The organism is Thermobifida halotolerans (assembly GCF_003574835.2).
Lineage (GTDB): Bacteria > Actinomycetota > Actinomycetes > Streptosporangiales > Streptosporangiaceae > Thermobifida > Thermobifida halotolerans.
The window spans coordinates 2,464,153-2,694,838 of record NZ_CP063196.1; the positions used below are offsets into that span (position 1 = coordinate 2,464,153).

Annotated in this window: 194 protein-coding genes, 2 pseudogenes and 1 CRISPR repeat array (1 of these 197 cut by a window edge); of the genes and pseudogenes, 71 read left to right on the plus strand and 125 right to left on the minus strand. The window is 72.3% G+C overall.

Features of this window, described 5'->3' with window-relative positions; genetic code table 11:
• From NI17_RS11030 to NI17_RS11065, 8 genes are all read right to left on the minus strand, one after another.
• Positions 1-1,374, minus strand: partial view of an aldehyde dehydrogenase family protein gene (locus NI17_RS11030; RefSeq protein ID WP_068690874.1) — the 5' portion only. 45 nt of this gene lie to the left of the window's left edge; the window shows 1,374 of its 1,419 coding nt (coding positions 1-1,374); the start codon lies at positions 1,372-1,374; the stop codon falls past the left edge of the window.
• Between the two features lie 19 nt (positions 1,375-1,393).
• Complete coding sequence (locus NI17_RS11035) at positions 1,394-2,545, minus strand: acyl-CoA dehydrogenase family protein (protein ID WP_119267530.1); 1,152 nt, start codon at positions 2,543-2,545, stop codon at positions 1,394-1,396.
• A 479-nt stretch (positions 2,546-3,024) separates the two neighbouring features.
• The gene (locus NI17_RS11040) at positions 3,025-5,766 is read right to left on the minus strand and encodes a helix-turn-helix transcriptional regulator (protein WP_084012575.1); all 2,742 of its coding nucleotides are present in this window, start codon (positions 5,764-5,766) and stop codon (positions 3,025-3,027) included.
• A gap of 212 nt (positions 5,767-5,978) precedes the next feature.
• Entirely contained in the window at positions 5,979-7,301 is a 1,323-nt protein-coding gene (locus tag NI17_RS11045) for an ABC transporter substrate-binding protein (protein ID WP_068690868.1), read from the minus strand.
• Positions 7,302-7,366: 65 nt separating this feature from the next.
• The gene (locus NI17_RS11050) at positions 7,367-8,464 is read right to left on the minus strand and encodes a branched-chain amino acid ABC transporter permease (protein WP_068691013.1); all 1,098 of its coding nucleotides are present in this window, start codon (positions 8,462-8,464) and stop codon (positions 7,367-7,369) included.
• Between the two features lie 3 nt (positions 8,465-8,467).
• A complete protein-coding gene (locus NI17_RS11055) occupies positions 8,468-9,340 on the minus strand; it encodes a branched-chain amino acid ABC transporter permease (protein ID WP_068690866.1) in 873 nt (290 codons plus the stop codon).
• 10 nt (positions 9,341-9,350) lie between these two features.
• Positions 9,351-10,076 carry an ABC transporter ATP-binding protein gene (locus NI17_RS11060; RefSeq protein WP_068690864.1) on the minus strand — a complete coding sequence of 242 codons (726 nt, stop codon included), beginning with the start codon at positions 10,074-10,076 and terminating at the stop codon, positions 9,351-9,353.
• The gene (locus tag NI17_RS11065; protein ID WP_068690862.1) at positions 10,069-10,863 is read right to left on the minus strand and encodes an ABC transporter ATP-binding protein; all 795 of its coding nucleotides are present in this window, start codon (positions 10,861-10,863) and stop codon (positions 10,069-10,071) included. Before NI17_RS11065 ends, NI17_RS11060 begins: the two co-directional genes overlap by 8 nt.
• Positions 10,864-11,152: 289 nt before the next feature.
• Between NI17_RS11065 and NI17_RS11070 the strand changes: the two genes are divergently transcribed.
• The 4 genes from NI17_RS11070 to NI17_RS11085 all read left to right on the plus strand — a co-directional run bounded on the left by NI17_RS11070 (position 11,153) and on the right by NI17_RS11085 (position 14,879).
• Positions 11,153-11,935 carry an SDR family NAD(P)-dependent oxidoreductase gene (locus NI17_RS11070; protein ID WP_068690860.1) on the plus strand — a complete coding sequence of 261 codons (783 nt, stop codon included), beginning with the start codon at positions 11,153-11,155 and terminating at the stop codon, positions 11,933-11,935.
• A 2-nt stretch (positions 11,936-11,937) separates the two neighbouring features.
• Positions 11,938-12,669, plus strand: a complete 732-nt coding sequence (locus NI17_RS11075; RefSeq protein ID WP_068690858.1) for a FadR/GntR family transcriptional regulator — start codon at positions 11,938-11,940, stop codon at positions 12,667-12,669.
• Positions 12,666-13,811 carry a galactonate dehydratase gene (dgoD, locus tag NI17_RS11080; protein WP_068690856.1) on the plus strand — a complete coding sequence of 382 codons (1,146 nt, stop codon included), beginning with the start codon at positions 12,666-12,668 and terminating at the stop codon, positions 13,809-13,811. The genes NI17_RS11075 and dgoD overlap by 4 nt, the downstream gene beginning before the upstream one ends.
• A 342-nt stretch (positions 13,812-14,153) precedes the next feature.
• Complete coding sequence (locus NI17_RS11085; protein WP_068690854.1) at positions 14,154-14,879, plus strand: FadR/GntR family transcriptional regulator; 726 nt, start codon at positions 14,154-14,156, stop codon at positions 14,877-14,879.
• A 54-nt stretch (positions 14,880-14,933) separates the two neighbouring features.
• Here NI17_RS11085 and pafA read toward each other — a convergent pair whose 3' ends face one another.
• The 4 genes from pafA to NI17_RS11105 form a co-directional block, all read right to left on the minus strand.
• Positions 14,934-16,292: a Pup--protein ligase gene (gene pafA / locus NI17_RS11090; protein ID WP_068690852.1), complete on the minus strand. Its 1,359-nt coding sequence runs from the start codon at positions 16,290-16,292 to the stop codon at positions 14,934-14,936.
• Between the two features lie 63 nt (positions 16,293-16,355).
• On the minus strand, positions 16,356-17,105 hold the full coding sequence (prcA, locus tag NI17_RS11095) for a proteasome subunit alpha (RefSeq protein WP_068691011.1): 750 nt from the start codon (positions 17,103-17,105) through the stop codon (positions 16,356-16,358).
• A gap of 49 nt (positions 17,106-17,154) precedes the next feature.
• Complete coding sequence (gene prcB, locus NI17_RS11100; RefSeq protein WP_068690848.1) at positions 17,155-18,003, minus strand: proteasome subunit beta; 849 nt, start codon at positions 18,001-18,003, stop codon at positions 17,155-17,157.
• Between the two features lie 186 nt (positions 18,004-18,189).
• Positions 18,190-18,393, minus strand: coding sequence for a ubiquitin-like protein Pup (locus NI17_RS11105; RefSeq protein ID WP_068690846.1), 204 nt, complete (start codon positions 18,391-18,393; stop codon positions 18,190-18,192).
• Positions 18,394-18,688: 295 nt separating this feature from the next.
• On the opposite strand from NI17_RS11105, the gene NI17_RS11110 reads away from it, so the two are divergent.
• Positions 18,689-18,907, plus strand: a complete 219-nt coding sequence (locus NI17_RS11110) for an EF-hand domain-containing protein (RefSeq protein ID WP_068690844.1) — start codon at positions 18,689-18,691, stop codon at positions 18,905-18,907.
• A gap of 111 nt (positions 18,908-19,018) precedes the next feature.
• Here the strand turns inward: NI17_RS11110 and dop are convergent, their stop codons facing one another.
• Positions 19,019-20,539 (minus strand): depupylase/deamidase Dop, encoded by a 1,521-nt coding sequence (gene dop / locus NI17_RS11115; protein ID WP_341721522.1) that lies wholly within the window; start codon positions 20,537-20,539, stop codon positions 19,019-19,021.
• A gap of 394 nt (positions 20,540-20,933) precedes the next feature.
• Between dop and NI17_RS11120 the strand changes: the two genes are divergently transcribed.
• Genes NI17_RS11120 through NI17_RS11130 form a run of 3 tightly spaced genes read left to right on the plus strand, consistent with a single transcriptional unit; the run spans position 20,934 to position 24,761 of the window.
• Entirely contained in the window at positions 20,934-21,647 is a 714-nt protein-coding gene (locus NI17_RS11120; RefSeq protein ID WP_068690840.1) for an NUDIX hydrolase, read from the plus strand.
• 13 nt (positions 21,648-21,660) lie between these two features.
• On the plus strand, positions 21,661-22,806 hold the full coding sequence (locus NI17_RS11125; protein WP_068690838.1) for a 5'-methylthioadenosine/S-adenosylhomocysteine nucleosidase family protein: 1,146 nt from the start codon (positions 21,661-21,663) through the stop codon (positions 22,804-22,806).
• The gene (locus tag NI17_RS11130; protein WP_068690836.1) at positions 22,803-24,761 is read left to right on the plus strand and encodes a hypothetical protein; all 1,959 of its coding nucleotides are present in this window, start codon (positions 22,803-22,805) and stop codon (positions 24,759-24,761) included. Before NI17_RS11125 ends, NI17_RS11130 begins: the two co-directional genes overlap by 4 nt.
• A 91-nt stretch (positions 24,762-24,852) precedes the next feature.
• Here NI17_RS11130 and arc read toward each other — a convergent pair whose 3' ends face one another.
• Entirely contained in the window at positions 24,853-26,616 is a 1,764-nt protein-coding gene (gene arc / locus NI17_RS11135; RefSeq protein ID WP_199860019.1) for a proteasome ATPase, read from the minus strand.
• Positions 26,617-26,782: 166 nt separating this feature from the next.
• Positions 26,783-27,703: a tRNA (adenine-N1)-methyltransferase gene (locus NI17_RS11140; protein WP_068690834.1), complete on the minus strand. Its 921-nt coding sequence runs from the start codon at positions 27,701-27,703 to the stop codon at positions 26,783-26,785.
• 151 nt (positions 27,704-27,854) lie between these two features.
• Between NI17_RS11140 and ppgK the strand changes: the two genes are divergently transcribed.
• On the plus strand, positions 27,855-28,631 hold the full coding sequence (gene ppgK / locus NI17_RS11145; protein ID WP_068690832.1) for a polyphosphate--glucose phosphotransferase: 777 nt from the start codon (positions 27,855-27,857) through the stop codon (positions 28,629-28,631).
• 151 nt (positions 28,632-28,782) lie between these two features.
• On the opposite strand, the gene NI17_RS11150 is transcribed toward ppgK, so the two are convergent.
• Positions 28,783-29,157 (minus strand): hypothetical protein, encoded by a 375-nt coding sequence (locus tag NI17_RS11150; RefSeq protein WP_234401884.1) that lies wholly within the window; start codon positions 29,155-29,157, stop codon positions 28,783-28,785.
• Between the two features lie 160 nt (positions 29,158-29,317).
• Here NI17_RS11150 and NI17_RS11155 point away from each other — a divergent pair, with 160 nt between their 5' ends.
• The 3 genes from NI17_RS11155 to NI17_RS11165 all read left to right on the plus strand — a co-directional run bounded on the left by NI17_RS11155 (position 29,318) and on the right by NI17_RS11165 (position 33,243).
• Positions 29,318-30,646 (plus strand): helix-turn-helix domain-containing protein, encoded by a 1,329-nt coding sequence (locus tag NI17_RS11155; protein ID WP_199860018.1) that lies wholly within the window; start codon positions 29,318-29,320, stop codon positions 30,644-30,646.
• A complete protein-coding gene (locus tag NI17_RS11160; RefSeq protein ID WP_068690830.1) occupies positions 30,643-31,122 on the plus strand; it encodes a hypothetical protein in 480 nt (159 codons plus the stop codon). Before NI17_RS11155 ends, NI17_RS11160 begins: the two co-directional genes overlap by 4 nt.
• A 165-nt stretch (positions 31,123-31,287) precedes the next feature.
• Complete coding sequence (locus NI17_RS11165; protein ID WP_068690828.1) at positions 31,288-33,243, plus strand: serine hydrolase domain-containing protein; 1,956 nt, start codon at positions 31,288-31,290, stop codon at positions 33,241-33,243.
• 50 nt (positions 33,244-33,293) lie between these two features.
• Here the strand turns inward: NI17_RS11165 and NI17_RS11170 are convergent, their stop codons facing one another.
• Positions 33,294-34,463, minus strand: coding sequence for a site-2 protease family protein (locus NI17_RS11170; protein WP_243597686.1), 1,170 nt, complete (start codon positions 34,461-34,463; stop codon positions 33,294-33,296).
• 86 nt (positions 34,464-34,549) lie between these two features.
• Between NI17_RS11170 and NI17_RS11175 the strand changes: the two genes are divergently transcribed.
• The 3 genes from NI17_RS11175 (at position 34,550) to NI17_RS11185 (ending at position 37,786) form a co-directional block, all read left to right on the plus strand.
• Positions 34,550-35,392 carry a RecB family exonuclease gene (locus tag NI17_RS11175; protein WP_068690826.1) on the plus strand — a complete coding sequence of 281 codons (843 nt, stop codon included), beginning with the start codon at positions 34,550-34,552 and terminating at the stop codon, positions 35,390-35,392.
• A 10-nt stretch (positions 35,393-35,402) separates the two neighbouring features.
• Positions 35,403-36,089, plus strand: a complete 687-nt coding sequence (locus NI17_RS11180) for a LuxR C-terminal-related transcriptional regulator (RefSeq protein ID WP_068691002.1) — start codon at positions 35,403-35,405, stop codon at positions 36,087-36,089.
• Positions 36,090-36,358: 269 nt separating this feature from the next.
• Complete coding sequence (locus NI17_RS11185; RefSeq protein ID WP_068690824.1) at positions 36,359-37,786, plus strand: threonine/serine exporter family protein; 1,428 nt, start codon at positions 36,359-36,361, stop codon at positions 37,784-37,786.
• A gap of 191 nt (positions 37,787-37,977) precedes the next feature.
• Here NI17_RS11185 and NI17_RS11190 read toward each other — a convergent pair whose 3' ends face one another.
• The 7 genes from NI17_RS11190 to metH form a co-directional block, all read right to left on the minus strand.
• On the minus strand, positions 37,978-39,762 hold the full coding sequence (locus tag NI17_RS11190; protein WP_068690822.1) for an ABC transporter ATP-binding protein: 1,785 nt from the start codon (positions 39,760-39,762) through the stop codon (positions 37,978-37,980).
• 77 nt (positions 39,763-39,839) lie between these two features.
• Positions 39,840-40,853, minus strand: a complete 1,014-nt coding sequence (locus NI17_RS11195) for an ABC transporter permease (RefSeq protein WP_068690819.1) — start codon at positions 40,851-40,853, stop codon at positions 39,840-39,842.
• Between the two features lie 90 nt (positions 40,854-40,943).
• The gene (locus NI17_RS11200) at positions 40,944-42,707 is read right to left on the minus strand and encodes an ABC transporter substrate-binding protein (RefSeq protein ID WP_068690817.1); all 1,764 of its coding nucleotides are present in this window, start codon (positions 42,705-42,707) and stop codon (positions 40,944-40,946) included.
• A gap of 73 nt (positions 42,708-42,780) precedes the next feature.
• Positions 42,781-43,806, minus strand: coding sequence for an ABC transporter permease (locus NI17_RS11205; protein ID WP_068690815.1), 1,026 nt, complete (start codon positions 43,804-43,806; stop codon positions 42,781-42,783).
• Between the two features lie 560 nt (positions 43,807-44,366).
• Positions 44,367-44,834: a cellulose synthase gene (locus tag NI17_RS11210; protein ID WP_068690814.1), complete on the minus strand. Its 468-nt coding sequence runs from the start codon at positions 44,832-44,834 to the stop codon at positions 44,367-44,369.
• Positions 44,835-44,926: 92 nt separating this feature from the next.
• A complete protein-coding gene (locus tag NI17_RS11215) occupies positions 44,927-45,586 on the minus strand; it encodes an HAD family hydrolase (RefSeq protein WP_119267623.1) in 660 nt (219 codons plus the stop codon).
• 141 nt (positions 45,587-45,727) lie between these two features.
• Positions 45,728-49,195, minus strand: coding sequence for a methionine synthase (gene metH, locus NI17_RS11220; protein WP_119267624.1), 3,468 nt, complete (start codon positions 49,193-49,195; stop codon positions 45,728-45,730).
• Between the two features lie 391 nt (positions 49,196-49,586).
• On the opposite strand from metH, the gene NI17_RS11225 reads away from it, so the two are divergent.
• Positions 49,587-50,432, plus strand: coding sequence for a PAC2 family protein (locus NI17_RS11225; protein WP_119267625.1), 846 nt, complete (start codon positions 49,587-49,589; stop codon positions 50,430-50,432).
• A 68-nt stretch (positions 50,433-50,500) separates the two neighbouring features.
• Here NI17_RS11225 and NI17_RS11230 read toward each other — a convergent pair whose 3' ends face one another.
• The 6 genes from NI17_RS11230 to NI17_RS11255 form a co-directional block, all read right to left on the minus strand.
• Positions 50,501-50,920 carry an ABATE domain-containing protein gene (locus tag NI17_RS11230; protein ID WP_068690812.1) on the minus strand — a complete coding sequence of 140 codons (420 nt, stop codon included), beginning with the start codon at positions 50,918-50,920 and terminating at the stop codon, positions 50,501-50,503.
• Between the two features lie 74 nt (positions 50,921-50,994).
• Positions 50,995-53,697, minus strand: a complete 2,703-nt coding sequence (locus tag NI17_RS11235) for a hypothetical protein (RefSeq protein ID WP_243597687.1) — start codon at positions 53,695-53,697, stop codon at positions 50,995-50,997.
• The gene (locus NI17_RS11240) at positions 53,694-55,496 is read right to left on the minus strand and encodes an HSP90 family protein (protein WP_199860017.1); all 1,803 of its coding nucleotides are present in this window, start codon (positions 55,494-55,496) and stop codon (positions 53,694-53,696) included. The genes NI17_RS11235 and NI17_RS11240 overlap by 4 nt, the downstream gene beginning before the upstream one ends.
• Before the next feature lie 164 nt (positions 55,497-55,660).
• The gene (gene mshC, locus NI17_RS11245; protein WP_243597688.1) at positions 55,661-56,899 is read right to left on the minus strand and encodes a cysteine--1-D-myo-inosityl 2-amino-2-deoxy-alpha-D-glucopyranoside ligase; all 1,239 of its coding nucleotides are present in this window, start codon (positions 56,897-56,899) and stop codon (positions 55,661-55,663) included.
• 63 nt (positions 56,900-56,962) lie between these two features.
• A complete protein-coding gene (locus tag NI17_RS11250; protein ID WP_068690808.1) occupies positions 56,963-57,157 on the minus strand; it encodes a hypothetical protein in 195 nt (64 codons plus the stop codon).
• Positions 57,158-57,256: 99 nt separating this feature from the next.
• A complete protein-coding gene (locus NI17_RS11255; RefSeq protein ID WP_068690806.1) occupies positions 57,257-58,084 on the minus strand; it encodes an NRDE family protein in 828 nt (275 codons plus the stop codon).
• Between the two features lie 139 nt (positions 58,085-58,223).
• Here NI17_RS11255 and NI17_RS11260 point away from each other — a divergent pair.
• Positions 58,224-58,619 (plus strand): annotated as a pseudogene (locus tag NI17_RS11260) (cation-translocating P-type ATPase); the annotation flags it as partial.
• Between the two features lie 241 nt (positions 58,620-58,860).
• Here NI17_RS11260 and NI17_RS11265 read toward each other — a convergent pair.
• From NI17_RS11265 to NI17_RS11280, 4 genes are all read right to left on the minus strand, one after another.
• Positions 58,861-59,610 (minus strand): SCO1664 family protein, encoded by a 750-nt coding sequence (locus tag NI17_RS11265; RefSeq protein WP_068690804.1) that lies wholly within the window; start codon positions 59,608-59,610, stop codon positions 58,861-58,863.
• Positions 59,611-59,639: 29 nt separating this feature from the next.
• Positions 59,640-60,212: a DUF3090 family protein gene (locus NI17_RS11270; protein ID WP_068690802.1), complete on the minus strand. Its 573-nt coding sequence runs from the start codon at positions 60,210-60,212 to the stop codon at positions 59,640-59,642.
• A gap of 76 nt (positions 60,213-60,288) precedes the next feature.
• On the minus strand, positions 60,289-60,996 hold the full coding sequence (locus NI17_RS11275) for a histidine phosphatase family protein (protein ID WP_068690800.1): 708 nt from the start codon (positions 60,994-60,996) through the stop codon (positions 60,289-60,291).
• A gap of 9 nt (positions 60,997-61,005) precedes the next feature.
• The gene (locus NI17_RS11280; protein WP_068690798.1) at positions 61,006-61,881 is read right to left on the minus strand and encodes an undecaprenyl-diphosphate phosphatase; all 876 of its coding nucleotides are present in this window, start codon (positions 61,879-61,881) and stop codon (positions 61,006-61,008) included.
• A gap of 156 nt (positions 61,882-62,037) precedes the next feature.
• Between NI17_RS11280 and NI17_RS11285 the strand changes: the two genes are divergently transcribed.
• On the plus strand, positions 62,038-62,994 hold the full coding sequence (locus NI17_RS11285; protein WP_068690796.1) for an aldo/keto reductase: 957 nt from the start codon (positions 62,038-62,040) through the stop codon (positions 62,992-62,994).
• Between the two features lie 141 nt (positions 62,995-63,135).
• Positions 63,136-64,881: a helix-hairpin-helix domain-containing protein gene (locus NI17_RS11290; RefSeq protein ID WP_279395520.1), complete on the plus strand. Its 1,746-nt coding sequence runs from the start codon at positions 63,136-63,138 to the stop codon at positions 64,879-64,881.
• 323 nt (positions 64,882-65,204) lie between these two features.
• Here the strand turns inward: NI17_RS11290 and NI17_RS11295 are convergent, their stop codons facing one another.
• The 7 genes from NI17_RS11295 to NI17_RS11325 all read right to left on the minus strand — a co-directional run bounded on the left by NI17_RS11295 (position 65,205) and on the right by NI17_RS11325 (position 72,140).
• Positions 65,205-65,957, minus strand: coding sequence for an SDR family NAD(P)-dependent oxidoreductase (locus NI17_RS11295; protein WP_068690794.1), 753 nt, complete (start codon positions 65,955-65,957; stop codon positions 65,205-65,207).
• Between the two features lie 78 nt (positions 65,958-66,035).
• Positions 66,036-66,800, minus strand: a complete 765-nt coding sequence (gene fabI / locus NI17_RS11300) for an enoyl-ACP reductase FabI (RefSeq protein ID WP_068690792.1) — start codon at positions 66,798-66,800, stop codon at positions 66,036-66,038.
• A 42-nt stretch (positions 66,801-66,842) separates the two neighbouring features.
• Positions 66,843-67,547 carry a 3-oxoacyl-[acyl-carrier-protein] reductase gene (gene fabG, locus NI17_RS11305; RefSeq protein ID WP_068690790.1) on the minus strand — a complete coding sequence of 235 codons (705 nt, stop codon included), beginning with the start codon at positions 67,545-67,547 and terminating at the stop codon, positions 66,843-66,845.
• A 498-nt stretch (positions 67,548-68,045) separates the two neighbouring features.
• A complete protein-coding gene (locus NI17_RS11310) occupies positions 68,046-69,065 on the minus strand; it encodes a phosphotransferase family protein (protein WP_068690788.1) in 1,020 nt (339 codons plus the stop codon).
• A 643-nt stretch (positions 69,066-69,708) separates the two neighbouring features.
• On the minus strand, positions 69,709-70,044 hold the full coding sequence (locus tag NI17_RS11315; protein WP_068690786.1) for a TetR-type transcription factor C-terminal domain-containing protein: 336 nt from the start codon (positions 70,042-70,044) through the stop codon (positions 69,709-69,711).
• A gap of 189 nt (positions 70,045-70,233) precedes the next feature.
• Positions 70,234-70,878, minus strand: coding sequence for a response regulator transcription factor (locus NI17_RS11320; protein WP_068690784.1), 645 nt, complete (start codon positions 70,876-70,878; stop codon positions 70,234-70,236).
• Positions 70,875-72,140 (minus strand): sensor histidine kinase, encoded by a 1,266-nt coding sequence (locus NI17_RS11325; RefSeq protein WP_068690782.1) that lies wholly within the window; start codon positions 72,138-72,140, stop codon positions 70,875-70,877. Before NI17_RS11325 ends, NI17_RS11320 begins: the two co-directional genes overlap by 4 nt.
• A gap of 229 nt (positions 72,141-72,369) precedes the next feature.
• Here NI17_RS11325 and NI17_RS11330 point away from each other — a divergent pair, with 229 nt between their 5' ends.
• Positions 72,370-73,128 (plus strand): ABC transporter ATP-binding protein, encoded by a 759-nt coding sequence (locus tag NI17_RS11330; RefSeq protein ID WP_119267536.1) that lies wholly within the window; start codon positions 72,370-72,372, stop codon positions 73,126-73,128.
• A 5-nt stretch (positions 73,129-73,133) separates the two neighbouring features.
• Complete coding sequence (locus NI17_RS11335; RefSeq protein WP_068690780.1) at positions 73,134-75,653, plus strand: ABC transporter permease; 2,520 nt, start codon at positions 73,134-73,136, stop codon at positions 75,651-75,653.
• A gap of 38 nt (positions 75,654-75,691) precedes the next feature.
• Here the strand turns inward: NI17_RS11335 and NI17_RS11340 are convergent, their stop codons facing one another.
• Both NI17_RS11340 and NI17_RS11345 read right to left on the minus strand, forming a co-directional pair.
• Positions 75,692-76,687 carry an SDR family oxidoreductase gene (locus tag NI17_RS11340; RefSeq protein ID WP_068690778.1) on the minus strand — a complete coding sequence of 332 codons (996 nt, stop codon included), beginning with the start codon at positions 76,685-76,687 and terminating at the stop codon, positions 75,692-75,694.
• Between the two features lie 387 nt (positions 76,688-77,074).
• Positions 77,075-77,911: a maleylpyruvate isomerase family mycothiol-dependent enzyme gene (locus NI17_RS11345; protein WP_119267537.1), complete on the minus strand. Its 837-nt coding sequence runs from the start codon at positions 77,909-77,911 to the stop codon at positions 77,075-77,077.
• A 124-nt stretch (positions 77,912-78,035) separates the two neighbouring features.
• Here NI17_RS11345 and NI17_RS11350 point away from each other — a divergent pair, with 124 nt between their 5' ends.
• Positions 78,036-78,437 (plus strand): hypothetical protein, encoded by a 402-nt coding sequence (locus NI17_RS11350; protein WP_068690774.1) that lies wholly within the window; start codon positions 78,036-78,038, stop codon positions 78,435-78,437.
• Positions 78,438-78,567: 130 nt separating this feature from the next.
• On the opposite strand, the gene NI17_RS11355 is transcribed toward NI17_RS11350, so the two are convergent.
• From NI17_RS11355 to NI17_RS11375, 5 genes are all read right to left on the minus strand, one after another.
• Positions 78,568-79,347, minus strand: coding sequence for a polyprenol monophosphomannose synthase (locus NI17_RS11355; protein WP_119267538.1), 780 nt, complete (start codon positions 79,345-79,347; stop codon positions 78,568-78,570).
• A gap of 77 nt (positions 79,348-79,424) precedes the next feature.
• Complete coding sequence (locus tag NI17_RS11360) at positions 79,425-80,216, minus strand: DeoR/GlpR family DNA-binding transcription regulator (protein ID WP_068690772.1); 792 nt, start codon at positions 80,214-80,216, stop codon at positions 79,425-79,427.
• Positions 80,217-80,274: 58 nt separating this feature from the next.
• Complete coding sequence (locus tag NI17_RS11365; protein ID WP_068690770.1) at positions 80,275-80,454, minus strand: hypothetical protein; 180 nt, start codon at positions 80,452-80,454, stop codon at positions 80,275-80,277.
• A 144-nt stretch (positions 80,455-80,598) separates the two neighbouring features.
• Entirely contained in the window at positions 80,599-81,846 is a 1,248-nt protein-coding gene (locus tag NI17_RS11370; RefSeq protein WP_068690768.1) for an MFS transporter, read from the minus strand.
• A gap of 139 nt (positions 81,847-81,985) precedes the next feature.
• The gene (locus NI17_RS11375; RefSeq protein ID WP_068690766.1) at positions 81,986-82,744 is read right to left on the minus strand and encodes a DeoR/GlpR family DNA-binding transcription regulator; all 759 of its coding nucleotides are present in this window, start codon (positions 82,742-82,744) and stop codon (positions 81,986-81,988) included.
• A gap of 125 nt (positions 82,745-82,869) precedes the next feature.
• On the opposite strand from NI17_RS11375, the gene NI17_RS11380 reads away from it, so the two are divergent.
• The 6 genes from NI17_RS11380 (at position 82,870) to NI17_RS11405 (ending at position 89,573) form a co-directional block, all read left to right on the plus strand.
• Positions 82,870-83,640 carry a 4'-phosphopantetheinyl transferase family protein gene (locus tag NI17_RS11380; protein ID WP_068690764.1) on the plus strand — a complete coding sequence of 257 codons (771 nt, stop codon included), beginning with the start codon at positions 82,870-82,872 and terminating at the stop codon, positions 83,638-83,640.
• Between the two features lie 161 nt (positions 83,641-83,801).
• A complete protein-coding gene (locus tag NI17_RS11385) occupies positions 83,802-85,862 on the plus strand; it encodes a prolyl oligopeptidase family serine peptidase (RefSeq protein ID WP_068690762.1) in 2,061 nt (686 codons plus the stop codon).
• Between the two features lie 197 nt (positions 85,863-86,059).
• Positions 86,060-87,238, plus strand: a complete 1,179-nt coding sequence (locus tag NI17_RS11390) for a cupin domain-containing protein (RefSeq protein ID WP_119267565.1) — start codon at positions 86,060-86,062, stop codon at positions 87,236-87,238.
• Between the two features lie 144 nt (positions 87,239-87,382).
• Positions 87,383-88,249 carry a (2Fe-2S)-binding protein gene (locus NI17_RS11395; RefSeq protein WP_068690760.1) on the plus strand — a complete coding sequence of 289 codons (867 nt, stop codon included), beginning with the start codon at positions 87,383-87,385 and terminating at the stop codon, positions 88,247-88,249.
• 132 nt (positions 88,250-88,381) lie between these two features.
• On the plus strand, positions 88,382-88,567 hold the full coding sequence (locus NI17_RS11400; protein WP_147416839.1) for a hypothetical protein: 186 nt from the start codon (positions 88,382-88,384) through the stop codon (positions 88,565-88,567).
• A gap of 325 nt (positions 88,568-88,892) precedes the next feature.
• On the plus strand, positions 88,893-89,573 hold the full coding sequence (locus NI17_RS11405; protein WP_068690756.1) for a hypothetical protein: 681 nt from the start codon (positions 88,893-88,895) through the stop codon (positions 89,571-89,573).
• 307 nt (positions 89,574-89,880) lie between these two features.
• Here NI17_RS11405 and NI17_RS11410 read toward each other — a convergent pair whose 3' ends face one another.
• The 5 genes from NI17_RS11410 to NI17_RS11430 form a co-directional block, all read right to left on the minus strand.
• A complete protein-coding gene (locus NI17_RS11410; RefSeq protein ID WP_243597689.1) occupies positions 89,881-90,216 on the minus strand; it encodes a hypothetical protein in 336 nt (111 codons plus the stop codon).
• Between the two features lie 319 nt (positions 90,217-90,535).
• The gene (locus NI17_RS11415) at positions 90,536-90,967 is read right to left on the minus strand and encodes a hypothetical protein (RefSeq protein WP_068690752.1); all 432 of its coding nucleotides are present in this window, start codon (positions 90,965-90,967) and stop codon (positions 90,536-90,538) included.
• 30 nt (positions 90,968-90,997) lie between these two features.
• Positions 90,998-91,864: a hypothetical protein gene (locus NI17_RS11420; protein ID WP_243597690.1), complete on the minus strand. Its 867-nt coding sequence runs from the start codon at positions 91,862-91,864 to the stop codon at positions 90,998-91,000.
• Between the two features lie 48 nt (positions 91,865-91,912).
• On the minus strand, positions 91,913-92,341 hold the full coding sequence (locus NI17_RS11425; RefSeq protein WP_068690748.1) for a hypothetical protein: 429 nt from the start codon (positions 92,339-92,341) through the stop codon (positions 91,913-91,915).
• 21 nt (positions 92,342-92,362) lie between these two features.
• Positions 92,363-93,103 (minus strand): hypothetical protein, encoded by a 741-nt coding sequence (locus NI17_RS11430; RefSeq protein ID WP_147416841.1) that lies wholly within the window; start codon positions 93,101-93,103, stop codon positions 92,363-92,365.
• 406 nt (positions 93,104-93,509) lie between these two features.
• Between NI17_RS11430 and NI17_RS11435 the strand changes: the two genes are divergently transcribed.
• Positions 93,510-94,301, plus strand: a complete 792-nt coding sequence (locus tag NI17_RS11435; RefSeq protein WP_068690744.1) for a hypothetical protein — start codon at positions 93,510-93,512, stop codon at positions 94,299-94,301.
• A 16-nt stretch (positions 94,302-94,317) separates the two neighbouring features.
• Here NI17_RS11435 and NI17_RS11440 read toward each other — a convergent pair whose 3' ends face one another.
• From NI17_RS11440 to NI17_RS11545, 22 genes are all read right to left on the minus strand, one after another.
• On the minus strand, positions 94,318-94,563 hold the full coding sequence (locus NI17_RS11440) for a hypothetical protein (RefSeq protein WP_068690742.1): 246 nt from the start codon (positions 94,561-94,563) through the stop codon (positions 94,318-94,320).
• Positions 94,560-95,507: a tetratricopeptide repeat protein gene (locus NI17_RS11445; RefSeq protein WP_068690740.1), complete on the minus strand. Its 948-nt coding sequence runs from the start codon at positions 95,505-95,507 to the stop codon at positions 94,560-94,562. Before NI17_RS11445 ends, NI17_RS11440 begins: the two co-directional genes overlap by 4 nt.
• Positions 95,504-95,956 (minus strand): hypothetical protein, encoded by a 453-nt coding sequence (locus tag NI17_RS11450; protein ID WP_068690738.1) that lies wholly within the window; start codon positions 95,954-95,956, stop codon positions 95,504-95,506. The genes NI17_RS11445 and NI17_RS11450 overlap by 4 nt, the downstream gene beginning before the upstream one ends.
• Positions 95,953-96,591: a hypothetical protein gene (locus NI17_RS11455; RefSeq protein ID WP_119267566.1), complete on the minus strand. Its 639-nt coding sequence runs from the start codon at positions 96,589-96,591 to the stop codon at positions 95,953-95,955. The genes NI17_RS11450 and NI17_RS11455 overlap by 4 nt, the downstream gene beginning before the upstream one ends.
• A gap of 451 nt (positions 96,592-97,042) precedes the next feature.
• On the minus strand, positions 97,043-97,354 hold the full coding sequence (locus tag NI17_RS11460; protein ID WP_068690733.1) for a hypothetical protein: 312 nt from the start codon (positions 97,352-97,354) through the stop codon (positions 97,043-97,045).
• Between the two features lie 137 nt (positions 97,355-97,491).
• The gene (locus tag NI17_RS11465; RefSeq protein ID WP_068690731.1) at positions 97,492-98,313 is read right to left on the minus strand and encodes a siderophore-interacting protein; all 822 of its coding nucleotides are present in this window, start codon (positions 98,311-98,313) and stop codon (positions 97,492-97,494) included.
• A 3-nt stretch (positions 98,314-98,316) separates the two neighbouring features.
• Positions 98,317-99,672: an enterobactin transporter EntS gene (entS, locus tag NI17_RS11470; protein ID WP_234401875.1), complete on the minus strand. Its 1,356-nt coding sequence runs from the start codon at positions 99,670-99,672 to the stop codon at positions 98,317-98,319.
• Positions 99,673-99,762: 90 nt separating this feature from the next.
• On the minus strand, positions 99,763-100,176 hold the full coding sequence (gene panD / locus NI17_RS11475; protein ID WP_068690727.1) for an aspartate 1-decarboxylase: 414 nt from the start codon (positions 100,174-100,176) through the stop codon (positions 99,763-99,765).
• 178 nt (positions 100,177-100,354) lie between these two features.
• The gene (locus NI17_RS11480) at positions 100,355-100,570 is read right to left on the minus strand and encodes an MbtH family protein (protein ID WP_068690725.1); all 216 of its coding nucleotides are present in this window, start codon (positions 100,568-100,570) and stop codon (positions 100,355-100,357) included.
• A 67-nt stretch (positions 100,571-100,637) separates the two neighbouring features.
• Positions 100,638-101,624, minus strand: a complete 987-nt coding sequence (locus NI17_RS11485) for an ABC transporter substrate-binding protein (protein ID WP_068690723.1) — start codon at positions 101,622-101,624, stop codon at positions 100,638-100,640.
• A gap of 161 nt (positions 101,625-101,785) precedes the next feature.
• Positions 101,786-105,778, minus strand: coding sequence for a non-ribosomal peptide synthetase (locus NI17_RS11490; RefSeq protein ID WP_068690721.1), 3,993 nt, complete (start codon positions 105,776-105,778; stop codon positions 101,786-101,788).
• Positions 105,779-105,806: 28 nt separating this feature from the next.
• Positions 105,807-109,028 carry a non-ribosomal peptide synthetase gene (locus tag NI17_RS11495; RefSeq protein ID WP_243597691.1) on the minus strand — a complete coding sequence of 1,074 codons (3,222 nt, stop codon included), beginning with the start codon at positions 109,026-109,028 and terminating at the stop codon, positions 105,807-105,809.
• Entirely contained in the window at positions 109,025-119,929 is a 10,905-nt protein-coding gene (locus NI17_RS11500; RefSeq protein WP_243597692.1) for a non-ribosomal peptide synthetase, read from the minus strand. The genes NI17_RS11495 and NI17_RS11500 overlap by 4 nt, the downstream gene beginning before the upstream one ends.
• An 86-nt stretch (positions 119,930-120,015) precedes the next feature.
• Positions 120,016-120,264 carry a phosphopantetheine-binding protein gene (locus NI17_RS11505; RefSeq protein ID WP_068693952.1) on the minus strand — a complete coding sequence of 83 codons (249 nt, stop codon included), beginning with the start codon at positions 120,262-120,264 and terminating at the stop codon, positions 120,016-120,018.
• 30 nt (positions 120,265-120,294) lie between these two features.
• Positions 120,295-121,617 carry a lysine N(6)-hydroxylase/L-ornithine N(5)-oxygenase family protein gene (locus tag NI17_RS11510; protein WP_068693950.1) on the minus strand — a complete coding sequence of 441 codons (1,323 nt, stop codon included), beginning with the start codon at positions 121,615-121,617 and terminating at the stop codon, positions 120,295-120,297.
• Position 121,618: 1 nt separating this feature from the next.
• Positions 121,619-122,284: an isochorismatase family protein gene (locus NI17_RS11515; RefSeq protein ID WP_068693948.1), complete on the minus strand. Its 666-nt coding sequence runs from the start codon at positions 122,282-122,284 to the stop codon at positions 121,619-121,621.
• Positions 122,281-123,912, minus strand: a complete 1,632-nt coding sequence (locus NI17_RS11520; protein ID WP_068693946.1) for a (2,3-dihydroxybenzoyl)adenylate synthase — start codon at positions 123,910-123,912, stop codon at positions 122,281-122,283. The genes NI17_RS11515 and NI17_RS11520 overlap by 4 nt, the downstream gene beginning before the upstream one ends.
• A gap of 20 nt (positions 123,913-123,932) precedes the next feature.
• Positions 123,933-125,114, minus strand: coding sequence for an isochorismate synthase (locus NI17_RS11525; RefSeq protein ID WP_068693944.1), 1,182 nt, complete (start codon positions 125,112-125,114; stop codon positions 123,933-123,935).
• 83 nt (positions 125,115-125,197) lie between these two features.
• Entirely contained in the window at positions 125,198-125,980 is a 783-nt protein-coding gene (locus NI17_RS11530; protein WP_068693942.1) for a 2,3-dihydro-2,3-dihydroxybenzoate dehydrogenase, read from the minus strand.
• Positions 125,981-126,981: 1,001 nt separating this feature from the next.
• On the minus strand, positions 126,982-127,737 hold the full coding sequence (locus tag NI17_RS11535) for a TIGR03943 family putative permease subunit (RefSeq protein WP_068693940.1): 756 nt from the start codon (positions 127,735-127,737) through the stop codon (positions 126,982-126,984).
• Between the two features lie 203 nt (positions 127,738-127,940).
• Positions 127,941-129,017 (minus strand): permease, encoded by a 1,077-nt coding sequence (locus NI17_RS11540; protein WP_068693938.1) that lies wholly within the window; start codon positions 129,015-129,017, stop codon positions 127,941-127,943.
• 170 nt (positions 129,018-129,187) lie between these two features.
• Positions 129,188-130,201, minus strand: coding sequence for an NADP-dependent oxidoreductase (locus tag NI17_RS11545; RefSeq protein ID WP_068693936.1), 1,014 nt, complete (start codon positions 130,199-130,201; stop codon positions 129,188-129,190).
• Positions 130,202-130,364: 163 nt separating this feature from the next.
• On the opposite strand from NI17_RS11545, the gene NI17_RS11550 reads away from it, so the two are divergent.
• A complete protein-coding gene (locus NI17_RS11550) occupies positions 130,365-130,718 on the plus strand; it encodes a hypothetical protein (protein ID WP_068693934.1) in 354 nt (117 codons plus the stop codon).
• A gap of 177 nt (positions 130,719-130,895) precedes the next feature.
• On the opposite strand, the gene NI17_RS11555 is transcribed toward NI17_RS11550, so the two are convergent.
• From NI17_RS11555 to NI17_RS11580, 6 genes are all read right to left on the minus strand, one after another.
• Positions 130,896-132,293 (minus strand): DEAD/DEAH box helicase, encoded by a 1,398-nt coding sequence (locus tag NI17_RS11555; RefSeq protein WP_084012874.1) that lies wholly within the window; start codon positions 132,291-132,293, stop codon positions 130,896-130,898.
• Between the two features lie 235 nt (positions 132,294-132,528).
• Positions 132,529-133,341 carry an enoyl-CoA hydratase/isomerase family protein gene (locus NI17_RS11560; protein WP_068693933.1) on the minus strand — a complete coding sequence of 271 codons (813 nt, stop codon included), beginning with the start codon at positions 133,339-133,341 and terminating at the stop codon, positions 132,529-132,531.
• A gap of 87 nt (positions 133,342-133,428) precedes the next feature.
• Entirely contained in the window at positions 133,429-133,641 is a 213-nt protein-coding gene (locus NI17_RS11565) for a helix-turn-helix domain-containing protein (RefSeq protein WP_068693930.1), read from the minus strand.
• A gap of 152 nt (positions 133,642-133,793) precedes the next feature.
• Positions 133,794-135,392 (minus strand): ABC-F family ATP-binding cassette domain-containing protein, encoded by a 1,599-nt coding sequence (locus NI17_RS11570; protein ID WP_068693927.1) that lies wholly within the window; start codon positions 135,390-135,392, stop codon positions 133,794-133,796.
• Positions 135,393-135,585: 193 nt separating this feature from the next.
• On the minus strand, positions 135,586-136,971 hold the full coding sequence (locus NI17_RS11575; RefSeq protein ID WP_084012873.1) for an AI-2E family transporter: 1,386 nt from the start codon (positions 136,969-136,971) through the stop codon (positions 135,586-135,588).
• A 34-nt stretch (positions 136,972-137,005) separates the two neighbouring features.
• The gene (locus tag NI17_RS11580) at positions 137,006-137,413 is read right to left on the minus strand and encodes a YccF domain-containing protein (RefSeq protein WP_068693925.1); all 408 of its coding nucleotides are present in this window, start codon (positions 137,411-137,413) and stop codon (positions 137,006-137,008) included.
• Positions 137,414-138,026: 613 nt separating this feature from the next.
• Here NI17_RS11580 and NI17_RS11585 point away from each other — a divergent pair.
• The gene (locus tag NI17_RS11585; RefSeq protein WP_267887221.1) at positions 138,027-138,326 is read left to right on the plus strand and encodes a WhiB family transcriptional regulator; all 300 of its coding nucleotides are present in this window, start codon (positions 138,027-138,029) and stop codon (positions 138,324-138,326) included.
• Between the two features lie 149 nt (positions 138,327-138,475).
• Here NI17_RS11585 and NI17_RS11590 read toward each other — a convergent pair whose 3' ends face one another.
• Positions 138,476-139,768, minus strand: coding sequence for a phosphoribosyltransferase family protein (locus NI17_RS11590; protein WP_068693924.1), 1,293 nt, complete (start codon positions 139,766-139,768; stop codon positions 138,476-138,478).
• A gap of 65 nt (positions 139,769-139,833) precedes the next feature.
• Positions 139,834-140,454, minus strand: a complete 621-nt coding sequence (locus NI17_RS11595) for a GNAT family N-acetyltransferase (RefSeq protein ID WP_084012872.1) — start codon at positions 140,452-140,454, stop codon at positions 139,834-139,836.
• Positions 140,455-140,636: 182 nt separating this feature from the next.
• Here NI17_RS11595 and NI17_RS11600 point away from each other — a divergent pair, with 182 nt between their 5' ends.
• Positions 140,637-141,833: an MFS transporter gene (locus tag NI17_RS11600; protein ID WP_068693922.1), complete on the plus strand. Its 1,197-nt coding sequence runs from the start codon at positions 140,637-140,639 to the stop codon at positions 141,831-141,833.
• Between the two features lie 89 nt (positions 141,834-141,922).
• On the opposite strand, the gene NI17_RS11605 is transcribed toward NI17_RS11600, so the two are convergent.
• Entirely contained in the window at positions 141,923-142,642 is a 720-nt protein-coding gene (locus NI17_RS11605) for an HNH endonuclease family protein (protein WP_068693920.1), read from the minus strand.
• Positions 142,533-143,828 carry a YihY/virulence factor BrkB family protein gene (locus NI17_RS11610; protein ID WP_243597693.1) on the minus strand — a complete coding sequence of 432 codons (1,296 nt, stop codon included), beginning with the start codon at positions 143,826-143,828 and terminating at the stop codon, positions 142,533-142,535. The genes NI17_RS11605 and NI17_RS11610 overlap by 110 nt, the downstream gene beginning before the upstream one ends.
• Before the next feature lie 513 nt (positions 143,829-144,341).
• On the opposite strand from NI17_RS11610, the gene NI17_RS11615 reads away from it, so the two are divergent.
• The 6 genes from NI17_RS11615 (at position 144,342) to glgX (ending at position 151,936) form a co-directional block, all read left to right on the plus strand.
• Positions 144,342-146,036 carry a nitrite/sulfite reductase gene (locus tag NI17_RS11615; RefSeq protein WP_068693918.1) on the plus strand — a complete coding sequence of 565 codons (1,695 nt, stop codon included), beginning with the start codon at positions 144,342-144,344 and terminating at the stop codon, positions 146,034-146,036.
• A 25-nt stretch (positions 146,037-146,061) separates the two neighbouring features.
• Positions 146,062-146,265, plus strand: coding sequence for a hypothetical protein (locus NI17_RS11620; protein ID WP_068693916.1), 204 nt, complete (start codon positions 146,062-146,064; stop codon positions 146,263-146,265).
• Positions 146,262-146,954, plus strand: a complete 693-nt coding sequence (locus tag NI17_RS11625; RefSeq protein WP_068693914.1) for a phosphoadenylyl-sulfate reductase — start codon at positions 146,262-146,264, stop codon at positions 146,952-146,954. The genes NI17_RS11620 and NI17_RS11625 overlap by 4 nt, the downstream gene beginning before the upstream one ends.
• On the plus strand, positions 146,936-147,730 hold the full coding sequence (locus tag NI17_RS11630) for a sirohydrochlorin chelatase (RefSeq protein ID WP_068693913.1): 795 nt from the start codon (positions 146,936-146,938) through the stop codon (positions 147,728-147,730). Before NI17_RS11625 ends, NI17_RS11630 begins: the two co-directional genes overlap by 19 nt.
• A gap of 231 nt (positions 147,731-147,961) precedes the next feature.
• Positions 147,962-149,593, plus strand: a complete 1,632-nt coding sequence (locus NI17_RS11635) for an isovaleryl-CoA dehydrogenase (RefSeq protein WP_068693912.1) — start codon at positions 147,962-147,964, stop codon at positions 149,591-149,593.
• 225 nt (positions 149,594-149,818) lie between these two features.
• Positions 149,819-151,936, plus strand: coding sequence for a glycogen debranching protein GlgX (glgX, locus tag NI17_RS11640; protein ID WP_119267815.1), 2,118 nt, complete (start codon positions 149,819-149,821; stop codon positions 151,934-151,936).
• Positions 151,937-152,051: 115 nt separating this feature from the next.
• Here glgX and NI17_RS11645 read toward each other — a convergent pair whose 3' ends face one another.
• Positions 152,052-152,456, minus strand: coding sequence for a hypothetical protein (locus NI17_RS11645; RefSeq protein ID WP_234402064.1), 405 nt, complete (start codon positions 152,454-152,456; stop codon positions 152,052-152,054).
• Between the two features lie 159 nt (positions 152,457-152,615).
• Here NI17_RS11645 and msrB point away from each other — a divergent pair, with 159 nt between their 5' ends.
• The 3 genes from msrB to pssA all read left to right on the plus strand — a co-directional run bounded on the left by msrB (position 152,616) and on the right by pssA (position 154,510).
• Positions 152,616-153,038, plus strand: a complete 423-nt coding sequence (msrB, locus tag NI17_RS11650; protein WP_068693013.1) for a peptide-methionine (R)-S-oxide reductase MsrB — start codon at positions 152,616-152,618, stop codon at positions 153,036-153,038.
• 64 nt (positions 153,039-153,102) lie between these two features.
• Entirely contained in the window at positions 153,103-153,756 is a 654-nt protein-coding gene (locus NI17_RS11655; RefSeq protein ID WP_068693014.1) for a phosphatidylserine decarboxylase, read from the plus strand.
• Positions 153,710-154,510, plus strand: coding sequence for a CDP-diacylglycerol--serine O-phosphatidyltransferase (pssA, locus tag NI17_RS11660; protein WP_084012765.1), 801 nt, complete (start codon positions 153,710-153,712; stop codon positions 154,508-154,510). The genes NI17_RS11655 and pssA overlap by 47 nt, the downstream gene beginning before the upstream one ends.
• A gap of 349 nt (positions 154,511-154,859) precedes the next feature.
• On the opposite strand, the gene NI17_RS11665 is transcribed toward pssA, so the two are convergent.
• The 3 genes from NI17_RS11665 to NI17_RS11675 form a co-directional block, all read right to left on the minus strand.
• A complete protein-coding gene (locus tag NI17_RS11665) occupies positions 154,860-155,366 on the minus strand; it encodes a helix-turn-helix domain-containing protein (RefSeq protein ID WP_068693015.1) in 507 nt (168 codons plus the stop codon).
• A gap of 73 nt (positions 155,367-155,439) precedes the next feature.
• Complete coding sequence (locus NI17_RS11670; protein ID WP_157129777.1) at positions 155,440-155,577, minus strand: hypothetical protein; 138 nt, start codon at positions 155,575-155,577, stop codon at positions 155,440-155,442.
• Positions 155,578-155,686: 109 nt separating this feature from the next.
• Positions 155,687-156,127 (minus strand): ATP-binding protein, encoded by a 441-nt coding sequence (locus tag NI17_RS11675; RefSeq protein ID WP_068693016.1) that lies wholly within the window; start codon positions 156,125-156,127, stop codon positions 155,687-155,689.
• Positions 156,128-156,456: 329 nt separating this feature from the next.
• On the opposite strand from NI17_RS11675, the gene NI17_RS11680 reads away from it, so the two are divergent.
• Positions 156,457-157,257, plus strand: a complete 801-nt coding sequence (locus NI17_RS11680) for a helix-turn-helix domain-containing protein (RefSeq protein WP_084012766.1) — start codon at positions 156,457-156,459, stop codon at positions 157,255-157,257.
• A complete protein-coding gene (locus NI17_RS11685) occupies positions 157,254-157,445 on the plus strand; it encodes a DUF397 domain-containing protein (protein ID WP_068693018.1) in 192 nt (63 codons plus the stop codon). Before NI17_RS11680 ends, NI17_RS11685 begins: the two co-directional genes overlap by 4 nt.
• A 71-nt stretch (positions 157,446-157,516) precedes the next feature.
• Positions 157,517-159,436: a CRISPR direct-repeat array (repeat unit 29 nt; unit sequence CGGTCCATCCCCACGTGCGTGGGGCTCAC).
• A gap of 363 nt (positions 159,437-159,799) precedes the next feature.
• Here the strand turns inward: NI17_RS11685 and hemQ are convergent.
• Positions 159,800-160,441: a hydrogen peroxide-dependent heme synthase gene (hemQ, locus tag NI17_RS11690; RefSeq protein WP_084012776.1), complete on the minus strand. Its 642-nt coding sequence runs from the start codon at positions 160,439-160,441 to the stop codon at positions 159,800-159,802.
• A gap of 62 nt (positions 160,442-160,503) precedes the next feature.
• Entirely contained in the window at positions 160,504-161,940 is a 1,437-nt protein-coding gene (gene hemG, locus NI17_RS11695; protein WP_068693020.1) for a protoporphyrinogen oxidase, read from the minus strand.
• Between the two features lie 124 nt (positions 161,941-162,064).
• Between hemG and NI17_RS11700 the strand changes: the two genes are divergently transcribed.
• Positions 162,065-163,081 carry a DUF4349 domain-containing protein gene (locus NI17_RS11700; protein WP_119267683.1) on the plus strand — a complete coding sequence of 339 codons (1,017 nt, stop codon included), beginning with the start codon at positions 162,065-162,067 and terminating at the stop codon, positions 163,079-163,081.
• Positions 163,082-163,142: 61 nt separating this feature from the next.
• Here NI17_RS11700 and hemE read toward each other — a convergent pair whose 3' ends face one another.
• Positions 163,143-164,111 carry a uroporphyrinogen decarboxylase gene (gene hemE / locus NI17_RS11705; RefSeq protein WP_243597713.1) on the minus strand — a complete coding sequence of 323 codons (969 nt, stop codon included), beginning with the start codon at positions 164,109-164,111 and terminating at the stop codon, positions 163,143-163,145.
• Between the two features lie 225 nt (positions 164,112-164,336).
• On the opposite strand from hemE, the gene NI17_RS11710 reads away from it, so the two are divergent.
• The 5 genes from NI17_RS11710 to NI17_RS11730 all read left to right on the plus strand — a co-directional run bounded on the left by NI17_RS11710 (position 164,337) and on the right by NI17_RS11730 (position 170,755).
• Positions 164,337-164,918, plus strand: a complete 582-nt coding sequence (locus tag NI17_RS11710) for a DUF3000 domain-containing protein (protein WP_068693022.1) — start codon at positions 164,337-164,339, stop codon at positions 164,916-164,918.
• 92 nt (positions 164,919-165,010) lie between these two features.
• Positions 165,011-166,282, plus strand: a complete 1,272-nt coding sequence (locus NI17_RS11715; protein ID WP_068693023.1) for an HRDC domain-containing protein — start codon at positions 165,011-165,013, stop codon at positions 166,280-166,282.
• 96 nt (positions 166,283-166,378) lie between these two features.
• Positions 166,379-167,305: a tetratricopeptide repeat protein gene (locus tag NI17_RS11720; RefSeq protein WP_084012768.1), complete on the plus strand. Its 927-nt coding sequence runs from the start codon at positions 166,379-166,381 to the stop codon at positions 167,303-167,305.
• Between the two features lie 160 nt (positions 167,306-167,465).
• Entirely contained in the window at positions 167,466-168,665 is a 1,200-nt protein-coding gene (locus NI17_RS11725; RefSeq protein ID WP_068693024.1) for a thiolase family protein, read from the plus strand.
• A complete protein-coding gene (locus NI17_RS11730) occupies positions 168,662-170,755 on the plus strand; it encodes a 3-hydroxyacyl-CoA dehydrogenase NAD-binding domain-containing protein (protein ID WP_068693025.1) in 2,094 nt (697 codons plus the stop codon). Before NI17_RS11725 ends, NI17_RS11730 begins: the two co-directional genes overlap by 4 nt.
• A gap of 137 nt (positions 170,756-170,892) precedes the next feature.
• Here NI17_RS11730 and NI17_RS11735 read toward each other — a convergent pair whose 3' ends face one another.
• The 3 genes from NI17_RS11735 to NI17_RS11745 are packed head-to-tail and all read right to left on the minus strand — an operon-like array spanning position 170,893 to position 172,461.
• Positions 170,893-171,732, minus strand: a complete 840-nt coding sequence (locus NI17_RS11735) for a helix-turn-helix domain-containing protein (protein ID WP_068693026.1) — start codon at positions 171,730-171,732, stop codon at positions 170,893-170,895.
• The gene (locus tag NI17_RS11740) at positions 171,729-172,256 is read right to left on the minus strand and encodes a DUF6879 family protein (RefSeq protein WP_068693027.1); all 528 of its coding nucleotides are present in this window, start codon (positions 172,254-172,256) and stop codon (positions 171,729-171,731) included. The genes NI17_RS11735 and NI17_RS11740 overlap by 4 nt, the downstream gene beginning before the upstream one ends.
• A 4-nt stretch (positions 172,257-172,260) precedes the next feature.
• On the minus strand, positions 172,261-172,461 hold the full coding sequence (locus NI17_RS11745) for a hypothetical protein (RefSeq protein WP_068693028.1): 201 nt from the start codon (positions 172,459-172,461) through the stop codon (positions 172,261-172,263).
• A gap of 218 nt (positions 172,462-172,679) precedes the next feature.
• Here NI17_RS11745 and NI17_RS11750 point away from each other — a divergent pair, with 218 nt between their 5' ends.
• Both NI17_RS11750 and NI17_RS11755 read left to right on the plus strand, forming a co-directional pair.
• Entirely contained in the window at positions 172,680-173,726 is a 1,047-nt protein-coding gene (locus NI17_RS11750; protein ID WP_084012769.1) for a TOMM precursor leader peptide-binding protein, read from the plus strand.
• A gap of 34 nt (positions 173,727-173,760) precedes the next feature.
• Positions 173,761-174,237 (plus strand): HIT family protein, encoded by a 477-nt coding sequence (locus NI17_RS11755; RefSeq protein ID WP_234402067.1) that lies wholly within the window; start codon positions 173,761-173,763, stop codon positions 174,235-174,237.
• A 375-nt stretch (positions 174,238-174,612) separates the two neighbouring features.
• Here the strand turns inward: NI17_RS11755 and NI17_RS11760 are convergent, their stop codons facing one another.
• Both NI17_RS11760 and NI17_RS11765 read right to left on the minus strand, forming a co-directional pair.
• Complete coding sequence (locus tag NI17_RS11760; protein ID WP_234402068.1) at positions 174,613-175,866, minus strand: RNA polymerase sigma factor; 1,254 nt, start codon at positions 175,864-175,866, stop codon at positions 174,613-174,615.
• Between the two features lie 41 nt (positions 175,867-175,907).
• On the minus strand, positions 175,908-176,255 hold the full coding sequence (locus NI17_RS11765; RefSeq protein WP_234402072.1) for a YciI family protein: 348 nt from the start codon (positions 176,253-176,255) through the stop codon (positions 175,908-175,910).
• Between the two features lie 385 nt (positions 176,256-176,640).
• Between NI17_RS11765 and NI17_RS24710 the strand changes: the two are divergent.
• Positions 176,641-176,805 (plus strand): annotated as a pseudogene (locus NI17_RS24710) (HIT family protein); the annotation flags it as partial.
• A 549-nt stretch (positions 176,806-177,354) separates the two neighbouring features.
• Here NI17_RS24710 and NI17_RS11770 read toward each other — a convergent pair.
• Positions 177,355-178,716 (minus strand): TrkH family potassium uptake protein, encoded by a 1,362-nt coding sequence (locus tag NI17_RS11770; protein WP_084012777.1) that lies wholly within the window; start codon positions 178,714-178,716, stop codon positions 177,355-177,357.
• Between the two features lie 332 nt (positions 178,717-179,048).
• Positions 179,049-181,253 (minus strand): MMPL family transporter, encoded by a 2,205-nt coding sequence (locus NI17_RS11775; RefSeq protein ID WP_243597694.1) that lies wholly within the window; start codon positions 181,251-181,253, stop codon positions 179,049-179,051.
• Between the two features lie 132 nt (positions 181,254-181,385).
• Between NI17_RS11775 and NI17_RS11780 the strand changes: the two genes are divergently transcribed.
• Together NI17_RS11780 and NI17_RS11785 are read left to right on the plus strand one after the other, a co-directional pair.
• On the plus strand, positions 181,386-182,159 hold the full coding sequence (locus NI17_RS11780; RefSeq protein WP_369974861.1) for a TetR/AcrR family transcriptional regulator: 774 nt from the start codon (positions 181,386-181,388) through the stop codon (positions 182,157-182,159).
• A gap of 355 nt (positions 182,160-182,514) precedes the next feature.
• Positions 182,515-183,609, plus strand: coding sequence for a neutral zinc metallopeptidase (locus NI17_RS11785; protein ID WP_068693035.1), 1,095 nt, complete (start codon positions 182,515-182,517; stop codon positions 183,607-183,609).
• A gap of 74 nt (positions 183,610-183,683) precedes the next feature.
• Here NI17_RS11785 and NI17_RS11790 read toward each other — a convergent pair whose 3' ends face one another.
• Positions 183,684-185,891, minus strand: coding sequence for a serine/threonine-protein kinase (locus tag NI17_RS11790; protein ID WP_068693036.1), 2,208 nt, complete (start codon positions 185,889-185,891; stop codon positions 183,684-183,686).
• A gap of 173 nt (positions 185,892-186,064) precedes the next feature.
• Between NI17_RS11790 and NI17_RS11795 the strand changes: the two genes are divergently transcribed.
• Positions 186,065-186,619, plus strand: a complete 555-nt coding sequence (locus NI17_RS11795) for an RNA 2'-phosphotransferase (RefSeq protein WP_068693037.1) — start codon at positions 186,065-186,067, stop codon at positions 186,617-186,619.
• Positions 186,620-186,668: 49 nt separating this feature from the next.
• Here the strand turns inward: NI17_RS11795 and NI17_RS11800 are convergent, their stop codons facing one another.
• The 10 genes from NI17_RS11800 to NI17_RS11845 form a co-directional block, all read right to left on the minus strand.
• Complete coding sequence (locus tag NI17_RS11800; RefSeq protein WP_084012772.1) at positions 186,669-188,030, minus strand: FAD-dependent oxidoreductase; 1,362 nt, start codon at positions 188,028-188,030, stop codon at positions 186,669-186,671.
• Positions 188,031-188,141: 111 nt separating this feature from the next.
• Complete coding sequence (locus tag NI17_RS11805; protein ID WP_068693039.1) at positions 188,142-188,414, minus strand: hypothetical protein; 273 nt, start codon at positions 188,412-188,414, stop codon at positions 188,142-188,144.
• A gap of 103 nt (positions 188,415-188,517) precedes the next feature.
• A complete protein-coding gene (gene dxs, locus NI17_RS11810; RefSeq protein ID WP_068693040.1) occupies positions 188,518-190,431 on the minus strand; it encodes a 1-deoxy-D-xylulose-5-phosphate synthase in 1,914 nt (637 codons plus the stop codon).
• Between the two features lie 180 nt (positions 190,432-190,611).
• Positions 190,612-191,253: a G/U mismatch-specific DNA glycosylase gene (gene mug / locus NI17_RS11815; RefSeq protein WP_068693041.1), complete on the minus strand. Its 642-nt coding sequence runs from the start codon at positions 191,251-191,253 to the stop codon at positions 190,612-190,614.
• 32 nt (positions 191,254-191,285) lie between these two features.
• The gene (locus NI17_RS11820) at positions 191,286-192,011 is read right to left on the minus strand and encodes a sulfite exporter TauE/SafE family protein (RefSeq protein ID WP_068693042.1); all 726 of its coding nucleotides are present in this window, start codon (positions 192,009-192,011) and stop codon (positions 191,286-191,288) included.
• A gap of 169 nt (positions 192,012-192,180) precedes the next feature.
• A complete protein-coding gene (locus NI17_RS11825) occupies positions 192,181-193,437 on the minus strand; it encodes a sugar ABC transporter permease (RefSeq protein ID WP_119267775.1) in 1,257 nt (418 codons plus the stop codon).
• Positions 193,437-194,222, minus strand: coding sequence for an ATP-binding cassette domain-containing protein (locus NI17_RS11830; RefSeq protein ID WP_068693043.1), 786 nt, complete (start codon positions 194,220-194,222; stop codon positions 193,437-193,439). The genes NI17_RS11825 and NI17_RS11830 overlap by 1 nt, the downstream gene beginning before the upstream one ends.
• 215 nt (positions 194,223-194,437) lie before the next feature.
• A complete protein-coding gene (locus tag NI17_RS11835; RefSeq protein WP_068693078.1) occupies positions 194,438-195,568 on the minus strand; it encodes a sugar ABC transporter substrate-binding protein in 1,131 nt (376 codons plus the stop codon).
• Positions 195,569-195,822: 254 nt separating this feature from the next.
• Entirely contained in the window at positions 195,823-196,992 is a 1,170-nt protein-coding gene (locus NI17_RS11840) for an ROK family transcriptional regulator (protein ID WP_068693044.1), read from the minus strand.
• 194 nt (positions 196,993-197,186) lie between these two features.
• A complete protein-coding gene (locus tag NI17_RS11845; protein WP_068693045.1) occupies positions 197,187-197,612 on the minus strand; it encodes a hypothetical protein in 426 nt (141 codons plus the stop codon).
• 271 nt (positions 197,613-197,883) lie between these two features.
• On the opposite strand from NI17_RS11845, the gene NI17_RS11850 reads away from it, so the two are divergent.
• Entirely contained in the window at positions 197,884-198,507 is a 624-nt protein-coding gene (locus NI17_RS11850; protein ID WP_068693046.1) for a sigma-70 family RNA polymerase sigma factor, read from the plus strand.
• Positions 198,508-198,530: 23 nt separating this feature from the next.
• On the opposite strand, the gene NI17_RS11855 is transcribed toward NI17_RS11850, so the two are convergent.
• Positions 198,531-198,758 (minus strand): hypothetical protein, encoded by a 228-nt coding sequence (locus NI17_RS11855; protein WP_068693047.1) that lies wholly within the window; start codon positions 198,756-198,758, stop codon positions 198,531-198,533.
• 255 nt (positions 198,759-199,013) lie between these two features.
• Between NI17_RS11855 and NI17_RS11860 the strand changes: the two genes are divergently transcribed.
• The 5 genes from NI17_RS11860 to NI17_RS11880 all read left to right on the plus strand — a co-directional run bounded on the left by NI17_RS11860 (position 199,014) and on the right by NI17_RS11880 (position 203,584).
• Positions 199,014-199,580 (plus strand): nucleoside/nucleotide kinase family protein, encoded by a 567-nt coding sequence (locus tag NI17_RS11860; protein WP_234402069.1) that lies wholly within the window; start codon positions 199,014-199,016, stop codon positions 199,578-199,580.
• A 175-nt stretch (positions 199,581-199,755) separates the two neighbouring features.
• Positions 199,756-200,724, plus strand: a complete 969-nt coding sequence (locus NI17_RS11865) for a siderophore ABC transporter substrate-binding protein (RefSeq protein ID WP_068693049.1) — start codon at positions 199,756-199,758, stop codon at positions 200,722-200,724.
• Positions 200,725-200,737: 13 nt separating this feature from the next.
• Positions 200,738-201,814: an ABC transporter permease gene (locus NI17_RS11870; RefSeq protein ID WP_119267776.1), complete on the plus strand. Its 1,077-nt coding sequence runs from the start codon at positions 200,738-200,740 to the stop codon at positions 201,812-201,814.
• A 1-nt stretch (position 201,815) separates the two neighbouring features.
• Entirely contained in the window at positions 201,816-202,829 is a 1,014-nt protein-coding gene (locus tag NI17_RS11875) for an iron chelate uptake ABC transporter family permease subunit (protein WP_068693050.1), read from the plus strand.
• Complete coding sequence (locus tag NI17_RS11880; protein ID WP_068693051.1) at positions 202,826-203,584, plus strand: iron ABC transporter ATP-binding protein; 759 nt, start codon at positions 202,826-202,828, stop codon at positions 203,582-203,584. The genes NI17_RS11875 and NI17_RS11880 overlap by 4 nt, the downstream gene beginning before the upstream one ends.
• A 73-nt stretch (positions 203,585-203,657) precedes the next feature.
• On the opposite strand, the gene NI17_RS11885 is transcribed toward NI17_RS11880, so the two are convergent.
• Positions 203,658-204,044, minus strand: a complete 387-nt coding sequence (locus NI17_RS11885; RefSeq protein ID WP_170163029.1) for a peptidase inhibitor family I36 protein — start codon at positions 204,042-204,044, stop codon at positions 203,658-203,660.
• A gap of 423 nt (positions 204,045-204,467) precedes the next feature.
• On the opposite strand from NI17_RS11885, the gene NI17_RS11890 reads away from it, so the two are divergent.
• Complete coding sequence (locus tag NI17_RS11890) at positions 204,468-204,869, plus strand: hypothetical protein (protein WP_119267777.1); 402 nt, start codon at positions 204,468-204,470, stop codon at positions 204,867-204,869.
• Between the two features lie 115 nt (positions 204,870-204,984).
• On the opposite strand, the gene NI17_RS11895 is transcribed toward NI17_RS11890, so the two are convergent.
• From NI17_RS11895 to NI17_RS11905, 3 genes are all read right to left on the minus strand, one after another.
• The gene (locus NI17_RS11895) at positions 204,985-207,792 is read right to left on the minus strand and encodes an aconitate hydratase (protein WP_068693053.1); all 2,808 of its coding nucleotides are present in this window, start codon (positions 207,790-207,792) and stop codon (positions 204,985-204,987) included.
• A 392-nt stretch (positions 207,793-208,184) separates the two neighbouring features.
• Complete coding sequence (locus NI17_RS11900; RefSeq protein ID WP_068693054.1) at positions 208,185-209,117, minus strand: LLM class F420-dependent oxidoreductase; 933 nt, start codon at positions 209,115-209,117, stop codon at positions 208,185-208,187.
• A gap of 73 nt (positions 209,118-209,190) precedes the next feature.
• Positions 209,191-210,450: a class I SAM-dependent RNA methyltransferase gene (locus tag NI17_RS11905; protein WP_068693055.1), complete on the minus strand. Its 1,260-nt coding sequence runs from the start codon at positions 210,448-210,450 to the stop codon at positions 209,191-209,193.
• A gap of 218 nt (positions 210,451-210,668) precedes the next feature.
• Here NI17_RS11905 and NI17_RS11910 point away from each other — a divergent pair, with 218 nt between their 5' ends.
• The 4 genes from NI17_RS11910 to NI17_RS11925 all read left to right on the plus strand — a co-directional run bounded on the left by NI17_RS11910 (position 210,669) and on the right by NI17_RS11925 (position 213,850).
• Positions 210,669-211,343 carry a potassium channel family protein gene (locus NI17_RS11910; protein WP_068693056.1) on the plus strand — a complete coding sequence of 225 codons (675 nt, stop codon included), beginning with the start codon at positions 210,669-210,671 and terminating at the stop codon, positions 211,341-211,343.
• The gene (locus NI17_RS11915; protein ID WP_068693080.1) at positions 211,343-212,020 is read left to right on the plus strand and encodes a potassium channel family protein; all 678 of its coding nucleotides are present in this window, start codon (positions 211,343-211,345) and stop codon (positions 212,018-212,020) included. Before NI17_RS11910 ends, NI17_RS11915 begins: the two co-directional genes overlap by 1 nt.
• 112 nt (positions 212,021-212,132) lie before the next feature.
• A complete protein-coding gene (locus NI17_RS11920) occupies positions 212,133-213,242 on the plus strand; it encodes an LLM class flavin-dependent oxidoreductase (protein WP_068693057.1) in 1,110 nt (369 codons plus the stop codon).
• The gene (locus NI17_RS11925; protein ID WP_068693058.1) at positions 213,239-213,850 is read left to right on the plus strand and encodes an FMN reductase; all 612 of its coding nucleotides are present in this window, start codon (positions 213,239-213,241) and stop codon (positions 213,848-213,850) included. Before NI17_RS11920 ends, NI17_RS11925 begins: the two co-directional genes overlap by 4 nt.
• 46 nt (positions 213,851-213,896) lie before the next feature.
• Here the strand turns inward: NI17_RS11925 and NI17_RS11930 are convergent, their stop codons facing one another.
• Positions 213,897-214,643, minus strand: coding sequence for a DUF3159 domain-containing protein (locus NI17_RS11930; protein ID WP_068693059.1), 747 nt, complete (start codon positions 214,641-214,643; stop codon positions 213,897-213,899).
• 226 nt (positions 214,644-214,869) lie between these two features.
• Here NI17_RS11930 and NI17_RS11935 point away from each other — a divergent pair, with 226 nt between their 5' ends.
• The gene (locus NI17_RS11935; RefSeq protein ID WP_068693060.1) at positions 214,870-215,973 is read left to right on the plus strand and encodes a serpin family protein; all 1,104 of its coding nucleotides are present in this window, start codon (positions 214,870-214,872) and stop codon (positions 215,971-215,973) included.
• Between the two features lie 288 nt (positions 215,974-216,261).
• Here NI17_RS11935 and NI17_RS11940 read toward each other — a convergent pair whose 3' ends face one another.
• The 3 genes from NI17_RS11940 to valS form a co-directional block, all read right to left on the minus strand.
• A complete protein-coding gene (locus tag NI17_RS11940; RefSeq protein ID WP_084012774.1) occupies positions 216,262-217,005 on the minus strand; it encodes a DUF3710 domain-containing protein in 744 nt (247 codons plus the stop codon).
• Between the two features lie 44 nt (positions 217,006-217,049).
• Positions 217,050-217,535, minus strand: a complete 486-nt coding sequence (gene dut, locus NI17_RS11945; protein ID WP_068693061.1) for a dUTP diphosphatase — start codon at positions 217,533-217,535, stop codon at positions 217,050-217,052.
• 71 nt (positions 217,536-217,606) lie between these two features.
• Positions 217,607-220,180: a valine--tRNA ligase gene (gene valS, locus NI17_RS11950; RefSeq protein ID WP_119267778.1), complete on the minus strand. Its 2,574-nt coding sequence runs from the start codon at positions 220,178-220,180 to the stop codon at positions 217,607-217,609.
• A 177-nt stretch (positions 220,181-220,357) separates the two neighbouring features.
• Between valS and NI17_RS11955 the strand changes: the two genes are divergently transcribed.
• Positions 220,358-220,642 carry a DUF4235 domain-containing protein gene (locus NI17_RS11955; RefSeq protein WP_068693062.1) on the plus strand — a complete coding sequence of 95 codons (285 nt, stop codon included), beginning with the start codon at positions 220,358-220,360 and terminating at the stop codon, positions 220,640-220,642.
• 27 nt (positions 220,643-220,669) lie between these two features.
• Here NI17_RS11955 and NI17_RS11960 read toward each other — a convergent pair whose 3' ends face one another.
• From NI17_RS11960 to NI17_RS11975, 4 genes are all read right to left on the minus strand, one after another.
• Positions 220,670-221,545 (minus strand): hypothetical protein, encoded by an 876-nt coding sequence (locus tag NI17_RS11960; protein WP_068693063.1) that lies wholly within the window; start codon positions 221,543-221,545, stop codon positions 220,670-220,672.
• 177 nt (positions 221,546-221,722) lie between these two features.
• A complete protein-coding gene (locus tag NI17_RS11965; RefSeq protein ID WP_068693064.1) occupies positions 221,723-222,022 on the minus strand; it encodes a DUF4193 domain-containing protein in 300 nt (99 codons plus the stop codon).
• A 468-nt stretch (positions 222,023-222,490) separates the two neighbouring features.
• Entirely contained in the window at positions 222,491-223,798 is a 1,308-nt protein-coding gene (locus NI17_RS11970) for a sensor histidine kinase (RefSeq protein ID WP_068693065.1), read from the minus strand.
• Positions 223,795-224,448, minus strand: coding sequence for a response regulator transcription factor (locus tag NI17_RS11975; RefSeq protein ID WP_068693066.1), 654 nt, complete (start codon positions 224,446-224,448; stop codon positions 223,795-223,797). Before NI17_RS11975 ends, NI17_RS11970 begins: the two co-directional genes overlap by 4 nt.
• Before the next feature lie 610 nt (positions 224,449-225,058).
• Between NI17_RS11975 and NI17_RS11980 the strand changes: the two genes are divergently transcribed.
• Positions 225,059-225,226 carry a hypothetical protein gene (locus tag NI17_RS11980; RefSeq protein ID WP_170163030.1) on the plus strand — a complete coding sequence of 56 codons (168 nt, stop codon included), beginning with the start codon at positions 225,059-225,061 and terminating at the stop codon, positions 225,224-225,226.
• A 75-nt stretch (positions 225,227-225,301) separates the two neighbouring features.
• On the opposite strand, the gene NI17_RS11985 is transcribed toward NI17_RS11980, so the two are convergent.
• The gene (locus NI17_RS11985) at positions 225,302-226,102 is read right to left on the minus strand and encodes an inositol monophosphatase family protein (RefSeq protein WP_068693067.1); all 801 of its coding nucleotides are present in this window, start codon (positions 226,100-226,102) and stop codon (positions 225,302-225,304) included.
• A gap of 275 nt (positions 226,103-226,377) precedes the next feature.
• Here NI17_RS11985 and NI17_RS11990 point away from each other — a divergent pair, with 275 nt between their 5' ends.
• Entirely contained in the window at positions 226,378-227,583 is a 1,206-nt protein-coding gene (locus NI17_RS11990) for a polysaccharide deacetylase family protein (protein ID WP_119267780.1), read from the plus strand.
• A gap of 372 nt (positions 227,584-227,955) precedes the next feature.
• On the opposite strand, the gene NI17_RS11995 is transcribed toward NI17_RS11990, so the two are convergent.
• Positions 227,956-228,987 (minus strand): ferrochelatase, encoded by a 1,032-nt coding sequence (locus tag NI17_RS11995; protein ID WP_068693068.1) that lies wholly within the window; start codon positions 228,985-228,987, stop codon positions 227,956-227,958.
• A gap of 166 nt (positions 228,988-229,153) precedes the next feature.
• Between NI17_RS11995 and NI17_RS12000 the strand changes: the two genes are divergently transcribed.
• A complete protein-coding gene (locus NI17_RS12000; RefSeq protein ID WP_068693069.1) occupies positions 229,154-230,455 on the plus strand; it encodes a D-arabinono-1,4-lactone oxidase in 1,302 nt (433 codons plus the stop codon).
• Positions 230,456-230,686: the final 231 nt, after the last annotated feature.

Here is a 230,686-nt window from a genome sequence, read left to right on the forward strand (position 1 = left end):
GAAGCGGCCCAGTTCGCGTCCGTTGCCGGACTTGCGGTAGCCGCCGAAGGGCGCCGAGGGGTTGAACCGCCCGCCGTTGACGGCGACCTGTCCGGTGCGCATGCGGCGCGCCACGGCCAGGGCGCGGTCGGCGTCGGCCGACCAGACCCCGCCGGAGAGGCCGTAGTCGGTGTCGTTGGCCAGGCGCACCGCGTCGTCGGTGTCGGTGTAGCCGAGCACGGTGAGCACCGGGCCGAAGATCTCCTCGCGGGCGGCGGCGGCGTCGCGCCCCACCCCGGCCAGCACGGTGGGCGCCACGAAGTAGCCCTGGTCGGGGACCTGGGCGTCGGGTCCGCCGGTGGCGAAGACCGCGCCGTCCTTGCGCGCCCGCTCCAGGTGGTCCAGGACGCGGCGGTGGGCGTCGGCGGAGGCGAGCGGTCCGATGCGGGTGGCGGGGTCGGCGGGGTCGCCCATCGGCTTGCTCTGCGCCGCCTCGACCGCCAGGGCGACGGCCTCGTCGTAGCGGTCCTGCGGAACGAGCAGGCGGGTCAGGGCCGTGCAGGTCTGGCCGGAGTTGAGCATGCAGTCGGAGACGACCGACTTCACGGCGGCGGCCAGGTCGGCGTCGTCCAGGACGACTCCGGCGGATTTGCCGCCGAGTTCCAGCGACACCTTCTTGACGGTCGCGGCGGCCACCTCCGAAACGCGGCTGCCGGCCCGGGTGGAGCCGGTGAAGGAGACCATGTCCACCAGCGGGTGCGCGGTCAGGGCCTCGCCCGCCTCGGGGCCGGTGCCGGTGACGAGGTTGAACACACCGGGCGGGAAGCCCACCGAGTCGATGATCTCGGCGAGCAGGAACGCCGACAGCGGCGCGACCTCACTGGGTTTGAGGACGACGGTGCAGCCCGCGGCGAGCGCGGGGGCGGCCTTGGCGATGATCTGGTGCAGCGGGTAGTTCCAGGGGGTGATGGCGCCCACGACCCCGACGGGCTCGCGCACGACCAGGGAGTTGCCGATCCTCTCGGTCCAGGCGAGGTCGCGCGCGGTGGCGACGGTGTCGCCCAGCACCGCCAGCGGCAGTCCCACCTGGATGCGGTCGGCGATCACACGGGGCGCGCCCATCTCGGAGGTGATGAGGGCCGACATCTCCTCGGCCCGCACGGCGAGTTCGCGGCGCAGGGCGTCCAGGTGCGCGACGCGTTCGGCGACGTCGGTGGCCGCCCAGGCGGGGAAGGCGTCGTGGGCGGCCCGCACGGCGCGGTCGACGTCGTCGGCGCCGCACAGCGGGACGTGGGCGACGGTCTGCTGGGTGTAGGGGTTGTCTACCGCGATGCGGTCGGTGGTCCGGGGGGCGGTCCACTGGCCGCCGACGTAGATCCGGTCGGTGGTGATCACGGTGCCTCCAGGCGGTTTCTCAGGAGAAGGCGCTGACGCCGGTGAGCGCGCGGCCGATGATGAGCTTCTGGATCTGGCTGGTTCCTTCGTACAGGGTGGTGACGCGGGCGTCGCGCAGGTACTTGCCGGGCGGGTACTCGTCGATGTAGCCGTAGCCGCCGAACACCTGCATCGCGCTGTTGGCGGCGCGCACGGCCGTCTCGGTGGCGTAGAGCTTGGCCATGGACGCCGCGGTGGCGAACGGCTCGCCCCGGTCGATCAGGTCGGCGGCCCGCCACACCAGCAGGCGGGCGGCGTCGGTCTCCACCGCCGTGTCGGCGAGCATCTCCTGGACGAGCTGGAAGGCGGCGATGGGGCGGCCGAACTGGACGCGCTCCTTGGCGTGGGCCAGGGCGCTCTCCAGGGCGCCCCGGGCGGCGCCCACCGATCCGGCGGCCACCGAGACGCGCCCCTTGTCCAGGGCCGACATCGCGATGGAGAAGCCCCGGCCCTCCTCGCCGAGGACGGCGTCGGCGGGTACGCGCACCTCGTCGAGGAACAGCTGCGCGGTGGGCTGGCCGCGCAGGCCGAGCTTGCCGTGGATCGTGGTGCGCTCCAGTCCGGGGGAGTCGGTGGGCACCAGGAACGCGGTGATGCCCCTGGGGCCGGGGCCGCCGGTGCGGGCGAAGATGAGGGCCACGTCCGCCCAGGTGCCGTTGGTGATGAACATCTTGGAACCGCTGAGCAGGTAGTCGTCCCCGTCGGGCACGGCCTTCAGCGACAGCGAGGCGGCGTCGGAGCCGGTGTCGGGTTCGGTCAGTCCGAAGCAGCCCATCAGCCGCCCGGAGCACAGGCCGGGCAGCCAGCGCTCCCGCTGCTCGGGGGTGCCGTGGGCGGCGATGGACTTGGCCACCAGGCCGAGGGAGACCGACACCAGACCGCGCACCGAGGAGTCGCCGCGACCGAGCTCCTCCATGACGAGGGCGTAGGAGACGTGGTCGCCGCCCACCCCGCCGTACTCCTCGTCGACGGTCATGCCGAGGAAGCCGAGCTCACCGAGCCGCTGGACGAGTTCGCGGGGCACGCTCTCGGCGCGGTCCCACTCCACCACGTTCGGTGTGATCTCGCGGTCGACGAACTCCGCTGCCATCGCGCGGAGCGCGGTCTGCTCCTCGGTGAGGGTGAAATCCATTTCCGCACCCCAAAAACTATCGCTGTTAGTTTTCTCGCGTGCAGACTAGGACATCCCCCTCCGGGGGAGGAACCCCGGGGCGCTCTTGGGTGGGACGCATGCTCCGCCCCGCGACCGGTCCCCGAACCGACGTCGGGAAGTCGGGGGAAGGCTTCCGGGCGGCATCGGCCCCGACAGGGGCGGAAGATGGCCTCCACCCCGAGGGCCTTGGAACCTCACTGAGGTTTGCCGGTCGCCTTCGCGACGGACACCGGCCGTGTGGAGAAGAGGGGGCCGCCGATCGGCCCAGGGCGTTCCACACCAACCCCCGCGATGGACCACCACGGACTGCCGGTGACCGGTCGAGGCGCCGCCAACCCGTGGTCGCCCGCCGCAGAACCGAACACCCACACCTCAGTCAGCCCCAAGGGTGGTTTCCGGACGGCCCCGCCCCTCGGGTGGAGGCCACCGGGGAACTCCTCCTCCGGCCGCGGCGCGCGTCACCGGCCGCTGACCAGCCGGGCCAACTCCACCCGGGAGCGGATCTGCAACTGGCGGAAGATGTTGCGCAGGTGGTGTTCGACGGTGCGCGGGCTGATGTAGAGGCGCTGGGCGATCTCCCGGTTGGTCGCCCCCTCGGCCACCAGGCGGGCGATCTGCTCCTGCTGGGGGGTCAGCCCCTCGGTGGGTGCGGGGGCGGCCGCGTCGAGCGCCTCGCCGGTGGCGCGCAACTGCTCCTTGGCCTGCCGCAGCAGCAGCGGCGCCTCCAACCGGGTGAACGCCTCCACCGCGGCCCGCAGGTGCGGGCGGGCCGCCGAGGGCAGCCGGGACCGGCGCAGCAGCGTGCCGTAGGCCATCCGGGTGCGCGCCTCCTCGATGCCGCCCCCGCCGCCGCGGCGGTGCAGCCGCAGGGCCTCTTCGAAGTGCTCGCGCGCGGCCTCGCCGTCGCTGAGCAGCGCCCGGCAGCGCGCGGCGAGCGCGAGCTCGTTGGGGCCCTCGGTGGCGTTGGCCCACCGCTCGTACCCGGCCAGCGCGACGGCGGCCCGCTCGGTCTCCCCCAGGTGCGCGGCGGCCTCCACGTAGTGGGGGACGCTCAGCAGGCGGATGGTGCGGTGGCCCTGGCAGGGCTCGCTGTGCGCCAGCTCCTCCAGCCGGGTGGCCGCCTCCCGCATGCGCCCCCGGGTCAGGTCGAGGAAGGCCAGCGCCCACTCGGTCAGCGCCCGGGGCAGTCCGAGCGGGCGGTTGTCGGTGTGCTCGGTGACCGCGGCCGCGCGCACCGCGCAGTCCTCGGCGTCGCCGCGCAGCGCCGCCACCATCGCCAGGGCCGCCAGGTGGTGCGCGGCGCAGTTGCGCTGCCCCGTCTCCACCGACAGCCGCAGTCCCAGCGACGCGTGCTCGCCCGCGGTGGTCGGCGACCCGTGCCAGAACTCGCCGTGGACGGCGTAGGACAGCGCCTGGGGCACCATCGAGACCGTGCCCCGCACCCCGGCCCGCGCGATGGCCCGGGCGGTCTGGCGGCGCGCTCCCACGGTGTCGCCCAGCCGCAGCGCCGCCACGATCGAGCGGATCAGGCTGAGCGGCTCGTCGTCGCGCTCGACCAGCGCCACCGACCGGCGCAGCGGTTCCATCGCGGCCTCGTAGTCGCCCTGGAAGGCCAGCATCGAGCCCTCCAGGTAGGCCAGCCCCGAGTCGCGCAGCGGGTTGTCGAGGTCCAGGGTCAGCGACTGCCGCGCGGCCGCGACGAAGCGGTCCAGGTCGCCGGCGAGGGAGGCGGCGTCGGCGGCGCGCAGCAGCAGCGACCGCGCGTGGTGGGGGTCGCGCGCGGCGACCTCGCGGGCCGCCGACATCAACTGGTCGCACCCCTGCAGCGGGTCCTCCTCGCCGATCGCGCGGTAGCCGTCGACCATGTCCGGCAGCCCCCGGGTGCGGGCCATGGGGACGTAGGGCGCGGCCTGCTTGATCAGGATGGTGCTGCGGCTGTACTGGCCCGCCGCCCACGCCTGGTAGGAGGCCTCGGCCAGCCGGCCCGCCCGGCGGCTGGGCTTCCCGGTCAGCTCGGCCGCGCGCTCCAGCAGGACCGACGCCTCGTGCGCGGTCAGTCCCGGCTCGTCCGCCGACACCGCCGCGGTGATCTCGTGCCCCAGCTCCTCGTCGGGTCCCGAGGCGGCCGCCGCCCGGTGCCACAGGACCCGGTGGCGGGGGCCGCGGCTGTCCAGCATCCGTGCCATCTCCAGGTGCGCCCCGGCCAGTTCGGCGCTTGTCGCGCGGCGGCACACGACCTCGCCCATCATCGGGTCGGCGAACTCCACCCGGTCGGCCGCCACCCGCAGCAGACCGGCCCGTTCGGCCCGGTCGAGCGCGGCGGCCGGGTCGCCGCTCCCGCCCTCCCGCGCGGTGAGGACCGGGACGGCGACCCCGGGTTCGATCGCGGCGAGCAGCAGCAGCCGGGTGATGTCGTCGGGCAGGAAGGCCAGCACCTCGGCGTGGGCGTCCATGATCTCCGCGGGCAGCGGCAGCATCCGGGGCAGCGGCTCGACGCCGGTGCGCTGGCCCGGGGTGAGGGCGGAGGCGTAGCAGCGCACGGCCATGGGGTTGCCGTGCGCGCGGCGCACGAGTTCGCCGCGCACCGCCGGGTCGACGCCGGGATCGGTCTCCTCCAGGACGTCCTGCAGCGTCTCCTCCGGCAGCGGCCCCAGCCGCAGCCGGGGCAGGCCGGACAGTTCCTCGGGGGCGGCCTCGCGGGTGGCGAACAGCATCGCCGCGCCGACCGTGTCGACGCGGTGGGCGGCGAAGGAGAGCAGGGCCAGGGAGTCGGAGTCGATCCACTGGGCGTCGTCGACCACGCACACCAGGGGGCGGGCGCGGGTCAGCGCGGTCACGAGGGCCAGTACGGCCACCGACAGGGCCAGACGGTCGCGCTCGTCGTAGCGTCCGCGGCGCAGCGCGTCGTCGAGCAGCCGCCCGTGTTCGGGGCCGAGCGCGCCCAGGCGGTGCGTCACGGGCAGAAACAGCCCGTGCAGCCCGGACAGGGGGAGGCCGGACTCCGGGCGGCGCCCGCTGACCCGGAGCACCCGGTGGTCGTCGAACCGGTCCAGGACGGTGTCGAGCAGCGCGGTCTTGCCGATGCCGGGGCTGCCCTCGACCACCACCGCGCCGCCGCGCCCGGTGACCCTGACCAGGTGTTCGACCTCCGCGCCCCGGCCGTGTGTGCGGGAGGCCGGGACCATCAGTACGTCTGCCATGTGACACACGTTACCGAGACGTAGGTCACAGTCAACGGGTAGGTTGCCCCGGAAGTCCCGTCCCCGGAGGGTTTCCGCGCCGCCGTCCGCGTGCCTGTGCACGGTGCGGCACCGGGTCCGGCGCGCACGAAGGGCCCGGCGGGGGGCGCCGGGCCCTTCGGTTCCGGACCGCTCACGTCCCGCCGCCGCGGTCGCACGGCGGCGGGGCCTCGTCAGTCGTGGAAGTCGTACTCCTCGGGGCCGACCCGCTCGAAGTCCGCCGGGACGATGTCCCCGCCCTCGCGGTCGGTCACCATGGCCTCCTGGAGGTTCTCCATGCGGCCCTCGCCGTCCCCGTCGGCCGTGTACTGGTTGACGAGCGCACCGGCGTGGCCGCCGTGGTCGTCGGCGGAGGAGGCGAACGGGACCAGGCCGGGGCCGTTCCACTCCATCGACTCCACCGCCTCGACGAGGCTCTGGCGGGTCGGCTCGGGCCCGGCGGCCTTGAGCGCCTTGGCGAACATCACGGCCTGGACCATGCCGTAGATGCGGGTGTTGGTGAGCTCACCCTCGCCGTACTCCTCGTGGACCTCGGTGAAGAACTGCGTCCAGGGGTCGTCGACCATGTTGACCTGGGGCAGGTAGCCGCTGGTGATGATGCCGTTGAGCATCTGGTCGACCGGCAGCTCGTCGCTCTCGCCGTACTCCTTGAGCAGCCCCTTGAGCGTGGGCACGTCGGAGCCGATGCTGCTGATGACCCACTGCGGCTGGTAGCCCTGTCCGGCGGCGTTGAGGATGCCCAGCGCGGCGAAGGCGGGGATGCAGGCGCAGATGACCACGTCCGCACCGGCCTCGTCGAGCGCGGAGATCTGCCCGCCGACCGCCTCGGGAGCGGTGGACTCGTAGCTCTCGTCGGCGACCACGGCGTCGGCCAGGTACTGGTCGAGTCCGGCGATCGAGTCGGTGCCCACGTCGTCGTTCTGGTAGTAGTAGCCGACCTTGGCGTCGGGGAAGTTCTCCGAGACGTACTGCGCCAGGATCTTGGCCTCCTTGGTGTAGTCCACCTGGTAGCCGTAGGTCAGCGGGTACTCCTCCGGGTTGTTCCACATCAGCGCGCCGGAGGAGGGGAAGAGGTCGGGCACGCCCTGGGCGTCGAGGTAGTCGAGGACCTTGGAGTGGGTGGGGGTGCCCAGGCCGCCCAGCATGGCGAAGATCTCCTCGCCCTCGACGAGCTTCTGGGTGACCTCGACGGTCTTGGTCGGGTCGTAGACGTCGTCCTCGACCAGGTACTCGATCTGGCGGCCGTGGACGCCGCCCTGGGCGTTGATGTAGTCGAACATCGCCGAGGCGCCCTGGGAGATCGCCAGGTAGCCCGCGGAGGCCGGGCCGGTGAGCGGCTGGTGGGTGCCGATGGTGACCGTGTCGTCGGTGACGCCGACGGCCACGTCCAGGTCGGCGGCGGCGCCCTCCTCGGCCTGCTGCCCGGCGCCTCCGCAGGAGGCGGCCAGCAGCGTCAGGGCGAGCGCCCCCGCCGCGACGGCGATCGGTTTCCTCATGTTCACACTCCCAGTGGTGTTGAAAAAAGGGGGATCGGATGACGGGATGGGGAAGATCGCGGGGGTTACCGCCGCCGCAGCGCCGCGCCCAGCCGGCGCAGTGCGCCCTGGACGCCCATCGGCCAGGCCATGACGATGACGACGAGCAGCACGCCGAAGGACACCACCGGCAGGTTGTCGGCGACGCTGCTGCTCAGGCCGAGCGCGTGCGCCACCTCCTCCCCGGCCAGCTCGAAGTAGACCACCGCCAGCGCGCCCCACAGCGCGCCCCACAGGCTGCCCAGTCCGCCCAGCACGAGCGCGGCGAGCAGGGTCAGCGACAGCGCGGGGGTGAAGGAGCTGGGGGTGGCGGTGCCCATCAGGTAGAACTCGCAGGCGCCGGCCAGGGAGCCGCACCCGGCGCTGACGACGAAGGCGACCACCTTCGTGCGGCCGACCGGGATCCCGGCCATGGCCGCGGCGGCCTCGTCGTCGCGGATGGCGCGCAGGCGCCTGCCCAGCCGCCCCCGGCTCAGCGTCGCCAGCACCACCATCGCCAGCAGCACGGTGAGCCAGATGACCAGCGCCTTCCAGTGGTTGGTGCTGGTGACCAGGTGGGACACCTCGGGCGGGGCGCCGCGGAAGGTGAAGTTCAGTCCGTTGGCGCCGCCCAGGACGTCGGAGAAGCGCAGGGCCAGCGACGGCAGGCCCACCGCCAGGGCGAGCGTGGCCCCGGCCAGGTAGGGGCCGTGCAGCCGGGCGGTGGCCGCCCCGACCAGGATTCCGGCCAGGCAGCCGACGACCACGGCGGTCACCATGATCCCCGCCAGCGGCACCATCGGCAGGTGCAGCACGATCAGCGCCGCGGTGTAGGCGCCGACGAACATGAAGGCGCCGTGTCCCAGGGAGATCTGCCCGCTGTAGCCGACCAGCAGTTGCAGACCGGCGATGGCGAGCATCAGGTAGCCCACCTTGGCGACGCGGAACTGGTCCAGCGGCGAGGGGAGGTAGTGGACCAGCACCGCGACCGCGGCCAGGGCGAGCAGCGCCGCGACCAGGTGGCGCACCAGGACGGGGAGCGCGCGCCAGCGGGCGGTCAGGCCGCCCCGCGGCCGTGGGGCCTGCGGCGCGGAGTCGGCCGATCCGGCCGGCGGCGAGTCGTGTCGTCGCAGGGAGGAGGTCATCAACTACACCTTTCGAACGGTCGACGACCGGGAGAAGAGTCCGGCGGGCCGCAGGCTGAGCACCACGATGAGGATCACCAGGGCGGCGAGCGCGGCGAGGTCGGGACCGAGGTGTTCGGAGCCGGAGACGTAGGCCTTGCCCAGCCCCATCACCAGGCCGCCCGCCAGCGCGCCGAACGGGTTGTCCAGGCCGCCGATCACGGCCGCGACAATGCCGTAGACGAAGAACGCGTCGAGCGCGGTGGGCGACAGCAGCGGTGTGACGGCGAACATCCCGGCGAGCGCGCCGATCGCCGAGGCGATGCCCCACCCGGTGGTGAGCATCAGTCCCACCCTCACGCCGCTGAGCCGCGCCGACTCGGGCCGGAAGGCCGCGGCGCGCATGCGCAGCCCCAGGGGGGTGAACCGGTAGAGGGCGAACAGCGCGGCCGCGACCACCAGGACCGACGCCAGGACGAAGAGCTCGTTCGGGGAGAGGGGGATCTGCGGCAGGTCGCGGAAGTCCATCGCGGTCGGGAAGGAGTGCTGGACGTTGCCCCACACCATTCCGGCCACGCCCTGCAGTGCCATGAGCAGGCCCAGGGTGAGGATGATGGCGTTGAGCTGGGACTTGCCCTGCACGGGGCGTACCAGCAGCCGCTCGGCCAGCGTGCCCAGCAGCGCGCCGCTGGCGATGGCGGCGGCGAAGCCGAGCCAGTAGTTGCCGGTGGCCTGGATGACGGTGTAGGCGACGTAGGCCGAGATCAGGGCGAACGCGGGCAGGGCGAAGTTCACCACCCGGGTCGCCTGGTAGATGATGACGAGCGACAGCCCCAGGGCCGCGTAGATCGCCCCCTGGGCGATCCCCTCGAATGTCAGACTGATGAACTGGTTCACGTGGTCACCTTCAGAATCCCAGGTAGGCGTGGCGCATGCGGTCGTCGTTGAGCAGCTCGTGGGAGCTTCCCGCGGCCACGACCGCCCCCTGGGAGAGCACGAAGCCGTGGTCGGTGATGGACAGCGCGCTCGCGGCGTTCTGCTCCACCAGCACCACCGTCAGTCCGGTACGGGCGCGCAGGTCGTGCAGCATCTGCATGATCTGCCGGGTGATGAGCGGGGCGAGGCCCAGGGAGGGTTCGTCGAGCAGCAGCACCCGGGGGCGGGCCATCAGCGCCCGGCCGATGGCGAGCATCTGGCGTTCGCCGCCCGACAGGGTGGCCGCCGGGCGGCTCCGGCGTTCGGCCAGCGGCGGGAACAGTTCGAACATCTCGTCGAGCGCCTTGGCGCGGTCCCGCCGGTCCGACCGCCACAGCCCGCCCAGCCGCAGGTTCTCCTCCACGGTCAGCTCGACGACGACGCCGCCGCCCTCGGGCACGTGCGCCACGCCGTGGCGGACCATGGCCTCGGCGGGCCGGCGGGTGATGTCGACGCCGTCGACCAGGACCCGGCTGCCCGGCGCGGCGGGCTGGAGTCCGGAGACGGTGCGCAGCAGGGTGGTCTTGCCCGCGCCGTTGGCGCCCAGCACCGCGCAGATCTCCCCCCTGCGGACGGTCATGTCGACCGAGCGCAGCGCCTGGACGGCCCCGTAGTAGGTGGACAGGCTGTCGATCCGCAGGATCGGCGTGTCAGTCACCGGCGGCCTCCTGTACGGGTGTGCCCAGGTAGGCCTCCGCGACGGCGGGGTCGGCCTGGACGGTGGACGGCGGACCAGCGCAGATGACCTGGCCGAAGTTGAGGACGACGATGTGGTCGCACACGTCCATGACCAGGTCCATGTGGTGCTCGACGAGCATGACGCCCATCGTCCGGCTGCAGCGGCGGATCGTGGCGGCCAGGTCGGCCATGTCCGCTCCGGACAGGCCGCTGGCGGGCTCGTCGAGGAGCAGCAGTTCGGGTTCGGAGACCAGGGCTCGGGCCAGCGCCACCCGCTTCTGCAGCCCGTAGGGCAGGGTGGCGGGCAGGGCGTGGGCGACGTCGGCGATGCCGAACTCCTCCAGCACGGACATGGCGCGGTCGGTGAGCTCGCGTTCGTCCCGCTGGTAGCGGCCCAGGCCGGTGAGCATCTCGGGCAGCCGGGAGCGGCCCAGGGGGTCCGCGCCGACGATGACGTTGTCCAGCACGGACATGTACCCGAAGAGGTTGAGGCCCTGGAAGGTGCGGGAGATGCCCATGCCCGCCAGGTGGTGCTGCCGGTGGCCGCGCAGTTGCCGCCCCTTGAACCGGACGGTGCCGCTCTGCGGTCTGACCACTCCCGTCAGAACGTTGAACAGGGTGGTCTTGCCGGCTCCGTTCGGTCCGATGAGGCCGGTCACGCTCCTCGGGGCGATGCTCAACCCGACGTCGGAGAGCGCGGCGAGGCCGCCGAAGCGGACGGTCACCCCCTCGACCTCCATCAGGGGGGACTGTGCGGTAGGGGCCATGGAGTCTCTTTCTGTCAGTGCGGGGCCGCCGTGGACGAACAGCGGAGACACCGCCTCGCCGCATACCGACCAGTCGGCATGCGGCGAGGCCGAAGAATGCGGCGTGTCGGGGAGGGACTGAGGGGGACAGCGCCGCCGGGACCTCAAGTTACCTATGAGCTGGGTCACCGGGAAGCGTTCGCAGACCGAACCGGTGATTTCACCGATACCCCCTTGCGCCCCGGTGACCTGCGCCGCAAAATTAATTCATAATTAATGCCGCGCTCTGCCCTTCGCCTCGGAGAACGCCGTGACCCAGCCCGCCCCCCCGGCCGTCAACGCCTCCCGTTTCACCGGCCGCACCGCCCTCGTCACCGGTGCCGCCGGCGGGATCGGGGCGGCGACCGCACGCCGTCTGGCCGCCGAGGGCGCCGCGGTCGTGCTCACCGACATCGACACCGAGCGCGGCGAGCGGGTGGCCGCCGACCTGCGCGCGCACGGCCACCGGGCGCTCTTCGCGCACTGCGACGTCTCCGACGAGGCGTCCTGGGCGCGAGCCGTCCAGGTCGCCAACAGCGCGTTCGGCCCCGTCGACGCCCTGGTCAGCAACGCCTACCGGGTCACCATCGCCCCCGCGCACCGCACCTCGCTCGACGACTGGAACGCGCAACTGGCCGTGACGCTGACCGCCACGTTCCTGGGCGTGCGCGCCTGCCTGGACGACCTGCGGGCGCGCGGCGGCAGCGTGGTGGCGGTCTCCTCGGTGCACGCGCTCGTCGGCCTGCCCGGCCGCCCCGCCTACGCCGCGGCCAAGGCGGGACTGACCGGTCTGGCCCGCCAACTGGCGGTGGAGTACGGGCCCCGGGTGCGCGTCAACAGCGTCCTGCCCGGCCCGATCCGCACCCGGGCCTGGGACGACGTCAGCGAGGAGGACGTGCGCGCGAGCGCCGAGCAGACCGTGGCCCGCCGCCTCGGCGCTCCCGACGAGGTCGCCGCCGCGGTCGCCTTCCTGCTCTCGGCCGACGCCTCCTACGTCACCGGGACGGCCCTGCTCGTCGACGGCGGCTGGACCTCCTACAAGACCTCGGCCTGACCGTGACCGCCTACGCCGGCCGGGGCATCCACGGCCAGATCGTCGAACTGCTGGGCGAACGCGTCGCGGGCGGGACGCTGCCCGAGGGCGCCGTCCTGGACCTGCGCGCCCTCGGCGAGGAGCTCGGGGTGAGCATGAGCGTGCTGCGCGAGAGCGTGCGGGTGCTCGCCGCCAAGGGCCTGCTGGACTCCCGGCAGAAGCGCGGCACCTTCGTCCGGGCCCGCTCGGAGTGGAACCTGCTGGACGCGGACGTGGCGCGCTGGCGCGCCACCGGCGGCGACACCGCCCGGCTGATGGACGACCTGGCCGAGCTGCGCGCCCTGGTCGAGCCCGCCGCCGCGCGCTACGCGGCGCTGCGCCACACCGCCTCCCAGCTCACGGCCCTGAACAGAGCGCTGGAGCGCATGGTGCGCACCCGGGACGACCCCCGCGCGCACGCGCTCGCCGACCTGGAGTTCCACCGGAGCCTGCTGGCCGCCTCGGGCAACGAACTGCTGGCCCGCATGGACGTACTGGTCGCGCCCGGCCTGGTCGAACGCGACGTCCTCGTGCACTCGGCCGACCCCGCGGCCGACCCGATCCCCGCCCACCGGGCGGTCCGCGACGCCGTCCGCGCCCGCGACGCCGACGCGGCCGAGGCCGCCATGCGCGCCCTGCTGGCCGCCTCCGCCGCCGACGCCCGCCGTCTGGCCTCCCCCGGTTCCGCACCCCCCGACAGGAAGGACCGCACGTGAAGATCGCCCGGATCGAGACCTTCGCCGTTCCCCCGCGCTGGCTGCTGTGCCGGGTGGAGACCGACGACGGCGTGGTGGGATGGGGCGAACCCGTCGTGGAGGGGCGCGCCTCCACCGTGCGCACCGCGGTGCACGAACTCGCCGAACTGCTCGTGGGCCGCGATCCGATGCGTATCGAGGACCACTGGCAACTGATGACCAAGGCGTCCTTCTACCGAGGCGGCCCGGTGCTGTCCAGCGCGGTGGCCGGACTCGACCAGGCGCTGTGGGACATCGCGGGCAGGGTCCTGGGCGTGCCGGTACACGTCATGCTCGGCGGTCCGGTGCGCGAGAGGGTGCGCTCCTACGGCTGGGTGGGCGGCGACGAGCCCACCCAGATCGCCGAGGCGGTGGCCGAGCGGGTCGAGGCGGGGTTCACCGCCGTGAAGATGAACGCCTCGGGCCGCATGGACCCGATCGCCACCCCCCGCGACATCGACCGGGTCGTGGAGCGCGCGGCGGCGGCGCGCGCGGCGCTGGGCCCCGACCGGGACTTCGCCGTGGACTTCCACGGCCGCTTCACCACCGCCAACGCGCGGCGGACCATCGAGCACCTGGCCCCGCTGCACCCCCTGTTCGTCGAGGAGCCGGTGCTGCCGGAGCACACCCACCGCATCGGCGACGTGGTCGCCGCGACCACGGTGCCCATCGCCACCGGGGAGCGGCTGTTCTCCCGCTCCGACGTACTGCCCGCGCTCCAGGCGGGAATCGCGGTGCTGCAGCCGGACCTGTCGCACGCGGGCGGCGTCTCCGAGGTGCGCCGCATCGCCGCGCTCGCCGAGACCTTCGACGTCCTGCTCGCCCCGCACTGCCCGCTGGGTCCGGTGTCGCTGGCCGCCAGCCTGCAGATCGCCTGCTGCGTGCCCAACTTCCTGATCCAGGAGCAGAGCATCGGCATCCACTACAACCGGGGCGCCGACGTCCTGGACTACCTGGTCGACCCCGAGGTGTTCGCTTTCACCGACGGCTGCCTGGCCCGGCCGACCGCGCCGGGGCTGGGCATCACCGTGGACGAGCGCGCGGTGCGCGCCGCCGACGGATCGGTCCCCGACTGGCGCGGCCCCGTGTGGCGCCACCCCGACGGCTCGTTCGCCGAATGGTGACCTTCCACCGGCCGGGAGCCGGGAGGACACGGGCCGCCCCGCCCCGGAAGGGGTTCCAGGCGCCCCCGGTCCAGGGGACGTGCGGCCCCGACTCCAGGGGAGGCTCCGGGTGACCTCGCCCTCGGGGCCTCTGGGCGTACCGGCCCCCGAGTGAGGGGCGGGACGGCGGAGGCGCGCCTCGCCGCCGCCACCGACCCGTGGCACCCCGCGCCCCGGACCGCTGGACCCCCGCCCCTCCCGCACCGGACATTCCACCCCACACAACTCTCGATGTGATGTCTTGCACATTGAGTGATGGGGGTGTTAATTTCACGGAAACCGAACTGTCAGAGGTATCCGTGCATGGGGAGTGAGAGCCTGGCCGACCGCCTGGCCGACCGGCTGCTCGACCAGGTGGTACGCGGCGAACTCGCGGTGGACGAGGCACTGCCGTCCGAGGCCGAGATCGCCGCACAGGCCGACGTCAGCCGCCTGACCGTGCGCGAGGCGGTCAAGGTGCTGCGGACCAAGAACATCGTCCGGGTCAAACGCGGACGAGGCACCTACGTCAACGCCCCCGACCACTGGACCGACCTGGAACTCGTCCTGCGGATGGCGGGCCGCCGCGCGGGAACGGACACCGCGGCGCTGGGGCTGTTCGAGGTGCGGCGCATGCTGGAGGCCGGAGCGGCCGAACTGTGCGCCAGACGCCGCAGCGACGCCGACCTCGCCCTGCTGGGCTCGCACGTGGCGGAGATGGACAAGGCCGCCACCGCGCACGACGCCGCCGCCTTCGCCCGGGCCGACGCCGCCTTCCACGAGACGATCCTGCGCTCCTGCGGCAACGTGTTCGTCCCCGCGGTGTGCGGGCCGCTGGACCGGATGCTGCTGCGGCTGCACGCCCGCGCCGCGGGCGTCGCCCCGGTCCGCCTGCGCGCCCAGCGGCACCACCACCGCATCCTGGCGGAGATCTCCGCCGGCTCCCCCGCCGCGGCGCGGGCCGCGATGGCCGCCCACATGGACCAGACCGCCGAGGACCTGCTGCGTCACGCCGTCGGCGGTTCCCCGAACGCCTCCGGGGCCGACTGAGTCCTCGGGCCGCGGGCACCGTGTCCGCCGCGGGCGGCGGACACGGCCGACGGCTCACATGCCCGCGATGAGCTTCTCGACCCGCTCGTCGAGGGCCTTGAAGGGGTCCTTGCACAGCACGGTGCGCTGGGCCTGGTCGTTGAGCTTGAGGTGCACCCAGTCCACCGTGAAGTCGCGGCGCTTCTCCTGCGCCTTCTTGATGAACTCGCCGCGCAGCCGGGCCCGGGTGGTCTGCGGCGGCACCGACTTGGCCTCGAAGATCTTCAGGTCGCTGACGACCCGCTCCATCTGCCCGCGCCGCTGCATCAGGTAGAACAGCCCCCGGTCGCGGTGGATGTCGTGGTAGGTCAGGTCGAGCTGGGCCACCCGGGGCGACGACAGGCTCAGCCCGTGCTTGGCGCGGTAGCGCTCCAGCAACTGGTACTTGGCCACCCAGTCGATCTCGCGCGCCACCAGGTCCAGGTTGCCGGTCTCGACCGCCTCCAGGGTGCGCTGCCACAGCTCCAGCACCCGCTTGCCGGTGGCGTCGACCCCGTTGCGGTCGGCGAAGTTCTGCACCTTCTCCAGGTACTCGCGCTGGATCTCCAGCGCGCTGGCCTCGCGGCCGTTGGCCAGCCGCACCTTGCGGCGGCCCGTCATGTCGTGGCTGACCTCGCGGATCGCCCGGATCGGGTTCTCCAGCGTGTAGTCGCGCATGACCACGTTCGCCTCGATCATGCGCAGCACCAGGTCGGTGGAGGCGAGCTTGAGCAGGGTCGTGGTCTCGCTCATGTTGGAGTCGCCCACGATGACGTGCAGCCGCCGGAACCGCTCGGCGTCGGCGTGCGGCTCGTCGCGGGTGTTGATGATGGGACGGGACCGGGTGGTGGCCGAGGACACGCCCTCCCAGATGTGCTCGGCGCGCTGGCTCACGCAGTACAGCGCCCCCCGCGGGGTCTGCAGCACCTTGCCCGCGCCGCAGATGATCTGGCGGGTCACCAGGAACGGGATGAGGATGTCGGCCAGTCTCCCGAACTCGCCGTGCCGCCCCACCAGGTAGTTCTCGTGGCAGCCGTAGGAGTTGCCCGCCGAGTCGGTGTTGTTCTTGAACAGGTAGATGTCCCCGGCGATGCCCTCCTCGTGCAGGCGCTGCTCGGCGTCGACCTGCAGCCCCTCCAGGATGCGCTCACCGGCCTTGTCGTGCGCAACCAGGTCGACCAGGCTGTCGCATTCGGGGGTGGCGTACTCGGGATGGGAACCCACGTCCAGGTAGAGCCGCGCGCCGTTGCGCAGGAACACGTTGGAGCTGCGCCCCCACGACACCACCCGACGGAACAGATAGCGGGCCACCTCGTCCGGCGACAGCCGCCGCTGCCCCCGGAACGTGCAGGTGACCCCGTACTCGTTCTCCAGACCGAAGATGCGACGTTCCACGCGGCCTCACCTGTCCTTCCCGTCCGCGGCGCCGCGGACCCGTCGGCCGCGGCGCCTGCCGAATCACACTCCGTCAGTGGCGCCGCCGTCGTCGGGCGTCTGCGGCGCGGTCTCCTCGACGGCCGCGTTGGCCTGTTCGAGCATCCGGACCAGACGGTCTCCCTGAATGCGACGGAACTTGCGGTGCGGCCGCGAGCGTTCCAGCACCGCCACCTCCAGGCTGGTGGCCTGCAGTTCGCGCCGTTCACCGTTCTCGTGCGCCAGACCGTGCACCGCGACCTGCAGCGCCTCGGTCAGGGACGCGTTCTTGACGTACCGTTCCCGCAACGCCGCGGTGACCCGCTCGGCCGAGCCTCCCATCGCCAGGAAGTCGTGCTCGTCCACCACCGAGCCGTCGAACGTGATGCGGTAGATCTGGTCGGTGTCGGGGGTGTCGCCGACCTCCCCGACGACGATCTCGACCTCCCAGGGCTTGTTGCTCTCGGTGAAGACCGCGCCCAGGGTCTGGGCGTAGGCGTTGGCCAGCATCTGGCCGGTCACGTCGCTGCGGTCGTAGGTGTAGCCGTGCATGTCGGCGAAGCGGACCCCCGCCAGGCGCAGGTTCTCGAACTCGTTGTAGCGGCCGACCGCGGCGAAGGCCACCCGGTCGTAGAGCTCACTGATCTTGTGCAGGGTCCGGGACATGTTGTCCGCCACGAACAGGATGCCGCCGTCGTACTGCAACACGACGGCGCTGCGGCCCCGCGCGATTCCCTTACGCGCGTAGTCCGCCTTGTCCTTCATGATCTGTTCGGGCGAGACGTAGAACGGCATCGACACCGGTGTGGTTTCCTTTACTGGTCGAAAAGCGGGGACGACTGGGTCAGCGCACCGGAGCGGTGGGGCCGTCGGGACGCTCGGAACGTCCGGCCACGACCGTCTCCGCCAGCGACTCGACCTCCTCCGAGGACATCCTGCGGTGTCCGTCCTCGGTGATGACGTCGACCAGCGGGTAGATCTTGCGGTGCAGGTCGGGACCGCCCGTGGCGGAGTCGTCGTCGGCGGCGTCGTAGAGCGCCTGCAGCGCGACCAGCGCGGCGTCGGTCTCGGTGAGGTCGTCTCGGTAGAGCTTCTTGAGCGCTCCCCTGGCGTAGGTCGAGCCCGAGCCGATGGAGTGGTAGCGGTGCTCCTCGTAGCGTCCGCCCACCGGGTCGTAGCTGAAGATCCGCCCCTCGCCGCGGGCGGTGTCGTAGCCCACGAGCAGCGGGACCACCACGAACCCCTGCATGGCCAGCCCCAGGTTGGAGCGGATCATGGTGGCCAGCCGGTTGGCCTTGCCCTCCAGCGACAGCGGACGGCCCTCGCGCTTCTCGTAGTGCTCCAACTCCACCTGGAAGAGCCTGGCCAGTTCGATGCCGATCCCGGCCGCGCCCGCGATGGCGACCGCGGAGAACTCGTCGGTGCGGAAGAGCTTGTCCATGTCGCGGTTGGCGATCACGTTGCCGGAGGTGGCCCTGCGGTCACCCGCCAGGACGACGCCGCCGGGGAAGACCATGGCCACGATCGTGGTGGCCTCGGGGGTCAGGTGGGCGGGGGAACCGTTCGAGGGAAGGTCGGCGAGGTTGGGCAGCCGGTCGGGACTCACCTGGTTCAGGAAGTCGACGAACGACGAGGTTCCCGGACTCATGAATGCGGAGGGCAGCCGTCCACTGCCCATGAACGCTTCAGACACGCGACTCCCTTCGATGGCGTCCCGCCCGCGAGGGCGGACGGGACGCTGCGGACTTGTTCGGTTGCCTTGCTGTGACCCTACTGACAGCGCAGGACACGGAGGTACCCGCCGACGAGGACTTCTCTTTCAGCGAACTGCTGCGCGGGACCGGCGGAGGGCGTCCGGAGCCGCCCGTGCCGGTGCCTCCTACTGGCCACCCTTCTGCACGAACTGCCGCACGAAGTCCTCGGAGTTGGTCTCCAGCACCTCGTCGATCTCGTCCAGGATGTCGTCGACGTCCTCGGACAGCTTCTCGTTGCGTGCTGCGGCCTCGGTACCCGCCTCGACCTCTTCGATCTCCTCGTCGTGCCGAGTGGCGTGCTTGTGACCCCCGGTTTCCCTGGTCGCCATGTGGAGGCTCCTCCCTGTTGTCGAGCTCTCGCCTCTATCTTGGCCATTCGACGCCCCGCTCAACCTCGATCAAGGCGTCTGTTTTGCGCACGTTACCCGGTGCGGCGCCCGTACACACGTTTGAACAGCGGCGACGCGCCCGCCATCGCCTACGGCACAGGGAAAAACGCGTCCGTTTTTTCCGTCTTGTCCCCCTGTCCGTCGCCCCCCTTCCGCCCCCGGCGCGGCTGTAGGGTACCGATCGTCCACGCATCGGGATCACGGCAACGGGCGAAGAGCCGGAAAGGGGGCGGCGGTGGCCGACAGCAACGAGTACGCGGCGACGTTCGACCTCGTCGACAGCGACGACGACCAGCGCATCTCGGCACGGGAGATGGGGCGGCTGATGGAGGTGCTGGGCTCGCCGATCAGCGAGGAGCAGGCCGTGGCGGCCGTGCGCGGCATCGACTCCGACGGCGACGGGCTGATCTCCCTGGAGGAGTTCACCGCCTACATGCGGACCACCGGAGCCTGAGCCGCCCCGCGGCCCGGGGCAGCGCGCGAGGGGGAGCCGCCGACGCGGCTCCCCCTTCCCGTCCCCGTGGCCCCGGGCGCGGTCGGCCGTCCCGGACGCCGCGCCGCCGCCTCAGCGCCTGCCGCCGGTCAGGGTGGCCACCAGGTCCGCGGCGGTGTCGGAGCGGTCCAGCAGCGCCCCCACGTGCTCCCTGGTGCCGCGCAGCGGCTCCAGCGTGGGCACGCGCTGCAGGGAGTCGTAGCCGGGGATGTCGAAGATGACCGAGTCCCACGACGCCGCGGCGACGGAGTCGGCGTACTTGGCCAGGCAGCGTCCCCGGAAGTAGGCGCGGGTGTCGACGGGCGGTTCGGTGACGGCCCGCCGCACCTCGGCCTCGTCGAGGAGCCGCCGCATGCGCCCGCGCGCCACCAGCCGGTTGTACAGCCCCCGGTCCTCGCGCACGTCGGAGTACTGCAGGTCGACCAGTTGCAGCCGGTGGTGGCCCCAGTCCAGGTCGTCGCGGGAGCGGTAGCCCTCCAGGATCTTCAGCTTGGCCACCCAGTCGAGCTGGTCGGCCAGCCGCATGGGGTCGTCGGCCAGGGTGGTCAGGACCGCCTCCCAGCGGTCGAGCACGTCGGCGGTGTCGGAATCGACGTCGGCGCCGTAGCGGTCCTCGACGTACTTGCGGGCCTGCTCCAGGTACTCGCCCTGCAACTGCAGCGCGGTCATGCGCCGCCCGTCGCGCAGCCGGACCTGGTGGGTGAGGCCGGGGTCGTGCGAGACGGCCCGCAGGTCGGCGACCGGGGTCTCCAGCGACAGGTCGGAGGTGAGGAAGCCGTCCTCGATCATCGACAGCACGATCGAGGTGGTTCCCAGCTTGAGGTAGGTGGAGACCTCGCTCATGTTGGCGTCGCCGATGATGACGTGCAGCCGCCGGTACTTGTCGGGGTCGGCGTGCGGCTCGTCGCGGGTGTTGATGATGGGCCGCTTCAGGGTGGTCTCCAGCCCCACCTCGACCTCGAAGAAGTCGGCGCGCTGGCTGACCTGGAACCCCGCCTCGCGGGCGTCGACGCCGATGCCGACCCGGCCCGCGCCGCACACGACCTGGCGGGAGACGAAGAACGGGATGAGGTGCTGCACGATCTCCGCGAACGGGGTGGAGCGGCGCATCAGGTAGTTCTCGTGGCAGCCGTAGGAGGCGCCCTTGTTGTCGGTGTTGTTCTTGTACAGCTGGATGGGCTCGGCCGTGGGGACGGCCGAGGCGCGTCTGGCCGCGTCGGCCATGACCCGCTCCCCCGCTTTGTCCCACAGCACCGCGTCGCGGGGATTGGTGACCTCGGGCGCGGAGTACTCGGGGTGGGCGTGGTCGACGTACAGCCGCGCCCCGTTGGTGAGGATGACGTTGGCCAGCCCCAGGTCCTCGTCGGTCAACTGGGTCGGGTCCGCGGTTTCGCGCGCGAGGTCGAAGCCGCGCGCGTCACGCAGCGGGTTCTCCTCCTCGAAGTCCCAGCGGGCCTTGCGCGCCCGCGCGGCCGAGGCCGCCAGATAGGCGTTGACCACCTGGGTCGAGGTCACCATCGCATTGGCACCGGGGTTGCCGGGCACGGAGATGCCGTACTCGGTCTCGATGCCCATAATCCGCCGCACAGTCATGTTGTGAAGGGTATCCAGCGAGGCATGCTTTGATGCGCGACCCGCCGAATTGTGCCCGAACAGCCGTGTTCGTCCCGTCCCCGCGGCGGCCGCACCGACGCTTCCGTCCTCTCCGGCACCGGGCGGGGCCGCCGCTCGGCCCGGCCGGGAGCACTCCGGCGGTCGGCGCGGAGCCGCCGTGTCGCCCCCCGGTGCGGTCGGGTGCGCTCCCGGATGCCGGACAGCCCTCGCCCTTCCCCGGTGTTCCTTCCGCACCCCGCCACCCAGCTCGACAAAACGGACAAACCAAAATCTGTCACCAGAAAAAAATTAGGGACACCCTTTTTCTCCGCCTCCACAGAAACAGAACGAAACTTCCTTCCTGTCAGGATGACAGTAAGGTACGTTGGCTGTCATGTCCGGCACCCCCTGGAAACCCCCTCCCATCCTGCTCGCGGTTGACCTGGTCATCCTGACGCTTCGTTCCGCACAGCTCCACGTTCTTCTCGTCGAACGAGGAATCGAGCCGTACAAGGGCCGCTACGCGCTCCCCGGAGGTTTTCTCAACAACGCAGACGAGGATCTGTGCGCGGCAGCCCACCGTGAACTGCGCGAGGAGGCGAACCTCAACGCAGCACACCTGCACCTGGAACAACTGGGCGCCTACGGAGCCCCCGACCGGGATCCGCGGGGACGGGTCGTCTCCGTGGCCTATCTGGCCATCGCCCCCGGACTCCCGGAACCGGAAGCGGGAACCGACGCGGCGGGAGCCGCCTGGACCCCCGTCCGGGACATCGATTCGGGACGTCTCGAACTCGCCTTCGACCACCGACAGATCCTCACCGACGGAATCGAGCGCGCCCGCACCAAACTCGAACACTCCTCGCTGGCCACCGCCTTCTGCGACGAGACCTTCACCATCGCGGAACTGCAACAGGTCTACGAGGCGGTATGGGGGGTCAGCCTCGATCCGCGCAACTTCTACCGAAAGGTCCGAGGCGTGCCCGGATTCATCGTCGCGGCCGGAGCGGAACGGCGGACCACCAAGGGCCGCCCCGCACAGCTCTTCCGCTCCGGACCGCAGACCGTGCTGTCTCCCCCGCTGAACCGACCCCACTCCGGACAGTGAGCAGGAGCGACCAATGACCGACCAGCCGGTGGTGATCCTCACCGCTCTCAACCTCGAGTACGAAGCCGTCCGCCGCCACCTGGACCGTCTCCGCCCGCACCGCCACGCGCGGGGGACACGGTTCGAGACCGGCTTCCTTCCGGGCACACGGCTTCCCGTGGCGCTCGGGCTCACCGGCAAAGGCAACCACACCGCCGCGGTCCTGGCTGAACGGGCTGTCCAGGAGTTCTCCCCCGCGGCGCTCATGTTCGTCGGCGTGGCCGGCGCCCTGTGGGACACTCCTCCGCTGGGCGACGTCGTCATGGCCACCCACGTCTACGCCTACCACGGCGGCACCAGCGAGGACGACGGCCTCAAGGCCCGTCCCCGGAGCTGGGAGACCGCCCACGAGATCATCCAGCTCGGCACCTACCTCGGCAGGACCGCCGACTGGACCGCCACGGCGCACCCCGACCACCCCAGCCCCAAGGCCCACTTCGGACCCATCGCCGCCGGGGAGATCGTGCAGAACTCCCGGATCTCCCACGAGGCGCGCTGGATCCGCCAGACCTACAACGACGCGCTCGCCATCGAGATGGAGTCCGCAGGCGTGGCCCAGGCCGGCCACCTCAGCGGCTCCCCCGTGGCGGTGGTCCGCGGCATCAGCGACCGAGCCGACGGCACCAAGAACACCGGGGACGACCGCGCCTGGCAGCCGGTCGCCGCGGCGAACGCCGCCGCCTTCGCCCTCCGACTCGCCGAAGAACTCCTCAACGACCGGGAGAACCCCATGCCCGAAACCCCCCAGCCCAGCAGCGGCTCCGTGGTGAACACCGCCCACAACAGCCAGATCGGAATCCAGGCGGGCAGCATCACCGGCAGCACCGTCTCCGTGGGAATCTCCTCCCCCCAACCGACGGGTGGCACCCTCGCCGCCGATCTGGCCGCGCTCCGCGGCGACCTGCTGCGGGAGCGCTCCTCGGGCAGGCTCGACGAGCCCACCTACCAGGCGGCCCAGGCGGAACTCGACCTGGCCGGCAAGGCCCTGGAGGAAGGCACCCCGCAGAGCAGGAGCATGTCCTCCCTCGCGCTCCGGCAGCTCCGCGGGCGGCTCGAGGGCTTCACGGAACTGGCCGCGAAGGTCGCCGCCCTCATCGCCGCGATCCAGGGACTGTCGTGACCGCCAGCCACACCGCCAACACGGCGACCGACTCCTTCGTGGGAGTCCAGGCCGGACAGATCCACGACTCGACCATCTACCAGGTCTTCCCGAACTCCCCACCGCAGCGCAAGTACGAGGTCGGCCTCAGGTACCTCGACAACGGCGTCCCCTCCCAGGCCCGAGCACTGATCGGCGAGGCCGTCGCCGAGGGACACGACAGCGCAGAGGTGCGGTTCCACTGGGTTCTCGCCCTCCTGAGCAAACGCTCCCTGCACGCGCTCACCACAGAGGAACGCGAGAGTCTCCGCCGGACCTCGGCCGAACTCGGCAGACACCCCGACGACGAGTGGAAACGCGCTCTGGAGGTGGTCTTCGGTCTGCTCCGCTGCGTGGAGGGGACCGCGGACAACGCCGACACCGCCATCAAGGGACTCCGTACTCTGCCGCGCCAGCAGCACGACCAGATCCTTCGCCACCTCGACATGGTGCTCAGCGGAGGCGTCAAAGAGAGTCTGTGGGCCGAAACCTGCCGGGCGGCCGAGAAGGCGAGAACCAGCGAAGACCGCACCGAACGGGTGTGGGCCTACTTCGAACCTGATCCGATCCCCCCTCGGGTCCGCGATCTCTACAGGAGCGTTCCGCCCAGCGACTACGCCCAGGCCGGTGCCTGGTCGGCCTTGTTCCTGACCGCAGTTTGTTTCAACTGGTTCCCGCTGCTGGCGACCGCCGACCCGCGTCCGGTGCTCTCCTTCCTTCTGGCACTGGCCTCTGGGTACTCCGCGGCCCGCAGCGGTTTCTTCTGGTACTACAACCAGAAGCGCCTGTGGGAGAAGGAGCGCGACCATGCCGCACCGCCCCGGAGCACCTCCCCTCCCGAACACGGATTCGCCAACCAGATAGACCACTTATTCGAGCATTACTTTGCCAAGTACCGCCCTGTTTCCATCGGCAGGGACGCCTGGCTCACCAGAACGGCCGGGATACGCCGGACGCTTCGCAACGAAACCGTCGAACTCTACCGGGAGAGCAGGGTCAAAGCAGAAAGGATCGAGTGGCTGATCCGCTATCTGGCCCGTGACGTCAGGCGGCGCTGGCAGTCCGGAACGCTGCTGGAACACCGTGAACGGTACAAGGTGGCAACCGCGTCGAAAACCTGGTGCGTGCTCTCCTCGGCCGTCGCGGCCGCGGCGGTCATCACCCTGACCGTCACAGCATTCCAAACGCACCCGTTCACCGCGGCGCTCACCACGCTCCTCGCCTCGGTGAGCGCGTGGTTCGCGGTGCCGCTGTGGACCGGCGTCGCCAGCACGCTCCGACGCCGCATCGAAGACAAGAAGGAAACCGAACGCATCAGGGAGGAGCGCAGCGCCGAGTACCACCGCTGGAAGAAGAAGTTGGATGACATCCGCCCCACCGAAAAGGAGATGGAGCTATGGCTCAACTCCGACCGGACGGTCATCCTCGACCAGGTCCTCCGCCACCACCGGCTGAAGTGGCATGACATCATCTCTCACTTCTTCCTGCTCTCCCCGGGAAGACCCTGCAAGCAGAAGCGCGAGAAGAAGGGACAGTGGCGCTATTCAAGATATGAAATCCGAGTGTTTCTGATCACCGAAGAAGGAGTCCGGGAAGTTGTTGTCGACCTCGACTACCAACAGGCTCGGTCCAGCATCAGAGAGCGGTACAACTTCCGCTTCGACGCCATCTCGTCAGTCTTCGTGGAAGAGGATGAGAAGTCCGGAATCGCTCTGACACTCACCCTCATGGACGGCACCTCCAAGGAAATCACCTCCCCTCGGGAGGAACCGTTCTCGTACCTTCCCGAAGAAGACCCCGAGGATCTCTTCAGAGGAAACCTCGACGCATCGGGGTTCAGCCACTCGATGCGCCTCCTGGAGGGAATCGCGGCCGAGGGGAAGGGATGGGTAGAGCGGCTGCCGGGTGCGAGAGATCCGGCTCGGTCCTCCCGGTAGACGCCGCCCCCATGCCACCACGGGGTCAGGGAGCGACACGAACGGACGGGGGCCCACCGGTTGTCCGGTGAGCCCCCGCGAACCCGTGTTCCTACAGGTACTGGCCGGTGTTGGGCACGGTGTCGATGGAGCGGCCGGAGTCGGCGCCCTTCTTACCCGAGACCAGGGTCCGGATGTAGACGATGCGCTCGCCCTTCTTGCCGGAGATGCGCGCCCAGTCGTCGGGGTTGGTGGTGTTGGGCAGGTCCTCGTTCTCGCTGAACTCGTCGACGCACGCCTGGAGCAGGTGCGAGACGCGCAGGCCGCGCGCGCCGTTGTCGAGGTAGTCCTTGATGGCCATCTTCTTGGCCCGGTCCACGATGTTCTGGATCATGGCGCCGGAGTTGAAGTCCTTGAAGTAGAGGACCTCCTTGTCGCCGTTGGCGTAGGTGACCTCCAGGAAGCGGTTCTCCTCGGACTCGGCGTACATCCGCTCGACCACCCGCTGGATCATCGCGTTGACCGTCGCGGTGGGTGATCCGCCGTGCTCGGCGAGGTCGTCGACGTGCAGCGGCAGGTCGGGGGTGATGTACTTGGAGAAGATGTCGCGGGCCGCCTCGGCGTCGGGCCGCTCGATCTTGATCTTGACGTCCAGGCGTCCCGGGCGCAGGATCGCCGGGTCGATCATGTCCTCGCGGTTGGACGCGCCGATGACGATGACGTTCTCCAGGCCCTCGACACCGTCGATCTCGCTGAGCAGCTGCGGCACGATGGTGTTCTCGACGTCGCTGGACACGCCCGACCCGCGGGTGCGGAAGATGGAGTCCATCTCGTCGAAGAACACGATCACCGGCGTGCCCTCGCTGGCCTTCTCGCGGGCGCGCTGGAAGACCAGCCGGATGTGCCGCTCGGTCTCGCCGACGTACTTGTTGAGCAGTTCGGGGCCCTTGATGTTGAGGAAGAAGCTCTTGCCGACGTCGCGGCCGGTCTTCTGCGCCACCTGCTTGGCCAGCGAGTTGGCGACCGCCTTGGCGATGAGCGTCTTGCCGCATCCGGGCGGGCCGTACAGCAGCACGCCCTTGGGCGGACGCAGCTTGTGCTCGTAGAACAGCTCCTTGTACAGGTAGGGCAGTTCGACCGCGTCGCGGATCAGCTCGATCTGCCCGGCGAGGCCGCCGATGTCGGTGTAGGAGATGTCGGGCACCTCCTCCAGGATCAGCTCCTCGACCTCGGACTTGGGGATGCGCTCGTAGACGTAGCCCGACCGGGGCTCCAGCAGCAGGGAGTCGCCCGCGCGCAGCGGTTCGTCGCGCAGCGGCTCGGCGACGCGGACGATCCGCTCCTCGTCGTGGTTGGAGATGACCAGGACACGGTCGCCGTCCTCGAGGATCTCCTTGAGCATGACGACCTCGCCGACGGTCTCGTAGGAGGCCGCCTCGATGATGTTGAACGCCTCGTTCAGCATCACCTCCTGGCCCGCCCTGAGGTCGTCGATGTCGACCGACGGGCTCACGTTCACCCGCATCTTGCGACCGTTGGTGAAGATCTCGACGGTCTCGTCGTCACGTGCGCCCAGGAAGACCCCGAATCCGGAAGGCGGCTGGGAGAGTCGGTCGACCTCCTCCTTGAGGGCCACGATCTGGTCGCGGGCCTCCTTCAGAGCCGAGGCCAGCCGCTCGTTCTTGGCGGTCGTCGCCGCCAGAGCGGTCTGCACCTCCTGGATCCGGTCTTCGAGCAGTCGCACGTGCCGAGGGGAGTCGGCGAGCTTACGCCGCAGGACGCTGAGCTCCTTTTCCAGGTAGGAGACCTGAGCCATGAGTTCGTCACGGTCGCGCTCTGCATGACGCTCGTCATCGCGATCGGCCACGTCCGCCACCTCCCGTTAAGAGGAAAAATCTATTCCCGAGCCTACCTACCCAGGCCCCGTTCCTAACCTGTCGATCGTGCCGAGTGTGGGTGACTCCACGCTTTGATCTTGCAAACAACGAGCTCAGACCCGGTATTCGGGCTGCGGCGTAATGAGAACGTAACGTCCGGTCGCCTTATCGTCCCTTGTCCTCCTCGGGCGCCCCCGCGGCCTCGCCGAGAGCCCCCCGGGCGCCCGTGTAGTCCTGTCCGTAGGCCCCCTTCGCGGGGCGGCGGCGCCGTTCGGGCGCGGTCACGTCGTCGGCGAGCCTGCGGGCGGTGACCAGGAAACCGGTGTGCCCGATCATGCGGTGGTCCGGACGCACCGCCAGCCCCTCGACGTGCCAGGTGCGCAGCATGGTCTCGAAGGGGTGGGGCTCGTGGAAGGAGCCGTGCTCGCGCAGTCCCTCCACGACGCGGGAGAGCTGCGTGGTGGTGGCCACGTAGACGCAGATGAGCCCTCCGGGGTTCAGCGCCTTGGCGACGGCGTCCAGGCACTCCCAGGGCGAGAGCATGTCCAGGATCACCCGGTCGAAGTCGCCCTCGTCCAGGCTCTCGGCGAGGTCGCCCACGGTGAGCCGCCAGGCCTCGGGTTCGGCGCCGAAGAACCGGGTGACGTTGGCGCGGGCGATCTCGGCGAAGTCGGCGCGGCGCTCGTAGGAGGAGACGTGGCCGCGCTCACCGGCGGCGCGCAGCAGCCAGCAGGTCAGCGCACCCGAGCCGACCCCGGCCTCCAGCACCCGGGCGCCGGGGAAGATGTCGGCCTGCGCGACGATCTGGGCGGCGTCCTTCGGATAGACGATGGTGGCGCCGCGCTTCATCGACAGGGTGAAGTCCGCCAGCAGCGGGCGCAGGGCGACGTAGGCGATGCCCGAACTGGCGGTCACGACGCTGCCCTCGGGCCGTCCGATCAGGTCGTCGTGGTCGAGCCGCCCCCGGTGGGTGTGGAACGCCGTGCCGGCGCGCAGGGTGATGGTGTGCATCCGCCCCTTGGGGTCGGTCAGCTGCACGATGTCGCCCTCGGCGAAGGGGCCGCGGCGGCCGTGGATGCCGGTCACTGATGTCGTCTCTTTCGTGGGTCTAGGGTGCTTCGGGCCGGTCGTCCAGCCTATCCGCACGACCGGTTTGCGGCGTAACCGCCGAAGGACGGGCAGGAACAGGATTAAATACACCTGCCAAGGCAGGGTGACGAGAGAGGCGGAAGACCTGATGACGCGTCCCACTTCGCGGATCGGACTCGGCATCGACATCGGCGGCAGCGGCATCAAGGGCGCCCCGGTGGACCTGGACAGCGGGACGTTCGTGGTCGACCGGCTCAAGATCGCCACCCCCCAGCCCTCCACCCCCGAGGCGGTGGCCTCGGTGGTGGCCGAGATCGCCGCGGCCTTCCCCGACCACGTGTCCGGGGACTGCCCGCTGGGGGTGACCTTCCCCGCGGTCATCCAGCACGGGATCGCGCGCAGCGCCGCCAACGTGGACCACTCGTGGATCGGCACGGACGTCGCGGAACTGCTGGCCAAGGCGACGGAGCGGCGGGTCCTGGTGGTCAACGACGCCGACGCCGCGGCGGTGGCCGAGCACCGCCACGGCGCCGCGGCCGGCGTCGACGGGGTGGTGCTGCTGACCACCCTGGGCACCGGGATCGGGACGGCGCTCCTGGTGAACGGCGTGCTGGTGCCCAACACCGAGTTCGGGCACCTGGAGATCGACGGCCACGACGCCGAGACGCGGGCCGCCTCCAGCGCCCGGGAACGCGAGGACCTGTCCTACCAGCAGTGGGCCGAGGAGCGGCTGCAGCGCTACTACTCGGTGGTCGAGGACCTGCTGTGGCCCGACCTGATCGTGGTCGGCGGCGGGGTGAGCCGCAAGGCCGACAGGTTCCTGCCCCATCTCCGCCTGCGCACGCCGATCGTCCCGGCGCAGCTGCGCAACACCGCGGGGATCGTGGGGGCGGCGGTGCTGGCCGCGGAGCGGCTGGGCTGCTGAGCGACCGTGCGACCGGTCCGGGGGGACGTCAGGCGGCGTCCCCCGCGGGGGGTGTCCGGGTGACCGGGCGCGGTCGGTCCTGTTCGGGGGGATGGGCGGTCTCTCCCGGTCTCCGCGTCGCCGCCGCCGACTCGGGGAGTCCGAGGGCGGGTCAGCCCCGGCGCGGGGCGAGCAGGCCGCGGATGCGGCGGGCCGCGGCGGCCGGTTCGGTCGCCGGCGCCAGCGGGGTCAGGAAGGGCGCGCCCGCGTCCTGCGGCGGCACCCGCAGCCACCACCAGAGCCGGCCTCGGTGCGGCCGCAGGACGGTGCGCTGCGTTTTGGCCGTCTCCGCTCCGCCGACGCCGCGGAGCACGGCGTCGACCGCTCCGATCTGGCTGTTCAGCCTCGTCTCCAGCCCCGACCGGCGTAGATTCGCGTCGAGGGCGCACAGCGCCCGACTCCACTGCGCGTCACCGCGGTGCCCGTCGAACCTGTGGGCGGTCCGGGACTGCGCCGGTGTTCTTCTGGGCGGCATCTCGATGGTCACTTGCTTCCCCCTCCACTCCGAGGTCTCACGAAGACGGGACCTCTGACTCTTGACTGTGCCCGTCCCGTCACCCAGGAGGAAACCTTTATGCGCCTCTCGCATGACCGTATTTCTTTTGCAGATAGCCGCAAACCCCAGGTCAAGTCTTTAACCTAGGCTCATGCCCCAGCGTGAAGGCACCTTGCCCGTGGACTTCTGGACCCGCCCCGCGGTGGCCGCCGCACTGGCCACCTGTGACATGGCGGCGATCGTGGAAGCCGTCCGGCTCGCCCGGGGGTGGTCCCAGGCCGACCTGGCACGGACGGTCGGCTACAGCCAGAGCTGGGTGTCCCGAGTCGTCAACGGCCAGCAGTCGCTCACCCTGGACCAGGTCAGGGAGGTCTGCGAGCGGCTGGGGATTCCGATCCACCTGCTGCGGTTCGCTCCGGCGAGCCCCGTTTCCGGGCCGTCGGCGATGTCACGCCCTCCCGTCGCGGACGCGGCGGGCCGGACGAAGGGGGCGGGTCCAACGCGACGTCGAGATTTCACCAAGGCCGTCGCCTTTGCGGCGCTCCCGCTGCCGAACGCCTCGGCGGTGGGAGACGTCGACGGGGAGACGGTGGCGACTCTGCGCGCCATCATCGGAGGCCAACGCAGACTGGACGCCTCCTCACCGTCCCGCGACCTGGCCAAGGCGGCTCTGGCCCACCTGGAGCTGTCCTCGCGGACCCTGTTCCGGGCCCGCAGGACCCCCCTCGCCACGGGGATCGCGGCCGCCGCCAGCGAGGCCGCGGGATTCGCCGCCTGGCTGCACGCCGACATGGGCGACGTGGGATCGGCGCGCCTGTTCTACCGCCGGGCCGTCGAGCACGCCCGCCAGTCCGACTCCGAACTGCTGCCCGTCTACATGCTCGGCAGTCTGGCCCTCTTCGAGATGGACTCCGACGACCCGCTGCTGGGGTTGGGGCTGGCCCACGAGGCCGCCCGGTGGCTGGGTGCCGGCGCCCACCCCACCGCGCGGGCCTGGCTGTCGTGCGTGCGCGCGCTCGGCCACGCGGGTCTGGGGGACGCCGTGTCCGCCCAGCGGGAACTCGCCTCAGCCGAGGCGGAGGTGGAGAGTTCCGCCAACACCGGGCCGCCGTGGCCGTGGGTCTTCCCCTTCGACGCGGCCAAGGTCGCCGGTTACCGGGCACTGGCCGCGGTGCGGCTGCGCCGTCCCCACGAGGCCCGCTCCGCGTTCTCCGAGGCGTTCGCCCGGACGTCCCCGGCTCCCAAGCAGCGGTCGCTGCTGATGGTGGAACTGGCGTCGGCGCACGCCGACGCCGGGGACGTGGACGAGGCCTTCCGCCTGGCCTCCGAGGCCCTGCGCATCGGGGCGGTCTACCGCTCCGAGAAGGTCATCAACCGGGTGCGGCGGTTCCGGCGCGACTACCGGGGCCCGCAGGCCCGGTGTGTGAGTGCGCTCGACGAGCAGTTGATGGCCCTGGTCACGGGGAGGCTCGGGACGTGAGCGCGCGGCGTGTCGCGGTCACCGGCCACCGGGGGCTGCCCGCCGAGACCTCACGGCTCGTCACGGTCGGCCTCCGGGAGCTCCTGGCGGCGTTCGGTCCCGCCCCGACGGGGCTGTCCTGTCTCGCCGACGGCGCCGACACGCTGTTCGCCCGCGTCCTGCTGGAGTCGGGCGGCACGCTGGAGGTGGTCGTGCCCGCCTCGGGGTACCGCGACTCGCTGCCCGCCGAGCACCACGCCGTCTACGACGCGCTGCTGGCGCGGGCGGCGGCGGTGCGGCGGCTGCCCTTCACCGAGTCCACCCCCGAGGCGCACCTGGCGGCGGGCCGTCTGCTGGTGGAGTCCTGCGACGTGCTGGTGGCGGTGTGGGACGGCGCGCCCGCCCGGGGCCCCGGCGGCACCGCGGACATCGTGGCCCACGCCAGGGAGCGCCGCTGCCCGGTGCGGATCGTCTGGCCGCCCGGAGCGCGCCGCTGACCCGGTCGGGGCGCGTTCTTCGCCTCGGCCCGCGTGCTGGCACGGTGGCGCTGCCACCACCCGGGATGTGGTGGCCGCGTAACCGCCCCGGCCTCCACCGAGTCCCTAGTTTCGTGTGCTGAGAGGGAGCCGCCCGGGCTCCCGGAGCCACGAGGAGCCGGTGCGGTGTCACCACGTACACGATCTGTCCTCTCCCTCGGCGCGTCCGCGGCGCTGACCGTCGGACTCGCGCTCGCCGCCGGCCCGGCCGCGTGGGCCGCCGACTCCCCCGCCGAGCCGACCCCCGAGAACGTGCGGGAGTTCCTCGACGGACGGGTGCCCGAGATCCTGGAGGAGCACGACGTGCCCGGGGCGGTGGTCTCCGTCGTCGCCGACGGCGAGGAGGTCTTCGCGGGCGGCTACGGGCTGGCCGACGTCGCCTCCGCAACACCCGTCGACGTCGCGAACGACTCCTTCCCGCTGGCCTCGATCAGCAAGTCCTTCACCGCGGTCGCCGTGCTGCAACTGGCGGAGCAGGGCCGGGTGGATCTGCACGCCGACGTCAACGAGTACCTGCCCGAGAAGGCGCGCCTGCCTGACACCCACCCCGGCAGGCCGGTCACCCTGCACCACCTGCTCACCCACACCGCGGGTTTCGAGGAGGCCGTGACCGGCATGTTCGCCCGCAGCCGCGCGGAGACGCTGTCGCTGACCGACTACGTCGTCGAGCACCGGCCGGAGCGGGTGTATGAGCCCGGGAAGTTCGTGGCCTACTCCAACTACGGGACCACCCTGGCCGGACTGGTCGTCCAGGAGGTCTCCGGGGTCCCGTTCGCCGAGTACGCCGACGAGAACGTCTTCGGCCCCCTCGGCATGGACCGCAGCGGCTTCCTCCACCCCGACGAGGCCGCCGAGACCCTGAACGCGCCCACCCTGTACGGCACCTCGCCCGACGTCGAGGTCGCCGACATGTACGTGAACCAGTCCCCCGCGGGCGGCGCCTACGCCACCGCGTCCGACATGGCGCGCTACATGCTCGCACTGCTGGACGGGGGCGAACTCGACGGCACGCGCGTGCTGTCCGCCGAGAGCGTGGCGGAGATGACCGCGCACCAGGCGGGCGCGCACGGGAAGGTGGGGGGCAGCGGCTACGGGACCTGGGAGGACTCCTTCCCGGGGCCGCGCTCTGTCGGCCACGGCGGCGACCTCGACGGCGCGCACACCCACTACCTGATCGTTCCCGAGGAGGACCTGGGCGTCTTCGTGGCGGTCAACGGTGACGGCGGCCCCGACCCCGAGGAGCCGGAGAACATCCTCTCCGACGCCCGCCACCGCATCGTCGAGGAGTTCCTGACCGAGTTCGCCGGGCCCGGGGAGCAGGAGTCCGGCGCGGAGGTTCCGGCGGCCTCCCGGGCGGACCTGGAACGCTACGAGGGCGTCTACACCACGACCCGCACCGGACGGGGCGACCTCAGCGCGCTGTTCTCCGCCTTCGACACGGTCACGGTGGAGGCCACCGCCGACGGACTGCACACCGCCCACTCGGTGCTGGGCGAGTTCCACTGGACGCGGGTCGGACCGGGCCTGTTCCGCACCGAGGAGGGCGACCATCTGGCGTTCATCGAGCGGGACGGCGAGGTCGTCGGACTGGGCCTGGACTTCCTCCCGTCGCAGAACTACGAGAGGATGCCCTGGTACAACGAGCCCGTCCTGCACCTCGCCGCGGCCGGCGCGGCGCTCCTGGTCATGTCGACCGCGTTGGCGTGGCCGGTGGCGGCTGTGGTGCGCAGGGTGCGCGGCCGGACTGGGAGCGCTCCCACCGCTGCCCGCGTCGCCCGGTGGACGGCCGCGCTCGCGGCCGCGGTCTGCCTGGGGTTCACGGCCGTGGCGATGATCCTGGCGAGCGACCAGGACCTGTTGGGGACCCTGGTCATGGAGGGGTCGCCGCTGCTGACCGCCCCGCTGACCGTCGCCGCGGCGGCCGCGGCGGTGGCGCTGGGCTGCGCCGTGTGGGCGTGGGCGGGCCGCTGGTGGGGAGTTGCCGCGCGGGTCCACCACACGCTGGTCGCCCTGGCCGCCGTGGTGTTCGTCGCGGTGGGGACGCGCTACGGACTGACGCTGCTGCCGGTGGTCCTGGCCTGATTCCGCCGTCTTGCGGGGCCGCGCGCCCGGAGTGCGCGGTCCCGCGGTGGTCAGCGGCCGGGGGCCTGCACCGCCCGGCGGACGTCGGCCGCGTACAGCACCCCGGCGGCGCGGCCGTCGGGTTCGACCAGCAGGTACTGGGAGACCGGGCGGGCGTTCACGGTGTCCAGCAGCCGCTGCCCCCCGATGTCGGCCGGGAGCACCGTCTCGGGGGTGAGCGCCCGGGCGGTGTCGGCGGCCGACAGCCACGGGCGGCGCTCCTCGGGCACCGCGGCGGCCGCGGCGTTGTCGACCAGCGAGGTGGGCGTTCCGGCGGAGTCGACCACGAGGACCGCGTGGGCGTCGGCCTCGGCGCGGCGGCGCAGCGCCTCGGCCAGGGGCGTGTCCGCGGCGACCGTGACCGTGCTCCGGGCCAGGTCGCGGGCGGCCAGTTCCGGCAGGCGGGCGCGCACCCTGGCCGCGCGCAGCGCGGTGGAGGCGTTCACCCAGATGAACGTGCCCAGCAGCACCGACCACACGATCGCGAAGACGCCGGGGGTGGTGCCCCACAGCACCCAGGAGTAGACGAACGGCAGCGCGACCACCACGGCCCCCAGGATCCGGCCCGCCCACGCCGCCGCGACCGTGCCGGTCAGGGAGCGCCGGGTGAGCGCCCACACACCCGCGCGCAGGATCCGACCGCCGTCCAGCGGCAGCCCGGGCAGCAGGTTGAAGACGCCCACCAGGAGGTTGGCCACCCACAGTTGCCACACCAGCACCCCGACGATGGTGTCGGGGGCCGCCAGCAGGTAGCCGACGAACCCGGCCGCGGCCAGGACCAGCGACAGCAGCGGACCGCTGAAGGCGATCCAGAACTCCTGGCCCGGCTTCTCGGCCTCGCGTTCGATCTCCGAGACCCCGCCGAGCATGTAGAGGGTGATGCGGCGCACCGGCAGCCCGTAGTGGCGCGCGACCACGCTGTGCGCGAGTTCGTGCACCAGCACCGAGGCGTACAGCAGCACGGCGAAGACGAGGGCCACCAGGTAGGAGGCGGCGCCCAGGGCCAGGGTGTCCTCGACCACCGGCTGGTAGAGCAGGGTGAGCAGGATCGCGATGACCGCCCAGGAGGGGGTGACGTGGACGGGGATTCCGAAGGGGCGTCCCACCCGCAGCCCTCCGCCGCCTTCTTTGGGACGGGGGGTCTCGGGGCGGCTGTTGTCGGCTCCGTCTGGTTGGTTCACCCCTCCAGGCTACGCTTTCGGCACCTCCAGGCCACGCTTTCGGCGCCCCCGGCCGCTGTCGTCGACAGCGGCTAAGGTGATGGACCATGAGTCCCGCCCCGTCCACCCCGCCGATCCGGTCCCTGTCACCGTCGCGCGCCGCCGACTTCATGCAGTGCCCGCTGCTGTTCCGGTTCCGGGTGATCGACCGCCTGCCGGAACGGCCCAGTCCGGCGGCCAAGCGCGGCACCCTGGTGCACGCGGTGCTGGAGCGGCTGTTCGAGCTGCCCGCCGAGACGCGCACCCCCGACTCCGCGCTGGCGCTGCTGGAGCCGCAGTGGCGTGGACTGCGCGAACGCGAGCCCGAGGTCGTGGAGATGTTTCCCGACGAGGAGGCGGTGCAGGCCTGGCTGGCCGAGGCGCGCGCGCTGGTGCGGCGCTACTTCGACATGGAGAGTCCGCAGCGGCTGGAGCCGCGCCACCGGGAGCTGCGCATGGAGGTCCCCCTGGAGTCGGGGCCGCGGCTGCTCGGCTACGTCGACCGCGTCGACGTCGCCCCGGGGGGCCGGGTCCGGATCGTCGACTACAAGACGGGCAGACGGCCCCGGGAGCGCTACGAGGACAAGGCCCGGTTCCAGATCTTCTTCTACGGCGTGATGCTGTGGCGTGACACCGGCCGCGTCCCCGACCGACTGCAGCTGCTGTACCTGGGCGACGGCACGACGCGCTGGTACGACCCCACCGAGGAGGAGCTGCGCAACGCCGAGGCGCACATCCGCTCGGTGTGGGACGACATCACCGCGACCGCCCGTTCGGGGCGCTGGCTGCCCCGCCGCTCTCCGCTGTGCGGCTGGTGCGACCACCGGGCGCTGTGCCCCGCCTTCGACGGCACTCCCCCGCCGCTGCCCGGCGACGCCGCCGAGGCGGATGCCGGGTCCGCGGCCGACTGAGGACGGGCCCGTGCCCGTCCGTGTCCTGCTCGCCGACGGTCAGCCGCTGGTCCGCGCGGGGCTGCGGCTCGTCGTGGAGTCCGATCCGCGGCTGAGCGTGGTCGGTGAGGCCGCCGACGTCCGCGCGGCGCTGTCCTCGGTCCGGCGGCTGCTGCCCGACGTGGTGCTGACCGACCTGTGCCTGCCCGGTGGAGGCGGCGCCGGCCTCACCCGCGGGGCCCTGGGCTGGGCGGCCGGGGCGGAGCAGACCGTCCGGGTCCTGGCGGTGGCCTCCGCGGCCGTCCCGGACGGCGCCGTGGTCGAGGCGCTGCGCTCGGGGGCCAGCGGTCTGCTGCTCCGGGACACCCCCGCCGAGGAGCTGCTGCGCGCGGTCCGGGTGGTCGCCGACGGCTCGGCCGTCCTCTCCCCCTCGGTGACGCGGCGGCTGCTGGACCGCTTCGCCGCCCTGCCGCCGGACCCCCCGGACGCCGTCCCGCCCGGCCTGGAGCGGCTGACCGGGCGGGAACGCGAGGTGCTGCGCCTGCTGGCGCGCGGCCTGTCCAACGCCGAGATCGCCGACCGGCTGGTGGTCGGCGAGACCACGGTCAAGACACACGTGGGCAGGGTGCTGGCCAAGCTGGGGCTGCGCGACCGCGTCCAGGCGGTGGTCTACGCCTACGAGAACGGTCTGGTCGTCCCGGGGTCGGGCGGCCGGTGACGCCTTCCGCCGCCGAGGGGGATGCGCCCTTCGGCGGCCGCCGTGACAGAAGGTGTCGGATCTCATACGATCCTCTGCGGATCAATGTGTTCCCAAGGCAACTCCGACCGTGACGTGGGCGTCTCTCCTACGGGCCCCTCTCCACGCCCCCCTGTCCGCCGTCTCCTCCTGCCCGTGGAACCGCTACATCCCATGATCGGATAACCGAGTCTCGGGGGTGAAGCGCATGCCGCCGGGCACAGTCTCGCCGAAGGAGGTGAGCGTCCGCGATGAGCCAGCCACAGCGACGGTCCGGCGCACCGCGTTCCCCCGCTCTGTTGACCCGGTTGCGCGACCGGCGCATCGTCCGCGACGCCGACTCGGCCGCCGAGGAGTTCGACGAGGAGTTGGCGCCGAGCCCCGATCCGCGCGCCATGGACCTGGTGCTGCGGGTGGGGGAACTGCTGCTGGCCAGCGGGGAGGCGACCGAGACGGTCAACGACGCGATGCTGAGCCTGGCGGTGGCCTTCGGACTGCCGCGCAGCGAGGTCTCGGTGACCTTCACCGGCATCACACTGTCCTGCCACCCCGGCGGCGACCGGCTCCCGGTCACCGGGGAGCGGGTGGTACGCCGCCGCACCCTCGACTACCACAAGGTCAGTGAACTGCACTCGCTGGTCCAGGACGCCGCGCTCGGGCTCATCGAACTGGAGGGGGCGATCGCGCGGCTGCGCGCCGTCAAGCGCGCCCGCCCGCCGTATCCGCGGTGGATGCTGGTCGCGGGGTTCGGACTGATCGCCAGCAGCGCCAGTGTCATGATGGGCGGTGGCTTCGTCGTGGCCGCCACGGCGTTCGCCGCCACCGTCCTGGGCGACCGGGCCGCGGTCTGGCTGGCCGCGCGCGGCGTCGCCGAGTTCTACCAGATGGCCGTGGCCGCGCTGCTGGCCGCCAGCACCGGCATGGGGCTGCTGTGGGTCAGCGGCGAACTGGACCTGGGACTTCGCGCGAACGCGGTGATCACCGGCAGCATCATGGCGCTGCTTCCGGGGCGCCCCCTGGTCTCCAGTCTGCAGGACGGCATCAGCGGCGCCTACGTGTCGTCCTCCGCCCGACTGCTGGAGGTCTTCTTCACCCTGGGCGCGATCGTCACGGGGGTGAGCGCGGTCGCCTACACCGCGATCCGTCTGGGGGTCTACGTCGACCTGGACAACCTGCCCTCGGCGGGCACCTCGATGGAGCCCGCGGTGCTGGCGGGCGCGGCCGGGATCGCGGTCGCCTTCGGGATCTCCCTCGTGGTGCCGGTGCGCACGCTCCCCCCGATCGGCGTCATGGGAGTGCTGATCTGGCTGTGCTACGCGGGGGTGCGCGAGGCGCTGGCGCTGCCCCCCGTGGTGGGCACGGCGGCGGGCGCGGTCGCGATCGGGGTGATCGGGCACTGGCTGGCCCGGCGCACCCGGCGGCCGGCGTTGACCTTCATCGTTCCGTCCATCGCCCCACTGCTGCCGGGAAGCATCCTGTACCGGGGGCTGATCCAGATGAGCACGGGTGATCCGCTGACCGGTGTGGCGAGTCTCGGCGAGGCGGTCGCGGTCGGGCTGGCCCTGGGCGCGGGGGCGACCCTGGGCGGCGAACTGGTGCGCGCCTTCTCCAGCGGCGGCCTCGTGGGAGCGGGCCGCCGCGGCCGCCAGGCCGCCCACCGCACCCGGGGCGGGTACTGAGCCCAGCGCCGGGGAGTCGGGAGAGGCGGCGGGGCGTTCCGGAGGGGTGTCGGGGTGGGCGACCACGGGGTTGCGGGGGCGCGGGTGGGTCGGCGCCGGGGCGCCTCCCCACTCCTGCGCCACCCCGTGGTGGTCCGCCCGGAGCGGAACACCTCGCCCGCCCGACTTCCCGGTCGTGATACTGAGCCCTCTCAGACGACCTCCGGTTCGGCCCGGCCGCGCAGGCGGCGGCGTTCGGCGCGGTGCGCCCGGGCCTCGTCGGGGTCGAGGACCGGGGCGGCGGCCAGCAACTGCCGGGTGTAGGGGTGCCGGGGGTTTTCGTAGACCTCGTCGCTGTCGCCGGTCTCCACGATCCTGCCCTTGCGCATGACCACCACCCGGTCGCTGATCTGGCGGACCACCGCGAGGTCGTGCGCCACGAAGATCAGCGTCAGGTCGAAGTCCTCCTGCAGTTGCGCCAGCAGCCGCAGCACCTGGTCCTGGGTGGAGACGTCCAGCGCCGAAACCGGCTCGTCGCAGATCACCAGCTTGGGGCGCAGGATCAGCGCGCGGGCGATGGCGATGCGCTGCCGCTGCCCCCCGGAGAAGGCGTGCGGGAAGCGGTTGTAGTGGGAGGGCTCCAGTCCGACGCGTTCCAGCAGCTCCTGGACCCGGGAGCGGATCAGCCGGGTGTCGCGCTCGCCCTGGATGCGCAGCGGGGCGCCGATGCTCTCGCCGACGGTCATGCGCGGGTTCAGCGAGGAGTACGGGTTCTGGAAGACCATCTGGACGTCGCGGCGCAACGGACGCAGCTTCCGCTCCGGCAGGTGGGTGATGTCGCGGCCCTGGAACACGACCGACCCCTCGGTGGGTTCCAGCAGCCGCATCACCATGCGCGAGAGCGTGCTCTTGCCCGACCCGGACTCGCCCACGACGCCCAGCGTCTCGCCCCGGTACAGGTCGAAGGAGACGCCGTCGACCGCGTAGAAGTCGGTGGCGTGCCCGAACAGGCCGCCGCGGATCCGGAACCTCTGGCGCACGTCACGCACGCTCAGCAGCGGCTCCTGCCCGTCGGCGGGACCGGGCCGCTCCGCCGCGGCCGGCCGGGCGGGCGCGGCGCCGCCCCGGGTCCCGCGTTCGGCGCGCAACTGGGCGCGGCGCTGGGCGCGGGAGACCTCGACGCGGGGGACGGCGGCGAGCAGTTGCCCGGTGTAGGGGTGCCGGGGGGCGCCGAGCACCTGGCGCACGTCGCCGCGCTCCACGGCGACGCCCTTCTGCATCACCAGGACCTCGTCCACCGATCCGGCGACGACCGCGAGGTCGTGGCTGACCAGGATGAGCGACATGCCCAGGTCGCGGCGCAGGTCGTCGAGCAGGTCGAGGATCTGCGCCTGCACGGTCACGTCCAGCGCCGTGGTGGGCTCGTCGGCCAGCAGCACCTTCGGCTCGCAGACCAGCCCCATCGCGATGAGGACGCGCTGGCGCATGCCGCCGGAGAACTCGTGCGGGTAGGAGTTGACCCGCCGGGCCGGCTCGGGGATGCCGACCCGCTCCAGCACCTCCACGGCGCGGGCCCTGGCCTCGGCCGCGGACGCCCCGGGGCGGTGGGTGCGGTAGGCCTCGACGAGCTGGTTGCCGATGGTGTACTGCGGGTGCAGCGCCGACATCGGGTCCTGGAAGACCATCGCGATGTCGTTGCCGCGCATGGCGCGGACGGTCGCGTCGTCGGCGGCGACCACGTCGGTTCCGGCGACGACGAGTTCGCCGGTGATCCGCGCCCTGGTGCCGCGGTGCAGTCCCATCAGCGCGAGCGAGGTGACGCTCTTGCCGGAACCGGACTCGCCCACGATGCCCAGCGCTCCGCCCTCGGGGACCTCGAAGGAGAGTCCCCGCACCGCGTGGACGTCGCCGTCGGCGGTCGGGAAGGTGATGGAGAGGTCGCGCACGGAGACGACGGGACGGCCGCCGCCTTCGTTCCCGGTTCCCGGAGTGCTCATTGCCAGGTCTTCCTTCGGCTCGGATGTCCCGCCGCGGCGGGCCGGAAAGAGGGTCGCGGTCGCAGGGCCCGCGGGCGTCAGCGGGCCGTGCGCACCCTGGGGTCGACCAGGGGGTAGAGCAGGTCCACGGCCAGGTTGCACAGGACGACGAAGAACGCGCCGAACAGGGTGACGCCGAGGATGACGGGCAGGTCGCTCTGCACGATCGCGGTGACCGCGTAGCGTCCGATGCCGTTGAGCGAGTACACCTGCTCGGTCAGCACCGCGCCGCCGAGCACCAGTCCGATGTCCAGCCCGAAGATGGTCAGGATCGGGGTCAGGGTGGGGCGCAGTCCGTGTTTGAGGACGACCCGGCTCTCCCTGAGCCCCTTGGCCCGGGCGGTGCGGATGTAGTCCTCGCCCATCGTCTCCAGCATGCCCGCGCGGGTCTGGCGCGCGTACTGCGCGGCGTGCAGGAAGGCCAGGGTGAGCCAGGGCAGCAGCAGCCCGGAGGCCCAGGCGAGCGGGTCCTCGGTGAACGGGGTGTACCTGGCGTTGGGGAAGAGGTCCCAGTCGTGCACCAGGAAGGCCAGGGCGAGCTGGCCGGTGAAGAAGATGGGCAGGGACACCGCGGCCAGGGCCAGTCCCATCGAGATCCGGTCGAAGACGCTTCCCCGCTTGACCGCCGAGACGACGCCCACGGCGACGCCGCCGAGGAGCCAGAGGACGGCCGCGCCCAGCCCCAGCGAGAAGGTGACCGGGAGCCGGTCCACGATCGCCGGGAAGACCTCCTGGTAGGTCTGGAAGGAGTAGCCGAAGCAGGGCGCGGAGCACTGCACGACGTCGTTGCCGAAGGTGTACTCGGCTCCGACGACGATGCCCTTGACGAACTCCCAGAACTGCAGGACCAGGGGCTGGTCCAGGTTGAGCCGGTCGATCGTGGCCTGGATCGCCGCCTCGGTGGGGGCCCTGCCCACGTACATGGTGGCCAACTGCTCGGTGGTCCGCCCGGCCAGCCTCGGGACCACGTAGAAGATGACGAAGGTCATCAGGGTCACCACGAGGAGCAGGACCACGCTCGCGCCCAGGCGCCGAAGGATGTATTTCAGCATCGCGGTCGGCGTCGGGGCCGGACGGGTGCTGTGGGTCCCGTCCGGCCCCGCGCCTTCACCTGCCTTCCCGCAACTGGTCGAAGGTGGCGTCTACTCGGTGTCGGTGGTGCCGAGGGTCATGTAGTCGTACATGTGCCAGCTCGGGTTGAAGTAGACGTTGGTCAGGTTGTCCGGCCGGTAGAGGACCGACTTCTGGAAGACGCCCGGCAGGATGGCGGCGTTCTCCATGACCAGCCGGTCGATCTCGGCGTAGATCTCCGCCTGCTCCTCGGGGTCCTCCACCCGGACGACCTCGTCGAACAGCGCGTTGACCTCGGGGTCGTCCAGCTCGGAGATGTTGGAGTTGCCCGCGTCCTTGATGGCGTCGCCGTCGAGGATGGAGCTCATGTAGCCGTAGCCGGAGGGCCAGTCCGCCATCCAGCCGTAGTAGTTGAGTCCCAGTTCGTTCTCGGCGACGAAGTCGGGGGAGCCGGCCTGGGTGTTGGTGAAGGTGTCGGACGGGAAGCCCTTGATCTCGGCCCGGATCCCGGCCTCGGCCAGGCTCTGCTGGACCGCCTCGACCGCGTCGACCTCGGCGGGGCGGTCGGAGCGCACGCCGATGTTGACGTCGAAGCCGTCGGGGTGGCCGCACTCCTCCAGCTTCTCCTGCGCCTTGTCCAGGCTGGCCTCGCCGGAGGCGGCCTCGTAGGGGTCGAGGGAGGAGTCGGCGCCGGGGATGCCCGGGGGCAGCACCTGGGTGGCGATGTCGCCGCCCAGTTCGCCGCCGTAGGCGCGCTGGATGCCCTCGCGGCCGACCGCGTACTGGATGGCCTGGCGGCAGGCGAGGTCGTCCAGCGGCTCGACCTTGGTGTTGACGGCGATGTAGAAGTGCGCGCCGGTGGTCGGGTTGTCGAGGTTGTCGCGGGCGTCCTCGTCGCTGACCAGCTGGCCCTTCATCGCCGGGCCCAGGCCGGTGCCGGCCAGGTCGACGTCGAGTTCACCGTTGACGAGGCGCTGGTCGATCTCGTTCTGGTCGACGCCCTCCTCGACGGTGATGCGGTCGGGCAGCGCGGTGCGCACGGGGTCGCTCTCGGCGTCCCACTCCTCGTTGCGGACCAGGACGAGGCCGTCGCCGGGGGTGTAGTCGTCCTCGAACCGGTACGGGCCGGAGGAGACGACGCGGGTCTGGTACTGCTCGCCCCTGTCGGCCTCGGCGGGGACCGGGGCGGTCTGCGGCTGGCCCAGGACGTAGGGGAAGTCCGCGAACGGCTCCTTGAGGTGGAAGACCAGGGTGTGGTCGTCGGGGGTCTCGACGGCGTCGAAGCCCTCCAGCGGGTCGCCGTCGCGGCCGTAGGGGCCCTCGTAGTCGTCGGCGTCCAGCAACTGCTGGAAGTACTTGGGGCCGTTGGGCAGCGCCTGGTCGCCGAAGTTGCTGCGCGCGATGGCGTACTTGATGTCCTCGGCGACGATCTCGGTGCCGTCCTCGTACCTGAGGCCCTCCTTGAGCCTGACGGTCCACTCGGTGCCGTCGTCGCTGACCTCGGGCAGGTCCGCGGCCAGGTCGGCGACCAGCTCGCTGGACTCCTCGCCGGGGACCGGGGAGTAGGTCAGCAGGGTGCGGGCGTAGTAGCGGCTGAAGTTCCAGACGTAGCCGTAGTAGGTGTTGCCCGGGTCGGTGCTCTCCATGTTGGCGGAGATGGCGTAGCGCAGGGTGCCGCCGGTGGCGTCGGAGGGGTTGACGACCTCGGTGCTGCCCTGGTCGAAGGACGCACCGCTGCCGCCGCCCCCTCCGGTCCCGTCATCGCCTCCGCAGGCGCTGAGCAGGAGGGTGGCCGCCGCGCCGAACGCGACGAATCCCATGACACGTCTCTTCACTGGGTTCCCTTTCTCATTACGGGTGGCGGCGGAGCCGCCGTGCGGGTGCGCGTGGTCGCCGGGGCGGCGCGCGTCAGTCGGAGGAGCGTGGGTCGAAGGCGTCGCGCAGTCCGTCGCCGAAGAGGTTGAAGGCGAGCACCGTGACGAAGATCGCGAGGCCGGGGATGATCACGAAGTGCGGCGCGACCGTGTAGTAGTCCAGTGACTCGGAGAGCATCCCGCCCCAGGTGGGGGTGGGCGGGTTGATGCCGACCCCGAGGAAGGACAGGGCCGCCTCGAAGAGGATGTTGGTGGGGATCAGCAGTGTCGCGTAGACCAGGATCGGCGCCACCAGGTTGGGCAGGATCTCGCGGAACAGGATGTGGCCGGTGCCCGCTCCCACGCTGCGCGCGGCCTCGACGAACTCGCGTTCGCGGAGCGTGAGGGTCTGTCCCCGCACGATCCGGCCGATGTAGGGCCAGCTGAAGAAGCCGATGATGAACACCAGCACGGCCACGCGCAGGGAGTTGTCGTTCAGGCCGAACGCGTTGTCGGGGACCACCCCGGTCAGCGCGATCGCGAACAGCAGCAGCGGGAAGGCCAGGAAGATGTCCATCGTGCGGCTGATGACGGTGTCGATCCAGCCGCCGAAGTAGCCGGCGACGATGCCGAGGACCGTGCCGATGAGGACGCACAGCAGGGTGGCCAGGAAGGCCACCAGCAGCGAGATGCGCGCGCCGTAGACGATCCGGCTGAACAGGTCCCGCCCGTTGACCGGTTCCAGGCCCAGCGGGTGCTCGGCGCTCATGCCGCCGGTCGGGTCGATGCCGCTCCACGGGTCGTCGGGGTCCTTGAGGACGCCCTGGGTGGCCGGATCGATGAGGTCGTAGTGGAACTGGTTGGGCGGGTGGCCGAACCACTGCGTCAGCAGCGGGGCGAAGACGGCGACCAGGATCAGCAGGGCGACGAAGACTCCTCCGCCCAGGGCGACCGGGTCCCTGCGCAGCCGCCGCCAGGCGATCTGGGTGAGGGAGCGGCTCGCGGTGTCGCGGGTCCCCTGGGTGACCGCCTCGGGTTCGGCATGCTGTGTCGACCCGGGCGTGTCCAAAGGCGCGGTCATGCCACCACTCCCCCGTTCCTCGCGCTTGTGGCTGCGACTTCGGCCGGACGGTTCGTCCGGTGCCGCGGTCGGACCGGAACCGCGGTGCGGTTCGCGTCCGTTCCCCGGTTCCGTCGACCAGATCAGGAAGTTCTGACGCAACCGGGAATCTGCGTGCGCCTGGTGACGCACTTCGCTAAAAATACTCCCCAGTAACTGGCAAATCGTCCAATTCTGGAATTGGTACCACAATCGTGATCCGAGCACTACCCATCCGTCACCCATCATTGATGTTACAGAAAGTGTTATTAAGTTCACTTAAAGTCAATAATCGGTGGCGGAGCGGGGTCCTCCGGGGAGGCGGACCGGGGCGAGCCGCTCCGGGAGGGCGGCAAAGCGGCCGTCGCGCGCCACGGGGCTCGGCGACCCGTGGCGCGCGACGGCGGGGGCGCGGCGGCCGGTGGCCCACACCCCGGGGAGCCCCTCCTCCCCCGGCTTCCGGCGCCCCACACGAAACTCCGCCCGTCCCCTGCGGGACGGGCGGAGCGCGTTGTCGGACGGAGCGGGGCGGGCCGCGGCGGTCAGCCGATCCCGCGCCTGCGCAGCAGTTCCTCGATCTCGGCGAAGTCGTCGTCGGCACCCGCCGGTGCCTTCTTCTGCCCGGCGCCCTCCCCCACGGCGGGCGCGGCCCGGCGGTCCGCCGCGGCCCCGGGCTCGGTGGCGGAGGACTTGGCGGACCTGCCTGCGCGCCTCCGCATCAGGCGGCCGGTGATCCACAGCACCACCGCGAGACCGGCCACCGCCACCCCGGCCCAGGCGAGGGGGTCGAGCACCAGTCCGACGAAGAACCGCACCAACTGGGCGACCAGCGACGCCAGGATCTCGATGAGTCCGATGAGACCGAACGCCAGCGGCAGCAGCGACCACGCCACGGCGCGCAGCCCCGCGGAGGCGCCCCGGCGACGCCACACCACCCACGAGACGATCAGCCCCACCACGGTGAGTGCGGCGCCCAGCAGCAGACCTTCGAACGGCATCTGTGTCGGCATGGTCCCAGTCTCACTCCGCGATCGGTGTTCCCACATCGGGTTTCTCCCCTAGTGGAGGCTCCCTATGCGGACTTTCCGCCGGTTTCGGGGATTCAGGACCGGGCCGCGCGGCGCAGCCAGGCCGCGTCGACGGCCTCCAGGGAGGGCACCACGTGCCGCCGCTCGGCCGCGGGGATGGGCACCAGGTGGGGCACCGCGACCACGACACACCCCGCCGCCTGCGCCGAGGCCACCCCCGTGGGGGAGTCCTCCACCGCCACGCAGTGGCGCGGATCGACGCCCAGCAGCCGCGCGGCCTTGAGGTAGGGCTCGGGATGCGGCTTGTTGCGGGACACCTCGTCCCCGGCGACCGAGACGGTGAAGCAGTGGTCGCCCACACAGCGCAGCGAGGCGGCCACCATCGACCGGTAGGTCGAGGTGACCAGCGCCATGGGCACGCCCTCCGCGTCCAACTCGGCGAGCAGCTCCTTGGCGCCGGGCCGCACCGGAGCGCCCTCGGCCAGCCGCCGCTCCATGGCCGCGTACAGCATGGCGACGATCTCGGTCTCGGAGGTGCGCGCCCCCGTGCACCCGGCGATGTGGGAGGCCACCATCGGCGCGGAGCCGCCGAGGCAGTGCCGCTGGTCCTCGGCGGTCCACTCGTGGCCGAACGCCGCCGCGACCTCCGCCTCGCTGGCCGCCCACATCTGCTCGGTGTCGATCAGCGTGCCGTCCATGTCGAACAGGACGGCCTGCGGGGTCTCAGCGGCCATAGGACACCTCCGTGGACGCCTCCGCCCCCCGGCTCAGGGGAGGAGGCGGACTCGTGCGGACAGGACGGAAGGGGCGGTCTGCGGCACGTCACCCCCGGCGGACGGCCGCCGGGCCCCGCCCAGCCGGCGGGGAGAACACCGTCAGACGTTGAAGTATTTCGCCTCCGGGTGATGAACGACGATCGCGTCGGTGGACTGCTCGGGAACAAGTTGGAACTCCTCGGACAACGTCACGCCGACGCGCTCGGGACGCAGCAGCTCCACGATCTTGGCGCGGTCCTCCAGGTCGGGGCAGGCCCCGTAGCCCAGGGAGAACCGCGCGCCCCGGTAGCCCAGCCTGAAGAAGGCGTCCAGGTCGGCGGGGTCCTCACCGGCGTAGCCGAGCTCGGCGCGCACCCGGGTGTGCCAGTACTCCGCGAGCGCCTCGGTGAGCTGCACCGACAGTCCGTGCAGCTCCAGGTAGTCGCGGTAGGCGTTCTTCTCGAACAGCTCGGCGGTGGCCCGGCTGATCGCCGACCCGACGGTGACCACCTGGAAGGCCACCGTGTCGAGCTCCCCGGACTCCTTGGGGCGGAAGAAGTCGGCCAGGCACAGGTGCCGGTCGCGGCGCTGCCTCGGGAAGGTGAACCGGGTGCGTTCGGCTCCGTCGTCGTCCAGGACCACCAGGTCGTCGCCCTCGCTGTAGCAGCGGTAGTAGCCGTAGACGACCGCCGCCTCCAGCAGCCCCTCGGTCTGGATGCGGTCCAGCCACATGCGCAGCCGCGGCCGCCCCTCGGTCTCGACCAGCTCCTCGTAGCCGGGGCCGTCGCCGCGCGAGCCCTTCAGCCCCCACTGGCCCATGAAGGTGGCGCGTTCGTCGAGGAAGGCCGCGTAGTCGGCCAGCGGGACGCCCTTGCTGATGCGGTCGCCCCAGAACGGCGGCGTGGGGACCGGGTTGTCGGTGGCCACGTCGCTGCGCGCGGGCATCTGCTCGGGCTCGGTGACGGCGAGCTTCGCCCCGCTGACCCGGCGGCGCCGCAGCGGCGGCAGTTCGGCGCCCTCCACGCCGCGCTTGACGGCCATGACGGCGTCCATCAGCCGCAGCCCCTCGAAGGCGTCGCGGGCGTAGCGCACCTCGCCCTTGAAGATCTCGGCCAGGTCCTGTTCCACGTAGGAGCGGGTCAGCGCCGCCCCGCCCAGCAGCACCGGGTAGCGCTCGGCGATCCCGCGGGCGTTCATCTCCTCCAGGTTCTCCCGCATGACCACCGTGGACTTCACCAGCAGACCGGACATGCCGATGACGTCGGCGCGGTGCTCCTCGGCGGCGTCCAGGATCGCCGAGACGGGCTGCTTGATGCCCAGGTTGACGACCTCGTAGCCGTTGTTGGACAGGATGATGTCGACGAGGTTCTTGCCGATGTCGTGCACGTCGCCCTTGACGGTGGCCAGCACGATGCGGCCCTTGCCCTCGTCGCCCTCGACCCTGTCCATGTGCGGTTCCAGGTAGGCCACGGCGGCCTTCATCACCTCGGCCGACTTCAGCACGAACGGCAGCTGCATCTGCCCGGACCCGAACAGCTCGCCGACGGTCTTCATGCCCGCCAGCAGCGTGTCGTTGACGATGTCGAGCGCGGGGCGCTGGGCCAGCGCCTCGTCGAGGTCGGCCTCCATCCCGGCCATCTCGCCGTCGACGATGCGCCGCTCCAGGCGCTCCCACAGCGGCAGCGCGGCCAGCTCCTCGGCCCGGGAGGCGCGCAGCTGCTGGGCGTCGACGCCCTCGAACAGCTCCAGGAACCGCTGCAGCGGGTCGTAGTCGCCGGTGCGGCGGTCGTAGACCATGTCGAGGGCCACCCGCCGCTGCTCCTCGGGGATGCGGTTCATCGGCAGGATCTTGGAGGCGTGCACGATCGCGGCGTCCAGCCCGGCCTGGACGCACTCGTGCAGGAACACCGAGTTGAGCACCATGCGCGCGGCCGGGTTGAGCCCGAAGGAGACGTTGGAGACGCCCAGCACGGTCTGCACGTCGGGGTGGCGCCGCTTCAGCTCGCGGATGGCCTCCACGGTCTCCAGGGCGTCGCGGTAGGACTCCTCCTGGCCGGTGGCGATGGTGAAGGTCAGGCAGTCGACGAGGATGTCGGACTCGCGGATGCCGTACTCGCCGGTGAGCTGGGCGATGATCCGCTCGGCGACCTCGACCTTCTTGGCCGCGGTGCGCGCCTGCCCCTCCTCGTCGATGGTCAGCGCGATCAGGGCGGCGCCGTGCTCGGCGGCCAGCGAGGCGACCCTGGCGAAGCGGGAGTCGGGGCCGTCGCCGTCCTCGTAGTTGACGGAGTTGAGGACCGCGCGTCCGCCGATCATCTCCAGCCCGGCCTCCAGTACGGCGACCTCGGTGGAGTCGAGCACCAGGGGCAGGGTGGAGGCGGTGGCCAGCCGGGAGGCCAGCTCCCGCATGTCGCGCACCCCGTCGCGGCCGACGTAGTCGACGCACAGGTCGAGCATGTGCGCGCCGTCGCGGATCTGGTCGCGGGCGATCTCGACGCAGTCGTCGTAGCGTTCGTCGAGCATGGCCTCGCGGAACGCCTTGGAGCCGTTGGCGTTGGTGCGTTCGCCGATGGCCAGGTAGCTGGTGTCCTGCCGGAACGGCACGCTCTGGTAGACGGAGGCCGCCGCGGGCTCGGCGAGCGGCCTGCGTTCGACGACGCCGCGGCCCCGCACCCGCTCGACCACCTGCCTGAGGTGCTCGGGCGTGGTGCCGCAGCAGCCGCCCACCAGGGACAGGCCGAACTCGCGGACGAAGGTGTCGTGGGCGTCGGCCAACTCGTGCGGCCGCAGCGGGTAGACGGCCCCGTCCGCGCCCAGCTCGGGCAGGCCCGCGTTGGGCATGCAGGTGATCGGGACCCGGGAGTGGTGGGCGAGGTAGCGCAGGTGCTCGCTCATCTCGGCCGGTCCGGTGGCGCAGTTCAGGCCGATCGCGTCGACGCCCAGCGGCTCCAGGGCGGTGAGCGCGGCGCCGATCTCGGAGCCCACCAGCATCGTGCCGGTGGTCTCGATGGTGACCTGGACGATGACCGGGGTGTCGGTTCCCGCGGCGCGGCGGGCGCGCCGCGCGCCGACCACGGCGGCCTTGGTCTGCAGCAGGTCCTGGCAGGTCTCGACGAGGATCGCGTCGGCCCCGCCGTCGATGAGCCCGCGCGCGCACTGCTCGTAGTGGTCGCGCAGCAGGGCGTAGGGGGCGTGCCCGAGCGTGGGCAGCTTCGTGCCGGGACCGACCGACCCGAGGACGTAGCGGGCCTGGTCGGCCGTGCTGTGGGCGTCGGCGGCCTCGCGGGCCAGCCGCGCCCCGGCCTCGGCGAGCTCGTAGGTGCGGTCGGTGATGCCGTACTCGCCGAGGTTGCCGAAGTTCGCGCCGAAGGTGTTGGTCTCCACGCAGTCGACGCCCACCCGCAGGTACGCCTCGTGGATCGACCGCACCACGTCGGGTCGGGTGATGTTGAGGATCTCGTTGCATCCCTCATGGCCCTGGAAGTCGTCCAGGCTCAGGTCGTGCGCCTGGAGCATGGTGCCCATCCCCCCGTCGGCGACGATGACGCGGGAACCGAGGGCCTCACGGAAGGAGAGTCGAGTGCTCATAGACCTTTGACTTCGAGTTGACGGCGGCGCGGAGCCGGAGACGGCCACCGCGCTGGGACGGTTGGGCGGCGGGACGCCGGGGCACCACTCCCGACGGCACTGCCAGTGTGTTCGACGATAGCGCACCGTGGTTACGCCCCTCTGCCCGCTTTCGCCCCCGGGTCCGCCGGGTGTGGCGTGATCCACATCGCCGTCCGTTTCCCCCGCCGGGACCGAGCCGTCCCCCGGCGGGTACGGGTGACCGACCCGGCACGCTCACCGCCGGATCACCGGTTTGTTCGCTTTGCCCCTACGGCGACGGCGCGATTGAACATATGGTGGTTCCAGCAGTGGTGTCGAAGGTCGACGACGATCCGACACCCAGGATCCCGATGACTGAAGGAGGCGGCCTGTGCCTGAGCTCGACAGCGTCTCGGAGCTGGTCGAGCCCGTGATGGTGGCCGCGTTCGAGGGCTGGAACGACGCCGGTGAGGCGGCCAGCGCCGTGATCGACCACCTGGCCGACATCTGGGGCTCCACGGAGCTGGTCTCCCTGGACTCGGAGGACTACTACGACTTCCAGGTCACCCGCCCCCGGGTCACCACGGTGGACGGTGTCAGCCAGGGCATCCACTGGCCCGGCGTGGACGTGTCCGTGGCCCGCTCCCCCGGCGGCCGGGACGTGGTGCTGGTGCGGGGCGCCGAACCCAGCATGCGCTGGCGCGGCTTCGCCAGCGACCTGCTGTCGGTGGCCCGCGAGCTGGGCGTGCGGCGGGTGGTCCTGCTGGGGGCGCTGCTCGCCGACGTGCCGCACACGCGGCCGGTTCCGGTCACGGGCGTGTTCTCCCACCCGGAGTTGGCCGGGGCGGTGAGCCTGGAGCCGACCACCTACGAGGGACCGACCGGGATCATCGGCGTGCTGCACGAGGCGTTCAGCGCCGCCGGTCTGGAGACGGTCTCCCTGTGGGCGGCCGTACCCCACTACGTGGCCCAGCCGCCCAGCCCCAAGGCGACGCTGGCGCTGGTCCGCCGGGTCGAGGACACCCTGGACCTCACGGTGCGGCTGGGAGAGCTGCCCGAGGACGCGCGCGCCTGGGAGCGCGGTGTCGACGAACTCGCCGCCCAGGACTCCGACATCGCGGGATACGTGCGCAGCCTGGAGGAGGCCAAGGACGCCTCCGAACTTCCCGAGGCCTCCGGCGAGGCCATCGCCCGCGAGTTCGAACGCTACCTGCGGCGCCGCAGAGGCGGTTCCTGACCGTCTTCCGCCGCGCACACGGCTGCGGCCCACCCCCGTCGGGGGTGGGCCGCAGCCGTGTGCGGCGTTCAGGCCGCGGTGATCCGCCGCCACTCGCCGGTGGCCAGGACCGCCGCCCACGCCCCGGCGATCCGGGCCAGGCCCCGGCGGACCTCGTCGACCACGGCGGGCGCCAGCGGGGACAGCGCCGCCTCACCGGGGTTGAGCCGGACGGTCACCCGGAGCCCGTCCAGGACCCGCTGGGCCCGCGCGATCGCCTCGGCGTCCGCGCTCTCGCCCGCGGCCGCGCGCAACTGGGCGCGCATGCCGTCGCGCAGGGCGAGCGCCTCGTCGAAGTCGGCGAGGGTGATGGGAATGGCGCTTTCCGGGATCAGTCGGTGTTCGCGCAGGAAGCGGGCCAGGTCCGCTCGGTCGGCCAGGGTGTCACCGGTGGTGACGAAGTCGCGGATGAGCGTGGCCGCGGCGCTCGTGTTGTCGGGGGTTGCCATTCCCCAATGACATCACGAATCGCCACCGGGTGTTGACGTTTCGCGTGACCGGCGCCTCCGGCGCGCGGCCCGCCTCAGTCGGCGTCCTCGTCCTCCCGGATCGCGGCGAGCAGGCGGCGGGCCTGTTCGGCGGCACTGTCGTCGGCGGATTCGCCGAACAGTTCGACCGCGGCGGCGGCCTCGGCGGCGGCCTCGGCCGCGGGGGCACTGCCCCACAGGATGAGGGCGCGGCCGTAGCGGATCGTGCCACGCTGGTAGAGCTCCGCCGTCCGCGGCAGCGAGGGGGCGGCGGCCGCCCGGTCCAGCCACTGCTCGGCCAGCCGCGAGGCCGCCAGGGCCGCCTCGGTGTCGCCGGCCCGCTTCAGCGCCATCGCCCGGCGCTGGTGGCCCTCGGCCACCATGGAGGGCTCCTCCAGCGCCTCCCAGACCGCCGCGGCGGCGGCGTGGTGCTCGGCCGCCTCGGCGTTCCGGTCGAGCCGCTCCAGCAGGCGGGCGGCGTCGGCGTGCAGGTAGGCGGTGAGGTCGGGCTCCTGCTCGGGGTCGTGGAGGGCGATGAGCTCCTCCCAGCGCGCCACGGCGTCGTCGAGTTCCCCGAGCTCGGTGAGCGCCTTGGCCAGGACCTCGCGCAGCACCATCCGGTCGGACACGTCGAGCCGGGCCGCCTCCTCCATCGCCACGGCCTCCTCGGCGACCTCCGCGGCCTCGAAGTGCCGTCCGCTGCCCTGGTAGGCGCGGGCCAGCGGAACCCGCGCGTGCGCGGCCAGCGGCTCCGCTCCCAGCGCGGTGGCCTGCGCGACCGCCTCGGCCAGGGGCGCCACGGCCCGGGCGTACTCCCGCTCCTCGCACAGCCAGTGGCCCCGGGTGAGCGCGACGGCGACGCGCAGCCCGTCGGGGACGGCGGAGGCGGGCTGGGCGGCGGCCTCGTCCAGAGCCCGCCAGGCGGCCTCCGGCTCCGCGCCGTCGAGCGCGCGCAGCAGGCAGGCGTGCCGGTAGGCGGCGTCGGCGACCAGCTCGGCCACGCCGCTCTCGCGGGCGGCCCGCCTGGCCCGGGCGAGCACCGCCTCCTGGTCCTCGTGGGCGGTGTCCGCCGCTCCGAGGACGGCCGCGAGCAGCATCAGCGCCGAGGCCCGCAGGTCGGGGCCTGCCGCGTCCAGGTCCGTCTCCTCCAGCAGGGTCCGGGCCCGCGCGAACTCGCCCCGCTCGGCCAGGCAGGAGGCGAGCCGGGCGCGCGACGCCGCCCGGTCGTCGGCGTCGCCGTGCGCGTCCAGGTAGGCCACGGCCCGCTCCAGCAGCGACAGCCCCTCGGGGTCGCCGCTCCTGTCCAGGACCGCGCCCAGGCGGCCGAGGGTGCGCCGGCGGTCGGGTTCGCGTCCGGCGGCGGCGTAGTGGTCGGCGGCGGCGCGGTAGTGCTCGGCCGCGCCCGCGGGGTCGCCGTCGCTCTCGCGCATCCGCCCCTCGGCCTCGGCGCGGCGGCCCCGCGCCCAGGCGGGCGGTTCGCCGTCGGCGGTCAGCTCGTCGAAGCGGCGCCACGCCGCGCGCGCCCGCTCCTCCTGCCTGCCCCGCCACCACCGCTCGGCCTGCTCCAGGAGCTCGGACCAGTCCTCGGCGAACGGTTCGACGCTCGGCGGCGCGGCCGCGGCAGGGGGGCGCGGACGCGGCGCGTACTCGGTCAGCGCCAGGGAGTCCACGACCGGTTCGGCGGCCAGGTGGGCGCGCACCCAGTCGGTCTGCGCGGTGGTTCCGTTGCGGGCGTCGAACCGGGCGGCGGTCTCGTAGGCGTGGGCGCGCAGCAGGTCGCGCAGTTCGGTGGCGCCGACCTCGGCGGCGGGCCGGTCGCCGTGGGCGGGGCGGCGCACCGGCAGACCGTCGTGGCCGGCGGCCGCGAGCCGGTCCAGCAGCAGCGCGGCCGAGGCGGCGAAGTCCATGGCGTCCATGGGGCTGGGCGGCTCGTCCAGCGCGCCCAGGTGCCGTTCCAGGATCTCCAGGCCGCGCGCGTGGTTGCCGGTCAGGGCGCAGAAGAACAGGTGGTCGCCGATACTGGAGAGGTAGTGCTCCTCCTGGCGGCGGTGCACGCGGTAGGTGCGGCGGTGGGCGTCCGCGGCCGCGTCGTGGCGCCCGGTGCGCAGGTAGGGCTCCATGAGGGTGGTCAGGATTCCCTGCGGCTGCTCGATGCAGGTCAGCCGCCCCGACAGCACCGGTTCGGCCACGGCGATCGCCTCTTCGTGGGCGCCCCGCCACACCAGGTGGGAGGCCATGCCGGAGGGGACGCAGCCCTCGCAGTCGGAGGTCTCGTCGCGCGCGGTGGTGCGCCACAGCTCGAACGCCGCGTCGGCGGCCGCGACGTCCCCGAGGTGGCGGGCCACCCGGCAGCGCAGGCCGTGCACGGCGTGCAGGCTGTGGCCGCCCTCCCGGTAGCGGCGCTCCATGTCGTCGAGCACCGCGCGGGTGCGGTCCAGCGGGATCTCGGGGAAGTCGATGAGCGAGACCACCATCCACTTGAACTGCCACAGCAACTGGTGGTTGGCGTGGGGGCCGTAGCGGGTCGGGGCGGCGTCGAAGGCGCTCAGGCAGCGCGTGAAGGTGGCGAAGGCGCGCGCCGGCTCCCCGCCGTACTTGTAGGCCTGGGTGAGGCTCATCCTCAGCCAGAACAGCTCCTCCTCGTCCGCGCCGTCGAGGGAGGCCAGTTGCAGCGCCTTCTCCAGTGCCGTGCTGCGGGCCCGGCCGTAGGGCAGGGCCGAGGCCCGCTCGGCCACGTCGCGCCAGTCGTGTCCGCTCACGTCCGCTCCTCGGGATCGGCCGGGGCGGCCCAGTCCAGCAGCCCCAGGAAGGACCGGTTCAGCACCGCGGTGTCGGCGGGCCGCAGGGGGTGGCGGCCGTGCAGCAGGGCCTGGCCGTACAGCGCCTGCACGGCCAGGGTGACCAGCTCGGGGTCGGCCAGGGCGGTGACGCGCCGGGTCAGCGGGTTGGCGTGGTTGAGCACCAGGCGGGGCCGGTCGGCGGCCAGCGCGGGTTCCAGCGCGCCCAGCACGTCGGCCCACAACTGGTCGGCCTCGGCCCGGGACTCGGCGATCTCGGCGCGGTGCTCGGCGGCGCGGCTGGTCAGGTACAGCGCGGGCAGCGAGGCCGGTGCGTAGCTGCGCAGGGTCACGGTGCAGCCCAGCGGGTCGAGGGCGCGTTCGGCGGTGTGCAGGAAGTCGCGCAGCCGCAGCTCGGTTCCCGACTCCAGCACGCCGAAGCGGGTGGTCAGCTCGCCGGGGTCGAGGGGGCGCAGCGCCGCGGCGGAGTCCAGGTCGCCCAGGCGGGCGACGATCTCGGCGTCGTAGACGTAGCCCGCGTTGACCAGCCCCACCCCCTGGGCGGCGGCGACCGCCGAGAGTCTGCGGAACTCGTCGACGTCGGGGGTGTAGCGGGCCTCGGGGTGCCGCCGGGAGAACTCGGCCAGGGTCATCGCGCCGGAACTGGTCTCGAACTCCAGCCAGCGGTGCACCAGGTCCAGCATCGCGTCGTCGTGCACGGCCAGGGCCTTGACGCCGACGTGGTGCAGCCGCAGGAAGTGGCGCAGCGCCTCGGGGTCGCTCTCGGCCAGGGTGACCAGCCAGTCGCGGACCTGGTCGCCGAGCACCTCGCGCACGTGCCCCAGCAGGTCGTCCTCGTAGAGGGCCTCGCGGCTGGCGGTGGGCCGCAGCTCCTCGGTGTCGACCACGCAGCGCACGAAGAACGCCCAGTCGGGCAGCAGGTCGGCGACGTTGTCGGCGAGCAGCATGCGTTTGAGGTAGACCCGGTGGGTGGCGCGCACCGTGGGGTTGGCCGGGGCGGGCAGCACGAACGCCACCCCGCGCAGGCCCGCCTCGGGCACCTCCAGGTCGATCGCGTCGAGCGGGGCGAAGCCGAACAGGGTGCGGCAGTAGTCGTCCAGCGCGGCGCGGCGGCGCGCCGGGGTGGGGTGGGCGCGGCTCCACGGCGGCCCCTGCTCGGTGACGTCGACGGCGTCGACGCGCAACCGGACCGGCAGCAGCGCGCCGTAGTGGCGGGCCAGGTCGGTGACGGTGCGCGCGCCGAACCACTCTTCGGCGTCGCGGCGCGGCCGCAGGACGACGGTGGTGCCGACCTCCTGCCGCTCCTCACCGGCCCGCTCCACCAGGTAGCGGCCGTCGGCGTGGCCGACCCAGCGCACGGTGGGGCCGCCGCGGACCGAGCGGGTGCGCACCTCGATCTGGTCGGCGACGAGGAAGCCGGACAGCAGGCCGATGCCGAACTGGCCGAGGAACTCGTGGCGGGCGTAGCCCAGTTCGTCGCGCTTGCCGGAGCGTCCGATGGTGGCGAGCAGTTCGTGCACCTGCGGCTCGGTCAGCCCCACCCCGGTGTCGTGGACGCGCAGCGTGCCGTCGCCGGTGTGCTCGGGGGTCTCGACGCGGATCTCGGCGGGCGCGTCGGGGTCGTCGGCGCGGCGCGCGGTGACGGCGTCGACCCCGTTCTGCAGCAGTTCGCGCAGATACACCCGTGGGCTGGAGTACAGGTGGCGACTGAGCAGGTCGACCACCCCCCGCAGGTCCACCTGGAACGCGCGTTCGGTCACGGTCGGCCCTTTCCACCCGCTGTGTCGTCGTGCCCTCGCACGAAACATGGCGCGTTGCACTATAACGCTGTGCGACGACACTTTCCCCCGGCTCTTCGATCCGCCCCCGCGGGTCCCGGGGCGGGTGGGGGACGGGCCGGGACGCGGTGTCCCGGCCCGCGCTCTCAGCGGTCGAGCGCCACGCCCAGGAGGGTGTCGACGGTGTCGCGCATGAGCGCCGGAGCCGCCGGGTCGCCCCCCTCCGCGCCCAGGGCCGCCTCGACCCAGGAGTCCACCGCGGCCAGCGCGGCGGCGGTGTCCAGGTCGGCGGCGAGCGCGGCGCGCACCCGGGCCAGCAGCGGCGCGGCGTCGGGGGCGGCCTCCAGCGCGGCGGCGGCCCGCCAGCGCTCCAGCCGCCGCTCGGCGGTGCGCAGCTCCTCGCCGGTCCACTCCCAGGGAGTGCGGTAGTGGTGGGCCAGCAGGGCCAGCCGGATCGCCATCGGGTCGGTGCCCGCCTCGCGCAGCTTCGAGACGAACACGAGGTTGCCGCGCGACTTGGACATCTTCTCGCCGTCCAGGCCGACCATGGCCACGTGCAGGTAGGTGTGGGCCTGGGGGTGGGTGCCGGTGGCGCAGCGGGCCTCGGCCGCGCCCATCTCGTGGTGGGGGAAGACCAGGTCGTCGCCGCCGCCGTTGAGGTCGAAGCCCATGCCCAGTTCGCGCAGCGAGATGGCGCTGCACTCCACGTGCCAGCCGGGTCGGCCGCGTCCCAGGGGGGTGTCCCAGGCGGGTTCGCCGGGGCGTTCGGCCCGCCACAGCAGCCAGTCCAGCGGGTCCTTCTTGCCGGGGCGGTCGGGGTCGCCGCCGCGTTCGGCGAACAGCTCCAGCATGGTGGCGCGGTCCAGGTTGGAGACGCTGCCGAACCGGGAGGCGGCGGCCGCCGAGAAGTAGATGTCGCCGTCCAGGTCGTAGGCGGCCCCCGCCGCGCGCAGCCGTGTGATGAACTCGGCGATGAGGTCGACCGACTCCACGACGCCGACGAAGGCGCGCGGCGGCAGGATCCGCAGTGCCGCCATGTCCTCGCGGAACACCTGGATCTCGCGTTCGGCGAGCCGCCGCCAGTCCTGTCCGGTGGCCTCGGCCCGCTCCAGCAGCGGATCGTCGACGTCGGTGATGTTCTGCACGTAGTCAACGGCGTGCCCGGCGTCCCGCCACACCCGGTTGACCAGGTCGAAGGTGAGATAGGTGAAGGCGTGGCCGAGGTGGGCGGCGTCGTAGGGGGTGATACCGCAGACGTACATCCGCGCGGTGGTTTCGGGGGCGGTGGTGCGCAGGGAGCCGGTGACGGTGTCGTGCACGCTGAGCGGCCCGCCGTGGTCCGGCAGGGCGACGATTTCGGGCGCAGGCCAAGAACGCATGATCACGAGGGTATCCGCCGATACGGGCGCCACCGGTGCCGGGGCCGACCGCTTCCCCGCCGCCGTCCGTCACGTCCCGGAGGGGCCGACCGGGTCGCCGCGCCGTGCCGACCGGGTGATCAGCCGCATGCTCACCACCACCGCGACCAGGCACAGCACGGCCAGCACCGGGTTGTCGTGTGCCCAGTGCCACAGCGCGGCGCCCAGCGCCACCACGTACAGCAGCCAGTAGGCGGCGGTCTCCCACATGCGCGGTCTGGCCATGGTGCACCTCGCCCTTCCTGACTGCGGACGGCCGGTCGCCGCGTCCGATCCGGTCACTGTTACGGACGTGCGCGGTCGTTGCGGGGTTTACCGGGCACTTCACCGGATCATGCGCCAGGCCGCGGGGTCGCCGGGGGCGTCGGTGAAGGCGTAGCGCAGGGTGTGCGCGGTGGCGGCCAGCAGCGTGATCGAACCGGTCGCCCAGGTCCGGCCGTCGGCCAGCTCGATCCGGGCCACCAGCGCCGAGCGGTCGTCCTCGCCGGTCCCGCCGAGGGCGGTGCGCGCCCCGCCCTCGGCGGCCTCGTCGAGCAGCCGCACCCACTCCCCCCAGACCTCGCCGACCTCCCGGGCCGTGCGCAGCGCGGACTCCTCGGGTGCGGGGCGGACCGCCTCGAACAGCGGGCGGTGGCGGACGGCGCGCGGCGCGTCCTCGTCCAGGCCGGTGTTGACGACGACGCTGACGCCCCGGGGGATCTCCCTCTCGACCAGCGTCGCGCCGTCCCAGCTGAGCAGTGCGGCCCGCCCGGGGTCGGCCACGACCAGGTGGAAGGGGTCGAAGGCGCGCAGCTCGGCCCCGTCCAGCCCGAGCGAGCCGGTCGCGGCCGCGCGCAGCGGAAGCTCCCCCCTGCTGCGGCGCGCCACCCCCGGCGGCACGGTGGTGTCGAACACCGGACGCCGCCCCGGGGCGGTCAGGGAGTCGAGCCGCCCGTTGAGCACCGCGGCGACGCGGGGCGTTCCCGCCTCGGGGGGCGCGGCCGCCAGCCAGGTGCCGCCGGCGAGCGCGTCGCGTCCGCCGATCAGCCGCGGCCACCGCGGCCAGTGCCGGTCCGGGCCCTCGAAGGGCCGGTCGGTCATCTCGTCACGCAGCGCTGCGACCAGGAGCGGGACGGGGGAGGAGGGATCGAATCCCACGATGGCGGTGCACATGCGGTGGCTCCTCGACTTCGTCGGGAACGGGGGACGGGCACGGACGCGCCGCCTCCGCCGCTCCCGTAGGTTCGGGCTGCGCGACGCAGCCCCGATTGTCGCAGCACGCTCTCTTCCAGTATCGGCGGGAGGGTGGTCGATGGCCCAGCAGGGGGAACAGGCGCCGACTGCGTCCGAGGAGGCCGCGTCGGCCGGGCTGTCCTCGGCACAGGTCGCCCAGCGGCTGGCCGACGGCCTGGGCAACGACGTTCCGGTGCGGGCGGGCCGCACCGTCGGGCAGATCATCCGGGCCAACGTGTTCACCCGCATCAACGCGATGATCGCGGTGCTGTTCGGGATCATCGCGGTCGCCGGCCCCGTCCAGGACGGGTTGTTCGCCCTCGTCATCGTGGCCAACACGCTGATCGGGACCGTCCAGGAGCCGCGCGCCAAGAAGACCCTGGACGCGCTGGCCACCGTCGGAGCCGCCCGGCCGCGGGTGGTGCGCGACGGCTCGGTGGTCGAGGTGAGCGCCCAGGAGGTGGTGCTGGACGACCGGTTCGCGGCCCTGCCGCACGTGGTGGCCGAGGGGCGCCGGGTCACCGGCCGCATCGAACGGGTCGCCAACCTGTTCCTCACCAAGACCGTGTACTCGATGACCATGGCCACCGTGGTGAGCCCGCTCACGGTCGCCCACCCCCTCCGCGGTGGTGACGGCCCTGGCGGTGGCGGGGGCGGCGGCCGCCCTCATCACCGCGGTGCGCCTCGTCGACGACCGGCTGCTGTCCCGGCGGCGCTCAGATCGGCGGCCACGGCAGCGCGGGCCAGTCCTCCGGCGGGTAGGGGTGCACCCGGTGCTCGCACAGCACCTCCACCCGACGGCGGGTCGCGTACCGCTCCGTGTCGGTCAGGTGCCGGGCCAGGGTGCGCGACAGCGGGCTGCCGGGGTCGGCCAGCGACTCCCGGAGCGCGGCCAGCCGCTCCACGGCCTCCCCGGGCAGCGGCTGCCCCGCCCACTGCCACAGCACCGTGCGCAGCTTGTACTCCGCGGAGAAGGACACCCCGTGGTCGCAGCCGTAGAGGCGGCCGTCGGGAGTGGGCAGCAGGTGGCCGATCTTGCGGTCGGAGTTGTTGATGACCGCGTCGAACACCGCCATTCGCCGCAGCCGCGGGTCGGCGGTGTCGCGGGCCAGCTCCACCGGGTCCACCGCCGTGTCGACGTCGATCCACAACTGCACCATGCCGGGGCCGTGCGGGGCGTCGTCGCGGTACACGGTGGGCGGCACCAGGTCCCAGCCCAGGGCCTGGGACACCGCGTGCGCGGCGACCTCGCGCCCGGCCAGGGTGCCGTCGGGGAAGTCCCACAGCGGGCGCTCCCCGGCGACCGGCTTGTACACGCAGGCCGCGACGCGTCCCGCTCCTGCCACCTCGCAGTACAGGGTGGTGTTGGAGGCGCCGGTGAGTCTGCCGAGCACGGTGAGGCGCCCGGAACCGAGCAGTTCCAGGTCGCCGTCGGTGTCGGAGCGGCCGTGCGGCGCCGCGGTCATGGCGGTTGGTCCGTTTCCGTGGTCGGCGGCTACTCGATCCCCACGGGCCGGTAGCCGTTCTGGCGCGGGCAGATGTGTCCGTCCGGGTCGAGGGGGTTGCCGCACAGGGGGCAGTCGGGACGGCCCGCCGCCACCACGCGCAGCGCCCGTGCGGCGAAGGCGCGCGCCTCGGCCGGGGTCAGGTGGACCCGCAGCACGTCGTGGGTGACGTCGTCGGAGAACGCCTGGACCTCTTCGGCCGCGGCCTCGGAGCCCGGTTCGATCTCGCGGATCTGCTGGGCCTCGATGATGACCCGGCGGCTCTCGGCGTCCCAGGCCAGCGCGAGCGTGCCGACCCGAAACTCCTCCTCGATCGGCTGCCGCAGGGGTTCGTTGTCCTCCTCGGCGGTCTCGTGCAGGTCGGGGTCGTCGCCGAAGCGCCGCCGCGCCTCCTCCAACAGCTCACCGACCCGCTCCGCCAGCGCGGCGACCTGCGCCTTCTCCAAAGCGACGCTGGTGACCCGGCCGTCGCCCTCCGCCTGGAGGAAGAAGGTGCGCTCTCCTGGCGGTCCGACGGTGCCGGCCACGAATCGTTCGGGAGGGTCGTACTGGTACAGGGGCATCGACGGGGACTCCGGGCTGGGTCGGGTGGTTGCGCCTGGCGGCCTGGCTCTACACCCTTTTCTATCAGCCTTTCCGTCAGCCTTCTCCGGCGCCGCCGCCGACCACGGCGTCGCCGGAGGCCGCGTCCGCGGGCCGCAGCCCCGCCGTGGTGCCGCCCAGGTCGTTGACGCGCAGCAGGAACGGCCGCAGCGCGGTGTAGCGGACCGCGCTCAGCGAACACGGGTCGACCTGGATGCGCTGGAACTGGTCCAGGTGCAGCCCCAGGGCGTCGGCCACGATCGCCTTGATGACGTCGCCGTGGCTGCACACCAGGTAGACGGGGGTGTCGTGGTCGGCGAGCAGTCGCGCGTTGTGGTCGCGCACCGCGCTCACCGCGCGGTGCGCGGTCTCGGCCAGGCTCTCACCGCCGGGGAAGCGGGCGGCGCTGGGGTGGGCCTGCACGACCGGCCACAGCGGGTCCTCGGCGAGTTCGTCGAGGCGGCGGCCGGTCCACTCCCCGTAGCGGCACTCGCCGAACCGTTTGTCCACGGTCAGCGGCGGGGCCTGTGCCGCGGCGTCGGCGATGAGCTGGGCGGTCTCCACGCAGCGCTCCAGCGGGCTGGTGACGATGGCGTCCAGGCGCACCGACGCCAGGCGCGCACCCAGCGCCGCGGCCTGCGCTCGGCCGCGTTCGTCCAGGTGCACGCCGGGCGTCCAACCGGCCAGGGTCTGTCCGGTGGCGGCGGTGAGACCGTGTCGGACCAGCAGCAGGGTCGCGGCGGCTGTGCTCGGTGTGCGTGCCATGGCCGCACCCTAGTGCGTCGACGCCTCCGCGGTCACTCCGCCCGTCCCCTCCAGCGACGCCCCGGACTCGGGGGCCAGCACACCGAAGCTGACCAGGACGAGGATGAGGATGCCCAGGGCGACGCGGTAGTAGACGAACGGCATGAAGCTGTTGGTGGAGATGAACCGCATGAACCAGGCGATGACGGCGTATCCCACGACGAAGGCCACCACGGTGCCGATGATGGTGGCGCCCACGCCCGCGTACTGCTCGCCGCCGATGTCCTTGAGCTTGTACACCCCCGACGCGAACACCGCGGGCATGGCCAGCAGGAAGGCGTAGCGGGCGGCGGCCTCGCGCTTGAAGCTCAGCAGCATGCCGCCGGTGACGGTGGCGCCGGACCGCGAGACGCCGGGGATCAGGGCGAGCATCTGGAACAGGCCGTAGATGACACCGCGCCGGATGTTGAGGTCGGTCAGTTCGCGGTGCTTGCGCGAGTAGCGGTCCACCGCGCCGAGCAGGACACCGAAGACGATGAGGGTCAGCGCGATCAGCCGCAGGTCGCGGAAGGGCTCGGTGATCTGCTCCTCGAACAGCAGCCCGGCCACGCCGATGGGGATGCTGCCGATGATGACGTACCAGCCCATGCGTGCGTCGATGTGCCTGCGCAGCTCCCTGTTGCCCAGGGAGCGGAACCAGGTCGACAGGATGTTCCACACGTCCTTGCGGAAGTAGATGAGCACGGCCAGTTCGGTTCCGATCTGGCTGACCGCGGTGAACGCCGCTCCGGGGTCCGGCCAGCCGGAGAAGGCCGCGACGACGCGCAGGTGGCCGCTGGAGGAGATCGGCAGGAACTCGGTCAGTCCTTGGACCAGACCGAGGATGAGGGCCTCGATGATGGACACGGCGGGTTCGGCTCCTGGTCGAAAAAGGCGAATGACGGGGGGTTTCGCGCAGAGAGACCGCATGTGCGGAAAAGACCCCGGAAGCTTAGCGCGTGCCGGGGGTCTCCGCGCGGACGATGGTGTGCCCGACTGCCGCGAAGCGGTACTCTCCGCGCCATGGAACAGCGACAGCTGGGCGGATCGGGCCTGTGGGCCTCTCGGATCGCCCTGGGCACGATGACCTGGGGCAAGGATACCGAGGAGGACGAGGCCGCCGACCTGCTCGCGACGTTTGCGGACGCGGGCGGCACGCTCATCGACACCGCGGATGTCTACCAGGGCGGACAGGGGGAGCGCATCCTGGGACGGCTGCTGCCCGCCGTGGTGCGCCGCGACGACATGATCATAGCCACCAAGGCCGGGCACTCGATGGACCGGCAGCGGCGCAGCGACACCTCGCGGCGGCACCTGCTCGCCGCGCTGGAGGCGTCGCTGCGGCGGTTGCAGACCGACTACGTCGACCTGTGGCAACTGCACGTCTACGACCCCGACACGCCCCCGGAGGAGACCCTGGCCGCGGTGGAGGCCGCCGTGGCGTCGGGCAAGGCGCGCTACGTGGGCGTGGGGCAGTTCACGGGGTGGCAGCTGGCCCGCTACGCCACCTGGCAGCAGGCGGTGCGGTTCCTGGGCCGCTCCCCGGTGGTGTCCGCGGGCACGGAGTACTCGCTGCTGAACCGGGGGTGCGAGCGGGAGCTGCTGCCCGCCGCCGCCGACTGCGGGGTGAGCCTGATCGCCTGGTCCCCGCTGGGGCGCGGGGTGCTGACCGGCAAGTACCGCGACGGGGTGCCCCGCGACTCCCGGGGCGCGCGGACGCACATGGCGCCCTACGTGGAGCCCTACCTCGACGAGCGCGGACGGCGCGTCGTGGAGTCGGTGTGCACGGCCGCCGAGGGGCTGGGGGTGTCGCCGCTGGCGGTGGCGTTGGGCTGGGTCCTCGACCAGCCGCGGGTGGCCGCGGCCTGCGTGGGTCCGCGCACGGTCGCCCAGCTGTCCGACGTCCTGACCGCCGAGGGCGTGACGCTGCCCCGGGAGATCCGCGAGGCGCTCGACGACGCCTCGGCCGCCCCGGGCTGACCCGCGCCGGGGCGCGGCCTGTGGAAAACCCGCGGTTCGGTGAACCGCCGCGGACCGCGCACTAAGCTCACGGGGCGGGGTCCGTCCGGCCGGTTCCCCGCGTCCGCTCCGTCCGTGCCCGAACCAGTGAGGTTGCCCGCCGTGGTCGATCCGTCCCCGCCCGCCGCTCCGGACGACGCCGTCGAACGGACCCGCAGCGCGCTGACCCGCATGGGCGCGCCCGAACGGCTCGCCGCCGCCCTGGTCGCCGCGCTCGGTCCGGACGCCGACACCCAGCTCGTCGCCGACCCGTGGCGGCTGCTGGCGCTGGGGTCGGTCACGCCGCGCCAGGCCGATTTCTGCGCGCGGGCCCTGCTGGGCGAGGCCGCCACCCCCGACGATCCCCGGCGGGTCCGCGCCCTGGTGGTCCACCTGCTGCGGCGCGCCTCCCGGGAGGGGCACACCGCCGTCGAGTACGGCCGGATGGCCGGGGCGCTGCGCGGCCTGGGGGTGCGGACGGTGGACGCGGCGCTGCAGGCCGCGGCCGAGGACGAGCGGATCCTGCTGGTGGAGGAGCTGCCCGAGGAGGGCGACGACGACCTCGACGGCGACCTGCCCGAGCTTCCCGACCCCGAGCGCTTCCTCGCCCTGTCCCCCCTGGGCGGGGCCGAGGGGCGGCTGGGCGCGGAGCTGGTCCGGCTGACCGCCAGCGAGCCGATCATGGACTCGGCGACCGCCACCGAGACGGTGCAGGCCGCGGCCGGGCAACTGGGCCGCTCCCCCGCCCCCGAGACGGTCGCCGCCCTGGTCACGGCGGCGCTGCGCGGGGTGACGGTGCTGCTGGGCGGTCCCGCCACGGCCGGGGCGAGGGCCGAGGCGCTGCGCTACGCCGCCGCGATCGCCGCCGAGAGCCGGGTGGGGCTGGCGTTGGCCGCGCCGAGCGCGAGCGGGGCCGCCGCGCTGAACCGGGCCCTGGCCGACGACGGCCCGCGCGCCCGCACGGTCGCCGCGCTGCTGGCCGACTCCTCCCCCCTGGAGGCGGGACTGGTGGTGGTCGCCGAGGCCACGGCCCTGGACACCGAGGCGTTCGCCGCGCTGGCGGCGGCCTGCCCCGCGGAGGCCCACCTGCTGCTGCTCGCCGACCCCGCCCAGCTTCCCTCGGCCGGTCCCGGACAGGTGGTGGCCGACCTCGTCGCCTCCCGGGTGGCGGCCGTGGCGGTGCTGCCCGACGATCCGGAGCCGGGGCCGCGCGAGGCGCTGGCCGCCCGGGTCGGCGAGGGCGAGCTGCCCGACGGGGTGGACGCGCCCGGCCACGAGGTGGTGCTGGTGCCCTCCGCCTCGCCGGGGGAGGCCGCCCACCGCGCGCTGCAACTGGTCACCGACTCCGTTCCGCGCACCTTCGGCCTGGACGCCGCCCAGATCCAGATCGTCACCGCCGCGCCCGGCGGCGAGGCGGGCTCGTCCGCCCTCAACGCAGCCTGCAAGGCCCGCTTCAACCCCGGCCCCGGCGCGGTGCGCGGCCTGGACCCCGGCGACCGGGTGCTGCTGGCGGGGCGCGGTCCCGGCTACGCTCCCGGCGACACCGGCGTGCTGCGCGGGCACGGCGAGCAGGGCGCGGCGGTGGAGCTGGACGACGGCACGGCGGTCACCGTGGCGCATCCGGCCCATCTGCGTCCCGGCTGGGCGATTCCACTGGCCGCCGCGCTGGGCGGCGCCTGGCCCGCGGCGGTCGCGGTCTTCACCGCCGACTCCGCGCTGTCGCGTCCCGCGCTGCGCACGGCGCTCACCCGGGGGGAGCGGCACGTCTCCGTCGTCAACGCGGCGGGGCCGGCCCTGGCCGCGGCGGTGCGCGACGTTCCCGCGGTCCCCCGCCGCACCCGGCTGGTGCGGCTGCTCAGGGAGGGGTGAGCCCGGGTTGGTTCCGGGGCGCGGGGTTCCACGGGGTGGCAGCGGAGCGGCCGACGCGTGTAGCGCCCCGCCACCCGCGCCTCCGCAGAGGAACAGGGTGGGAGAGCATCCCGCGCCACCAGGCTCGGAAACCAGTGGTGCGGGATGCTCTTCCAAGCGGTCCGCCTGTGCAGCCGCGGGTGGACTCGGCGCCGGGGCGCCTCGACCACTCCGCCGGCGACCCGTGGCCGCCCGCCCCGGACCACATCCCCGGAATGCCTCGCCGTCCTCTCAACGGCCTGAGAATTCCCCGAGGGCCGGTGCGGTCCTCTCGGGGCCTTCGCTCAGACCCGGTCCAGGAAGCCGCCGTCGACGGTCAGGTTGGCGCCGGTGACGAAGCTCGCCGCCGGGCTGGCCAGGAACACCACCGCGCGGGCGACCTCCTCGGGCCGTCCCAGGCGGCCGTGGGGAATGCGGGCGCGGATGCTCGCGTAGTAGTCGGGGTCGTTGTCGCGCCGCCGGGCCCAGCCGCCGCCCTCGAACTCGATGGGGCCGGGCGAGACGGTGTTGACCCGCACTCCCCTGGGCGCCAGGGCGCGGGCCAGGGCGGCGGCGTGGTGGTTGAGGGCGGCCTTGACCGCGCCGTAGGGCCTGGGCCCGGACGGCGGTGCGACGTGCAGCGCCGAGGTGCTGGAGATGAGCACGACCGAGCCGCCGCGGTCGGAGGCCGCCAGGTGCTCCTCGGCGTGCTCGGCCAGGGCCACGAACGGCAGGACGTCGGTGCGCAGGGCCTGCTCCCAGTCCGCGGCGCTGCCGCCGGAGACGTTGGAGACCACGACGTCGACGCCGCCCAGTTCCGCCGCCGCGGTGTCGACGAAGGCGCGCAGCGCGTCGGTGTCGGCCACGTCCACCTCCCGCGCCACCACGGTCGCGCCCGACTCCCGCAGGCTCTGGGCGGCCTCGTGCAGCGGTCGGGGTGAGCGGGCGCAGATCGCCAGGTCGGCGCCCTCGGCGGCGAAGGTCTCGGCGATGGCGCGGCCGATCCCCCGGCTCGCTCCGGTCACCACGACCCTGGCGCCACGCAGTCCCAGATCCATCGGTCTCTCCTCTCGTCGACCCACGCGTGCGGCCCGCGGGAGCCCGGTGGGGCGCCCGCGGGCCGGTCGCGGATCAGGCTACGCGCCGGTGGAGTGGAATCCCCCGTCGACATGCACGGTCTCGCCGGTGGTGGCGGGGAACCAGTCCGACAGCAGGGCCACGACCGCGCGGGCGGCGGGCTCGGGGTTGGACACGTCCCAGCCGAGCGGGGCGCGCTGCGGCCAGGCCGAGGCCAGCTCCTCGAAGCCGGGGATGCTGCGGGCGGCCATGGTGCTCAGCGGCCCGGCCGAGACCAGGTTGACCCGGATGTTCTGCTCGCCGAGGTAGCGGGCGAGGTAGCGGGCGGTGGAGGCCAGTCCCGACTTGGCCACGCCCATCCAGTCGTAGATGGGGTAGGAGACGCTGTTGTCGAAGTCCAGCGCCACCACCGATCCGCCGTCCTTCATCAGCGGCAGCACCGCGGTGGTGAGCGCCTTGAGGGAGAAGGTGGAGGTGTGCATGGCGGTGGCCACGTCCTCCCAGCGGGTGTTGAGGAAGTTGCCGCCGAGGGCGTCCTGCGGGGTGAAGCCGATGGAGTGCACGACGCCGTCGAGGCCGTCCACGTGCTCGGCGACCCGTCCGGCGAGGCTGTCGAGGTGCTCGTCGTCGGTGACGTCCAGTTCGAGGATCGGCGGGGCCTCGGGCAGCCGCTTGGCGATGCGTTCGACGAGGCTGAGCCGTCCGTATCCGGTGAGCACCACGGTGGCGCCCTGCTCCTGGCACAGCCGCGCCACGTGGAAGGCGATGGAGGAGTCGGTGAGGACCCCGGTGACCAGGATGCGCTTGCCTTCGAGAATTCCCATGAAGCTGTTTCGTCCTTAGGCGAGGTGGCTGTTGCGGAAGTTTCAGTGGCCCATGCCGAGGCCGCCGTCGACGGGGATGACCGCGCCGGTGATGTAGGCGGCGTCCTCGCTGGCGAGGAACCGCACCGCCTTGGCGACCTCGGCGGTGGAGCCGTACCGGCGCAGCGGGACGTTCTTCTTGATCTCCTCCTGGCGTTCCTCCGGCAGGGCCGCGGTCATGTCGGTCTCGATGAAGCCGGGAGCGACCACGTTGACGGTGATGTTGCGCGATCCCAGCTCACGGGCGAGAGAGCGGGCGAAGCCGACCAGCCCGGCCTTGGAGGCGGCGTAGTTGACCTGCCCGGCCGAGCCGAGCAGCCCGACGACGGAGGAGATGAGGACGATGCGGCCGGTGCGCTTGCGCATCATGCCGCGCACCGCGCGCTTGGCGACCCGGAACGCGCCGGTCAGGTTGGTGTCGAGCACCGCGGAGAAGTCGTCCTCGCTCATCAGGGCCAGCAGTTGGTCCCTGGTGATGCCCGCGTTGGCGACGAGGACCTCGACGGGGCCCTGCTCGTCCTCGACCTGCTTGAAGGCGGCGTCCACCTGCGCGCTGTCGGTGATGTCGCACTGCACCCCGAACAGCCCCTCGGGGGGCTGGCCGGTGCGGTAGGTCACCGCGACGTCGTCGCCCGCTTCCTTGAGTTCTCTGGCGATGGTCAGGCCGATCCCGCGGCTGCCGCCGGTGACCAGAACCGAGCGAGACATGTACGGCACCTCCGAAAACGCTGCCGGGCAGCAACAGACGTGTGTGGAACGGACAGCAGAGTATCGACCTACCGGCGGGTACCCCCAACCCAGGCCGCGCGGGGGCGGCGGCTGTCCCCGCAGGCTCCCGGGCCGGTGCCGGGATGTGGGGGTTCCACGGCGGCCCCGGCCGGGGGTCGTGTGACCTCAGCCCTCAGTGGGAGACGGTGGAGGGGCGCTCCGCCGAAGGGGGTGTGCCGGCGGCTGAGCGGGCACCCGCGCGCAGCGCCCGCTCCGCTTTCCCGCACCTTTCACGGCGGTCCCGGACCACGGGTCCTCCGGTCCCGTGGCACCGGACGTCCTCGGAACCTCGCCGTCCGTGGCGGCGCGGGTGGCCGGGGCGCCTCGCGCGTCGGCCACCCGCGCGCAGCGCCCGGGGCGGTCCGCCCCGGACCGCCTCCCCGAACGCCTCGCCTTCTCCCCGGTTTCCCCGCATCGACGGGAAACCGGGCGCGCGGCTCAGCCGGACAGCCGCTTGAGGCCGCCCTCGACCAGGACGGGCACGACCTCGCCGATGTACTCGAAGTTGCTGCCGACGGTCTTTCCCTGGGTGTAGCGGTAGTGGATGCCCTCCAGGATGACGGCGAGCTTGAAGAAGGCCAGGCCGGTGTACCAGTCCAGCCGGGAGACGTCGCGGCCGGAGCGCTCGGCGTAGCGGGCGACCAGTTCCTCGCCGGTGGGGAAGCCGGGGGCCCGGTGCACGTCGCTGGGGCCGGGAGTGGCGAGGATCTCGTCGCTGAAGTAGACGAGCATGAGTCCCAGGTCGGTGAGCGGGTCGCCGAGGGTGGACATCTCCCAGTCCAGGACGGCGGTGATGCGGTCGTCGGCGTCGACCAGGGCGTTGTCGAGGCGGTAGTCGCCGTGGACGATCGCGGCCGGGCCCGAGGCGGGCACGGACCCGGCGAGGCGGGAGCGCAGTTCGTCGATGCCGGGCAGGTCGCGGCTGCGGGAGGCGTCCAACTGCTTGCCCCAGCGGCGCACCTGGCGCTCCAGGAAGCCCTCGGGCCGTCCGAAGTCGGCCAGGCCGACGGCGGCGGGGTCCACGGAGTGCAGCGCGGCGAGGGTGTCCATCAGGCGCAGCGCGATGCCGCGGGTGCGTTCGGAGCCGACGGCGGTGAGCTGCTCGGCCCTGCGGAGGGGGACGCCGGGCATGAAGTCCATCACGTAGAAGCGCGCGCCGATGACCGAGGTGTCCTCGCACAGGGTGATCGTGCCTGGCACCGGGACGTCGGTGCCGGCGAGCGCGGAGATGACGCGGTGCTCGCGGGCCATGTCGTGCGCGGTGGGCAGCACGTGGCCCAGCGGGGGGCGGCGCACCACCCAGCGTCCGACGCCGTCGGTGACGGAGTAGGTGAGGTTGGAGCGGCCGCCCTCGATGAGCTCGCCGCTCAGGGGTCCGGTGACCAGTCCGGGCCGCACCTCGTCCAGGTGCGCGCGCAGCCGCCGCAGGTCCAGACCGGGCGGGTTCTCCACGCTCATCGACGTCCCTTCCGAAATTGACCGACTGATCGGTATCTGAAGACGAATACCAGGGAATATACCGGAGGGTATTTTCCAGAGGGGTATTGGGGTGACAATGACATACCGTCCGGTTGGTCTCATGGGGCGATCGGAGGCGCCCGGTTCCAGGTGACCTCACCCCGGGGGAAGGCAGGGCATTCCACCCCGGCGTCCGGAGCGGGCCCCACGGGCTGGCCGCGCCTGGTCGAGGCGCCCCCGGGCGCCGAGTCCAGGCACGCCCCCACAGACGAACCAGCCGCAAGAACACCAGAAACCCCAGAAAGGCAGCGCTCTGTGGCGCGGGAAGGCGAGGCCGTGTCCGGACCCGGCGCCCAGGGCGCCTCGACCGGCCACCGGCAACCGGTGGCACCCCACCGCGGAGGCGGGGCTGGAACACCCCCGGACCGATCGGCCGGTCCGCCTTCCCCGCACGGCCGGCGCCCGCCGCGAAGGCGGCCGTCACACCTCAGTCAGCTCCGGAGGGTTTTCGAGTGGCCCCGGCCCCAGGGGGTCGTGTGGCCCCAGCCCCGTGAGGACGGGCGAGAAGCGTTGCAAGAAAGGGCCCGCCGGAGGGGGTGGGTTGGCGCAGGAGCGGAAAGGCGCCTCAGCCTCGCGGGACCGCTCAGCGCGCCCCCACCGCATCCGCCCGCAGCCCCTCCAGCAGCCTTCTCGCGTAGTGCTGTCCGATGGAGGCGGGCGCGTCCTCGGCCTCGGGGCGGCACCACACCCCCAGGGAGCGCACCGAGCCCAGGTAGAAGTCGGCCACCAGGTCGCCGGAGACCCGGCTGGCGAAGACACCGGTGCGCTGGCCGTGCTCGATCAGCGCGTGGAACAGCGCGCGGTAGCGGCGCCGGTCGTGCTCGGCGACCTCCTCCGGTTCGACGAGCGTGCGCACCACGACGTCCACGGCCACCTCGTGCAGGTGCTCCTCGACGTTGTCGCCGATTCTGTCAGGCATGGCTCTCACTCCGGTCGGCTGGCGCGGATGACGGCGCGTCGCCCCTGGTACGGCTCACCGGCCGCGGCGGCCCTCCGGGAACCGCCCAGCACCCACCATACGGGCCCACCGAGCAACAACCGAGGCTCGGGCGTGATTTGTCTGTGACCTTTGCATGTCACGCCTGTTACAGCGGCCCCACCGAGAGCTTCAGACCCATCCGGCGTCGTGCGCCAGGATCGCGATCTGCACCCGGTTGGTCTTGCCGAGCTTGGTCAGGATGCGGCTGACGTGCGCTTTCACGGTCGCCTCGCGCATGCCCAACTCCTCGCCGACCTCGGCGTTGGACAGCCCCCTGGCCACCGCCACCAGCACCGCGCGCTCGCGTTCGCTCAGTACCTCCAACCGCCGGGCCGCCTCCGCCGCGCCGCCGCCGGGGGCCGCGAAGCGCTCCAGCATGCGCCGGGTGACGCTGGGCGCGAGCATCGCGTTGCCCTCGTGGACGGTGCGCACCGCCGCGACCAGGTCGCGCGGCGGAGTGTCCTTGAGCAGGAAGCCCACCGCCTTCGCGCGTAGCCCCTGGTGCACGTACTCGTCCAGGTCGAAGGTGGTGAGCAGCACCACCCTGGGCGCGTCCGGCAGTTCGGCCAGGCCCGCGGCGGCGGTCAGCCCGTCGACGCCGGGCATGCGGATGTCCAGGAGCACCACGTCGGGGCGCAGCTCCCGGGCGCGGTCCACGGCCTCGGCGCCGTCCGCGGCCTCCCCCACGACCTTCAGGTCGGACGCCGACTCCAGGATCATCCGCAGCCCCGAACGCACCAACTGCTCGTCGTCGACCACGAGAACCGAGATCACTGGGGCTCCTCCACGGTGTCGGCGGCCTCGGCCCCGGCGGTGTCCGAGGCGGGGGGCACGGGGACGGCGGCGCGCAGCCACCACCCTCCGTCTGGCAGCGGGTAGGCGACCATGGTCCCGCCGACCATGGCGAGCCGCTCCCGCAGTCCCACCAGACCGTATCCGCTGCCCGGCACGGGGTCGGCGGTGGTGTCCGTCGCGGCGGCGTTGGCCACGGTGAGCGTCAGCTCCCGGTCCCCGTGGTCGACGTGGACGTCGACCGGCGCGCCGGGGGCGTGCTTGGCCGCGTTGGTCAGCGCCTCCTGCACCACCCGGTAGGCGGTGCGCTCCACCTGCGCGGGTAGCCGCCGCGGCGTCCCGGTGGCGCTGAGCACCACCGTCATCCCGGCGGCGCGCGCGTTGTCGACCAGTTTGCCCAGGTCGTCGAGGACCGGCTGGGGCGCGGTCGGCGCGGTGTCGCCCCCGTCGCGCAGCACGCCCAGGATCTCCCGCAGCTCGGCCAGGGCCTCCCGGCCGGTGGTGCGGATCAGCTCGGCGGCCTTGGCGGTGCGCTCGTCGGGCGCGGAGACCTCCAGGCCGCCCGCGTGCAGCACCATGAGGCTGACCCGGTGCGCCACGACGTCGTGCATCTCGCGGGCGATGCGGGTGCGTTCGGCGGCGATGGCGCTCTCGGCCATGAGGTGCTGTTCGCGCTCCAGGCGTTCGGCGCGCTCGCGCAGGTTCTCCACGAGCTGGCGGCGCGTGCCCACCCACAGGCCGAACAGCAGCGGGAACACGAGGAACGACATGGTGAGGGGAACGACGAGGATGGACTCTCGCCCGGAGTAGGTCGCTGTCAGCGCCGCGAAGTGGGCGCACGACCACAGCAGCAGCAGTCGCCGCCGGTCGGGAAACCACGCCGCGTAGCTGTAGAGGGCGACGGGGGCCGCGTAGACGTTGCCGAAGGCCGCCGTCAGCAGCAGGCTCGACCACAGCAGCCACTGGGGGCTGGTGCGGCGCGCCAGGACGGCCAGCGCGACCAGTCCGGGCACCACCAGGACGAGCTGCAACCCCAGGAACAGGCCGGTGATCGGGGAGAGCACGGCCATGCCGTCCAGCAGCGCGTCCAGCCCCCAGCCGACATCCCCGTTGAGGGAGATGACCATCCCGGCGACGACGAAGGGGAGGGAACCGAGCGCGTAGCCGACGTCGGCCAGCGTGTAGCGGTTCTTCCGCCCCCACCGCCACGCCGCGCGCGCCCGCTCCGTCCACCTTCGCCGCATGTTCGGAGTCTAGAAGCCGCGTGCGCGGCCTCTCCTCCCCCGTCAGCGGGATCCGGCGTCGACGAAAGTCGGGGGTCGCTCCCCGTCGAAAGTCCGGCCTCCGCCGATCGCGCACCGTCTTTGGGACGGGCGCGGATCGCCTGCGCGGCCGAGGTTGTGCGGGGTTCGGCGGCCCTAGCGTCGAGGTGTCGTGAATGTGTTGATCCGATCCCGACGAGGAGAGCCGACCGTGCCCACACCCCCCGCCCCGCCCGAGTCGCCGACGCGGTACGCCGTCGTCGCCCACGCTCTGACCAAGGTCTATCCGGCCGGGGATGCCCCGGTGCGCGCCCTGGACGGAGTGGACGTGGCGTTCGCGCGCGGAGCGTTCACCGCCATCATGGGCCCCTCCGGCTCGGGCAAGTCCACCCTCATGCACTGCATGGCCGGGCTGGACGCCCCCACCTCCGGCTCGGTGCGGCTGGGCGCCACCGAGCTGACCGAGCTCGACGACAAGCGGCTCACCCTGCTGCGCCGTGACCGCATCGGGTTCGTCTTCCAGTCGTTCAACCTGCTGCCGATGCTCACCGCACGGCAGAACATCCTGCTGCCCGCCCAGATCGCCGGACGCGCCGTCGACTCCGACCGCTTCGCGCACGTCGTCAGGGTCACCGGGCTGGCCGACCGGCTGGACCACCGGCCCGCCAAGCTGTCGGGCGGCCAGCAGCAGCGCGTGGCCGTGGCCCGCGCCCTGGTGGGCGCGCCCGAGGTGGTCTACGCCGACGAGCCCACCGGCAACCTCGACTCCCGGTCCGGCGCGGAGATCCTGTCGTTCCTGCGCGACTCGGTGCGCGACCTGGGCCAGACCATCGTGATGGTCACCCACGACCCGATCGCCGCCTCCTACGCCGACCGGGTGGTGTTCCTGCGCGACGGCCGCCTCGTCGACGACGTCGACCACCCCACCGCGCAGGCCGTCCTCGACCGGCTCGCCGCCCTGGAGGGCTGAGTTCCATGCTGCGTACGACACTGGCCGGTCTGCGCGCCTCCCTGGGGCGGCTGACCGCGACGGTCCTGGCCATCGTGATGGGCGTCGTGTTCACCACCGGCACCCTCGTCTTCGGCGACACCCTCGGGGAGAGCTTCGCCGTGCAGGCGATGGGCTCGATGGACCGGGTGGACGTGATCGCCTTCCCCGCCGACGAACCCTCCGAAGAGGGCGAGGAGGCCGAACCGGCGCTGCTGGACGACGCCGCGCTGCGCGAGGTCCGCGACCTTCCCGAGGTGGCCGCGGCCACCGGGGTGGTGATGGCGTCCGCGCCGCTGCTGGACACCGACGGCCAAGCGGTGGGCTCGGTCCCCACCCTCGGCGTGTCGGTCGGCGGCGACGTCGCCCGCTACGAGGCCGCCGAGGGGCGGCTGCCCGAAGCCGACGACGAGGCGGCGCTGGCCACGGTCACCGCCCGGCAGAGCGGATTCGGGGTGGGCGACACCGTCACCGTGGTCGACCCCGACGGCGACAAGCACGAGTTCACCGTCACCGGCCTGATCAACTTCGGTCTGTCCATGCAGATCAGTTACCGGGGCGCGGTCGCCTTCACCCTGGACGTCGCGGAGCGGATGACCGGCGCGCCGGGCTACGCCGAGATCCACGTGCGCGCCGCCGAGGGCGTTTCCGCGGCGGAGGCGGAGTCCGCGGTGGCCGCCGCGCTGGGAGACGACGCCGAGGTGCTCACCGGCCAGGAGTACGGCGAGGAGCTGGCCGCGTCCGCCGGGGCGCAGGCCGAGGTGTTCACCACCGCGCTGCTGCTGTTTGCGGCGGTCGCGGTGTTCGTCTCCGCACTGGTCATCAACAACACCTTCGCGATCCTGGTGGCCCAGCGGCAGCGGGAGATGGCGCTGCTGCGCTGCGTGGGCGCCACCCGCGGCCAGGTGTTCCGCTCGGTGCTGCTGGAGGCGCTGGTGGTGGGCCTGCTCGCCTCCGCCGTCGGCGTGGCGGTGGGCATCGGCCTGGGCTGGGCCGGTTTCGTCGTCGGCGCGCGCTTCCTCGACGCCGCCTCCTCGGGGGCTCCGGTGGTCACGGTGACGCCGATCGTGGTCGGCATGCTGGTGGGCACTCTGGTCAGCCTGGTCTCGGCGCTGCTTCCGGCGCTGCGCGCCACCCGCGTGGCCCCGCTGGCCGCGCTGCGCACCAGCGCGCTGACCGAGGAACCGAACCGGCGCACGGGCTGGATCCGCACCGCGGTGGGCACGCTGTTCCTGCTGGCCTCCGCCGCGATGCTGACGGCGGCGCTGACCGGGCCGCCCAGCCAGTCCGGCATGGTGCTGGTGGTGGCCTCCGGCATGGTGTGCTTCGTCGGCGTGGTGGCGTTCGCCCCGCTGCTGGTGCGCGGCGTGGTCGCGGTGCTGGGCTGGCCGGTGCGCCGTGTCGGCGCACCGGGTTCGCTGGCCGTGGACAACGCGCTGCGCGCCCCGCGCCGGGCGGCGGCCGCGATGATCGCGCTGACCGTGGGCGCCACGCTCATCACCGGCTACTCGGTGATCAGCGCCTCCATGCGCGACACCCTGGAGGCCCGGCTCGACGAGCAGTTCCCGATCGACTACCGGATCTCCACCCAGTGGGACCCCGACGCCGCGGACGAGGCCACCGCCCTGCCCTCCTCGGTCGTGGCCGACCTGGAGTCCTCCCCCGCCATCGGCCGCGTGTTCACCGAACGCACCGCGGCCGACGACGAGGGCGTGTTCGTCACGGCCTATCCGGGCGCGCGGCTGGGCGTGGACGTCGGCGGCGACGTGGACGACGTGGCCCCCGGATCGGTCGCCGTCACCGAAACCGTCGCCGAGCGGCTGGGGGTCGACCTCGGCGACCCGGTGCCCCTGCGCACCGCGGCGGGCGAACTGTCCCCCACCGTCGTCGCGATCGTGGCCGACGGCGGCGTGATGTACGGCGTGGTCGCCTCCGTCGAGGACTTCGAGCGGCTCTTCCCCGACGTGCCCGACACCGTCGCCTACGTCAAGGCCGCCGAGGACGCGTCGCTCAAGGAGACGACCGACGCGATCGACGCGGCGGTCGCCGACCACCCGACCCTTCAGGTCTCCAGCGCGGCCGAGACCAAGTCGGAGTTCGAGGAGATGCTCAACCAGATGTTCCTGGCCGTGCTGGCGCTGTTGGGACTGGCGATCGTCATCGCGGTCTTCGGGGTGGCCAACACGATGGCGCTGTCGGTGCTGGAGCGCAGGCGCGAGTCGGCGCTGCTGCGGGCGCTGGGGCTGACCCGGCCGCAACTGCGCCGCATGCTCGCCGTGGAGGCGGTGCTGATCTCGGTGACGGGCGGGGCGCTGGGCGTCGCGCTGGGGCTGCTGTTCGGCTGGGCGGCGGGCAGCGTCACGCTGCGAGGGCTGATCTTCAGCCCGCCCACCGCCGAGATCGCCGGACTGCTCGCGGTGACGGTCCTGGCGGGCCTGCTCGCCTCGGTGCTTCCGGCCCGCCGCGCCTCCCGCGTGTCGATCACCGCGGAACTGGCCGACCAGTAGAGTTCACCGGTCGCCGGACACCCCGTGCCCCGCGCGGGTCACGGGGTGTTTCGTGCTGCCGCGACCAGCCGGTCCGACAGCGCCTCCAGTGCGGGGTCGACGACGGCGTGTTCGGGGTGGGCGTCGTGCCACTCGACGATCTGGCGGGCGCCCACCGCGAACGGCACGGTCGCGCCGTGCTCGGGCACCAGCGCCTTGACCTTGCTGTTGTCGAAGACCACCGAGTGGGTGCGGTCGCCCAGCAGCCCCTCCCCCACTTTCGGGTCGGCCGCCGCGATCACCTCGGAGGGCACGTGCACCAGGCGCGGCTCCGCTCCGGCGGCGGCCGCCATCAGTTCGTAGATCTGGTTCCAGGTGAGCAGTTCGTCGGAGGTGATGTGGAAGGTGTCGCCAATCGCCTGCGGGTGCCCGAGCAGTCCGGTGAACGTCCGGGCGAAGTCGGTGTGGTGGGTGAGCGTCCACAGCGAGGTGCCGTCGCCGTGCACGACGACCGGGGCGCCGCGGCGCATCCGGGCGACGTCGGTCCACCCGAAGTTGAGGGGCACCGAGACGGAGTCGTAGGTCTGCGAGGGCCGCACGACCGTCACGGGGAAACCGCGTTCCCGGTAGGCGCGCGTCAGCAGGTCCTCGCAGGCGATCTTGTCCCGCGAGTAGGGCCAGTAGGGGTTGCGCAGCGGCGTGGACTCGGTGATCGGCAGCCGCGCGGGGGGCTTCTGGTAGGCCGACGCCGAACCGATGAAGACGTACTGCCCGGTGCGCCCCTCGAACACGTCGATGTCGGCCTGGACGTGCTCGGGGGTGAACGCGACGAAGTCGACCACCGCGTCGAAGGTGCGCCGCCCCAGCGCCGTGCGCAGGGATTCGGGGTCGCGCACGTCGGCGCGGAGCGTCTCGACCCCCTCCGGTACCGCTCTGGGCGAGGAGTTGCCCCGGTTGACCAGGGTCAGGTCGATGCCCGCCGCCACCGCGTGCCGTGCGCACGCGGAACTGATGATGCCGGTGCCGCCGATGAACAGGACCCGCAACGCCGCCATGGACCGCCTTCCGTCGAGGAGGAGCGGGCGGCCGGGTGACCGCCCGAGTGTGGACCCTAGCCGTTCTGCGCCCGGCCGTGGGAGAGCGTGGTGGCGGGCGCGCCGTCGGCACCGCTTCCCGGCCGGGTGGGCGGGGCGTGCCACGCGCCGCTGGTTTCCACCGCGTACCCGCGGCCGTGCCCGTCGGGAATCCGCGGCATCCCGAGCGCGGGGACGCGCGTGGTGGGGATGTGCCCTCCGGGCAGGACGCCTCTCCCCTGGAAGCGGACGACGGCGTCGGCCGCGCCCCCGGCCTGTTCAACGGAGAAGCCGCGGCGGCCGGCGAAGTCCGGCCCGGAACCGGACTTCCCCGTCCCCGCACCTCACCGTGGAACGCCGTTGCGGGGATCAGCGGATGATCGACAGTATCTGGCAGACCGCCTCGGCGAGGTCCCGGTCGCCGTGGAGGACGCTGCGGGCCGCGGCGGTGTCCGGGTCGATGCCGCGGGTGCACAGCCGCCAGGCGGTGTCCGGGTCGAACCGGACCTCCGCCGCCGGATCGCCGCGGTCCGCCGCCGCCAGGGACCATCCTCCGGCGGCGGCCGTGGCCGTCCAGGTTCCGCCCGCGTCTCCCTCGACCACCACCCGGACCTGGGTGCCGGTCGGCGCGGGGACGCCGCGCAGAGTCTGTGGCAACGCGCGCATGAAGGTGTCCAGAACGGGGGTCAGGAACCGCGGATCGTGCGATGCCGACCGTCCCGTGGCCAGGCGGATCTGCTGGCGGTGCGTCCAGTACTCGGTGAGGTCTCGGGCGGCGTCCAGCCACAGCGGGGCCGGATCGGCGCCCGCCCACGACACCGGCAGGCTCCTGCCGTCGGGGCTGCTGCGCCTCCACAGGTCGGCGATGTGGCGCCCGGTCAGTTCGAGGGTGTCGACGAGCGCCGCCGGACTGATCCGTGCCGCCGCGTCGACCCACTGCTGGTTGACGCGGTGGATGAACGCCTCCAGCGGTTCGCCGGGCTCGGGGGCGGGGCCCTCGTGGTACCCGTCCCGGTCGCGGGCCAGCCGACCGTAGTCGTCGCCGAGGATGTGGGCCGCCGTGTCCCGCACGGTCCAGCCCGGAACCGCCTCGGCACTCCAGTCGTCGGGTGTCAGGGATCGCAGCAGGGTCAGCAGTTCCTCGCGCTCCGGCCGGAACAGGCCCCGGACGTCGATCGGTGTCCCCAGCCAAGCGAAGTCGTCCACCCGGACATCCTACGACGGAGCGCGCCGGGGCCCGGTCGGCCGTCTTTCCGATTCCGCGCTCCCGGTCTCCCCGCCTCCTCTACATTGGCCTGGCAGGGGTGAACCGCCTTCCTGAAGGGGTGGGATGAGAACGTTTCGGGTCCAGGCGAGGCGTCGGGACGGAGGATGGGAACTCCGCATCGAGGGGGTCGCGACGGTTCGGGTCGCACGGCTGACCCGGGCGGAGGCCGCTGCGCGCGAGTACGTCGCCCGAACCCTCGACGCCGCCGAGGACTCCTTCACCGTGGAGGTCGTGGCCTGTCTCGATCCGGAGACCGAACTCATGATCCAAAGGGCGCGGGAGGCGTCGCGCAGGGCCGAGCAGGCGCAGCGGGAGGCGGCGCGGCAGGCCCGCGCCGTCGTCGACAGGCTGCACCGCGAAGGGTTGAACGGCCGGGAGATCGCCCGCTGCCTGGGCATCTCCCCGCAGCGGGTCTCCCAGCTCCTGGCCGCCGCTCCGGCGCGGCGCCCCGCCGAGATCAGGTGAGCGCGGCACCGCCGCCGAGCCGCTGACCGCCGTGCCCCGGCGCCTCGGCGGCGGCCGACTCGCCGTACGGCGGTGGGTCCTGTCCGGACCGGGGCGCTTCGGGTCTCGCCGGTGTCCCGGGGCGGCGCGGCTAGCCGCGTCCGCCGCGGTGGGCCTCCCGCTCGTAGCGGCGCAGGCGGAACGGGCGCAGTGCCGACTCCACCTGGACGGCCAGGTCCATCTTGCTGCTGCCCTCGGCGCGGTCCTCGAAGTGGATGGGGATCTCCACCATCTTCTGGCCTCTGCGGTAGGCGCGGAAGTGCATCTCCACCTGGAAGCTGTAGCCGCTGCTGTGGATGCCGGGCAGGTCGAGCGCCTCCAGCGCGCCGCGCCGCCACACCTTGAAACCGGAGGTGATGTCGCGCAGCGGCATCGCCAGGATCGCCTTGACGTAGGCGTTGGCCCATCCGCTCAGCAGGCGGCGGCGCAGCCCCCACTCCGCCGACAGGCTGCCGCCGGGCACGTACCGGCTGCCGATGACCACGCCCGCGTCGGTGGACAGCAGGGTGCCCAGCAGTTGCGGCAGGTAGAACGGGGGGTGGGAGAGGTCGGCGTCCATCTGGGCGACGAACTCGGCGCCGTCCTCCAGCGCCCGGGCCATGCCCGCCACGTAGGCGCGGCCCAGGCCGTCCTTGGCGGTGCGGTGCAGCACCGTGACCCGGCCGGGGTACTCGCCCGCGAGCTTGTCGGCGATGTCGCCGGTGCCGTCGGGCGAGTTGTCGTCGACGACCACCACGCGCAGTTCCGGCAGCGGCAGTGCCATGACCTGTTCGACGAGGACCGGAAGGTTGTCGGCCTCGTTGTAGGTGGGCACGACGACGCTCAGCCGGGAGTGGGACCACGGTTCGGGAAGCGTGACCGGAGCGGGCATGGCTGTGGGCCTCCAACTGTCGACTCGGCTCAGCGTATCCGGTTGCCGGTACTCACCGGAGCCGCTCGGACACGCGGCTACTGCCCGCGGTCGGTGTCGGGAACCGCCACGTGCACGGTGGTTCCCATGTCCTCCAGGGTCATCAGCACCTCGGGGTCGGCCTGGCTGTCGGTGACCAGGTGCGCGATGTACTCGGGGGCGACCGTCTGCACCATCGTGTCCACGCCGATCCTGGTGTGGTCGGCCAGCACGATCACCTCCTCGGCGCACTCGGCCAGCGCCCGGTCCACCCCGGCCACGGCCGCGTTGGAGGTGCTCACCCCCCGTTCGGCGGTGACGCCGTGGCCGGAGACGAAGGCGCGGCGCACCCGCAGCCCGTCCAGTGCCTGCTCGGCGGCCCCGCCCACCAGGGCCAGTTCGGCTCCGCGCAGCGTGCCGCCGGTCACGCCCACCTCGACGCCGGGCGTCTCGGCGAGGGTCTGCGCGACCCGCAGGGAGTTCGTCACGACGGTCAGACCGGCTCGGTGGGTCAGTTCGGCGGCCAGCGCCGCGACCGGCGCGCCCGGTCCCATGACGATCGCGTCGTTCTCGGCCACCAGGGCCGCCGCCGCGCGGGCGATGGCCGCCAGTTCCGGAGCGACGCCGCCCCCGCGCCGCGGGGGCCGGTGCCCGGGCAGGGACGCGCCGCCCCTGCGGCGGTCCAGCACGCCCTGCGCCTCCAGGATCCGCACGTCCCTGCGCACGGTGACCTCGGAGACCTGCAACCGGTCGGCCAGGTCGCGCAGCGCCATCGTGCCGTTGGCGCGCAGCAGCTCCACGATGTGCTCCCGCCGCCGCGCCGCGAACGCGGGCCTTTCCGGTACCGACATCACGCCCCCTCACTCCTCCTGCCCGCTGCGGGCTGAGGACGATCATAGGGGCGCGCCATCAGCCGAAACGGACTCCGTGGGCGTGGAACGCCGCTTCGATGGCCTCGTCATCGACACGGTCCGCGGGATCGTCCGCGCTCTCGGGGGCCTCCCCCAGCACCAGGGCCAGGATGAACAGGATGACGAGGACGACAAAACCGGCGAGAGCGCCGATGCCCAACAGGACCAGCGGTGACATGCCGACCTTCCTCTCGTGGCCTCAGCCGACGCATTCCCGCTTTATCCGTCTCTTACACTCGCGGGTCAGCGGGTCACAGGAAGGTGGCGCGACGGACAGGCCCCGGCCGGAGTACCCGGCCGGGGCCGTGCCCGCGGGGCGGCATCAGGCGCTCGTCCCGGCGGGCGCGGTGCGGGTGGCGACGGCCCCGCGCAGCGCGGAGGCGGACAGGGCGATGGCGACGCACAGCGTGGCCGGGACCGCCAGCGCCACCGCGATGTCGACGGTGTGCGCGACGGCTCCGATGGCGACCGGGCCGCTGAGCAGGCCCACCTGCCCCATCGCGGAGACGAACCCGAGGTTGCGTCCGGCGCGCCGCGGGTCGTACTCCACGGCCGCGCCGAAGACCTGCGGGATGACGCAGGACAGTCCGGCCCCCATGATCGCGAAACCGGCGACCCCGGTGACCGCCCAGGGGGTGAGCAGGGTCAGCGCCAGTCCGGCGGCGGCCAGCAGCGCGCCGCCGCGCACGATCGTCACCGTGCCGAGGGTGGCGGTGAGTCGGTCGCCGACCAGGCGCCCGGCCGCCATGAGGGCGGAGAACGCCGAGAAGCCCAGCGCGGCCACCGCCCCGGACGCGCCGCGCGCGTCGTGCAGGTAGACCGCGGCCCAGTCGGTGACCGATCCCTCGGCCAGCATGCAGCAGAACGCCGCCGCGCCGAACAGGACGATCCGCAGCGGAATTCCCCGGGAGCGCTCCCGGGCGGGGCGGCCGGCAGCGGTCGCGGCGACGGTGTCGGGGCCGCGCAGCAGCCACCCGCGCACCGCCACGGCCAGCACGGCCAGCACCGCCGCCACGGACACGAAGGTCAGGGCGGCGCCCAGGCCGAGGAGGGCGGTCGCGCCGCCCACCGCCGCCCCGGTGAAGCCGCCGATGGAGAAGGCGGCGTGGAACGACGCCATGATCGGACGTCCGTAGCGCCGTTCGACGCGGGCGGCGTGCACGTTCATCGGCACGCCGAGCATGCCGCAGCCGAACCCCACCGCGACCAGCGCGGTGAACAGGTAGGGCAGCGAGTGGGCGAACCCGGGGCCGACGAGGGCGAGCGAGGCGAAGACGGCCGCGGGCAGCATGACGGCCGCGCTGCCGTGGCGGTCCACCATGCGCCCGGTGAACTGCATCGCGGCCAGCGAGCCGACCGCCAGGCCCAGCAGCGCCAGGCTCAGTTCGCCGTCGTTGAGTCCGGCCTGCTGCTTGATCTCGGGAATGCGCGACGCCCAGACGGCGATGATCATGCCCGCGACGAAGAAGTAGGCGACCACCGCGGCGCGGGCGCGGCGCGTCTTGGCGACCGCTTCGGGGGTGGGGACGGGGGGAACGGGGAGACGGGATTCGCGCTGGTTCTCAGACACGGCTCACCAATCCGTAGTACTCGGGACGGGATTCCCCGCGCCGAAATGGTCGAAGCCGGCGCGGAGGCGGGACTGGTACGGCGGCTCGGGACCGCCGCGTGACGTGACCGGCGCGGCTCCTGTGGGAACCGTCGTCCGGTCAGACGCGGTGGACCACCACTCCGGCGGCCCGAATCTCGGCGATGCTGTCGTCGGACGCGTCGGTGTCGGTGACCAGCACGTCGATCTCGCTGACGGGACCGACGTGTCCCATGGTCACCTGACCGATCTTGGTGGAGTCGGCCGCCAGCACCACCTGCTGCGCCGAGCGCATGGCGGCCCGCTTGATGGCGACGTCGCCCAGGTCGTAGGCGGTGACGCCGTCGGTGAGGGACAGGCCGCAGCAGCTCAGGACGGCGGTGTCGAAGCGGACCGCGGCCAGTGACGCCTCGGTCAGCGGGCCGGTCACGGCCAGCTCGCCGGGGCGTACCTCCCCTCCGGGCATGAGGAGCCTGGCGGTGTTGCCCTCGCTGAGCACCGTGGCCGCCTGGAGGGACAGCGGCATCACGGTGACGTGTCGCTCGGCGAGAGCGCGTGCCACCTCCACGACGGTGGTGCCCCGGTCCAGCAGGACCGCCTGCCCGTCGCTGATGAGTTCGCCGACCGCCGTGCCGATGCGCTTCTTCGCGTCGACGGCCATGCGTTCCCTGATGGCGTAGGGCGGTTCCTGTCCGCGCGGCAGGAGGCTGACCGCTCCTCCGTGCACCCGCCGCAGCACGCCCTTGTCGGACAGGTGGTCGAGGTCACGTCGGATGGTCATCTCCGAATGCCCGGTGAGCTCGGCGAGCGCGGCAACGCTCACCTCGCCCTCGGCACGCAGGCGGGCCACGATGACGTCCATCCGCTCGGCACTGTCCATGACTCAATTCAAACACAGAACATGTTCGTTCGTTGGTTTTTCGACCCCTGAACCTGTGTGAACTATCAACACCGGTGAGTGAGGCGGGGCACAGCGGCCACGGCGCCTGCCGCGTGGGTCACAATATGGGGGTGTCCTCCACCCCAGCCCCCGCCCACTGCGACGTCTGGTGGGCCGCCCCCGCCCTGGCCTCCCCCGCGCTGCTGGAACTGCTGGACGACGCGGAGCGGGCACGGCACGCCCGGTTCCGCCTACCCGCCGACCGGGACCGCTATGCGGTCGCACACGCGCTGGCCCGACTGCTGTGCGCCGGCGCGGCCGACTGCGACCCGCGCGAGGTGACGTTCCTGCTCCACTGCGGCCACTGCGACCGGCCCGAACCGCACGGCAAACCGCGACCGGCGGGCCCCGCCGCGGGCTGGGAGATCTCCATCACCCACTCGGGAGAGCGGGTCGGCGTGGCGGTGAGCCGCGGACCGGCCGTGGGACTGGACGTGGAGCGGATCGCCGAGCGCGACCTGGACGGCCTGGTCTCCTACGCGCTCACCGAGCGGGAGCGGGCCGTGCTGGACGCGGCCGCCGACCACGAGCGCGCCCCCGGCTTCTTCACCTACTGGTCACGCAAGGAGGCGCTGCTCAAGGCCACCGGGCAGGGACTGTCCGGCGGCCTGACCTCGGTCGAGGTCAGCGGCCCGCACGAGGCCGCGGCCGTGCTGTCGTGGCGGGGCCCCGCCGCCCCCGAGCGGGTGTGGCTGACCGACCTGGACGCGGGCGGCGACTACCGAGCCGCGCTGGCGGTGCTGGCCGACGGCCCGGTGACGGTGGCCGTCCACGACGCCTCCGCCCTGCTGCGCTCCCCGCACGGGCGCCCCGGTCCGCGGCCCTTCGCGCACTGAGCGCGGAACCGCTCCGCGCGCGAGGGGCCGCCACCGCGAAAGTGCGAGGTCCGCGCGGTCGGCGGCACGCCAAACGTGCCGTCACGGCCACATTCCTGTCCTGGCCGGGTAAGCCGTTCCTGCCTTGACCCGCTTTCGGCCGCGTTGATGTATTGCAAAGCGTGCGCAGCAACCCGCCGGTCCTCTCCACTCCCGACACGGTCCCCGACCCCTACCGCTGGCTGGAGCGGAACGACTCCCCGCGCAGCGCCCGCTGGCTCGCCGAACGGGATGCCGAGTTCCGGGCCGCGGCCGCCGCCTGGCCGCTGCGCCACGCCCTGGCCGCCGACATCCGGTCCCTGCTCTCCGCCACCCAGTGGTCACCGCCGGTGCGCCGCGGCGGTCTACTGTTCGCCACCCGCCGCGACGGCGGGGACGAGCACCCCCGACTGGTGGCCGTCGACCCCTCGGGCCGCGAACGCGTCCTGTTCGACCCGGCCGCGCACGACCCGAGCGGCGCCACCACGCTGGACGCCTGGGAACCGAGCCCCGACGGCCGCCTGGTGGCGGTGCAGACCTCCAGCGGCGGCGTGGAGCGCGGGGCGCTGCGGGTGCTGTCCACCGCCACGGGCGAGGACGTCGAACCCGCGGTCACCGGAGTGCGCTACGCCCACGTGGCGTGGCTGCCCGCGCGCTGCGGCCCCGCGTTCTACTTCGTGCGCCGCGACGACACCGACGGACGGCGCGGGGTGTGGCTGCACCGGGTCGGCGGCGGCGCGGACACGCTGGTGCACCCGTGCCACGCCGCGCGCACCGTTCCCGGGGTGCGGCTGCGCCGCGACCGGTGGCTGCTGGTCACCGAGAGCCACGGCACCGGGCACAGCAACGACCTGTGGCTGGCCGACCTGGCCGCGTCCCCGCCCGAGGCCCCCCTGCTGCGTCCGGTGCACGTGGGCCGAGACATCGAGTCCGAGGCCGACGTCGGCCCCGACGGCCTGCTGTACCTGCGCACCACCCACGGCGCGCCGCTGCGCCGGGTCTGCGCGGCCGACCCCGCCGCCCCCACGCCCGAACACTGGCGCGAGGCGGTCCCCGAGGACCCCGAGGCCCCCCTGGACGGCTTCGCGGTGGCGGGCACGGCCGAGGCGGTGCGGGTGGTGTGCTCCCGCATCCGGCTCGGCATCAGCGAACTGCGCGTCCACTCCCCCGGCGGCGCGCGCCCCGCCCGCGCGGTCCCGCTGCCCGGGGAGGGCATGGTCACCCAGGTGACCGCGGAACCGGACGGCACGGTGCACTTCTGCTACGCCGACGTGGCCACCCCGCTGACGGTGTTCGAGTACCGGCTCGACGGTGTGCCCGAGCCCTGGCCGCCGTCCGCCGCCCCCGCCCCGCGGCGCCCCCGGATCGAACGCCGCGCGCTGGAGTGCGTCTCCTCCGACGGCGTGCGGGTGCCCGTCACGCTCTTCGCCGCGCCCGGCGCCCCGCCCGGCCCCACCGTCCTGCACGTCTACGGCGGCTTCGGGCGGCCCCGCCAGTTCGGGTTCTCCGCGACCGTGCTGGCCTGGCTGCGCGCGGGCGGCCGCTACGCGGTGGCGCACGTGCGCGGCGGCGGCGACCTCGGCCGCGCCTGGCACCTGGCCGGGGCGGGCAGGCACAAGGTGCGCGCGGTACGCGACCTGGTCGCCGCCGCGGACTTCCTCGTCGCCGCGGGCGAGTGCGCCCGCGAGGAGCTGTGCCTGTCGGGCGGCTCCACCGGCGGACTGCTGGTGCTGGCCGCGGTCGCCCGCCGCCCGGACCTGTGCGGCGCGGTCATCGCCTCGGCGCCGCTGGCCGACATGGTCCGCTTCCAGAAGCTGGGCCTGGGGTCGATGTGGACGCGCGAGTTCGGCACGGTCGCCGACCCCGACGACTTCGCCGCCCTGCTGGACTACTCCCCCTACCACCGGGTGCTGCGCTCCTCCCCCGCCCCCTACCCGGCGGTACTGCTCACCGGATTCGACGGCGACACCCGCACCGACGCCGCGCACCCCCGCAAGATGTGCGCGGCGCTGCTGGAGCGGGCCACCGGTCCGGCCCCGGTCCTGCTGCGCTACGAGCGCGGCGTGGGGCACGGACCGCGCGCGGTCACCCGCGCCATCGAGCTCGCGGCCGACGCGCACGCGTTCGCTGCCGCGCAGACGGGGCTGTCCCCGACCCGCCGGACCTCGGCGGGCGCGGCCCCGACCGCAAGAGAGATGAGGTGAAGACGATGGACGACAACCTGTTCGACGTCGAGGTCGAGGACCTGCCGGAGGTCACGTCGCGGGACGTCACCGCGGGTGGCGACAACGACGGCACCGACGGCAGCTCCGACTTCATCTGAGCCGCACACCGCCGGGGCCCGCGGGCCCCGGCGGTCCCCTCCCCGTCCCAGGCGCCGCCCGACCCCGGAAAGGATCCGATGACCGACCGCCTGTTCACCGAGACGCTGCTCGCCGCCGTGGGCGAGGACCTGCTGAGCACCCGGCTGTCGGAGGACTTCGTCCGCGCCGACGTCGGCGCGGCGGCCGTGGAGCCGCTGCTGACCTTCCAGGCGCTCAGCGACCTGCTGAGCACCCACCAGTTGGAGCCGCCCCGGCTGCGGCTGCACCGCGCGGGCAGGCCGGTCCCGGTCGGCGACTACACCGACCCCGGAGAGGCGTCGGGGGTGGCGCGCCGCCTGGTGCGCCCCGAGGCGCTGTACGAGCAGCTGCGGCAGGGCGCGAGCCTGGTGCTGGACGGCATCGACCGGCTGCACCCGCCGATCCGCGCCGCCGCCGACGACCTGATGCGTCTGGTGCGCGAGCGCGTGCAGGTCAACCTGTACCTGATCTGGGGCGACTCGCACGGGTTCGACACCCACTGGGACGACCACGACACGTTCATCGTGCAGCTGGCCGGCACCAAGCACTGGAAGGTGCACGGCCAGGGCACCCGCCCCCACCCGATGAAGGAGGACGTCGACCACTCGCACCGCCCACCGCAGACCGCGGTGTGGGAGGGCGTGGTGCGCCCCGGCGAGGTGCTGCACGTGCCGCGCGGCTGGTGGCACACGGTCACCGGCACCGGCGACGTCAGCATGCACCTGACCTTCGGATTCACCCGCGCCACCGGCGTCGACTGGGCGCGCTGGCTGGTGGAGCGGCTGCACGAGGTGGAGTTCGCGCGCACCGACCTGCCCCGCTTCGGCACCCCCGAGGAGCGCCGCAAGCACCAGCACGAGCTGCTGCGCCGCCTCATGGACCTGGCCGAGCAGCACGACCTGGACGCGTTCCTCGCCGACCGCGACTCCCGGTTCCCGCGCCGCCAGTCCTTCTCGCTGCCGTGGGCGGTCGACGGCGCCACGCCGGAGGCGGACACCGTGGTCGAGTTCACCCCGATCCTGCCCGCGGCGCTGCGCGAGGACGGCCAGAAGGTCGCGCTGACCGTGGCGGGCCGCCGCTACGCGTTCCCCCGGGCGGCCCAGCCGATGCTGGAGGCGCTGGCCGAGGAGCGCACGCTGACCGTGGCCGAACTCGCCGAGCGCGCGGGCGAGGCGGTGGACACCGCGGCGGCGCTGGTGCGGGTCCTGGTGCGGCACCACCTGGTGCTGCTGCGCTGAGCCCGGCTCGTCCCTGTGACCTGGGATTGCGCCGGTACGCCGGAATTGCCAACCGAAGTTAATTTAGGCTAGCCTCATTTCTGCGACCGCAATCGTGCGCGACCTGTCGCGCCGTCCCGCTTCCGCAGAAGGGGCTTTTCCGGCATGGCACACCAGCGTCACCCGCTCACGACGGTGGTCGACGCCTGCGCGCCACTGAGGTTCGCTCCGCTGCCCGACCTGCGCGCCTCCGGCCTGGTCCGGGGCGGCGGGGAGAGCGACGTCGAGCGGTGGCACCGCGCCGACCTGATGGCCTCCGACGGCGCGCTGGGAGAGGTCTACGACGGTTTCGTCGCGGCCACCGAGCCCGGCCACCGGCTGCCCGCGGCCACGCACTTCCTGCGCGCGCTGCTGCGCGAGCCGATCTTCCTGGTGTCGGCGGGCCTGTACCTGACCGGCCGGGCGCCCCTGCTGGACGCGGGCCGCCTGTGGTTCCCGGTGCGCGCCGACCGCACCCTCGGCACCCCGCTGGTGACCGGGGCGCGGGTGGCGGTGGCCGCCGACGACGCCTTCGCCGACCACCCCGACGCGATCGCCGTCGCCGACGCCGACGAGGTGACCCGGATCGCGGCCGGTGCGCTGGTGAGCGCGTTCACCCCGGTCGTCGACGCCGTGCACGCCCACACCCGGCTGGGGAAGCGCACCCTGTGGGGCTGGGTGCTCGACACCGCGCACTTCTACATGCTCAACCCGGCCCGGTTCCTGGGCCGCGACGCCCGGGCGGCGTGGGAGCGCGCCGACCGCATGGCCGACGCCATGATCGCGGCCGGAGCGGTCACCCGCTCCCGGCCCCGCCTGTTCCCGTTCCGCGAGGACCACCCGCGCGGCACCTGGGCGGTGCGCGGCACCTGCTGCTTCGACTACAAGGGCGACCCCGAGCACGGCTACTGCACCACCTGCCCCCTCAAGTGCGACACCCAGCGCCGCGACGAGTTGCAGGAGTGGCTGCGCAACCCGTCCCTGGCGCCCTGATCCCCGGTGGTTCCGCTTCCGGGGTCACCGGGAGTGCTCATCCGCGGCCCGGAAGCGAGACCACCGGTCCGGTCTACTGCGCACCTCATGTCCGAGGGTAGTCTTCTGGTGACCCCCGGAGGTGAACCGAACGTGAAAGCCACCCTCCACCCGGTGTTCGGCCTGCTCGCCGCGGCCCTGTCCGCGTCGATCCTCGCCGTCGACCTGCCCCACTACGCCACCGCGGCCTCCGCCGCGCTGGTGCTGCTCCTCGCCGTCTGGCTGGCGCTGGCCGTCCACGGAACCAGGAGGCGTCGCAGCCGCCCCAACTCCCGGTGATCCTGTCCGGGAACCGCCGTGAGTGCCCGACCGGCGGTCCCGGGGACGGGCCCGCCGGCTCCCGAACGGTGTTCTGGCCACTTCCGGCCACGGGAGACGGCCGTTCCCCCTCCTCGGACCTGGAAGACTTGGGAGGAGCGGAGGCGCCCGCACCGCGGGGCCACGGACACGACCTGGTCGTACCGGGGTCCGAAGGACCCGCTTTCCCTTGGCGCGAAGCCCTCTTCTGCTGCCGCTGCTCCGTCCCGCCTGGGCGGTACGGATCCGGCCGGGCCGTGCGGGTGCGTCTCCGCCTGACTCCCACCCCCTGCATCAGGAGACCGACGTGCCCTTTCCCGCCGACCGCTGGCTGACCGTCCCCTCGACGATCGCGGTCCTGGCCGCCACCGGCTGCTCCGGTATCGCCGACCAGGTCGCGGAGTCGATCGAGAACGCGGCACGGGGGGAGATCACCGAGTTCGAGGATCTCTCCGTACTGTGCGGGGACATCGGCGGCGGTTTCCCGGAAGCCGCCGCCCGCTCCGGCTCAGGACCGCGTCCGACCGTGCTGTTCTTCGACTCGATCGCGGCCGACAGCGACACCACCACCGGATACGAGCTGGCCGCACCGCGCGAGGACCTCGCGCCGGACGCCACCCCCATCGTCGGCTGGCATCCGGACAGTCTCGACCAGACCGAACTCCTGGTCTGCGCGGAGGGCCACGGAGCGAAGGAGGAACTGCACACCTGCGACTACGCCGACGACTGGGGCTCGGGCAGCAGCACTCTCGCGGTCCCGATGTTCAGCCAGGAGTTCTCCTTCACCGTCTACGAACTGGCCACCGGCCGCGTTGTCCACGAGACCGAGATGCTCGCGACGAACGGCAGTTTCATCGGCTCCGGCCTGACCACCGACTGCCCCTCCTTCCTCCAGTACGACCCCCAGCCCACCGAGCTGTACGCGCAGCCCAACGCCGACGACATCCACGCACTGCTGGCGGAGACCGTGGAGGGGAAGGCTGCCTGACGGCCTCCGCACCCCCTCTCCGGCACCCGGGAGGGCGTTCACGTATCCGATGCGGCCCGGGACGGGACCATCGTTGCGCCACGGGAGGCGAACCGCATTCGAAACCCCTCCCCCACCCGGTGTTCGGCCTCTGCCCGCCGCGGCCCTGTCCGCGTCGGTCCCCGCAGTCGACCCGCCCCACACGCCACCGCGGCTCCGCTCCCTCGCCCCCACAGGACACCGCCCCGGAGTGACCGGTGCTCCTGCTTCGCGTGGGGGCGCGGGCGGCCCCGGCACGGCCGACGCTACCCAGGGGACGGTGACGGGGTCACGGGGTCTCCTCCGGGGGGTTCGAGGAGTGGTCCCGGGCGCGCAGCAGGCCGGGGGCGGCGTAAACCCAGCGGCCGTCGACCTCCTGGTAGAGGCCGGAGACCCGGAAGCGGGTGAGGAAGAGGAAGCGTTCGGTTCCGTGGTCCCGGACCAGCGCGGCAAGGTCGGCGGCGGGGATGGTCAGGCCGTCGAGCGGTCCGGCGTACAGGGTCACGAGGTCGGTGGTGTTGTCCATGCGGTGCCGTGCCAGTTCAGTTGTCGAGGGTTCCCACACCCGGAGGTGCGGTCTCCGGTGCGGGACGGCTGCGGGGGTGCGGGCCCGCGGCCACCTCATCGATCCTGACATCTGAGGGCCGCAACCGCAGGCGATTGCCCGTTTTGGCAGGATCGTCGCGGTCCGGACGGCGGGAGGGGCGGCCCTCCCGCCCCTGTCGGTACCGGCGCGGTCGAGAGGAGCGGCGTGATCCCCACGGTGGGTTCTCGGCCTGGTGGTTGGTCGTTGGTGGAAGGCGGCGCTCGCGACCGGCGCAGTCGTGTGGCCTGCCGCACCCCCGAGGACCCGACGGAGGAGTGCGGTTCCGGCTGCGGCACCCCGGCCGTTTCGGTCCCGAACACCACAAGGCCCCACCGGGGTCACCGCACGGAGCAGTCCTTCAGAAGAAGACGAGCCGAACCGCTCCGACTGCGGTGACAACAACTCCGGCCACACCCAGCGCGAAGAAGAAGAGATCCACGGCGTAGACGGCTGTGCGCAGACGCCTTTCCCCGGCCACCTCTTCAGCGGGGGTCTTCTCGGGCTCCACTCCCAACTGGTCCAGCAGAGCGTCGACGGAGAGGGGACGGGGGATGACCGGGGCGGCTTCCCTCTCCGCCGCCCCTCCTCTCTCCTTCTCTCTCACTTCCTCAGCCGTGGCCTCCGCGTCGGCAGCGATCAGTTCCGCCATCCTCAACAGCCGCCCCCGGTCGACCCTGTTCTTGGCGGCGATGCGAGATTCCGCGCCGACCTCACTGAGCACCCCCTCGAAAGAACGCACAAGAAGAAGAGCGGAAAGGATGAATACCGCCAGCAGCAGAAGAGCGCTCACCTTTCACCTCCCCACAACCGAAGGACAGCGCTAGGCACCGCGTTCCGCATCGTTCCTTCTCCTTCCGGAACCTCCCACCCGCCTCTGCTCCCGCCGAGCCGCAAGCTGGTTTCTCACAATCGTCTGCCCGCCTCCCACACTCACACTTCCTCCGGTTCCCCCCGAGTACGCGCTCATATCATTCTCCACCTTCTGGACCAGTCCGGCCACCGGCTCGGACTCGGGAAGAGAGGTGACCAGTCTGTTCCGACATCTCCCGATCCTCAGTTTCCCATCCCGCAGCTCCATCCCCCTGGTTCTGGACCAGGAATTCACGTCGAAGCCGTCCAGAGCACGAATCAGCCCTTCCACCCCGGAGCCCCTGAAAGCGCCGGTCAGCCTCCGCTCCCCTATAACGGACAGAAATTCCTCGACCTCGATGTTCACTCTGGCCAAGAAGTCCGGATCAACCTCCTCACCTCTTTCCTCAGAGATACTCATCACCTCCAGTGCGGATCTCAGAGCACCGGAGAATCTATAGAAATCCCTCTTGAGAGAGGAGATATGGCCTTCTCCCTGGGCGATCTCCTTATCCACCTCCGACCTGACGGCATCGAACCTCGCCATTTCCTCCTCAGGATTCTTTATCCTCTCCAGGGCCTCTTCGATCTTGATGTTCAGAGAATCGACTTCGGCCGCCAACTTCTCTATCGACTGACGAAGATCCTTCTCTCCCAGAGTGACGCCACGGGAGTCCCTCGCCATCTTCTTCAGGTCGCTCGCCAGAGTCAAATCAAAACGATCCGTCTCCCTGACGGCCGCGTTGATAGCCTTCTCCACCTTCTCCTTGTAGTTGAGCCTCCTCCGTATCGCGACGATCCGGTCGAGGCCCGCAGCCACCGCGAAGGCTCCCGCCATGACCACGCCCTCGACAAGGCTGATATTGAAACCAAATACATCCACATCTCAGCCAAAGAACACCAGGCTCGCAAGAGCGAGCAGAACCAGGAGGTCCACAGCCAGACCCCTCAGCACTTTTCCGTTGAACACACTGCGCGCATCGCGGAATCTTCTCCCGTTCCCCGAAACGAGGGAGACTTCACTCTCCGCCCGACCGCAGTCATCCTGGACAGCGAGTCTCAGTTCCTCGATCCTCTGCTTCTTCCTGGAACTGCTCCCCGATGTCCTCCCGCGGACGATCTCTTCCAGGGCAAGCAGGTTTTCAACCGCTCCCACCAGCGCGGTCCGGGCAGCACCCAGCGTCCTTCGGACCTGCAGAGAGTCACTTCCCCCATGAGAACTGTCCAGGGAGTGAAACCCCGAGTGAATGAAGACGACCCTCGTCACCGTGCGTACAAGCACACAGAAGACGAGAGTCCAGAAGAAGAAGTACACGAGTCCTCCCGAAAGAATTAGCTATCTTCCCAGGCCGCTTCTGCCACCGTCCTCTCCTCTGTGCCCCCATGCCCTCCGCGCCGCCCGCGCCGCGGCCTGGGCCCGTCCGATCATTCCCCTCGTGTTCTCTCCTCTTCCGCCACCCCGCTCGGGTCTGTCTTGCGACCCTCCTCTGGTCCTGCTTCCAATTTCGCCCGCACAGGGGTGGGCCGACACTATTTCCGAGAGGCTCTTGACGGCTTTTCCAAGGCGGTCGTCATCGCTCTTCAGGGTACCGACACTGACCTTGACCGAGTTCTTCAGCCTTTCGGCCTCCTGCATCACATCGTCGACCGGTCCAAGTCTCCTTTCCAACTCTTCACTCACCCTCTGAACGACCTGCTTCTCCCGCTCCCAGTCGGTCCTCACCTCCACAAGCGGAACCAACTCGGCCGTGTGGCGAGCCTTCTCCCTGGTCATCCTGTCGATCTCATCGGTCGGAAGGAACTCGCCTCCGACGACATTACTCCTCTCATCGCCCTCTCTCTCGCTCGTCCTCCCCGAAATCCTTCCATTTTCTATGCTCAACTTCGCCAGCACGGCCTGGCCCCTCCACGGGAAGAGCACGCTTCCCGTCCTGGGAACCTTACTGAGCTCTCTCGACCAGGGAAACCTACGAATCGGCTCTCCTGTCTCTATCGCTCTCTCCACACTTCTCTGCAGAGATTTATGACGGATCTCCCTGAGGATGCTGACAACAGCAAAAGAGACCGCTATCCCCACACACGCAGCAAAGGTCCCACTTCCTACGTCCAAGGCCCTGAGAAGCGAAAGGACCGGCCCCACAGAGTCAACCCCCAACCCGCAAGAGATCCACCACCAAAAACCAGAGGGCTCCGTTTCACCCCCCAAGGGGGACAAAATCCGGGGAGATCCTAACGTCTCCACGCCAACAACCCCAGAACGGAAGGTACCAATGCCGTAACTCCGCGCCCTCCGGGGAGTGCCAGGTTCCGGCCACCCGGTATTCGACCACGGATTTCTCACCGCTCGGTCCCGGTCAGCGCATGCGTGTCCGCATGTTCGATGCGTTCAGCCGAATCGGGTCCGGTGTCATCGGCGCGAATACACCCATGCGTGGGATTCTTCTCCGGAACCCCCCGTCTCCCCTGTCCCACGGAGAAACCGCATGCGTTCCCCCGTCCGCTCCACCGTTCCGGTCGCCCTGTCCCTCCTGGTGCTCACCGGTTGTGCTCCCCTTTTCGGTCCCGACCTGGAGGAGTTGCTGCTTCCCCGCAACGCCTTTCCCAACTACACGGCGGAAAGCGTCGACGCCGAGGTGGTCCGGCAGGGACCGTCCTCGCCCTCGTTCGAGGAGATCGAACCACCGGAGTGCGCCACGGCCCTGGCGGAGGGACGCCCCGACCTGCTTCCGGAGGAGGTCGAAGAGGTCGCGGCGCAGACCGCGACACCGAACAGGAGCGGCGCCCCGGAGACCGTGTACCACTACACGCTGGCCACCGGCGACCTCTCGGGCACCCCCGACCCCGAGGCGGTGAAGCGGCTGCTCTCCGACTGCTTCACCTTCACCGGCCGGGTCGAGGACGAACCGGTGAAGGGCGCCTTCCAGAGCCTGACCAGCACCTCCCTGCCCGAAGAGGGCGACGGCGTCCTCATGACCTCCACCCCCGCGGGCGGCGGCCCCGCGGTGGAGGTGCGGATGGCCTGGGGCCAGGTGGCGGAGGTCCACTTCTCCCTGGTGGCGGTCACCCTCGGCGCCGACGCCTCACCGCTCTCCCCGATGGACCTCACCGTCGAATGCTCCCTGGAGGCCACCTCCACCCCTCCGGACCCCGACGAGATCATGGAGTGCACGGACCGCATGCGCGAACAGGTCATCGAGGACGCGGCCACCGAGCGCGCCGACCGCTTCGACGCACTCCTGGCCAAGGCCGTGGAACGGCTGGAGGAACGGGCCTGACCTTCGGAGCCGCTCGTCACTCCTGCGGCCCCAGGGTGATCGAGAAGCCCCCGGAAGTGAGGCTCTCCCAGATCTGGACGACGATGTCGTAGGCCATGGCGCCCAGAAACGACAGCAGCAGAAGGACCGCCAGGCAGCCGGTGCAGGCCAGCGTCTCCGAACACGACGGGGCGTGGCTCCTCTCCAGCCCCGCCTCCGCGTCCCGCAACTCCCGCTCGGTCCGCTGGCGGTCCTCGTTCTCCCAGTACTCCTCGGAGCTCACCGTCGTTCTCCCCCGGTCCGGGTACGGTCGTCCCGGTGGAGCGCGAGCGGCCCGGCACGGACGCGCTCGGCGTCATCGGCGCGTTCGTGGGTCGGCCCGGTGTGCGCCTCCCGACGCAGTTCGTCGAGGCGGCCCAGCGCCCCGGGCATGTCGTGCTCGGCGACCAGGCGCGCCGCGAGGACGCGGAGGAGGTGTGACTCCTCGGAATCGTCGGCGAGGACGCGCTCGGCGGCGGCGACGGCGTCGCCGACCGCCTGGTCGGCCTGGTGGAGCAGTCCGGCCTCGGCGTAGACCCGGCCCAGTCGGAGCCGCCACAGCACCGCGGGCGCGCCGTCGGCGTCGGTGGACGAGACGACCAGGCGCTGCAGGATCTCCGCGGCGGCCGCGGTCCTCCCCCGGTCCGCCAGCCGGTGGGCCAGGGCCTCCCGACGTGCCCGGTCGGCCAGCCGGTCGCGGGGCGTGAGCATCCCGGCGGCGACCGGCAGCAGCGCGCCCAGCACCGCGACGAACCCGCCGATCGACGGCCCGATGTCCAGCGGGGTCCCGTCGGCGGCGGGAATCTGGCCGACCTCGGTGATGTCCAGCACCGACCAGGCCAGCGCGAGCAGTCCGCCGCCCAGCAGCACGGCGCGCTGCCGGGGAAAGGACCGGTCGAACAGGGACGGGACCGCCGCGACGGCCACGGCCAGGCCGATCGCGGCCAGCAGCAGTCCGTCGCCGCCGCGCCGCCCCGCGCGGGAGCCGAGCAGGTCGTAGCCCTCACCACTGGGCTGCCGCCCGTAGGAGACGAGGTCGGCTTCGGCTCCGCCGATCCAGGGCAGTGCCAGTCCGGCGAGCAGCAGCAGGACCGCCCCGGCGAGTGCCGCCAGGGCCGCGCGGCGGTGCGGGGACAGCGCCCGCACCCGGTCGAGGAGGGCCGGGGCGGGGGGCGTGGGAGGGGTCACGACGGCAGCCTTCCGATCTCGGCGACCAGTTGGGAGACCGCGACGAGCGGGGTCAGGACGGTGAGGGCGATCCACAGCGGGACCAGCGCCCAGCGCAGCACCGCCAGGCGGGTGCCGCGCAGCAGGGCGGCGAGGCCGAACACCGGCCCGGGGATGAGCAGCAGCAGGGTGAGGACGGACAGCACGCCCCGCGCCAGGCTGTCGCCCGGGGCGGGAAAGAGCGGGGCCAGGAGGCTGTCGGAGGCGAGCCAGGCCAGCAGTTCGGCCAGGGTGCCCGCTCCGGCGAGGACGCCCCTGGCCACCATGCCGAGGACGAACAGCGGGATGCCGATGACCACCCAGAAGAACGTGTCCATCTCCCGGCGGAACTCGCGGTGTCTGGCCGCCTCCAGTTCCTCCATGAAGCGGATCTGCGGGTCCAGCGGGTCGTAGCCGACGTAACCGGTCACGGTGCCTCTCCTTGCCGTTGCGCCATGTCGCGGACCCGGCGGGCGGCGCGGTGCCGGGTGATGCGGGTGAGGACGGCCAGGAGGGCCGCGCCGAGGGCGAGCAGTGCGCCCGAGACGGGGATCGCGGTGGGGGCGTTGCGGATCGGCGGGCCGACGGTGACGACGACGTCGTCGGTGACGGTGTCGTCGGTGACCTCCAGCACGTAGTCGCCCGCGGGCAGGTCGAGTTCGAACACGGCCATGCCGCGGACGGGCAGCCCGCCGCGGAACCCGGAGTAGTCGAGCAGGGAGCCGTTCCCGCGGGCGGTCGGCAGCTCCCCGCCGTCGTGCTCCAGCGTGGCCGCCACCTCGCGCTCCACCGGGAGCAGCCAGGTCATCGGGTGCGGCGGGTCGGTGCGCGGGACCTCCAGGTAGACGACGTGGGTGGCGGGTTCGTCGACGGAGAACTCCACGACGTGCGGGGTGGTCTCGGCGGCGCGGTGCAGGGCGGCGCCCTGCGCGGCCTTGTCCGCCTCGTTGGAGAACTGCCACAGGAAGAACAGGCACACGCCGGTGAGCCACAGCAGGGCCGCGGCGGTGTACCACCATCGCGGCATCCCTGTCGGCACGAAGTAGTGGGGGCGGGGTGGCGGCATGGGACCGTCCTCGGAGGGGCGGGGGCTGGGCTGGTTCCACCGGTCCTCTCTCGGACAGGGCCCCCGGGGCGCGGCCGTCTCGTTGTCACCGCGGGGCCGAGGAGTTCCGTCGCATCCCGGCGGTGGCTCCGGACAACCGGCTGGCCCCGGTGTTCTGCCCGGGGTCCGCCTCGCCCGGTCGACGCGGGCGGCGGGCGGCGGTCCGCTCCCGGGTCTCCTTCAGGGCGGGCTCCCCGGGACGTGGGAGTCCGGGTCCGCGCGCGTCTCGGGGCCGGCCCCGCCGCCCGCCGGGCGCACCGGGGCCTCGTCCCCCGCCCGTCCCCGCCGTCGGCGCTCGCCGTCCACGTGTCCTCCTCGCCGCGTTCGGGAAACTCCGCAGACCGCTCCGGCGCCGCCCCCGTCCCCGTGTCCCCCGGTGTCGCCGTCGACCCGTCGCGGCGTGCTCACCGGTTCACGCGCGGGCCTGTCCGGGCGCCGGGTCGCGGCCGGGGCTCGGACGGCGGCCGTAGCGCCACTTGAGGTACTTGCCCTCGCGTTCGGCCCGGCGCATCTCGGCGTAGAGTCCGTCCGGGTCGGGCGCGGAGACGACCTGGCCGCCCTCGGGCAGCGGCCAGCGGGCGAACGCCCAGTACCGGCGGGTGTAGGGACCCCACAGCACCACCCAGGCGCCCTGCTTCTGCCACTCGATGTGCGCGGCGACGCCGCGGCGGTCGGGGTCGTGGAACTCCCCCTCCGCGCGGCCCGTTCCAGCACGCTTGCCCACCGGTTGTCCTCCACGCTCGACGGGGGCGGTACTCCGCTCCTGTCAAGCGTCACACGCCCACCGCCGGGTGAAAAGACCAGAAATGGCGATCGGGCCGGATGCGGTCACCCGCGTCCGGCCCGTGCCGCCGGTGTCGGCTACTCGTCGTCCTCGTCGGAGGCGTGGTGGTCGAGGTTGGACACGCCGCGCCGCCAGTAGCCGTCGACCTCGAAGTCGCGGCCGCGCACCAGGCCGCGCTCCTTGAGCAGGCGGCGGATCGGCTTGAGGGCGTCGGCCTCGCCGCCGACCCAGACGAACACCCCCTCCTCGGGCAGTTCCGTCTTCTCCAGGGCGCGTAGCAGCAGGTCGGTGGTGCCGGGGGCGGCGCCGTCGCGGTGCAGCCAGGTGATCTCGGCTCCGGCGGGCGCGTCCAGTTTCTGCTCCTCGGCGGCGTCGGCGACCTCGAAGAACGCGGTGACGCGGGCGTCGCGCGGCAGTTCCTCGACGCGGCGGGCCGCGGCGGGCAGCGCGGTCTCGTCGGCGAGCAGCACGTGGTGGTCGTAGTCCGGGTAGTGGACGGTGCCGCGCGGCCCCAGCACGCCGAGGCGGTCGCCGACCCTGGCGTTGGCCGCCCAGCGTCCGCCGGGGCCGTGCTCGTGGACGACGAAGTCGACGGTGAGCAGTCCGGCCTCGGGGGCGAAGCGGCGCACCGTGTAGTCGCGGTAGATGACGCCGGGGTCGCGGAAGTTGAGGCAGCGGTCGTCCTCGACGACGGGGAGCACGTGCTCGCCGGTGTCGGGGTTGGGGAACCACAGTTTGACGTGGTCGGCGAAGTTGTCGCTGCGCAGCCCCTCGATGTCGGGGCCGCCGAGGTGGACGCGGACCATGCGGGGGGTGATCCGTTCGACGCTGACGGCCTCCAGCACCCTGGGCTTCAGGGGGTACATCTCGACACTACGCTCGCGCACCGCGGTGGACATGGGTCACTCCTCGTACTCGGTTGTTGCGGACAGGGAGGCGGGGTGCTCGGTCCGCTCCCGGTGGGGTCGCCCGGTGGCGACCGGTGTGTCGTCGGGCTCGGCGGGGACGTCCTCGCGGGGTTCCTCGGCGAGCACCCGTGCCGCGCGCAGGCCGGGGAAGGCCAGGGCGAGCGCGCCGACGGACAGCACGGTCATGGCGCCGCCCGCGGTGATGGCCACGGCGGCGCCCAGCAGCGGGGCCAGCGCGCCCAGGGTGAGCGCGCCCGCGGAGTCGCCGATGGTGGCCTGGGCGGTCCACAGGCTGTTGACCCGGCCGCGCAGCGCGTCGGGGGTGTGCGACTGCAGCAGGGCGTAGCGCAGGATCTCCTCGGCGACCTGGCCGAACCCCAGCAGCGCCAGGAACGCGAACGCCGCCCAGAAGACCGGGCTGAGGCCGAGGCCGAGCACCGCCGCGCCGCACAGGACGACGGCGGCCAGCAGCACCGTTCCGTTCCGGCGGACGTGGGCGGTCCACCCGCTGGTGAGGGAGCCGAGGAGCGCGCCCAGCGCCGGGGCGGTGTAGAGCATGCCGACCATGGCCGGTCCGCCGCCCAGCACCGTGTCGGTGAACTCGTTGATGAGCACGTACGGGGCGGCGAACAGCAGTTGCGCGAAGCCCAGGAGCAGCAGCGGGCCGACGACCCGGTGGCGCACGGCGAAGCGCGCGCCGTCGGCGACCGCTTCCAGCACCGGTCGGCCGCGGTGCTGCCCGTCGGGCTCCAGGCGCGGCAGCCGCCACACCAGCGCGGTGGTCACCAGCGACAGCACCGCGGTGATGGTGTAGTTGCCGCCCATTCCGGCCGTGGCGATGAGGACGCCGCCCAGGGCGGGGGCCAGGACCGCTCCGAGCTCGCCGTTGAGCGCCAGCAGCGCCCCGGCCGCGGGGAGCCTGTCGCGGGGGACGAAGCCGGGGGCCGCCGCCTGCAGCGCCACCGCGCTGAAGGAGCCGAAGAACCCGGTGAACAGGGCCACGGCGTAGATGACCCAGAGCAGGGGGTCGTCGGGGACGAGGCTGTTGGCGGCGAGCGCGCCGTAGCCCACCACGGCGGAGGCGCGGCCGACGACGATGAGGCGGCGCCGGTCGCCCCGGTCCGCCAGGACCCCGCCGACCAGGGTTCCGCACAGAACCGAGACGGCGTTGGCGGTGTGGACCGTGGCGACGAGGAAGGACGACCCGGTGAGCTCGTAGACCTGGGTGGGCAGGGCGACGGAGGCGAATCCGAGCCCGAAGATCGAGACGATCCTGGCGACGAAGACGATCCGGAACTCCCTGCTGACGCGCAGCGGGGTCACGTCGATCATCAGGCGGGCGAGTCTCACGGCGTCCTCACGGATCGGCGACAACAACCCCACGGGTCGTTACTTAGGCAAGGCACACCTTAGCATCACCGGGCCGTGGCGTCGCGGGTCTCAGTCGAGGACGGCTCCCGACTTCTGGTCGCTTCCGGGGACCGGCTCGGCCAGGTCGTCGCCGAGCGCCACGATGCGGTTGTCGGCGTCCACGTGCACCACCCTGGGGCGGTGCGTGGCGCGCTCGGCCTCGGTGAGCTGGGTGTAGGAGATGATGATGACCAGGTCTCCGGGCGAGACCAGGCGGGCGGCGGCCCCGTTGATGCCGATGACGCCGCTGCCGCGCTCCCCGGTCAGCACGTAGGTGACCAGTCGGCTGCCGTTGGTGATGTCCACCACGTGGACCTGCTCGCCGTCGACCAGGTCGGCCGCGTCCATCAGGTCGGCGTCGATGGTGATCGAGCCGACGTAGTGCAGGTCCGCCTGCGTGACCGTGGCACGGTGGATCTTGCCGTTGAGCATGGTGCGCAGCACCGTGGGCCTCCTCGCGGTCGTCTGGGTTGTCCGGGGCGGGTCCGGCCCGCTCCCTGCGTGTCCGACGCCCCAGCGTACGGCCGGGGCGTCCGGGCGCCCGCAGGGACTCCCCGGTGTGCGGCGCGCGGCCGGGTGGCCGCGCGCCCGGTCAACGATCGCGGACCGGCCCCGGGGCCGACTACCCCCGCTGCTCCATGGCCCGGCGGAGGCTGCGCGGCCGCAGGTCGGTCCAGTGGGTGTTGACGTAGTCCAGGGCCTCGGCGCGCGAGGCGGGTCCGAACACGGTGCGCCACCCCTGTGGGACCTCGGCGAACTCGGGCCACAGGGAGTGCTGGTCCTCGTCGTTGACCAGGACGAGGAACACGCCTTCGTCGTCGTCGAACGGATTGGTCACGGGAATTGTTCCTTTCGCCGCGGAGGGTGGGGGCACCCGCCGGGTCCGGTCCCGGCGGGCGTGTCGGCTACAGGTCCGCCAGGACCTCTTCGACCTGGTCGAGGACCGTGTTGGCCTGGGCGTAGGTGCGGGCGGCGCTGTAGCGCAGCGGATGGCTCTGCCCGGCCTCGACGGCGGGCAGGTCCTGCCACAGCTCCTGGTCCAGCAGGGCCTCGGTGAACGGGTCGGGCTGCCCGGCTGCGTCGGTCTCGTAGAAGATGACGTCGGCGTCGGAGAGCTGGTCGATCTCCTCGTAGGAGTAGAAGGCGGCGAAGTTCTCGCCCGCGGCCCGCTGCGCCTCGGTCTGGCGGGCGCCGAGCGTGTCGAGGATCTCCCCGCCCCAGGCGTTGGTGTTGTCGACGGCGAACTCGCCGTCGGAGCCGAAGACGACCGCGAAGGTGGTGTCGGCGAGCTGGTCGGCGTAGGTGGTCCTGATCTCCTCGACCCGGCTGTCGAAGCGCTCCTGCTCCTCGGTGGCGCGCTCGCCGTCGCCGACGGCCCGCGACAGCTCGAGGGTCATGTCGCGCAGTCCGGCTCCGGCGCCGTCGAAGTCGTAGAAGACGGTGGGGGCGATCTGCTCCAGGTCCTCGCGCGTGGCGGCGTACTCGTCGTGGCTCTCCACGCGCACGCCGCCGATGATCAGGTCGGGCCGGGCCTCGGCGATGGCCTCCAGGTTGAGTTCCAGGCTCGCCGACTGCACCACCGGGTACTGCGAGAGCTTCTCGAACTCCTCGGCGGTGTAGAGGGTGGCCACCGGTTCGATCACGCCGACCGGCTCGATCCCGGCCTCCAGGACGACCTCGGTGCCGAACTCCAGGGCGACGACGCGCTGGGGGTCGGCGGGGATGTCGACCGTGCCGTAGTCGGTCTCCACGGAGACGGTCTCGCCCGCCTGCGCGGCGTCCTGGGCGGCGTCGTCGGCCCGGCCGCCGCCGCAGGCGGTCAGGGTGAGGACGAGCGCGAGGGCGCCCGCGCCGGTCGCGACCGCGCCGCGGGGGGATGTCTGCTGCTTCACTGTCGACCACTTTCTGTCCGTCGTCGGCCGGGCCCTCGTCCGGACCACGGCCGTGAACCACTGATTAGGAAAGCCTTGCCTAAGAAAAATAGAGGGTTTTGGTGGGTTCTCCGCGCCGATCGGCCAGCCGTGTCCGTATCGTGACGGTCACGGCGGGGCGCTCAGGGGCACCCGTCGCCGCGCCGCAGCGCCGCGTCGAGGACCGGACCGACCACCGACAGCGCCGCCGGGCCGGTCAGGTCGTTGTGGCCGCAGTCGACCTCGTGGTCGTGCACCTCGCCGGTCACGTAGCGCCGCCACAGGTGCGCGCCGATCCCCGACTCCGCGTCGCGCTCCGCCGCCGCGGTGAAGAAGTGCAGGTCGCCGTCGTAGACGCGGTAGCGCGTCCGGTACATGACGTCCATCGTGTACATGCGGGCCCGCACCACGCGGTCGATGGTCTCGGCGTCGAACTCCGCCCACACGCCGTCGCTGTCGCGCAGGAACTCCACCACCTCGTCGCGCTTCCACGGCCTGCCCAGCCAGCTCGGCAGCTCGCGCCGGGAGCTGGACAGCAGGAAATCCAGCGCCTCCTGCTCGGCCTCCTCGGCACTGGGCACTCCCCCGGCCGCCGCGACCTCCTCGGCGTCGGTGGGATAGGTGTCCAGCAGCGCCAGGAACGGCACCCGCTCCCCCTCCGCCTGCAGCAGGGTGGCCAGGGCGTGCGCGACCTGCCCGCCGAACGACCAGCCCACCAGGTGGTAGGGGCCCTGCGGCTGCACCCGGCGGACGTGTCCGGCGTACAGCTCGACCAGCTCGTCCATCGTCTCGGGCAGCTCCTCCCCGCGCAGTCCGGGAAACTGCACGCCCACCAGCGGGCGCTCCCGGTCGAGGAAGGGCGCCAGCGCGGCGTAGGACCAGCTGAACCCGCTGGCCGGGTGGAAGCAGAACAGCGGGGGCCGCCGCCCGCCCTCGCGCAGCCGCAGCACGGTGGCCAGCAGGTCGTCGCGGCGCTCGCCGTCCAGGTACTCGCGCAGCCGGGCGACGGTGGGCGCGGCCAGCAGCGTTCCCGCGCCCAGGCGCACCCCCATCCGCCTGCGGACGCGGCCCGCCAGCCGCATCGCCAGCAGCGAGTGCCCGCCCAGTTCGTAGAAGTCGTCGTCGATGCCCACCTCGTCGACGCCGAGGACCGCGGCGAAGTGCTCGCACAACTGGCGGTCGGTGTCGTCCCTGGGAGCGCGGCCCCTCCGCTCGGGGGCGGCGGGCGCGGGCAGCGCGGCGCGGTCCAGCTTGCCGTTGCCGGTCAGCGGCAGCCGCTCCAGCACCACCAGGTGGGCGGGGACCATAGCGGCGGGCAGCGCGTCGGCCAGGTCGCGGCGCAGCCGCGCGGTGTCGACCTCCCGGCCCGCGGCGGGCACCAGGTAGCCGACCAACTTCCTGCGGCCGGGGGCGTCCTCGCGGACCACCACCGCGGCCTGGGCGACGTCCGGCCGCTCCTCCAGTACGGCGACGACCTCGGCGGGTTCCACGCGCACACCCCGGATCTTGATCTGGTCGTCGACGCGCCCCAGGTAGTCGAGGCGGCCGTGGGAGTCCCAGCGCACCAGGTCGCCGGTGCGGTACATGCGCGCCCCCGGCGGGCCGAACGGGTCGGCGACGAAGCGTTCGGCCGTGAGGTCGCCGCGCCCGGCGTAGCCGCGCGCCAGCCCCACCCCGGACACGTACAGCTCCCCCGGCGTGCCGGGGGCGACCGGCCGCAGCGCGGAGTCCAGGACGTGCACCCGGGTGTTGGCGATGGGGCCGCCCACGGTGGGGGCGGCGCTGTCGGCGGTGCCGCCGCCGAGGGTGTTGATCGTGTACTCGGTGGGCCCGTACAGGTTGTAGCCGAGGACGCCGTCGGCGTCGCGCAGCGCCTGCCACACGGTGTCGCTGACCGCCTCGCCGCCCAGCAGCACCAGCGCGGGCCGGTGGCGGCCCCCGTCGAGCAGGCCGTCCTCGATCAACTGGCCGCAGTAGGAGGGGGTGACGTTGACGACGTCGACCGCGTGGCGGCGGCAGTAGTCGACCAGCCGGTCGGAGTCGCGGCGCAGCTCCTCGTCGAGCAGGTGCACCTCGTGCCCGTCGACCAGCCACAGCAGCTCCTCCCACGACATGTCGAAGGAGAAGGACACGGTGTGCGCCACCCGCAGCACCCGGTGGCCCAGGGCGGCCACGACCGGGCCGAAGATGGTCTCGCGGTGGTTGACCAGCATGTTCACCAGTCCCCGCGCGGGGACCTGCACGCCCTTGGGACGACCGGTGGAGCCGGAGGTGAAGATGGTGTAGGCGAGGTGGTCGCCGCGCGCCGGGACCGGCCGGTCGGCGTCGACGGGGTCGGCGGGGTCCGTGCGGGCCAGGGCGGCGCGCGTCTCGGGGTCGTCCAGCACCAGCCGGGTCCCGCCGGCGTCGGCGGGCAGCCGCCCCAGCGCGGCCGTGCCGGTGACGGTGACCGCGGGCGCGGTGTCGGCGAGCACGGCGCGCAGCCGGCCCTCGGGGTGCTCCAGGTCGAGGGGCACGTAGGCGGCACCCGCCTTGAACACCGCGAACAGGGTGACCACCCAGTCGCTGGAGCGGGGCAGGCCGATCGCGACCAGGCTCTCCGGTCCCACGCCGTGCTCCAGCAGCAGGCGGGCCAGCCGGTTGGCGCGCTCGTTGAGTTCGGCGAAGGTCAGCGTGGCGTCGCGGGCGACCAGGGCGGTGCGGTCCGGCCAGGTGCGCGCCGAGGTCTCGAACAGCTCCACCAGGCTCTGCTCGGGCAGTGCGCGCGCGGTGTCGCCGTGGGCGCGTGCCAGGGCCGCGCGCTCGGTCTCCGACAGCGCGTCCAGGGCCGCCACCGGTTCCTCGGGGGCGGCCGTGATCTGCTCCAGCAGCCGCAGGAACCGGTCGAACAGGGTGCGGGCCAGCTCCTCGTCGACGACGTCGCCGCGGTAGGCGAGGCTGAGCCGGAAGTCCTCGCCCGGCTGGGCGACGAACGTCAGCGGGTAGTGGGTGGCGTCGGCGCCGGTGACCGACTCCAGTCCGGTGGCGGCGCGGACCCGCTGGTAGCCCTCGTCGTCGTAGGGGATGTTGCGCAGCACGTACAGGGTGTCGAAGAGGCGGCCGCCGCCGAGGGCGCGCTGGATGTCGGCGAGGCCGACGTGGTGGTGCGGCAGCAGTTCGGCCTGTTCGGCCTGGACGCGGCGGAGCAGGTCCACGACCGGCTCGCCGGGGCGGACGCGCACGCGCACCGGGACGGTGTTGAAGAACACCCCCACGATCGTCTCCACCCCGTCGATCTCGGGCGGCCTGCCGGAGACGGTGCTGCCGAAGACGATGTCGTCGCCGCCGGTGCGGGAGCGCAGCACCAGGCTCCACGCCGTCATCAGCACGGTGTTGACGGTGACGCCCGCCCTACGGGCCAGCGCGCCCGTCCGGTCCAGCAGCGCGGGGTCGACGACGGCGTCGACGGTCCTGGGCATGACCGTGCCGTCGCCGGGGTCGGCGGGCGAGACCAGCGTGCCCTCCTCCACCCCCTCCAGGGCGCGCCGCCACGCCTCCAGCGACGCGGCCGTGTCCTGCTTGGACAGCCACACCAGGTAGTCGCGGTAGGCGCGCGGCGGCGGCAGGGGGGAGGGGTCGCCGCCGTTGCGGTAGACCTCCATCAGCTCGGCGTTGTACAGCTCCCCCGACCAGCCGTCCATGACGATGTGGTGGAAGGTCAGCACGAGGACGTCGCGCTCCGCGGGCAGGCGGACCAGGACGTGGCGGATGAGCGGGGGGCGGGTCAGGTCGAAGCGGCGTTCGCGCTGCTCGACCCGGAGCCGGTCGAGGCGGCGGTGCGCCTCGGCCGCGTCCAGGTGCGACAGGTCGACCTCGCGCCAGGACGCCGCCAGCTCGCGGGGGACGAACTGGACGGGGCGCTCCACGCCCTCGTACCAGAATCCGGCGCGCAGCGAGGGGTGGCGGCGCAGCAGGGCGTCGGCGGCGGCGCGCAGGGCGTCGGCGTCCACGCGGCGGCCGAAGGTGAAGATGTTCTGGACGGTGTAGACGTCCAACTGCCACTCGTCGACGGTGGAGTGGTAGAGCAGCCCCTCCTGGAGGGGGGCGAGCGGAAGGACCTCCTGGATCTCCCTGGGGTCCGCGGCGCTCGTGGTCATGGTGTCTCTCCTGCTCGTGGGGGTCGGGTCAGTCCTGCTCGCGCCACATCCGCGCGAGTTCGGCGAACTCGCCGGGGTCCAGCAGGTCGGTGAACTCCTCGCCCGCCGGTTCGGGCTCGGACTCGGCGGGCCGCTCCTCGGCGGGGCGTGCCGCCTCGGCCAGCCGTTCGGGGGTGCGGTGCACGAACACGTCGCGCACGGTGAGGTCCACGCCCTCGCGCACCAGCCGCCCGACCAGGCGCAGGGAGGAGACGCTGTCGCCGCCCAGGGCGAAGAAGTCGGCGTCGGCGCCGACCTCGTCCAGGCCGAGGACCTCGGCGAAGGCCGCGCACAGGACGTGTTCTCCCGGAGTGCGCGGCGCCCGCCCGGCCCGCTGTCGCGGCTCGGGGTCGGGCAGCGCGGCGCGGTCGAGTTTGCCGCTGGCGGTCAGCGGCAGCGCGTCCAGGAACACCAGCGAGGCGGGCACGGCCGCGGCGGGAAGGACGGCGGCGAGTCGGCGGAGCAGCGTCTCGGCGGCGGGCGGGGCCGCGGTGCCGGGGACGACGTAGCCGACCAGCAGGGGCGTGCCCGAGGGGGCGGGGCGCACCGCGACGGCGGCGTCGGCCACCCCGTCCAGGGCGCGCAGCGCGGCCTCGACCTCCCCTGGTTCCAGGCGCACCCCGTTGATCTTCACCTGGTGGTCGGTGCGGCCCAGGTACTCCACCGCCCCGTCGGCGCGGCGGCGCACCAGGTCGCCGGTGCGGTAGAGGCGCGCTCCCGGCGGGCCGAACGGATCGGCGACGAACCGGGACGCGGTCAGGTCGGGACGGCCGACGTAGCCGCGCGCCAGTTGCACGCCGCCCAGGTACAGCTCGCCGACGGCGCCGGGCGGCAGGGGGCGCAGCGCCGTGTCGAGGACGTGCAGCGTCGTGTTCCACACGGGGCGGCCGATGGGCACGGTCGCGCCGAGCGGCCCGGCGCCCGCGCCGAGCACCGGGTGGCGGGTGACGTCCACGGCCGCCTCGGTGGGTCCGTACAGGTTCTCCAGGCGCGTGTCCGGCAGGGTCCGGGCGAGGTCGCGGGCCAGGTCGGCGTCGAGCGCCTCGCCGCTGCTGATCAGCAGGCGCAGGCCGGTGGCGCGGCGGGCGGTCGGCTCGTCGAGGAAGACGCGCAGCAGGGACGGCACGAAGTGGCAGACGCTCACCCCGCGGTCGGCGATGAGGGAGGCGAGGTGGGCGGGGTCGCGGTGGCCGCCGGGGCGGGCGGCGACCACGGCCGCGCCGGCGGTGAGCGGCCAGAAGAACTCCCACACCGACACATCGAACCCGGCGGGGGTCTTCTGCGCCACCCGGTCGTCGGGGGTGAGCCGGTAGGTGTGCTGCATCCACTCCAGCCGGTTGGCGATGGCCCGGTGGGAGACGCCCACGCCCTTGGGCTCGCCGGTGGAACCGGAGGTGAAGATGACATAGGCGAGCTGGTCGGGGTGGACGTCGGCGGGCGGGGCGGGATCGAGGTCGGCCAGGCGGGCGCGGACCTCCGCATCGTCCAGCACGACGGTGCCGGGCGGCGGCGCCCCGCCGAGTCCGGGCAGTGCCTCGCGCGAGGTCAGGACCGCCGTGGCGCGGGCGCGCGCGACCATGGCGGCGAGCCGCGCCGGGGGGTGGTCGGGGTCCAGCGGCAGGTAGGCCGCTCCGGCGCGCAGCACCCCCAGCAGCGCGGCCACCAGTTCCGCCGAGCGGGGCAGCGCCACCGCCACCACGTGGTCGCGGCCCACACCTCGCCCGGTGAGCAGCGCGGCGATGCGTCCGGCCCGTTCGTGCAGGTCGCGGTAGGTGAGGCGGGCGTCGTCGGCGATGACGGCCACCCGGTCGGCGTGGTCGCGTCCGGCGGCGGCGAGCAGCGCGGTGAGGGTGGTGGCCGCCACCGGCCGCCCGGTGGCGTTGTGCCGGGCCAGAGCGGCCCGCTCCCGGTCGCCGAGCAGGTCGAGGCGGCGCAGCGGCCGGTCCGGGTCGGCGGTGAGCTGCTCCAGGACGCGCACCACCAGGTCGAGGACGGCCTCGGCGTCTTCGGCGGGGAAGCGGTCGGGGTCGTGGTCGAGGCGGAGCGTGATCTCCTCCTCCGGCAGCACCGCCAGGGCCAGCGGGTAGTGGGTGGCGTCGCGCACCTCGACGTCGACGACGCGCATTCCCGCGTGGTCGGCGGCGTGCCGGGAGCGGTCCAGCGGGAAGCTCTCCACGACCAGCAGGGTGTCGAACAGCGCCCCGCCGCCCGCCGCGCGCTGCACGGCGGCCAGGCCCAGCGCGTGGTGGTCGACCAGCTCGGCCTGTTCGGCGCGCAGCCGCCGCAGCAGCGCGGCCGCCGTCTCGCCCGCGTCGAGACGCACCCGCACCGGCAGGGTGTTGGTGAACAGGCCGATCATGGCCTCGGAGCCGGCCACCTCGGGGGCGCGGCCGGAGACGGGCTGGCCGAAGACCACGTCGTCGGTCCCGGTGCGGGCGGCCAGCGCCACCGCCCACGCGGCCTGGGCCAGGGTGTTGAGGGTGACCCGGTGGGTGCGGGCGGTTTCGCGCAGCCGTCGGCTGAACTCCGCGCCGAGGGCCCGGGTGCGGCGTTCGGGCGGCCGGGTGCCGCCGGGGCGGCCGGGGGCGACCAGGCACGGTCCGGACAGGCCGGCCAGTGCCGTGCGCCACGCCTGTTCGGCCGGCGCCGGGTCCAGGCGGGCGAGCCAGGCCAGGTGGTCGCGGTAGGCGGGGGCGGGCGGCAGGGCGGCCTCGTCGCCGTCCGACGCGTACAGGGCGCACAGTTCGTCGACGAGCAGCGGCAGCGACCAGCCGTCCAGCAGGATGTGGTGGGCGGTCACCACGAGGACGTGCTCGGCGTCGCCGCCGACGAGGGCGAAGCGGATCAGCGGCGGGGCGGCCAGGTCGAAGCCGCGCGCCAGTTCCCGCTCGGCGATCCGCCCGACCGGGGCGTCCCCGGCCCCGCCGGGGTCGGCGGCCGTCCAGTCCACGTCGACGTCGGCGGGGACGAACTGCACGGGCTGGTCCAGCCCCTCGTGGGCGAACCCGGCGCGCAGGTTGGGGTGGCGGCGCAGCAGCGCGCCCGCGGCCCGCCGCAGCCGTCCGCCGTCCACCGCGCCGCGCAGCGTGATGCGGCACTGGACGGCGTAGACGTCGGCGTCCGCGCCGGTGAGGGCGTGGTGGAACAGCAGGCCCTCCTGGAGGGGGCCGAGGGGAAGCACCTCGCTGATTCCGCTGGGTTCCTGGGTCAACGCCGTCTCCTCCACAGTGATTCGAGCTGGTCCAGTTGGGTGGCGTCGAGCGAGACCAGCGGGGCGGGTTCGGTCGGCGCCGGTTCGGGCGACTTCTCGGTCCCGGTCAGGGGCTCGGCGACCGCGGCGAGCGCGGAGACGACGGGGTGCTGGAAGACCTGCCGTCCGGTGATCGCCCATCCGGCGCGGCGGGCCCCGTTGACCAGGCGCAGCGACAGGACGCTGTCGCCGCCGAGCGCGAAGAAGTCGGCGTCCGCGGCGACCTTCTCCACGCCGAGGACCTCGGCGTAGACGGCGCACAGCGCGGCCTCGGCGGGGGTGGCGGGTTCCCGGCCCGCCGCGCCCGTGTCGGGGGCGGGGGCGGGGGCGGGCAGCGCCCTGCGGTCGACCTTGCCGTTGGCGGTCAGCGGCAGCGCGTCGAGCACGACCACGGCGGCGGGCACCATGTAGGCGGGCAGCGTCCCGGCCAGCGCGGCGCGCACCTCGGCGGAGTCGAGGGGACGGGTGGCCGTGACGTAGCCGACGAGCCGGTGGTGGCCGGAGCCGTCGCCGTGGGCGACCACCACGGCCTGGGAGACTCCGTCGACGCGGGCCAGGGCGGTCTCGATCTCGCCGAGTTCGACGCGGAAACCACGGATCTTGACCTGGAAGTCGGAGCGGCCCAGGAAGTCCAGCCTGCCGTCAGTCCGCCAGCGCGCCAGATCCCCGGTGCGGTACATGCGCGCCCCCGGCGGCCCGAACGGGTCGGCGACGAACCGCTGCGCCGTCAGACCGAACCGGCCGTGGTAGCCCAGCGCCACCCCCTCACCGGCGATGTAGAGATCCCCCGCCACCCCCGGCGGCACCGGACGCAACCCCGAATCCAACACGTACACCCGCGTGTTCGCCATCGGCACACCGATCGTCACCGGCCCGCCCGCGCGGACGCGGTCGGCGGTGGACCAGATCGTGGTCTCGGTGGGCCCGTAGACGTTGGTGACCGCCGCGGCGCGGTCGGCCAGGGCCTCGGCGAGGGGGCGGGGCAGCGCCTCACCTCCGACGAGAACCCGCAGTCCGTCGACGGCGTCGGGGGCGTGCTCGGTGAGCATCTGCCACAGGGTGGGGGTGGCCTGCATGATCGTGGCGCCCTCGCCGGTGAGGAGGTCGGCCAGGGCGGCCGGGTCGCGGACGGTGTCGGCGTCGGCCAGCACCACCGTCGCCCCGGCGAGCAGCGGCAGGTACAACTCCAGCGCGGAGATGTCGAAACTGACCGTGGTCACCGCCAGCCACCGGTCCCCCGCCCCCAGCGGAAAGCGTGCGGCCATGTCGGTGAGGAAGTTCGCCAGGTTGCGGTGGGACACCACCACGCCCTTGGGACGCCCCGTCGACCCCGACGTGTACAGGACGTAGGCCGCGCCGTCCCCGGCGGGCGGTTCGGGCAGCACCGCGCGGGGGTCGGGTCGGGTGTCGGGGCCGTCGACGAGGAGGTGGCCGGTCGCGTCGGGCAGCGTCGCGGAGAGGCCGCGGGTGGTCAGCAGGGCGACCGCGCGGGAGTCGGCGAGCATGAACGCGATCCGCTCGGCCGGGAAGTCCGGGTCCAGCGGCAGGTAGACCGCGCCCGCCCGCTGCACCGCCAGCAGCGCCGCCACCAGTGGCGGTGTCCTCGGCAGCGCCACCGCCACCACCTCGCCGGGCCGCACCCCCCGGGAGACGAGCAGCCGCGCCAGGCGGTCGGTCTCGGCGTCCAGTCGCGCGTAGGTCCACCCGTCCCCGCCGCAGCGCACCGCCACCGCGTGCGGGGTGCGCCGCGCCCAGGCGGCGAGCGCGTCCGCCGGGCGCGGCGCGGTGACCTCCCGCCCGGTGGCGTTCCACTCCTCCAGCACCGCGCGCCGCTCACCGCCGGTGAGCACGTCGATCCCCGCCACCGGCCGCTCCGGGTCGGCACCGGCCTGCTCCAGCACCCGCAGCAGGCGGTGGACCAGCCGGTCGGCGGTGGCCGGGTCGAACAGGTCGGCCGCGTAGTTGAGGGCGATGCGCGCTCCGCCGTGCCCGTCCTCGATGAACGCGAACTCCAGGTCGAACCTGGCGGTGTCCAGCGGGGTCTCGACGACGCGGGTGGCCGAGCCGAACAGGCGGTCGGCGTCGGCGGGGCGGCGCTGGTAGGAGACCATCGTCTGGAACAGCGGGTGGCGGCTCACCGACCGGGCGGGCCGCAGCAGGTCGACAACCGCGTCGAAGGGCGCGTCGGCATGGGCGAAGGCCGCCAGGTCGACGGCGCGGACCCGGTCCAGCAGTTCGGCGAAGGTGGGGCCGCCCGACAGGTCCACGCGCAGCACCAGCGTGTTGAGGAAGAACCCGACGGCGTCGTGGACGGCCTCGTCGGCGCGGTCGGCGACCGGGCTGCCCAGCGGAATGTCGTCGCCCGCGCCGAGGCGGTGCAGCAGGACCGCCACCGCGGCCTGGACGACCATGAAGACGGTGACGCCGTGCTCGGCGGCGAGGCGGCGCACCGCCCGCTCCAGGCGCGGGTCGAGTTCGGCCTGCGCCAGTCCGCCGCGGTGGGTGGCCGCGGCCGGGTGGGGCCGGTCGGTGGGCAGGTCGAGTTCGTCGGGCAGGTCACGCAGGGCCCGCTCCCAGTGGGCGAGTTGGCGGCGCAGCGGGCTGTCGGGGTCGGCCGCGTCGCCGAGCCAGGCGCGGTGGGCGGCCGCGTAGTCGGCGTACTGCACCGGCAGCGGCTCCCAATCGGGGGCGCGGCCGCAGGCGCGGGCCCGGTAGGCGGTGTCCAGGTCGCGCAGCAGCGGACCGAACGACCACTCGTCGGCGGCGATGTGGTGGCAGACGACGTGCAGCACGCAGCCGTCGACCTCCTCCCCGGTGACCAGGCGGACCCGGACCGGGGGCCGGGCGGCCAGGTCGAAGGGTTCGGCGGTGAGGTCGGCGAGCAGGGCGGGCACGGGTCCGGTGGCGCGCACCGCCGCGACGTCGACCGTCGCCTCCCCGGGGGCGAGGACGACGGGTTCGGCCTCTCCGTCGTCGCCCGCGCGGACGAGGGTGCGCAGGATCTCGTGGCGTTCCACCAGGTCGCGCACTGCCGCGCGCAGGACGTCGAGGTCGAGTACGTCGGCGACGTGCACGGCCAGCGGCACGTTGTAGGCGCCGCCGGTGCGGTGCACCTGCTCGACGAGCCACAGCCGCTGCTGGGCGTGCGACAGGACGGGCCGTTCCCCCTCCCCGCGGCGGGTCACGGCGGGCCGACGGTCGTCGGAGGAGGTGAGGCGGCGCGCGAAGGCGGCGGGGGTGGGCGCCTCGAACAGGTCGCGGACGCCGACGTCGACGCCGAGGAGGGCGCGCAGCCGGGCCACGGCCCGGGTGGCGAGCAGGGAGTGGCCGCCGAGCGCGAAGAAGTCGGCGTCCGCGGCGACCTCGGTGCGGCCCAGAACGGCGGCGAAGGTCTGGCAGACGATCTCCTCCTGCGCGGTGGCGGGTTCCCGGCCCGCCGCGCCCGTGTCGGGGGCAGGGGCGGGGGCGGGCAGCGCCCTGCGGTCGACCTTGCCGTTGGCGGTCAGCGGCAGCGCGTCGAGCACGACCACGGCGGCGGGCACCATGTAGGCGGGCAGCGTCCCGGCCAGCGCGGCGCGCACCTCGGCGGAGTCGACGGTGGCGCCGCGGGCGGGGACCACGTAGCCGACGAGCCGCTGCCGACCGGGCTCGTCCTCGCGGGCGGCCACGGCCGCCTGGGCGATGTCGGGGCGCTCCAGCAGCGCGGTCTCGATCTCGCCGAGTTCGACGCGGAAACCGCGGATCTTGACCTGGAAGTCGGAGCGGCCCAGGAAGTCCAGCCTGCCGTCAGTCCGCCAGCGCGCCAGATCCCCGGTGCGGTACATGCGGCTGCCCGGCGGCCCGAACGGGTCGGCGACGAACCGCTGCGCCGTCAGACCGAACCGGCCGTGGTAGCCCAGCGCCACCCCCTCACCGGCGATGTAGAGATCCCCCGCCACCCCCGGCGGCACCGGACGCAACCCCGAATCCAGCACGTACACCCGCGTGTTCGCCATCGGCGCACCGATCGTCACCGGCCCGCCCGCGCGGACGCGGTCGGCGGTGGACCAGATCGTGGTCTCGGTGGGCCCGTAGACGTTGGTGACCGCCGCGGCGCGCCCGGCGAGCAGATCGGCCAGCGGGACGGGCAGCGCCTCGCCGCCCACCAGCACCCGCAGTCCGTCGACGGCGTCGGGGGCGTGCTCGGTGAGCATCTGCCACAGGGTGGGGGTGGCCTGCATGACGGTGGCCCCGCTGGAGCGGACCAGCGCCGCCAGTGCCCGGGGGTCGCGGACGGTGTCGGCGTCGGCCAGCACCACCGTCGCCCCGGCGAGCAGCGGCAGGTACAACTCCAGCGCGGAGATGTCGAAGCTGACCGTGGTCACCGCCAGCCACCGGTCCCCCGCCCCCAATGGGAAGCGTGCGGCCATGTCGGTGAGGAAGTTCGCCAGGTTGCGGTGGGACACCACCACGCCCTTGGGACGCCCCGTCGACCCCGACGTGTACAGGACGTAGGCCGCGCCGTCCCCGGCGGGCGGTTCGGGCAGCGCCGCGTCGAAGGCGTCGGCGGTCTCCTCCAGCAGCAGCACGGGAACGTCCGCGCCGTGGCGCGCCGCCGTCTCGGCCGTGGCCACGAGGAGCACGGTTCGTGAGTCGGCGAGCATGAACGCGATCCGCTCGGCCGGGAAGTCCGGGTCCAGCGGCAGGTAGACCGCGCCCGCCCGCTGCACCGCCAGCAGCGCCGCCACCAGGTCCACCGACCGGGGCAGCGCCACCGCCACCACCTCGCCGGGCCGCACCCCGCGTGCGACCAGGGCGCGCGCCAGGCGGTCGACCCGCTCCTGCAGGCTCCGGTAGTCGAGTTCGGCGTCGCCGCAGCGCACCGCCACCGCGTGCGGGGTGCGCCGCGCCCAGGCGGCGAGCGCGTCCGCCGGGCGCGGCGCGGTGACCTCCCGCCCGGTGGCGTTCCACTCCTCCAGCACCGCGCGCCGCTCGCCGTCGGTGAGCACGTCGATCCCCGCCACCGGCCGCTCCGGGTCGGCACTGATGCGGACGAGGATGGCGCGGAAGCGTTCCAGCAGTTCGGCGGCCCGCTCGGCGTCGACCGCGTCGGGCCGGTGGCACAGCCGCAGCCGCAGCCGCTCTCCGGGAAACACGTTGAGCGACAGCGGGTAGTGGGTGGCGTCGACCACCTCGACGTCGCGCAGCCGCACGCCGCCGTAGGTCTCGGCGGCCAGGGCGTCGCGGTGGGGGAAGTTCTCGAACACCAGCAGCGTGTCGAACAGCGGTGCGGCGTGGGCGATCTCCTGCAGCCGGGTGAGGCCGACGTGGTGGTGCTCGGCGAGCGCGGCCTGCCGCCGCTGCAGGTCGGTGAGGAGTTCGGCGACCGTGCGGGCGGGGTGGGCGCGCAGCCGCACCGCGACGGTGTTGATGAACAGGCCGAGGATGTGCTCGACCCCGTCCAGGTCGGCGGGGCGGCCGGAGACGGTGGCGCCGAACACGACGTCGTCGCGTCCGGTGAGTCCGGCCAGCAGCAGCCCCCACGCCGCCTGGACGACCGTGTTGGTCGTCACGCCGAGGGAACGGGCGGTCTCGACCAGTCGGGCGCTCTCCGCCTCGTCCAGGTCGGCGAGGAGTTCTTCCTGGACGCCGTCGCCGCCGTGCGGGTCGGCGTCGGGGACCAGCAGGGTGGGTTCGGCCAGGTCGGCGAGTTCGTCCCGCCAGGCGCTCTCGGCGGCCCCGGTGTCCCGGGCGGCCAGCCACACCAGGTGGTCGCGGAATCCGGCGGTGGGGGCGGGCGTGGCCGGGTCGGCGTAGCGGGTGAACAGTTCGCGCAGGAACAGCGGGGTGGACCAGCCGTCCAGCAGCGTGTGGTGGTCGGTGACCACCAGTCGGTGGCGGGTGCGTCCCAGGCGCAGCAGCGCGAACCGGATCAGCGGCGGGCGGGCGAGGTCGAAGCGCTCCCGCCGCTCCTCGGCGCGCACCCGCGCGCACCGCTCCTCCTGCTCGGCCGGGTCGTGTCCGCCGAGGTCGAGCACGCGCCAGCGCAGCGCCACCTCGGCGGGCACGAACTGCACGAGGTCCGCGCCGTCGCTCCAGAAGCCGACACGCAGCCCGTCGTGGTGGCGCAGTAGTTCGGCGGCTGCCGCGCGCAGCCGCTCGGCGTCCAGCGGCCCGTCGATCTCGGTGCACGACTGGGTGGTGTAGGCGTCGGCGCCGCCGCCGTAGAGGCTGTGGAAGACCAGGCCGGCCTGCAGCGGGGTGGGCGGCCACAGGTCGACGACGCGGGGGTCGGCGACGTCGGCGCGCGTCGACCAGTCGCGCGCCACCCGGTCGATGCGCGCCTGGTCGAGGCCGACCAGCGGGACGTCGGAGGGGGTGAGCGCGCACACGCCGGGGGCGGCGGCGTGCTCGGCGAGCGCCCGCAGCGCCGCGGTGAACTCCTCGGCCAACAGCGCCACCTCGCCGTCGGGGTGCACGCCGGGCGCCCACCGCCACGTCACGGCCAGTTCGGGGCCGCGCGCGGTCTCGCGGGCGACGACGCCGACCTCCAGGCCGCGGGTGAGCGGCTGGTCGGGGTCCTCGTCCAGGGCCACGCCCGCCGTCTCGGGGGCGAGCTGCCACGGTTCGCCGTCGGAGGCGCCGAAGCGCCCCAGGTAGTTGAAGAGGACGTCCGGGCGGGCCGCGTCGGCGAGGGCGGGCGCGGTGTCGGGGTTGAGGCGGCGCAGCAGGCCGTGGCCGAGGCCGTCGCCGGGCACCGCGCGCAGGGTCTCCTTGACGGTGGCGAGCGCCCGCCCGACGTCGGCCGCGGCGGCGCGGCCGAGGTCGACGCGGACCGGGTGGGCGCTGGTGAACCAGCCGACGGTGCGGGAGACGTCGGCGGGGACCGCCAGCTCGCGGCGTCCGTGCCCCTCGACCTCGACCAGCAGGCTCCGGGCGGTCTCGCCGCGCCGCGCGCGCACACGGGCGGCGGCCACGGCGAGCGCGGTCAGCAGCACCTCCTCGACCCCCGCGTTGAGGACCGGCCCGATGCCGGTGAGGACCGCGGCCGACAGGTCGGCGTCCAGGGTCCGGTCGGTGACGCGGCGCGCGGCGACGGTGTCGCGCCCGTCCAGGGGGCGGGCGCCCAGCGGCCGGTGCGTCGCGGGGTCGGTGACGCGCCGCCAGTGGTCGAGTTCGGCGACGCGCTCGGGGCGGCGCGCCTCCTCGGCGAGCAGCCGGGTCCAGCGGCGCAGCGACGTGCCCACCGGTTCCAGCTCGACGGGGCCTCCCCGGCCGCGCGCCTCGACAGCCGAGCGCAGGTCGGGGCCGAGGATGCGCCAGGAGACGCCGTCCACCGCGAGGTGGTGGACGCGCAGCAGCAGACGGCCGGTGCGATGAGGCCCGCGGTCGAGCCAGACGGCGGCCAGGGCGCGGCCCCCGGCCAGGTCGATGCGGTCGGCGGCGTGCTCGGCCGCCCGCGCGAGCAGGGCGGCGAGGTCGGCGTCGGCCGCGTCCGCGGCGTCGACGCGGTGCAGCAGGCCGTCGGGGACGGCGCCGGGCCCGGCGATCTCCAGGGTCGTGCCGGGTCCGGTGACGCGCAGCCGCAGAGCGTCGTGGTGGCGCACGAGTGCGGCCAGGGCGTCGGCGAGTACGTCCTCGGCGAGTCCGGGCGGGGTGCACAGGACCTGCGTCTGGGTGAAGCGCGCCCCGGGCGTGCCCTGGTCGAGCAGGTCCGCCATGAGGGGGGTGGGGGCCAGGGCGCCGACCGGTTCGTCGGCGACCCGGCCGGTCGGGGCGGCGGGCCGGGTCGCGGCGGCGGCCAGGCGGGCCGCGGTGGGCCGCTCGAAGACGTCGCGGACCCGCAGCGCCATGCCGGCCGACCGGGCCCGGTTGACCAGTTGGATGGCGGTGATGCTGTCCCCGCCGAGCCGGAAGAAGTCGTCGTGGACGCCGACCTCGGCGACGCCGAGGACCTCGGCGAACACCTCCAGCAGCGCCCGCTGCTCGGGGGTGGCCGCCTCCCCCCGTCCGCCGCCGGTCCCGGGCCCGGGGTCGGGCAGGGCGCGCCGGTCCAGTTTCCCGCCGGTGGTCAGCGGCAGGCGGTCGAGGAGGACGACGGTCGCGGGCACCATGTGCTCGGGCAGGCGCTCGGCGAGGTGGGCGCGCACCGCCTCGGGGGCGGGCGCGCGGCCGTCGCGGGGCACCGCGTAGGCCACGAGCCGCAGCCCGCCCGAGGCGGCGGGGTGCGCCGCGACCGCGCAACGGGCGACGTCGGGGTGGGTCTCGGCGACCGCCTCGATCTCCTCGGGCTCCACGCGGAAACCGCGCACCTGGAGTTGGGCGTCGGTGCGGCCGAGGTAGTCGACCTGTCCGTCGGGGCGCAGCCGCACCCGGTCGCCGGTGCGGTACATGCGGCCGCCGGGAGGGCCGAAGGGGTCGGCGACGAACCGGGACGCGGTCAGGCCGGGGCGGCCCGCGTAGCCGCGGGCCAGTTGCGCCCCGGCGAGGTACAGCTCCCCGGGCACGCCGACGGGCACCGGGCGCAGCGCGCCGTCCAGGACGCGGGCCGCGACCCCGGGCAGGGGACGGCCCACGACGGGGGTCGCGCTGTCGGCGACGTCGGCGACGAGCGCGTCGACGGTGTTCTCGGTGGGGCCGTAGCAGTTGAGCGCGCGGGTGCCGGGCAGCGACCGCAGCGCCTGCCACAGCTCGTCGGGGCAGGCCTCACCGCCGAAGGTGAGGAGTCCCGGCACGCGGCGCAGTGTTGCGGAGTCGAGCAGGCCGCGCAGGTAGGTGGGGGTGAAGTCGAGGTGGTCGATGCCGTGCTCGGCGACGTAGGCGCCCAGCAGGGCGTGGTCGTAGACGTACTCCTCGCCCAGCAGGTGCAGCTCGTGGCCGTACAGCAGCCCCAGCAGGGGGTCCCAGGAGGCGTCGAACCCGAAGGAGCCGGTGTGGCCGACGCGCAGCCGTTCGGCCCGGTGGGCTCCGAACAGTCCGGTGCGCTGGGCGGCGGCGAGGTTGGCCAGCGCCCGGTGCTCGACGACGACGCCCTTGGGGCGGCCGGTGGTGCCGGAGGTGTGGATGACGTAGGCCGCGTTCTCCGGGCGGGGGCCGGGCACGGGCGGGGCGTCGGCGACCGGGGCGGCCGCCAGGCGGGCGCGGACCGCGGGGTCGGCGAGGTCGACGACGTGCGCGCCCGCGAGGTCGGGCAGTGCCGCGCCGAAGTGCGGCGAGGTGACCACGGCCACCGGGCGGGTGTCGGCGACGATGTGCGCCAGCCGGTCGGCGGGGTGCGCGGCGTCCAGGTGGACGTAGGCCCCGCCCGCGCGCAGCACCGCGAACAGCGCCACGACCAGGTCGAGTGAGCGCGGCAGGGCCAGCGCCACGGCCCGCTCGGGGCCGACCCCCTCCTCGTGGAGGAGGCGGGCCAGCCGGTCGACCCGCTCGACCAGTTCGGCGCGGGAGACGCGGGTGGCGCCGGCGACCACGGCGGTGGCGTCGGGGTCGCGCTCGGCCAGCCGGGCCAGCAGGTCGGGAACGAGCGCGGGCGCGTCCTCGGCCGGGGGCGCGGCGAGCACGGCCGCCGTCTCGTCGGCGAGGTCGAGGGCGGCGAGGGGGGTGCCGGGCGCGGCCTGCGCGGCCGCGCGCAGCAGCCGGGTGATCTCGGCCAGCCGGGAGCGGACGGCGTCCGGGGTGTAGCGGCGCTCGTTGGCGTTGGCCTCCAGAAGCAGCCCGCCGCCGGGGTCGCGGTAGACCGACAGCGCCAGGTCGTCGACCGGGCCCTCCGACAGGGTCACCGTGGTCGCGGGCACCCCGTCGAAGGCGAGGTCGTAGTCGAACACCTTGATGTTGATCTCGGGTCCGAACAGCGCCCGGCCCCCTCCGACCGCGTCCAGGTCGCGGCGCAGCCACTCGGCGCGGTAGCGCTGGTGGCCGCGCATCCTCCGCAGGGCCGCGACCGTGGCGGCGACGGCCTCCTCGACGGTGTCGGCGGACCGCAGGCGCAGGCGCAGCGGAAGCACGTTGACCACCATCGCGGGCGTGCGCAGCGCGGCGGTGCCGAGCCGTCCCATGACCGGGGAGCCGAGCACGACGTCGCGGGCCCCGGTCATCCGGTGCACGTAGGCGGCATAACCGGCGACCACCGTCTCCGCCCAGGTGGCGCCGGTGCGGGCGGCCAGTTTCTCCAGTCCGGTGAGGACGTCGGCGTCGACGGCCGAGCGCGCGCGGAGCGCGCCCGCCTCGGGCGCGGGCGGCGCGTCGGACAGCAGCGCCGGTTCGGGCCGGTCGGCCAGCAGCGACGTCCAGTGGGCGCGGTCGGCCGCGCACTCCGCCGACGCCTCGTAGGCGGCCTCGGCGGCGACGACGTCGGCCAGGGAGCCGAACCGGGACGGCGGCGGCTCCTCTCCCCCGCCGAGGGAGGTGTAGACCTCGGCGACCCGCCGCGCCAGCAGGGTGACCGCGTAGGCGTCGACGGCGACGTGGTGGTAGCGCTGGTACCAGAACCAGCGGCGCGCCGCGAGGCGCAGCAGGGCGTAGCGGGCCAGCGGCCCGGTGGCCGGGTCGACCGGGGCGGCCAGGTCGCGGCGCATCCACTCGGCGGCGGCCCGCTCGGGGTCGGCCGCGCCGGTGAGGTCGAGCACGTCCAGCGGGAGCGTGTGCTCGGCGGCGACCTCCTGGAAGGGGACGCCGTCGACGTCCACCACGCGCGCCCGCAGCGCGTCGCTGTCGCGGGTCACGGCGGCGACGGCCCGCGCGAACCGGTCGGGGTCGACGTCGCCGGGGATGTCGGTGTACTGGCCGACGTTGAAGACCGGGCTGTCCGGGTCGATCCGCTGGGCGTACCAGACCCCGGCCTGCGCGCCGGTGAGGGGCAGCCTGGTCGTGGGGGTGTCCGGCATCGGATACCGCCTCCTTGTGGGGGTGGGCGCGGTCCGCGCGGCGGTGGCGCGCGCCGCGCGGACCCGGGGGTCGGAAGGGGGGAGGGTCAGGACCGCAGGAGCGCCGTCCACGCCGTGACGGTCGGCTCCTCGGCGAGGTCGGCGAAGTCGACGGCGGCCCCGTCCCTGCGCCAGGTCTCGACCAGGCTCATCAGCCGGACGGAGTCCACCCCCCGGTCCAGCAGGTTCTCGTCGACGTCGACGGACTCGGCGGGCTCGGCGAGCAGGCGGGCGACGTCGGCGCGCACACGCTCAATGGTGAAAGGTCCGTCACCGACAGTGTTGTTCGAGGTCATGGGATGCTCCGGGCAGAGGTCGGGTGGGGTTCAGGCGGAGGGGACGGGCGCCTCGTGGCGGGCCTCGACGGAGTCGAGGATCTCGGCGGCGCGGACGGCCACGTTGGACAGCAGGCTCGAGGAGATGCCGTGCGTGTGCTCGGTGCCGCCCTGCAGGTACAGGCCGCAGGTGACCTCGTCGTCGGTGACGACGCGGTAGTCGCGCTGCAGGACGGGGCGGCCCCGGTCGTCGAACACGCAGTGCCCGGCGAGCTCCCCGAGGAGGGGGCGCACGTCCACCGGGCGGTAGCCGGTGGCGTGGACGACGTGGTCGGCGCGGAGCACGGACTGCTTGCCGGTGGGCCGGTGCTCCACGGTGACGTCGACGCCCGCGTCGGTCTCGGCGAGGTCGACGACCCTGGTCATGTTGTGCATCCTGAGCCGGTGCGTCCCGTTGGCCCGCTCGGCGTAGACGCGCCGGTACAGGTCGGTGATCAGGTCCGGGTCGACCACGGAGTAGTTGGTGTTGCGGTGGTAGCCCATGAGTTCGTCCTTGAACTCCGGCGGCGAGTCGTAGAAGGCGTCCACCGCCTCGGGGTCGAAGATGCGGTTGGCGAACGGGGTGTCGTCGGAGGGGCTGTAGCCGTAGCGGGAGAACACCGCGTGCACCGGGACGTCGGGGAAGCGCCGGTGCAGGTGGTCGACGACCTCGGCCGCGCTCTGCCCGGCCCCCACCACCACGAATCCGCGGGTCGGGGCCTCGGGGAGGACGGCGAGGCGGTGCAGCAGGTACTCGCTGTGCCAGATCCGCTCGGAGACGCGCACCCCCTCGGGGAGGCTGGGCCGCAGCCCGGGGGCGAGCACCACGTTGCGGGCGCGCTCGACCGTCTCGCGGCCGTCGGCGTCGCGGGACACCACGTCCACGCGGGTGATCCGCCCGCCCGTGCGGACCGGACGCAGCGCGACGACCTCCCGCCCGTAGCGCACCTGCTCGCCGACCCGCTCGGCGCACCAGGACAGGTAGTCGTGGAACTCGGTGCGCAGCGGAAACAGCGTCTTGTGGTTGATGAAGTCGTGCAGCCGGCCGACCTGCCGCAGGTAGGCCAGGAAGGTGAAGTCGCTGGCGGGGTTGCGGGGGGTGACCAGGTCCTTGAGGAAGGAGATCTGCATGGTCGCGTCGTCCAGGAGCATGCCCCGGTGCCAGCCGAAGCGCTCCTGGCGCTCCAGGAACACCCCGCCGATCCGGGAGCGCCCGTCGGCGCGGCGCTCGCGCAGGGCGATCGCCAGTCCCAGGTTGGACGGACCGAAACCGACTCCGACCAGGTCGTGGACGCGCGCGTCGGCGCCTGTCGCGCTGTGGTGGGTCCCTGCCATGTCAGCCTCCGGTCGAAACGTCGATGCGTGCGGCGCCCACGGCGGCGAGCACCCGGTCGGTGCTGGTGACGACCGCGCAGCGGCCCGCCGCGTACTCCAGGGCGAAGCGGTGGTCGTCGGCGGTGAAGTCGGCGGTCGCGTCGGCGACGAAGAACGGCTGGATGTCACGCATGAACGCGTCGGCCGCGGTCAGCAGGCAGCCGATGTGCGCGTAGACGCCGGTGACGACGAGCTGGTCGCGTCCCTGTCCGGCCATGCGCGCGGCCAGGTCGGTGCCGACGAAGGCGCTGTAGCGCGACTTGGTCACCACGACGTCGGCCGCGTCCGGGGCCACCCGCTCGTCGATGGCGGTGTGCTCGGCGGCGGCACGCATCCCGCCGCCCCAGAAGTGGCGCTCCAGGCCCCGCTGCTCCGGGTCCATGCCGCCGGGCTTGGCGGTGTAGCAGACCGGGATCCGGGCGGCCCGGCAGGCGTCGGTGAGCGCGGCGATGTTGGCGAGCGCGCCGCGCAGCGGGTCCGCGCCGTCCGGATAGGGCCGCAGGAAGTACCGCTGCATGTCGTGGACGAGCAGGACGGCGCGGGCGGGGTCGATCCGCCACGACGCCCGGTTGGCGGGCAGGTGCTCGGGCAGCGGCAGCGGATAGGGGGTGATCGCTGGCAGTGTCATCGGGGTGCGTCCAATCTGCGGGAGAGTTCCCGGCGGAGTTCGCGCCGGGAGGTCTTGCCGACGCCGGTGGCGGGGAAGCGCTCCACGAACTCGACCCGGTCGGGGATCTTGTAGGCGGCCAGTCCCCGCTCGCGCAGGAAGCGCAGCAGTTCGCTCCGGGTGGGTGGCGCGCTGCGGGAGATGACGTAGGCGCAGACCCGTTCTCCCAGGTAGGGGTCGCTCATACCGACGACGGCCGCGTCGTGGACGGCCGGGTGGGCCAGGATGTGGTTCTCGACCTCCTCGGCGGAGACCTTCTCCCCGCCCCGATTGATCTGGTCCTTGGCCCGGCCCTCCACGACGAGGTTGCCGGAGGCGTCCATGCGTACCAGGTCCCCGGTGCGGTAGAAGCCGTCGTCGGTGAACGCGGTCGCGTTGTGGGCGTCGGCCCGGTAGTAGCCGCGGATGGTGTAGGGGCCGCGGGTCAGCAGGTGGCCGACCTCGCCGTCGGGGACGGGCCGGTCGGCGTCGTCGACGACGCGGATCTCGTCGGCGGGGCTGAGCGGGCGGCCCTGGGTGGTGGTGGCCACCTGTTCGGGGTCGTCCAGGCGGGTGTAGTTGACCAGGCCCTCGGCCATGCCGAACACCTGCTGCAGCGCGCAGCCCAGCACGGGCCGGACCCGGCGGGCCGCCTCCGGCGCGAACTTGGCGCCGCCCACCTGGAGGACGCGCAGCGACGACAGGTCGCGGCCGCCCTGCGTGCCGTGCTCCACCGCGTCCAGCCACAGCAGCGCGATCGGCGGGACGACCGCGGTGATGGTGACCCGCTCGGTCTCGACGAGGGCGAGGGCGGTCTCGGGAGCGGGGTTGGGGGCCAGCACCACGCGGCCGCCCGCGTGCAGCACCCCGAGGAAGCCGGGGGAGCTCATCGGGAAGTTGTGTGCGGCGGGCAGCGCGGCCAGGTAGACGGTGTCGGGGCCCAGATCGCACACCTCGGCGCTGGCGCGCACCGAGTACAGGTAGTCGTCGTGGGTCCGCGGGATGAGTTTGGGCAGTCCGGTGGTCCCGCCGGACAGTTGGAAGAAGGCCACGTCGGCGGGGTCGGCCGCGGCGTACACGGCCGGGTCGGGGGATTCGGCGCGGGCCCGGTCCAGCGGGACGTGGCCGCCCGCCTCACCCGCCACCAGGACCAGCTCGGGGGCGGTGCCCTGTCGGCGCATTCCCTCGACCATGGAGCGGTAGTCGAAGCCGCCGTGCCGGTCGGTGACCACCAGGGCCTTCGCTCCGGTGGTGGCGCACAGGTGGGTGATCTCGCTGCCGCGGTGCGCGGGCAGCGCGTACACCGGCAGCGCCCCGAGCCGGAACAGCGCGAAGACCACCTCCAGCAGCTCGGGGATGTTGGGCAGTTGGACAACCACGCGGTCACCGGAGGCGATGCCGAGGCGGGCCAGTCCGGTGGCCATCGCGTCGGCGCGCGCGTCCAGTTCGGCGTAGGTCCACCGCTGTCCCGCGCCGACCACGGCGACGCGGTCGGCGAAGCGGCGGGCGCGCTCCCGCAGGAACTCACCGAAGGTCTCCCCCGTCCAGTAGCCCGCCGCGCGGTAGCGGGCGGCGAACTCCTCGGGCCAGGGGGTGCAGCCGTCGAGCATCGGGGTCCTTTCCGTGGGGGTCACCGGGGCTGGTCGACGCCGAGGGCGAGCAGCAGGGTGCGGAGTTTGGCGGAGGTCTCGGCGAGTTCGGCCTCGGGCTCGGAGTCGGGCATGATGCCGCCGCCCGCGAACAGGTCGATGGTGGTTCCGCAGGTGTCGGCGCAGCGGATGGCCACCGCCCACTCGCCGTCGCCCGCGGCGTCGGTGTAGCCGACGGCGCCGGTGTAGAAGCCGCGGTCGAACGGTTCGATCTCGGTGATGACGGCGTAGGCCCGGTCGGTGGGGTGGCCGCAGACGGCGGGGGTGGGGTGCAGCGCCCGCGCCAGGACGTGCGAGGGGGTGTGGGGATCGCGCAGTTCCCCGGTGACGCGGGTGGACAGGTGCCACATGGTGGCGGTGGTGACCGGTCGGGGTTCGCGGGGGGCGTCGAGGCGGCGGCAGTGGGGGCGCAGTGCCTCGACGACCGCCTCCACGACCACGGCGTGTTCGTGGCGTTCCTTGGGGGAGGCGAGCAGGGCGGCGGCGCGCTCCCGGTCACGGGCGGGATCGGGGTGGCGCGGCGCGGAGCCGGCCAGCGGGTTGGACAGCACCGAGCGCCCGCGTTTGGCGACGAGCAGTTCGGGGCTGGCGCCGACGAGGGTGCGCGGGCGGGCGTCGCGTCCGGGCAGGTCCGCGGCGAAGGTGAAGGCGGTGGGGTCGGCCCAGGCCAGGTTGGCCAGCACGGTGGCCACGTCCACCTCCCGCTGTCCGGTCAGCCGCAGGCAGCGGGCCAGCACGACCTTGCGCAGCTCCGCGCCTCCGCCGTCGGCCATGAGTTTGACGGCGCGCTCGACCGCGGCCGTGTGGTCGGCGGGGGCGGGGATCGGGGTGGCCGTCCACGTTCCGGGGAGCGGGCGGCGGGCGGGGACGGGCGCGGCCGCGTGCGCGGTGGAGGGGCCGTGCTGGACGGTCTCCGGCACCACCAGGTGGACGGGGGCGTCGCGGTCGAAGGGGAGGGCGCCCACCGCCAGGGGGGCTCGGCCGTTGTCGGTCTCGACTCCGCGCAGCGCCTCGGCCAGGTCGTCGGCACCGGTCGCGGTGGCCAGGGCGCCGCGGCAGCGCAGCGCGCCGGAGGCGGAGCAGAAGAGGAAGTCCCGGGGGCGGTAGGAGTCCAGCAGCTCGGTCGGTGCCGCGGCTGGATCGACGACGCGCTGTCGGGGCATCGTTGGCCTTTCTTGTTCGGGCACGCCGATGGTGCGGGCCCGGCGGACCCGGCGTTTCGCGGTGGTGTGGGGGCGGGTCGGGGTCAGCGCAGGGTGGCGCCGCCGTCGACGTAGAGGTTGTGCATGGTGATGTGCCGGGCGGCGTCGGAGACGAGGAAGCACACGGCGTCGGCGACGTCGCCGGGCTGGGCGACCCGGCCCAGGGGGATGCCGACCTTGTAGCGGGCCGGGTCGCCGGCCACGGCGTCGGCCGGGTCGAGGCCGCCCTCCCGCACGTCCCGCAGCATCGGGGTGTCGGTGGTGCCGGGGGAGACCACGTTGCAGCGGATCCCGTACGGCGCCAGTTCCAGGCCGAGCGACTTGGTGAAGGCGACCGCGGCGGCCTTGGACGCGGCGTAGGCGGCCATGCCGGCGCGCGGCACGCCCGCGGCGTTGGAGGCCACGGTGACGAGGGCGCCGCGCCGCCGCGGCGCCATCCGCCGCGCAGCGGCGCGGCAGACGGTGAAGACTCCGGTGGCGTTGACCGCGAGCAGCGTCTGCCAGTCGTGGTCGGAGCACTCGACGGCGGGGCCGGTGCGCAGCACCCCGGCGACGTTGACCGCGATGTCGACGGGGCCCAGGTCCTGTTCGACCTCGGCGAAGAGGCGTTCGACGCCCGCCGGGTCGGTGATGTCGCGGACGTAGCCACGCGCGGGACGGGCGGCCCGTTCCAGGTCCGCGGCGGTCCGGGCGGCGCCTTCGGGGTCGACGTCGACCGCGGCGACCGCGGCTCCCCGGGCGGCCAGGGCCTCGGCGACGGAGCGTCCGATGCCTCGGCCCGCGCCGGTGACCACGGCGACCGCTCCTTCGATCCCGCTGTGGGACACGTGTCCTCCCCTGCGCCAACCAGAAACTATTGACTAAGGCAAACCTTGCCTAACTTGTCGCCCGACAGTCTCAAGCCATCGGAGGCCCGGCGTCAACCCAAAGAATTCCGACAAACCATGACATTCAGCGCAAAATTTGAGAGAAGAAGTGTTCGGGTAATCACACCTGGAAACTCTTGCGCAACCCGCAGGAAACATTCCGCCGCTTCGGGCGCTGGGGTGGACGCCTTGCCCGCCCAACTTCCCAGCGCTGGTCCTGGAGCCTCAACCCCCAGGGTGGTTTCCAGGTGGCCTCCACTCCAGGGGGCCGTGCGGCCCCAGCTCCGTGGGGGCGGGCGAGGCGCGTTGTCAGGGGAGGCCCGCTCGAGGGGTGGGTTGGCGCAGGAGTGGGGAGGCGCCCCGGGCACCGCCCCGCCCGCGCCCCCACAGGGGGATCAGAGAAGAGGACACCGGCCACCACGGGATCCCGGCAAGCCCGTGACACGGAACCGCTGCCCCGCCACGCCCCCCCACGACCCCGGCAGCTCAGTGGACAGGTGCGCGCAGCACCCGGCCACCCACGCCTTCACCGGCGGGTTGGTGGGGGAACAACCGGCACCACGGGACCGGGGAGCCCGTGGTGCACGGCACCTCCCCGGTGCGGGGAGGTGGAGGCGCGGGTGGGTCGGCGCCCGGGGGCACCTCCCCACTCCTGCGGGCCTCCCCTGACAACGCGTCTCGCCCACCCCCACGAGGTTGAGGTTGCACGGCCCCCTGGGGCCGAGGCCACCTGGAAACCAATACCGGAAGGTCAGGGAGAGAGCACGGCATTGGTGAGCACCGGTGGGCGGTCAGGGCGCCCCGGTGCCGCGTCCGCCCGCTGCCGACCCGTGGCGGGCCGCCTCGGACGCCGGGGTGGAACGCCCTGCCCGCCAGGCGTCCCGACACCGGTCTCACGGCCTCCTGCGCGGCCGCCCGGGTCACGCAGGGGGTGTTCGTCCTCTGGGCCGCCCGCTCCGGCGCTACTCGTAGGGGTCGGGGGGGTTGTCCACGGCGACCATCTCCTCGACCTCGAAGCGGTGGTCCCGGATGTCCTGCAGGTCGCCCTCGGGCTCCACCCACCGGCCCGTGACCGTCCACCAGGAGTCCTTGGGCGGCTCCGGCCGGTTCTCGATCAGCACCCGGTTGACGATGGCGTCGGCGGCGCAGCAGGCCATCTGCAACCGGGCCAGGTACCAGCCCTCCCCCTCGGGGTTGGGCACGGCGAACCCGGTGAGTCGGATGTCGCGGCCGGCCATGGCCCGCTCCTCGTCGGTCCAGGCCCGCACCACGAACTCCCGCATCTTCAACTCGACCGGCTCCCCCTCGGGGGTGTCGGCGCCGAAGCTGCCGTCGTCCACCTGCTCGCTCTCGGCCACGGTCCCCGGATCGGCCGACGCGGCGGTGTAGGCGCCCAGCGCCGGGGGCGCCACCACGAAGACCATCGCCACCGGAGCCAGCAGCAGCCACGCCACGGCCGGGGCCTTCGCGTGGTCGTGGCCGTGGGAGTGCCCGTGGGAACGGTCGTGGGAGTGCCCCTCCCCGTCGTCCTCGGCGGTCCCGCGCAGCTCCGCCGCCGCCGTCACCGCGCCGAGGACCACCAGCACCGCCCCGGCCGCGATCAAGAACGGCCGGAACTCCTCACGCACGTAGTTCAGGTACGCCTGGGAGACCACGGTGACGCTCAGCGCGGCCATTCCGAGCAGGACCATGACCATGCCCTGGGCGAGGCGGTTCATCTGTCCTCCTGGGGGATGCTCCGGGTGTCGGGTCGGTGAGGAGTCCGGGGCACGCGCACCCGGTGCGCCTTACACATGTCGCGTTCTCCTGTGAAGTGGGTCGTATGCGGACGGCGTGCCACTGCCGGACCTGCGGGAGCCGGGCGCTCAGCGCCCGTGCGCACCTGGACGCCTACCGGACTCCCCCTCGGCAAGGGGGACGATCAAAGCAGCCACCCTCCGATCAGGAACGAGAAGAGCAGCGTCAGTGCCAGTGTGAGCGGGACGAAGCGGCGCACGAAGGACCACCCGAAGGAACCGGCCTGCAGGGCGATCAGCTTCAGGTCGACCATCGGGCCGACGACCAGGAAGGCGAGTTTGGCGGTGGCGGAGAACTCGGTGAAGCTCACCGCGACGAACGCGTCGGCCTCCGAGCAGATCGACAGCACCACCGCCAGGAACGCCATCGCCAGCACCGACACCACCGGGGTGTCGGCCACCGCGGTCACCCACTCGCGGGGAACCAGCACGTTCACGCTGGCCGCGGCCAGCGCGCCGACGATGAGAAAGCCCCCGGCGTGCATCAGGTCGTGCCGCATGGACTCGGCGAACACCCGCCACCCGGACGCGTCGGGATCGTGGTGGGTGCGCGGTGGACGCAGCCAGTCGCTCCTGCCGAACGCGGCCCACAGCCACCCCACCACGACCGCCGCCGCCAGCGACGCGAGGAAGCGCGCCAGCGCCATCTCGGGCTGGTTCGGGAAGGCCACCACGGTGGCGACCACCACGACCGGGTTGATGGCGGGCGCGGCCAGCAGGAAGGTGAGCGCCGCGGCCGGGGCGACGCCGCGTCTGATCAGCCCGCCGGCCACCGGGACCGAGGCGCACTCGCACCCCGGCAACACCGCCCCCGACAGTCCGGCGACCGGGACGGCGAGGGATGCGCGGCGGGGGACGGCCCGCTGCCAGAACCGGGCGGGCACGAACGCGGTCAGCGCCGCCGACAGCGCCACCCCGAACACCAGGAACGGCAGCGCCTGGAGGCTGATGGCGGTGAACACGGTCGCCCACGCCAGGAACGCCTCGTGGGTGAACCGCCCCGCCAGCAGGGCCTGGCCCGCCGCCAGCACGAGGATGAGAAGCGCGAACAGCCAGACCGTGGCGGTCTTGCGCGACCGCTCCGGCCGCCCCCATTCCGGGGGCGGGAGCGCCTGATCGTCGTCCGGGCCGCCCCACCCCTGGACCAGGGAGTCACCGAGGGAGGGAGCGGACGCCGGGACACTGGAGGGTCGTTCCGACACGCCGAGGTCCTCACATGTGGTCGAAGGTCGTCACCGCGGGCCATGCTAGCCAACTCGGGGGCGGCTTCTCCGGCGGTTCGTCGGACCTGTGGACAACCTCTCCCGGAGGAACGGGCCGGCGACACTCCCGTCCCCCGGGGGTCGAGGCTCCCGGAACTCCCCGGTACCGGTCAGTGCGACACCCGGACCACCATCTTGCCGACGTTGCCGCCGCGCAGCATCGAGACGAACGCCTCCGGGGCGTTCTCCAGGCCCTCCACGACCGTCTCGCGGACCCTGATCCGCCCCTCGGCGACCGCCGGGGCGACGTCGCGGTAGAAGTCCCCGGTCAACTGGGGGTCGTCGCCGACGATGAACCCGCGCAGGGTGAGCCGCTTGGTGACGATCTGGAACAGGTTGCGCGGCGCGTACGGCGGCTCGGTCGCGTTGTAGCCAGAGATCGCGCCGCACACCGCGAAGCGGGCGAAGTCGTTGGCGCACGCGATCGCCGCCTCCAGGTGCTCACCGCCCACGTTGTCGAAGTACACGTCGATCCCCTCGGGCGCGGCCTCGGCGAGCTGCTTGCGCACCGGTCCGGCCCGGTAGTCGAAGGCCGCGTCGAACCCCAGCTCGTCGAGGAGGTAGGCGACCTTCTCGGGGGAACCCGCGCTGCCGACGACCCGCCTGGCCCCGTGCAGCCTGGCGAGCTGGCCGACCACGCCGCCCACCGCCCCGGCCGCCCCGGAGACGAACACGGTGTCGTCCCGGCGCATCTCGGCCTTGTGGAGCAGGCCCACGTAGGCGGTCTGGCCGGGCATGCCCAGCGCTCCCAGGTAGACGCTGGGCCCCAGCGGCTCGCGCGTGTTGACCGGACGTGTGTGGGCGGCGGGCACGACGGCGTGCGAGCGCCACCCCGCGTTGTGCAGCACCGTCGTCCCCACCGGGACGTCGGGGTCCGCGCTGGCCTCGACCACCCCGACGGCGCCCCCGTCCATGGGGGCGTTCAGCTCGTAGGGGTCGGTGTAGGTGCGCACGCCCGACATCTTTCCGCGCATGTAGGGGTCGACGGAGATCACGAGGTTGCGGATCAGCAGTTCGCCCGGCTCCGGATCGGGCAGCGTCCGTTCGACGAGGGCGAAGTCGGTCGGGGCGGGTTCGCCCTGCGGACGGGCGACCAGGTGGAACTCCCGTGTTGTGGTCGGCATGGATCTCCTCGCGAGTCGGGGACGGCGACGTGTCTCCCACGTTCCCGGACACGACGATCCCATGCCCGGCGACCCACCGCGACGACGGGGGCACGGTCCGCGGCCGCGGACCGGTGTTTGGGACCCGCGGCGCGGGGCAGCGACGGGGGAGGAGGTATCCGGCATGATGAGCCCCAAGGACCGTCAACGACACGGCGGCGACACGGCCGACATCAGCGCCTCGGAGGAGCGCTACTCCCACTGGGGACGGCCCATCTCCTGGGTGGCGGTGTCCCTGATGCTCGTCGGCTTCGCGGTGGGAGGGGTGGGCCTGACCCTGGGACCCCCCGTCTGGATCGTTGTGGTCATCGGCGCGGTCATCTCCGTGATCGGCGGTGTCATCGCCTACTCCACCGACATCTTCAAGGACACCGGCGTCACGGAAGAACCCGTGGACTACCACGACGACAGCGCCGAGCACGGTGACCACTCGCTCGGCGAGGACGAGGACCGAGGGGGCGGCCGCCGCCTGACCTGAGCGACTGACAGCCCCCCGGCGCCGATCCGCCCGCCCCCACACATCGGACCGGAGAAGAGCACCGTCCCGCACCGCGGCGCCTCGGCCCGTGGTGCGGGACCGTTTCACGGTGCGGGAGGGCGGCGGGGCCGCACGGCCCGCTCGGGCTCAGGCCGCCCGGTCCTCCGACTCCGGTCCTCAGCCGTGCCTGGGGTCGCGGAAGCGCCCCTCCCCCTGCCGCGAGGTGCGGGGGCCGCCCCTCCGCGCCGCGGGACCGCCCCGGTCGAACCCCCGGCGGGGACGCTCCTCGGACTCACCGGGGAGGCGGCGGTCGCGCCGTCCGCCTCCCGTCCGGCGGTGCCGGGAGCCGCCCCGGCCGCCGTGGCGCTGCGGCTCGGGCGGTTCCACCCACGGCTCCCCCGAGGGCTGCCGTGCCCCGGTCAGTTCGCCCAGCAGCGCGTCACCGGGGTTGACCAGGTGCTGCGCGGCCTTCACCCGCGCGTCGCCGAGCAGTCTGCGGGCCCGGTGGCGCTGGCTGGGCACGACGATGGAGACGACCCGCCCCGACTCCCCCGCCCGGGCGGTACGACCGCCCCGGTGCAGGTAGTCCTTGTGGCCCGCGGGCAGGTCCACGTTCAGCACCAGGTCGATGCCGTCGACGTGGATGCCGCGCGCGGCGACGTCGGTGGCCACCAGGGTCCGGACGCGCCCCTCCCGGAACTTGGCGAGGGTGCGGGTGCGCACGCTCTGGCTCTTGCCGCCGTGCAGCGCCGCCGCGGACACCCCGACGCTGACCAGTTGCTCGCTGAGGGAGTCGGCGCGGTGCTTGCTGCGCACGAACAGGATGGTGCGGCCCTCGCGCGCGGCGATCTCGGTGACGACGCGGTCCTTGTCGCGGGGCAGCACCCGGAGCAGGTGGTGCTCCATCGTGGCGACCCCGGAGACCGGCGGGTCGACCGAGTGCGTCCGCGGGTCGCGGGTGTAGCGCCGCACCAGTGTGTCGACGTCGCCGTCCAGGGTGGCGGAGAACAGCAGGGTCTGCCCGTCGCGGCGGACCTCGTCGAGCAACCGGCTGACCTGCGGCGCGAATCCCATGTCGCACATCTGGTCGGCCTCGTCCAGCACCGACAGCTCGACCGCCTCCAGGGAGCAGGCCCCCTGGTCGAGGAGGTCGGTCAGGCGCCCGGGGGTGGCCACCAGCACGTCGACGCCGCGGCGCAGTTCGCTGATCTGCCTGCCGTAGGGGCTGCCGCCGACCACGTCGCCCACGCGCACGCCCAGCACCCGGGCGTACGGCAGGAGGGCGTCGCGCACCTGGTGGGCGAGTTCGCGGGTGGGCACCAGGACCAGGCAGCGGGGGCGGCGGGGCTCGGAGCGCTCCCGAGCGGCGCGCAGCAGGGCGGGCAGTCCGAAGGCCAGGGTCTTGCCCGAGCCGGTGCGCCCGCACCCGAGCACGTCACGGCCTGCGACCGCGTCGGGGATCGCGGCGGCCTGGATCGGGAACGGACTGGTCAGTCCGTTGCGGGCGAGCTTGTCAACGATCGCCTCGGGCAGACCGAGTGCTTCGAATCCCGGGCATGCGGCATTGTCCGTCAAAAGACGTCAACCTTCCTCATCATCGGTTCGGCCGCGTTTCGGGAAGGCTCCGGGGCCGCGGAGAGGGGAGCCGCGAAGAATCACACAAACGCGCCGGACGGGAGCGCGCCACGGGGTGGGGTTCCCCGGCGCTCGAACGGCCCGGCGCGCCGGATGCGCGCTGCACGAGTCGGCCGTTCCGCCCAACATACCAGCCGCCGCCGCGGGCGGGCGCCGCCGCCTCCGGCGTGTCCGGCTACCGCGCGGCCCCGGCCATCGCGACCAGTCGGGCGAGCTGCGCGGCGCGCTCGGCCCGGGCCTGCGTCTCCAGGTCGTTGCGTCCGGCCTGGAGCAGCAGCTCCTTGGTGGCCCGCGCCGCGTCGGCGGGGACGGCCAGCAGTTGTGCCACCAGTTCGTCCACGGCCGGTTCGAGCTCGGAGTCGGCCACCACCTGTTCGGCCAGCCGCAGTCGGGCGGCCTCCTCGGCGTCGATCGTGCGGGCGGTCAGGCACAGTTCGACGGCGCGGTTGACGCCGACCAGTTCCACCAGGGGCTTGGTTCCGGTGAGGTCGGGCACCAGGCCCAGCGCCGGTTCCTTCATGCACAGCCGGGCGGTGTCGGACAGGACGCGGATGTCGCAGGAGAGCGCGAGCTGGAATCCCGCGCCGATGGCGTGCCCGCGCACCGCGGCGACGGAGACGATGTCGGCGCGCCGCAGCCACAGGAACCCCTCCTGGTACTCGGCGATGGCCCGCTCCAGGGGGGCGGTGTCGTCGGGGTGGTCGGCGAGCAGCGAGAGCGGTGTCGGCTCGCCGTCGATGTCGCCGGGACGGAACATGTCCAGGTCGATTCCGGAGGAGAAGGTCGGACCCGCTCCGCCGACGACGACAATACGGACGGCTTCGGGGAGGGTCTGGCCGATACGGGCCAGCATGGTCCACGTCCGCCCGGTCATGGCGTTGCGCCGTCGGGGCCGCGACAGTGTGATCCGCGCGACCGCGCCGTCGACCGCCAGCCCCAGTCCGGATGCGGCCAGTTCCTCCGCCGTGGGGGTCGTCATCTGCGCCATCGCACGCCTCTCACCCGTGGGGCACCGAGCCCGCCCGCTTCCTACCAATCAGTAACATAGCAGTCCGCGGGGTCGGCGCGCCCCGGATCATCCCCGGCCGCGCCTGGTGGCCCCTCCCCTGCCGCGCAGGGTGGCCCCCGCCTCGGTCAGCAACCGGTGCACAAAGCCGTAGGACCGCCCCGTCGCGGCGGCCAGGGAGCGGATGCTCTCGCCGTTGTCGTAGCGCCGCTTCAGGTCCGACGCCAGGTCCGACCGCTCGTCTCCCGTCACCCGGGTGCCCTTTCTCAGCGTCTCGGCCACGAGTACCTCCCGATGCTCTCGGCACGGCAACGATGTCGCTGCTGCCATGATCAGACATGGCGGCTTCAGTGGGCTACCCATTGAGACCGGAAAACCACCCCCGTCCCCCATCGGACCTGTTTCGGACATGACGAAACCATGCCCGGAACAGCTCACGCCAGGGCGATGAGGTCGGTGAACTCCGCGTCCCAGAGGTCCTCCACCCCGTCGGGCAGCAGGATCACCCGTTCGGGCTGCAGCGCCTCCACCGCGCCCTCGTCGTGGGTCACCAGGACGATCGCCCCCCGGTAGTTGCGCAGCGCGCCGAGGATCTCCTCGCGGCTGGCCGGGTCGAGGTTGTTGGTCGGCTCGTCCAGCAGCAGCACGTTGGCGCTGGAGACGACGAGGGAGGCCAGCGCCAACCGGGTCTTCTCGCCGCCCGAGAGCACCCCGGCGGGCTTGTCCACGTCGTCGCCGCTGAACAGGAAGGACCCCAGGACCCGCCGGGCCTCCACCTCGGGCAGGTCCGGCGCGGCGCTCATCATGTTCTCCAGCACCGTCCGCCCGGTGTCCAGGGTCTCGTGCTCCTGGGCGTAGTAGCCCAGCCGCAGCCCGTGCCCCGGGATCACCCGGCCGGTGTCGGGCTGCTCCACCCCGGCCAGCAGGCGCAGCAACGTGGTCTTGCCCGCACCGTTCAACCCGAGGACGACCACCCGGCTGCCCCGGTCGACGGCCAGGTCCACGCCGGAGAAGACCTCCAGCGAACCGTAGGACTTGGACAGCCCCTCGGCCGCCAGCGGGGTGCGTCCGCTGGGCGCGGGATCGGGGAAGCGGAGCCGGGCGACTCGGTCCGACGCCCGCTCCCCCTGGACCGAGTCCAGGAGCCGGTCGGCCCGGTTGAGCATCTGCTGGGCCGCGCGGGCCTTGGTGGCCTTGGAGCGGAACCGCTCGGCCTGCTTCTGCAGCGCCGACGCCTGCTTCTCGGCGTTGGCCCGCTCCCGCCTGCGCCGCCGCTCGTCGGCCTCGCGCTGGGCCAGGTAGGCCTTCCAGCCCATGTTGTAGACGTCGATGACGCTGCGGTTGGCGTCCAGGTAGAAGACCTTGTTGACGACGTGCTCGACCAGGTCGACGTCGTGGCTGATGACGATGAGCCCGCCCTGGTGCGACCTGAGGAAGTCGCGCAGCCAGACGATGGAGTCGCCGTCGAGGTGGTTGGTCGGCTCGTCCAGCAGCAGGGTGTCGGCCCCGCTGAACAGGATGCGGGCCAGCTCCACGCGGCGCCGCTGCCCGCCGGAGAGGGTACGCAGCGGCTGGGAGAGGACGCGCTGCTCCAGGCCCAGGCTGGAGGCGATCGACGCCGCCTCGGCCTCGGCCGCGTAGCCGCCGAGCACGTGCAGGCGCTCCTCCATCCGCGCGTAGGCGCGCACCCCCTGGTCGCGGATCTTCGGCACGTCGCTGGCCATCTTCTGCTCGGCCTCGCGCATCGTGCGCAGCACCTCGTCGATGCCGCGCGCCGCGAGGATGCGGTCGCGGGCCACGACGTCCAGGTCGCCGGTGCGCGGGTCCTGCGGCAGGTATCCGATCGTGCCCGACGTGGTGACCCGGCCGGCGGCCGGGAGTCCCTCACCGGCCAGCACCTTGGTCAGGGTGGTCTTGCCGGCGCCGTTGCGGCCGACCAGGCCGATCCGGTCGCCGGGGCCCACCTGGAAGGATGTGGGCTCCAGCAACAGGCGCGCACCCACACGGAGTTCGAGGTCAGAGGCGATGAGCATGGGTCATTGAGGGCTTTCTCGCTACGGCTGCGGAAGGGGCCGGAGAACCACGGCGCCGTGGCCGACCGCCGTGGGGCGGGCCACGCGGGGAGTGTGGCGTCTCAGTCCGGAAGTCGCACCCGACAACCCTAGTCGCTCACGCGCGAGCGGGCCGCCGGTCCTCCCGGTTCGTTCGACGGCCCGCGTCCGGGGATTATTCCCCGCCGCCGGCGGCGCCGCTGCGCCGCGGTTCCATACCGCCCCCGCTGCGGCCGGACTCCTCCTCCCGCCCCTTGACCGGCGCGGTGGGCTGGGACTGCGCGGCCGCTCCGACCGGCGACCGCTGCGGCTCGCCCGCCTCCTTCTCGTCCCCGCGCCCCCGGGGCTCGGCCCCGGGGGCGGTGAACGGCCGGTTGCGCAGCAGCGCCGCCAGCACCGCGGCGATCGGCGTGGCCAGGAAGGCCCCGGTGATGCCGCCGATGATGGAGCCCACGGAGATGGCCAGCAGGACCACCGGCGAGGGCAGTTCCAGGGAGCGTCCGTAGATCCGGGGCGCGAAGATGTTGCTCTCCAGCTGCTGCACGGCGATGGTGCCCGCCAGGACGATCAGCGCGGCGATCCACCCCTTGACCACCAGCGCCACCAGCACCGAGATCAGTCCGGCGAGGAAGGCGCCGATGACCGGGAGGAAGGCGCCGACGAAGGTCAGGACGACCAGGGGCATGACCAGGGAGAGGTCGTCGGGCCAGAAGACGCCGAACAGGACCGCGCCGATGCCGATCGCGTCGATGAGGCCGACAAGCGCGACGCCGCGCACGTAGCGACCCATGACGCCGTAGGTGACGTCCCCGCTGACCTGGAGGGCGTTGCGGGTGGGCCTGGGAAACAGCTCGCGCACCCACTTCGCCAGCTGGTCGCCCGAGTGGACGAAGTACACGGTCAGCACGATCACCAGGAGGAAGCCGACCAGCACCTCGCCGACCACCACCGCGCCCGACCAGGCTCCGCTGATCAGCTGGCTGCTGTTGCGCTGGATCCACTCCTGGGCCCTGGCAACCCAGTCGCTGATGAACTGGTCGTCCAGTCCCAGGTAGGCCGCGGCCTCCTGGAGCGTGGGGATCGACTGGTTGACGCTGGCGACGATGCCTTCGAACCCCGCGACCGCCGGCATCACGATGAGGGTGATGACCCCGCCGAAGAACACGAGCCCGCCCAGCACGGTGATGGTCGTGGACAGCCCGCGCCCCATCCCCCGCCTGCGCAGCCACACGGTGGGCGGCATCAGCAGCGCGGTCACGAAGACCGCGAGGATGACGGGGATGACCACCACCTGGATGTAGGTGGCGGCCCACAGGATCAGCGCGACCACCACTCCGATGACGAGCAGCCGCCAGGCGGTGTCGCTGACCTTGCGCAGCAGGTCGTCCTCCATCTCGGGCGGTGGCGGCGGGGGCTCCTCCACCACCACGCGGACCTCCCGTTCGGGCCGCCTCCCGCTCCTGGCGGTCCTCCCGAAGGGCCATCCGTTCGGCCAGTTCCAGCGCACCCCGATCTCCTCTTCCCGACGGCCGCGGTCCCGGTTCCCGCGCGCCCCGTCCATCTTCGCACCTCACGGCCTGCGGTGTCCGGCGGTCTCAGATCCCCCAGGGACTGCGCCGTGATCCGGAGGGCACGATCTCGTTGCCGAACGGCGCCAGCGCGACCGGGATCATCTTGAGGGAGGCCCAGGCCATGGGGATGCCGATGATGGTGACCGCCAGCCCGATCGCGGTGACGATGTGTTCGAGGACCAGCCACCATCCGGCCACGACGATCCAGATGACGTTGCCGGCGGTGCTGCCGCCGCCCGCGCCGGGCCTGCGCACGAGTTCCCGCCCGAACGGCCAGAGCGCGTAGTTGGCCATGCGGAAGGAGGCGACACCGAAGGGGATCGTCACGACCAGGATGTAGCAGATCACCCCGGCGAGGGCGTAGCCGACGGCCAGCCAGAAGCCCGCGACGAACAGCCAGACGACATTGAGGACAAGACGCAGCAGAGCCACGGGCTCACCTTTTCCCTCTCCGGTTCTCCGGTCGTTCCGCCTCCACGGATCCGCGGCCGGGCCTCGCAAGCTATGACGACGCGGCACCGCCCGCAGTTCCGGATTCGTTGCTCCATCTTCCCCGCGGAGCGGGGTTCCAACATCCGCGCCTCCCGCGGGACCGGGCGCGCCGAAGATGAATGTGATCCGGGTATCAGGCCCGGCCTCTGGCCAGAGGCCGGGAGGCCCCATACGATGGACACCACCTGGCCGTGTGGCCCAGGTCATGCACATCCTCCGGGAATTCGGACACACTCCGACGCCTCCGGCGGCCGGAGAGATCCGATTTCGATAACGGTTGGGCGAGTAATTTCCCTACCCCCGTGCGAAATCGGGAGCAGGGATGGCATGATTACGTACCGGCTCGCAGGGAGAGCGTTCCCATCGCCTCCGCAGCCTGTCGCGTGAGCACCTGCCGGTTCGGCGAATCTTCGCCAACGTGCTCTCAACCACACGGGAACACCCAAGCGGAGTACAGCGTTACTGCTGTGCTGGGTGCTTCACGCAGCTTTACCCGGTTTGTTCATCAGCTTGCACACAGCTTACAGCGATTTCATGTAGAGGTGGTTCAACCATGTCTCAGGTACGTCGGCAGGCCGCGCTGCGCCCCCGCCCGAGCTGGGGGTGGCAGGATGCCGCCGCGTGCCGGGGCGAGGACCTTGTGCTCTTCTTCGGCCCCGACGGCGAACGCCAGCCGGAGCGGGAGATCCGGGAGCGCAAGGCCAAGGAGATCTGCGCTCACTGCCCTGTCCGTACGGAGTGTCTCGACTACGCGATCTCGCGGCCCGAGAAGTACGGAACCTGGGGTGGACTCAACGAGGACGAGCGCGCGTCCGAGCGCCGGCGCCGGATGCGCCGCGCCAACGCAGCCTGATTCTGCCGCCGCCCCGGCTGGGAGTACTCTCTCACCGGTCCTCCCACACCGGCGATGATCGCCTGACCACAACGGTCGTTCACCGTGGCGCCCCGACGCTCCGCGTCGAGGGCGCCACGGTGTTGTTTGCGGGCTCTGACCGGTTCCGGTCACAGATGGCGGTCGAACCACTCGGCCGCGCGGACACCGACGCGGCGCCACTCCTCGGGCTGGTGGAGCAGTTGCTCGGCTCCCGCCACCACCTCCAGGTCCGTGGGAACGCTCAGCCGTCCCACCGTCCATTCGGCGAGTTCCCGCACGAAGGAGTCGGCGCCCTGCACGAGGACCAGCGTGGGCGCGCGCACCCGGGACAGCGCGTCCTCCGCCAGGTCGACGCGCCCCCCGTGGGTGACCACCGCCGACACGTCGTCGGGCAGTCGCGCGGCGGCGTCCAGCACCCCCGGTGCGGCCTTTCCCGTGCCGAGCAGTCCGACCGGGGCGTCGGCCACCGTGGGCGTGCGGCGCAGCCAGCGCACCCCGGCCGCCAACCGCTCCCCCAGGACCCCGGGCGCCGCCTCCGCCCGCTCCGCCCCCGTCTCGACCGGGGTGAGCAGGTCGAGCAGGAGCGTCGCGTAGCCGGCGGCGCGCAGCACGGTCCCGATCGCCTGGTTGTGGGGGGTGAGGCGGCCGTGTCCCGAGGCCAGGACCACCGTGCCGCGGACCACCGAGGGGACGACGAGGTCCCCGTCGAGCTCGGCGCCGCCCACGGGGACACGCGCCCGGTGGCGGGAGTCCCCCGCCTCCCCCAGGTCCCGGTGCTCCGCCAGCAGCGCGCTCACCTGCCCGTCGTCCAGTTCCCCGAAGTCGCGGTACCACCGCTCCAGGGAGTGGAAGTGGTCCGGCACGGCGAGCGCCACGATGTGGTCGGCCTCGGCGCGCAGGTTCTCCATCGCCGTGTCGGAGGCCACCGGAAGTCCCAGCACCACCCGCGCGGGACGTTGGCGGCGCACCATCCGCAGCGCCGCGCGGGCGGTGCCGCCGGTGGCCGCTCCGTCGTCCACCACGACCACGTCGCGTCCGGCCAGCCGGGGCATGGTGCGCGACCCCCGGTAGGCCCGGCGGCGGCGTTCGGTTCCGGAGCGCGCCTCGGCCACCACGTCGGAGAGCCGGTTGCGGGAGAGTCGGAGGCGGGCCAGCGCGGCGTCGTCGTAGCAGACGTGCCCGTCCTCGGTGACCGCGCCCAGTTCCACGCCGGGGTACTCGGGCAGCCCGATCCGGGCGACCACCGCCACGTCGAGCGGGGCGTGCAGGCGGCGGGCCAACTCCGCGCCGACCACCACCCCGCCCCTGGGCAGCGCGATGACGACGGGAGCGGTTCCCGCCACGGTACGCAGACGTTCGGCGAGCCGGTGCCCGGCCACGGTCCGGTCGGGAAACGGCAACGATACGGGTAGCGGACTCACAGCGACCACCGCAGACTCGACAGGGTGAGCAGAGCGCTACAGCCCTACCCGCTCCGGGGCACCCGTCAACCCCCCGGCCCCGGCTGTTTTCCCCGCTCATCGGGTAAAGAACCGTTGACCGGGCCTCCCGGCTCCCCGGCTGTGCCCGCCAGCACCGACATCACCAGCGCGTCGTGGCGGCGGCCCTCCCACAGCAGGGCGTCGCGCAGGCGGCCCTCGACGGCGAAGCCGCAGGCGCGGTAGGCGGCGATGGCGCGCATGTTGAACGCGTAGACGCGCAGCCAGACGCGGTGCAGGCCCACGTGGTCGAAGGCGTGGCGCAGGATCAGCCGGGTGGCCTCCTGCCCCAGGCCGCGGCCGGTGAACTCGATGGCCGACAGCGCGATGCGGTAGGCGGCGCTCTCGTTGTGGGAGTCGATGTCCGTCAGGGACAGTTCGCCGTAGAAGCGGCCGTCGGGACGGCCGATGATGGCCAGGTCGAGCCGCTCGGGGTCGTCGGCACGGGTGCGGCACCACTCCTCGATCTCCGCGCGGTCGGGGACGCGGTGCGTGCCGGTGAGGCGCCGGATCTCGGGGTCGAGAGCCGACGAGTACAGGGCGTCGGCGTGCTCGGGGGCGAGGGGGACCAGTCGGACCCGCTCTCCCACGAGCACGGGTTTGTCTCGCAGCACGCTCACGTCGATCACCGAGGCAGGCCCCCTCACCGCGCGAAGATACGCAGAATCTCTGTCTAACGCGGGAAATTTCGTTCACGCAACTCCCGACGGCGGCTCTAGGCTCACCGGCAGGAACCGCGCGTCGCGTCCTCCGGAGGACGCGACGCGCGAGCCGCGTCCCGAACCGTCCGTCGGCCCGTCCGGAGGTCTTCTTGTCCGATTATCCGCCGCTTTCCGTCGGGCCGGGCGCCGAGGCGCGGCGGGCACGGCGCGCCGTCGTCGGACTGTTCGCGGTCAACGGCCTCACCTACTCCTCCCTGGTGCCGTGGCTGCCCGCGATCAAGAACCAACTGGAGTTGTCCAACGCCGCCCTGGGCACGGCCATCGCCGCCATGCCGCTGGGCGCGCTGCTGACCGGCATGCTGGCGGGGCCGCTCATCGCCGGGTTCGGCAGCGGGCGGACCGCGGCGGTCACCGGGCCGCTGGCGGCCTGGACGCTGCCGGTGGCGGCGCTGGCGCCGAACTGGTGGGTGCTGGCAGCGGCGCTGTTCGCGGCGGGCTGCGCGGACACCTGGTGCGACTCGGCGATGAACGCGCATGGGCTGCGCGTGCAGCGCCGCTACGGCCGCAGCATCGTCAACACCTTCCACGCGGTGTGGAGCGTCGCGGCGGTCGCGGGCGGACTGCTGGGGTCGGCGATGATCGGACTCGGGGTGCCGATGCCGGTCCACCTGACGGGGGTGGCGGTGGCGCTCACCGCGGTCTCGGCGATGGCGTCGCGGCTGCTGCTGGACGGCCCGGAGCACGCCGAGCGGTCCGACGGCCACGGCCCGGCGGGCCTGCCCCGGCGTCCGACCGCCGGAGCGCTGGGACTGGTGGCCGCGCTCGGTGTGCTGCTGATGCTGGCGGGCGCGGTCGAGGACGCGGCGGCCTCGTGGGGCGCGGTCTACCTGCGCGACGAGATCGGCGCGGCGACCTTCCTCGTCGGCCTGCCGTTCGTGGCCTGCCAGGCGATGATGACGCTGGGCAGGACGGTGGGCGACCGGATGACCGACGCCTTCGGCGCGGTCGCCGTGGCCCGGTCGGGCCTGCTGCTGTCGGCGGCGGGGCTGGGCGCGGCGCTGCTGCTGCCGGGAACGGCGACGACCGTGGTCGGCTTCGGTCTGTGCGGGCTGGGGGTGGCCACCCTGTTCCCGCTGGCGCTGGCCGCGGCGGGCGAGATCCCGGGGGTACGCAGCGGGGACGGCGTGGCCGCGGTGTCCTGGCTGGCGCGGCTGGGGTTCCTGGGCTTCCCGCCCCTGGTGGGCCTGGTCGCCGACGCCGCCTCGCTGCGGGTGGGCCTGGCCGTCTTCCCGGTCGCCGCCCTGGCCGCGGCCGCGCTGGCGTGGAGCCTGCGGCCACGGTCCTGACGCCGCGGCCCGCGCTCCGTTCCGGGAGCGGGTGCGGGGCGGCCTCGGGCCGAGGGGGTCCGGCGCCCGGCGCCGGACCTCTCCTCCGGTCAGCCGCAGGTGTCGAGCATGTCGGACAGTCCCCGGTGGTCCTGTGGAGAGGCCGGCAGCTCGTAGCGGTGCAGCACGTCGATGTAGATGACGGCGTAGGAGCACCGGAAATCCTCGTGGGGCTGCCACTCGCCGGGGCCGGAGTCGCTCTTCTCCCGGTTGGCCGGGCCGTCGGTGGCCAGCAGGTTGCCGGGGTCGTTGGCGAACTCCACGCGGGTGTCGCGGTCCCACGCGTCGGCGCCCATGCGCCAGGCCAGCGAGAGCGGGACCACGTGGTCGATCTGCACGGCCTGGGGGTCCTCGAAGGTGAACTCGACGGTCTTTCCGGTGTAGGGGTCGTCGAGGATGCCGGAGAGGACCCTGCAGCCGTCGGAGTCGAGTTCCACGTCGTCCAGGTCGCGGGCGAGGATGTCGTTGCGGGTGGAGCAGCCGTTGTCGTCGGTGTCGATCCATCCGCTGCCGAACTCGTCGCGCTCGTAGTCGCCGCGCGGGGCGGGTTCGGCGGTCTCGATCGCGGCCAGCCGTTCCCGGGCCTCGGCCGCGTCCGCACCGCCGTCCTCCGGGGAGCGAGACTGGGACGTCGGAGAGGCGCCGCCCTCGATCTCCAGGTCACCCAGTACGTCCCCGAGGCCCTGGCAGCCTGTCAGGGCGAGGCTCGTCACCGCGACGGCCGCCACGGTGCCGATGAGGGTCTTCCTGCTGTTCTTCCTGGGGGGCATGCGGTCGCTCTCCTGACTCCGGTGCGGTCGCCTCGGGCTTGTCCGTCGCGGCCGTGGAGCCGACGAGGGTGCGGGGGGCGGGGGCGCCCTGTGCCTCGGGGGCGCGGTCGGTCCCGGTCGGCGTCCGGCCGTCGGTTTCCTCCCCCGTAGCGGCCTCGGAGACACTTCCGGTCCGCTCCGGTCCGCGCGCCAGGCGCTGCAGGGCCTCCTCCCGGCGCTCGACCAGGCGGTCGGCGGTGGCCTGGCGGCGCGCGGCGATCTCGGCCCTGGCCTGGGCCGTGGCGGCGACCGGCCACATGGCGTCGATCTCGGCGTTGAGGGAGGAACCGGCCAGCACGGCCAGAGCCATCAGGTACAGCCAGATCAGGATGACGATGGGAGCGGTGAGCGAACCGTAGATATTGGCCTGTCCGAATGAGGCGTCCAGGTAGATCCGCAGCCCCACCGTGCCGAGCAGCAGGATCAGCACCGCCGCGACCGCTCCCGGCAACTGGCGCACCAGCGGGGCGCGCACCGGGACACTCAGCGTGTACAGGGCGACGATGCAGACCAGGGAGAGCAGGCCCACCAGCGGCCAGTAGGTCAGGTGCAGGTAGGCGGCGGCAACGGGCAGCAGCGCGCGGACCACCTCGGGACCGGCCACGATGACCGGCAGCACCACCAGCGCGAACAGCAGGGCGCCCAGGTAGGCGACGAAGGCGAGCAACCGGTGGCTCAGGTAGCCGCGCATGCCGTCCAGTCCGTAGGCGATGGTGATGGCCTCGATGAACACGCTCATGGCGCGGGATCCCGACCACAGCGACACCAGGAAGGTCAGGGAGAGGACCCCGCCGTGGGCGCCGCCCAGGAAGTCGTCCACCATGGGCGCCACCGTGGTGTTCACCGTCTCGGCGGTCAGCACGGTGGCGGCCAGGTCCAGCATCCAGGCGCGGATGTCCAGGACCGTCTGCTGGCCGAGCACCGAGGTGAGGCGGCTCAGCGCGCCGATCAGGCCGAGGAGCAGGGCGGGCAGGGAGAGCAGGGAGAAGAACGCCGACTCGGCGGCCAGTCCCATGATGCGGACCCGCATCGCCGACCGGGCGGTGCGCACGGCCAGCACCGCCGCGGCCCCGGACCGGGGGTGGCGGTCGGGCCAGGCCTCGGCCGCCTCACGCAGAGACTCCCAGTTCGCCCATTTCGGTCGCACGCCTCCGAACATAGCCGAGCAGGCCCTCACACCCCAGGACCTGGGCAAATCGTCGCGTTTTCCTCATGGTTCCGATGGCGAATCGAGACCGGCCCCCGGCCCGCCGCACCCTCCACCCACAAGATGTGACATGCCTCACGAGTCCTTTCCCGACCTTCCGGGTGGACAAAGGTTTTCCGGGCGTGCCATTGTCGTTGTCATGACTGCTGCTATCGACCCCATGCTCTGCGTGCGACGTCACGTGGACTTCCTTCGGGTCCGCAGCGCCATCTGTCGCAACGTCGCCTGATCTCTCAGCCGCTTTGTAGCAGTTTCCGCCTTCGGGTGTGCTCGGCGCCGACGTTGCCCCTCTTCCTCCGCTTCACCCGCCGCGCGTGACGGTGTCCGCGCGGGAAGCCCGGTCGGACGGGGGTCGGCCCGCACGCCCCGGACCGCAACCCGACCGCGTTCGACCGGACTCGCAGAGTCACGATCCGCGCCCCGGTGGACGTCACAGACTCGGAGGACCAAGCGATGCCTTCCGCATCCACACCGACCGGCCGCCCCGCCAAGAAGACGACACGCCCGCGCCGAGGTGAGGGCCAGTGGGCTCTCGGCTACCGCGAACCGCTCAACAAGAACGAGGAGAACAAGAAGAACGACGACGGGCTGAACGTCCGGCAGCGCATCATCGACATCTACTCCAAGGCCGGGTTCGACGCGATCGACCCCGCCGACCTGCGCGGACGTTTCCGCTGGTACGGGCTGTACACCCAGCGTGCCCCGGGCATCGACGGCGGCAAGACCGCGGTGCTGGAGCCCGAGGAGCTCGACGACCGGTACTTCATGCTGCGGGTACGCATCGACGGCGGCCAGCTCAGCGTCGCCCAACTGCGGGCCGTCGCGGAGATCTCCACCGCCTACGGGCGCGACACCGCCGACATCACCGACCGGCAGAACGTGCAGCTTCACTGGGTGCGGGTGGAGGACGTGCCCGCCATCTGGGAACGCCTGGAGAGCGTGGGCCTGTCGACCACGGAGGCCTGCGGCGACACCCCGCGCGTCGTCATGGGCTGTCCGCTGGCGGGGATCGCCGCGGACGAGGTCATCGACACCACCGAGCAGATCCGCCGGATCTACGACGACCACATCGGCAGTCCGCTCTTCTCCAACCTGCCGCGCAAGTTCAAGACCGCCGTCGACGGCTGCGGCGTGCACTGCACCAACCACGAGATCAACGACGTCGCCTTCGTCGGCGTCGTCGGCCCCGACGGCACGCCCGGCTACGACCTGTTCGTCGGCGGCGGACTGTCCACCAACCCGATGTTCGCCCAGCGGCTGGGCACCTTCGTCCGCCCCGACCAGGTCAGCGAGGTCTGGGCGGGCGTCTGCTCGGTCTTCCGCGACTACGGCTACCGCCGCCTGCGCCACCGCGCCCGGATCAAGTTCCTCGTCAAGGACTGGGGCGCGCAGAAGTTCCGCGAGGTGCTGGAGAAGGAGTACCTCGGCTACGCGCTGCCCGACGGCCCCGAGCCGGTCCTCGACCCGGGCACCCGGCGCGACCACGTGGGCGTGCACCGCCAGAAGGACGGCCGGTTCTACGTGGGCGTCGCCCCCAGGGTGGGCCGGGTCAGCGGCACCAAACTGGCCCGCGTCGCCGACATCGCCGAGGCGCACGGCTCCGACCGCATCCGCACCACCGCCGACCAGAAGCTGGTGATCCTGGACATCACCGAGGACCGGGTGGACTCGATCGTGGCCGCCCTGGAGGCCGAGGACCTGCTGGTGCGGCCCAGCGTCTTCCGCCGCCAGACCATGGCCTGCACCGGCATCGAGTACTGCAAGCTCGCCATCGTCGAGACCAAGAACCGCGCCGCCGCGCTGATCGACGAACTGGAGCGCCGCCTGCCCGACTTCGAGGAGCCGCTGAGCATCAACGTCAACGGCTGCCCGAACTCCTGCGCCCGCATCCAGGTCGCCGACATCGGTCTCAAGGGCCAGTTGGTCACCGACGGCGAGGGCCGGCAGGTGGAGGGCTACCAGGTGCACCTGGGCGGCGGGATGGGCCTGCAGGCCGGATTCGGCCGCAAGGTCCGCGGTCTGAAGACCACCGCCGAGGAGCTGCCCGACTACGTCGAGCGGGTGGTGCGGCGCTTCGCCGACCAGAAGCAGGAGGGCGAGACCTTCGCCGAGTGGGTGGCGCGCGCCGACGAGGCGGACCTGAAGTGAGCGGCGGACGGAGAGGGCAGCGCCCGTGAGTGAGAGAGCAGCCCCCTACTACTGCCCCTACTGCGGAGACGAGGACCTGGAGCCGCACGAGGGCGACGGGACCCGCGGCGAGGGATACGCCTGGGCCTGCGGCTCGTGCGCCCGGGTGTTTCGCGTGAAGTTCGTCGGGCTGCGCGCGGCCTCGCTCGCCGACGCCCGACACGGCACCCCGAACGAGGAGAACGGATGAACGTCATGGTCGACGGCGCGGCGTTCGCCGCCGAGGCAGCCGCGGAACTGGAGGAGGCCGACTCCACCGAGATCATCCGGTGGGCCGCCGACACCTTCGGCGACAAGCTGTGCATGACCGCGTCGATGGCCGACGCCCTCATGGTGGACCTGGTCTCCAGGGTGGTGCCGGGCATCGACGTGATCTTCCTGGACACCGGCTACCACTTCCCCGAGACGCTGGGCACCCGCGACGCCGTCGCGCAGATCTACCCGATCAACCTGATCAACGTGGAGCCGACGCGCACGGTGGCCGAACAGGACCGCGACCTGGGTCCCCGGCTGTACGGACGCGACCCCAACCTCTGCTGCCACCTGCGCAAGGTGGAGCCGTTGCAGCGGGCGCTGGGACCGTACGACGCGTGGCTGACCGGACTGCGCCGTGACGAGTCGGCGACCCGCCGCAACGTGGGCGTGGTGCAGTGGGACGCCCGCAAGAAGAAGGTCAAGGTCAACCCGATCGCCCGGTGGACGCAGGACGACGTGGACGCCTACGTCGCCGAGCACGGGGTGCTGATCAACCCGCTGCAGTACGACGGCTACCCCTCCATCGGGTGCGCGCCGTGCACCCAGCGCGTCGAGGAGGGCGCCGATCCGCGCAGCGGACGCTGGGCGGGAACCGGGAAGACCGAATGCGGCCTGCACGTCTGAGCACCGGCGGTCGGGGGAACGCGCGGGGGCGCGTTCCCCTGGTCGCCGTGGCGCACGGCAGCGCCGATCCGCGTTCGGCGGCCACCGTCGAGGCGCTGTTCGCGCGGGTGCGGCGGCTGCGGCCGTGGCTGGACGTGCGGGTGAGCTACCTCGACCACGTCTTTCCCGACCCGCACACGACCGTGGCCGGACTCGCCGCCGAGGGGGCGGGCGAGGTCGTGGTGCTGCCGACGCTGCTGACGGCCGCCTACCACAGCAAGGTCGACCTGCCCGGGGTCCTGGCGGGGGTGCGCGCCGACTGCCCGTGGCTGCGGGTGCGCTACGCCGACACGCTCGGCCCGCACCCGCTGCTGCTGGACGCGGTGGAGCGCCGTCTGGCCGAGGCCGGGGCCGTGGCCGGTCCCGACACCGCCCTGGTGCTGGCGTCGGCCGGGTCCAGCGACGCGCGGGCCAACGCGGTGATCGAGGAGGCGGCGCGGGAACTGGCCGGACGCGGGCCGTGGCGCGAGGTGCGCGCCGCGTTCGCGTCGGCGGCCTCCCCCACACCGGACGAGGCGGTGCGCGAGCTGCGCGCGGCCGGTGCCGAGCGGGTGGCGGTGGCCAGCTACCTGCTGGCGGCGGGCTTCTTCGCCGACCGGGTGCGCTCCCGCACGCTGGAGGCGGGCGCGTGCGCGGTCTCGGCCGCTCTGGGCGACCGCCCGGAACTGGCCGAGGTGATCCTGCACCGCTACGACGCGGCGCTGCGTGCGGAGCACGTCGCGCAGACCCCCCGCTGACCCGGGGTCCGGGGACCGCTGCCGAGACCCGGGGGCGGGCTTCCGGACCACCCCGTCCCGGGGCCGTGCGGCTTCGGTTCCGGGGAAGCGGTCCGGGGCCCCGCCCTCCCGGACACCCGGCATGGACACTCCGGGACCGGCCCCGGAACGCGCGGGACCGTGACGGTCCGCCCCCGTGTCCGGTTAGCCTGGATGGTCCACGATCGGGACCGACAGGGGGCTTGCGCGGTCATGGCACGCACACACGAGGTGTTCAACCAGCCCAGTCCGCTGGCCGACTACGACGTCGCCGCCGACCCCGTCCTCGGGGAGGGGCTGGAGCGCGAGGGCGGCGGCTGGGCGGCCGAGGAGGTGGGCGAGCTGGGGCGGCTCGCCGGAAGCGCCCGCGCCCGCTCCTGGGGCGAGCAGGCCAACACCCACACCCCGGTGCTGCGCACCCACGACCGCTACGGCCACCGCGTCGACGAGGTCGACTTCCACCCCGCCTGGCACGTCCTCATGGACACCGCCGTCACCCACGGGCTGCACGCCGCCCCCTGGACCGACGGCCGCGCCGGGGCGCACGTGGCGCGGGCCGCCAAGTTCTTCGTGTGGAGCCAGGCCGAGGCCGGACACGGCTGCCCGATCTCCATGACGTACGCGGCCGTGCCCGCCCTGCGGCACTCCCCCGACCTGGCCGCGCGGTTCGAGCCGCTGCTGGCCGCACGCGTCTACGACTTCGGGCTGCGGCCCCCGCACACCAAGCGCGGCCTGCTGGCGGGCATGTCCATGACCGAGAAGCAGGGCGGCTCCGACGTGCGCGCCAACACCACCCGCGCGGTGGCCGCCCCCGACGGCTCCTACCGGCTGCGCGGTCACAAGTGGTTCACCTCCGCGCCCATGGGCGACGTGTTCCTCACCCTCGCCCAGGCGGACGAGGGGCTGACCTGCTTCCTGGTGCCGCGGGTGCTGGAGGACGGCTCCCGCAACGCGCTGAGCATCCAGCGGCTCAAGGACAAGCTCGGCAACCGCTCCAACGCCTCGGCGGAACTGGAGTACGACGGCGCGCACGCCTGGCTGGTCGGAGAACCGGGGCAGGGGGTGCGCACCATCATCGAGATGGTCAACGCCACCCGGCTGGACTGCGTGATCGGCTCGGCCGCGGGCATGCGCGCGGCCCTGTCGGAGGCGGTCCACCACGCCACCGAGCGCCGCGCCTTCGGCAGGAGGCTCGTCGAGCAGCCGCTGATGCGCAACGTGCTGGCCGACCTGGCCCTGGAGTCGGAGGCCGCCACCACCCTGATGCTGCGGTTGGCCGGTGCGGCCGACCGCGCCGTGCGCGGCGACGCGCACGAGGCCGCGTTCCGCCGCCTGGCGGTGCCCGTGGGCAAGTTCTGGGTGACCAAACGCCAGCCCGCGCACGTGGCCGAGGCCCTGGAGTGCCTGGGCGGCAACGGCTACGTCGAGGAGTCCGGCATGCCCCGGCTGTTCCGCGAGTCCCCGCTCAACTCCGTCTGGGAGGGGTCCGGCAACGTCGCCGCCCTGGACGTGCTGCGGGCCATGCGCCGCGAACCGGACAGCGTCGAGGCGTTCCGCGCCGAACTGGCCCTGGCCGAGGGAGCCGACCCGCGCCTGGACGCGGCCGTCAAGCGGCTGCTGGCCGCCCTGGGCGACCCGGAGTCCGCCGAGTACCGCGCCCGCTCCGTGGTGGAGTCGATGGCGTTGTGCCTGCAGGCGTCCCTGCTGGTGCGGCACGCCCCGACGGCCGTCGCCGACGCCTTCGTCGCCTCGCGGCTGGACGGCGGGTGGGGCCACGTCTTCGGCACGCTGCCGCCCTCCGTCGACACCGGGGCCGTCCTGGAACGCCACCGGCCGCGCCGCTGACCGGCCGCCGCCCCGCCCGCGCCGGGGAATCGGCGGCGCCCCTGTCCCGGTACCGGTGCGCCGCGGCCGGTTCCGGAGTGCCGCCCGACAGCCGTCCGCCCCCGTCGCGACCTGGGTCGGACGGCACAATCGGGTGTCGATAGCCTTGCGCAGGCATAGACCGCACGTTATGGCGGAACAACAGTTCCGTCCACGACCACGCAGTGCAGAAGGACAGCGACGCCCATGGTGGAAGTCTGGCCCGGCACCTCCTATCCGCTCGGAGCCACCTACGACGGTTCCGGCACGAATTTCTCGCTCTTCTCCGAAGTCGCCACCGGAGTGGAGCTGTGCCTGTTCGACGACGACGGCGCCGAGACCCGGATCGCGCTGACCGAGCGGGACGGCCACGTCTGGCACGGCTACCTGCCGGGCGCCGGTCCCGGGCAGCGCTACGGCTACCGGGTGCACGGCCCCCACGACCCGGCGCGCGGCCTGCGCTGCAACCCCAACAAGCTGCTGGTCGACCCCTACGCCAAGGCCATCGACGGGCGGATCGACTGGCACGAGTCGCTGTTCGACTACCACTTCGACGACCCCTCGCGCGTCAACGACCACGACAGCGCCCCCTACCTGCCCAAGTGCGTGGTGGTCAGCCCCTACTTCGACTGGGGCAACGAGAAGCGGCCCGCCATCCCCTACCACGAGACGGTCATCTACGAGACGCACGTGCGCGGGCTGACCGTGCGCCACCCCGAGGTGCCCGAGCGGCTGCGCGGCACCTACGCGGGCATGGCCCACCCCGCGGTCGTCGAACACCTGCTGAAACTGGGCGTCACCGCCGTCGAGCTGATGCCGGTGCACCACTTCCTGCCCGAGCACGCCCTGGTCGCGCGGGGCCTGACCAACTACTGGGGGTACAACACGCTGGCGTTCCTGGCGCCCGACAGCGGCTACGCGGCCTTCGGCACGCGCGGCGAGCAGGTGCAGGAGTTCAAGGCGATGGTCAAGGCCCTGCACGAGGCGGGCATCGAGGTCATCCTGGACGTGGTCTACAACCACACCGCCGAGGGCGACCACATGGGGCCGACGCTGTCGCTGCGCGGCATCGACAACCTCGCCTACTACCGGGTGCGCGAGGACGACCGGCGCTACTACCTCGACTACACCGGCTGCGGCAACAGCCTCAACATGCGGCATCCGCACTCGCTGCAGCTCATCATGGACTCGCTGCGGTACTGGGTGCTGGACATGCACGTCGACGGGTTCCGCTTCGACCTGGCCTCGGCGCTGGCCCGGGAGTTCCACGACGTGGACCGGCTCAGCACGTTCTTCGACATCGTGCAGCAGGACCCGGTGATCTCGCAGGTCAAGCTGATCGCCGAGCCGTGGGACGTGGGTCCGGGCGGCTACCAGGTGGGCAACTTCCCGCCGCTGTGGACCGAGTGGAACGGCAAGTACCGCGACACCGTCCGCGACTTCTGGCGCGGCTATCCGGTGCTGCCCGAACTGGCCTCGCGCCTGTCGGGCTCCTCCGACCTGTACCAGGCCGACGGGCGCCGCCCGGTGGCCTCCATCAACTTCGTCACCTGCCACGACGGCTTCACCCTCGCCGACCTGGTCTCCTACGACGCAAAGCACAACGAGGCCAACGGCGAGCACAACCGCGACGGCACCGACGACAACCGGTCGTGGAACCACGGCGTGGAGGGCCCCACCGACGACCCGGCGGTCAACGGACTGCGCCGCCGCCAGATGCGCAACATGATCACCACGCTGATGCTCAGCCAGGGCGTGCCGATGCTGTCGCACGGCGACGAGGTGGGCCGCACCCAGGGCGGCAACAACAACGCCTACTGCCAGGACAACGAGATCGCCTGGGTGGACTGGAAGCTGGCGGGCGAACAGGAGGACCTGCTGGAGTTCGTGCGCTCGCTGTCCCGGCTGCGCCGCGAGCACCCGGTGTTCCGCCGCCGCCGGTTCTTCCAGGGAAACCTCTCCGAGAGCGGGGAGCAGCGCGACATCGCGTGGCTGCGTCCGGACGGCCGGCTCATGGCCGACTCCGACTGGGGGCGGGGTGGGCGCGCGCTCGGCGTGTTCCTCAACGGCGACGCCATCACCGAACCCGACCGTATGGGCCGCACCGTACGCGACGACTCGTTCCTGCTGCTGCTGAACGCGGGCATCAGCGACGTGCGCTTCACCCTGCCGGACCGCAGTTACGGCACGGCCTGGGAGACGGTTCTGGACACGGCGCAACCGGATGTGGCGGACCGTCCCCCACTGCCCGCGGGCGGCGTGGTGACGGTGATCGACCGGGCGTTTCTGGTGCTCAGGCGAGTCGGGGAGGCGGCGGGGAACTGAGCGGCGCCGACGGGCCGCCCCGTTTCGGCGGAGGACGGGAGCCCTCCCGCCTTCCGGAGCGTCACCGAGAGCGGCGGGGCGGGTCGGAGAGGACGGCTCCGATCCGCCCTTCCACTCAGTCGGCGCTCCGCCGGGTCCGCGTCCTCCTGCGCCGCCTCCGGAACTCCCCCAGCACCGGAATCGACATCGCGGTGAAGACCACGGCCACGATGGCCGCGCACAGAGCGGCGGGAACCAGGTCGTCTTCCGCCTGCACCCAGGCCGCCAGCGCGTTCCCGGCCAGGAGTCCGGCGACGAGGGTGGCCACTCCGACCGTCAGCAGCACACGCAGCAGTCCGCTGTCCGACGTCGGACGGCGACTCGTCCAGTCCAGTGTCCCGGACCGGGGCCGCGTCAGCAGGCTCTGCCCCTCCCGGTCGGCCCTCCGGCCGGTCGCGTGCCTCAGCCGCTGGCGCCCCCGGAACCACCCCACGCGCAGTGGTCGGCGGTAGCCGATCGATTGCCGGTGTGTGACAGACATGCCCACCTCCGTGCTCTCGCTCGTCGGTCCCCTACCCGAGCACCGGAGGGGCGAACTGCTCATAGGCGAATAAGGGGGACGGAAAGCGTCATGTCAGTCTTTACGGCCGCCTCGCGGGGGTCCCACCGGAGAAGCGCGGAACGGGGTAGCGTCATTTCCATGAATGACTCGAACACACCGGTCAACCGGTCCGAGGAGGAGTGGCGGGCGGTCCTCGACCCCGAGGCGTTCGCGGTCCTGCGCCAGGGCGCCACGGAGCGCCCGTGGAGCGGCGAGTACGTGTCGACCAAGACCCAGGGGGTCTACCGTTGCCGCGCGTGCGGGGCGGAGCTGTTCCGCTCGGAGCACAAGTTCGACTCCCACTGCGGGTGGCCGAGCTTCTACGACCCCGCCGAGAGTTCGGCGGTGACCCTGCACGAGGACCACTCCCTGGGCATGGTGCGCACCGAGGTCCGCTGCGCCCGATGCGGCTCCCACCTGGGACATGTGTTCCACGGGGAGGGCTACCCCACCCCAACAGACGACCGCTACTGCATCAATTCGGTGGCTTTGACCTTGGAAGCGGAGGACACAGTGGAATAGCATCCTTCTTCATGTCATCCGTCCCCCCACTGTTGTGGAACGTCTCCGACGAAGGTTTTCCTCTATGACCTCCGACCGCAACCAGGCCGTTTCCCGACGGCCGCTGCCGCGTATGGCCCGCGGTTCCGCTCCCTGGCTGGTCCCCGCGCTGACCGCCGCGGGCGTCTGTGTGCTCGCGAGCCGGGGGTCACGGGTGCGCAAGGCACTCGCCGTCCCCGTGGTGGGACTGGCGGCGGGGATGGTGTGGTTCTTCCGCGACCCCGACCGCGGCCCCGCGAGCGGTCGGTTCCTCTCCGCCGCCGACGGTGTCGTCCAGAGCATCGATCCGCTGCCCGACGGCAGGACCCGGATCGCGGTCTTCATGAACCCCCTGAACGTCCATGTGAACCGGGCTCCGCTCGCCGGTGTGGTGACCGGGCTCGAACACCGTCCCGGCGGCTTCCGTCCGGCCTTCGACAAGGACAGCGAACTCAATGAACGCGTCATCTGGACCTTCGACACCGAAATGGGCGAAGTCACGGTCATTCAGATCGCCGGGGCGATGGTCCGTCGCATCGTCCCGTATCACCAGATCGGCACGAAGGTCGAGCAGGGCGAAAGGATCGGTCTCATCCGGTTCGGTTCTCGAGTCGACGTCTATCTCCCCCCGGGCGTCACGCCTGCCGTGGAGGTTGGACAGAAGGTTCGCGCCGGGGAGACCCGCCTCGACCGCGACTGACCCGGCGACCGCACCGCCGGACGCGGCCGAGGAGTCGTCGAGACCCCGGCTGTCCCTGGCCGACTACTTCACCCTCGGCAACGCCCTGTGCGGGTTCATGGCGGTCTGCCAGCTCGCCGCGGCGCAGATGGCGCACATCGCCGCAGGGTTTCCCGGTCCGCTGCCGCGCGAGGCGGTGGCGACGTCGATCATCCTGCTGCTGGGCGCCGCCGCCTTCGACCTGTTCGACGGGCGGGTGGCCCGCAGGCTCGGCGGCAGCGTCATGGGCGCCGAACTGGACAACCTGGCCGACGTCATCAGCTTCGGGTTCGCCCCGGCGTTCTTCGTCGTCTCCTGGGGTTCCTTCGTCCCCCCGAACGGATCGGTGCTGGCGGTCATCGCCGCGGCGGCGGTACTGCTGGCGGTCGTGGTGCGGCTGGCGCGGTTCTCCTGCCAGGCCCCCGGTGAACACCACTTCACCGGGCTGCCCAGCCCGTTCGGGGCGATGGCGGTCATCGTCATCGTGCTGCTCCACCCGCCGGTCTACACGGGGATCGCCGCGATCCTCCTCGTGGCCTGGCTGATGGTCAGCCACATCCGGTACCCGAAGCCGCGGGGCCGGTCCGCCTACGCGGTCCTCGCGGCGATCGCGTGCGGAGCGGGCTGCCTGGTGGCCTGGGCGATGGACGCTCCCGGAGGGATGCTCCTGCTCACCTCCGGGGCGGTGCTGATGCTGCTGGTCGTGGCGACGGCACCGCTGCTGCTGCGCAGGTGACTCTCACCGGGCCGGGGGCGGACCGCGCGGTCCGCCCCCGGCCCGTGTGCGCTCTTGACGCCGGGGGCGATATTTCGCAAAAAGACCCTCCGGTGTCATCGGGGGCCGCCACGGGTTGCCGGTGGCCGGTCGAGGCGCCCCCGGCGCCGAGTCCGGCCGGGGCCCCACCCGCCCGCACGTATCAGGGCATCGCGCGCCGCAGAGGCCCGGGTCGGGGTGGCCGGTGTTCTTCCGGCCCGTCCGTTTGTGGGGGCGTTCCCCCTCCGCCGCGCGCCGCGACGCCCTCTGAACCGCAGTGGTCTCGGCGCCAGTGGGCCAAGAACGCGGGTGACAGCCGAATCCGTCGAGGTCAGCGGGGTGGGGGCCAGTCGGGGTGGGTGGGGGGTGGGGGCAGCGGAACGGGTTCGCGCGGCTCGGTGTAGCTCAGGGCGCTGGTGAGCGCGGGGGCGGGCACGTGCAGGACCACGGTGTGTCCGTCGGGGTCTTCGGCGATGACGGCGCGCACGGTGTAGCCGTCCAGGGGGTTGGCGCGTGCGGTTTCGGGGGTGGGGGCGCCGAGGCCGGTGAGGAAGGCGCGTACCCGGTCGAGGTCGCGCGGTTGGGTGCGGCCGTGTTCGATGCGCGAGATGGTGGCCTGGGTCGTTCCGGTGAGGCGGGCGATCTGCTCCTGGGTCATGGGGGTCAGGGCGCGGATGCGGCGGAGGAGGGCGGTGATGTCGAGGCGGGCCACCGCCTGGGCCACGGCCGGGTGGGTCCAGAACTCGGCGGGGAGGACGGGGTGGTCGGGGTTGAGTTCGCGGACGGTGATGGCGGCCTCGATCGCGGCGCGCGTGGCCAGGGGTCGTTCGGCGGTCATGGACGGAAGTGCTCCGGTAGAAGGGGGAAGGCCGGGGCCGGGGAAGGAAGGGCCCCGGCCTGGTTCGGGGCTGCTACAGGGGCCAGTAGCGGCAGGTGGGGTCGCGCCGGGGCAGCCGGGGCTGGCCGCTCAGGAGTCCGGCGAGTTCGGTGAGGGTGACGGCGCAGACCAGCACCACCAGCCCGATACCGTGGAAGCCGGGTTTGAGCACGGGGTGACCTCGGGAACGCCAGCGGCGTCGTGGAACTCGCAGATCTCGTAGTGCGGAAACGCGACCCGGGCGGCCGTCACCTCACCAGGAGGCGGCAGAGGGTACACGCTCACTCCTTCGCCTCGGTGCCGTGGTGGCCGGTGGGCCAGTGCAGGGCGAAGTACACGCCGCCCTCCCACGGGGCGAGGACCCCCCATCGAGTGGCCAGGCGGTCCACCAGCAGTAGGCCTCGGCCGTGCTCGGCGAACGGGTCGCCGGGCGTGACCACGCGCGGAACGCAGTGCCACAGGCGGGGGGCCCGGGTGCGCACCTCGGCCCGCACGCCCCGGTGATCCACCTGGACGCGCACGGCGAAGGACTCGCCGGGATCACCCGAGCGGGTGTGCCGGATCGCGTTCGTGGCGAGTTCGGAGATGATCAGTTCGGCCCGGTCGAGCACCTCCTCGGGTGCGGTGATGCGGGGGCAGAGCCGGATCGCCGCGGTGACGAACCGGCGGGCATCGGCCACGCTGCCGGAAACGCCGGGAAACGACGAGAAAGCGACACTCACCACCGCACCCCCAGAAAACGCAGCACATAGGGGCGCACCCGCGACATTCGCCGCGTCCCGGGTATGCGAAGCACACTAGGCTGACTCATGAGTCACCACCTGGTCTAGTCAGGTCGGAGGCTAAGGCCCTGTAGCAGTGTTCGCCGCACTGGTGCAGGGCCGCTTTGTGTTCCAGGACAGAAACCCCAAGTCCTGGGTGTTCTGTCGGACGCATCAAATATGACGCTGTCGAACAGGGGTTGCCAGACTTTCGACTGAAGTGCTTGTCTAAGTCCGAGGGTGTAAGTAGAGGTAGCCGAGAACGCTTGATTGGTGAAAGGTCAGTAGGAGTGAGTAGAGGGCGCTGGGCCAAGATCGGCAAGCAGTTACGTGCTCACCGTGAAAGAGCAGGTCTTTCTCAAACCGATCTGGCCAGAAGAGTTCTACTCTCCCCTGCCATGCTCAGTGCAATGGAACGGGGAGCGCGAGGAATCAAACGGGAGCATCTGGAACGTATCGACCGCGAGCTTGACACAGGGAATGCCCTGGCGAACCTCTGGGACCGTACATCTGAGTCAGCGCTGCCCACGTGGTACCAGGACGCGGCCAAGCGTGAGCGCGCCTCTACAGAGATCTGGGAGTATCATCCACTTCTTGTCCCGGGCCTGTTGCAGACAGAAGCGTACGCTGGGTGCCTCCTCACGATGGGTCTTCCTCGCGAGAGTCCAGCGGAGATCAGTGAGTTGCTTCAAGCCCGCATGGACCGAAAGGCGATCTTGAAGTCCGAGCGTCCACCGTTCCTCTTGGTGGTGCTTGATGGTTCGGTGCTAAGCCGTCCGGTGGGAGGGAAGAAGGTCATGCACGAACAGCTCGGCCACCTTCTAGACCTGGGCGAGCGCCCGAACATCTCTCTACAGGTCATCCCCTTCGAGACCGAGCGACACCCTGGCCTGTTTCACGCGTTCTCCCTGTTCATGGTGCCCAACCAAGGAACGGTGCTGTACACGGAAACTCGACACTCTGGTACGCCCACTGATGATCCGGGCATAGTTGCCGATTACGCTCGACACTACGGAGACCTCCGGGGAGCTGCTCTACCTCAAGAGGCGTCCCTTCAGCTCATCGCACAAGCTCAGCAGGAGTTTTCATGAGTACCCATGATCTGAGCTGGCACAAGTCCAGCTATAGCAACCCAAGTGGCGGACACTGTGTCGAGGTCGCGGAGACTCCGCGTGCGGTGCTGGTGCGTGACACTCAGCACCGGGAGTCGGGCCACCTGGACTTCACGGTGTCGGCCTGGTCCGCGTTCCTGGCGGAGATCAAGACAGGGCGCCTGTAGTAGGTCGTTCGCTGTTTAGCGCCCCCGGAGCTCCTTGTCTTCGGGGGCACTGTGATGCTGCCCGTCGCGTACAGTCCAGCCCCACGTGCGTGGGGCTCACGCAGCCACCAGCCGTCCCATGTCCTGCGCGCTGGGTCCATCCCCACGTGCGTGGGGCTCACGGCGTAATCCAACACCACTGCGGCGCGTGCGCCGGTCCATCCCCACGTGCGTGGGGCTCACGGCGACGTCAGTTGTCCACTCGGCGACGAACCAGGTCCATCCCCACGTGCGTGGGGCTCACCTGCCAGCCGCCGCCGGCGTAGGCGACGTCGACGGTCCATCCCCACGTGCGTGGGGCTCACATAGGGGGACCGATGAGCATCCAACCGTTCGTCGGTCCATCCCCACGTGCGTGGGGCTCACGCAGCACACCCCCCACGGCCAGCAGGAAGACCAGGTCCATCCCCACGTGCGTGGGGCTCACCTCCCCGCCCCTGAAGAGAGCGCTGCAATGACCGGTCCATCCCCACGTGCGTGGGGCTCACGCGGTGAAGTTCTGTGGCCGTGGGGTGCTCGACGGTCCATCCCCACGTGCGTGGGGCTCACGAAGGCAGCCTGCCCGTACAGACCCGCGCCGCCGGTCCATCCCCACGTGCGTGGGGCTCACCACCCCGGACGCGGGCAGATCAGAGGCTACGGCGGTCCATCCCCACGTGCGTGGGGCTCACCTAGCGCATGCGGACCACTATCGCTCCCGTCTCGGTCCATCCCCACGTGCGTGGGGCTCACGCTAACTGCAACAGCACGGGCAGACGCGGCTCCGGTCCATCCCCACGTGCGTGGGGCTCACGTCGCCCTGCAGCACGGCATGCCCGCCATCCTCGGTCCATCCCCACGTGCGTGGGGCTCACGATCGTCGAGGAATTCGCCTACCAGGGGCTGCCGGTCCATCCCCACGTGCGTGGGGCTCACACGCTGCGGGAGGAGTACGGGTCCGGGCAGAACGGTCCATCCCCACGTGCGTGGGGCTCACATCATCAAGGCCGCGTGCTACGACCAGACCAACGGTCCATCCCCACGTGCGTGGGGCTCACGGCCGCCAGGACAAGATGCCCGGCCTCGCCGACGGTCCATCCCCACGTGCGTGGGGCTCACACAACCCCGCCCGCATACTGCGACCGGCGAACCGGTCCATCCCCACGTGCGTGGGGCTCACCAGGCCCAGTTCCACTACGCCCGCTGCGTGGACGGTCCATCCCCACGTGCGTGGGGCTCACGGTGGGGACCTCGTCGCCCGGCTCGACCAGGTCGGTCCATCCCCACGTGCGTGGGGCTCACCACGGCCGGGGAGTCGTCGATGATCATGGGGGCGGTCCATCCCCACGTGCGTGGGGCTCACGTGAGCCGCCGTTTCAGATCGCCGATACATGGAGGTCCATCCCCACGTGCGTGGGGCTCACGCGCTCGCCGGGCTCTCACCGTCCGCGCGCGGAGGTCCATCCCCACGTGCGTGGGGCTCACCGGCCCGTACTTCCGCCGCTACTCGACGCACGCGGTCCATCCCCACGTGCGTGGGGCTCACCCGTACACGTCGGTGGTGAGGGTGACGTCGATCGGTCCATCCCCACGTGCGTGGGGCTCACTAGGCGGCTCGCTGCATGGCGGTCTGCATGACCGGTCCATCCCCACGTGCGTGGGGCTCACGCGCTCGGGGACAACCCGGGTCGGTTGGCGTACGGTCCATCCCCACGTGCGTGGGGCTCACACAGCAGGACAACGAGCAACCCGGTGAGCAACCGGTCCATCCCCACGTGCGTGGGGCTCACGGTGTCGTGGCCGGCGGGGAGCGCGCAGACGGCGGTCCATCCCCACGTGCGTGGGGCTCACAGCCGATGACCGTCCACGGCCTGATGTCCATATGGTCCATCCCCACGTGCGTGGGGCTCACAGAAGCTGACCGTCCACGGCCTGATGTCCATATGGTCCATCCCCACGTGCGTGGGGCTCACAGAAGCTGACCTGCGGTTTTGCGGGGCGTTATCTCCGCGTTATCCGCCCCGTGAGCGAACTCCAGCCGCAGGAGCATTCTAGACCAGTTCCACGGAAGCAACCCGTTCACAGCGATCCTCCGCAGCGTTCCGTGCGTACCGGAGCGACGGCCGTGGCCGGTCGGGGAAGCGGGCGCGGACCCCGGACCGCTCCCCGCCTCACGGCACATCCCCACCCCGGAACGTGCGCTGAAAGCGGTCAGACCCACACCGGTCTCGCGGTCGGGGCAACCACGGCCCGGCAGGCCCCCGGGGCCCGCCACAGCGGTCGCGATCACCCCGGCCGCCGCACTGACGTGGGCCCGGCCGCTTCGGCAACAAGCCCTAGGGCAGCGACTCGACCAGTTCGGCCACGCTCTTGCGCCTGCCGGTGTAGAACGGGACCTCCAGGCGGGTGTGGCGGCGGGCCTCCGCGCCGCGCAACTCGCGCATCAGGTCGACGATACGGTGCAGTTGGTCGGCCTCGAAGGCGAGCAGCCACTCGTAGTCGCTCAGGGCGAACGTGGACACCGTGTTGGCGCGCACGTCCGGGAAGGGAGCGGCCATCCGGCCGTGCTCGGCGAGCATCTGGCGGCGTTCGGCGTCGGGCAGCAGGTACCACTCGTAGGATCGCACGAAGGGGTACACGCACAGGTAGTCGCGCGGCTCCTCACCGGCCAGGAACGCCGGGACGTGGCCCCGGTTGAACTCCGCGGGGCGGTGCAGGCCGATCGCCGACCACACCGGGGTGGCGGCCCGGCCCAGCGCGGTGCGGCGGAAGTCCGCGTAGATGCCCTGGAGCTGCTCGGGGGTGTCGGCGATCCACCAGAACATGACGTCGGCGTCGGCGCGGAAGCCCTGCACGTCGTAGACGCCCCGGGTGACCGTGCCCTTGTCCGCGGCCGCGTCGAACAGCCCCGTCACCTCGTCCGCCGCCGCGGCGCGGTCCAGCGCCGCGGCGTCGTCCACCCGGAACACCGACCACATGGTGTAGCGGATCAGCTTGTTGAGCTCCTCGACGTCGGGGGTGCGGCTGTCGTTGCCCGTACTCACGTGTGACTCCTTCGTCGTGCGGTTGTCGTGCTGATCAGTCGGGCGGCCTCCGCGGCGCTGCCCAGGCAGGCGGGAACGCCCACACCGTCGTAGACGGCGCCGCAGACCGCGATCCCCTCCTGTTCGGCCAGTGCCGAACGTATCCGGGCGACCCGGTCGCGGTGTCCCACGGAGTACTGGGGCAGGCCCGCCTCCCACCTGGTGACGTGGCTGTCGAGCGGGGGGCCGTCGACCCCGCAGATGTCGGCGAGGTCGGCCGCCGCCAGGTCCACCAGTTCGCCGTCGTCGCGCTCCAGCACGGCCTCGTCGCCGAAGCGGCCGATGGAACAGCGCAGCAGCACCGTCTTGGTGCCGGGGTGGACCGCACGCAGCTCCTCGGCCAGCCACGGCCACTTCACGCTGCTGAAGGTCACCGCCTTGATGGTGCGCCTCTCCACCGCGGGGACCAGGAACCCGCTTCCGGTGGGCGGGGCGGGAAACGCCGAGAGCGGGTAGGCCAGGGTGACCACGGCCATGTCGGCGTGGTCGACGCCGCCCAGTTCGACCGCCGCGCGCGGCGCCTCGCGGCGCAGCAGCCGGGCCGCCTCCGGTGCGGGGCAGGCCACGACGACGGCGTCGGCGTCGACCACGCGGGTCCGGGACTCCGGCCCCACGGCCAGCCGCCATCCCCGCTCGGTGCGGCGCAGTTCACGCACGGGCGCCGCGGTCTCCACGGTCACGCCGGGCTGTGCGGCCAGGGCGTCGACGAGGGTGGCCAGCCCGCCCCGAAGGGTGGCGAAGAGCGGGGGTGGCGGCTCGGCGGAGGGCGCGGTGGTGCGGGGGTGCGAGGCGCGCACCGCGGCGGCCAGGGAGCGCTCCGTGCGCGCTGACGGCGCGATCTGCGGCAGGGTGGCGTCCAGGGAGAGCAGGTCGGCGCGTCCCGCGTACACGCCGCCCAGGAGCGGTTCCACGAGCCGGTCCACGACCTCGCGGCCCATGCGGATGCCGATGTAGGTGGCGACCGGGACGTCGGAGCGGACCGGTGTGGCGGGCCAGACCAGGTCGCGGGCGGCGCGCAGCACTCCGGCGGGTGAGAGGATCCCGCTGCGGGCCAGCGCCGCGATGTCGCCGGGCACCCCCATGACGTGGCCGTCGGGGAAGTCCCGCAGCCTGCCGCGGCTGTACAGGCGCGACGCCACGACGCCGGGGTGGGCGATCCGGTCGCCCAGGCCGAGCTCGTCGATGAGGGCGAGCGCTTCGGGGCGGCGGGCCAGCACCGCCTCGGCTCCGACGTCGACGGGCACTCCCGCGACCCTCTCCGCCGCGAGTTTGCCGCCCGGACGCGGCGCGGCCTCCAGCACGGTGACGCGGTGTCCGCTCTGCGCGAGTCGGTGGGCGGCGGCCAGACCCGACACGCCGCCACCGACCACCACGGTGTGTGGTGTCGTCTCCATGTCGCCAGCTTCCCAGATACTCCACGGCCTCCCGCACCACCCCCCGACTCCGACCGGCCGGACCGTGACCGTTGTGTTATGCCGCGGCGGGAACCACCGCGCGCGACCGGGCATCGCATCGGTCATGAACGCCACCGTGTCCCGGCGTCCACGGCGACGCCGCCCGGGAGCAGCCCCCGCCACCGCGGCCCTGGCCGCCCTCCTGCTGCTGCTGGCGGGGTGCGGCTCCGACAGCAGCAGCACTGCCGACCTGTCCCACGAGGCCCCCGAGGAAGGGGCGGCGGTCCAGGAGCTCACCGAGGCCGCCCCGGCCGACGGGAAGGCGGGCGCCGACGCTCTGGAGCCGACCGAGCGGGCGGTCGTCCACACCGCGTCCCTGAGCGTCGTCGTCGACGACCTCGACGACGCGACCTCCTACGCCAAGGAGTGGGTGGAGGAGGCGGGCGGCTACGTCGCCGCCGAGACCGTCGACTCGGCGGCCGGGCAGAACCCGAGCGCGCACCTGACCCTGCGGGTGCCCGCCGACTCCTACCAGGAGGCGCTGGAGGAGTTCGCCCTCCTGGGGAACCGCCAGCACCTGGAGCAGCAGGCACAGGACGTCACCGAGGAGGTCGCCGACGTCAACAGCCGCGTGGAGTCCGCCGAGGCGTCCCTGGAGCGGCTGCGCGAACTGCTGGAGGAGGCCGAGGAGGTCAGCGAGATCCTGGAGATCGAGGAGCAGATCAGCTTCCGCCAGGCCGACCTGGAGGCCCTGCAGGCGCGGCAGAAGGCGCTGGCCGAGATGACCGACTACGCCACGGTGGACCTGTCGCTGTCGCTGCCGTCCTCGACGGTTCCTCCGGTCGACGACGACTCCCCCGGGTTCTTCGGCGGTCTGGCCGCCGGCTGGCGCGCGATGCTGACCGTGGTGGACGTGGTGGTCGTGGTCGTCGGCTGGCTGCTGCCGTTCGCGGCGGCGGCCGCGCTGGTGGCGGTGCCGCTGGTGTGGCTGCGCCGTCGGCGGCGCGCCCGCCGGAAGGCGGCCGAGGCGGTCGGATCCTCCGAGGCGGTGTCCGCGGACTCCGCCGCCGCGGACAGCCCCTCCCCCGGCAGCAGCGCGGACGCTGCTCCCGACGACTCCGCCGAACCCCGCCGGGACTGACCGCGTGCGCCGACCGCCCGCCGCTTCCCGGCCGTGCGCGTCGGGGGCGGGGCGGTCGGGCTCAGACCGCGGTCCGCGTGTGCACGTACTCCACGAGCCGTTCCAACACGGCCGGGTCGGTGGTGGGCAGCACCCCGTGCCCGAGGTTGAACACGTGTCCGTCGGCCGCCTCCGCGCGGGCCAGCACGTCGTCGGTGCGCTCGGCGACCACGCTCCACGGCGCGAACAGGACCGCCGGGTCGAGGTTGCCCTGCAGCGCGGTGTCGGGCCGGACCCGCTGCACCGCCCTGTCGAGGGGGACCCGCCAGTCCACGCCGACCACGTCGGCCCCGGCCTCGCTGAGCAGTCCGAGCAGTTCACCGGTTCCCACACCGAAGTGGATGCGGGGCACGTCGAACCCGGCCAGCCGCTCGAAGATCCACGCCGAGTACGGCAGCACGCTGGCGCGGTAGTCCTCGGCGCTGAGCGCGCCCACCCAGGAGTCGAACAGTTGCACGGCGCTGGCGCCCGCGGCGATCTGTACGCGCAGGAACTCCAGGGTGAGGGCCGCCAGCCGCCGCATCAGCTCGGCCCACACGTCGGGCGCGCCGTACATCAGGGCCTTGGTGTGCTCATGGTGCTTGGAGGGACCGCCCTCGATCAGGTAGGAGGCGAGCGTGAACGGGGCCCCGGCGAAACCGATGAGCGGACGGTCGCCGAGTTCCGCGACGAGTCCGCCGACCGCCTCGGTCACGTACGGCACGTCGTCGGGCTCCAGGTCGCGCAGCCGCCGCACGTCGGCGAGGTCGCGGACCGGCTCGGCCACGACCGGCCCGACGCCGGGCCGGATGTCGAGGTCCACGCCGACGGCCTTGAGGGGGACCATGATGTCGCTGAAGAAGATCGCGGCGTCGACGCCGTAGCGGCGCACCGGCTGCATCGTGATCTCGGCGATCATGTCCGGTCGGGAGCAGGCGTCCAGCATCGCCACGCCCTCGCGGAGCTTGCGGTACTCGGGAAGGGAGCGGCCCGCCTGGCGCATGAACCACACCGGGGTGTGCGGGACCGGCTGTCGCCGGCAGGCTCGCAGGAAAGCGGAGTCTTGTAGCGTCACACTCCCGATCGTGCCATGCCCCCGGAGCGGGCGCGCAGCATGTCCCAAGATCATCACGAAACCCCGACACGCCGAGAAAACTCTGCGGGCCGGGCCGACTCTCGTGCCACCGTCGTCATGTGCCCTTCTCCGGCGACCACAGATTAAGGCTGAGCTTCCACCATGCCCCCTCACAGTAGGGCCGACGAGGCCCCTCCCGTGTTCACGCGGGCGGTCGCGAGCCTGCGCGCCCGGACGGTGCGGCCCGAGATCGTACTGGAGGACATCCCCGCCCCGCGGCGGCTCGCCCCGCACGCGGCGGCGATGTCGGCGACCGTGCACGCCGACGAGGAGGATGCGGCTTTCGGGCGGCTGATCGTCCTGTACGACCCCGTCGGCTCCCGCGACTGGCCGGGGCCGTTCCGGGTCGTGGCCTATGTCAGCGCGGAACTGGAGCCGGACCTGTCCGGTGATCCGCTGCTCGGACAGGTGGCCTGGAGCTGGCTGACCGAGGCGCTGACCTCCCGGGCCGCCGGGCACCGCGCGCTGAGCGGAACGGTCACCCGCGCCACCACCGAGGGGTTCGGACTCAAGGCCGAGGAGCCCACGACGACCGAGGTGGAGCTGCGCGCCTCCTGGACGCCCACGGAGGAGGACGACCTGTCCGCGCACATGGCGGCCTGGTTGGACCTGCTCTCCACTGCCGCGGGGCTGCCGCCGGTGGATGTGGCGGACATCTCGCGGAGGCCGCGTCCGGAGCTGTGAGACCCCGGCGGGGCCTCCCCTCCCGTGGCGCCCCGCGGCCTGCCGGAGAGGGGAGAGGCCGAGAGACGACGGGAACCACATACCGTAGGGGTGTGGCGAACGTGCTGAACTCCAAGACCGAAGAAGGCCCTGACCCCGAAACCACCCCAGAGCAGACGGCCGACGCCGCCCCCCTGCTGAGCGAGCCCCGTGGCGGTATCCCACCGGTCGTCGCCGGGGAGGAGGAGTTGGCGCGCGTGGCCGCCGCGTTCGCTGGAGGCAGCGGACCGGTCGCCGTGGACGCCGAGCGCGCCTCGGGGTACCGCTACGGACAGCGCGCCTACCTGGTCCAGTTGCGTCGTGCCGGAGCGGGCTCGGCACTGGTCGACCCGATCGCCTGCCCCGACCTGACCGCTGTGCGGGCGGCGGTCGCCGACACCGAGGTGGTGCTGCACGCGGCCCACCAGGACCTGCCCTGTCTGACCGAGGTGAACCTGCGCCCGCAGCGCCTGTTCGACACCGAGCTGGCCGGTCGGCTGCTCGGCTACCAGCGGGTCGGTCTGGGCACGATGGTGGAACGCATGCTGGGGCTGCGGCTGGCCAAGGAGCACGCGGCGGTGGACTGGTCGACGCGGCCGCTGCCCGAGGACTGGCTGCGCTACGCCGCCCTGGACGTGGAGGTCCTGATCGAGCTGCGCGACGCGCTGGAGGCCGAGCTGGCGGAGGCGGGCAAGCTGGAGTGGGCGCACGAGGAGTTCGCGGCGGTGCTGGCCGCGCCGCCCAAGGAACCGCGCCCCGATCCGTGGCGGCGCACCTCGGGCATCCACCGGGTCCGCAGCCAGCGGGGGCTGGGCGTGGTCCGGGAGCTGTGGCTGGAACGCGACCGGATCGCCCGGGAACGCGACCTGTCCCCCGGCCGGGTGCTGCAGGACTCGGCGATCGTGGAGGCGGCGCTGGCGATGCCGCGCACTCCCCAGGAGCTGACCGCGATCAAGGCGTTCACCGTCCGGCTGGCCCGCCGCTACGTCCCCGCGTGGATCAAGGCGGTCAACCGGGTGCGGAACATGGGTCCGGCCGACCTGCCCCAGCCCAGCCCTCCGGGCGACGGTCCGCCGCCGACCAACCGGTGGGCCGACCGCGACCCGGCGGCGGCGCGGCGGCTCGACGCGGTGCGCTCCGCGGTGGGCGCGATCGCGGAGCGGGTGGTGATGCCGACGGAGAACCTGCTGCAACCGGACACGGTGCGCCGCCTGGCGTGGTCGCCGCCCCGGACGGTCAGCGCCGACTCGGTGGCCGAGCACCTGCGCGCGCACCAGGCCCGCAACTGGCAGATCGAGCTGACCGCGGCGGAACTCGCCGAGGCGCTGCGTTCGGCGGCGCGCTGACCGCCGCAGCCGTATGATGGGGGAGTGACGAATCCCACACAACAGGACTCGTCGCTCCCGATCCCCCTCGCCCCACACGCGTTATGTTATTGAATCGTGGTTGTTCTGACGCGTAATCGCAACGACCGTGCAATTTTCGGCAACCGAATCGCCCCCCTTCTCACGGCGGCCTGGCGGTCGGTGCTGCGCGTCGTCACCCCCGGCGGTTCGGCCGACTCGCTCTGGGCGGCGCTCGGCGCGAGTCCCGCCGAGCGGACCGCGGCCCTGGAGCAGGCCCTCGACGAGTGCGTCGAGCACTGGGGGGACGACCACCCGCACACCATCACCGCACGCAACAACCTGGCCGGGAAGTACTGCGAGATCGGACGGCGCGGCGCGGCCATCACCCAGTTCGAGCGGGCTCTGGACGACGCGGTCCGCGTGCTGGGCGAGCACCATGCGCAGACCGAGGTGATCCGGGAGAACCTGGCCCTCTGCTACGAGGACGCCGCCCGGTTCGCCGAGGCCGCGCACCACTGGGAGCAACTGCTCTCCCACCGGCTCGCGCACCTGGGGGAACACGACGCCGACACGGTGCTCACCCGCGCCCGGCTGGCCGAGGCGTGCCGACGCGTCGGCCGGTTCGACGAGGCGGTCACGCACTACGAGCGCGTTCTGGACGGGAAGGCGGAGGCGTCCGCGGAGGAGACGGAGTCCTGGCGGATCGGGATGGCCCTGGCGCTGCGGGAGACGGGACGCCTGGACAGTTGCCGGGAGCAGCTCTGGACGGTGCTGGTGCGGCGCCGCCGCAGACTCGGCGCACGCCACCCCCGGACGTTGACCGTGCACCACCAGTTGGGGCTGGCCTACGCGCGCTCCGGCCGCCACGACGACGCGGCGCGCGTACTGCGGGAGGTCTACCGCCACTGCCTGGCCGCGGCCGGGGACCCCGACGTCCGGCTGCTCTGCCTGCGGGTCCGCCGCGACCTGGCCGCGGCCTACCGCGCCGCGGGGCGCCCCCGCGACGCCGCCGCCCTGTACTGACCCGCCTTCCTCCTTCCCCGCCCGTCCGGCCGCGACGACCGCCGGACGGGCCGAGATGGCCGACCCCGCAGAAGGGTGTGTCCTTCACTCGCACCATTAGTTACTGGCGAGTAGCATGGGGGCGACAACTCCGCCATCCGCCTGAGAAGGAGGGGCAATCGTGCCGCGAACTGCCCGCGACGTCGTATTCGTCGACGGGGTGCGCACTCCGTTCGGCAAGGCCGGAAAGGGCCTCTACGCCGAGACCCGCGCCGACGACCTGGTGGTCCGGGTCATCCGCGAACTGCTGCGCCGCAACCCCGCACTGCCCCCTGAGCGCGTCGACGAGGTCGCCATCGCCGCCACCACCCAGATCGGCGACCAGGGCCTGACCATCGGCCGCAGCGCCGCCGTCCTCGCCGGACTGCCCCGCAGCGTCCCCGGCTACGCCATCGACCGCATGTGCGCGGGCGCGATGACCGCGGTGACCACCACCGCGGCCGGGATCTCCTTCGGCGCCTACGACGTCGCCATCGCCGGCGGCGTCGAGCACATGGGACGCCACCCCATGGGCGAGGGGGTCGACCCCAACCCGCGCTTCCTCTCCGAGAAACTGGTGGACCCCTCCGCCCTGGTCATGGGCAACACCGCCGAGAACCTGCACGACCGCTACCCGACCATCACCAAGGAGCGAGCCGACGCCTACGCGGTGCGCAGCCAGGAGAAGGTCGCCAAGGCCTACGCCGACGGCAGGATCCAGCCCGACCTGGTGGAGATGGCGGTCCGCAGCGCCGAGCAGGGCTACGGCCTGGCCACCGCCGACGAGCCGCCGCGCCCCGGCACCACGATGGAGGCCCTGGCCGCGCTGAAGACCCCCTTCCGCCCGCACGGCAACGTGACCGCGGGCAACTCCGCGGGCCTCAACGACGGCGCGACCGGCGCGATCATCGCCGCCGAGGACGTCGCCGCCGAACTCGGCCTGAGCGCCCGGATGCGGCTGGTGGACTTCTCCTTCGCGGGCGTCGAACCCGAGGTCATGGGCGTCGGCCCGGTCCCGGCCACCGAGAGGCTGCTGGAGCGCACCGGCCTGACCATGGACGACATCGGCCTCATCGAGATCAACGAGGCCTTCGCCGTGCAGGTACTCGCCTTCCTGGAGCACTTCGGCATCGCCGACGACGACCCGCGCGTCAACCCGTGGGGCGGCGCCATCGCGCTGGGCCACCCCCTCGCCTCCTCCGGCGTGCGCCTGATGATGCAGCTTTCGCGCCTCTTCGCCGAGCGCACCGACGTCCGCTACGGCCTGACCACCATGTGCGTGGGCATGGGCATGGGCGGAACGGTTCTCTGGGAAAACGTCAACTGGGAGGGCAACAAGTGAGCAGCGCGATCGAGGCCGCGCGGGAGCAGTTCGCCGACGAGGTCGTCACCAGGGCGCTCTCCCGCGACGTGGAACTCCCCCACGGCGCGGGCACCGCCGTCCTGATCACCCTGGACAACGGCCACGACCACACCAAGCCCAACACCTTCGGCCCCGCGGGCCTGACGAGCCTGGGCGAGGCGATCGACGCCGCCGCCGCGCGCACCGACATCGTCGCCGTGGCCATCACCGGCAAGCCGTTCATCTTCGCCGTGGGCGCCGACCTCAACGGAGTACCGAAGATCACCGACCGGGAGCAGGCGCACGCCATCGGCAGGCTGGGCCACGACGTGTTCCGCAGGCTCGGCGAGCTGAACGTGCCGACCTTCGCGTTCGTCAACGGCGCGGCCATGGGCGGCGGCGTCGAGGTGGCGCTGCACTGCACCTACCGCACCGTCTCCTCCGGAGTTCCGGCGTTCGCGCTGCCCGAGGTGTTCCTGGGCCTGGTGCCCGGCTGGGGCGGCACCTACCTGCTGCCCAACCTCATCGGCGCGGAGAAGGCGCTCAAGCTGATCATCGACAACCCGCTGGCCCAGAACAAGACCATCAGGGGCCCGCAGGTGTTCGAGATGGGCATCGCCGACGCGATGTTCGAGCCCGCCGACTTCCTGGAGGAGTCGCTGCGCTGGGCCGCCGGAGTCGTCAAGGGCGACATCACCGTCGAACGTCCCGAGGTCGACCGGGGCGAGGCGTGGGACCGGGCGGTCGAGAACGCGCGCTGGGCCGTGGAGGGCAAGCTGCACGGCGCCGCCCCCGCCCCGCTGCGCGCGCTCGACCTGGTCGCCGAGGCCAGGAACCGCACCCGCGACGAGGGCTTCGCCGCCGAGGACGAGGCGCTGGCCGACCTCATCATGAGCGACGAACTGCGGTCCGGGCTGTACGCGTTCGACCTGGTGCAAAAGCGCGCCCGCCGCCCCAGGGGCGCCCCTGACAAGTCGCTGGCCCGACCGGTCACCAAGGTCGGCGTCGTGGGCGCGGGCCTGATGGCCGGACAGCTCGCGCTGTTGTTCGCCCGCCGCCTGGGCGTCCCGGTGGTCATGACCGACCTGGACCAGGAGCGTCTGGACCGCGGCGTGGGCTACGTGCACGGCGAGGTCGACAAGCTGCTCGCCAGGGGCCGGGTGAACTCCGACACGGCCAACCGGCTCAAGGCCCTGGTCACCGGGTCCCTGTCGTATGAGGCGTTCGCCGACGCCGACTTCGTCATCGAGGCCGTCTTCGAGGAGATGTCGGTCAAGAAGTCGGTATTCGCCCAGGTCGAGGAGCACGTCTCGGCCGAGGCGGTGCTGGCCACCAACACCTCGTCGCTGTCGGTCACCGAGATGGCCGCGGACCTCAAGCATCCCGAGCGCGTGGTCGGCTTCCACTTCTTCAACCCGGTGGCGGTGCTGCCGCTGCTGGAGATCGTCCGCGGCGAGCGGACCGACGACGCCGCGCTGGCCACCGCCTTCGCCACCGCCAAGACGCTGAAGAAGACCGCGGTGCTGGTCAAGGACGCGCCCGCGTTCGTGGTCAACCGGCTGCTCACCCTGTTCATGGGCGAGGTGCTGTCCTCGGTCGAGGAGGGCACCGAGCCGGAGGTCGCCGACCGCGCGGTGGCGCCGCTGGGCCTGCCCATGTCGCCGCTGCTGCTGCTGCAACTGGTCGGCCCGGCCGTGGCGCTGCACGTCGCCGAGACCCTGCACGCCGCCTTCCCCGACCGGTTCGGCGTGTCCCCGCAGCTCAAGGCGATGGTGGAGGCGGGCAAGACCGCGGTCTACGGCCCCGACTTCACCATCGACCCGGAGGTGCGGGCGTTCTTCACCGGCGGCGACTCCCCCTCCGGTGAGGAGGCGATCCTCGACCGCGCCCTGGTGGCGCTGGCCCGGGAGATCCGGATCATGCTGGACGAGGGTGTGGTGGCCGAGCCCGCCGACATCGACCTGTGCATGATCAGCGGCGCGGGCTGGCCGTTCCACCTGGGCGGCATCACCCCGTACCTGGACCGCGCGGGCATCTCCGAGAGGGTCAACGGGACCCGTTTCCACCCCGACGGCCTGAAGGCGCTGTAGCCCCGTAGCAGCACCCGCAGGACGCGGCCCCGCTCCCCCGACTCTCCTCCGGGGAGCGGGGCCGTTTCCCGTCTGCGGCCCGGCACGGTCCGCCGCCCTCACGCCCGCTCTTCGGAGCCGGCAGCGGTGCCCGGCCGTCAGACCGGTACGAGCCGGTGCCGCGCCCGTGCCACAAGACGAAGTGCGGCTTGTCCACGCAACGCCGCCTTGGACAACCTCGCGAAGACCCGGCGGTAGGGCTCGATCGCGTCGTTGTCGGTGAGGGAGAGTTCAGCGCCGACCGTCTCCACGTTCACGCGGTCGTCGTCGAAGATCCAGAAACCGTGTTCGGGGATCGCGGGAAGCCGGACGTCCAGCGGGACAACCCCGATCATCATGCCCTTGCGGACGATCAACTCCGCTATACGGTCCAGCTGGCCGACCATGACCTCGCCCGGGCAGATCCGCGCATACAGGACCGGCTCCCACAGGATGATGTCGAACGTCTTGTCTGGGTCGTCGAGGACGCGGGCGCGCTCCATCCGGGTGCGAACCCCGACTTCGACATCGTCCGGTGCGCCGTGCAGGGCCACCACGCTGCGCAGGACGCACCGGGCGTAGTCAGGAGTTTGCAGCAGCCCTGGGACCACCGCGGTCTCGAAAGCCCGGAGTCGACGCGTCCGGCTCTCCAAGTCGACGAAGGTCACCTGCTTGGCCCGGGTACCCCCGGCGAGCTGACGACGCCAGCTCGCGTAGTGGGTTTCCAGAGTCCTACGCATCGCGAGCAGTTCGGCGGCGGTTCCCGGTGCGTCACAGGCCGCCGCCCATGCCTTCAGATCCTCAACCGAGGCGGTTTGCCTGCCCAACTCCAGCTTGGACACCTTCGACGGGTGCCAGTCCAGTGCCTGGGCCAGCGCCCGACCGGACAACCCGGCCTCCACCCGAATCTCGCGTAACCGCGCACCCAGGGAAGTCCGGGCCGTCTGGTAGTCGGTCATCCCACTCTTGTCGCCAGGTAGTCGGTGTAGGTGAGCGCATGATGCCACGCCGAGTCCCGAGCGGCCAAAGCAGCAACGACGGCTTCAGGAGCTTCGTCAAGCCAGATACCAGCGACATCATCGCCGTCGAACTCGAACCGCGCCAGCGTGCGACTGTCAAAGATCCAAAAATCCTCGTCGGGAAGTTCCGCGACGATCGGATGCTCACGCGGTAGATAGCGGATATCTTCCCCCACCGCGAGGTTGTAGGGAGTCGCCCATAGTTCCCAACGCAGATAGTCCGAGGGTGGGTCATCAACGATTCGCACCCGTTCCATCCGCTTCCCCTTGGCGAGTTCCTCCCGCACCATGTCCAACCACGGCTTAAGCCACTCGATTCCGGGGTCTTTACCTGCCAGCCACTCCTGAAACTGCCTGTCCTCTCCAACGCTGCCATAGCAGCGCCGGGTCTCCAGACGCCATGCGGTATACCGGTAGGCCCGGAACAAGGCGGTGAAGTCGTCGTCACTCAGGTATTCACGCATACCGCTACTCCTTCGGCGCGAAACGGACCATCAACTCTCGGGGAACGACGACGAACGTCTCGTTGGGCAGCACATCCTCCAGCTGGGCCAGCGCCTCGGCGTCGATGAGCCGATAACCCTGCACAACAATGTCTCCGGTGTCCGTCTCGTACAGAGTCGGGCATTTTCCACTGACTGACGCCGTTCCGAGCTTGCGCAGCTTCATGCCTCTCCTCCTCGGGGGGATGCTCCCAGTTTGTCCGCTCCTCCGAGGAGTCGCCAGAGATTTCCCACCACTTCATCAGCAATCTCAAGCAACCCTGCCCCTTGCCCCGACTGCCGCTTCTACCGTCCGGAGCCAGGAACTCAGCAGTCTTCGAACCGCTTCTGTGAAAGGCGTCCGCTGTGAGTCAGAGCGCGGCCGGTGTCCCCGAGAAACCACACATGCTCGCCCCCTATGTCCGAGTCGGTGTACAGGACGGCCGGCTCTTTCTCGGATTCGGCTCCATTCAGCGGGTCTTCGACGACCCGTCCCTGTGGGGGCCGCTGATCCGTCTCGTCGACTACTACTCAGTTCCCCGCACCTATGACGAGGCCACTGGTTTCCTGGAACGCGAATGCGGACTCTCTCCCGAGCGCGCCGAGGAGCTCCTGGGGGTCCTCCGTGGCGGCTGCTATCTCATTCCGGCAGGCTCCTACCGACCGGAGGACAGATACAGCCGTCCCACCCTGTTCCACGGGCTCTGGGGCGCCGATCCGCAGGAGGTCCAAGAGCGCCTGGCGGGCAGCCACGTTGTCTTCCTGGGCTGCGGCGGTATCGGAAACCTGATGTCGGTCGCCCTGGCCACCGCTGGAGTCGGCCGGGTGACCCTCGTCGACGCCGACCACATCGAGAAGAGCAACTTGACCCGGCAGTACCTGTTCACCGAGACCGACGTCGGTGCGGCCAAGTGCGAGATCCTGGCTCGGGAGTTGCGCGCCCGCAACTCCGACACCGAGGTATGCACGATCAGACGGCGGATCACCAACCGCGCCGACCTCGACGTGCTTCCCCAAGCCGACCTGCTCGTGCTGTCAGCCGACTCCACCGGCATCACCGAACTCGTCAACACCCACTGCGTCACAACTGAAACGGCCTGGCTCAACGTGTGCTACGTCAACGACATCGCGGTATGGGGACCGCTGGTCATCCCCGGACAGACCGGATGCTGGTCCTGCCATCAACTGACCGCCCGGGATTCTTCGGGGAGTGCGGAACTCGACGCCCTGATCTCCCGCATCAATCGCCGCTACCAGGCACCCTCGCACGGTTCGACCAACATGCTCTCCTCCGCGCTAGCCAGCCTCGACGCCCTGAAATACCTGGGCGGTTTCGGGGCTGTGCAGTCGCTGGGCCGAAGAGTAGGGGTGTGGACCCACCAACTGCGTCTGGACGAGCAGCCCAGCACCCCGAATCCGGACTGTCCGACCTGCGGCCCGCTCCGGGCGTGACCGCATGACCACAACCGACCTCAAGGGGGTTTTGTTGCCTTCCGCTTCCTGTGTCTTCTGCGCGATCGCCGCCGGGGAGGAGCCCTGCCACCCGATCTGGGAGGACGAGCACCACCTGGCGTTTCTGTCGATCTTCCCCAACACCGAGGGGTTCTCGGTGGTGATCCCCAAGGTGCACCGACCCAGCTACGTGCTCCGGATGGACACCGACGCCTACCTCGCCCTGCACCTGGCCGCCCGCGAGGCGGCCCGCCGCCTGGACGCCGCGTTCGCCGACGTGGCGCGTACCGGGATCATGTACGAGGGCTACGGCGTGGACCACGCCCACGCCAAACTGTTTCCCATGCACGGCACGGCGGGCAACGAGGGCGACTCCTGGCGGGCGGTGCACTCGTCGGTGGACGTCTACTTCGACCGCTACCGGGGATACCTGTCGTCCCACGACCACGCCCGCGCCGACGACACCGAACTGGCGGCCCTGGCCGAACGCATCAGGAAAGCGGGGAGTTGAGGCAGTCTCTCCTCACACGGAAAAACGGTGGGAACGCGCTCCCACCGTTTTCTCTTTCCACGAGGGACGGAAACCAGGGCTTCCGCCCCTCGTTCTCTCTGCTGTCGCCGCTAGTTGCTGCCGTCGCCGTTCATGGGAACCTCCTCGACTTTTCCGCAGGGAATCGGTCCGGGGCGAACTCGCGGAAATTCCGCTTGCTGCGTCCCACGGCGAACCTAACACCGGCTCCCTGCCAGAGGATTTGGTGTTTCTCCGAATTTCTCACGGGAGAGGAACTGATCCGAAAGATCAGGATCATGCCGGACGAGGGGCGCGGCGGCCGGACCCGCCGCCGGCAACCCGTGCCCGACCGCCGCCCGGCGTGCTCCGCCGCCCTCACGTCCGCTCTTCGGGGGCAGCCGCACCGACGGAGTCGGCGGCGACCTCCTCCAGCCTGCGCCGCAGATGCGCCCGTTCGGGTTCGGTCCGGGCGAGGTCGAGTGCCTGCCGGTAGAGCGCCGCGGCCTCGACCGTGCGGCCGAGCCGGTGCAGCAGATCGGCCCGCGCGACCGCGTAGGGGGCGTAGTCGCGCAGCCGGGGTTCGTCGGCCAGTCCCTCCAGCAGCGTCAGCCCCACCCCGAGACCGTCGCGCATCGCCACCGCCACGGCCCGGTTCACGGCGACGACCGGAGACGGGATGAGGGTGAGCAGCACGTCGTAGAGCGCCACGATCTGCGGCCAGTCGGTGGTCGCGAGATCCGCGGCCTCGTCGTGCAGCGCGGCGATGGCGGCCTGCACCCCGTAGGGGCCGGGCGGGCCGCCGCTCAACGCGACGGGCACCAGGGCGAGGCCCTCCTCGATCATCACGCGGTCCCAGCGGGTGCGGTCCTGCTCGTCGAGCAGCACGAGTTCGCCGCGCGGACCGGTCCGCGCGGCGCGCCGCGCGTGGACCAGCAGCATCAACCCGAGCAGGCCCGCGGTCTCCCGCTGGTCGGGCAGCAGGCGGCGCAGGATGCGCGCCAGTCGGATCGCCTCGTCCGCGAGGTCGAGCCGCTGCAACTCCTGTCCCGAACTGGCCGCGTACCCCTCGGTGAAGACCGAGTAGACAACCTGGAGCACCCCGGGCAGCCGCTGCGGCAGATCCTCGACGCCGGGCACGCGGAACGGGATGCGGGCCTGGCGGATCTTCCGCTTCGCCCGGGTGATCCGCTTGGCCATCGTCTCAACCGGCACCAGGAAGGCCCGCGCGACCTCGGGTGTGGTCAGCCCGGCGAGGCAGCGCAGGGTCAACGCCACGCGGTCCTCTCCAGACAGCGCCGGATGCGCGCAGGTGAAGAAGAGCAGCAGCCGCTCGTCGGGCAGGCCGCTGGTGTCCTCGGGCGGGGCGGGGGCCGCCCGGTCGGCGTCCACCTGCAGCACGGCGAGCCGCGCGGCGTAGGCCCGGTCCCGCCGCAGCCGGTCGACGGCCCTGCGCCGCGCCGTGGTCATCAGCCACGCGCCCGGCTTGGGGGGCACGCCCTGGACCGGCCAGTGCACCAGCGCGGCCTCCAGCGCCTCGGAGGCGACCTCCTCTGCCAGGTCGAGGTCGCCGAACCGGCGGACGAGGGCGGCCAGCAGCCGACCGTGCTCCTCCCGGAACACTGCTTCCACGGCCGACTCCGCGGAGCCCGCGTGTCCCCTGTGCACCGGTGTCACACCTCGAACTCGGCGACCGGCCGCACCACGACCGAACCGCCGCCGCGCGCCCCCGGGCAGCGGGCGGCCCACTCCAGCGCGGCGTCCAGGTCGGGCACGTCGATCACGTAGTAGCCGCCCAGCACCTCGCGGGTCTCGGCGAACGGCCCGTCGGTGACGGTGCGCTCCCCCGTCGGCCCGACCCGGACGGCCGTGGCGGTGGTCAGGTCCGCCAGCGAGTGCCCGGACACGTGGACTCCCGCCTCCTGCACGGCCCTGTCGTAGGCCATCCAGTCCTCGACCGAGGACCGGCACGCTTCGGCGGCCTCGGCGTCGGTCGTCGCGGCGCTGTTGATCAGCAGCATGTACTTCACGGTTCAACTCCAGGTCCTGTCACGGCGGGTCGTTTCTCGCACGGCGCGGTCACCGTACGCCATCACCACGAACGGGGCACGGCCGGATGGACACCGCACCGCGAGATTTCTTCACCGGGATTCGGGGCAGGCCCCTTCCCGTTCCGCCGACGGCCTCGCCCCGCCGGTCGCGGACGGTCTGCCGCGCCCGCACCACGGTCCGCGGTGCGGGCCGTCTGCGCAGCGTCGCTGCGGACGGTTCCGCAGAGACTCTGCGGCGGGGCGCGATATCGCCGTCCCCTGCCAACGATCAGGTCTGCGGCGCGGCCCAGGTCTTGCGCCCCGTCACGGGAAACCGCCTGCGGTCTCACGAACGGACCCCTGCGCCTTCTGCGCGATCGCCGCCGGGGACGCGCTCTGCCATCCGATCTGGGAGGACGAGCACCACCTGGCGTTTCTGTCGATCTTTCCCAACACCGAGGGGGGCTCGGTGGTGATCCCCAAGGCCCACCAGCCCAGCTACGTGGTCCGGATGGACACCGACGCCTACCTCGCCCTGCACCCGCTACCGGGGATACCTGTCCTCCCGCGCCGACGACGCCGAACCCGCGGCCCTGGCCGAACGCGTCAGGGAAGCGGGCCGGTAGAAGCGCCTCTCCTGCCACATCGAGGTCTGATGGTCGGATTCCACGGCGGATACGGTTCCGCCGCCACTCCCGGCAAGGCCGAGGCATTCCACAAAAACCCTCCAAAAACGGGACACCACCGGCTGCCGGTGGCCGGTCGAGGCGCCAACCCGTGGGAGCCCGCCCCGGACGCCGGGGTGGAGTACCTCACCCATCCTCGGGACCCCCGCACCCGCCGCAGAACCCGACACCCACACCTCAGTCAGGGCGTCCAGTTGGCCCGGCAGGGCCGGTAGGGCGTCGAGTCCGCTGGTGGAAGCGGGGACCTGGACCTGGGCGGCCAGGCGGCGGTCAGGGGTCAGGGCCGACATGGGGTGGATCGCGGCGGTGTCGGTACGAGCCGATCCGCGTAGGGTCCTGCCGTCCACAGCCATGACAGACAGGGGTGGTGTCAGACACGGCGGGCCAGGCTCCGGGGAGTTGGATCAGCCGACGATGGCGCGCTCTTCGGGGTATTCGAACCGGCGCGTCGTGTGGCGCAGCGCCAGGGCGGAGGCGAGGGTGATCGGGCCGACGCGACCGGCGAACATCAGCAGACACAGCAGGTACTGCCCCGCGGCCGGGAGGTCGGCGGTGATGCCAGTGGACAGCCCCACCGTGGCGAAGGCGGAGATCACCTCGAACAGGAGTTGGTCCAGGGTGAAGGGGGTGATGGTCATCATGACCAGCGTGGACACGAACACGGTCCCTATCGCCAGCAGCGCGACCACGATCGCCTGCCGCTCGACGCCCCGGGCGAGTCGGCGGTGGCCCACGTGCACGGCGGACTCGCCTCGGACGCTGGCGTAGACCACGAACGCCAGCAGCGAGAACGTGGTGACCTTGATGCCACCGGCCGTGCCTCCGCTGCCGCCTCCGATGAACATGAGCATGTCGGTGACGAACAGTGTCTGCGTCTGGAACTCGGCGGTGTCGAGGCTGTTGAACCCGGCGGTGCGGGTCACCACGCTGTGGAAGAACCCCGACAGGATCTTCTCGCCGATGCTCATGGGTCCGAGCGTCCCGGCCTTGTTCCACTCCAGCGCGGTGGTCGTGACCGTGCCGACCGCCAGCAGGACTCCGCTGGTCCACAGGGTGATCCGGGTGTGCAGCGACAGCCGCTTCCCGGCTCCGGTCCGCCGGGTGCGGGTCCGCCGCCACAGTTCTATCCACACCGGGAAGCCGAGACCGCCCGAGACCACCGCGAACGCGAGCGGCAGGATGATCCACGGATCGGTGGCGAACCCCATGACGCTGTCGGAGTACAGCGCGAACCCGGCGTTGTTGAACGCCGACACCGCGTGGAACAGGCCGTGGTAGAGCGCCTGTTCCGGTGGATAGCCGTAGCCGGCGAGGAACCGCAGCGTCAGCGCCACGGCGGTGACGGCCTCGAACAGCAGGCTGAAGCCGATGATCCCCAGGACCGCCCTGCGTACGTCGCCCAGGGTCCAGGCTTTGGTCTCCGCTTCGGCGGAGAGCTGTACCCGCAGGTTGATCCGTTGCCGCACCAGCAGGATCAGTGTCGTGGTCAGGGTCATGATGCCCAGTCCGCCGATCTGGATGAGCACCAGGATCACCCATTCGCCGAGAAACGACCAGTACGCGGGGGTGTCCACGATGATCAGACCGGTCACGCACACCGCCGAGACCGCGGTGAACAGGGCGGTGGTGAAGTCCGTCGCCGTCCCTGTCTGCGAGGCCGCGGGCAGCATCAGCATGGCCGTGCCGAGTGTGATCAGAATCGCGAACGTGGCCACGGTCACCTGGGGAGATCTACGCCACGCCCGGATTCTGGGCGAACGGGACAGCTTCCTCCTGTCCTCCTGCTTCCTGCTGGTCCGTCTGCGACGGCGGGACCGTGCCGATCTGTCAGTACTGCCCGTACGTACCGCCAACTTCTTCCCCCATCGGCATCCAGCTCCGGCTGCTTCCCCGAGCCGGTCCCGGGCACCTCTGTGAACAGCGCCGAACACCTCAGAGGCAAGCTGATTCTGCTCCTCGGCCGGATGGCTGGGAAAGAGGGTAAGCGGTCAGGACAGGAGCATTGAGACCGGCGCCAGGGGTCCACAAACACGGAAGACGGACCCCTGGCGCCGAGATCGTCTCTCCGGCCCTTTGCCCGATGCAGGGAGGGGGTCTCTCAGGAGCCGACCCTCGCCCCGGTCTCCTCGGCCTCCCTCTCCTGGCGCTCCCGCGGGTTCTCCTCGCTCTCGGTGATGCCGACGCGGTCGTGCAGCCAGCGCAGCGGGCGGGGCAGCCACCAGTTGGCGCCGCCGAGCAGGCGCATCGTGGCGGGCACCAGCAGGGCGCGGACCAGGGTGGCGTCCACGACCACCGCCATCGCCAACCCGATGCCGATGATCTTGAGGAACAGCAGGCCGGAGGCGCCCATCGCGACCAGCACCACGATGAGCAGCAGCGCGGCGCTGGTGATGATGCGCCCGGTACGCTGCAGGCCGACCGCGACCGAGTGGGTGTTGTCGCCGGTGGCCAGGTACTCCTCGCGGACCCGGCTGAGCAGGAACAGCTCGTAGTCCATGGCCAGGCCGAAGGCGACGATGATGATGAGCACCAGGTAGGTGGGGTCGATGGTGCCGACCGCGTCGAAACCGAGCAGGTCGGCCAGGTGGCCCTCCTGGAAGCCCCAGATGACCACGCCCAGCGACGCGCCCAGCGACAGAAAGCCCATGACGACCGCCTTGAGGGGCAGCACGACCGAGCCGAACGCCAGGAACAGCAGGACCAGGGTGCTCAGCGAGACGAACAGCAGGGTCGTGGGCACCGTCTCGACGATGGCGTCGACGTTGTCGAGCTGCTGCGCCGCCGCTCCGCCGACCAGGACCTCCTCAGCGCCCTCCGGAGCGTCGGCGTCGCGTACCGCCCGCACCAGGTCGGCGGTGGAGTCGTCGTCGATCTCGCCCTCGTAGGCGACGGTCAGGTGCGCGGCCTCGCCCTCGGCCCGGACGAGCTGGGCGCCCTCGGAGCCGTCCAGGTCGGCCAGCTCCTCGGCGAAGGCGGCGAGGTCGGCCTGGTCGACCTCGCCGGTGACCACGACGTCGATCTGCCCGGTGCCGCCCGCCGGGAAGTCCTCCTCCAGGATCTCGGTGGCCTGTCGGCTCTCGGCGTCGGCGGGCAGGTAGCGCTGGTCGGTGGTGCCGACGTCCAGCGAGGTGAGCGCCGAGGCGAACGCGACGAGCACGGCGGCGACGGTGAGCAGGTACAGCACCGGGCGGCGCATGACGCTGTGCGCCAGCCGCGACCAGCCGCCGACGCGGTCGTCGGCGTCCGCGCCGGAGCGCCTCCGGCCGAACAGGGGCAGCCGCAGCGCGTCGATGCGGCGGCCGACGACCGACAGCAGGGCCGGGAGCACGACGAGCGCCGCGATCAGGTCGAACACCACGACCGCGATGCCACCCAGGCCGATGGAGCGCAGGATGGGCTGCGGGAAGAACAGCAGTCCGGCGAAGGCGATGAGGACGGTGACGCCGGAGAAGGCGACGGTCCGGCCCGCGGTGGCCAGGGTGACGGGCACGGCGGCGGCGACGTCGCCGGTGCGGCGCATCTCCTCGCGGAACCGGCTGACCAGGAACAGACCGTAGTCGATGGCCAGGCCCAGGCCCAGGATGGTGGCCACGTTGACGGCGAACACCGACACCTCGGTGACCTGGGTGAGCGCGCGCAGCAGCACCATCGCGCCCAGCACCGCCAGGCCGCCGACGGCCAGCGGCATCAGGGCGGCGACCACCCCGCCGAAGATGACGACGAGCAGCACCAGCAGCAGCGGCAGGGAGATGAGTTCGGCGCGCACGACGTCGGACTCGGCCTGCTCGGACAGTTCGCTCTCGATCGCCAGCGAGCCGCCGACGCGGGTCGTCAGCGTCTCGGCTTCGAGGTCGTCGGCGATCGCCTCGAAGGACTCCATCCGCTCGGCCCTGTCCTCGCCCTCCAGGGTGAGGGGCACGTACACGGCGTGCCGGTCCTCGGAGACCAGCGCGCCGCGCTGGAGTTCGCCGAGGTCCGGGTCCAGGTAGCTGGTGACCGAGGCGACGCGGTCGTCGGACAGGCGGTCGAGCACGTCCTGGACCTCTTCGGCGAACTCGGGGTCGTCGACGGTCAGGTCGTCGCTGCGGTACACGGCCACGACGTCCACCGCGTCGTGCCCCAGTTCCTCCTCGATCACCTCGGTGGCCCTGGTGGACTCCGCGTCGGGGTCCTCGAATCCCCCGTCGCTGACCGCGCCGAACAGGCCGGTGCCCCACAGGGCGGCGAACACGATGAACGCCCCCGTGGCCAGGAGCACCCAGATCCGTCCCCGATGGGTGGACCGGCCGAGCGCAGAGAACATGGACGTGTCTCCCTCGGTGTTAATTTGTGGTAAATGGCGATAATCTCAGCAAACGCCGTTAACTCCAGCGCACGCCGCTCACTGTACCAAGAGCGCCAGAAACAGCCACCGACACCCCGGTTGAGGAATCCCGTGCCAAAAGACGCAATCTCCCCTCCGTTCGGCGCCGCGCAGCCCGCCTCCCCGCAGCCGCGACGGGTGCGGATGCGGGAGGCCACGTTCGCGGAGATCAAGGCGATCGCCCGCCGCCACCTCGTCGACCACGGCCCCGAGGGGGTCTCGCTGCGCGCGATCGCCCGGGAGATGGGGATGACCGCCCCCGCCCTGTACCGCTACTTCTCCAGCCTCAACGACCTGCTGCTGTCCCTCCAGGCGGACCTCTTCGCCGAGTTGAGCGCCCACATCACCGATGCCAGCGCTCAGGTGCCCGACGACGACGTCGACGGGCGCGTCCTGACGTCGCTGCGCGCCTTCCGCTCCTGGGCGCGGACCAACCGCGCCGAGTTCGCCCTGCTGTTCGGCCCCCGTGGGCCGCACCACCTCTCCGGTCCGCACGAGGGGGTCGCGCTCCGGGAGGGGCAGCGCTTCGCCGCGACCTTCCTCACCCTGTTCGACCGGCTGCTCGCGGAGGACCGGGTCCCGCTGCCCGACTCCGCCTCCTTCTCCCCCGAACTGCGCCGCCAACTGGACCTGTTCGCCGAGTGCGCCGGGTTCGGCGGCGAGAACGCCACCGAGGGGGCGCTGCGCGTGCTCACCGCCTGCTGGGTGCGGCTGTACGGGCTGGTGTGCATGGAGGTCTTCCAGAACATGGCGTTCGCCGTGGACGACATGGAGCCGCTGTTCGAGGCCGAGCTGCGCGACCTGCTGACGTCGATCGGTGTCCGATACCGGCCACCGGGGCGCTGACCGGAACCGGAAGCGGCCACGAGGCGTCTCACCGGGGTGCCGACCGAAATATCCCGCACCGACCGCGGGATGTCCGAATATTGTTGACTTCTCCGCTGTCAACCCCCCGACAACGAAGGACCCTGTTGTGGACACGCCTCGCGGTGGTGAAGCCGCTCCGGCTCCGACCCCTCCGCCCTCGCACCCGCCCCACGAGAGCACCGGCCCGCCCCCCGCCGCGCAGCGCCCGCCCACTCCTCCGCCCCCGCAGACCGCGCCCGGCGGCCCGGCGCCCTCCCCGCAGCGCCCGCCCGCGCCCCCGGCGGCCCCCTGGGCCGCGCCCGGCGGCCCGCCCCCCGCCGTGCGGCGCCCGACCATGTCCCAGCCGCCCCAGGGACCGCCCGTCTTCGCCGGGCCGCACACGCCCGCGGCGCCCCCGCGACCGCACCACCACCCCGGCCGACCGGGTCCCGGGTCCCCCACCGGCGCCTACGGGCAGCCCGGCCCGAACCCCGCCGCGCACCTCGCCTCCGCCGGGACCGGGGCGTGGGGGCCGTATCCCCTCCCCGCCCCGCAGCCGCCACCGCAACGGGGCGGCACGAGTCTGTGGCTCACCGCCGGCGGCTCCGCGCTCGTCGCCGCGTTCTCACTGCTGGCGTGCGTGACACTGATGACCACCACGCTGAGTGGCGGCTCCGAGGCCCAGGCGTCGGGCAAACCGCGCCGGGAGGTCCTCTACGAGGACAACTGGTTCCACACCGCCAAGGGCATCACGGTCGACGCCGCGTCCCACCCGTTCTACAACCTGGCCGCCCCCTCCCCCGTCGACTGCGACATTCCCGACTTCGACCCCTCCTCGGCGGCGGAGTGGGAGACCTTCACCGACACGATCGGTCCCTGCCTGAACGAGATGTGGCTGGCTCCGCTCGAGGAGATGGGGCTGCGCCCGGAGGAGCCGCACTACGTGATCATGGACGAACTCCCTCCCGAACTGCGCGGCGAGTCCGAGGAGGAGGGGTTCACCCTGGCCTACTACATGGAGCACGACCTGAGCATCACCATCCTGGTGCCCAGCGTGAAGCGGCTGCTGCCGTACCCGAACATGGACGACGAGCGCATCTGGTTCGCCCTGGTCGCCCACGAGTACGGCCACCACGTCCAGGGGGAGACCGGCCTGCTGGACGCGGCCTACGACCTGGAGCGCGACGCCGGCTCCCAGGCGGAGCAGTTGCGGGTGGGGCGGCAGATCGAACTCCAGGCCGAATGCCTCGCGGGCACGGGCACCGCCGTGGTCGACGACCACGACGCCGACGACGTGGCGTTTGTCAACCGCAACTTCAACGAGGACACCGGGGACAGCGACACGCACGGCAGCGCCGACAACCGCGTGCACTGGTTCAACTCCGGAGCCACCGGGGAGACCATGCAGGCGTGCAACACCTTCGACTCGGAGGCCGCCCTGATCCGCTAGTGCCCCGGCCGTGCCGCCCCCGCCGGGGGTGCCTCCGTCCGAGGGCTCCGGGGCCTCCCGGGGGCGGTGGCGCCTCAGAACGCCCGGGTCCCGTGCGGGGTGTCGCCCGTGCGCGGCGACTCCAACCGCTGACGCGCTCCGGCCAGTCGGGCGGTGTCGTTCCTGATCTCTCCCGCGGTGGAGCGCAACTGGTCGGCATGGTGCCGGTGTCGGCGGGCGCTGATCTTCGTCCGCGTCCACGAGGTGACCCCGAAGATCGCCAGAGCCGTCGTCCCGCAGGCGAAGAACAGGAACATGGCGACCATCACTTCCATGGCGGCGGTGTAGTCCACGGCCGTCAGCACCAGGGCGCAGAACAGCAGGACGGCACTGATGAGCGTCCAGCCGACCGTCAGAACGACCACGTCGAACACCCTGCGCCGCCGCCACCTGCCCGACGCCTTCTCGGCCGCCTCGACGTACTCGGTGTGCCGGTACAGCAGGGTGCCCTCGACCTCGGCCAGGAGTCCGGCCAGCGGCAGACACTCCTCCAGCACCGCCGCGGCGCCCGCCGCCCCCGGTCCGGTCGCCGCTCCGAGCGCCGCCGCCAGGGCCTCCAGCCACCGCTGCTCCCCGGAGTCCGGGGAGAACGGCGACTCCCGGACGACGTCGCGGACACCGGTGAGCAACTGGTCCACGATCCGCAGCGCCACCTCGGCACGGCCCAGGTCGACCAGCCCCGAGGCGCTTCCCGCCCGGGTGGGGACCGGCTGGGCGGCCCCGCTCCGGAACACCGTCTGGGCCGCCCCGCTCGCGGTGAACGCCTCGTTGATCCGCTGCGAGGCGGCCAGCACGGCATCGACCGAGGCCGCGTAGTCGGACAGCAGTCCCCGGTACTCGGCCTGGGCACCGGAGTGGGCCGCCATGACGCGCATGACCTCCACTATGTGCGCGAAGGACTTGGCCCGCATCCTCTGCTCACCGAAGACCCTCATCAGCAGGGCGGTCCGCTCCGCGCCGGTGCGCGCCTCCAGTGCGGCGCGCAGCGCCCCCGGACGCATGTCGTCGCCCCGGTAGACCGGCGGCAGGTCGGGGCGCAGGTCGGCGACGAACCGGGCCAGGACCAGGTCGGGGTCCTCCGGCCGCCTGCGCAGCAGACCCCGGTTGACGGTGGTGTCGCCGAGGTCGTCGACCAGCCAGTTCAGCAGTTCGGCGCGCTCGGCGTCGTCGGCGAACACCGCCGCGCCCGCCGCCCAGCGGCGCTGCATCCCCGCGGCGAGGTCGCCGGGGCTGTGGAAGAGCGTCCCGGCGAACTCGAACGGCGGGGCCTGGTGGCCCGGCGTTGCGCGCGGCGGTGTCGCGGCGGGCGGGGTGTGCTGCGCGCCCCCCTGACGGCTCTCGTGCCCCTCCGGACGAGGGGTCTTTTGGGTGTAGGAGAGCGTGTCGCCCCCCAGCACCGCGGTCCGTCCCCCGCTCAGCGCGGCGTCGGTGTCGGCCGCGTGCTCCTCGTGGCCGATCAGCAGGCTGAGCACCTGGTGGGCGCTGGGCCGCCGCCGCGGGTCCTTGTCCAGACAGCGCCGCACCAGGGGCAGCAGCGCGGGAGGCAGCCCCGCCAGGTCGGGTTCCTCGCTGAGTACCCGGTGGATGACCGCCTGCTGGTTGGGGCCCGCGAAGGCGTCCCGCCCGGTGGCCGCGTACACCATGACCGCGCCCCAGGCGAAGACGTCCAGCCGGTCGTCGAGCAGACCGCCCCGGATCTGCTCGGGCGCCATGTAGGCGGGGGTGCCGACCACTCCGCTGGCCATCACCTGGGCCTGCTCGGCGGCCTTGGCGATGCCGAAGTCGATCACCCGGGCGCCGTCGGGCGCGAGGATGATGTTGGCGGGCTTGAAGTCGCGGTGCAGGATTCCGGAGGTGTGGATGGCGGTGAGGGCGGTGGCGGTGGCGACCGCCACCCGCTCCAGGGCCGCCCCCTCCAGCGGTCCCCGGTCGCGCACCCGGTCCGCGAGTGTGGGGCCCTCCAGGTACTCGGTGGCGATCCACGGCCGGGGCGCGTAGGGGTCGGCGTCCAGCACCTGGGCGATGCAGAACTGCTTCACCTTCCGGGCCGCCGCCACCTCGCGGGCGAGGCTGTCGCGCACGTCGTCGGTGATCGCACCGTGGAGCAGCTTCACCGCGGCCCGCCGCCCTCCGGCGTTCTCGCCCAGGTAGACCGCTCCGAATCCGCCCTGACCCAGAAGAGCGGTCAGCCGGTAGCCACCGACCTCGGTCGGCTGTCCGTCCACGCCCGCGTGGCCCGTCATCACGTCTCCCGTCGCACGTGTCGCTTTCTCCGCGGGCACCCATCCTGCCATTCTCCGGACCTGGCTCCGGCAGACGTGCGCAGAGCGCGCACAGAGGTCAAAGGCGTGGTCAGCGGTTTCGGTGTCCGGAAAACCACTGGTCAAAAAGGCCGCTACCGGGCCATACTCACGACGTGGACCCACGGGAACTGGTGCGCGCCTCGAAATTCCTCTCCCTGGTACTGCGGCACCGGCCGGAAGTGGCCAACGTGACCCTGGACCCCCGCGGCTGGGTGGAGGTCGACGCGCTCCTCAACGGCTGCCGGGCGGCGGGACGGCCGCTCACCCGCGCCGAACTGGAGGAGGTCGTCGCCCGCAGCGACAAGAAGCGGTTCGCCCTCAGCGCCGACGGCCGCCGTGTCCGCGCCCAGCAGGGACACACGGTCGCCGTGGAGCTGGACCTGCCCGCGCGCACGCCACCGGACGTGCTGTACCACGGCACCGTCGACCGGTTCCTCCCCGCGATCCGCGCCGAGGGCCTGCGTCCGATGGGGCGGCACCACGTGCATCTGTCCCCCGACGAGGCCACGGCCCGCCGGGTGGGTGAGCGGCGCGGGAGCCCCGTCGTGCTGGCCGTCGACGCCGCGCGGATGCACGCCGACGGCCACGAGTTCCGGATCAGCGGCAACGGCGTGTGGCTGGCGGCCGAGGTCCCGCCCCGGTACCTGTGCCGGTGGCCGTCCGGATAGGCCCGGCGCCGACGCGGAAGCCGCCGACGCCGGGACCGGCCGGGTCCGCTCAGACCCGCTCCTCCAGGACACGGCGCAGTTCGGCCCAGCCGCTCAGCTTGACCCGCTCGCCCCGGGACAGCTCGGTGGCCAGCGCGGCCTCGGCGGCGTCGATGGCCAGCCAGTCGGCGTAGCCGCTGACCGCCACCCCCTTCTCCTTCAGCAGCGCGTCGACGCTGGTCTGCGGGGTGCGGGAGGCGCGCAGCGCGGCGGCGTCGTCCAGCAGCGAGCGGACGGTGGCGGCGGCGTCGGACTTGTTGGTGCCGATCACCCCGGTGGCGCCCCGCTTGAGCCAGCCCGCCACGTACTCGCCGAGCAGCGGGGTCCGCCGGTCGTCGAGGATGCGGCCGTCCTCGTGCGGCAGGGTACGGGTGGCCGCGTCGAAGGGCAGGTCGGGAAGCGGGGTGCTGGCGTAGCCGACCGAACGCACCACCATGCCCACCGGCAGGGTCTCGCACCGTCCGGTGCCCACGAGCCGTCCGTCGTCGTCCAGCCGGGTGCGCTCCACCTCCAGGCCCTCGACGCGCCCCTCGCCCAGCACGGCGGTGGGCCGCCGCCAGAAGTGCAGGTCGACCCGGCGGTCCGCGCCACCGACGGACCGCTGCGCCCAGTCGGTGAGGGTACGCAGGTTGGTGCGGGCCGCGCGGGCCGCACCCACCATGGCCTCGCTGTTGGGGTCGATGTCGACGTCGGCGGGGTCCACCGCCACGTCCACGCCGCCCAACTGGCCCAGTTCCCGCAGTTCGTTGGCGGAGAACTTGGCGTGCAGCGGGCCGCGCCGGGCGACCACGTGCACACGGCGCACCCGGCTGGCCGCCAGCACCCGCAGGACCGGCTCGGGGATGTCGGTGCGGCTCAGTTCGTCGACGCTTCTGACCAGGATGCGCGCCACGTCGAGAGCGACGTTGCCCGCGCCGACGACGGCGACCTCCTCGGCGTCGAGCACGAAACGCGACACCTCCAGGTCGGGGTGGCCGCTGTACCAGTTGACGAAGTCGGTGGCCGCGACGCTGCCGGGCAGCTCCTCACCGGAGACGCCCATGCGGCGGTCCACGCTCGCTCCGGTCGCGTAGACCACCGCGTGGTAGGCGTGCGCCAGATCGGCGCGGGTGAGGTCGGAACCGTACTCCACTCCGCCGAGGAAGCGGACGTCGGGGTGTTCGAGAACGCGGGCCAGGGTGTGCGCCACCCGCTTGATGGTGGTGTGGTCGGGTGCGACGCCGTAACGCACCAGTCCGTAGGGGGTGGGAAGGCGGTCCAGCACGTCCACGGCCACCGGCTCGCGGGACTGCCGGGTCAGTGCCTCGGCTGTGTAGATGCCTGCGGGTCCGGAGCCGACAACGGCTACTCGCAGCGGATCTGGAGTGCTCATGCGCCCCATTGTGACCCATGCTACGTCCGGTTTCCGAGATCAGGGACCGCCCTGTGGACTGCGGGAGGAACACACGGTGAGGACGGGGCTCCGCCCAGCAGCCCCGGTCGGTCAGCCCTGCGGCCTCCGGTCGACCCGGTCGAGGAAGCCCTGCCAGAACTCGTCCTCGGGGTCGACCACGGCCGGATGGTCGGGGTGGCCGCTCGCGGCGAAGCAGTCGAGGATGTTCGGAATCCGCAGGTCCTGCGCGTTCTGCGCGGCGAGCGCCCGGCGCAGCGCCTCCACCTCCTCCGGCGAGTGGCGGGAGTCGTCCTCCAGGTAGATCTCGGCGTAGTTGACGCCCCTGCGGTAGGCGGAGTCGGGGCCCACGGGCCGGTCGGACATCGTCTTCCTCCGGGTGTCTCGACACTGCGGTCTGCACCCGGCTCCCCTACCCGCCGGGGGGACAACCAATGGCCGCGCCCCCGGCGGGTCCGGTGTCGGACGGTCAGGACGCCGGTTCGTCCTCCAGGGACCGCTCGGCGTACTTGGACACGATCTCGGTGAGCTTGCGCGCCAGGCCCTGGGCGTCCAGGCCCATCTCGGCGAGGATCCGGTCGCGTTTGGCGTGGTCGAGGAAGCGCTGTTCGATTCCGAAGGTGCGCACCGGAATGTCGAGGTCGGCGTCGCGCAGCATGCGGGCCACGGCGTCGCCCACCGCGCCGACGCGGCCGTTGTCCTCGACGACCGCGACCACGCTGTGCCGGGCGGCCTCGTCCACCAGCGCCGGGTCCAGGGGCTTGACCCAGCGCGGGTCCACGACGGTGACGTCGATGCCCTGGTCGGCCAGCCGGTCGGCGGCCTCGCAACAGGTCTGGGCCATGGGGCCCACCGCGACCAGCAGCAGGTCGGGGGAGTCGGCACCGTCGGCGGGGCGGCGCAGTACGTCCATGCCGCCGATCCTGCCCACGGCGGGGATCGCGGGAGGCACCGCCCCCTTGGGGTAGCGCACGACGGTGGGGCCGTCGTCCACGGCGACGGCCTCGCGCAGCAGCTCCCGCAGCCGCACGGCGTCGCGCGGCACCGCCAGGCCCAGGTGGGGCACGACCTGGAGGATGGACATGTCCCACATGCCGTTGTGGCTGGCGCCGTCGTCACCGGTGATCCCCGCGCGGTCCAGGGCGAAGGTGACGCCCTGGCGGTGCAGCGCCACGTCCATGAGGACCTGGTCGAAGCAGCGGTTGAGGAAGGTGGAGTAGACGGCCACGACCGGGTGCAGACCGCCCATGGCCAGGCCCGCGGCGGAGGTGGCGGCGTGCTGCTCGGCGATGCCCACGTCGAAGACGCGGTCGGGGTAGGCCTCGGCGAAGGCGGCCAGCCCGGTGGGGTGCAGCATGGCCGCGGTGACGGCGACGACGTCCTCGCGTTCGGCGCCGATCGCGACCAGTTCGTCGCTGAACACCGAGGTCCACTTCAGGCCCGGTTTGGGCTGTTGCTGGCCGGTGGCCACGTCGAACGCGCCGGGGGCGTGGAACTGGTCCTCGTCGTGGTTCTCGGCGGGCGCGTAGCCCTTGCCCTTCTGGGTGAGCACGTGCACGATGACCGGTCCACCGAAGTCGCGGGCGCGGCCCAGCGCCCGCTCCACGGCCGCGGTGTCGTGGCCGTCGATGGGACCGAGGTACTTCAGCCCCAGGTCCTCGAACATGATCTGCGGCTGGATGGCGTCCTTGAGCCCCTTCTTGAACGCGTGCAGGGCGTCGTACAGCGGGGGGCCGACGACGGGGGCGCGGTTGATCGCGGTCTTGGCGGTCTCCAGCATCTGCTCGTAGCCGCGGGTCATGCGCAGGTTGGCGAAGTGCTCGGCCAGACCCCCGATGGTGGGCGAGTAGGAGCGGCCGTTGTCGTTGACGACGATGACGACGCGGCGGTCCTTGCCCTCGGCGATGTTGTTGAGCGCCTCCCAGGCCATGCCGCCGGTCAGCGCGCCGTCACCGACGAGGGCGACCACGGTGCGGTCGGTGATCCCGCGCAGCTCGTGGGCCTTGGCCAGGCCGTCGGCGTAGGACAGCGCGGTGGAGGCGTGCGAGTTCTCGATGAAGTCGTGCTCGGACTCGGCGCGCGAGGGGTACCCCGACAGGCCGCCCTCCTGCCGCAGTCTGGAGAAGTCCCGTCGTCCGGTCAGGATCTTGTGCACGTAGGCCTGGTGCCCGGTGTCGAACAGAACGGGGTCGCGCGGTGAGTCGAACACGCGGTGCAGCGCGATGGTGAGCTCGACAACGCCCAGGTTGGGGCCGAGGTGACCACCGGTTCGGGCGACCTGGGAGATCAGGAACTCCCGGATCTCGGCAGCCAACTGGGGAAGCTGCGCGGCGGGGAGTCTCTTCAGGTCGTCTGGGTTGTGCACCGAGTCGAGCAGCGTCACTCTCGTCATTCCCCTCGTATGCAGGACAGCAGGTCGGCCGCCAGACCACGGGGCCTCCCGTGCGGGCGGAATGCGAACCGAGTCTAGGAGCGGGCACGGCCGACAGCGGCGACCGACTCCCGACGGCTCGGCGGGAACCGGACGAATCGCAATGAACCGGCTTCCCATTAGGCACACAGCTTATGCGGATCCACGGCCGGACGGGGGAGGGGACGGCGACTGTTCGGCAGAACGGTCGTCCGCCGCGGCGGCGGGCGGGATTCCGTGGGCCTCCCGCATGCGGCGCAGCTCCGCGGCGATGCCGCGGACGTCCCAGTGCGCGTTGAGGCCGCTGGGGTTGGGCAGGACCCACACCGGGACTCCCGCGACGGCGTCTCCGGGGTCCTGCGGGCCGATCCGCGCGTGCGGGCGGGAGAAGGCCTGCCGGTAGGCGGTGACCCCGAGCACGGCGAGCACGCGCGGCCGGTGGACGCGCAGCTTCGCCGCCAGCGCACGTCCGCCCTCGCGCAGTTCCGCACCGGTCAGTTCGTCGGCCCGCGCGGTCGCCCGGTCCACCAGGTTGGTGATGCCCAGGCCCAGTCCGGGCAGCAGGTGCTGTTCGCGGGGGTCCAGCAGGCGGGGGGTGAACCCGGCGGCGTGCAGCGCGGGCCAGAACCGGTTGCCGGGGCGGGCGAAGTGGCGGCCGCTCCAGCCGGAGTACAGGCCGGGGTTGATTCCGCAGAACAGGACGTCCAGGTCGGGGCCGAGCACGTCGGGAACGGTGGTTCCGTGCGCGGCGGCCAGTTCGGCCCTGGTGGGCCGGTTCCGTCGCCGTTCGGTCATCGGGGTCCTCCTCGTCGTCCGTGTCCTCCCGGTCAGAGCAGGGAGCGCACGACCAGTGTGACCCCGGAGACGACCACGACGACCAGCAGCGCCGTCCTCAGGTGCTGTCCGCTCAGCACGCGCCGCAGGGGCCGGGAGAGCGCGAACCCGGCGACCATGAACGGGATCAGCGCGCAGCCCGCCACGACCTCGCGGACGTGCAGCTGGCCACCCAGGGCCAGGGCGACCAGCGAGATGACCACTCCGACCAGAAAGTAGCCGCCCAGTGTGGCGCGCACCCGGGGTCCGCTCTCGTGCTGGTAGACCAGTGCGACGGGAGGTCCGCCGATCGAGGTGGCCGTGCCCATGACCCCCGAGATCACCCCCGCCACGCTCAGGGTGCCCGGTGTGGGACGCAGCCGGACCGCCGTGAGGCTGGCGGCCACCGCGGCGAGCACCCCCACCCCCACGATCAGGCCGAGGGTCCGGGGCTCCGCCAGCGCCACCACCCACACCCCCGCGACCGTGCCGACCACCCGTCCGGCCAGCGCCCAGGAGATGCCGCGCACGTCGGCGCTGCGCCACTCGGCGCCGATGGTCAGCAGGGGCAGCACCGCGGTGAGCACGAGCAGCGTCCCGGGCATCAGCGTGGGGTCCAGCATCGCGACGACCGGTGCCGCGACCAGGCCCAGGCCCAGGCCCACGCTGCTCTGCACGGCGGCGCCCACCAGCACCGCCGTTCCCGCCACGGCCAAGAACACCAGATCGGACTCAGACACGGAAGGTGAGACTATCCGCCCGCCCGTCCCGAGGGTGCGACGGGACGGGCGGGCGGAGGACGGCGTCCCCGGAGGGGAGGGGCTCCGGGGACGCCTGGACCGGTCGCGGGCCGCCGGGAGGAGTGGGTGTCCGCGGCCCGCGACCGTGACGCGCCCGGTCGGCCCCTTCTTATCCGCCCCGGGCGTGGGTTCTTCTGCTGCGGCGCGACACCGCGTCGAGGATGACCGCGATGAGCAGGACGACCGCGGTGATCATGAACCGCACCGAGGAGTCCATCTGCAGCAGGAACAGCCCCGAGGTGATGGCGCCCAGCACCAGGCCGCCCAGCAGCGCCGAGTAGGCGCTGCCGCGTCCGCCGAAGAGGCTGGTGCCGCCGATGACCGCGGCGGCGATGGCCATCATCAGCGCGTCGCCGCCACCGGTGGACTGGTTCACCGCGAAGCTGCGCGAGACGAACATGATGCCGCCCAGCCCGGAGAGCATGGAGGCCAGGGCGAACACCGAGATGCGGATGAGGTCGACGTTGATGCCGGCGCGGCGGGCCGCCTCGGCGTTGCCGCCGACCGCGAAGACCATCCGGCCGTAGCGGGTCTTGCGGAGGATGAGGTCGAAGACGACCACGACCCCGAGGAAGATGAGGAACGCCAGCGGCACGCCCTTGTAGGCGTTGAGCACCCACACGCCGCCGAGCACCGGGACCGCCAGCAGCACGGTGCGCACGGCGATCTCCGTGGCGGACTTGGCGGGCAGGCCGGCGGCGGCGCGGCGGCGTTCGCCGTACAGGGTGAGACCGGCGTACAGGACGACCGCGGTGATCCCGATGCCCCAGCCGACCGCGGGGACGAAGTAGGTCTGGGTGAGGTAGCCGATCGCTCCGTCGTAGGGAACGTTGATGGTGCCGTCGGCGCCGAGCAGGTAGAGCTGGGCGCCCTGCCAGCCGATGAGCCCGGCCAGGGTCACCACGAACGCCGGGACCCCGATCTTGGCGAAGACGGTGCCGTGGAGGGCGCCGATGAGCGCGCCGACCACGACGGCCGCCGCCATCGCGGCGATCTCGTTCCAGCCGTGTCTGACCGCCAGGATCGTCATGACCACGCCGCACACGCCCGCGACCGAGCCGACCGACAGGTCGATCTCGCCGAGCAGCAGGACCATGATCACGCCGGAGGACATCAGTCCGATGGCGACGATCTGCACGGTCAGGTTGGACAGGTTCTGCGGGGACAGGAACTTGTCGTTGAGGCTCCAGAAGACGGCGGCGATGACGAAGAGGCCGAGAACGACCGGCACCGGTCCGAGTTCACCGCCGCGCAGTCGGCGCAGCGCACCGCTCACCAGTCCCCGCAGGCCGGGTTCGTCCACGATGAGCCGGGAGTCGCGGGTGACCGTCGTGTCGCTGACGGCGGGGGTGGTCTGCTGAGCCATCACGCTCCCTCCGTTCCCGAAACCGCGGCACGGCCGGTCCGGCGGGACACGGGATTGTCGGCGGCTCCGGTGATGGCCGCCACGATCTCTTCGTAACTGGTGTCCTCGACCCGGAAGTCACCGGCGTTGCGTCCCAGGCGCAGAACCACGGCGCGGTCGGCGACCGCGCGCACGTCGGCCATGTTGTGGCTGATCAGGATAACTCCGAGCCCCTGGTCCCGGAGCCGTTCGATGAGGTCGAGGACCTGGGCGGTCTGGGCCACGCCCAGGGCCGCGGTGGGCTCGTCCAGCATGACGACCTTGGGGTCGCCCAGCAGGGAGCGGGCGATCGCGATGATCTGGCGCTGTCCCCCGGACAGGGAGGCCACGGGCACCCGCAGGCTGGGGATGCGCACGGACAGCGAGTCCAGGAGCTCCTGGGCGCGCCGCTCCATCTCCAGTTCGTCCAGCACTCCGGCCGCGGTGCGCTCGCTGCCGAGGAACAGGTTGGCGACGATGTCCAGATTGTCGCAGAGCGCGAGGTCCTGGTAGATGGTCGCGATGCCGAGGTGTTGGGCGTCGCTCGGGCGGTTGACCTTGACCGGTCGCCCCTCCCACAGGATCACGCCGCTGTCGGCGGGGTTGACGCCCGCGATGACCTTGACGAGGGTCGATTTTCCGGCGCCGTTGTCGCCCAGCAGCGCCACGACCTCGCCCGGGTGGACGCTCAGATCGACGTCGCTGAGCGCCTGCACCGCGCCGAACCTCTTGGAAATCCCGGACAGCTCCAGGATTGGTTGTGTCATAACGTTTCCTCGTGGTGATCCGCTGATCGAGAGGGCCGGTCCGGTATGCGGCCCGGCCCCGGTCCGGCTTCCGGGAAGGGACCGGAGCGGGACGGGGCCGACCCTCCCGTCGTGTGGGCCGACGGTCGGCTCCGTCCCCGCGGGGTCCGCGGCGTGCCGGGTGGGGACACCGACCCGCGGCCCCGCGTGCGCTCCGCCTGGGGCTCGGACGGCTCCTAGGCCCCGGCTCCCTTGCACAGGTCGGTGTCGGCGTACTCGTCGGTGCAGATCTCCTCGACGGTGTAGAAACCGTCGGAGATGACCGTGTCCTCGATGTTCTCGGCGGTGACCGCGATCGGTTCCAGCAGTACCGCGGGGACGGTCTCGCCCGCTCCGTCGGTGGCCTCGGTCAGCGGGTGCTCGTCGGTGCCCTGGTACTCCTCGCCCGTGGCGGCGGCGACGGCCATGGCGGCGGCCACCTCGGCCTCGGGCCTGATGGCCTTGTAGACCGTCATGTACTGGTCGCCGGAGATGATGCGCTGGATGCCGGCGAGTTCGGCGTCCTGCCCGGTGATGGGGGGCATCTCGTCCACGCCCGCGCTCTTGAGCGCGGCGATGATGCCGGCGGCCATGCCGTCGTTGGCGCTGTAGACGCCGCTGATGTTGTCCGCCCCGATGGAGGTGATGGCCTGCTCCATCTGCTGCTGGGCCTTGTCGGGCGACCAGTCGGCGGTGTCGTACTCGGCGCCGATCTCGACCTGGCCGTCGAGGATCTCGTGCGCGCCGGCCTTGAAGTCGGCGGCGTTGGGGTCGGTGGGGGACCCGTTGATCATGACGATCGGGCCGTCGCCCGCGGTGCCCGCCTTCTCCATGCCCTCGATGAGCGCCTCGCCCTGGACCCGGCCGACGGTCTTGTTGTCGAAGGAGACGTAGTAGTCCACGCCGCCCTGGGCCAGCCGGTCGTAGGCGACGACCGGGACGCCCTGCCCCTTGGCCTGCTGGACGATGCTGCCCGCCGCCTCGGCGTCGACGGCGTCCAGGACCAGGACGTCGACGCCCTCGGTCAGCATGGCCTCGGCCTGCGACTGCTGCTTGGACACGTCCTGGTCGGCGTTCTGGTAGGAGACCTCGCAGTTGGGGCAGAGTTCGGCGACCGCCTCCTCGAAGTAGGGCCGGTCGAACTTCTCGTAGCGTGCGGTCTTGGACTCGGGCAGCAGCAGCCCGATGGTGAAGCCCTCCTCGACGGAGGCGGCTTCCTGCTCTCCGTCGCCTCCGGTCGTGGTCGCGCCGCATCCGGCCGCGGCCAGCGCCGCGACGGCGGCGATGCCCGCCGCGAAGCGGCGGACGAACGTGTTTCGGTTGCTCATCGCTTTGACCTCCTCGGGGTCCACCGACATCGGGGGATCGGGGACCCTCCCACCTTCTACGTGGGCCGGGTCACTCGGTGGACCGATGTCGTGAAGTCAAACCTTTCGCAACCTTGTCGTCAAGCTTTGAACACATAACCGAAATGTCACGAAGCTTGGGTTCACCCCTTGAAGTTGGAGTAACTGCAGCTCACGCGGGCTTTCGGCGGAGGTGTGACCTTCTGTGAAGAACGGGAGGAACGTGGCCCGTCGGTTCAGAATGTGGAGGCAAGAGCGGCCCGCAGCGCCCCGCGCAGCGCGGCCCGGCCTCCCAGCTCCCCCGGAACGAGGCGGAGGTCGGCGAGCGCGCTGCCCAGCGTGCCCAGTTCCATCGCCCGCCGCATGGGGTCGAGCAGCAGCTCCCCCGACTCGGCGAGCTCGCCTCCGACGACCACCATCTGCGGGTTGAACATGTTGACCACGATCGCCACGCCCCGCCCCAGCGCGATGCCCGCCTCGGCGATGATCCGGCGGCACCCGGGATCGCCCGCACAGGCCGCCTCGACCAGGTCCGACAGTGCCGCGTCGGGGCCGATCCTGCTCTGCTGCGGCACCATGCCCAGCAGGTAGGGCGCGCCGACCAGCGTCTCCAGGCAGCCGCGGTTGCCGCACCGGCACACCTGTCCGCGCTCGTCGAGCCCGAGGTGGCCGATCTCCCCCGCGTTGCCGCTCGCCCCCCGGAACAGCCGCCCCTCGACGACCACGCCCGCGCCCACCCCCTGGGAGACGTTGACGTAGACGACGTGCTCCACCCCCCGGGCGGCGCCCTCGGCGGTCTCGGCCAGCGCGCACAGGTTGGCGTCGTTGTCCACCCGCACCGCGAAGCCCAGACGCTGTCCCAGTTCGTCACCGGGGTCGAAGCCCGCCCAGCGCGGCATGCAGGTGATGTCGCCGATGCGGCCGCTGACCGGGTCGACCGGGCCGGGAACCGACGCCGCGGCTCCCGACACCATGGAGCGGTCCACCCGCGCCCGCGTCAGCAGGGTCTCGGTCAGCCAGACCGCGCGCCGTATCCCGCGGACGGGGTCCTCGGCCACGTCGTAGGTGATGCTCTCCTCCTGCAGGACACGCCCCCTGGTGTCCCCCAGCGCCACGGTGATGCGGGAGTAGGCGAAGTCGATGGCCACCAGCGCCCCCGGAGGGTGCAGCAGGGTGACCGCGCGTGCCCTGCGCCCGTTGGAGGAGGTCTCGCGCACCGACACCGTGCCCGTCGAGCGCAGGTCGCGCACGATGTTGGACACGCTCGCGGCGGACAGGCCGGTGGCGCGGGCGATCTCGGCCTGGGTGAGCGTGCCGCCCCTGCGCAGCGCGGCGACCACCCGTTCCCGGTTGGCCTGGCGTAGGGCAGCCTGCGATCCCGGCGTGACCTGCGCGTCCGTCGTCACTGGCGCTCCTTGTTCTGGCGGCGGGGGGTGAAGCCGTCGAAAGGGAGCTTACAAGGCTTGAAGACAACGGTTTGTCCCCGCTTGGGAGAAAGGCCCGTTTCTTAATGCTCTGTCGGCGGAAACGCCGCCTCCCCGGCGCTTCCGCCACCCTCCCGGTTCCGGAGCGGACGCCTCCGCACCCACTCCGGAGCGGGTCAGTAATCCATGCCGTCGTTCTCCGTGTAGCCCCCCTCGTCCATGCCCTCCTCCATGTACTCGCCCTCGCCCTCCATGTACTCGCCGTTCTCCTCCATGTACTCGCCGTCGTCCATGGAGCCCCCGTCCTCCATGTACTCCCCTTCGTCCATGCCCTCCTCCATGTACTCGCCGTTCTCCTCCATGTACTCCCCTTCGTCCATGGAGCCCCCGTCGTCACCGCCGGAGCCGCTTCCCCCGTTGGACCCGCCCCCGTCGGACCCGCCGCCGCCGGAGCCACCGCCGTTCGTCTGGGAGTCGGGGTCGCCGCCGAGGGACACGCTGAAGTCACAGGCGGTGAGGCTGCCCATGGCGAGCAGCGCGATCAGGACCGCGGCGACAAGACGGCGTGCCGCGGCGGTCAGTTGTGTGGGACGAGCGGTCATCTGCGAACTCCTCTGGTCGGTCGGTGATCGAACCGGGTGAACGGAGGCCGCCCCTCGTCCGCGGGGTACCACCGGACCGGGTTCCACGGGAGACGAGGAGGTTGGCACGGCATCCGAACACATCTCTGATTCGCAGCAGAAACCGCAAAAGCGACCATAAGTCGCATAACACATCAATAACGGCTTTTTTGGAACGTTGTGGCAACCCGGGGTTCACCCTCGGTCGGCCACGGTGGAAGAGATCGCACTCCCGCACAAGGACGGTGGCTCCATGCAGCCGGCAGTATCCCTCGAACCCACCCCCGGCCGCGACGACGGCTCCCCGTCCGTTCCGGCGCAGCCGCGCCCGGCCCCCCTCCGCGACGCCTCGATCTTCGGACGGGCCTACCGGGAACTGTCCGGTCCCGTGTCCGACCTGATCCACCGGATACTGCGCGATCCCGCACAGTCGGAGGAGGTCGTCCAGGAGGTGTTCCTGGAGGTGTGGCGCCTGGCCGCGCGCTTCGACCCGCAACGGGGCAGCCTGCGGTCCTGGGTGCTGACGATCGCCCACCGCCGCGCGGTGGACCGGGTCCGCGCCGAACGGGCCGCCGCCGACCGCGACGCCCGCGCCGGTGTCCTGGCGGAGCGGGACTCCTCCGTCGACACGGTCGTCGAACTCGTGATCCGCCTCATGGAATGCGAGAGGGTCCGCTTCTGCCTGAAGAAACTGACCGGACTGCAGCATGAGGCGGTCCGCCTCGTCTACTACTCCGGCCTCACCCAACGTGAGACCGCCGACCTGCTGGGGGTTCCCCTCACCACGGTCAAGGCGCGCCTGCGCGACGCGCTGCTGCGGCTGCGCGCCTGCGTGGACGACCGCGACGACGCCCCGCGCCGCCGCATGCCGGTGTGACCCCGGGCGGGCCCGTCCTCGTCCTAGTCGTCGTCGCCGTCCTCCTCTTCGTCCTCGTCCCCGCCACCGTCGCCGTCCTCGTCCCCACCGCCGTTCTCCTCCTCCGAGCCGCCTCCCGGCGCCTGGGAGTCGCCGCCGAACAGGCCGCCGAGGTCGCAGGCGGTCAGGGACCCGGTCATCAACAGGGCGATCGCCAACGCGGCCAGCAGGCGGCGCGCCGCCGTGGCCAGTTCGGTGATACGGACGGTCATCTGCGGACTCCTCACGCTGGTCAGGTGGCCGGACCGAACGGGTGGACGGACCCGTTCCCCGGACGCTGTGTCGACCGCCGCTCCGCGGAGCGGCGGTCGACACAGCGTCCGGCCCGACCGTTACCTACCCGGTCCCGGGAGGTCGCACAAGGGTGTGGGCCCCGCCGCGAGAATGTCCGCCGATCGGGTATCACTCCACGGTGAACGGCGGTTGTCCGACGAGAGACGGGTGGTGACCGGTTGAGATCCGAAACGGTGACATCCCTGGCGCAGGCGGCGCGGCTCCGGCCCCCGCTGGCCGGAGGAGTGCGCGTGGTGGCGATCGAGGGGCGCTCGGGCGCGGGCACGACGGTCCTGGCCGACGCGCTCGCCGCCGAGACCGGTTGGCCGGTGTTCCACATGGACGAGGTGTGTTCGGAGCGGACCGGACCGGCCGCGTCGGTCGAACTGCTGGCCCTCTGGGTGGTCATGCCGCTGCTGAACGGCGCCGACCCGCGGTGGCGGCGCTACGACCGGAAGCTCGGCCGCCCCGCCGAGTGGCACAGCATCCCCGTGGTCGACGGCCTGATCGTCGAGGGCTGCGGCTGCGGCGCGGCCGAGATCCGCCCCTACCTGTCCACCCTGGTGTGGGTCGACACCCCCGACGGGGTGCGCCACCAGTGTCCGGACGCCCAGGACGACGCGGCCGGCCACGCACCCCACCGCGCCACCCGGGCCCGGCAGGAGGAGAGCTTCTACGCCGAGCACTCCCCCTGGGAATACGCCGACGTGGTGGTTGACGGCGCCGCACTCCGCCGGTCCCTCCGCAACGCCGGAGAGTAATTAGGCTAGGCTCACCTTGCTTCCACTGGAAGGGCTTCTATATAGTCAGCCCCGGAAGCCATCCATCATCACCATCCAATTATTACTCCCTGGCCTTCCCATGCCCTCACCAAGGGGTGTTTAGGGAAGCCTGACCTCATTAGGTGGGAGTCCACCCCCCAGAAAGAGCGTTGCCATGCCACAGCTTCGTCCCCGCGCCCTCCTGGCCGCGGCACTGCTCCCGGCCGTGCTCGCCCTCTCCGCCTGCGGGACCTCCGAATCCGCCGAGACCGACCAGGAGAGCTCCGGCGGCGAGGAGATCACGGTCACCCACGCCCAGGGCGAGACCACGCTCGACGGAGTGCCCGAGAAGGTCGTCGTCTTCGACATGAGCGTGCTGTCCACCCTCGACGAACTCGGTGTCGAACCCGTGGGTGTGCCCGAGATGCAGGACGGCTACCTTCCGGAGGAGCTGGCCCACTACGCCGAGGACGACGTCGCCAAGGTCGGCAGCCTCTTCGAACCCGACTACGAGGCCGTCAACGCCCTGGAACCGGACCTGATCATCGTCGCCGCACGTTCGGCCGCGGTCTACCCGGAGCTGTCGGAGATCGCCCCCACGATCGACATGACGATCGACAACGCCGACTTCCTGAACAGCTTCGAAGAGCGCACGATGGCGCTGGCGAGCATCTTCGGCAAGGAGGCCGAGGTCACCGAGCGCATCGACGCGATCAAGGCCGACATCGCCGAGGTCTCCGAGAACGCCTCCGACGCGGGCAGGGCGCTGATCCTGCGCGTCGAGGGCGCCGAGGCCACCGCCTACGGCCCCGGCTCGCGCTACGGCATCATCCACGACCCGCTCGGCGTCCCCGCGGTCGAGGACGACTTCGCCACCGACGCCCGGCACGGTGACGCCGTCTCCTTCGAGTTCATCGCCGAGGCCAACCCCGACATCATGTTCGTCCAGGACCGCGAGGCCCCCGTCGGCGACACCAGCGGTCCCAACGCCACCGCCGTCCTCGACAACGACCTGGTCAACAGCACCAACGCCGCCAAGAACGACAAGATCGTCTACCTGGAGCTGTTCACCTGGTACCTGGCTCCCGGCGCGCTGTCCTCGGTCGAGGCGCAGATCGACACCGTCCGCGAAGCGATCGCCTGATCGGGCTGGCGCCATGTCGGTCACCGAGTCACCGTCCCTCTCCCGCACGGAGAGGCCCGCTCCCGCCCGGGGCGGGCGGACCAACCGGTCCGCCCGCCCCCCGCGGCGTCTCCGGACCCGGGGCGAGATCCGCGTCTGGCACCTCCTCGTCAGCGCGGTCGTCCTCGCACTGCTGGCACTGGGCTCGCTGTTCGTCGGAGTCAGCGACATCACCCCGACGGACCTGGTCACCGGCGACCCCGACAAGGTCCGCGTCTTCCTCGTCTCCCGGGTGCCGCGGATGGCCGCCATCCTGCTGGCCGGAATGGCGATGAGCGTCGCCGGACTGATCATGCAGCACCTGACCCGCAACCGGTTCGTCTCCCCGTCCACCGCGGGCACCGTCGAGTCGGCCATGCTCGGCGTCCTGGTCGCCATCATCTTCTTCGGCTCGCAGTCGGTGATGGCGAAGATGGGCATCGCGGTCGTCTTCGCCCTGGCCGGAACGTTCGTCTTCCTGCAGTTGATCCGCCGCACCACCTTCCGCGACATGATCGTGGTGCCGCTCGTCGGCATCATGTTCGGCGGCGTGATCCAGGCGGTCACCACGTTCTTCGCCTACCGGATGGAGCTGTTGCAGTCACTGGACACCTGGTCCAACGGCGACTTCTCCGGAATCCTCAGCGGGCGCTACGAACTCCTCTACCTCGTCCTGGGCGCGCTTGCCATCGGCTACGTCTTCGCCGACCGGTTCACCGTGGCGGGCATGGGCGAGGAGTTCGCCCTCAACCTGGGCGTGTCCTACACCAGGGTGGTGAACGCGGGACTGGCGATCATCGCGGTGATCACCGCCGTGGTGGTGGTCGTGGTCGGCGCGATCCCCTTCCTCGGTCTCATCGTCCCCAACATCGTCACCATGGCCCTGGGCGACAACCTGCGCCGGGTGCTGCCCGTGACCGCGCTGGGCGGCGCGGCGTTCGTCCTGGTCTGCGACGTCATCGGACGCACCGTCCGCTACCCCTACGAGATCCCCGTGGGCACCGTGGTGAGCGTGGTGGGCAGCGTCGTGTTCATCGCGCTGATCCTCAACAGCCGCAGGAAAGCCGTCTGACATGACCACTTCCCCCGCCGCCGTCTCCCCCGCCGCCGCGTCCACGGCCCACGAGGCCGCGCAGTTGCGCCGTCGCCGCGTCGTCCTGACCGTGCTGGCGCTGCTCGCGGCGGCGTCCGTGGTCGGCTACCTCACCGTCGACGTGGTCGGGTCCTGGACGTTCGTGCTGAAACTGCGCTCCACCCAGGTGGCCGCCCTGGTCCTGGTGGGCACGGCCATCGCCTACTCCACCGTGCTGTTCCAGACGGTGACCGGCAACCGCATCCTGACGCCGTCCGTCATGGGCTTCGACTCGCTGTTCGTGCTCATCCAGACGGTGATCGTGTTCCTGTTCGGCGCGGACATGCTCGCCCAGACCGACGCCCGGTTGAAGTTCGGGTTCGAGATCGCGGTGATGGTGGCGTTCTCCGTGCTGCTGTTCCGCCTGCTGTTCCGGCGCGGCTCCCACGACCTGTACGTCATGGTGCTGGTCGGCATCGTCCTGGGCACCCTGTTCTCGGGGCTGTCCACCTTCGTGTCCCGCCTGATCGACCCCAACGAGTACCTCACCCTGCAGGACGTCATGTTCGCCTCGTTCAACTCGGTGAACGAGGAGCTGCTGGCGGTGTCGGCGGTGCTCGTTGTCGCGGTCATGGCCTACGGGGTGCGCCTGCTGCGCAGACTCGACGTGGTGGCGCTGGGCCGCGACCACGCGGTCAACCTGGGGGTCAACCACCGCTCGGTGGTCAACCAGGCGCTGGTGGCGGTCGCCCTGCTGGTGTCGGTGTCCACCGCGCTGGTGGGCCCCATCACCTTCCTGGGACTGCTGGTGGCGAACCTGGCCCGGCAGCTCACCCGCACCTTCGTCCACCGCTGGACGATTCCCGCCGCCGCGCTGGTCGCGGTGATCGCACTGGTCGGCGGCCAACTCGTCCTGGCCCGGATGTTCGACTTCACCACCAGTCTGAGCGTGATCATCAACTTCGTCGGCGGCAGCTACTTCATTCTGCTGCTCCTCAGGGAGTCGCGATCGTGATCGAGATCCGCAACGTCACCAAGTCCTACGGCCCCGCCACCGTGGTCGACGACGTCTCGCTGACCATTCCCCAGGGCGGCATCACCTCGATCATCGGGGCCAACGGGGCGGGCAAGTCCACCCTGCTGTCGATCGTCGGCCGCCTGCTGGAGGCCGACTCCGGAACGGTCCTGGTGGACGGCATGGACGTGCGCACCACCCCGGGGCCCGTGCTGGCCAAGCGGCTGTCGGTGCTGCGCCAGGAGAACCACCTGCCCGTCCGGCTGACCGTGCGCGAACTGGTGTCCTTCGGCCGGTTCCCCCACTCGGGCGGCAGGTTGACCGCGGTCGACCGGGAGCACGTCGACCGCGCCATCGAGCACTTCGAACTGGCCGACTTCACCCACCGCCACCTGGACCAGTTGTCGGGCGGGCAGCGCCAACGCGCCTACGTGGCGATGGTCCTGTGCCAGGACACCGACTACGTGCTGCTGGACGAGCCACTGAACAACCTGGACATGCGGCACTCCGCGCAGATGATGCGGCTGCTGCGGAGCATGGCGGACGACACCGGCAAGACCATCGTGCTGGTGGTGCACGACGTCAACTTCGCCGCCGCCCACTCCGACCGGATCGTGGCGATGCGGCGGGGCCGCGTCGTCGCCGAGGGCGACGTGGCGACCATGATGTCGCCCGCCGTGCTGGAAGAGGTCTTCGACATGGAGATCGACGTCCACGATCTGGGTGGGCAACGGGTGGCCACCTACTTCCGCTGACCCAACCCCCGGGGCGGGGCCTGTGGCGTCCCCGGCCCCGGGGGTTCCGCCGGGCGTGGCAGCGCCGCCACGGTCAGCAGGAGAAGATCCGGTAGCTCTCCGCGTCGTTGTCGAATCCGACCTGCTCCAGGTTGGAGATCTCCCGGACGTTCTTGTCGATCCGGTAGGAGTTTCCGGTGTGGTCGTCGTTGGCGTAGAGGCGGACGCACTTTCCGGTGTAGTTCTTCACCGAGCTGATCTCGTTGTCACCGTCCCATCCGTCGATCTGGTAGTACCCCGACGTCTTGTACTGCTTGACGTAGAGGGAGCCGTTGTATCCGGGGTCCTCCCACATGCACACGTAGTTGTTCGGGCAGGACTGCCCGGCGTGGGCGGGCAGCGCCGTGGCCACCGCCCCCGCGGGCACCAGCAGGGCGGCGGCCGCCGCGCAGAGCCCCCGCCGCACCGATTCACGCGCCATGAACATCGCCTTTCCCTCGGGTCGAGAAACCGCCTCCGGTCTCTCCCGAAAAGGGGATGTCCACTTTCCGGGGAACGCCAAACACAATCGTGTCGGTCAGGAGAGTGAAAAACCCGGGGAAAGGAAACCGAAAAGCCGCCCGGCGTCCGGGGCGTACAGAACACCAGGAATCCGGAGAAATCACGGAGAAAGGAGGGGGGTTCTGGGGCGAAGCGCACGGTTCTCCGTTGTTCCCCCGAATTCGTCTTCCGCCCTCCGAAACGGAGAGAGGCCCGCGGAGGCTTTTCGGACCGCGGCGACTTTCGGTTACCGGAACCGGACCAACCGTGCCCGACCTCCCTGTTGGCCCGATCCGGCGCTCTACCCGCCAGTGCGCTATGTCATGATTCCAGGGCTTTCTCCACATTCATTCCTGGAGTTTCAGTGACGTTCCCTCCCCCGCTTCCCCCACCCCCCGCACTCACCGCCGCCCGGGTCGCCAGCCGCACCGTCGGCATCGTGGTCCTCGCCGTCACCCTCCTCGGCGGCGTCCTGCTGCTGCCCGTGTCGATGGCGACCGGGATGCAGCTCGGCAGCTGCGTCGAGGGCACGGACGCCGCGCCCGGATGCACCAGCGCGTTCCTGGGGCTGCTCGGCTTCGCGCTGCCGTGGATCGGCTGGCTGCTCGGCGTCTTCGGCGCCCTGGCCCTGTTCGTCGCCGCGTGGCGGCGCCGCCGCCGCGAGTGGCTGTGGCCCCTGGTCGGCGCGGTCGGCTACACACTCAGCATCCCGCTCGCCCTGGTCGCGCTGTTCGGCCCGGGCGAGGTGCTCGCCACCCTCGGGTAGCCGCGAGGCCTGCCGGCAAAGGGGACTGCCAAAGGGCCCGCCGCCGTCTCCTGGACGGGGCGGGCCCCTGTGGGTCTCCCCGGGGCCTGTGGGTCCCGGGGGGTTCGTGGGACTACTACTTGCTGATCAACTGGCGCAGCACGTACTGCAGGATGCCGCCGTTGCGGTAGTAGTCGGCCTCACCGGGGGTGTCGATGCGCACCACGGCGTCGAACTCGACCCCGGTGTCGGTGCTGACGTGGACGGTGGCGGGGATGCGCCCCTCGTTCAGCTCGGTCACGCCGGTGATGGAGAAGGTCTCCTCCCCGGTCAGGCCCAGGGAGTCGGCGGAGGCGCCCTCGGGGAACTGCAGCGGCAGCACGCCCATGCCGATCAGGTTCGAGCGGTGGATGCGCTCGAAGGACTCGGCGATGACCGCGCGCACGCCCAGCAGGCGGGTGCCCTTGGCCGCCCAGTCGCGCGAGGACCCGGAGCCGTACTCCTTGCCGCCCAGCACCACCAGCGGGATGTTGTTGGCGGCGTAGTTCTGCGCGGCGTCGTAGATGAAGGTGACCGGTGCGCCCTCCTTGGTGAAGTCGCGGGTGTAGCCGCCCTCGGTGCCCGGAGCGATCTGGTTGCGCAGCCGGATGTTGGCGAAGGTGCCCCGGATCATCACCTCGTGGTTGCCGCGGCGCGAACCGTAGGAGTTGAAGTCCTTGCGCTCCACTCCGTTGGCCCTGAGGTACTCGGCCGCCGGGGTGCCCGGCTTGATGGCGCCCGCGGGCGAGATGTGGTCGGTGGTCACCGAGTCGCCGAGCTTGGCCAGCACCCGGGCCCCGGTGATGTCGCCGACCGGCTCCGGCTGGGCCGCCATGCCCTCGAAGTACGGGGGCTTGCGCACGTAGGTGGACTCCGGGTCCCAGGAGAAGGTGTTTCCGGTGGGCGTGGGCAGCGAGCGCCAGCGCTCGTCACCGGCGAACACGTCGGAGTAGGCCTGCTCGTACATCTCCGCGGCGATCGCGGAGTCGATGACCTCCTGGATCTCCTCCGGCGACGGCCAGATGTCGCGCAGGTAGACCGGTCGGCCGTCGGAGTCGGTGCCCAGCGGCTCGTTGTCGAGGTCGATGTCCATGGTCCCGGCCAGCGCGTAGGCCACCACCAGCGGCGGCGAGGCCAGGTAGTTCATCTTGACGTCGGGGTTGATCCGGCCCTCGAAGTTGCGGTTGCCGGACAGCACCGCGGTGACCGCCAGGTCGTTGTCGTTGACGGCCCTGGAGATCTCCTCCGGCAGCGGACCGGAGTTGCCGATGCAGGTGGTGCAGCCGTAGCCGACCAGGTTGAAGCCCAGCTTGTCGAGGTACGGGGTCAGGCCGGCGCGCTCGTAGTAGTCGGTGACGACCTTGGAGCCGGGAGCCAGCGTGGTCTTCACCCACGGCTTGCGGTTCAGGCCCCTCTCCACCGCCTTCTTGGCCAGCATGGCCGCGCCCAGCATGACCGAGGGGTTGGAGGTGTTGGTGCAGGAGGTGATGGCCGCGATCACCACCGCACCGTGGTCGATCTCGGTCTCGGTGCCGTCGGCCAGGGTGACCTTGACCGGGTTGTGCGGGCGCTCCGCCGAGGCCGCGACGGTGTGGGGGTCCGCACCGCGCTCGGCCCGCTCGACCTCTCCGGCCGACCGGCCCGCACCGGCCTGCACGGCCGGGGAGTCGGAGGCGGGGAACGACAGGGCCGAGGCCCGGTCCACGCTGTTGTGGATGCCGTCGTCGTGCACGTAGTCGTACACGTCCCTGCGCCAGGTCGGCTTGGCCTCCGACAGGGCGATGCGGTCCTGCGGACGCTTGGGACCGGCGATGGACGGCACCACGTCGGCCAGGTCGAGCTCCAGGTACTCGGAGTACTCCGGCTCCACCGACGGGTCGTGCCACAGGCCCTGCGTCTTGGTGTAGGCCTCGACCAGGGCGGTCTGGGCCTCGCTGCGGCCGGTCAGCCGCATGTAGCGGATGGTCTCGTCGTCGATCGGGAAGATCGCGGCGGTGGAGCCGAACTCGGGGCTCATGTTGCCGATGGTGGCGCGGTTGGCCAGCGGCACCGAGGCCACACCCTCGCCGTAGAACTCGACGAACTTGCCGACGACGCCGTGCTTGCGCAGCATCTCGGTGATGGTGAGCACCAGGTCGGTGGCGGTGGTGCCGGGGGGCAGCTCCCCGGTGAGCTTGAAGCCGACGACCCGCGGGATGAGCATGGAGATCGGCTGGCCGAGCATGGCCGCCTCTGCCTCGATGCCGCCCACTCCCCAGCCCAGGATGCCCAGACCGTTCTGCATGGTGGTGTGGGAGTCGGTGCCCACGCAGGTGTCGGGGTAGGCCTGGCCGTCGCGGATCATGGTGACACGCGCCAGGTGCTCGATGTTGGCCTGGTGCACGATGCCGGTGCCGGGCGGGACCACCTTGAACTCGTCGAAGGCGGTCTGGCCCCAGCGCAGGAACTGGTAGCGCTCGCGGTTGCGCTCGTACTCGAGCTCGACGTTGCGCTCGAAGGCGTCGGGCCGCCCGAACACGTCAGCGATCACCGAGTGGTCGATGACCAGTTCGGCGGGGGCCAGCGGGTTGATCTTGGCCGGGTCGCCGCCCAGGTCGCCCACTGCCTCGCGCATGGTGGCCAGGTCGACGACGCAGGGAACACCGGTGAAGTCCTGCATGATCACCCGGGCGGGGGTGAACTGGATCTCCTGGCTGGGCTCGGCCTTGGAGTCCCAGTCGGCCAGCGCACGGATGTGGTCGGCGGTGACGTTCACGCCGTCCTCGGTGCGCAGCAGGTTCTCCAGCAGCACCTTCAGGCTGTAGGGAAGCCGCTTGGCGCCTTCGACGGCGTCCAAACGGAAGATCTCGTACGACTCGTCGCCGACACGGAGCGTGTCACGGCTGCCGAAGCTGTTCGCCGACACGGTTGTTCGCCTCCTGGTCTCGCCACTTTTTCCCAAGCATCCTGCCCTAGCGGCACAGCCGGGGCGTCACTGAGGCTGTCCTTACAAGATCACTCCCCAGCCGGGACGGCGGTTCCCGTGCCGCGCGGGGCAACGGGGCCCACCCGTGCCGACGGCCTGGGTCCCGCCTCCGGAAGTGCCGAGCCCCGGTCCTGCGGCGACAGGGCAGGACCGCCGGTGGCGGTGAACCTCACATGCCCAGTGATTCGCTCGCGCTGTTATCTCGACATCAAGGTATCGGACACGTATCTCGACATCAAGCTACTAGCCAGTAATGCTTGTCTCTCAACGCCTCCCCTACCCGTCTGAGCGGCGGGAACACTCGCCGGAACGGGTGCTCCCGCCGCTGCCGCTCAGTCCAGTTGGGAGGCCACCTTGTCGGCGATCAGTTCCAGGTGGTCGAGGTCCGACAGGTCCAGGACCTGGAGGTACAGCCGCTCCGCGCCGATCTCGGCGAAGCGCCCGATCTTGTCGACGACCTCGCCGGGACTGCCCGCCAGACCGTTGACCCTGAGCTCGGGCACCTCCCGGCCGATCGCGGCGGCGCGGCGGGCCACCTCGGCCTCGTCGCGCCCCACGCACACCACCTGGGCCGCGGAGTAGACCATGGGCCTGGTGCGGCCCGCCTCCTCCACGGCGGCACGGGTGCGGTCGAAGGCCGCCCCGGTGTCCTCCAGCACGTTGAAGGGGACGTTGTACTCGTCGGCGTAGGCCGCGGCCAGCCGGGGCGTACGCCTGCGTCCCGTGCCGCCGACGAGAACGGGCGGACGCGGCGACTGGGCGGGCTTGGGCAGCGCCGGGCTGTTCTCGAAGCGGTAGTGCCTGCCCCGGTAGTCGAACGTCTCCCCGGCCGGGGTCTCCCACAGGCCGACGATGGCCGCCAACTGCTCCTCGAAGCGGTCGAAGCGCTCACGGGCGTCGGTCGGGAACGGCAGTCCGTAGGCGGTGTGCTCGGCCTCGAACCAGCCCGCGCCGAACCCGAACTCCACCCGGCCCCCGCTCATCTGGTCCACCTGGGCGACGCTGATCGCCAGCGGCCCGGGCGCGCGGAACGTGGCCGCGGTCATGAGCGTGCCCAGCCGGATCCGGGAGGTCTCGCGGGCCAGCCCGGCCAGGGTGATCCAGGCGTCGGTGGGACCCGGCAGGCCGGTGACGTTCCCCATCTTCAGGTAGTGGTCGGAGCGGAAGAAGGCGTCGAACCCGAGGTCCTCGGCGGCCCTGGCCACCGTCAGGAGGGTGTCGTAGGTCGCGCCCTGCTGGGGTTCGGTGAAGATCCTCAGTCGCATGCCCCCATTGTCCCGCCCGGCGCGCCGGTTCCGCGCCACCGGCGCCGTTCCGGCGCGCCCCCGGACCGGTACCTCAGGCGCGGACCAGGACGGCCAGGCACTCCACGTGGTGGGTCATGGGGAAGGCGTCGAAGGCGCGCAGCCCGTCGAGTCGGTAGCCGCGCTCCGCGAGGGCCGAGAGGTCGCGGGCGAGGGTGGCGGGATCGCAGGAGACGTAGGCGATCCGCTGCGGGCGCAGCGCCGCCAGGGACTCCACCGCCTCGGCTCCCATGCCCGCGCGCGGCGGGTCCGCCACGGCCAGGTCGACGCGCAGGTCGACCCACTGGCGCAGGCGCGCGGCCACGTCCCCCTGCTCGATGCGGACCTGCGGCAGGTCGCGCAGGTTGGACCGGGCGTCGCGGACCGCGTCGGCTCCGCCCTCGACCCCGAACACCCGCCCCTCCTCGCCGACCGCGGCGCCGAGGGCGCCCGCGAACAGCCCGACACCGCAGTACAGGTCCAGGGCGGTCTGGCCGGGCTTGGGCTCCAACGCCTCGAGCACCGCGTCGGTGAGGACCTCGGCCGCGGCCGGATGGACCTGCCAGAACGCTCCCGCGCTGACCCGCCAGCGGCGTCCGGCGGCGGTCTCGGTGACACCGCGCCGACCGTGGACCGCCTGGATCCGGCCGCCCCGGAAGCGGCGCAGCACCGCGGCCGGTCCCCCCAGTTCGGGGAGTTCGGGCAGCCTGGCCGCCGTGGGGGTGACGACGACGGCCGCGTCGCCGGTGCCGGCCGAGGTCACCGCCTCGACCTCGGCCACGTTCCGCCAGCGGCGCCGGGGCAACTCCAGCAGGTTGACCCCCGGGGAGGCGATGGGGCAGTCGTCGACGGGCTCGACGGTGTGGGAGCGGTGCCTGCGCAGGCCCGCCGTCCCCTCGGCGTCGACCGCGAACCGCACCCGGGTGCGCCAGCCCAGTCCGTCGGGGGTGCCGGGAAGCTCCTCGACGCGCACCTCGTGCTCGATCCCGGCGATCCGGCTCAACTGTTCGGAGACCACCCGCGCCTTGATGCGCCGCTGCGCCTCCAGGGAGGCGTGCTGCCAGTCGCAGCCCCCGCACCTCCCGGGACCGGCGAACCGGCACGGCGGCTCCACCCGGTCGGGCGAGGCCTCCAGGACCTCCACGGCGTCGGCGCGCAGGAAGCGCCTGGTCTCCTCGGTCACCAGGGCGCGCACCAACTCTCCCGGCAGGGCGTGGCGCACGAACACGACCTGGCCCTCGTGGCGTCCGACGCACCATCCTCCGTGCGCCACACCGTCGAGGCGCACCTCGACGCGGGTTCCGAGCCGACTCATGGGCAACGACCTTTCGGGTGGACGAGGCGGTCGGGCACCGCGCCGGTCGCGGCCACCGCCCCTGTCGACCACTGTAGTCGGGCCCGGGCACGCCCAATCCCCACCGAACGGGACGCGGCCCCGCCGATGCCGCGAAATGTGGTTGGGTATATCCAGCCCAGGCCACGTCGGCGATGGCGTGGCCGCCACCACCGAGGCACACCGGGAGCGGACGCGACGTGCACATCGTCATCTTGGGCTGCGGACGGGTGGGCTCCACCCTCGCGCACACGCTGGAGGACTCGGGCCACACGGTCGCGGTGATCGACCGCGCTCCCGAGGCGTTTCGCAGGCTGCGCTCGGCCACCGCCAAGCACGCGGTCACCGGTCTGGGCCACGACCGCGAGGTGCTCGTCCGCGCGGGTATCGAGACCGCGCACGCGTTCGCCGCGGTCAGCAGCGGCGACAACTCCAACATCATCGCCGCGCGGGTGGCCCGTGAGACGTTCGGGGTGCGCAACGTGGTGGCGCGCATCTACGACCCGCGCCGCGCCGAGGTCTACCAGCGGCTGGGCATCCCCACCGTGGCCACGGTGCGCTGGACCGCCGACATGGTCCTGCGCCACCTGGTGCCGGGGGACGAGTACCTGGGCACCGGGCCGCTGTGGCGGGATCCCTCGGGGACACTGGTCATGACGGAGGCGGTGGTGGGCGCGGCGTGGTCGCAGCAGCGCGTCGACCAGGTCGAGTCCGCCCTGGGAGTGCGGGTGACCCACCTGAGCCGGGGCGGGGAGATCCACCTGGCCCGCTCGGATCTGCGCCTGTGGCCGGGGGACGTGCTGCACGTGGTCTCGGCCGCGGACGCGACCGAGGAGGCGGCGCGGCGGATCAGCGCGGACGGGGGTGAGCGGTGATGCGGGTGGCGATCGCGGGAGCCGGCGCGGTGGGGCGTTCCATCGCCGCCGAACTGCTCGGCAGCGGGCACGAGGTACTGCTCATCGACCGCGACTCCCGCGCCATCGACGTGCACGCGCTGACCGACGCCGAGTGGCTGCTGGCCGACGCCTGTGAGGTCAGCTCTCTGGAGAACGCCCGGTTGGACGAGTTCGACGCGGTGGTCGCCGCCACCTCCGACGACAAGGTCAACCTGGTGGTGTCGTTGCTGGCCAAGCGGGAGTTCGGGGTGCGCCGCGTGGTCGCGCGGGTCAACGATCCCCGCGACGAGTGGCTGTTCACCGACGCCTGGGGCGTGGACGTGGCGGTCTCGCCGCCGCGGCTGCTGGCGGCACTGGTGGACGACGACGAGGACGCCGAACTGGGTCGGGCGGGCGAGACGGCGGCCCTGGTCTCCCTGGGCGGGGCCGACCTGCTGGAGTCGGCGCTGACCGAGGAGTCGCCGTTTCGGGGGCGCACCGTCGACGAGCTGCACGCCGCGCTGCCCGAGGGCGTGGTGCTGGTCGCGGTGGTGCAGTCCGGTCAGGCGCGCGCCCCGCTGCCGGGGACCGCGCTCGCGGCGGGGGACGTCGTGGTCCTGCTCAGCAGCGCCCGAAGCGACGACGAACTGCACGCGGTGCTGAGCGGCGCCTCCTGACCCCGCGGCCCGGACCACACCGCGGGAGCGGAATAGTCCACCGCTCGACGGAGTTCCGCATGAAAGTTGAAAATTGTAATTCTTCCTGATCAGGATCTTCGAGGGAGCGGACATGCAGTTCGGGATCTTCACCGTCGGCGACGTCACCACGGACCCGACCACCGGGCGCACCCCGACCGAGGCCGAGCGGATCAAGGCGATGGTCACGATCGCGCTGAAGGCCGAGGAGGTCGGACTGGACGTCTTCGCCACCGGCGAGCACCACAACCCGCCGTTCGTGCCCTCCTCCCCCACGACCATGCTCGGCTACGTCGCGGCCCGCACCGAGCGCGTCGTGCTGTCCACCGCCACCACCCTGATCACCACCAACGATCCGGTGAAGATCGCCGAGGACTTCGCGATGCTGCAGCACCTGGCCGACGGGCGGGTCGACCTCATGATGGGCCGCGGCAACACCGGACCGGTCTACCCCTGGTTCGGCAAGGACATCCGCCAGGGCATCCCGCTGGCCATCGAGAACTACCACCTGCTGCACCGGCTGTGGCGCGAGGACGTCGTGGACTGGCAGGGCAAGTTCCGCACCCCGCTGCAGTCGTTCACCTCCACCCCGCGCCCCCTCGACGGGATTCCGCCGTTCGTGTGGCACGGCTCCATCCGCAGCCCGGAGATCGCCGAGCAGGCCGCCTACTACGGCGACGGCTTCTTCGCCAACAACATCTTCTGGCCCAAGGAGCACTTCCAGCGCCTGATCGACCTGTACCGCAGGCGTTACGAGCACTACGGCCACGGATCGGCCGACCAGGCGATCGTCGGCCTGGGCGGGCAGGTGTTCATGCGCGCCAACTCCCAGGACGCGGTACGGGAGTTTCGCCCCTACTTCGACAACGCGCCCGTCTACGGCCACGGCCCCTCCCTGGAGGAGTTCATGGAGCAGACGCCGCTGACGGTCGGCAGCCCGCAGCAGGTGATCGACCGGACCCTGCAGTTCCGCGAGTACTTCGGCGACTACCAGCGCCAACTGTTCCTCATGGACCACGCGGGCCTGCCGCTCAAGACCGTGCTGGAGCAGCTCGACCTCCTCGGCGAGCAGGTCGTGCCGGTGCTGCGCAGGGAGTTCGCCGCGCTGAAACCCGCCCACGTGCCCGAAGCCCCCACCCACGCCAGCCTCCGCGCGGCCGCCGAGGAGGCCCGCCGGACCGAGCGAACGGAGGTGCCCCGTTGACCTCACGCACCCTGACCGTGGTCTCCGCCGGACTGGGCCGACCCTCCTCCACCAGGCTGCTGGCCGACCGGCTCGCCGCGGCGACCGAACGCTCCCTGGCCGAGCGGGGAACCACCGCGGACACCGGCGTGGTCGAACTGCGCGACCACGCCCACGACCTGACCAACGCGCTGCTCACCGGCGTACCCACCGGCGGCCTGCGCGAGGTGCTGGACCGCGTGGCCGACACCGACGGGCTGATCGCGGTGACCCCGGTCTTCACCGCCTCCTACAGCGGCCTGTTCAAGACGTTCTTCGACGTGCTGGAACCCGACACCCTGACAGGGACGCCCGTGCTGGTCGGGGCCACCGGCGGCACGCCGCGCCACTCGCTGGTCCTCGACCACGCCCTGCGGCCACTCTTCGCCCACCTGCGCTCCGTCACCGTGCCGACCGGCGTCTACGCCGCCTCCGAGGACTGGGCGGGCGGTGGCGAGCGGTCGCTCACCGACCGGATCGACCGCGCCGCCGACGAACTCGCCGCCCTGGTCGGCGGCCGCTCCCCGAAGCGGCGGACCGATCCCTACGACAACCCGACCCCCTTCGAGGACCTGCTGTCGGACCTGTGACCGCTCCCGGTACCGGCGGGGTGTCCGCGCGGACGCCCCGCCGGGGTCACTCCTGGGGACGCGGCCGCGCGGTCGGTTCGGCGGCCTCAGCGGCCTCGGCGTCCGGACCGGTCGCGGTGGCCGCCAGCGGGGTGCGGCCCACCGCCAGCAGCCACACCATGGCGGCCAGCGCGGCCACCTGGACCGGCCAGCCCATGAGGATCTTCGACACGCCCAGCCAGCCGACCATGCCCGCCGCCCACAGCGGGTACTGCACCGCGACCCGCACCACGCACGGCAGCACCAGGAGCCAGGTCAGCCGGGAGCTGAGCCGGACCACGGCCGGATTGTCGCGCCAACCGGTGGGGTCCCCGGTGACCGCGCCGATGAGCAGCCCCATCGCGGGCCAGCGGACGAGGATGGACAGCGTCAGCACCAGCGCGTAGACGCTGTTGTAGATGATGCCCGGCAGGAACGCGTCCTCGGCCTGGCCGCTGCGCAGCGCGAAGAACGCGGCGATGGCGATGCCGAACAGGCTGTTGACCACGTACTGCACCGAGGAGCGCTGGACCAGCCGGACCACGGCGAGCACCACCGCCGCGGCGCCGCCCAGGGCCAGTCCCAGCCGCAGCGGGTCCAGTCCGGCGACCTGCCACCCGTAGTGGTTGCCGATCAGGTAGGTGCAGGTGAAGAAGACGGTGGGCACCGCCGCCTCGACCATGCCGCGCTTACCGCCCAGGGCTTTGGCCAACTGGCCGCGCACAACCTCCTCGACGGTGTGTTCGGAGACCTCGGCCTGGCGCTGGTCGGTCATGTCACTCCCGGACGACGTAGCTGCGGACACGCTGGCGACCCGTCCACGAGGCCGCTCTTTTCAGGGTAGTCTCCCCACCGCCCGCACGGAGGCGGCCACGCGCCGTCGCCCTCCTCCGCCGACGGCCGCGCACCCGCCGGTCGCGGACTCCTCACCGACGCGGCCGGCCGCGGGGCATAGGCTCGCAACCGGAGGTGTGCCCGCTTCTCGGGGAAGGAGCCCCGCCATGCCCAGAGTCGTCCTCCACTCCGACCACGTGGAGTTCGCGCTGCGCCTGCACGCGGCTCTGACCGGCGCCGCACCGGACGGCGGCCCGGGGGTGGTGTGGTCGCCCTACTCGGTGGCCTGCGCCCTGGGGCTGCTGGCCACGGGGGCCCGGGGCGCCACCCGCGACGAGCTGGCCGCACTGCTGGGCGCGGACCTGGACGGCATGCTCGCCGCGCTGGACGAGGCCGTGGCCGACAGCCCCGACCTGGCCTCGCGCACCGCCCTGTGGGTGCGCGCGGACGTCCCCGTCCGCCCCGCGTTCACGGCGGGCCTGCGCGACCGTCCCGACTCCGACGTCCGGGCCGCGGACTTCCGGGGCGACCCCGAGGGGGTACGCGCCGGGGTCAACGCCGACGTCGCCGAGACCACCAGGGGCATGATCCGGGAACTGCTCACGCCGGGAAGCGTCACCGCCGACATGCTGGCGATCCTGGTCAACGCGCTGTGGACAAAGGCGCGCTGGATCACGGAGTTCCAACCGGAACTCACCCGCGACCGCCCCTTCCACGCCCCCGCCGCGACGAGGCGGACCGCACTGATGCACCGCACCGGGGAGATGCCCTACGCCGAGACGGACGGCTGGCGGATGGCGAGCCTGCACGCCCACGACGAACTCGCCGTCGACGTGCTGCTGCCGCCCGAGAGCGCGCCCTCGGCGGCGCTGACCGCCGCGCTGCTCACCGCGCTGTACCGCAGACAGCGGCGCACCCGGGTGGAGTTGGCGCTGCCCCGCTTCGACCTGACCCACCGCCGGGGCCTCACCGAGGTCCTGGCCGCGGCAGGAGTGCGCGCCCTCTTCACCGACGCGGCCGACCTGTCCGGGGTCTCCACCGTGCCGCTGCGCGTGGACGCCGTCGTCCACCAGGCCCGCCTCCGGGTGGACGAGAAGGGCGCCGAGGGAGCCGCCGCGACCGCGATGATGGTGCGGGTCGCCGGAATGGCACCGCGGCCACCGGTCCCCTTCGTCGTGGACCGGCCCTTCCGGGTCGTCGTGCGCCGCCGCGGCGCGATCCTGTTCCTGGGCACGGTCACCGATCCGCACGATCCCGGCCCCGCGCGCTGACCCGGAGCCCGGGCCGCCTCGCCCCCGGGCGGGGCGGTCCGGGGCAGCGGAGCGCCCCGACGGCCTCTCCGGTGTCGTCCACGGCGACCCCGGACAGCGGCGGCGGCCAACCGTCGTGCGCCCGCAGCGGGTCGACCGCTTCCGCCGCGAACGGCCCGCCCCACCCGGGGCGGGCTGACCGGACGGCCGCGACGTCGGCCGGAGTCCCACGCCGGATCGGCATCCGTCCGTTGTCGGACCGCGCACCGCCGGGGACAGCCGGTGGTGTCCCGGAACGCGGAAACGCCGCTACTCCTCGGATTCGTCCCCGGACGCCTCCCCGGGCCCCGCCTGACCGGTCGTCCGCCGCCCCGCCTGACCGGGCGCGGGCCCGGCCTGCTTGGGCAGGGTGAGCTCCAGCAGGTCCCGGGGCGGGATCGGCTGGTGGCCGCGGACCACCACGATCCCGGCGAAGATCTCCTCGATCCGGGCGGCGGCCTCGGGGCGGACCGCGCCCTCGCCGCGGATCACCCCGCGCAGGAACCAGCGGGGCCCGTCCACGCCGATGAACCGCATGGGCTGGGCGAGCTGCTGCCCCTTGTCGTTGGTCTTGCCCGGTACCGGGACGATGGCGCGCACCTCGGGACCGAAGGTTCCGGCGAACTCCTCGCTCCTGCCCCCCGACCTGGCTATCTCGGCGACGACCTCCTCGCGGATCTCCGCCCACAGACCCGTCGTCTTGGGGGCGGCGAACGGCTGGACCTGCACCGCGGTCTTGCCGTTGACGATCGTCACCCCGATGACCTTGTTCTGGTTCTGCTGCTTGGCGACGTTGACCTGCACCTCGATGTCGGGACCGACCGGGACGCGCAGCGCGCCCAGGTCCACGCGCTGGATCTCGGGCGCGTCCTCGGAGGCGTCCCACGGCCCCCGGGCGCGGTACCTGTCGTCCTCCTTGTCCGGCTCGACCACCGGACTGTGCCGGGGCGCGACGGCGGGGGGGATGTCGTCAACGCGGCTCTTGGCCTTCTTCTTGCGTCGGCGTCCGAACACGCCGCAACACCTCTTCCTTGAGTCCCGAAGTCACCCGGAGGCGGTCAGTTCCGCTCCGACGACGCGGCATGGCCTCCGGTGGAACCGAACCCGCCGGTCCCCCGCGGCGAGTCACCGAGTCCGTCCACCTCGACGAAGACCGCGCGCTCCACCCGCTGGATCACCATCTGGGCGATGCGGTCCCCGCGGGCCAGCTTCACCGGCGTGGTGCTGTCCGTGTTGAGCAGCGGCACCATGATCTCGCCCCGGTATCCGGCGTCCACCGTCCCCGGCGCGTTCACCACGGTCAGCCCGCAGCGCGCGGCCAGTCCCGACCTCGGGTGGACAAACGCCGCGTACCCGTCGGGCAGCGCGACGGCCACTCCGGTGCGCACGGTCGCGCGCTCTCCGGGGGCCAGCACCACGTCTTCGGCCGTGACCAGGTCGGCTCCCGCGTCACCCGGGTGGGCGTAGGCGGGCGGCGGCAGCTCGGGGTCGAGCCGCCGGATCTCGACCCGCACCGAACCGGCGTCAGGGGAAAAGTCGCTCACAGCGGCCGAGCCTATCGCGGATGGCGGGGGCGCCCCGCGTGGTGCGGGGCGCCTCGACACGTCACCGGAGGTCACCCCTCGGCGTCGGGCAGCGCGACGTCGACCCGCAGCTCGGCGTCGTCACTGGTCTGGAAGATCAGCTCGGCGACCCGGCCGGCGGCGGCGATGTCGGTCCGGCACAGGCCCGCGTGCCCGGCCTGCTTGCCGTGCACGGCGACCCGGTCGACCTCGGCGCGCATGGACAGCTTCGCCTCGGACTTGGCCTTGCGGATCACCCGCAGCACCTCGGCCGTGGCGGCCAGGACGGCGGGGTCGCCCTCGTCCGCGGCGGCCCGGAACTCCTCCACCGACGGCCACGCCGCGGCGTGCACCGAGCCGTTCCGCCACCACGACCAGACCTCCTCGGCGACGAAGGGCAGGAAGGGCGCGAACAGGCGGTGCAGCACCGACAGCGCGATGAGCAGCGCGGCGCGGGCCGAGGCGCCCTCCTTCGAGTCGGCGTCGTAGGCGCGGGCCTTGACCAGTTCCAGGTAGTCGTCGCACAGGTCCCAGAAGAACCGCTCGGTGCGCTCCAGCGCCCGCGTGTGGTCGTAGCCCTGGAACGCCGCGGTGGCGTCCTCGACGACGTCGGCCAGGCCCGCCAGCATCGACCGGTCCAGCGGCTCGGTGACGGCCGCGGGGTCGACAGCGGTGTTCTCCCCGGCCACCGACAGCGCGAACTTGCTGGCGTTGAGGATCTTGATGGCCAGTCGGCGGCCGACCTTCATCTGCCCCTCGTCCAGCGCGGTGTCGGTGCCCAGCCGGCCGCTGGCCGCCCAGTAGCGGACCGCGTCGGAGCTGTACTTCTCCAGCATGGCCAGGGGCGTGACGACGTTGCCCTTGGACTTGGACATCTTCTTGCGGTCGGGGTCGAGGATCCAGCCGGAGATGGCCGCGGTGCTCCAGGGCAGCGACCCGTGCTCGAAGTGCGAGCGGACCACGGTGGAGAACAGCCAGGTGCGGATGATGTCCTGGCCCTGGGGGCGCAGGTCCATCGGGAAGACCCGGCCGAACAGGTCGGGGTCGCGCTCCCAGCCTCCGGCGATCTGCGGGGTCAGCGACGAGGTGGCCCAGGTGTCCATGACGTCGGGGTCACCGACGAAGCCGCCGGGAACGCCCCGCTGCTCCTCGGTGTAGCCGCGGGGCGCCTCGGAGCTGGGGTCGACCGGCAACTGGGACTCGTCGGGCAGTATGGGGGCGTCGTAGACCGGGTTGCCCTGGTCGTCGAGCGGATACCAGACGGGGAAGGGCACCCCGAAGAACCGCTGGCGGCTGATCAGCCAGTCGCCGTTGAGTCCGCCCACCCAGTGCTCGAAGCGGCTGCGCATGTGCTCGGGGTGCCAGACCAGCTCCCGGCCGCGCTCCAGCAGCCCCTCGCGGACGTCGGCGTCGCGTCCGCCGTTGCGGATGTACCACTGGCGGGTGGTGACGATCTCCAGGGGCTTGTCGCCTTTTTCGTAGAACTTGACCGGGTGGGTGATCTTCTGCGGCTCCCCGACCAGGTCGCCCGACTCGCGCAGCAGGCCGACCATCCGCTCGCGCGCGGTGTGCACGGTCGCCCCGGCGAGCGTCGCGTAGGCGGCGCGCCCGGCCTCGGAGTCCATCCCCTCGGGCGGCTCGGCGACGATCCGGCCGTCCCAGCCGACGACCGGCCGGGTGGGAAGCTGCAGCTCCCGCCACCAGGTGACGTCGGTGACGTCACCGAAGGTGCAGATCATGGCGATGCCGGTGCCCTTCTCGGGGTCGGCCAGGCGGTGCGCCACGACCGGGACCTCCACGCCGAAGACCGGGGTGCGCACGGTGGAGCCGAACAGGTCCTGGTAGCGCTCGTCGTCGGGGTGGGCGACCAGGGCGACACAGGCGGGCAGCAGTTCGGGGCGGGTGGTGGCGATCAGCACCGGGTCGCCGCCGTCGCGGTGGAAGGCCACCGTGTGGTAGGCGCCGGGGCGCTCCCGGTCCTCCAGTTCGGCCTGGGCCACGGCGGTGCGGAAGGTGACGTCCCACAGCGTGGGGGCCTCCGCCATGTAGGCCTCGCCCCGCGTCAGGTTGCGCAGGAAGGCGCGCTGGGCCGCCGCACGGGAGTTGTCGTCGATGGTGGCGTAGGTGTACCGCCAGTCCACGCTGAGACCGAGCCTGCGCCAGATCGACTCGAAGACCTTCTCGTCCTCAACGGTGAGGCGCTCGCACAGCTCGATGAAGTTCCGCCGGGCGATCGGGACCTGCCTCTTGGGGTCCGGTTTGGCGGGCGGGACGAAGTCCGGGTCGTAGGGAATCGACGGGTCGCAGCGCACGCCGTAGTAGTTCTGCACGCGCCGCTCGGTGGGCAGCCCGTTGTCGTCCCAGCCCATCGGGTAGAAGACGGCCTTGCCGTTCATCCGCTGGAACCGGGCGACGGTGTCGGTGTGGGTGTAGGAGAAGACGTGTCCGATGTGCAGCGAACCGGACACGGTGGGCGGCGGGGTGTCGATCGAGAAGATCTCTTCGCGGCTCTTGGAGCGGTCGAAGTGATAGACGCCGGACTCGTCCCAGACGTCTACCCATTTCGCCTCGATACCATCGAGCGAAGGCTTGTCAGGCACGTTGAAGGAACGAGAGCGGTTGGTCATAGGGCCAATGGTATTGGCCCCGCGCCCCTGGTCGCTCCGTTTCCCCCGCGGACTCCCCGTCCCCGTTCCGCCCCGACACCCCCTCCCCGACACCCTGCGTCGGGGAGGGGGAACATGGCAGTATTTCGGACAGCGTCTTGCCGAGGATCGACACCGGAACGGAAGTGACGTATTCATATGGCCGACAAGGATGGCGACCTGACCGCTCGGATCGTCGGGGGCGTGACGGCTCTGGCCGCCGCCTACGTGACCCGCAAGGCCCTGACCCTGCTGTGGACCAAGACCATGGGCAAGGAGCCCCCGGCCGACCCCGAGTCGCCCGACATCAGTCTGGGCGAGGCGCTGGGCTGGGCCGTGGTCACCGGCGTGGGCATGGAGGTGACCCGCGTCCTGGCGGTCCGCGCCGTGCACCGGCGCTTCTTGCCGCACCGGCACCGCGACATCGAGCAACTGCCGCTCTGAGCCCCCGTGCCGCCGCCCGGCGGCGGGTCAACCCCTGCCGCCGAGCGGTCTGATCCGACGGCGCAGGGGAAGCACGTTGGCCGATCCGCCGCTGCCGGGGGCCGCGGTCGAACGCAGGTCCTCGCGCACCGCCCTGGCCAGGGCCCGGGTTCCGCTGCGGTTCAGCGTCCCTCCGGCCACCGCGCCGGTCAGGTAGGGACCCAGGGTGGTCAGGTGGCGGCCGAGCAGCTTCATGAGGCGGTTGCGCAGCGCGGTCCTGGCGGCCGTTCCCAGGGCGACCGTCAGCGACTCGGCGCTCTGGGTGGGGTCGATGCCGCGCCGTCTGGCCCACGAGACGAGGTAGCCGGAGGTGCGCTGCAGTGCGCCTCCCCGCGCGGGACTGCCGTAGACCTCGTGGAGTTCGCCGATCAGTTTGACCTCGACGGCGGCGACCACGAGGGTCTCGGCGACGATCTGCGCGGGCGCGGTGAGCAGCAGCGGCGGCGCGGTGAACTGGACCGCGGCGAGCGCGCCTCCGGCCGCGCCCACGGCGGTGGTGGTGTTGGTCGCGACGCGCTCCAGCGCGTCGGCGAGGTCCTCGCCCTGCAGCCCCCTGTGGTGGCGGACCAGGGTCTCGCGGTCGCGGATCGGGATCCGGGGAGCGATCTCCTCGGTGAACAGGTCGGTCAGCCAGCGGCCTCCGGCCAGGCTCCTGGCTCCGGCCGCCCGCGCGCTGCGGGCCAGGGCCGCGGAGAGCCGCCCCAGCAGCCGGGCCCTGCCCTCCTCGTCGCTCCTGTCCTCCGTGGTCAGGCGGACGACGAGTTCGCCGACCTCGGCGCGTTCGACGGGAACGAGTTCGGCTCCCGGCCTCCGCCCGCCGTCCGGCTCCTCGGCGCGATCCCTGCCCTCGGTGTCCTCGTTCACGGTCTCATCCCCTCCCGGCGAAGGCTGGTGCCCACCCAGTAGACGAACAGGACACGCTTCCACGTTCCCGCGTTCGTGACGAAAACCCGCAAAAACGGACGAGGCCCCGGTTCGGGTCCGGGGTCTCGTCCGTTTCTTCGACCGAAAGAGGCGGTGGAGCAAGGAGGGCTCCACGTGTCAGGAGGCGCATTCCTTGCAGACGAGCTGCCCGCCGCGCTCCTCCGCCAGTTGACTGCGGTGGTGCACCAGGAAGCAGCGCGAGCAGGTGAACTCGTCGGCCTGGCGCGGCAGGACCCGCACGGCGAGCTCCTCGCCGGACAGGTCCGCTCCCGGAAGCTCCAGCCCCTCGGCGACCTCGTCGGGGTCGACGTCGATGGTGCTGGTTCCCTTGTCGACCCGGCGAGCCTGCAGCTCCTGCAGGCTGTCCTCACCCAGTTCCTCGTCGGTCTTGCGTGGGCTGTCGTAGTCTGTGGCCATAGTTCTTACTCCATCCCCCTCAATCCATCTCCTTAGTCCCGTCGCGCGGGTGTAACGCTTCCGAGACGTCTGTTGTGCCCGTTCGAGCCGAAAATTCTCCCGGCGTCAGTGGACTGTGCCCCTCCCCGGGTGCTTGTCACACCTGGACGGCGGTGTCCGGCGGCCGGGCGTGTTCGCGGCAGGCGAACAGTTCGTTCTCCAGGTGTTACCCATTGCCGAACGGTTTTCGACTCAGTTGTCTTCCCCATCGTGGGTGTGGGGACCAGAAAACCCACGTCGAGCCACGGGGGCAGGGCGGACACCTCGGATGAGCCGCTTCTCGCCTTTGCGGTGCCCGGGTGAGCATACACACTCCCGGAAGCACTCCGTACCGGGGTGACGCGTCTCACCGGACACGTATGCATATCACGGCCACGGAGGGGGCGCGGCCGATTCCTCCGGAGACACGCCGACGACCGTTCCTCCGGTTCAGGGGGAGGGCTCGGTGTCGGCGCGACGACCGCTCACGGGGAAGCGCACCGTGACCACCAGCCCGCCTCCGGCCCGGGGCCAGGCGGTGACCGACCCCTGGTGCGCGCGCACGACCGACCGCACGATGGACAGCCCCAGACCCGCGCTCTTCTTCGAGCGCACCCGGTCGCCGGAGCCGCGCCGGAAGGGCTCGAACAGGCCCTCGATCTCGTAGGCGGGGATGACGGGACCGGAGTTCTCCACCTGGACCGCGGGCGCGCCCTCGTTGATGCCGGAGCGGACCGTGATCTCCCCGTCGGGGACGTTGTAACGCAGCGCGTTCTCCACCAGGTTGCCGACCAGCCGCTCCAGCAGCACGGGGTCCCCGGTGACGCGGGCCTCCCGCAGGTCGGTGCGCAGCCTCAGTCCCGACTTCTCGATCTCACCGCTGAGCTGGCTGAGCACGGTCGCCGTGACCTCGCCGAGGTCGACCGCGGTGCGCACGTCCAGTTCCCGGTCGCTCTTGGCCAGGAAGAGCAGACCGTCGATGAGCCGTTCGTGCCGGGAGTTGGTCTCCAGCAGGGTGCGGGCGATGGTCCTGAGGTCGGGTGACGCCTCGGGGTCGGCGAGCGCGACCTCCAGCAGGGTGCGGTTGATCGCCAGGGGGGTGCGCAGTTCGTGGGAGGCGTTGGCGACGAAGCGGCGCTGCCCGTCGAAGGCGCGGTCCAGGCGCTCCAGCATCGCGTCGAAGGTGTCGGCGAGCTCCCGGATCTCGTCGTCGGGGCCGCTCATCGCGATGCGCTCGTGGAGGGAGTGCTCCGACAGCCTGCGGGCGGTGCGGGTGATCTTGTGCAGGGGGGACAGCGCGCGCCCGGCCACCGCGTAGCCCAGTCCGACCGCCAGGACGCCCACCACGATCAGGGCCAGCACGGAGAACCGGGTGACCTGGTTGGCGATGCCGTCGATGAGGACGGCCTTGATCTCGTCGGCGATCTCCGACTCCAGGTTGTAGCCGTCGATCTGGACGGTGAAGTCGGGCTTGTCCAGGACGCTGACCAGGATCACGTAGTTCAGCAGGACCAGCAGCGAGCCGGCCGCGAAGAAGAGCATCCCGTAGATGAGCGTCAGGCGCATCCGCAGGCTGATGTTGTCGGTGAGGCGGTGGCCGCCCCCCGGCACCGACCCGTTGTCGGGCGGGCCCGCGCCGCCGCTCTTGGCGGGGGTCAGCGGCCGGGACAGCCGTCGCCACGTGCCGGTCTCGCCCGGGGGCGTGGGAGGGACCTCCGCGACGGGGGGCTCGGTGGCCTCCCCCTCCCCGGCGGTCAAATCCGGTATCCCGCGCCCTGCACGGTGCGGATCACCGGGGGCTCGCCGAGTTTCTTGCGCAGGGTCATCACGGTCACCCGCACCACGTTGGTGAACGGGTCGGCGTTCTCGTCCCATGCCTTCTCCAGGAGCCCCTCGGCGCTGACCACGGTTCCGTTGGCGCGCATCAACACCTCCAGGACGGCGAACTCCTTGGGGGTGAGCGAGACGGGCCGTCCGTCCCGCTCGACCGTGTGGTTGGCGGGGTCCAGGGTGATGCCCTGGCGGTGCAGCACGGGCGGCAGCGGGGGGGTGGCGCGCCGGGCCAGGGCCCGCACCCGGGCGACGAGTTCGGCGAAGGCGAAGGGTTTGGCCATGTAGTCGTCGGCGCCCAGGGTCAGTCCTGCCACCCTGTCGTCGAGTTCCCCCGCGGCGGTGAGCATCAGGATCCGGCCCGGGTAGCTGGAGGAGGCCAGTGCGCGGCACACCTCGTCACCGTGGGTCCCCGGGAGGTCGCGGTCCAGGATGACGACGTCGTAGTCGTTGACGCTGGTGCGCTCCAGGGCGCTGTCGCCGTCGTAGGCGATGTCCACGGCCATCGATTCGCGCCGTAGTCCCACCGCCACCGCGTCGGCGAGAACCTGCTCGTCTTCAACCACGAGTACGCGCACTGTGTCCTTCGTTTCTTCGCGGGGACGGCAAAGGCCGCTGCCGGCGCATCCCCCAACACACCGGCAGCGGCGCTCAACCCGGCTGCGTTATCCGTTGTCCACGCCTCGGCCGGGGTCCCACCGACCGAAGCACCTCACGCAGCCGGAAGAACGGCTTCCGGCGGGAGGCCGGTACACCTTCGATGATACTGGGAGTCCGACCTCTCGGGTACACGGGGAGTGCGGTCGCACACACTCAGCGGCCCAGAACGCGGAGTCGCGGTCGGCGCATCCCCCAACCGCCGACCGCGACGTTCACCCCGCACATCTCAAATGTGACACAGCACGGATAAGAAAGAAATAAGTATTGCCCTTCTGTGACCATTGTGGGGTATGACACCCACTCTCCGGCGGCCACCGCCGGTGTCCGGTCCCCCCCCTGAGCCGCTCCGGACGCCTGGGACTATCGTGGTTGCCCGCCCGCGCATCGGCCTCCGGACACAGCGTTGTGTTACCGGAAGATGAATCCTCGTCCCGGTGGGGTGAACCCTCCCGTCGAGAGGTTTGGCGCGTGGGCGGACATGGGTATGGTCGGCAACCGCCAACCATGTGGTGAGAAAGGGGTGTGATGATGGGCGAGTTTCTGGCAGAGATTCGGGTTCGGATCAACGAGACCTACACGTCGCTCCAAGCGGCCCAGGCCGCCGGAGACGAATTCCTTGCCGACGCGCACGCGTCGGAGCTGGAGGACTTGCACCGCATCGCTGCCCGCCACGGGATCGACCCGCACAACGTTTGATCTGGGACCGGTTTGATCGAGCAGGGCCGGGCGCCCCCGAGGGGGCGCCCGGCCCTTCGGCCGGTGTGGCGGCGTTCAGCCGTCGGTGTCGGCGCCCAGGGGCTCCAGCAGGTCGTGCAGTTGCTCGAACAGGCCGGGGACCGCGGCCAGGAGCAGGTCGAAGTTGGGCGGGGCGCCACGCAGTCCCGCCACCCTGGCCCCGGCCTCCGCGGCGATCAGCGCTCCCGCGCCCCAGTCCCAGGGGTTCGTCCCCCGCTCGTAGTAGGCGTTGACGGTCCCCTCCGCCACCGCGCACAGGTCGAGAGCCGCGGAGCCGAGCCGGCGGATGTCGCGCACCCGCGGCAGGACCGTGGCCAGCACCTCGGCCTGCCTGCGCCTGCGGCGCGCCTCGTAGCCGAACCCGGTGGCGACCAGGGCCATGTCCAGGGTGGTCGGGGGCGCGGCCGAGATCGGCTCGCCGTTGCGGCGGGCTCCCCCACCCCGCACCGCGGTGTAGGTGCGTCCGCGCACCGGGGCCTCCACGACCCCGGCCACAACCACGCCGTCGACCTCGGCGGCGACGCTCACCCCCCACTCGGCGCGCCCGTACAGGTAGTTGACGGTCCCGTCGATGGGGTCGACCAGCCAGCGCACCCCGCTGCTGCCCCGGGCCGCGCCGCCCTCCTCGCCCAGGATCGCGTCGGAGGGGCGGGCGCCGAGCAGGACGCCGCGGATCAGCTCCTCCGTGGCGCGGTCCATCTCGGTGACCACGTCGGTCGGTGAGGACTTGGTGTCGAGCACCGAGATCCCCTCCTGTCCTCGCGCGGCCAGCGCGCCTCCCTTGCGGGCCGCCTCGAGCGCGAGGTCCAGCAGCTCCCGCGGATCGGGGTTGGTCACGGTCGTCTCCTCACGACGGGGTTGTGGAGCGGCACGGGACCGGCGACGCCGCGCGGACGGGGCCGCGGGAAGCGTCGCGTCCGCGTCCGCCGTCCCGTGGCGTCGCCGCGTGTCGATCTTGGGACGTGTCCGAGCCTATCCCCGGCCGCCGGGCGGTCGCACGGAGACAACACACAACACTCGTCACTGCATGAAGTCGAAGAACTACCTAAAGTGATAAATTTTCTCCTGGTCACCATTCCGCCGTGTTCGTGCGCCGAAGGAAACGGGATCAAGTGAGAGATATTTCGCGCCGCGCACTCCTGTCCGCAACCGCGATCACCGCCGCGCTGGGCGCCACCGGATGCTCGGAACGGCTGACCGACACGGCCTCCGCGAGTCCGTCGCGGCCCCGGGTCCGCGTCATCGGTGACGGCTCCACCTCCGACACCGGGCCGCAGCCGAACCAGCCCGCGGTGCACCGGCTCGACCGCGCCACGGCGCCGCCCCAGTTCGTGATCGTCTCCTGGGACGGCGCCGGCGAGCTGAGCGACCGGCTGTTCACCCGCTTCCGGGAGGTGGCCCGGCGCAACAACGCCCACATGACGTTCTTCCTCAGCGGGCTCTACCTGCTTCCCGAGCACCGGAAGCGGCTCTACCGCCCTCCGGGGCACCCCGTCGGGGCCTCCGACATCGGCTACCTGAGCGAGGAGTCGATCCACCGGACCATCAAGCAGCTCGATCTGGCCTGGCGGGAGGGGCACGAGATCGGCACCCACTTCAACGGGCACTTCTGCGGTCCCGGGGGCGTCTCGACCTGGTCCCCCCGGGACTGGGAGTCGGAGATCCAGCAGGCCGTGCGGTTCGTGATGAGCTGGAAGACCACCACGGGCTTCACCGACCTGCCGCCCCTGCCCTTCGACTACCGCAGGGAACTCGTGGGGGGACGCACCCCGTGCCTACAGGGCCGGGACAACCTGCTGCCCACCGCGGCCAAGCTCGGCTGGCGCTACGACGCCAGCTCGCCCGGGGGCCTGCAGGTCTGGCCCCGCCGCAGAAACGGCGTCTGGGACTTTCCGCTGCAGTCGCTGCCCATGTCCGGCGAGGACTTCGAAGTGCTGTCGATGGACTACAACATCATGGTCAACCAGTCCGGGACGGCCAGGGGCGACCGCAGCAGGTACGGCGTGTGGCGCGCCCAGGCGAGGGACACCTACCTGCGCGGATTCGAACGCGCCTACTACGGCAACCGCGCTCCCCTGTTCGTGGGCAACCACTTCCAGAGGTGGAACGGCGGGATCTACATGGACGCGGTCGAGCAGTTCATGGACGCCGTCGGCGGCGAGTCCGACGTCCGGATGGTCTCCTTCCGCCAGTTCACCGACTGGATCGACGCCCAGGACCCCGACGTCGTCGAGAGACTCGCGCTGCTGGACGTCGGCCAGTCCCCTCCCGGCGGCTGGGCGGAGTACCTGGGCACCGGCGTCAAACTCCTGCCCTGAGGGACTTTCCAGGGCAGTGCCGGGAGGTGGGGAGAGGCGGCGGGGCACTGCGGGGATGTGGTTCGGGGTGGGCGACCACGGGGCTGCGGGGGCGTGCGGCGCCGGTTGGTTCTGGTGGGGCGGGGTGCCGCGGGGCCGGGGTGCTGTGGTGCGGGCTCGCCGGTGAGGCGCGGGAGGGTGAGGGGCGCGGGGCGCCCCCCACCCCAGCGCCAGCCCCCTCCGGCGGGCCTCTCCCTACAACGCCTCTCGCCCACCCCCACGGGGCCGAGGTTCCACACCCCCTGGGGCCGAGGTCACCCGCAAACCACCCACGGGATCGAGGTTGCAGGACCCCCGGAGCACACCCACCACCAGGGTGCCCGTCCCCGCTGGTCAGCGCGGCCGACAGCAGTCCGCCGGGTCGTCGTGGCAGGACCGCTCGATGGAGCCGAGGCCGCGCGCGGGGCGCCCCTCGGCCCGCTCCGCCACCAGGTCGCGGACCATGGCCACGAACGCCGGGTGCGTGCCGGGGGCCGCCGCGCGCTCCATGCGGATACCCAGCTTGCCCGCGGTGGCCCTGGCCTCCACGTCCAGGTCGTACTTGACCTCCATGTGGTCGGAGACGAACCCGTGGGGGACCACCACGACCGCCCGCACGCCCTCGCCCGCCAACTGCTCCAACCGGTCGTTGATGTCGGGCTCCAACCACGGCTGGGAGGGCGGGCCACTGCGGCTCTGGTAGACGAGGTCGTAGCGGTGGCCGCCGCCGACCCGCTCGGTGACCAGCCGGGCCACCTCCGCCAACTGCGCCTCGTAGGCGGTCAGCGGACCGTAGTCGCACCGGGGGTCGCCCGACCTCTCGGCCATCGCCTGCGGGATGGAGTGCGCCGAGTAGAGCAGCCGCGCGTCCGCGCGCAACTCCTCGGGGAGCCGCTCCAGGGCCTGCCGGGTGTGGTCGACGAAGGCGTCGACGAACCCCGGGTGGTCGTAGTAGGGGCGGATCAGGTCGATCTCGGGCGCTCCCCCGACGGCGGCACGGGCCCGCTCGACGTCCTCCAGGTACTGCCGGTGGCTGGAGTAGTTGCTGTAGGCGGAGGTGGCCAGCGCCACCACGCGGCGCACGCCGTCGCGGGCCATCTGCGCGACCGTGTCCGCGAGGTAGGGGTCCCAGTTGCGGTTGCCCCAGTAGACGGGCAGGTCCACGCCGTTGTCGGCGAAGTCGGCGCGCAGGGCCGCGATCAGGTCCCGGCACTGCTGGTTGATCGGGCTGACCCCGCCGAAGAGGTAGTAGTGCTCCCCGACCTCGGCCAGCCGCTCGCGGGGGATTCCGCGACCGCGGGTGACGTTCTCCAGGAACGGGATGACATCGTCACTCTTCTCCGGACCTCCGAAGGAGATCAGCAGGAACGCGTCGTAGGACCTCATGGCCCCATCCAACCAGCCCGCCGCGGCCCCCTCGCACGGCCCCCGCCCAGCACGTCGGGGACCTTGACACACCGCCGCGCGGCCCGCAGACTGTCGAACCCTGTTCGGGAGGAAGGGGAGACGGCGTTCCTCCCGGCGCGCGGGCCGGGACCACGCCGAGGACACCATGACGAAGACGCTGTGGCGCAACTGGGCCGACACCCACCGGATGACGCCCGCCCGGGTGGTCACCCCCAACAGCACCGCCGAGGTGGCCGAGGCGGTACGCGCGGCCGCCGCCGCGGGAGCACGGGTGAGGATGGCGGGTTCCGGCCACTCCTTCACCGACATCGCCGTGACCGACGGAACACTGCTGCTGCCGACCGCGCTGGCCGCGGTGCGCGCGGTCGACCTCCCCGGCGGACGGGCGACCGTCGAGGCGGGGATGCGGCTGTGCGACTTCAACGACGCGCTCGCCGCGCACGGGGCGGCCCTGACCAACATGGGCGACATCGCGGTGCAGACGATGGCGGGCGCCACCCAGACCGGCACGCACGGAACCGGCCGCGCCTCGGCCGGTCTGGCCGCGCAGGTCGAACGGTTGGAGATCGTCCTGGCCGACGGGACGGCGGTCACCTGCTCGGCCGACCACGAGGCCGACCTGTTCCAGGCCGCGCGCGTGGGTCTGGGGGCGTTCGGCGTGGTGACCGCCCTGACCATGGCGGTCGAACCGGCGTTCCTGCTGCACGCGCGCGAGGTCCCGATGCCCCTGGACGAGGTCGTGGAGCGGCTGGCCGAGCTGCGCGCCGACAACGAGCACTTCGAGTTCTTCTGGTTCCCGCACACCGACCGCACCATCACCAAACGCAACAACCGCACGACCGGTCCGGCCCGCCCCCTCACGGAGTTCCGCGCCTGGCTGGACGACGAGTTCCTGTCCAACTCGGTGTTCGAGGCCGTCAACCGGGCGGCGCGGCGCCTCCCCCGGCTGATCCCCGCGATCAACCAGGTCTCGGCGCGGGCGCTGACGGCACGCGAGTACGTCGACGCCTCCCACCGGACGTTCGCCAGTCCGCGCAGGGTCAGGTTCGTGGAGATGGAGTACGCGATCCCGGTCGAGCACCTGCCCGACGTGCTGCGGGAGATGCGGGCGGGGCTCGCGCGGGGGGAGCACCGCGTCAGCTTCCCCGTCGAGGTTCGCTTCGCCCCCGCCGACGACGTGTGGCTGTCCACCGCCTACGGCAGGGAGAGCGCCTACGTGGCCGTGCACGTCTACCAGGGCTGCCCGTACGAGGCGTACTTCGCCGCCCTGGAGGCGGTCTTCACCGCCGCGGCCGGGCGCCCCCACTGGGGCAAGATGCACACCCGCGACCTGTCCTACCTGGAGAAGGTGTATCCCCGACTGCACGACGCGCTGGAGGTGCGCGAACGGGTCGACCCCCAGCGGCGCTTCACCAACACCTACCTGGAGCGCGTGCTGGGGCGGTGACCCGGGCCCGTGGTTGGACCACCGCTCGCGGGGTAGCGGGCGGGCTGTCCGGTGTGTCGGCTCGACAGCGGCGTCGCCCGCGGTCCGCGGACACCACGACGCCCGACCGGCGCAACGGCGGGCCGCCGCACCGGAGCGGAAAGGACCGGGAGTTCGAATCCGCGTGCTCGCCGTGCCCCCGTCGGCGTGTCGAGATGGCACGATAGGGGAATGCAGCGCGCTCCGCACCGG

Excerpts from the sequence above, each read along its gene's own strand:
- NI17_RS11275 (WP_068690800.1), bottom strand. The coding sequence starts at position 60,996 with ATGGCACGCACACCGAGCACAGCCGCCGCGACCCTGCTGCTGGTCCGA.
- NI17_RS11550 (WP_068693934.1), top strand. The coding sequence starts at position 130,365 with ATGATGAGCCCCAAGGACCGTCAACGACACGGCGGCGACACGGCCGAC.
- hemG (WP_068693020.1), bottom strand. The coding sequence starts at position 161,940 with ATGGAGACGACACCACACACCGTGGTGGTCGGTGGCGGCGTGTCGGGT.
- NI17_RS11375 (WP_068690766.1), bottom strand. The coding sequence starts at position 82,744 with ATGGACAGTGCCGAGCGGATGGACGTCATCGTGGCCCGCCTGCGTGCC.
- NI17_RS11560 (WP_068693933.1), bottom strand. The coding sequence starts at position 133,341 with ATGGCGCAGATGACGACCCCCACGGCGGAGGAACTGGCCGCATCCGGA.
- NI17_RS11685 (WP_068693018.1), top strand. The coding sequence starts at position 157,254 with ATGAGTACCCATGATCTGAGCTGGCACAAGTCCAGCTATAGCAACCCA.
- NI17_RS11490 (WP_068690721.1), bottom strand. The coding sequence starts at position 105,778 with ATGACCACGAGCGCCGCGGACCCCAGGGAGATCCAGGAGGTCCTTCCG.
- NI17_RS11845 (WP_068693045.1), bottom strand. The coding sequence starts at position 197,612 with ATGACCGCTCGTCCCACACAACTGACCGCCGCGGCACGCCGTCTTGTC.
- NI17_RS11315 (WP_068690786.1), bottom strand. The coding sequence starts at position 70,044 with ATGCCTGACAGAATCGGCGACAACGTCGAGGAGCACCTGCACGAGGTG.
- NI17_RS11215 (WP_119267623.1), bottom strand. The coding sequence starts at position 45,586 with ATGGCCGCTGAGACCCCGCAGGCCGTCCTGTTCGACATGGACGGCACG.
- NI17_RS11740 (WP_068693027.1), bottom strand. The coding sequence starts at position 172,256 with ATGCGTGAATACCTGAGTGACGACGACTTCACCGCCTTGTTCCGGGCC.
- NI17_RS11050 (WP_068691013.1), bottom strand. The coding sequence starts at position 8,464 with ATGACCTCCTCCCTGCGACGACACGACTCGCCGCCGGCCGGATCGGCC.
- NI17_RS11105 (WP_068690846.1), bottom strand. The coding sequence starts at position 18,393 with ATGGCGACCAGGGAAACCGGGGGTCACAAGCACGCCACTCGGCACGAC.
- prcA (WP_068691011.1), bottom strand. The coding sequence starts at position 17,105 with ATGCCGTTCTACGTCTCGCCCGAACAGATCATGAAGGACAAGGCGGAC.
- NI17_RS11625 (WP_068693914.1), top strand. The coding sequence starts at position 146,262 with ATGAACGTCATGGTCGACGGCGCGGCGTTCGCCGCCGAGGCAGCCGCG.
- NI17_RS11995 (WP_068693068.1), bottom strand. The coding sequence starts at position 228,987 with ATGAGGTCCTACGACGCGTTCCTGCTGATCTCCTTCGGAGGTCCGGAG.
- NI17_RS11465 (WP_068690731.1), bottom strand. The coding sequence starts at position 98,313 with ATGTCCACCGCGGTGCGCGAGCGTAGTGTCGAGATGTACCCCCTGAAG.
- metH (WP_119267624.1), bottom strand. The coding sequence starts at position 49,195 with ATGAGCACTCGACTCTCCTTCCGTGAGGCCCTCGGTTCCCGCGTCATC.
- NI17_RS11655 (WP_068693014.1), top strand. The coding sequence starts at position 153,103 with ATGACCTCCGACCGCAACCAGGCCGTTTCCCGACGGCCGCTGCCGCGT.
- NI17_RS11295 (WP_068690794.1), bottom strand. The coding sequence starts at position 65,957 with ATGGATCTGGGACTGCGTGGCGCCAGGGTCGTGGTGACCGGAGCGAGC.
- NI17_RS11035 (WP_119267530.1), bottom strand. The coding sequence starts at position 2,545 with ATGGATTTCACCCTCACCGAGGAGCAGACCGCGCTCCGCGCGATGGCA.
- NI17_RS11980 (WP_170163030.1), top strand. The coding sequence starts at position 225,059 with ATGGGCGAGTTTCTGGCAGAGATTCGGGTTCGGATCAACGAGACCTAC.
- NI17_RS11125 (WP_068690838.1), top strand. The coding sequence starts at position 21,661 with ATGACCGACCAGCCGGTGGTGATCCTCACCGCTCTCAACCTCGAGTAC.
- NI17_RS11635 (WP_068693912.1), top strand. The coding sequence starts at position 147,962 with ATGGCACGCACACACGAGGTGTTCAACCAGCCCAGTCCGCTGGCCGAC.
- NI17_RS11365 (WP_068690770.1), bottom strand. The coding sequence starts at position 80,454 with ATGTCACCGCTGGTCCTGTTGGGCATCGGCGCTCTCGCCGGTTTTGTC.
- glgX (WP_119267815.1), top strand. The coding sequence starts at position 149,819 with ATGGTGGAAGTCTGGCCCGGCACCTCCTATCCGCTCGGAGCCACCTAC.
- NI17_RS11120 (WP_068690840.1), top strand. The coding sequence starts at position 20,934 with ATGTCCGGCACCCCCTGGAAACCCCCTCCCATCCTGCTCGCGGTTGAC.
- fabG (WP_068690790.1), bottom strand. The coding sequence starts at position 67,547 with ATGTCTCGCTCGGTTCTGGTCACCGGCGGCAGCCGCGGGATCGGCCTG.
- NI17_RS11420 (WP_243597690.1), bottom strand. The coding sequence starts at position 91,864 with ATGGCGGGAGCCTTCGCGGTGGCTGCGGGCCTCGACCGGATCGTCGCG.
- NI17_RS11455 (WP_119267566.1), bottom strand. The coding sequence starts at position 96,591 with ATGCCGCCACCCCGCCCCCACTACTTCGTGCCGACAGGGATGCCGCGA.
- fabI (WP_068690792.1), bottom strand. The coding sequence starts at position 66,800 with ATGGGAATTCTCGAAGGCAAGCGCATCCTGGTCACCGGGGTCCTCACC.
- NI17_RS11175 (WP_068690826.1), top strand. The coding sequence starts at position 34,550 with ATGAGTCCCGCCCCGTCCACCCCGCCGATCCGGTCCCTGTCACCGTCG.
- NI17_RS11535 (WP_068693940.1), bottom strand. The coding sequence starts at position 127,737 with ATGAACCGCCTCGCCCAGGGCATGGTCATGGTCCTGCTCGGAATGGCC.
- NI17_RS11350 (WP_068690774.1), top strand. The coding sequence starts at position 78,036 with ATGAGAACGTTTCGGGTCCAGGCGAGGCGTCGGGACGGAGGATGGGAA.
- NI17_RS11745 (WP_068693028.1), bottom strand. The coding sequence starts at position 172,461 with ATGAAGCTGCGCAAGCTCGGAACGGCGTCAGTCAGTGGAAAATGCCCG.
- NI17_RS11185 (WP_068690824.1), top strand. The coding sequence starts at position 36,359 with ATGAGCCAGCCACAGCGACGGTCCGGCGCACCGCGTTCCCCCGCTCTG.
- NI17_RS11045 (WP_068690868.1), bottom strand. The coding sequence starts at position 7,301 with ATGAGGAAACCGATCGCCGTCGCGGCGGGGGCGCTCGCCCTGACGCTG.
- NI17_RS11915 (WP_068693080.1), top strand. The coding sequence starts at position 211,343 with ATGCGGGTGGCGATCGCGGGAGCCGGCGCGGTGGGGCGTTCCATCGCC.
- NI17_RS11205 (WP_068690815.1), bottom strand. The coding sequence starts at position 43,806 with ATGACCGCGCCTTTGGACACGCCCGGGTCGACACAGCATGCCGAACCC.
- NI17_RS11360 (WP_068690772.1), bottom strand. The coding sequence starts at position 80,216 with ATGTCGGTACCGGAAAGGCCCGCGTTCGCGGCGCGGCGGCGGGAGCAC.
- NI17_RS11905 (WP_068693055.1), bottom strand. The coding sequence starts at position 210,450 with ATGAGTCGGCTCGGAACCCGCGTCGAGGTGCGCCTCGACGGTGTGGCG.
- NI17_RS11765 (WP_234402072.1), bottom strand. The coding sequence starts at position 176,255 with ATGCTGCTGATCAACAGCGCCGCGACGACCGACGCCGAGGCCGCCGAA.
- NI17_RS11155 (WP_199860018.1), top strand. The coding sequence starts at position 29,318 with ATGCCCCAGCGTGAAGGCACCTTGCCCGTGGACTTCTGGACCCGCCCC.
- NI17_RS11835 (WP_068693078.1), bottom strand. The coding sequence starts at position 195,568 with ATGAGCAACCGAAACACGTTCGTCCGCCGCTTCGCGGCGGGCATCGCC.
- NI17_RS11390 (WP_119267565.1), top strand. The coding sequence starts at position 86,060 with ATGACCGACCGCCTGTTCACCGAGACGCTGCTCGCCGCCGTGGGCGAG.
- NI17_RS11865 (WP_068693049.1), top strand. The coding sequence starts at position 199,756 with ATGCCACAGCTTCGTCCCCGCGCCCTCCTGGCCGCGGCACTGCTCCCG.
- NI17_RS11065 (WP_068690862.1), bottom strand. The coding sequence starts at position 10,863 with ATGGCCCCTACCGCACAGTCCCCCCTGATGGAGGTCGAGGGGGTGACC.
- NI17_RS11870 (WP_119267776.1), top strand. The coding sequence starts at position 200,738 with ATGTCGGTCACCGAGTCACCGTCCCTCTCCCGCACGGAGAGGCCCGCT.
- NI17_RS11750 (WP_084012769.1), top strand. The coding sequence starts at position 172,680 with ATGCTCGCCCCCTATGTCCGAGTCGGTGTACAGGACGGCCGGCTCTTT.
- NI17_RS11500 (WP_243597692.1), bottom strand. The coding sequence starts at position 119,929 with ATGCCGGACACCCCCACGACCAGGCTGCCCCTCACCGGCGCGCAGGCC.
- NI17_RS11545 (WP_068693936.1), bottom strand. The coding sequence starts at position 130,201 with ATGCCGACCACAACACGGGAGTTCCACCTGGTCGCCCGTCCGCAGGGC.
- NI17_RS11355 (WP_119267538.1), bottom strand. The coding sequence starts at position 79,347 with ATGCCCGCTCCGGTCACGCTTCCCGAACCGTGGTCCCACTCCCGGCTG.
- NI17_RS11585 (WP_267887221.1), top strand. The coding sequence starts at position 138,027 with ATGTCTCAGGTACGTCGGCAGGCCGCGCTGCGCCCCCGCCCGAGCTGG.
- NI17_RS11040 (WP_084012575.1), bottom strand. The coding sequence starts at position 5,766 with ATGGCAGACGTACTGATGGTCCCGGCCTCCCGCACACACGGCCGGGGC.
- NI17_RS11335 (WP_068690780.1), top strand. The coding sequence starts at position 73,134 with ATGCTGCGTACGACACTGGCCGGTCTGCGCGCCTCCCTGGGGCGGCTG.
- NI17_RS11920 (WP_068693057.1), top strand. The coding sequence starts at position 212,133 with ATGCAGTTCGGGATCTTCACCGTCGGCGACGTCACCACGGACCCGACC.
- NI17_RS11790 (WP_068693036.1), bottom strand. The coding sequence starts at position 185,891 with ATGACGGGCCACGCGGGCGTGGACGGACAGCCGACCGAGGTCGGTGGC.
- NI17_RS11210 (WP_068690814.1), bottom strand. The coding sequence starts at position 44,834 with ATGCCGACACAGATGCCGTTCGAAGGTCTGCTGCTGGGCGCCGCACTC.
- NI17_RS11700 (WP_119267683.1), top strand. The coding sequence starts at position 162,065 with ATGAACGCCACCGTGTCCCGGCGTCCACGGCGACGCCGCCCGGGAGCA.
- NI17_RS11575 (WP_084012873.1), bottom strand. The coding sequence starts at position 136,971 with ATGGACGGGGCGCGCGGGAACCGGGACCGCGGCCGTCGGGAAGAGGAG.
- NI17_RS11800 (WP_084012772.1), bottom strand. The coding sequence starts at position 188,030 with ATGAGCACTCCAGATCCGCTGCGAGTAGCCGTTGTCGGCTCCGGACCC.
- NI17_RS11195 (WP_068690819.1), bottom strand. The coding sequence starts at position 40,853 with ATGCTGAAATACATCCTTCGGCGCCTGGGCGCGAGCGTGGTCCTGCTC.
- NI17_RS11510 (WP_068693950.1), bottom strand. The coding sequence starts at position 121,617 with ATGGCAGGGACCCACCACAGCGCGACAGGCGCCGACGCGCGCGTCCAC.
- NI17_RS11340 (WP_068690778.1), bottom strand. The coding sequence starts at position 76,687 with ATGGCGGCGTTGCGGGTCCTGTTCATCGGCGGCACCGGCATCATCAGT.
- NI17_RS11285 (WP_068690796.1), top strand. The coding sequence starts at position 62,038 with ATGGAACAGCGACAGCTGGGCGGATCGGGCCTGTGGGCCTCTCGGATC.
- NI17_RS11605 (WP_068693920.1), bottom strand. The coding sequence starts at position 142,642 with ATGCCCCCCAGGAAGAACAGCAGGAAGACCCTCATCGGCACCGTGGCG.
- NI17_RS11230 (WP_068690812.1), bottom strand. The coding sequence starts at position 50,920 with ATGGCAACCCCCGACAACACGAGCGCCGCGGCCACGCTCATCCGCGAC.
- NI17_RS11270 (WP_068690802.1), bottom strand. The coding sequence starts at position 60,212 with ATGCCCCTGTACCAGTACGACCCTCCCGAACGATTCGTGGCCGGCACC.
- NI17_RS12000 (WP_068693069.1), top strand. The coding sequence starts at position 229,154 with ATGACGAAGACGCTGTGGCGCAACTGGGCCGACACCCACCGGATGACG.
- NI17_RS11515 (WP_068693948.1), bottom strand. The coding sequence starts at position 122,284 with ATGACACTGCCAGCGATCACCCCCTATCCGCTGCCGCTGCCCGAGCAC.
- NI17_RS11265 (WP_068690804.1), bottom strand. The coding sequence starts at position 59,610 with ATGACCGCGGCGCCGCACGGCCGCTCCGACACCGACGGCGACCTGGAA.
- NI17_RS11935 (WP_068693060.1), top strand. The coding sequence starts at position 214,870 with ATGCCCAGAGTCGTCCTCCACTCCGACCACGTGGAGTTCGCGCTGCGC.
- NI17_RS11805 (WP_068693039.1), bottom strand. The coding sequence starts at position 188,414 with ATGTCCGACCGGCCCGTGGGCCCCGACTCCGCCTACCGCAGGGGCGTC.
- NI17_RS11525 (WP_068693944.1), bottom strand. The coding sequence starts at position 125,114 with ATGCCCCGACAGCGCGTCGTCGATCCAGCCGCGGCACCGACCGAGCTG.
- NI17_RS11325 (WP_068690782.1), bottom strand. The coding sequence starts at position 72,140 with ATGCGGCGAAGGTGGACGGAGCGGGCGCGCGCGGCGTGGCGGTGGGGG.
- NI17_RS11085 (WP_068690854.1), top strand. The coding sequence starts at position 14,154 with ATGGGGAGTGAGAGCCTGGCCGACCGCCTGGCCGACCGGCTGCTCGAC.
- NI17_RS11710 (WP_068693022.1), top strand. The coding sequence starts at position 164,337 with ATGCCCCCTCACAGTAGGGCCGACGAGGCCCCTCCCGTGTTCACGCGG.
- NI17_RS11255 (WP_068690806.1), bottom strand. The coding sequence starts at position 58,084 with ATGTGCACCGCCATCGTGGGATTCGATCCCTCCTCCCCCGTCCCGCTC.
- NI17_RS11965 (WP_068693064.1), bottom strand. The coding sequence starts at position 222,022 with ATGGCCACAGACTACGACAGCCCACGCAAGACCGACGAGGAACTGGGT.
- NI17_RS11410 (WP_243597689.1), bottom strand. The coding sequence starts at position 90,216 with ATGAGGTGGCCGCGGGCCCGCACCCCCGCAGCCGTCCCGCACCGGAGA.
- NI17_RS11850 (WP_068693046.1), top strand. The coding sequence starts at position 197,884 with ATGCAGCCGGCAGTATCCCTCGAACCCACCCCCGGCCGCGACGACGGC.
- NI17_RS11825 (WP_119267775.1), bottom strand. The coding sequence starts at position 193,437 with ATGGCTCAGCAGACCACCCCCGCCGTCAGCGACACGACGGTCACCCGC.
- NI17_RS11735 (WP_068693026.1), bottom strand. The coding sequence starts at position 171,732 with ATGACCGACTACCAGACGGCCCGGACTTCCCTGGGTGCGCGGTTACGC.
- NI17_RS11775 (WP_243597694.1), bottom strand. The coding sequence starts at position 181,253 with ATGTTCTCTGCGCTCGGCCGGTCCACCCATCGGGGACGGATCTGGGTG.
- NI17_RS11570 (WP_068693927.1), bottom strand. The coding sequence starts at position 135,392 with ATGCTCATCGCCTCTGACCTCGAACTCCGTGTGGGTGCGCGCCTGTTG.
- hemQ (WP_084012776.1), bottom strand. The coding sequence starts at position 160,441 with ATGTGGTCGGTGTTCCGGGTGGACGACGCCGCGGCGCTGGACCGCGCC.
- NI17_RS11520 (WP_068693946.1), bottom strand. The coding sequence starts at position 123,912 with ATGCTCGACGGCTGCACCCCCTGGCCCGAGGAGTTCGCCGCCCGCTAC.
- NI17_RS11930 (WP_068693059.1), bottom strand. The coding sequence starts at position 214,643 with ATGACCGACCAGCGCCAGGCCGAGGTCTCCGAACACACCGTCGAGGAG.
- NI17_RS11830 (WP_068693043.1), bottom strand. The coding sequence starts at position 194,222 with ATGACACAACCAATCCTGGAGCTGTCCGGGATTTCCAAGAGGTTCGGC.
- NI17_RS11645 (WP_234402064.1), bottom strand. The coding sequence starts at position 152,456 with ATGTCTGTCACACACCGGCAATCGATCGGCTACCGCCGACCACTGCGC.
- mug (WP_068693041.1), bottom strand. The coding sequence starts at position 191,253 with ATGACCGAACGGCGACGGAACCGGCCCACCAGGGCCGAACTGGCCGCC.
- NI17_RS11380 (WP_068690764.1), top strand. The coding sequence starts at position 82,870 with ATGGGGGTGTCCTCCACCCCAGCCCCCGCCCACTGCGACGTCTGGTGG.
- NI17_RS11900 (WP_068693054.1), bottom strand. The coding sequence starts at position 209,117 with ATGCGACTGAGGATCTTCACCGAACCCCAGCAGGGCGCGACCTACGAC.
- NI17_RS11785 (WP_068693035.1), top strand. The coding sequence starts at position 182,515 with ATGTCCCAGCCGCCCCAGGGACCGCCCGTCTTCGCCGGGCCGCACACG.
- NI17_RS11615 (WP_068693918.1), top strand. The coding sequence starts at position 144,342 with ATGCCTTCCGCATCCACACCGACCGGCCGCCCCGCCAAGAAGACGACA.
- dop (WP_341721522.1), bottom strand. The coding sequence starts at position 20,539 with ATGACTGTGCGGCGGATTATGGGCATCGAGACCGAGTACGGCATCTCC.
- msrB (WP_068693013.1), top strand. The coding sequence starts at position 152,616 with ATGAATGACTCGAACACACCGGTCAACCGGTCCGAGGAGGAGTGGCGG.
- NI17_RS11955 (WP_068693062.1), top strand. The coding sequence starts at position 220,358 with ATGGCCGACAAGGATGGCGACCTGACCGCTCGGATCGTCGGGGGCGTG.
- NI17_RS11855 (WP_068693047.1), bottom strand. The coding sequence starts at position 198,758 with ATGACCGTCCGTATCACCGAACTGGCCACGGCGGCGCGCCGCCTGCTG.
- ppgK (WP_068690832.1), top strand. The coding sequence starts at position 27,855 with ATGACGCGTCCCACTTCGCGGATCGGACTCGGCATCGACATCGGCGGC.
- NI17_RS11435 (WP_068690744.1), top strand. The coding sequence starts at position 93,510 with ATGCGTTCCCCCGTCCGCTCCACCGTTCCGGTCGCCCTGTCCCTCCTG.
- NI17_RS11630 (WP_068693913.1), top strand. The coding sequence starts at position 146,936 with ATGCGGCCTGCACGTCTGAGCACCGGCGGTCGGGGGAACGCGCGGGGG.
- NI17_RS11250 (WP_068690808.1), bottom strand. The coding sequence starts at position 57,157 with ATGGCCAGACCGCGCATGTGGGAGACCGCCGCCTACTGGCTGCTGTAC.
- NI17_RS11885 (WP_170163029.1), bottom strand. The coding sequence starts at position 204,044 with ATGGCGCGTGAATCGGTGCGGCGGGGGCTCTGCGCGGCGGCCGCCGCC.
- NI17_RS11310 (WP_068690788.1), bottom strand. The coding sequence starts at position 69,065 with ATGAGCGTGGAGAACCCGCCCGGTCTGGACCTGCGGCGGCTGCGCGCG.
- NI17_RS11875 (WP_068693050.1), top strand. The coding sequence starts at position 201,816 with ATGACCACTTCCCCCGCCGCCGTCTCCCCCGCCGCCGCGTCCACGGCC.
- NI17_RS11505 (WP_068693952.1), bottom strand. The coding sequence starts at position 120,264 with ATGACCTCGAACAACACTGTCGGTGACGGACCTTTCACCATTGAGCGT.
- NI17_RS11665 (WP_068693015.1), bottom strand. The coding sequence starts at position 155,366 with ATGACCGCCGAACGACCCCTGGCCACGCGCGCCGCGATCGAGGCCGCC.
- NI17_RS11395 (WP_068690760.1), top strand. The coding sequence starts at position 87,383 with ATGGCACACCAGCGTCACCCGCTCACGACGGTGGTCGACGCCTGCGCG.
- valS (WP_119267778.1), bottom strand. The coding sequence starts at position 220,180 with ATGACCAACCGCTCTCGTTCCTTCAACGTGCCTGACAAGCCTTCGCTC.
- NI17_RS11190 (WP_068690822.1), bottom strand. The coding sequence starts at position 39,762 with ATGAGCACTCCGGGAACCGGGAACGAAGGCGGCGGCCGTCCCGTCGTC.